At 69.8% G+C, this 230,686-nt stretch carries 194 protein-coding genes, 3 rRNA genes and 2 pseudogenes (2 of these 199 running past the window's edge); 77 read left to right on the top strand and 122 right to left on the bottom strand.

Annotated elements, in window-relative coordinates:
* From ACQPYK_RS10820 to ACQPYK_RS10800, 5 genes are all read right to left on the bottom strand, one after another.
* Positions 1-635, bottom strand: the 5' portion of a protein-coding gene (locus tag ACQPYK_RS10820) for an acyl-CoA dehydrogenase family protein (RefSeq protein ID WP_433253715.1). 511 nt of this gene lie to the left of the window's left edge; 635 of the gene's 1,146 nt are visible here — the first part of the coding sequence; its start codon is at positions 633-635; its stop codon lies beyond the left edge, outside the window.
* 134 nt (positions 636-769) lie between these two features.
* Positions 770-2,542, bottom strand: a complete 1,773-nt coding sequence (locus ACQPYK_RS10815; RefSeq protein ID WP_433253713.1) for a trypsin-like peptidase domain-containing protein — start codon at positions 2,540-2,542, stop codon at positions 770-772.
* 2,407 nt (positions 2,543-4,949) lie between these two features.
* The gene (locus tag ACQPYK_RS10810) at positions 4,950-5,756 is read right to left on the bottom strand and encodes an ABC transporter ATP-binding protein (protein ID WP_433253711.1); all 807 of its coding nucleotides are present in this window, start codon (positions 5,754-5,756) and stop codon (positions 4,950-4,952) included.
* Positions 5,753-8,512, bottom strand: a complete 2,760-nt coding sequence (locus ACQPYK_RS10805) for an ABC transporter permease subunit (protein WP_433253709.1) — start codon at positions 8,510-8,512, stop codon at positions 5,753-5,755. The genes ACQPYK_RS10810 and ACQPYK_RS10805 overlap by 4 nt, the downstream gene beginning before the upstream one ends.
* A 218-nt stretch (positions 8,513-8,730) precedes the next feature.
* On the bottom strand, positions 8,731-9,990 hold the full coding sequence (locus ACQPYK_RS10800; protein WP_433253707.1) for an ABC transporter substrate-binding protein: 1,260 nt from the start codon (positions 9,988-9,990) through the stop codon (positions 8,731-8,733).
* A 214-nt stretch (positions 9,991-10,204) separates the two neighbouring features.
* Between ACQPYK_RS10800 and ACQPYK_RS10795 the strand changes: the two genes are divergently transcribed.
* The gene (locus ACQPYK_RS10795) at positions 10,205-11,308 is read left to right on the top strand and encodes an alcohol dehydrogenase catalytic domain-containing protein (protein ID WP_433253705.1); all 1,104 of its coding nucleotides are present in this window, start codon (positions 10,205-10,207) and stop codon (positions 11,306-11,308) included.
* A 3-nt stretch (positions 11,309-11,311) separates the two neighbouring features.
* On the opposite strand, the gene ACQPYK_RS10790 is transcribed toward ACQPYK_RS10795, so the two are convergent.
* A complete protein-coding gene (locus ACQPYK_RS10790) occupies positions 11,312-13,549 on the bottom strand; it encodes an MMPL family transporter (protein WP_433253703.1) in 2,238 nt (745 codons plus the stop codon).
* A gap of 121 nt (positions 13,550-13,670) precedes the next feature.
* Between ACQPYK_RS10790 and ACQPYK_RS10785 the strand changes: the two genes are divergently transcribed.
* A complete protein-coding gene (locus ACQPYK_RS10785) occupies positions 13,671-14,219 on the top strand; it encodes a TetR/AcrR family transcriptional regulator (RefSeq protein ID WP_433253701.1) in 549 nt (182 codons plus the stop codon).
* A 155-nt stretch (positions 14,220-14,374) separates the two neighbouring features.
* Here the strand turns inward: ACQPYK_RS10785 and ACQPYK_RS10780 are convergent, their stop codons facing one another.
* The 3 genes from ACQPYK_RS10780 to ACQPYK_RS10770 form a co-directional block, all read right to left on the bottom strand.
* A complete protein-coding gene (locus ACQPYK_RS10780; RefSeq protein ID WP_433253699.1) occupies positions 14,375-16,336 on the bottom strand; it encodes a protein kinase domain-containing protein in 1,962 nt (653 codons plus the stop codon).
* A gap of 104 nt (positions 16,337-16,440) precedes the next feature.
* Positions 16,441-17,937, bottom strand: a complete 1,497-nt coding sequence (locus tag ACQPYK_RS10775; RefSeq protein ID WP_433253697.1) for a protein kinase domain-containing protein — start codon at positions 17,935-17,937, stop codon at positions 16,441-16,443.
* 44 nt (positions 17,938-17,981) lie between these two features.
* Positions 17,982-18,806, bottom strand: coding sequence for an LLM class F420-dependent oxidoreductase (locus ACQPYK_RS10770; RefSeq protein ID WP_433253695.1), 825 nt, complete (start codon positions 18,804-18,806; stop codon positions 17,982-17,984).
* A 111-nt stretch (positions 18,807-18,917) separates the two neighbouring features.
* On the opposite strand from ACQPYK_RS10770, the gene ACQPYK_RS10765 reads away from it, so the two are divergent.
* Genes ACQPYK_RS10765 through ACQPYK_RS10755 form a run of 3 tightly spaced genes read left to right on the top strand, consistent with a single transcriptional unit; the run spans position 18,918 to position 21,882 of the window.
* On the top strand, positions 18,918-19,709 hold the full coding sequence (locus ACQPYK_RS10765) for an alpha/beta fold hydrolase (RefSeq protein ID WP_433253693.1): 792 nt from the start codon (positions 18,918-18,920) through the stop codon (positions 19,707-19,709).
* Positions 19,706-20,956: an LLM class flavin-dependent oxidoreductase gene (locus ACQPYK_RS10760; RefSeq protein WP_433253691.1), complete on the top strand. Its 1,251-nt coding sequence runs from the start codon at positions 19,706-19,708 to the stop codon at positions 20,954-20,956. Before ACQPYK_RS10765 ends, ACQPYK_RS10760 begins: the two co-directional genes overlap by 4 nt.
* 44 nt (positions 20,957-21,000) lie before the next feature.
* Positions 21,001-21,882: a TIGR03619 family F420-dependent LLM class oxidoreductase gene (locus tag ACQPYK_RS10755; RefSeq protein WP_433253689.1), complete on the top strand. Its 882-nt coding sequence runs from the start codon at positions 21,001-21,003 to the stop codon at positions 21,880-21,882.
* 38 nt (positions 21,883-21,920) lie between these two features.
* Here ACQPYK_RS10755 and ACQPYK_RS10750 read toward each other — a convergent pair whose 3' ends face one another.
* Complete coding sequence (locus ACQPYK_RS10750) at positions 21,921-22,457, bottom strand: TetR/AcrR family transcriptional regulator (protein WP_433253687.1); 537 nt, start codon at positions 22,455-22,457, stop codon at positions 21,921-21,923.
* Positions 22,458-22,528: 71 nt separating this feature from the next.
* Between ACQPYK_RS10750 and ACQPYK_RS10745 the strand changes: the two genes are divergently transcribed.
* The 6 genes from ACQPYK_RS10745 to ACQPYK_RS10720 all read left to right on the top strand — a co-directional run bounded on the left by ACQPYK_RS10745 (position 22,529) and on the right by ACQPYK_RS10720 (position 26,508).
* Positions 22,529-22,948 (top strand): SRPBCC family protein, encoded by a 420-nt coding sequence (locus ACQPYK_RS10745; protein WP_433253685.1) that lies wholly within the window; start codon positions 22,529-22,531, stop codon positions 22,946-22,948.
* A complete protein-coding gene (locus ACQPYK_RS10740) occupies positions 22,932-23,474 on the top strand; it encodes a hypothetical protein (protein ID WP_433253683.1) in 543 nt (180 codons plus the stop codon). Before ACQPYK_RS10745 ends, ACQPYK_RS10740 begins: the two co-directional genes overlap by 17 nt.
* A 9-nt stretch (positions 23,475-23,483) precedes the next feature.
* Positions 23,484-24,293, top strand: coding sequence for a HipA family kinase (locus tag ACQPYK_RS10735; protein WP_433253681.1), 810 nt, complete (start codon positions 23,484-23,486; stop codon positions 24,291-24,293).
* Entirely contained in the window at positions 24,290-24,667 is a 378-nt protein-coding gene (locus ACQPYK_RS10730; protein WP_433253679.1) for a DUF3037 domain-containing protein, read from the top strand. The genes ACQPYK_RS10735 and ACQPYK_RS10730 overlap by 4 nt, the downstream gene beginning before the upstream one ends.
* Positions 24,668-24,898: 231 nt before the next feature.
* Positions 24,899-25,810 carry a LysR family transcriptional regulator gene (locus tag ACQPYK_RS10725; protein ID WP_433253677.1) on the top strand — a complete coding sequence of 304 codons (912 nt, stop codon included), beginning with the start codon at positions 24,899-24,901 and terminating at the stop codon, positions 25,808-25,810.
* A 239-nt stretch (positions 25,811-26,049) separates the two neighbouring features.
* Positions 26,050-26,508 (top strand): VOC family protein, encoded by a 459-nt coding sequence (locus tag ACQPYK_RS10720; RefSeq protein WP_433253675.1) that lies wholly within the window; start codon positions 26,050-26,052, stop codon positions 26,506-26,508.
* 408 nt (positions 26,509-26,916) lie between these two features.
* Here the strand turns inward: ACQPYK_RS10720 and ACQPYK_RS10715 are convergent, their stop codons facing one another.
* The 5 genes and pseudogenes from ACQPYK_RS10715 to dxr form a co-directional block, all read right to left on the bottom strand.
* Entirely contained in the window at positions 26,917-27,759 is an 843-nt protein-coding gene (locus ACQPYK_RS10715) for a GNAT family N-acetyltransferase (RefSeq protein ID WP_433258760.1), read from the bottom strand.
* 62 nt (positions 27,760-27,821) lie between these two features.
* Entirely contained in the window at positions 27,822-29,390 is a 1,569-nt protein-coding gene (locus ACQPYK_RS10710) for an alpha/beta hydrolase (protein ID WP_433253674.1), read from the bottom strand.
* A gap of 350 nt (positions 29,391-29,740) precedes the next feature.
* A pseudogene (locus ACQPYK_RS10705) lies at positions 29,741-29,944 on the bottom strand (transposase); the annotation flags it as partial.
* Positions 29,926-31,092 (bottom strand): flavodoxin-dependent (E)-4-hydroxy-3-methylbut-2-enyl-diphosphate synthase, encoded by a 1,167-nt coding sequence (gene ispG / locus ACQPYK_RS10700; RefSeq protein ID WP_433253672.1) that lies wholly within the window; start codon positions 31,090-31,092, stop codon positions 29,926-29,928. The pseudogene ACQPYK_RS10705 and the gene ispG, both read right to left, overlap by 19 nt.
* A gap of 35 nt (positions 31,093-31,127) precedes the next feature.
* A complete protein-coding gene (gene dxr, locus ACQPYK_RS10695) occupies positions 31,128-32,312 on the bottom strand; it encodes a 1-deoxy-D-xylulose-5-phosphate reductoisomerase (protein WP_433253670.1) in 1,185 nt (394 codons plus the stop codon).
* 184 nt (positions 32,313-32,496) lie between these two features.
* Between dxr and ACQPYK_RS10690 the strand changes: the two genes are divergently transcribed.
* Both ACQPYK_RS10690 and ACQPYK_RS10685 read left to right on the top strand, forming a co-directional pair.
* Positions 32,497-33,546, top strand: coding sequence for a trypsin-like serine peptidase (locus tag ACQPYK_RS10690; RefSeq protein ID WP_433253668.1), 1,050 nt, complete (start codon positions 32,497-32,499; stop codon positions 33,544-33,546).
* 53 nt (positions 33,547-33,599) lie between these two features.
* Positions 33,600-34,616, top strand: coding sequence for a trypsin-like serine peptidase (locus ACQPYK_RS10685; RefSeq protein WP_433253666.1), 1,017 nt, complete (start codon positions 33,600-33,602; stop codon positions 34,614-34,616).
* A 160-nt stretch (positions 34,617-34,776) separates the two neighbouring features.
* On the opposite strand, the gene ACQPYK_RS10680 is transcribed toward ACQPYK_RS10685, so the two are convergent.
* Positions 34,777-36,204 (bottom strand): aldehyde dehydrogenase family protein, encoded by a 1,428-nt coding sequence (locus tag ACQPYK_RS10680; protein WP_433253664.1) that lies wholly within the window; start codon positions 36,202-36,204, stop codon positions 34,777-34,779.
* 217 nt (positions 36,205-36,421) lie between these two features.
* Between ACQPYK_RS10680 and ACQPYK_RS10675 the strand changes: the two genes are divergently transcribed.
* On the top strand, positions 36,422-37,048 hold the full coding sequence (locus ACQPYK_RS10675) for a TetR/AcrR family transcriptional regulator (protein ID WP_433253662.1): 627 nt from the start codon (positions 36,422-36,424) through the stop codon (positions 37,046-37,048).
* A gap of 118 nt (positions 37,049-37,166) precedes the next feature.
* Here ACQPYK_RS10675 and ACQPYK_RS10670 read toward each other — a convergent pair whose 3' ends face one another.
* Positions 37,167-38,624: a PucR family transcriptional regulator gene (locus ACQPYK_RS10670; RefSeq protein ID WP_433258758.1), complete on the bottom strand. Its 1,458-nt coding sequence runs from the start codon at positions 38,622-38,624 to the stop codon at positions 37,167-37,169.
* Between the two features lie 97 nt (positions 38,625-38,721).
* Between ACQPYK_RS10670 and gabT the strand changes: the two genes are divergently transcribed.
* Positions 38,722-40,074: a 4-aminobutyrate--2-oxoglutarate transaminase gene (gabT, locus tag ACQPYK_RS10665; RefSeq protein WP_433253660.1), complete on the top strand. Its 1,353-nt coding sequence runs from the start codon at positions 38,722-38,724 to the stop codon at positions 40,072-40,074.
* 179 nt (positions 40,075-40,253) lie between these two features.
* Entirely contained in the window at positions 40,254-40,499 is a 246-nt protein-coding gene (locus ACQPYK_RS10660) for a hypothetical protein (RefSeq protein WP_433253658.1), read from the top strand.
* 139 nt (positions 40,500-40,638) lie between these two features.
* On the opposite strand, the gene ACQPYK_RS10655 is transcribed toward ACQPYK_RS10660, so the two are convergent.
* The 8 genes from ACQPYK_RS10655 to ACQPYK_RS10620 all read right to left on the bottom strand — a co-directional run bounded on the left by ACQPYK_RS10655 (position 40,639) and on the right by ACQPYK_RS10620 (position 52,460).
* Positions 40,639-42,351: an ABC transporter family substrate-binding protein gene (locus tag ACQPYK_RS10655; protein ID WP_433253656.1), complete on the bottom strand. Its 1,713-nt coding sequence runs from the start codon at positions 42,349-42,351 to the stop codon at positions 40,639-40,641.
* Positions 42,352-42,372: 21 nt separating this feature from the next.
* Positions 42,373-44,472: an ABC transporter ATP-binding protein gene (locus ACQPYK_RS10650; RefSeq protein WP_433258756.1), complete on the bottom strand. Its 2,100-nt coding sequence runs from the start codon at positions 44,470-44,472 to the stop codon at positions 42,373-42,375.
* A gap of 11 nt (positions 44,473-44,483) precedes the next feature.
* A complete protein-coding gene (locus ACQPYK_RS10645; RefSeq protein ID WP_433253654.1) occupies positions 44,484-45,323 on the bottom strand; it encodes an ABC transporter permease in 840 nt (279 codons plus the stop codon).
* On the bottom strand, positions 45,324-46,301 hold the full coding sequence (locus ACQPYK_RS10640; RefSeq protein WP_433253652.1) for an ABC transporter permease: 978 nt from the start codon (positions 46,299-46,301) through the stop codon (positions 45,324-45,326).
* 570 nt (positions 46,302-46,871) lie between these two features.
* Complete coding sequence (locus ACQPYK_RS10635) at positions 46,872-48,098, bottom strand: saccharopine dehydrogenase family protein (protein WP_433253650.1); 1,227 nt, start codon at positions 48,096-48,098, stop codon at positions 46,872-46,874.
* Positions 48,099-48,345: 247 nt separating this feature from the next.
* Positions 48,346-49,506: an extracellular solute-binding protein gene (locus ACQPYK_RS10630; protein ID WP_433253648.1), complete on the bottom strand. Its 1,161-nt coding sequence runs from the start codon at positions 49,504-49,506 to the stop codon at positions 48,346-48,348.
* Between the two features lie 150 nt (positions 49,507-49,656).
* Entirely contained in the window at positions 49,657-51,162 is a 1,506-nt protein-coding gene (locus tag ACQPYK_RS10625) for a CoA-acylating methylmalonate-semialdehyde dehydrogenase (protein WP_433253646.1), read from the bottom strand.
* On the bottom strand, positions 51,159-52,460 hold the full coding sequence (locus ACQPYK_RS10620) for an aspartate aminotransferase family protein (protein ID WP_433253644.1): 1,302 nt from the start codon (positions 52,458-52,460) through the stop codon (positions 51,159-51,161). The genes ACQPYK_RS10625 and ACQPYK_RS10620 overlap by 4 nt, the downstream gene beginning before the upstream one ends.
* A 553-nt stretch (positions 52,461-53,013) precedes the next feature.
* On the opposite strand from ACQPYK_RS10620, the gene ACQPYK_RS10615 reads away from it, so the two are divergent.
* Positions 53,014-53,721 carry an alternative oxidase gene (locus tag ACQPYK_RS10615; RefSeq protein ID WP_433253642.1) on the top strand — a complete coding sequence of 236 codons (708 nt, stop codon included), beginning with the start codon at positions 53,014-53,016 and terminating at the stop codon, positions 53,719-53,721.
* On the opposite strand, the gene ACQPYK_RS10610 is transcribed toward ACQPYK_RS10615, so the two are convergent.
* Complete coding sequence (locus ACQPYK_RS10610) at positions 53,689-55,203, bottom strand: MFS transporter (RefSeq protein WP_433253640.1); 1,515 nt, start codon at positions 55,201-55,203, stop codon at positions 53,689-53,691. The genes ACQPYK_RS10615 and ACQPYK_RS10610 overlap by 33 nt on opposite strands.
* A gap of 55 nt (positions 55,204-55,258) precedes the next feature.
* Between ACQPYK_RS10610 and ACQPYK_RS10605 the strand changes: the two genes are divergently transcribed.
* Positions 55,259-56,044 carry a TetR/AcrR family transcriptional regulator C-terminal domain-containing protein gene (locus tag ACQPYK_RS10605; protein WP_433253638.1) on the top strand — a complete coding sequence of 262 codons (786 nt, stop codon included), beginning with the start codon at positions 55,259-55,261 and terminating at the stop codon, positions 56,042-56,044.
* A gap of 214 nt (positions 56,045-56,258) precedes the next feature.
* Here the strand turns inward: ACQPYK_RS10605 and ACQPYK_RS10600 are convergent, their stop codons facing one another.
* On the bottom strand, positions 56,259-60,758 hold the full coding sequence (locus ACQPYK_RS10600) for a HAMP domain-containing protein (protein ID WP_433253636.1): 4,500 nt from the start codon (positions 60,756-60,758) through the stop codon (positions 56,259-56,261).
* 261 nt (positions 60,759-61,019) lie between these two features.
* A complete protein-coding gene (locus ACQPYK_RS10595; protein WP_433253634.1) occupies positions 61,020-62,123 on the bottom strand; it encodes an EamA family transporter in 1,104 nt (367 codons plus the stop codon).
* 166 nt (positions 62,124-62,289) lie between these two features.
* Here ACQPYK_RS10595 and ACQPYK_RS10590 point away from each other — a divergent pair, with 166 nt between their 5' ends.
* Both ACQPYK_RS10590 and ACQPYK_RS10585 read left to right on the top strand, forming a co-directional pair.
* Entirely contained in the window at positions 62,290-63,915 is a 1,626-nt protein-coding gene (locus tag ACQPYK_RS10590) for a PucR family transcriptional regulator (protein ID WP_433253632.1), read from the top strand.
* Between the two features lie 9 nt (positions 63,916-63,924).
* Positions 63,925-64,320, top strand: coding sequence for a cupin domain-containing protein (locus ACQPYK_RS10585; protein ID WP_433253630.1), 396 nt, complete (start codon positions 63,925-63,927; stop codon positions 64,318-64,320).
* Between the two features lie 69 nt (positions 64,321-64,389).
* On the opposite strand, the gene ACQPYK_RS10580 is transcribed toward ACQPYK_RS10585, so the two are convergent.
* Entirely contained in the window at positions 64,390-64,614 is a 225-nt protein-coding gene (locus ACQPYK_RS10580; RefSeq protein ID WP_433253628.1) for a hypothetical protein, read from the bottom strand.
* 215 nt (positions 64,615-64,829) lie between these two features.
* On the opposite strand from ACQPYK_RS10580, the gene ACQPYK_RS10575 reads away from it, so the two are divergent.
* Positions 64,830-66,293, top strand: coding sequence for a phosphodiester glycosidase family protein (locus ACQPYK_RS10575; protein WP_433253626.1), 1,464 nt, complete (start codon positions 64,830-64,832; stop codon positions 66,291-66,293).
* Positions 66,294-66,469: 176 nt separating this feature from the next.
* Here ACQPYK_RS10575 and rrf read toward each other — a convergent pair.
* From rrf to ACQPYK_RS10560, 3 genes are all read right to left on the bottom strand, one after another.
* A 5S ribosomal RNA gene (rrf, locus tag ACQPYK_RS10570) occupies positions 66,470-66,586 on the bottom strand.
* A gap of 78 nt (positions 66,587-66,664) precedes the next feature.
* A 23S ribosomal RNA gene (locus ACQPYK_RS10565) occupies positions 66,665-69,793 on the bottom strand.
* A gap of 421 nt (positions 69,794-70,214) precedes the next feature.
* Positions 70,215-71,736 (bottom strand): 16S ribosomal RNA (locus ACQPYK_RS10560).
* The 16S, 23S and 5S rRNA genes sit together here, the layout of an rRNA operon.
* Positions 71,737-72,280: 544 nt before the next feature.
* Here ACQPYK_RS10560 and ACQPYK_RS10555 point away from each other — a divergent pair.
* A complete protein-coding gene (locus ACQPYK_RS10555) occupies positions 72,281-73,333 on the top strand; it encodes an AI-2E family transporter (RefSeq protein ID WP_433253624.1) in 1,053 nt (350 codons plus the stop codon).
* Here ACQPYK_RS10555 and ACQPYK_RS10550 read toward each other — a convergent pair.
* Together ACQPYK_RS10550 and ACQPYK_RS10545 are read right to left on the bottom strand one after the other, a co-directional pair.
* Positions 73,296-73,913, bottom strand: a complete 618-nt coding sequence (locus ACQPYK_RS10550; protein ID WP_433253622.1) for a LuxR C-terminal-related transcriptional regulator — start codon at positions 73,911-73,913, stop codon at positions 73,296-73,298. The two genes, ACQPYK_RS10555 and ACQPYK_RS10550, sit on opposite strands and share 38 nt — an antisense overlap.
* Positions 73,910-74,995, bottom strand: coding sequence for a histidine kinase (locus ACQPYK_RS10545; RefSeq protein WP_433253620.1), 1,086 nt, complete (start codon positions 74,993-74,995; stop codon positions 73,910-73,912). The genes ACQPYK_RS10550 and ACQPYK_RS10545 overlap by 4 nt, the downstream gene beginning before the upstream one ends.
* Positions 74,996-75,134: 139 nt before the next feature.
* On the opposite strand from ACQPYK_RS10545, the gene ACQPYK_RS10540 reads away from it, so the two are divergent.
* Together ACQPYK_RS10540 and ACQPYK_RS10535 are read left to right on the top strand one after the other, a co-directional pair.
* Positions 75,135-76,130: an ABC transporter permease gene (locus ACQPYK_RS10540; protein WP_433253618.1), complete on the top strand. Its 996-nt coding sequence runs from the start codon at positions 75,135-75,137 to the stop codon at positions 76,128-76,130.
* Positions 76,127-76,825 carry an ABC transporter ATP-binding protein gene (locus ACQPYK_RS10535; RefSeq protein WP_433253616.1) on the top strand — a complete coding sequence of 233 codons (699 nt, stop codon included), beginning with the start codon at positions 76,127-76,129 and terminating at the stop codon, positions 76,823-76,825. The genes ACQPYK_RS10540 and ACQPYK_RS10535 overlap by 4 nt, the downstream gene beginning before the upstream one ends.
* Positions 76,826-76,958: 133 nt before the next feature.
* Here the strand turns inward: ACQPYK_RS10535 and ACQPYK_RS10530 are convergent, their stop codons facing one another.
* Both ACQPYK_RS10530 and ACQPYK_RS10525 read right to left on the bottom strand, forming a co-directional pair.
* A complete protein-coding gene (locus ACQPYK_RS10530; RefSeq protein WP_433253614.1) occupies positions 76,959-78,245 on the bottom strand; it encodes an RNA polymerase sigma factor in 1,287 nt (428 codons plus the stop codon).
* 88 nt (positions 78,246-78,333) lie between these two features.
* A complete protein-coding gene (locus ACQPYK_RS10525) occupies positions 78,334-78,726 on the bottom strand; it encodes a YciI family protein (RefSeq protein ID WP_433253612.1) in 393 nt (130 codons plus the stop codon).
* Positions 78,727-78,992: 266 nt separating this feature from the next.
* On the opposite strand from ACQPYK_RS10525, the gene ACQPYK_RS10520 reads away from it, so the two are divergent.
* Positions 78,993-79,673: a DUF6597 domain-containing transcriptional factor gene (locus ACQPYK_RS10520; RefSeq protein ID WP_433253610.1), complete on the top strand. Its 681-nt coding sequence runs from the start codon at positions 78,993-78,995 to the stop codon at positions 79,671-79,673.
* A gap of 72 nt (positions 79,674-79,745) precedes the next feature.
* On the opposite strand, the gene ACQPYK_RS10515 is transcribed toward ACQPYK_RS10520, so the two are convergent.
* From ACQPYK_RS10515 to ACQPYK_RS10505, 3 genes are all read right to left on the bottom strand, one after another.
* Positions 79,746-80,525 (bottom strand): arylamine N-acetyltransferase family protein, encoded by a 780-nt coding sequence (locus ACQPYK_RS10515; protein WP_433253608.1) that lies wholly within the window; start codon positions 80,523-80,525, stop codon positions 79,746-79,748.
* Positions 80,526-80,536: 11 nt separating this feature from the next.
* On the bottom strand, positions 80,537-81,460 hold the full coding sequence (locus ACQPYK_RS10510) for a PhzF family phenazine biosynthesis protein (RefSeq protein ID WP_433253606.1): 924 nt from the start codon (positions 81,458-81,460) through the stop codon (positions 80,537-80,539).
* 152 nt (positions 81,461-81,612) lie between these two features.
* Positions 81,613-82,998 carry a hypothetical protein gene (locus ACQPYK_RS10505; RefSeq protein WP_433253604.1) on the bottom strand — a complete coding sequence of 462 codons (1,386 nt, stop codon included), beginning with the start codon at positions 82,996-82,998 and terminating at the stop codon, positions 81,613-81,615.
* A 126-nt stretch (positions 82,999-83,124) separates the two neighbouring features.
* Here ACQPYK_RS10505 and ACQPYK_RS10500 point away from each other — a divergent pair, with 126 nt between their 5' ends.
* On the top strand, positions 83,125-83,373 hold the full coding sequence (locus ACQPYK_RS10500; protein WP_433253602.1) for a LapA family protein: 249 nt from the start codon (positions 83,125-83,127) through the stop codon (positions 83,371-83,373).
* On the opposite strand, the gene ACQPYK_RS10495 is transcribed toward ACQPYK_RS10500, so the two are convergent.
* Positions 83,333-84,556 (bottom strand): MFS transporter, encoded by a 1,224-nt coding sequence (locus tag ACQPYK_RS10495; protein ID WP_433253600.1) that lies wholly within the window; start codon positions 84,554-84,556, stop codon positions 83,333-83,335. The two genes, ACQPYK_RS10500 and ACQPYK_RS10495, sit on opposite strands and share 41 nt — an antisense overlap.
* A gap of 50 nt (positions 84,557-84,606) precedes the next feature.
* On the opposite strand from ACQPYK_RS10495, the gene ACQPYK_RS10490 reads away from it, so the two are divergent.
* Genes ACQPYK_RS10490 through narI form a run of 4 tightly spaced genes read left to right on the top strand, consistent with a single transcriptional unit; the run spans position 84,607 to position 91,118 of the window.
* Positions 84,607-88,152, top strand: coding sequence for a nitrate reductase subunit alpha (locus tag ACQPYK_RS10490; RefSeq protein WP_433253598.1), 3,546 nt, complete (start codon positions 84,607-84,609; stop codon positions 88,150-88,152).
* Between the two features lie 23 nt (positions 88,153-88,175).
* Positions 88,176-89,795: a nitrate reductase subunit beta gene (gene narH / locus ACQPYK_RS10485; protein WP_433258754.1), complete on the top strand. Its 1,620-nt coding sequence runs from the start codon at positions 88,176-88,178 to the stop codon at positions 89,793-89,795.
* The gene (narJ, locus tag ACQPYK_RS10480) at positions 89,792-90,370 is read left to right on the top strand and encodes a nitrate reductase molybdenum cofactor assembly chaperone (protein ID WP_433253596.1); all 579 of its coding nucleotides are present in this window, start codon (positions 89,792-89,794) and stop codon (positions 90,368-90,370) included. The genes narH and narJ overlap by 4 nt, the downstream gene beginning before the upstream one ends.
* Before the next feature lie 22 nt (positions 90,371-90,392).
* The gene (gene narI, locus ACQPYK_RS10475; protein WP_433253594.1) at positions 90,393-91,118 is read left to right on the top strand and encodes a respiratory nitrate reductase subunit gamma; all 726 of its coding nucleotides are present in this window, start codon (positions 90,393-90,395) and stop codon (positions 91,116-91,118) included.
* A 101-nt stretch (positions 91,119-91,219) separates the two neighbouring features.
* On the opposite strand, the gene ACQPYK_RS10470 is transcribed toward narI, so the two are convergent.
* From ACQPYK_RS10470 to ACQPYK_RS10450, 5 genes are all read right to left on the bottom strand, one after another.
* Positions 91,220-92,299: a glycoside hydrolase family 19 protein gene (locus ACQPYK_RS10470; protein ID WP_433253592.1), complete on the bottom strand. Its 1,080-nt coding sequence runs from the start codon at positions 92,297-92,299 to the stop codon at positions 91,220-91,222.
* 95 nt (positions 92,300-92,394) lie between these two features.
* On the bottom strand, positions 92,395-94,173 hold the full coding sequence (locus ACQPYK_RS10465) for a chitinase (RefSeq protein WP_433253590.1): 1,779 nt from the start codon (positions 94,171-94,173) through the stop codon (positions 92,395-92,397).
* 214 nt (positions 94,174-94,387) lie between these two features.
* Positions 94,388-96,076, bottom strand: coding sequence for a fibronectin type III domain-containing protein (locus ACQPYK_RS10460; RefSeq protein ID WP_433253588.1), 1,689 nt, complete (start codon positions 96,074-96,076; stop codon positions 94,388-94,390).
* Positions 96,077-96,084: 8 nt separating this feature from the next.
* Complete coding sequence (locus ACQPYK_RS10455) at positions 96,085-97,659, bottom strand: chitinase (protein WP_433253586.1); 1,575 nt, start codon at positions 97,657-97,659, stop codon at positions 96,085-96,087.
* Positions 97,660-98,433: 774 nt separating this feature from the next.
* On the bottom strand, positions 98,434-99,009 hold the full coding sequence (locus ACQPYK_RS10450; protein ID WP_433253584.1) for a nitroreductase family protein: 576 nt from the start codon (positions 99,007-99,009) through the stop codon (positions 98,434-98,436).
* Positions 99,010-99,233: 224 nt separating this feature from the next.
* Between ACQPYK_RS10450 and ACQPYK_RS10445 the strand changes: the two genes are divergently transcribed.
* Positions 99,234-99,707, top strand: coding sequence for an Lrp/AsnC family transcriptional regulator (locus tag ACQPYK_RS10445; RefSeq protein ID WP_433253582.1), 474 nt, complete (start codon positions 99,234-99,236; stop codon positions 99,705-99,707).
* An 82-nt stretch (positions 99,708-99,789) separates the two neighbouring features.
* Here ACQPYK_RS10445 and ACQPYK_RS10440 read toward each other — a convergent pair whose 3' ends face one another.
* Together ACQPYK_RS10440 and ACQPYK_RS10435 are read right to left on the bottom strand one after the other, a co-directional pair.
* On the bottom strand, positions 99,790-100,224 hold the full coding sequence (locus ACQPYK_RS10440; protein ID WP_433253580.1) for a type II toxin-antitoxin system VapC family toxin: 435 nt from the start codon (positions 100,222-100,224) through the stop codon (positions 99,790-99,792).
* Entirely contained in the window at positions 100,221-100,463 is a 243-nt protein-coding gene (locus ACQPYK_RS10435) for a type II toxin-antitoxin system VapB family antitoxin (protein ID WP_433253578.1), read from the bottom strand. Before ACQPYK_RS10435 ends, ACQPYK_RS10440 begins: the two co-directional genes overlap by 4 nt.
* Positions 100,464-100,664: 201 nt before the next feature.
* Here ACQPYK_RS10435 and leuE point away from each other — a divergent pair, with 201 nt between their 5' ends.
* Positions 100,665-101,315, top strand: a complete 651-nt coding sequence (gene leuE, locus ACQPYK_RS10430) for a leucine efflux protein LeuE (RefSeq protein WP_433253576.1) — start codon at positions 100,665-100,667, stop codon at positions 101,313-101,315.
* On the opposite strand, the gene ACQPYK_RS10425 is transcribed toward leuE, so the two are convergent.
* Positions 101,296-101,640, bottom strand: a complete 345-nt coding sequence (locus tag ACQPYK_RS10425) for a luciferase family protein (protein ID WP_433253574.1) — start codon at positions 101,638-101,640, stop codon at positions 101,296-101,298. The genes leuE and ACQPYK_RS10425 overlap by 20 nt on opposite strands.
* 438 nt (positions 101,641-102,078) lie before the next feature.
* Between ACQPYK_RS10425 and ACQPYK_RS10420 the strand changes: the two genes are divergently transcribed.
* Positions 102,079-102,714, top strand: a complete 636-nt coding sequence (locus tag ACQPYK_RS10420; protein WP_433253572.1) for a VC0807 family protein — start codon at positions 102,079-102,081, stop codon at positions 102,712-102,714.
* A gap of 60 nt (positions 102,715-102,774) precedes the next feature.
* Here the strand turns inward: ACQPYK_RS10420 and ACQPYK_RS10415 are convergent, their stop codons facing one another.
* Positions 102,775-103,605, bottom strand: coding sequence for a helix-turn-helix domain-containing protein (locus ACQPYK_RS10415; RefSeq protein WP_433253570.1), 831 nt, complete (start codon positions 103,603-103,605; stop codon positions 102,775-102,777).
* 186 nt (positions 103,606-103,791) lie between these two features.
* On the opposite strand from ACQPYK_RS10415, the gene ACQPYK_RS10410 reads away from it, so the two are divergent.
* The gene (locus tag ACQPYK_RS10410) at positions 103,792-104,538 is read left to right on the top strand and encodes an NADPH-dependent F420 reductase (RefSeq protein ID WP_433253568.1); all 747 of its coding nucleotides are present in this window, start codon (positions 103,792-103,794) and stop codon (positions 104,536-104,538) included.
* 74 nt (positions 104,539-104,612) lie between these two features.
* On the opposite strand, the gene ACQPYK_RS10405 is transcribed toward ACQPYK_RS10410, so the two are convergent.
* Complete coding sequence (locus tag ACQPYK_RS10405) at positions 104,613-105,575, bottom strand: hypothetical protein (RefSeq protein ID WP_433253566.1); 963 nt, start codon at positions 105,573-105,575, stop codon at positions 104,613-104,615.
* Positions 105,576-105,895: 320 nt separating this feature from the next.
* Here ACQPYK_RS10405 and ACQPYK_RS10400 point away from each other — a divergent pair, with 320 nt between their 5' ends.
* The gene (locus ACQPYK_RS10400; RefSeq protein ID WP_433253564.1) at positions 105,896-106,525 is read left to right on the top strand and encodes a DedA family protein; all 630 of its coding nucleotides are present in this window, start codon (positions 105,896-105,898) and stop codon (positions 106,523-106,525) included.
* Positions 106,526-106,686: 161 nt separating this feature from the next.
* Here the strand turns inward: ACQPYK_RS10400 and ACQPYK_RS10395 are convergent, their stop codons facing one another.
* Positions 106,687-107,088: a lipocalin-like domain-containing protein gene (locus ACQPYK_RS10395; RefSeq protein ID WP_433253562.1), complete on the bottom strand. Its 402-nt coding sequence runs from the start codon at positions 107,086-107,088 to the stop codon at positions 106,687-106,689.
* Between the two features lie 213 nt (positions 107,089-107,301).
* Here ACQPYK_RS10395 and ACQPYK_RS10390 point away from each other — a divergent pair, with 213 nt between their 5' ends.
* From ACQPYK_RS10390 to ACQPYK_RS10365, 6 genes are all read left to right on the top strand, one after another.
* The gene (locus tag ACQPYK_RS10390; RefSeq protein WP_433253560.1) at positions 107,302-108,129 is read left to right on the top strand and encodes a DMT family transporter; all 828 of its coding nucleotides are present in this window, start codon (positions 107,302-107,304) and stop codon (positions 108,127-108,129) included.
* A gap of 14 nt (positions 108,130-108,143) precedes the next feature.
* Entirely contained in the window at positions 108,144-109,367 is a 1,224-nt protein-coding gene (locus tag ACQPYK_RS10385; protein WP_433253558.1) for a glycosyltransferase, read from the top strand.
* A complete protein-coding gene (locus ACQPYK_RS10380; RefSeq protein WP_433253556.1) occupies positions 109,364-110,164 on the top strand; it encodes a DUF998 domain-containing protein in 801 nt (266 codons plus the stop codon). The genes ACQPYK_RS10385 and ACQPYK_RS10380 overlap by 4 nt, the downstream gene beginning before the upstream one ends.
* Positions 110,130-111,062: an acyl-ACP desaturase gene (locus ACQPYK_RS10375; RefSeq protein ID WP_433253554.1), complete on the top strand. Its 933-nt coding sequence runs from the start codon at positions 110,130-110,132 to the stop codon at positions 111,060-111,062. The genes ACQPYK_RS10380 and ACQPYK_RS10375 overlap by 35 nt, the downstream gene beginning before the upstream one ends.
* 288 nt (positions 111,063-111,350) lie before the next feature.
* Positions 111,351-112,724 (top strand): hypothetical protein, encoded by a 1,374-nt coding sequence (locus ACQPYK_RS10370; protein ID WP_433253553.1) that lies wholly within the window; start codon positions 111,351-111,353, stop codon positions 112,722-112,724.
* The gene (locus ACQPYK_RS10365; RefSeq protein ID WP_433253551.1) at positions 112,721-113,884 is read left to right on the top strand and encodes an ARPP-2 domain-containing protein; all 1,164 of its coding nucleotides are present in this window, start codon (positions 112,721-112,723) and stop codon (positions 113,882-113,884) included. Before ACQPYK_RS10370 ends, ACQPYK_RS10365 begins: the two co-directional genes overlap by 4 nt.
* Positions 113,885-113,938: 54 nt before the next feature.
* Here ACQPYK_RS10365 and ACQPYK_RS10360 read toward each other — a convergent pair whose 3' ends face one another.
* From ACQPYK_RS10360 to ACQPYK_RS10350, 3 genes are all read right to left on the bottom strand, one after another.
* On the bottom strand, positions 113,939-115,156 hold the full coding sequence (locus tag ACQPYK_RS10360) for an MFS transporter (protein WP_433253549.1): 1,218 nt from the start codon (positions 115,154-115,156) through the stop codon (positions 113,939-113,941).
* Positions 115,157-115,470: 314 nt separating this feature from the next.
* Positions 115,471-116,706 (bottom strand): NAD(P)/FAD-dependent oxidoreductase, encoded by a 1,236-nt coding sequence (locus ACQPYK_RS10355; protein ID WP_433253547.1) that lies wholly within the window; start codon positions 116,704-116,706, stop codon positions 115,471-115,473.
* Positions 116,707-117,024: 318 nt separating this feature from the next.
* The gene (locus tag ACQPYK_RS10350) at positions 117,025-117,528 is read right to left on the bottom strand and encodes a winged helix-turn-helix transcriptional regulator (protein ID WP_433253545.1); all 504 of its coding nucleotides are present in this window, start codon (positions 117,526-117,528) and stop codon (positions 117,025-117,027) included.
* Positions 117,529-117,631: 103 nt separating this feature from the next.
* Here ACQPYK_RS10350 and ACQPYK_RS10345 point away from each other — a divergent pair, with 103 nt between their 5' ends.
* From ACQPYK_RS10345 to ACQPYK_RS10335, 3 genes are all read left to right on the top strand, one after another.
* Positions 117,632-118,468: an enoyl-CoA hydratase/isomerase family protein gene (locus tag ACQPYK_RS10345; RefSeq protein WP_433253543.1), complete on the top strand. Its 837-nt coding sequence runs from the start codon at positions 117,632-117,634 to the stop codon at positions 118,466-118,468.
* A gap of 223 nt (positions 118,469-118,691) precedes the next feature.
* Complete coding sequence (locus ACQPYK_RS10340) at positions 118,692-119,168, top strand: MarR family winged helix-turn-helix transcriptional regulator (protein ID WP_433253541.1); 477 nt, start codon at positions 118,692-118,694, stop codon at positions 119,166-119,168.
* A complete protein-coding gene (locus tag ACQPYK_RS10335; RefSeq protein WP_433253539.1) occupies positions 119,137-122,031 on the top strand; it encodes a PEP/pyruvate-binding domain-containing protein in 2,895 nt (964 codons plus the stop codon). Before ACQPYK_RS10340 ends, ACQPYK_RS10335 begins: the two co-directional genes overlap by 32 nt.
* Positions 122,032-122,171: 140 nt before the next feature.
* Here the strand turns inward: ACQPYK_RS10335 and ACQPYK_RS10330 are convergent, their stop codons facing one another.
* The 4 genes from ACQPYK_RS10330 to ACQPYK_RS10315 all read right to left on the bottom strand — a co-directional run bounded on the left by ACQPYK_RS10330 (position 122,172) and on the right by ACQPYK_RS10315 (position 126,124).
* The gene (locus tag ACQPYK_RS10330; protein WP_433253537.1) at positions 122,172-123,212 is read right to left on the bottom strand and encodes a LacI family DNA-binding transcriptional regulator; all 1,041 of its coding nucleotides are present in this window, start codon (positions 123,210-123,212) and stop codon (positions 122,172-122,174) included.
* 76 nt (positions 123,213-123,288) lie between these two features.
* Positions 123,289-124,107 (bottom strand): ATP-binding cassette domain-containing protein, encoded by an 819-nt coding sequence (locus tag ACQPYK_RS10325; protein ID WP_433253535.1) that lies wholly within the window; start codon positions 124,105-124,107, stop codon positions 123,289-123,291.
* Positions 124,104-125,102, bottom strand: a complete 999-nt coding sequence (locus tag ACQPYK_RS10320) for an ABC transporter permease (RefSeq protein ID WP_433253533.1) — start codon at positions 125,100-125,102, stop codon at positions 124,104-124,106. Before ACQPYK_RS10320 ends, ACQPYK_RS10325 begins: the two co-directional genes overlap by 4 nt.
* 5 nt (positions 125,103-125,107) lie before the next feature.
* On the bottom strand, positions 125,108-126,124 hold the full coding sequence (locus ACQPYK_RS10315; RefSeq protein WP_433253531.1) for a sugar ABC transporter substrate-binding protein: 1,017 nt from the start codon (positions 126,122-126,124) through the stop codon (positions 125,108-125,110).
* 195 nt (positions 126,125-126,319) lie between these two features.
* Here ACQPYK_RS10315 and ACQPYK_RS10310 point away from each other — a divergent pair, with 195 nt between their 5' ends.
* Positions 126,320-127,294, top strand: a complete 975-nt coding sequence (locus ACQPYK_RS10310; protein WP_433253529.1) for a carbohydrate kinase family protein — start codon at positions 126,320-126,322, stop codon at positions 127,292-127,294.
* Positions 127,295-127,449: 155 nt separating this feature from the next.
* On the opposite strand, the gene ACQPYK_RS10305 is transcribed toward ACQPYK_RS10310, so the two are convergent.
* The 8 genes from ACQPYK_RS10305 to ACQPYK_RS10270 all read right to left on the bottom strand — a co-directional run bounded on the left by ACQPYK_RS10305 (position 127,450) and on the right by ACQPYK_RS10270 (position 136,628).
* Positions 127,450-128,484 carry an N-acetylglucosamine kinase gene (locus ACQPYK_RS10305; RefSeq protein WP_433253527.1) on the bottom strand — a complete coding sequence of 345 codons (1,035 nt, stop codon included), beginning with the start codon at positions 128,482-128,484 and terminating at the stop codon, positions 127,450-127,452.
* On the bottom strand, positions 128,481-129,377 hold the full coding sequence (locus ACQPYK_RS10300; protein ID WP_433258752.1) for an alpha/beta hydrolase: 897 nt from the start codon (positions 129,375-129,377) through the stop codon (positions 128,481-128,483). Before ACQPYK_RS10300 ends, ACQPYK_RS10305 begins: the two co-directional genes overlap by 4 nt.
* Before the next feature lie 109 nt (positions 129,378-129,486).
* On the bottom strand, positions 129,487-130,881 hold the full coding sequence (locus ACQPYK_RS10295; RefSeq protein ID WP_433258751.1) for an NAD(P)/FAD-dependent oxidoreductase: 1,395 nt from the start codon (positions 130,879-130,881) through the stop codon (positions 129,487-129,489).
* Between the two features lie 176 nt (positions 130,882-131,057).
* Entirely contained in the window at positions 131,058-131,891 is an 834-nt protein-coding gene (locus ACQPYK_RS10290) for an ABC transporter permease (protein ID WP_433253525.1), read from the bottom strand.
* The gene (locus ACQPYK_RS10285) at positions 131,888-132,739 is read right to left on the bottom strand and encodes an ABC transporter permease (RefSeq protein ID WP_433253523.1); all 852 of its coding nucleotides are present in this window, start codon (positions 132,737-132,739) and stop codon (positions 131,888-131,890) included. Before ACQPYK_RS10285 ends, ACQPYK_RS10290 begins: the two co-directional genes overlap by 4 nt.
* A 6-nt stretch (positions 132,740-132,745) precedes the next feature.
* Entirely contained in the window at positions 132,746-133,951 is a 1,206-nt protein-coding gene (locus ACQPYK_RS10280) for an ABC transporter substrate-binding protein (protein WP_433253521.1), read from the bottom strand.
* 47 nt (positions 133,952-133,998) lie between these two features.
* Positions 133,999-135,144: an ABC transporter ATP-binding protein gene (locus ACQPYK_RS10275; protein WP_433253519.1), complete on the bottom strand. Its 1,146-nt coding sequence runs from the start codon at positions 135,142-135,144 to the stop codon at positions 133,999-134,001.
* Positions 135,145-135,170: 26 nt separating this feature from the next.
* Positions 135,171-136,628, bottom strand: a complete 1,458-nt coding sequence (locus tag ACQPYK_RS10270) for a gamma-aminobutyraldehyde dehydrogenase (RefSeq protein WP_433253517.1) — start codon at positions 136,626-136,628, stop codon at positions 135,171-135,173.
* A 195-nt stretch (positions 136,629-136,823) separates the two neighbouring features.
* Between ACQPYK_RS10270 and ACQPYK_RS10265 the strand changes: the two genes are divergently transcribed.
* Positions 136,824-137,318 (top strand): Lrp/AsnC family transcriptional regulator, encoded by a 495-nt coding sequence (locus ACQPYK_RS10265; RefSeq protein WP_433258749.1) that lies wholly within the window; start codon positions 136,824-136,826, stop codon positions 137,316-137,318.
* A gap of 58 nt (positions 137,319-137,376) precedes the next feature.
* Here the strand turns inward: ACQPYK_RS10265 and ACQPYK_RS10260 are convergent, their stop codons facing one another.
* Positions 137,377-138,123 carry a DivIVA domain-containing protein gene (locus tag ACQPYK_RS10260; RefSeq protein WP_433253515.1) on the bottom strand — a complete coding sequence of 249 codons (747 nt, stop codon included), beginning with the start codon at positions 138,121-138,123 and terminating at the stop codon, positions 137,377-137,379.
* A 90-nt stretch (positions 138,124-138,213) separates the two neighbouring features.
* On the opposite strand from ACQPYK_RS10260, the gene ACQPYK_RS10255 reads away from it, so the two are divergent.
* From ACQPYK_RS10255 to ACQPYK_RS10235, 5 genes are all read left to right on the top strand, one after another.
* A complete protein-coding gene (locus tag ACQPYK_RS10255) occupies positions 138,214-138,924 on the top strand; it encodes an ATP-binding cassette domain-containing protein (RefSeq protein WP_433253514.1) in 711 nt (236 codons plus the stop codon).
* Between the two features lie 209 nt (positions 138,925-139,133).
* A complete protein-coding gene (locus ACQPYK_RS10250; protein WP_433253512.1) occupies positions 139,134-139,805 on the top strand; it encodes a hypothetical protein in 672 nt (223 codons plus the stop codon).
* A gap of 236 nt (positions 139,806-140,041) precedes the next feature.
* A complete protein-coding gene (locus tag ACQPYK_RS10245; RefSeq protein WP_433253510.1) occupies positions 140,042-140,389 on the top strand; it encodes a YbaB/EbfC family nucleoid-associated protein in 348 nt (115 codons plus the stop codon).
* 6 nt (positions 140,390-140,395) lie between these two features.
* The gene (locus ACQPYK_RS10240) at positions 140,396-140,686 is read left to right on the top strand and encodes a hypothetical protein (protein ID WP_433253508.1); all 291 of its coding nucleotides are present in this window, start codon (positions 140,396-140,398) and stop codon (positions 140,684-140,686) included.
* A gap of 2 nt (positions 140,687-140,688) precedes the next feature.
* Complete coding sequence (locus tag ACQPYK_RS10235; protein WP_433253506.1) at positions 140,689-141,798, top strand: hypothetical protein; 1,110 nt, start codon at positions 140,689-140,691, stop codon at positions 141,796-141,798.
* A 305-nt stretch (positions 141,799-142,103) separates the two neighbouring features.
* Here the strand turns inward: ACQPYK_RS10235 and rlmN are convergent, their stop codons facing one another.
* Positions 142,104-143,228 (bottom strand): 23S rRNA (adenine(2503)-C(2))-methyltransferase RlmN, encoded by a 1,125-nt coding sequence (gene rlmN / locus ACQPYK_RS10230; protein ID WP_433253504.1) that lies wholly within the window; start codon positions 143,226-143,228, stop codon positions 142,104-142,106.
* Between the two features lie 64 nt (positions 143,229-143,292).
* Here rlmN and ACQPYK_RS10225 point away from each other — a divergent pair, with 64 nt between their 5' ends.
* On the top strand, positions 143,293-144,375 hold the full coding sequence (locus ACQPYK_RS10225; RefSeq protein ID WP_433253502.1) for a suppressor of fused domain protein: 1,083 nt from the start codon (positions 143,293-143,295) through the stop codon (positions 144,373-144,375).
* 185 nt (positions 144,376-144,560) lie between these two features.
* On the opposite strand, the gene ACQPYK_RS10220 is transcribed toward ACQPYK_RS10225, so the two are convergent.
* The 6 genes from ACQPYK_RS10220 to ACQPYK_RS10195 form a co-directional block, all read right to left on the bottom strand.
* Positions 144,561-145,385 (bottom strand): phosphatidate cytidylyltransferase, encoded by an 825-nt coding sequence (locus ACQPYK_RS10220; RefSeq protein ID WP_433253500.1) that lies wholly within the window; start codon positions 145,383-145,385, stop codon positions 144,561-144,563.
* A 70-nt stretch (positions 145,386-145,455) separates the two neighbouring features.
* A complete protein-coding gene (gene frr / locus ACQPYK_RS10215; RefSeq protein ID WP_433253498.1) occupies positions 145,456-146,013 on the bottom strand; it encodes a ribosome recycling factor in 558 nt (185 codons plus the stop codon).
* A 306-nt stretch (positions 146,014-146,319) separates the two neighbouring features.
* Positions 146,320-147,018, bottom strand: a complete 699-nt coding sequence (gene pyrH / locus ACQPYK_RS10210) for a UMP kinase (protein ID WP_433253496.1) — start codon at positions 147,016-147,018, stop codon at positions 146,320-146,322.
* 124 nt (positions 147,019-147,142) lie between these two features.
* Complete coding sequence (tsf, locus tag ACQPYK_RS10205; protein ID WP_433253494.1) at positions 147,143-147,976, bottom strand: translation elongation factor Ts; 834 nt, start codon at positions 147,974-147,976, stop codon at positions 147,143-147,145.
* A 143-nt stretch (positions 147,977-148,119) separates the two neighbouring features.
* The gene (gene rpsB, locus ACQPYK_RS10200) at positions 148,120-149,082 is read right to left on the bottom strand and encodes a 30S ribosomal protein S2 (protein WP_433253492.1); all 963 of its coding nucleotides are present in this window, start codon (positions 149,080-149,082) and stop codon (positions 148,120-148,122) included.
* A gap of 278 nt (positions 149,083-149,360) precedes the next feature.
* On the bottom strand, positions 149,361-149,960 hold the full coding sequence (locus ACQPYK_RS10195) for an ArsR/SmtB family transcription factor (protein ID WP_433253490.1): 600 nt from the start codon (positions 149,958-149,960) through the stop codon (positions 149,361-149,363).
* Between the two features lie 94 nt (positions 149,961-150,054).
* On the opposite strand from ACQPYK_RS10195, the gene ACQPYK_RS10190 reads away from it, so the two are divergent.
* Positions 150,055-151,302 carry an MFS transporter gene (locus ACQPYK_RS10190; RefSeq protein WP_433253488.1) on the top strand — a complete coding sequence of 416 codons (1,248 nt, stop codon included), beginning with the start codon at positions 150,055-150,057 and terminating at the stop codon, positions 151,300-151,302.
* Here ACQPYK_RS10190 and ACQPYK_RS10185 read toward each other — a convergent pair.
* The gene (locus tag ACQPYK_RS10185; protein ID WP_433253486.1) at positions 151,241-152,602 is read right to left on the bottom strand and encodes an APC family permease; all 1,362 of its coding nucleotides are present in this window, start codon (positions 152,600-152,602) and stop codon (positions 151,241-151,243) included. The two genes, ACQPYK_RS10190 and ACQPYK_RS10185, sit on opposite strands and share 62 nt — an antisense overlap.
* Before the next feature lie 270 nt (positions 152,603-152,872).
* Here ACQPYK_RS10185 and ACQPYK_RS10180 point away from each other — a divergent pair, with 270 nt between their 5' ends.
* Positions 152,873-153,658 (top strand): murein hydrolase activator EnvC family protein, encoded by a 786-nt coding sequence (locus ACQPYK_RS10180; protein ID WP_433253484.1) that lies wholly within the window; start codon positions 152,873-152,875, stop codon positions 153,656-153,658.
* A gap of 13 nt (positions 153,659-153,671) precedes the next feature.
* Here the strand turns inward: ACQPYK_RS10180 and dprA are convergent, their stop codons facing one another.
* The 12 genes from dprA to rpsP form a co-directional block, all read right to left on the bottom strand.
* Complete coding sequence (dprA, locus tag ACQPYK_RS10175; protein WP_433253482.1) at positions 153,672-154,862, bottom strand: DNA-processing protein DprA; 1,191 nt, start codon at positions 154,860-154,862, stop codon at positions 153,672-153,674.
* The gene (locus tag ACQPYK_RS10170) at positions 154,859-156,427 is read right to left on the bottom strand and encodes a YifB family Mg chelatase-like AAA ATPase (RefSeq protein WP_433253480.1); all 1,569 of its coding nucleotides are present in this window, start codon (positions 156,425-156,427) and stop codon (positions 154,859-154,861) included. The genes dprA and ACQPYK_RS10170 overlap by 4 nt, the downstream gene beginning before the upstream one ends.
* 51 nt (positions 156,428-156,478) lie before the next feature.
* Complete coding sequence (locus tag ACQPYK_RS10165) at positions 156,479-156,832, bottom strand: YraN family protein (RefSeq protein WP_433253478.1); 354 nt, start codon at positions 156,830-156,832, stop codon at positions 156,479-156,481.
* Positions 156,833-156,941: 109 nt separating this feature from the next.
* A complete protein-coding gene (locus ACQPYK_RS10160) occupies positions 156,942-157,265 on the bottom strand; it encodes a DUF2469 domain-containing protein (protein ID WP_433253476.1) in 324 nt (107 codons plus the stop codon).
* Positions 157,266-157,303: 38 nt separating this feature from the next.
* On the bottom strand, positions 157,304-157,990 hold the full coding sequence (locus ACQPYK_RS10155) for a ribonuclease HII (protein ID WP_433253474.1): 687 nt from the start codon (positions 157,988-157,990) through the stop codon (positions 157,304-157,306).
* A 91-nt stretch (positions 157,991-158,081) separates the two neighbouring features.
* Complete coding sequence (gene lepB, locus ACQPYK_RS10150) at positions 158,082-158,732, bottom strand: signal peptidase I (RefSeq protein WP_433253472.1); 651 nt, start codon at positions 158,730-158,732, stop codon at positions 158,082-158,084.
* Between the two features lie 9 nt (positions 158,733-158,741).
* On the bottom strand, positions 158,742-159,620 hold the full coding sequence (lepB, locus tag ACQPYK_RS10145) for a signal peptidase I (RefSeq protein WP_433253470.1): 879 nt from the start codon (positions 159,618-159,620) through the stop codon (positions 158,742-158,744).
* A gap of 153 nt (positions 159,621-159,773) precedes the next feature.
* Positions 159,774-160,127: a 50S ribosomal protein L19 gene (rplS, locus tag ACQPYK_RS10140; protein WP_433253468.1), complete on the bottom strand. Its 354-nt coding sequence runs from the start codon at positions 160,125-160,127 to the stop codon at positions 159,774-159,776.
* Positions 160,128-160,362: 235 nt separating this feature from the next.
* Positions 160,363-161,130 carry a tRNA (guanosine(37)-N1)-methyltransferase TrmD gene (trmD, locus tag ACQPYK_RS10135; RefSeq protein WP_433253466.1) on the bottom strand — a complete coding sequence of 256 codons (768 nt, stop codon included), beginning with the start codon at positions 161,128-161,130 and terminating at the stop codon, positions 160,363-160,365.
* A 1-nt stretch (position 161,131) separates the two neighbouring features.
* Entirely contained in the window at positions 161,132-161,647 is a 516-nt protein-coding gene (gene rimM, locus ACQPYK_RS10130; protein ID WP_433253464.1) for a ribosome maturation factor RimM, read from the bottom strand.
* 89 nt (positions 161,648-161,736) lie between these two features.
* A complete protein-coding gene (locus ACQPYK_RS10125) occupies positions 161,737-161,979 on the bottom strand; it encodes an RNA-binding protein (RefSeq protein ID WP_012888562.1) in 243 nt (80 codons plus the stop codon).
* Between the two features lies 1 nt (position 161,980).
* Positions 161,981-162,442: a 30S ribosomal protein S16 gene (gene rpsP / locus ACQPYK_RS10120; RefSeq protein WP_433253462.1), complete on the bottom strand. Its 462-nt coding sequence runs from the start codon at positions 162,440-162,442 to the stop codon at positions 161,981-161,983.
* Between the two features lie 269 nt (positions 162,443-162,711).
* On the opposite strand from rpsP, the gene ACQPYK_RS10115 reads away from it, so the two are divergent.
* Positions 162,712-163,920 (top strand): hypothetical protein, encoded by a 1,209-nt coding sequence (locus ACQPYK_RS10115; RefSeq protein ID WP_433253460.1) that lies wholly within the window; start codon positions 162,712-162,714, stop codon positions 163,918-163,920.
* A 235-nt stretch (positions 163,921-164,155) separates the two neighbouring features.
* Here the strand turns inward: ACQPYK_RS10115 and ffh are convergent, their stop codons facing one another.
* From ffh to ACQPYK_RS10090, 5 genes are all read right to left on the bottom strand, one after another.
* Positions 164,156-165,712: a signal recognition particle protein gene (ffh, locus tag ACQPYK_RS10110; protein WP_433253458.1), complete on the bottom strand. Its 1,557-nt coding sequence runs from the start codon at positions 165,710-165,712 to the stop codon at positions 164,156-164,158.
* Positions 165,713-165,830: 118 nt separating this feature from the next.
* A complete protein-coding gene (locus ACQPYK_RS10105; RefSeq protein WP_433258747.1) occupies positions 165,831-166,391 on the bottom strand; it encodes a GTP-binding protein in 561 nt (186 codons plus the stop codon).
* A 13-nt stretch (positions 166,392-166,404) separates the two neighbouring features.
* A complete protein-coding gene (locus tag ACQPYK_RS10100) occupies positions 166,405-166,761 on the bottom strand; it encodes a DUF742 domain-containing protein (RefSeq protein WP_433253456.1) in 357 nt (118 codons plus the stop codon).
* Between the two features lie 126 nt (positions 166,762-166,887).
* On the bottom strand, positions 166,888-167,301 hold the full coding sequence (locus tag ACQPYK_RS10095; protein ID WP_197048434.1) for a roadblock/LC7 domain-containing protein: 414 nt from the start codon (positions 167,299-167,301) through the stop codon (positions 166,888-166,890).
* Positions 167,302-167,344: 43 nt separating this feature from the next.
* Complete coding sequence (locus tag ACQPYK_RS10090) at positions 167,345-170,440, bottom strand: nitrate- and nitrite sensing domain-containing protein (protein WP_433253454.1); 3,096 nt, start codon at positions 170,438-170,440, stop codon at positions 167,345-167,347.
* A 482-nt stretch (positions 170,441-170,922) separates the two neighbouring features.
* Between ACQPYK_RS10090 and ACQPYK_RS10085 the strand changes: the two genes are divergently transcribed.
* The 5 genes and pseudogenes from ACQPYK_RS10085 to ACQPYK_RS10065 all read left to right on the top strand — a co-directional run bounded on the left by ACQPYK_RS10085 (position 170,923) and on the right by ACQPYK_RS10065 (position 175,550).
* Complete coding sequence (locus ACQPYK_RS10085; RefSeq protein ID WP_433253452.1) at positions 170,923-171,906, top strand: ABC transporter substrate-binding protein; 984 nt, start codon at positions 170,923-170,925, stop codon at positions 171,904-171,906.
* Complete coding sequence (locus tag ACQPYK_RS10080; RefSeq protein ID WP_433253450.1) at positions 171,903-172,697, top strand: ABC transporter permease; 795 nt, start codon at positions 171,903-171,905, stop codon at positions 172,695-172,697. The genes ACQPYK_RS10085 and ACQPYK_RS10080 overlap by 4 nt, the downstream gene beginning before the upstream one ends.
* Complete coding sequence (locus ACQPYK_RS10075) at positions 172,697-173,488, top strand: ABC transporter permease (protein ID WP_433253448.1); 792 nt, start codon at positions 172,697-172,699, stop codon at positions 173,486-173,488. Before ACQPYK_RS10080 ends, ACQPYK_RS10075 begins: the two co-directional genes overlap by 1 nt.
* Before the next feature lie 9 nt (positions 173,489-173,497).
* Positions 173,498-174,271: pseudogene (locus ACQPYK_RS10070) on the top strand (ABC transporter ATP-binding protein); the annotation flags it as partial.
* Positions 174,272-174,545: 274 nt separating this feature from the next.
* A complete protein-coding gene (locus tag ACQPYK_RS10065) occupies positions 174,546-175,550 on the top strand; it encodes a methyltransferase (protein ID WP_433253446.1) in 1,005 nt (334 codons plus the stop codon).
* A 93-nt stretch (positions 175,551-175,643) separates the two neighbouring features.
* Here ACQPYK_RS10065 and ACQPYK_RS10060 read toward each other — a convergent pair whose 3' ends face one another.
* Entirely contained in the window at positions 175,644-176,891 is a 1,248-nt protein-coding gene (locus ACQPYK_RS10060; protein ID WP_433253444.1) for a flavin-dependent oxidoreductase, read from the bottom strand.
* A 258-nt stretch (positions 176,892-177,149) separates the two neighbouring features.
* Between ACQPYK_RS10060 and ACQPYK_RS10055 the strand changes: the two genes are divergently transcribed.
* From ACQPYK_RS10055 to ACQPYK_RS10045, 3 genes are all read left to right on the top strand, one after another.
* Positions 177,150-178,118, top strand: coding sequence for an ABC transporter substrate-binding protein (locus tag ACQPYK_RS10055; protein ID WP_433253442.1), 969 nt, complete (start codon positions 177,150-177,152; stop codon positions 178,116-178,118).
* Between the two features lie 238 nt (positions 178,119-178,356).
* Positions 178,357-179,127: an ABC transporter permease gene (locus tag ACQPYK_RS10050; protein ID WP_433253440.1), complete on the top strand. Its 771-nt coding sequence runs from the start codon at positions 178,357-178,359 to the stop codon at positions 179,125-179,127.
* On the top strand, positions 179,124-179,897 hold the full coding sequence (locus tag ACQPYK_RS10045; protein ID WP_433253438.1) for an ABC transporter permease: 774 nt from the start codon (positions 179,124-179,126) through the stop codon (positions 179,895-179,897). Before ACQPYK_RS10050 ends, ACQPYK_RS10045 begins: the two co-directional genes overlap by 4 nt.
* 204 nt (positions 179,898-180,101) lie before the next feature.
* Here the strand turns inward: ACQPYK_RS10045 and ACQPYK_RS10040 are convergent, their stop codons facing one another.
* From ACQPYK_RS10040 to ACQPYK_RS10015, 6 genes are all read right to left on the bottom strand, one after another.
* The gene (locus tag ACQPYK_RS10040) at positions 180,102-180,641 is read right to left on the bottom strand and encodes a GTP-binding protein (RefSeq protein ID WP_433253436.1); all 540 of its coding nucleotides are present in this window, start codon (positions 180,639-180,641) and stop codon (positions 180,102-180,104) included.
* 7 nt (positions 180,642-180,648) lie between these two features.
* Positions 180,649-180,930 (bottom strand): DUF742 domain-containing protein, encoded by a 282-nt coding sequence (locus ACQPYK_RS10035; protein ID WP_031158898.1) that lies wholly within the window; start codon positions 180,928-180,930, stop codon positions 180,649-180,651.
* 129 nt (positions 180,931-181,059) lie between these two features.
* Entirely contained in the window at positions 181,060-181,482 is a 423-nt protein-coding gene (locus ACQPYK_RS10030) for a roadblock/LC7 domain-containing protein (RefSeq protein WP_012888544.1), read from the bottom strand.
* Positions 181,479-184,343, bottom strand: a complete 2,865-nt coding sequence (locus ACQPYK_RS10025) for a sensor histidine kinase (protein WP_433253434.1) — start codon at positions 184,341-184,343, stop codon at positions 181,479-181,481. The genes ACQPYK_RS10030 and ACQPYK_RS10025 overlap by 4 nt, the downstream gene beginning before the upstream one ends.
* A gap of 195 nt (positions 184,344-184,538) precedes the next feature.
* On the bottom strand, positions 184,539-185,945 hold the full coding sequence (locus ACQPYK_RS10020) for an aminobutyraldehyde dehydrogenase (RefSeq protein ID WP_433253432.1): 1,407 nt from the start codon (positions 185,943-185,945) through the stop codon (positions 184,539-184,541).
* A 38-nt stretch (positions 185,946-185,983) separates the two neighbouring features.
* Entirely contained in the window at positions 185,984-187,255 is a 1,272-nt protein-coding gene (locus ACQPYK_RS10015; RefSeq protein ID WP_433253430.1) for a glycosyltransferase, read from the bottom strand.
* Positions 187,256-187,381: 126 nt separating this feature from the next.
* On the opposite strand from ACQPYK_RS10015, the gene ACQPYK_RS10010 reads away from it, so the two are divergent.
* Positions 187,382-187,990 (top strand): TetR/AcrR family transcriptional regulator, encoded by a 609-nt coding sequence (locus ACQPYK_RS10010; RefSeq protein ID WP_433253428.1) that lies wholly within the window; start codon positions 187,382-187,384, stop codon positions 187,988-187,990.
* On the opposite strand, the gene ACQPYK_RS10005 is transcribed toward ACQPYK_RS10010, so the two are convergent.
* Genes ACQPYK_RS10005 through ACQPYK_RS09990 form a run of 4 tightly spaced genes read right to left on the bottom strand, consistent with a single transcriptional unit; the run spans position 187,984 to position 192,395 of the window.
* The gene (locus ACQPYK_RS10005; protein ID WP_433253426.1) at positions 187,984-189,630 is read right to left on the bottom strand and encodes an ATP-binding cassette domain-containing protein; all 1,647 of its coding nucleotides are present in this window, start codon (positions 189,628-189,630) and stop codon (positions 187,984-187,986) included. The genes ACQPYK_RS10010 and ACQPYK_RS10005 overlap by 7 nt on opposite strands.
* On the bottom strand, positions 189,630-190,403 hold the full coding sequence (locus ACQPYK_RS10000) for an ABC transporter permease (RefSeq protein ID WP_433253424.1): 774 nt from the start codon (positions 190,401-190,403) through the stop codon (positions 189,630-189,632). Before ACQPYK_RS10000 ends, ACQPYK_RS10005 begins: the two co-directional genes overlap by 1 nt.
* A complete protein-coding gene (locus tag ACQPYK_RS09995; protein ID WP_433253422.1) occupies positions 190,396-191,271 on the bottom strand; it encodes an ABC transporter permease in 876 nt (291 codons plus the stop codon). Before ACQPYK_RS09995 ends, ACQPYK_RS10000 begins: the two co-directional genes overlap by 8 nt.
* The gene (locus tag ACQPYK_RS09990) at positions 191,268-192,395 is read right to left on the bottom strand and encodes a polyamine ABC transporter substrate-binding protein (RefSeq protein ID WP_433253420.1); all 1,128 of its coding nucleotides are present in this window, start codon (positions 192,393-192,395) and stop codon (positions 191,268-191,270) included. The genes ACQPYK_RS09995 and ACQPYK_RS09990 overlap by 4 nt, the downstream gene beginning before the upstream one ends.
* Positions 192,396-192,574: 179 nt before the next feature.
* On the opposite strand from ACQPYK_RS09990, the gene ACQPYK_RS09985 reads away from it, so the two are divergent.
* The gene (locus tag ACQPYK_RS09985; RefSeq protein WP_433253418.1) at positions 192,575-193,693 is read left to right on the top strand and encodes a hypothetical protein; all 1,119 of its coding nucleotides are present in this window, start codon (positions 192,575-192,577) and stop codon (positions 193,691-193,693) included.
* Positions 193,694-193,787: 94 nt separating this feature from the next.
* Positions 193,788-194,777 (top strand): SIS domain-containing protein, encoded by a 990-nt coding sequence (locus ACQPYK_RS09980; protein ID WP_433253416.1) that lies wholly within the window; start codon positions 193,788-193,790, stop codon positions 194,775-194,777.
* Positions 194,778-194,858: 81 nt separating this feature from the next.
* On the opposite strand, the gene ACQPYK_RS09975 is transcribed toward ACQPYK_RS09980, so the two are convergent.
* Both ACQPYK_RS09975 and ACQPYK_RS09970 read right to left on the bottom strand, forming a co-directional pair.
* The gene (locus ACQPYK_RS09975) at positions 194,859-195,416 is read right to left on the bottom strand and encodes a DUF742 domain-containing protein (RefSeq protein WP_433253414.1); all 558 of its coding nucleotides are present in this window, start codon (positions 195,414-195,416) and stop codon (positions 194,859-194,861) included.
* A gap of 3 nt (positions 195,417-195,419) precedes the next feature.
* Positions 195,420-198,275, bottom strand: a complete 2,856-nt coding sequence (locus ACQPYK_RS09970) for a nitrate- and nitrite sensing domain-containing protein (RefSeq protein WP_433253412.1) — start codon at positions 198,273-198,275, stop codon at positions 195,420-195,422.
* A gap of 384 nt (positions 198,276-198,659) precedes the next feature.
* Here ACQPYK_RS09970 and ACQPYK_RS09965 point away from each other — a divergent pair, with 384 nt between their 5' ends.
* Genes ACQPYK_RS09965 through ACQPYK_RS09950 form a run of 4 tightly spaced genes read left to right on the top strand, consistent with a single transcriptional unit; the run spans position 198,660 to position 203,620 of the window.
* Positions 198,660-199,724 carry a quaternary amine ABC transporter ATP-binding protein gene (locus tag ACQPYK_RS09965; RefSeq protein ID WP_433253410.1) on the top strand — a complete coding sequence of 355 codons (1,065 nt, stop codon included), beginning with the start codon at positions 198,660-198,662 and terminating at the stop codon, positions 199,722-199,724.
* Positions 199,721-201,685, top strand: coding sequence for an ABC transporter permease (locus tag ACQPYK_RS09960; protein WP_433253408.1), 1,965 nt, complete (start codon positions 199,721-199,723; stop codon positions 201,683-201,685). Before ACQPYK_RS09965 ends, ACQPYK_RS09960 begins: the two co-directional genes overlap by 4 nt.
* Positions 201,682-202,674 carry an ABC transporter substrate-binding protein gene (locus ACQPYK_RS09955; RefSeq protein ID WP_433253407.1) on the top strand — a complete coding sequence of 331 codons (993 nt, stop codon included), beginning with the start codon at positions 201,682-201,684 and terminating at the stop codon, positions 202,672-202,674. The genes ACQPYK_RS09960 and ACQPYK_RS09955 overlap by 4 nt, the downstream gene beginning before the upstream one ends.
* A 16-nt stretch (positions 202,675-202,690) precedes the next feature.
* On the top strand, positions 202,691-203,620 hold the full coding sequence (locus ACQPYK_RS09950; protein WP_433253405.1) for an ABC transporter substrate-binding protein: 930 nt from the start codon (positions 202,691-202,693) through the stop codon (positions 203,618-203,620).
* Positions 203,621-203,795: 175 nt separating this feature from the next.
* Here the strand turns inward: ACQPYK_RS09950 and ACQPYK_RS09945 are convergent, their stop codons facing one another.
* The 7 genes from ACQPYK_RS09945 to ACQPYK_RS09915 form a co-directional block, all read right to left on the bottom strand.
* On the bottom strand, positions 203,796-204,383 hold the full coding sequence (locus ACQPYK_RS09945; RefSeq protein WP_433253403.1) for a GTP-binding protein: 588 nt from the start codon (positions 204,381-204,383) through the stop codon (positions 203,796-203,798).
* Positions 204,364-204,726, bottom strand: a complete 363-nt coding sequence (locus ACQPYK_RS09940; protein WP_433253401.1) for a DUF742 domain-containing protein — start codon at positions 204,724-204,726, stop codon at positions 204,364-204,366. Before ACQPYK_RS09940 ends, ACQPYK_RS09945 begins: the two co-directional genes overlap by 20 nt.
* A 27-nt stretch (positions 204,727-204,753) precedes the next feature.
* The gene (locus ACQPYK_RS09935) at positions 204,754-205,176 is read right to left on the bottom strand and encodes a roadblock/LC7 domain-containing protein (protein WP_433253399.1); all 423 of its coding nucleotides are present in this window, start codon (positions 205,174-205,176) and stop codon (positions 204,754-204,756) included.
* On the bottom strand, positions 205,173-208,061 hold the full coding sequence (locus ACQPYK_RS09930; protein WP_433253397.1) for a nitrate- and nitrite sensing domain-containing protein: 2,889 nt from the start codon (positions 208,059-208,061) through the stop codon (positions 205,173-205,175). Before ACQPYK_RS09930 ends, ACQPYK_RS09935 begins: the two co-directional genes overlap by 4 nt.
* Before the next feature lie 221 nt (positions 208,062-208,282).
* Entirely contained in the window at positions 208,283-210,568 is a 2,286-nt protein-coding gene (locus tag ACQPYK_RS09925; RefSeq protein ID WP_433253395.1) for a [protein-PII] uridylyltransferase, read from the bottom strand.
* Between the two features lie 3 nt (positions 210,569-210,571).
* Complete coding sequence (locus ACQPYK_RS09920) at positions 210,572-210,910, bottom strand: P-II family nitrogen regulator (RefSeq protein WP_093259464.1); 339 nt, start codon at positions 210,908-210,910, stop codon at positions 210,572-210,574.
* A complete protein-coding gene (locus tag ACQPYK_RS09915) occupies positions 210,907-212,220 on the bottom strand; it encodes an ammonium transporter (RefSeq protein ID WP_433253392.1) in 1,314 nt (437 codons plus the stop codon). The genes ACQPYK_RS09920 and ACQPYK_RS09915 overlap by 4 nt, the downstream gene beginning before the upstream one ends.
* Positions 212,221-212,483: 263 nt before the next feature.
* Here ACQPYK_RS09915 and ACQPYK_RS09910 point away from each other — a divergent pair, with 263 nt between their 5' ends.
* Positions 212,484-213,413, top strand: coding sequence for an ABC transporter substrate-binding protein (locus ACQPYK_RS09910; RefSeq protein ID WP_433253390.1), 930 nt, complete (start codon positions 212,484-212,486; stop codon positions 213,411-213,413).
* Between the two features lie 125 nt (positions 213,414-213,538).
* The gene (locus tag ACQPYK_RS09905) at positions 213,539-214,585 is read left to right on the top strand and encodes a S66 family peptidase (RefSeq protein ID WP_433253388.1); all 1,047 of its coding nucleotides are present in this window, start codon (positions 213,539-213,541) and stop codon (positions 214,583-214,585) included.
* Between the two features lie 265 nt (positions 214,586-214,850).
* On the opposite strand, the gene ACQPYK_RS09900 is transcribed toward ACQPYK_RS09905, so the two are convergent.
* The gene (locus ACQPYK_RS09900; RefSeq protein ID WP_433253386.1) at positions 214,851-215,030 is read right to left on the bottom strand and encodes a hypothetical protein; all 180 of its coding nucleotides are present in this window, start codon (positions 215,028-215,030) and stop codon (positions 214,851-214,853) included.
* Positions 215,031-215,444: 414 nt separating this feature from the next.
* Here ACQPYK_RS09900 and ACQPYK_RS09895 point away from each other — a divergent pair, with 414 nt between their 5' ends.
* Positions 215,445-215,744, top strand: coding sequence for a hypothetical protein (locus tag ACQPYK_RS09895; RefSeq protein WP_433253384.1), 300 nt, complete (start codon positions 215,445-215,447; stop codon positions 215,742-215,744).
* A gap of 118 nt (positions 215,745-215,862) precedes the next feature.
* Positions 215,863-217,167, top strand: a complete 1,305-nt coding sequence (locus tag ACQPYK_RS09890) for an FAD-binding oxidoreductase (protein ID WP_433253382.1) — start codon at positions 215,863-215,865, stop codon at positions 217,165-217,167.
* Between the two features lie 331 nt (positions 217,168-217,498).
* Here ACQPYK_RS09890 and ACQPYK_RS09885 read toward each other — a convergent pair whose 3' ends face one another.
* The 6 genes from ACQPYK_RS09885 to ACQPYK_RS09860 form a co-directional block, all read right to left on the bottom strand.
* Positions 217,499-218,407, bottom strand: a complete 909-nt coding sequence (locus ACQPYK_RS09885; protein WP_433253380.1) for a hypothetical protein — start codon at positions 218,405-218,407, stop codon at positions 217,499-217,501.
* A gap of 869 nt (positions 218,408-219,276) precedes the next feature.
* On the bottom strand, positions 219,277-220,215 hold the full coding sequence (locus ACQPYK_RS09880) for a sigma-70 family RNA polymerase sigma factor (protein ID WP_433253378.1): 939 nt from the start codon (positions 220,213-220,215) through the stop codon (positions 219,277-219,279).
* 348 nt (positions 220,216-220,563) lie between these two features.
* Positions 220,564-221,727, bottom strand: a complete 1,164-nt coding sequence (hutI, locus tag ACQPYK_RS09875) for an imidazolonepropionase (protein WP_433253376.1) — start codon at positions 221,725-221,727, stop codon at positions 220,564-220,566.
* Positions 221,724-223,082, bottom strand: a complete 1,359-nt coding sequence (locus ACQPYK_RS09870) for a formimidoylglutamate deiminase (protein ID WP_433253374.1) — start codon at positions 223,080-223,082, stop codon at positions 221,724-221,726. The genes hutI and ACQPYK_RS09870 overlap by 4 nt, the downstream gene beginning before the upstream one ends.
* Positions 223,070-224,233: an allantoate amidohydrolase gene (locus ACQPYK_RS09865; protein WP_433258745.1), complete on the bottom strand. Its 1,164-nt coding sequence runs from the start codon at positions 224,231-224,233 to the stop codon at positions 223,070-223,072. The genes ACQPYK_RS09870 and ACQPYK_RS09865 overlap by 13 nt, the downstream gene beginning before the upstream one ends.
* Before the next feature lie 59 nt (positions 224,234-224,292).
* Positions 224,293-224,979: an SDR family oxidoreductase gene (locus ACQPYK_RS09860; protein ID WP_433253372.1), complete on the bottom strand. Its 687-nt coding sequence runs from the start codon at positions 224,977-224,979 to the stop codon at positions 224,293-224,295.
* 72 nt (positions 224,980-225,051) lie between these two features.
* Between ACQPYK_RS09860 and ACQPYK_RS09855 the strand changes: the two genes are divergently transcribed.
* The 3 genes from ACQPYK_RS09855 to ACQPYK_RS09845 all read left to right on the top strand — a co-directional run bounded on the left by ACQPYK_RS09855 (position 225,052) and on the right by ACQPYK_RS09845 (position 227,303).
* Positions 225,052-225,411 (top strand): hypothetical protein, encoded by a 360-nt coding sequence (locus ACQPYK_RS09855; protein ID WP_433253370.1) that lies wholly within the window; start codon positions 225,052-225,054, stop codon positions 225,409-225,411.
* A 154-nt stretch (positions 225,412-225,565) separates the two neighbouring features.
* Positions 225,566-226,525, top strand: a complete 960-nt coding sequence (locus ACQPYK_RS09850) for an ATP-binding cassette domain-containing protein (protein WP_433253368.1) — start codon at positions 225,566-225,568, stop codon at positions 226,523-226,525.
* 28 nt (positions 226,526-226,553) lie between these two features.
* Positions 226,554-227,303, top strand: a complete 750-nt coding sequence (locus ACQPYK_RS09845; protein WP_433253366.1) for an ABC transporter permease — start codon at positions 226,554-226,556, stop codon at positions 227,301-227,303.
* Between the two features lie 15 nt (positions 227,304-227,318).
* Here the strand turns inward: ACQPYK_RS09845 and ACQPYK_RS09840 are convergent, their stop codons facing one another.
* The 3 genes from ACQPYK_RS09840 to ACQPYK_RS09830 all read right to left on the bottom strand — a co-directional run.
* Positions 227,319-228,134, bottom strand: a complete 816-nt coding sequence (locus ACQPYK_RS09840) for a MurR/RpiR family transcriptional regulator (RefSeq protein ID WP_433253364.1) — start codon at positions 228,132-228,134, stop codon at positions 227,319-227,321.
* Between the two features lie 99 nt (positions 228,135-228,233).
* Entirely contained in the window at positions 228,234-229,889 is a 1,656-nt protein-coding gene (gene hutU, locus ACQPYK_RS09835) for a urocanate hydratase (protein ID WP_433253362.1), read from the bottom strand.
* A gap of 342 nt (positions 229,890-230,231) precedes the next feature.
* Positions 230,232-230,686, bottom strand: the end of a protein-coding gene (locus tag ACQPYK_RS09830) for an ABC transporter ATP-binding protein (protein WP_433253360.1). Its footprint extends 1,279 nt past the window's final position; 455 of the gene's 1,734 nt are visible here — the last part of the coding sequence; its start codon lies beyond the right edge, outside the window; its stop codon occupies positions 230,232-230,234.

Genomic DNA, 230,686 nt, shown 5'->3' with positions numbered 1-230,686 from the left:
AAGATCTCGGCGAACCCGTGCTCCCCGTCGAGCTGGGCTATCGGGCGGACGGCGACACCGTCCAGGGGGAACATGAAGTAGGTCAGGCCCCTGTGCCGGGCCGAGGCGGGGTCGGTGCGAAAGAGCCCGAAGCCCCAGTCCGCGTAGGACGCCCGGGAGCTCCAGGTCTTCTGCCCGTACAGTCGCCAGCCGCCCTCGGCCCGCTCGGCGCGGGAGGCGAGAGCGGCGAGGTCGCTGCCGGCCTCCGGCTCCGACCACGCCTGGGCCCAGACCTCGCCGGCCCTGGCCATCGGGGGCAGGAACCGTTCCCGTTGCCGTGCCGTGCCGTGGGAGAAGAGCGTGGGGGCCAGCAGGAAGATGCCGTTCTGGCTGACCCGGCCGGGGGCGCCCGCCGCCCAGTATTCTTCTTCGAAGATCAACCATTCGACGAGGCTCGCCGCCCGCCCGCCGTACTCGACCGGCCAGGACACCACCGAGAGCCGCTCCTCGGCGAGCAGGCGTTCCCATTCGCGATGCGCCTCGAACCCCTCCCTGGTGTCCATCGAGGGCAGCGGGGCCACGGGCACGTGCCCGGCCAGCCAATCTCGCACCTCGGCCCGGAATTCCTGCTCCGCGCGTGTGAAGTCCAGATCCACGAAACCAAACTAGCGCACGCTTGGGTAAATCGTAAGGGAGTCCTTCCCGGGCGAGGCCCGAGCGGACTCGCCGCTCCGGGCCTCGATAGGGGACCGCACAGGCCGAAGGAGCTTCCGCCGCCTCCTGTGACGGGTCAGCGCTGGTCGGGCGGGCGCTGCCCCATGTTGCGGCGCAACTGCTCCAGCTCCGCCTCAAGGCCGGCGATCCGGGTGTTCGCTCCGGGGCCGGGCTTCTGCTGCGGCGCCCCGTACGGCGGCTGCGGACGAGCCGTCCGGTCGTCTTCGGGCGCGGCCGGGAGGGGGTAGGGCGGCCGCTGCCGGTAGTGCTGCTGCGGCACCTCGTACGGCTGGCCGTGCCGGCCGTGCTGGTCGTACTGGACGGGGCGGCCATGCTGGTCGTACTGGACGGGGCGGCCGTGCTGGTCGTACTGGTGCCCTCGCCCCGGCGGCAGGTGGCCGGGCTGCGCGCCGTACGGCGCGGGCGTGAACGAGGGCGTCGGGGGCTTCGGCCGCCGCCTGCCCCTGAGCGCCATGCCCAGTCCGCCGATCACGAACAGGGCGACCAGGCCTCCGGCGCCCCACAGCACCCACGGCAGGACCGACGAGGAGCTCTCGTCCTTGCCCGCGGTGATGGCCTGCTGGGAGTCGGTGATGTACTTGGCGACGTAAGGGTGGTTCGGCTGCAACGCCTGGACCTCACGGAACTTGGGCAACGCGTCGGAGTAGTGGTCGGCGAAGAAGAGGTCGAGTGCCTCGTTGTAAGTCTTCGTCGTCACCGACTCGGCCGACTTGATGTTCTTCTCGTTGAGCTTCTCCCTGACGATGCTGACCGGCAGCACGAAGCTCTCCCCCTCGGTGGAGCCTCCGTCCTGCTGGATCAGGCCTCCGACCAGGATGCCCACGACGTTGCCGTCCTTGCTGAACACCGGACCACCCGAGTTGCCCGGGTAAGAGGGAGCCTGGGTCTGGATGTACGGCACGCCCTCGGGGGTCTGACGGCCGGCGTTGTAGGGCCCCTCGGTGAAGGCCGGGTCGAGCTTGGACTCCAGGTTGAAGATCGAGGTCTGCGTCACCGTGCCGGGGAACCCGCTGATGTAGAGGGTGTCTCCCACCCGCACGTCCGCATCCTGACCCAACGGCACGGTCGGCAGGTTGTTCTGCCCGTTCGCCTTGAGGATCGCGACGTCCTTACCCGGGTAGACCGTGCCCTTGGCGACCAGCTCGATCGGCACCGCCTTGGCCGTCTTGTCCACCCCGCCACCCGGCAGGCTCTGCAGCAGCGACAGGGAGCTCTTGACGTTGCGAATCTTGATGTTGTCCGCGTTCCAGACCTGGAAGATCTTGGCAGCCGTCCGGACGATCTCCTCGTCGGAGGCGATCTCACCGAGGTCGGCGACCAGATCGGCGGCGTCCTTCTCGTTTATCTTCGTGAGCGCCTGGGTCGCGAAGGTCTCCGCCAGCTCGCTGTCTTCCTGCCCGACGCAGTGGGCGGCGGTCACCATGTAGCCGTCCGGCGTGACCCACCATCCGGTGCACAGCCCGCCGGCCGTCGCCTCGACGACCCGCTCCGGCGCGCCGGGCGAGAAGTAGCGCCCCGGATCCTTGGCCATCTGCTGGACGACCCACCGGTAGATGCTGTTCTCGTCGGACGAGATCTTGCCCGACTGGACGGCGGCGACCCCCTGCTGAGTCAGTCTCTTGATGGCCTCCAGGTTCGCCACCGGGGTCGGCACGGCCACGTCGGCCGTGTAGGACACCGAGGTCAACTGCACGGCAGGATGCGTCCTGGCCGCCAGCCATGTCCCCACCGGAACGTCCAGGTCTTTCGGCTTTGCCATGGCGACGCCAGGCAGGGCCAGCACACCGGCCAGCACCAGGCCGGCCACGGCGGTGAATCGTGCCCACATTTGCGTTCTCTCCCCAAACTTGCTTCCCGAGGCGAGAGCATGGCGGGGAGGACTTGGGGAGGACTTGGAAGCGACTGGCAAATCAGCCGACATGTCTGTTGATGTGCTGGGCTGCGTGTTCCCAGGACGAGGCGGAACTCCCTCCGCGCTCAGCACGCGACGAGAGGCCGTGCGACCCGGCCCCAACGGTGAATGTCGCGCCCGGTATCAACCGGGCGCGACATTCACTCTTTTCCCTCGCCGGTGGCACTCAGCTCGGCGGCATGTCGCCGCCAGGGAAAACCCCGCTTGCCGTCCGAACCGTTCGGCGACGGAATCTCACTGACAGGTCGCTCGTGGAGCCAGGATTCCTACGGCCCCGCCGGGCGCGTCCGGCGAGCTCGTGCGTGGTCGAAACTCCGTGGCTTGCGGCTCTTCCCCGCCGAGCGAGCCCGCGCCGTCACTTCACGAAACGCCCCCCGAGACCCCGGGAGGCCCCTGAGGCCCGACCGGACCGGCAGGCCCGTTCAGACCGTTCAGACCGGTGGGCCCGACCGGGCCGATGGGTCCGACGGGGCCGATGGGACCGGCCGGACCGACAGGCCCGTCCAGACCGATGGGACCGATGGGACCGACAGGGCCCACCGGACCGACAGGACCCTCAGGCCCGACCGGACCGACCGGACCGATGGGACCGACGGGGCCGATGGGACCGGCCGGACCGACAGGCCCGTCCAGACCGATGGGACCGATGGGACCGACAGGACCGGTCGGGCCGACAAGACCCTCAGGCCCGACCGGACCGACCGGGCCGATGGGACCGATGGGCCCCACGGGACCGATGGGACCGACAGGCCCGACCGGGCCGACGGCACCGTTCAAGCCGTTCAAGCCGATGGGACCGATGGGTCCTGTCAGACCGATAGGTCCGACAGGGCCGGCCGGACCGACGGGGCCGACCGGACCCACGGCACCGGTCAAACCAATGGGACCCACCGGGCCGACGGAACCGACCGGGCCGGTCGGACCGACAGGACCCACCGGGCCCACGGGGCCGACGTCACCGGTCAGGCCGACAGGACCGACCGGGCCGACGGGGCCCACCGGACCGACAGGACCCACCGGACCCATCGGACCGACAGGACCCACGGCACCGGTCAAACCGATCGGACCCACCGGGCCGACGGAACCGACCGGACCGGTCGGACCGACGGGACCCACCGGGCCCACGGGGCCGACATCGCCGGTCAGGCCGACAGGGCCCACCGGACCGACAGGACCCACCGGACCCACCGGACCCACGGCACCGGTCAAACCGATCGGACCCGCAGGACCCGCCGGACCTACAGCACCCGCCGGGCCAACCGGGCCTACAGCACCGTCAACGCCATTGGCACCCGCCGGACCCGCAGGGCCCGCAGGACCTGCCGGGCCTACAGCACCGTCAACGCCGTTGACACCCGCAGGACCCGCAGGACCTACCGCGCCGTCAACGCCGTCGACGCCCGCAGGGCCCGCGGGGCCCGCGGGACCCGCAGGACCTACCGCGCCGTCAGCGCCGTTGACACCCGCGGGACCCGCCGGTCCAGCAGGACCCGCCGGACCTACCGGACCCGCAGGGCCCGCGGGACCCGCGGGACCCGCCGGGCCCGCAGGACCTGCCGGGCCTACAGCACCGTCAATACCATTGATGCTCGCGGGACCCGCGGGACCCGCGGGACCGGCAAGGCCCGTGAGACCCCCCGCAGGTCCGGGCGGTCCGGGCGGTCCGGGCGGTCCGGGGGGTCCGGGCGGTCCGGGCACGCCGTTGAAGCCGTTGAAGCCGTTCTTGCCGTTGTGACCGTTCTTCCCGTTGAAGCCCCGGGGCCCTCGCCCGCCTCTGCAACAGCATCCGCAGTGCCTTCGCCGGCAGCAACTCTGGCCTTCGACGAGCTCCTGCCCCTCACCGAGCCGCGCCAAGAGGAGGGCGGAGACCTGGTCACCGCCCTCTACCGGACGGGAGGCGGCCCATTCGGCCTGCCCGGTGGCCGCGCCGGCCGGGGTCTGATTCGACGACACCATGAGGACGCTGGCCACGGCTGCGGCGGCCAGGCCCCCCACTCGTTTGCTGGAGATGGAGCTTGGCGCCCATCTATTTCTCCGAGTAAGCACTTAAATCCCCCTGTCGTTCTTAATGACGGGAAAGCCCGATCGATCACGCCGTCACCGCGGCGATCAGCCAGAAAGTACCTTCGAAGCATGAGACATCACCCGTTGACATAGTTGAGAGGAGGCAAACAAGTGGCATGGCGATAAAACCTCCGCCTCTCCCCAACACATTTCGCCCGCGTTATCGGGATCAACTACGAATTAAGAGTTGACATGAATTCCGGGGAGAAACGGCGAGCGCAATCGGCCCCATGCGATCCATGAGGGTCTGCCAGGCCGGTCAGCCGAGGTAGGCGGCTCGGACCACGGGATCGTCACCGATCTCGGCGGGGGCGCCCGAGGCGATGACCCTGCCCAGGTCAAGGACGACGAGGCGGTCGCAGACGTTCATGACGAAGCCCATGTCGTGTTCGACCAGCAGGATCGTGGTGTCCAGCGCCCTGATGACCTCCTCCAGGCAGGAGGTCTGGTCGGCGTCGAGGCCCGAGGTGGGCTCGTCGAGCAGCAGCAGCGACGGGTCGTCGGCGAGAGCGCGAGCCAGTTCGACGAGGCGTCGCCGGCCCACCGGGAGGGCGGCCGCGTAGGCGTCGCGCAGTTCGGTCAGCCCGCACAGCGCGAGCACCTCGTCCACGCGTTCCCCACGCTCCCGTTCCAGCCTCCGGCGCGTCCGGCCACCGACCAGATCTCCCAGGAGTCCTCCGCCTCCGCCCCGCCACTCGATCGCGGCCAGCACGTTGTCGGCCACGGTCAACCGGCCGAACACCTGGGTGCGCTGGAAGGTACGGCGCAGGCCGCCGCGGGCCAGCCGTACCGCCGAAACGCCGGTGATGTCGCGTCCCGCCACCGAGACGGAGCCGGAGGTCGGCCGGCGGAGCCCGGAGATCACGTCGAACAACGTGGTCTTGCCCGCCCCGTTGGGGCCGATCACCCCGCAGACCTGACCCCTCGGCACCTCGAAGGAGACGTCGGCGAGCGCCTGCACACCGCCGAAGGACATCGACACGGCCTCGACGGTCAGGGCCGCGCTCACCGGTCCCACCACCCCTGCCCCGCCACCGACGTCGTCCTCACCGCTCCCCCGTTTCACGAGACCCCCAGGTAGGCGGCGGTGAGCCGGGCACCGTCCACCTCGGCTCGGGGACCGGTCCAGATGGACCTGCCCAGGCGCATGAACGTGACCGTGTCGGCGATCTCCAGGACCGAGGTGGCCTTCTCCTCCACCAGAAGCAGCGCGACGCCACGTTCCCGAAGCTCGGCGAAGACCGCGAAGACCTGCTCCACGACGAGCGGCGCCAGACCGAGCGACGGCTCGTCGGCGATCAGCACCCGAGGCGGCCTGACCAGCGCGGGAGCGAGGGTGAGCAGTTGCTGCTCGCCGCCGGAAAGCGCGCCGGCCGCGACGCTCCTGCGCCGGGCGAGCTGGGGCAGCCGGTCATAGACCGGGCCCGGGTCGGCCAGCCAGGTCCGCAGGTTCTCCTCCACCGTCAATGACGGGAACACCCCACGACCTTCCGGGGCGAGCAGCACGCCCTGCCGGGCCCGGCGGTGCGCGGGCCAGGAGGTGACGTCCACCCCGTCCAGGATCACCCGTCCGGCCGTGACCGGCAGGTCTCCGGCGGCCACCGCGCAGGTCGTGGACTTGCCCGCGCCGTTCGCACCGAGCAGTGCCATCGCCTCACCCGGCCGGACGGCGAGGTCCACGCCACGCAGCACCGTGACGTCGCCGTATCCCGCCACCACGTTCTCCAGCCGGAACAGCGCGCCCGCGGCCTCCGCCGGGAGCGACGGGCCCGGATCCCCCCGCGGGGACGACCGGGCCGGCGACGTCCGCGTCCGCTCCGGGCGAGGAGTCTCGCGCGTCCCGGCCGTGGACGTCCCGACCCCTTCGGCCGACGCCCCGTCAGCTCCTGGGACGAGCACGCCGGCACGCCGTCGCCCGCCCCGCCGCCTGCGGTGGCGGCTCTCGGCCAGCTGGGCGAGCACTCCGTCGGGATGCCTGGCCAGGATCACGCCGCCGGCGCCGAACAGGATCGCGCCGACGTGCGCGGAGACGTGCCATCCGGCCAGCAGTTCGGGAAAGAGCGCGGCGACCAGGCCGCCGAGCACGGCGCCGCCGATCCGGCGGACGCCTTGCAGGACCACCACGGCCAGCCAGCCGAAGCCGGCGAACGCCGGCAGGTCGGTGGCGGTGACCGAGCCTTTGGAGGTCGCGAACAGCACACCGCCCAGTCCGGCGATCCCGGATGCCAGCGCGAACAACATGATTTTGGTACGGGGAGCGGAGATGCCCGAGGTGGTCGCGGCCGCGGGAGCCGAGCGGACGGCCAGTACGGCCCTGCCCGAAGCCGAGCGCTCCAGGTTGCGCACCAGCAGCCCGACCAGCCCGATCAGGGCCAGCAGCAGCACGACCCGGGCCCGGGGATCGGCGGTGTCGGTGAACCCCAGCCCGATCGCGGGCAACGGCCAGCCGATCGTGCCGTTGCTGAAGGCGTCGATCTGGAACAGCACCTGATCGGCCAGAAGGGCCAGGGCCAGCGTGGCCAGGGTCAGTACGCGGCCGCCCAGCCGCAGCGCGGGCAGCGCGACGAGCACCCCCACGGCGGTCGCCCCGAGAACGCCGAGCAGGATCGCCACCGGGAACGGCAGTCCGGAGGAGAACGCCCAGCCGCAGGTGAGGGCGGCCATCGAGGCGAAGGACGCCTGCGCGAGGTTGACCATGCCACCGATGCCGGTGACGACCACGAACGAGCAGAAGATCAGCGCGAGGACCAGCCCCTGGGCCACCACGCCCACGTAGAAGTCGTCGGCGGACCGAGTGAGGGTCCAGACGAGCAGGACCGCCAGGCCGGCCGCCCACGGCAGGCGCCGGCGCCACGGCGGCAGGTCGGCCAGGTGGTCGGGGGGCGGGACGTCTTCGGCGGCGGACCCGGCGATCCTGTCCCCCGGCCGGTTGAGCAGGATCAGCCCGGCGAACAGCAGGATCACCGGAACCGCGGTCCGCAGCCCGGTGACGTCCTCGGCGAAGTCGGCGTATCCGGCGACCAGGTTCTGGACGACGCCGAGCCCGAGCCCGGCCGCGAACGTCCACGGGATCGACCTCAGCCGGCCGAACACCGCGGCCGTCGCCGAGACGAACAGCATCACGGTGAACGACGTGGAGTCCAGGCCCAGGGTGGAGGCCGCCAGCACGCCTGCGAGCCCGGCGAGCGTCGAGCCCAGCGCCCAGGCCATGGCGGAGGAGGCGTCGGCGTCGATCCCGCGCAGGGTGGCCAGTCTGCGACGGTCCACCGAGGCGCGCATCCGCAGGCCGTACGGCGTGTGCCGCATGAAGGCCCACAGTCCCGCGGCGGCCAGCGCCGCGAAGGCGAAGGTGATGAGCTGGTCGGAGTCGAGGCGGACGCCGCCGAGGGCGAAGGGGACCGCCGGGTGGGGACCGAGGCCGTGCGGCAGCGAGGTGGCGTCGGCGCGCGGCAGACCGAACGGCTCGGCGACCAGGTCGACGACCCACAGTCCGAGCGCGGGCAGCGCGATGGTCAGCCCGATGGTCGCGACGATCTGTGCGGTCTCCCCCGCCTGCGCCAGGCCACGGAACATCACCCGGTGCAGCACGTATCCCAGCAGCGGGGAGAACAGTCCCACCGCGACCAGCCCTGCCGCCCAGGCGGGCAGGCCCAACCCGGCGTCGAGCTCGAAGAACAGCAGCGCCGCCAGGAAACCGACGGCTCCGTGCGCGAAGTTGAAGACCCCCGTCGCCGCGTAGGACAGGGTCAGCCCGGAGGCCATGACCGCGAACACGGCGCCGGTGACGAGGCCGCTAAGGATGTAACCAACGAACTCTGACATAAGGGCCTTCACCCCGAGATCTCGCGCCTGTTCGTGCCTTCCCTCGGCGAGGGACGGTGCTCGCGCCCCTTTCCGTCAGGACCGGCCTGGATTCCCGCCGGGACCGACCTGGGCGCCGGGATGTCCGCGGCGGACACCCCGGCCGCCCATGCCCCGCCGCCCACGTGGCCCGCCAGTCTCGCGAGCGGCAAGTTCGGGCCGCCGTTTCGGCGGCGTGTTCATTTCAACGGCACGTTGTCGAAGCACTTCATGTTCCTGGCGACCGTGAAGGCTCCGTCCTCCAGCTTGACCAGGGCTCCACAGCCGTTGGGCTCGGTGTGGTCCCTGGGGTAGCGGATCCTGCCGAAACCCGCGTTCTCGTAGCTGAACGAGCCGTTGGCGGTGGCCAGGAACCTTTCCCTGGTCAGGTCCCTGCCGGTCTGTTCGAGTACTTTGAGGAAGATGTCGGCGGCCCAGTAGCCGATGGCGAGGTGCTGGGTCAGCGCGGCGCCCGGGGCGGCCTTCGCCACGTCCGCCTTGAGCTGGGCGATCTCCGGGGCCCGGGATTCGAAGGGTTCGAACATGGGGGCGGCGATCACGCCTTCGAGCGCCTGGGCGGTGGCCGGGTCCTTCAGGATGGCCGCGTCGTAGCTGGTCGCGTCGGACAGCAGGCCCTTGTAGCCGGCCTTCTTCAGCGCGGCGTACAGGCCGGTGTTGAACTTGGTCCCGGCGATGATCGAGACCACCAGGTCCGGGGCCCTGCCGCCGTTCGAAGTCATGATCTTGTTGACGTAGGGCAGCCAGTCCGGCGGCGGAGCGGCGGCGGGCAGACCGGAGTTGAGGCCCGCGAGCGTGAAGCCCGCCGCCTGGAAGGACTGGGAGATGGTCGTACCGCCGTACTTGCTGCCGCTGGAGTCGGTCGTCTGGATGTAGACGGTCTTGCCCGCCGACCCGCCGATCAGATCGGCCATCTGGTTGCCCCACCAGGTCTGCGAGCCCGCCCCCCGCTTGGGGGCCAGGCAGCCGTTGTAGCCGAAGCCGGTCTTCGTGCCGCACCACTGCGGGCCCGTCGCCCAGCCGAACCACGGCACGCCCTGCTGTTCCAGGAAGGTCGCGCCGCCGAAGTTGGGCGCGTGCACCGGCACCAGCGCGAAGACCTTGTCCCGCTGGACCAGTTTCTTGGCCGCCGCGTCTCCCTTGGCCGCGTCCTGGTTGTCGTCCTCGGCTCCGACGAACCGGATCTTGCGGCCGTGTACCCCGCCGGCCTCGTTCGCCCGCTGGAACCGGGCCCTGGCCCCGATCTCGGCGTCCTTGGTCGAATAGCCGCTCGCGCTGGTCTTGGTGAGGACGCCGCCCACCGTGATCGTGGTGTCGGTCACCCCGGCCGTCCCGGTCGCCGCGCCGGGGCCGCCGGCGGCCCTCCGCTCGGCCGCGCAGCCGGCGGCGGCGAGCGCCGCCGCCGTCACCAGGCCGACGAGCCGCACTGCCTGCCGTCTCATGGATCACTCCCTGCCATGCCGTACGGCTCGCACCCGAACCTAATTTGGCCTAGCGCTCGCTTGGTTTCGCCAGCGTAGATTTGGCGCTTCAGGAGTGTCAATGGAGCGCCGCACGGTGATCGCGCGATCGGTTAACCAAGCAACCGATTGCTTATGAGTCTGGTCCCGGCTAGCGTGCGGAACGCACGGGATCTTCGGCGACGGGAGCGGACTGATGTTGATGCGTGCGGCCGTGCTCACCGGATTCGGGGCGGCGCTGGAGATCCGCGAGGTCGAGATCGCCGAGCCGGGCCCGGGTGAGGTCCGCGTCCGGATCAAGGCGTCGGGGGTGTGCGGGTCGGACATCAAGGCGCTGGACGGCAAGAGCCCGGTGGTGCGGCAGTTGCCCTTCGTCCTCGGTCACGAGAGCGCGGGGATCGTGGAGAGCGTCGGCGCGGGCGTGACCGCCGTCAAGCCGGGCGACCACGTGATCATCGCGATGAACGGCCCCTGCGGACGCTGCCGCAACTGCGGCGCCGGCCGCTTCCATCTGTGCGGCGGTCCGGCCCGGCTGGCCGCCGTCATGGGCACGATGCGCGACGGCACCACCCGGATCAAGGTGGACGACGACGACGCCCGAACGATGATCGGCATCGGCTCGTTCGCCGAGTACGCCGTGGTCAACGAGCCGATGTGCGTGAAGATCGCAAAGGACGCGCCGTTCGACACCATGTGCCTGCTGGCCTGCGGAGTCGTCACCGGGGTAGGCGCGGTGCTGAACGTGGCCGGGGTGATCCCGGGCTCCAGCGTGCTGGTGGTCGGCTGCGGCGGCGTCGGGCTGAACGTGGTCCAGGGGGCCGCGCTGGCCGGCGCCACGACCATCGTCGCCGCCGACGTCGCCGCGCCCAAGCTGAAGCTGGCCGAGGAGTTCGGCGCCACCCATACGATCCTCTCCACCGACCTGCCGGGGCAGGTCGGTGAGATCGTCCGGGGCGGCGTGGACTACGCCTTCGACGTCACCGGCGTGCCCAGCGTGCTCGGCGAGGCCTTCGCCGCCACCCGGCCCGGGGGCACGACCGTGATGGTCGGCAGCCCGCCCCAGGACCGGCCCCTCACCATCGAGCCCGGCCTGCTGTTCGCCTCCCGGCGCCTGATGGGCACCCAGGGCGGCGACGCCGCCCCGCTGCGCGACCTGCCCATGCTCGCCGAGCAGTACATGCGGGGCCGTCTCGACCTCGACCGGCTGGTCAGCGAGCGAGTCCCGCTGGAGGAGGTCAACGAGGCGATCCGCCACGTCCGCGAGGGCGCGGTGGCACGCAGCGTGATCGTCTTCGACTGACGGTCACTCCCGGCCGGCGCCGACGAGTTCCCTGCTGGGCACGCCGGAGGCGGACTCCTCCTCGTGCCCCTCGACGGAGAGATCGGGCAGGATCCGGTCCAGCCACCGGGGGCACCACCAGTTGAACCTGCCGAGCAGGACCATGGTCGCGGGGACCAGGAAGCCGCGGATGATGGTGGCGTCCACCGCCACGGCCACGGCCAGGCCGACGCCGAAGATCTTGACCATGGGGTCGGGATAGGCGATGAAGGCGACGAAGACGGCGACCATGATCAGCGCGGCGGAGGTGATGACCCGGCCGGTCGTGCCCAGGCCCTCGGCCACCGCGCCGCGGTTGTCACCGCGCCGCAGATACGCCTGCCGTACCGCGGTGAGCAGGAAGACCTCGTAGTCCATCGACAGGCCGAACAGCACGGCGAACAACATCAGCGGGATGTAGCCGTCGATCGGCACCGTGAAGAACAGCGTGGCCAGGTAGGAGCCGTCCACCCCCACCGGCGCGTCCATGCCGACCAGGCCGCTGCCCAGGCCGAGCGAGAAGACCAGCGAGAGCGCGCCGAACGCGGCGCCGAGTGAGACCAGGTTCATCAGCGCGGCCTTGATCGCGACGATCGGCGACCGGAACGCCAGGAGCAGCAACAACGCGCTGAGCAGCACCACGACACCGACGACCAGGGGGGTTCGGCCGGCGATCCTGGCGCTCGCGTCGGCCATGGCGGCCACCTCGCCACCCACGTGCACCTGGGCCCCGGGAACCCGGATCGCGCGCACGTCCTTGACCACGTCGAGCGCCCGGGCGTCGCTGGGCGCGTACTCGGTGACGGCCTGGACCAGGACGGCGGTGCCGTCGTCGTTCAGCACGGGGTCACCGACGTGCGCCACTCCCTCGACCGCGGCGACCCCGTCCTTCAGGACCTGGAGTACGGCGGGCGCGGGGTCGCGGTCGACCACCTTCTCCTGCAAAGAGGCGACCACGACCAGCGGCCCGTTGATCCCCGGTCCGAAGCCGGCCTGCATGAGCTCGTAGGAGCGGCGGGCGTCGGTGCCCCGGTCGCCGTAGCCGTCGTCGAGCGGGCCGAGCTTGAGCGCGAGGGCGGGCGCGGTCAGGGCGGAGAGGACCAGGACGCTGAGCGCGAGCACGCTCCAGGGCCGCCTGGCGACCCAGGAGCCCAGGGCGGACCAGCCCGAGGGGTCGTCCCCGCTCTTGCGACGGCCCACGAAAGGCAGGCGCAACGCGTTGACGCGGTGCCCGAGCAGGCCGAGGAGGGCGGGAACCAGGGTGATCGAGGTGAGCACCGCGCAGATGACCGAGATCCCGGTGATCCAGCCGAGCGTCTGAAGCATGGGGAAGCCTGCGAGCATCAGCGCACTGAGCGCGATGATCACCGTTCCGCCGGCGAACACCACCGCGCCGCCCGAGCTCGCGGCCGTCCTGCGTACCGCGTCATGCACCGCCAGGCCGTCGGCCAGCAGCCGGCGGTGCCTGCTGAGCAGGAAGAGCGCGTAGTCGATGCCGACGCCCAGGCCGATCATCGTGGCCATGATGGAGGCCTGCTTGGGAACGTCCACGACATGGCCGAGCAGGCTGATCACCCCCAGGCCGGTCGCGATGCTGATCAGCGCCGTGAAGATGGGGATCATCGCGGCCACCAGCGTGCCGAACGCGAACAGCAGCACCAGCAGCGCGCAGACCACGCCGATGATCTCGCTGGTCCCGGTCTTGATCTCCTTGTCCGCCGGAGTGGAGGCGTCGGCGGGCACCGCCTCCACGCCCAGCGCGCGCACGGGGTCGGCCGCTTCGGACAGCAGCCGGGTGGTCTCGGCGAGCTTGCCGTTGTCGTGGCCCTTGAGCTTGACCGTGATGAGGCCGATCTGCAGGCTGGGCGCCAAGCCGCCGATCCGGTAGGGGGTCAGCACCTCCGCCACGTGCGGGACCTTGCGGATCTCCGCCATCGCCCGCTGCACCGCGAGCTTGCGGGGCTTGTCGGTGAGGGGGCCGTCGGCGGAGTAGAGCACGAGCTGAACCGTGCCGCCGGGGTCGTATCCGGGGCCGAAGCCGTGGCGCATCAGGTCGTGGGCCCGCTGGGCATCGGTGCCGGGTATGGCCACGTTGTTGCTCACCGGACCGGCGAACATGATCGACCCGGCGGTCAGCAGCACCGCCGCGGTCACCCAGAGCGCCAGCACGACCTTGCCGTGCCGCGCGCACCAACTTCCCAGTCGCCCCAGCAAACCAGACATGGTGACCGCCCTATTAAAGTCTGAAATATGCTTGAAACATCGTACTGTACGGTCGTACAGAACCTACGATGAAAGCGTAGGCGCGAATATCCAGGAATGCTCTAGAACACGTGGAAATGAGATGATGACCACACTTGAGCACGGCTGCGACACGCGTAGCCGGATCCTCGACGCCGCCCGCCAGCTCTTCGCCGAACGTGGCTACGCCGCGACCTCACTGGCCGACATCGCCTCGGCCGTCGGGCTGACGAAGACCGCCGTCGCCTACCACTTCCATCCGAAGGACCGGCTGGCCGTCGAGCTGATCGCGCCCGCGGCCGAGGACATCGTGGCCTTGCTGGAGACCGACTTCGGCGGCGAGCGCGAGTTCACCGAGGCGCTGGTGACCTTCGCGGTCCGGCACCGGACTATCATCCGCCTGATCATGGAGGACATCAGCGGCGCCGACGACGCCCCGCCCGGCTCTCCCGGCGAGGCCATCCGTGCCTTCCGGGACGTCATCTACACCCGCCTCACCTCCCCGGACCCGGACCCCACCCGGAGGGTGCGCGCCTGGGCGCTCATGGGCGCGCTGCAGTACGTCGTGGTCAAGACGATCGACCTGCCGGAGGAGGAGGTCAGGGAGAACCTGCTCGCCGCCGCCTTCGGCATATACGGCTTGCCTGCCTGACCCCGCACCCTCCGACGTACGGCCTGCCTGACCCCGCATCCTCCGACGTACGGCCTGCCTTACCCCGCATCCTCCGACGTACGGCCTGCCTTACCCCGCGCCCTCAGGCACGCGCGGCCGGTAGGCCGGATCCCGCCGGAACGGGGCCGGGCGCGTCAGCCCGACCCCATGTCCACGACGGGGTCGGGCACGTCGGAACCCGTGGGGTCCGCGGGGGCGGTCGACTCGCCCGGCCCGGGATCGGGCCCCGGCCCGGGACCGCTCTGCCCTCCGACGCCGACCGTTATCACGACCACGGCGTTCGGCCGGGCGCACGGACCGGACGCGCCCCGCTGCGCCAGCACCACACCGGACCGTGACGCGTCGCCGACGAGCCGGGGACGCACCCGTACGTTGAAGCCCGCCGCGGTCAGCACACTCCGCGCGTCCGCCTCCTTCCGGCCGACGACCGAGGGCACCGCCGCTCCACGCCTGGAGACGACGAGCGCCACCGTGCTGCCGGAGGAGACGCGCTCGCCCGCGCGCGGGGCACTGGCGAGGATCTGCCCCCAGGGCTCTCCCGCGCAGCGCGTGGTGACCTCGCCCGCGACCAGCCCCGCCTGGGCGAGGGCGGCCTCGGCCTGTTTCCTGCGCAGCCCGACCAACGACGGCACCGGCACTCCCGCCGACACCTCCAGGTCGATCCTCGTTCCCCTCGCCACCGTGGCCCCCGCCACGGGACGGCTCGCGAGCACCTGTCCGACCCGGCGGCCGGAGTCGGCCTGCGTGATGGTGCCGGCGGCCAGCCCGGCCTTTTCGAGCAGGCGCAGTGCTTCGGAACGATCCAGGCCGGCGAGCGCCGGCACCGCCACCCCCGCGACGGGCGCGGACGCCCGCGGCGAGGGAGAGGTGGTCCTGGCGTGCGCGCTCGGCACAGGCTTGAGCGGGCGGGTCGCCCGGGCCGGCTGCGGAGTGAGCTCGACCCGCGTGCCGGCCGCCCCCGTCGGCCTGTCGGGCCTGTCCTGCAGGACCTGGTCGTCATTCCCGCTCAGCGCCGGGATCAGCACCCCCGCCAGCACGGCCGCGCTCACCAGCAGCGCGCCCGACACCGCCACCGAAGCCCTGGTGGCCGCCCGCCCCGGACGGGTCCGCGGCTCGGCGAGCCCTCCGGGGACACCGTGGAAGGCGCGGCCGGACGCCGTCGGCGGGGCGGCGCCCGGCAGGGACCGGAGCAGGACCGGGCTCCGCGGGAAACCCGATGGCGCCGGACCCGGCGGGGCCCCTGACACCACGAGGCTGGTGAGGGACGACGACCTCGCCACCGGCCGTGCGCCGTCGTCGCCGAGCAACGCCAACAGCAGGTCCTGGCTGGTGGGACGGTTGCGCGGGTTCTTTTCCAGGCAGTCGGCGACCAGCGCGCCGAGCCGTCCGTCGAGACAGCCCAGCTCCGGCGGCGCGGTGAGGATGCGATGCAGCACGGCCGCGATCGAATCCTGTCCGAACGGAGCGTGGGCGTTGGCGGCGAAGCAGATCGTGGCACCCCAGGAGAAGACGTCGGCCGCCGGGCAGAGCCCGGCGCCCTCCACCTGTTCGGGCGCCATGTAGGCGGGCGTGCCCGCGCCGCGCCCGCCCTGCGCGGCTCCCGCGTCCAAGGCTCTGGCCAGGCCGAAGTCGATGACCCTGGGACCGTCCGGGCCCAGCAGCACGTTCTGCGGCTTGAAGTCGCGATGGACGATCCCGGCGCGGTGGATGGCGGCGAGCGCGGTGGCCGTGCCGATGGCCAGGCGCTCCAGCGTCCCTCCTCCCCGGGGGCCGCCGGCCGTGACCTCGCTGTGCAGCGAGGGACCTTCGACGTATTCGCTGACGATGTAGGGACGGTCACCGGCCAGCCCGGCGCCGATCACCTGTGCGGTGCAGAATCGGGCGACCTGCTTGGCGAGCTCGACCTCGCGCAGGAAGACCGCCTCTTCCTCCCCGAGCGGGCCGTGCAGCAGCTTGATCGCGTAGGGTTCGGAGCCCGTCTCGGGGTGCACCCCGAGATAGACCACCCCCTGACCGCCCTCGCCCAAGCGGCCGACGATCGCGTATTCCCCTAGTTTTTCGAGATCCCCCGTCTTGAGTGGTTGTGCATACGGCACACCAGCCTCCCCTCACCACCATCCACTCAAGAAGAGGGATTCCCCGTAGTCAACGGGGGCGAAGTGCTTGTGCCCCGGACCGTGACCCTCAGGTGATGCTCGAGTCATGGGGAACGGGTCATGTCACCCCTGTAGCGGACCTCGCTCCCACCCGCCCTGATCACCTGAAAGGCCAGCCTGTCGGAGGTAGGCCGGGAGAACACCACCGTGCCCGGATAGCACTCCTCGCCGGCGACCCCGTCCAGCCGGTAGGTCGAGGCGGCGGCGGTCCGGGAGAGCCGTGCGGCGCAGTGCAGGTCCGCTCCCCACCTCATGCTGGCGGCCTCCGGCGCGAACCGGACCTCCACGGGAAAGACCCGTTCGGCGCTGGAGTGGACGGCGACGCCGATCCAGGTGCCCGCGTAGGGGAAGTCGTCGCGAGACCGGAACACGAACGCCGTGACCGCGGCGGCCACGGCCGTGATCACCGCGGCGATCGGCAGCCATCGGCGCCGGCCCCGCGACGTTCGCACCGCGGGGAGTCCGGCCGTCGGGACCCCTGCCGCCCACGAGCCGGTCGTCACCGCCTCGACCGCCGGGAGCTCCGCCGTCGCGTTCCCCGCATCCTCCACCGCCGGCAACTCCGCCGTCGCGTTCCCCGCGTCCTCCACCGCCGGGAGCTCGGCGGTCGAAGAACCCCCCGCCTCCACCGCCGGCAACTCCGCCGTCGAAGAACCCCCCGCCGGACGCTCGGCCGCCGCGACGCCGGCCGCCGGCGTCGGATTGGTCGCGGGAGTGCCGTCCCGCCGGGAGGCGGGGTTTCCGTACAGCCGGCGCAGGACTTCCTCGGCGACCGGCCGATCCCCCGGATCGGCTGCCAGACAGGCGACCGCGAGCTCCCGGAGCGGGCCGTTCAGCGGTCCCAGGTCAGGCTTGCCGTACAGGATCCTGGCCAGCACCTCGTGGTAGGAATCGGCGGAGAAGGCGTGGCGGCCGGTGGCGGCGAAGGCGACGGTGAGCGCCCAGCCGAACATGTCGGCCGCCGGTCCGGCGGGCTCGCCCCTGATCTGCTCGGGAGACATGTAGGCCGGGGTGCCGAACGGGATCTTGCCGGTGGTGAGCGTGGCGTCCATCATCCGGGAGACGCCGAAGTCGATCACCCGGGGGCCGTCCATGCCGAGCAGGACGTTGCCCGGCTTGAAGTCGCGATGGACCACTCCGGCCCGGTGGATGGCGGCCAGCGCGGTGGCCGTGCCGACCGCGATCCGGTCCAGCGAGCCGTCCACCCGGGGCCCTTCGGCCTCGATGTGGTCCTGGAGCGAGACTCCGTCGACGAACTCGCTCACGATGTAGGGGCGGTCGCCGTCGAGGTCGGCGTCGAGCACCTGGGCCGTGCAGAAGGGGGCGACCCGCCGTACGGCCTCGATCTCGCCGGCGAGGCGGCGACGAACTTTCTCGTCGTCCAGCAGTCGCGCGTGCAGCAGCTTGACCGCGACGCGCGGGTGCCGTGGGGACTCGGCGAGGAAGACGACCCCCTGCCCTCCCGCGCCCAGGCGACCGGTCAGCCGGTAGCGACCGAGTTGCCGGGGGTCCTCCGGCCGGAGAGGAGCCGGACGCGACATGGCACCCGACTATAACGATCCTCTGATCGTCCCGGAAAACCCGCTCACGCCAGGAAGCCCGCATAACCGTCGAGCACCGGGAGCACGTCCGCGGCGGGCGCGCTGGGAAGGCTGAGCACGACCTCCTCGATGCCCATCTCCGCGTAGTAGTGGAGTTTCTCCTCGTTCGGCAGCGTCCCGAACGGGATCACCCGGGCCATCGGGCGCTCTGCCTTCTCGCAGGCCTCGCGCAGTGCGGGAAGCGCGGCCCGGACGCCTCTGCCGCCGATCGGCATCCAGCCGTCGGCGTACTCGGCCACGTGGGCGAAGAGCTTCGGGCCCGCCGCGCCGCCGATGTAGACGGGCGGCCCCGACACCGGTTTGGGCCAGGACCAGGACGGCTCGAAGCTCACGTGACGCCCCTCGAAACCTGCCTCGTCCCCGCTCCACAGCGCCTTCATCGCGAGCACGTGCTCGCGCGCGACCTCCCGGCGGGAGCCGTAGGCGACGCCGTGGTCCTCGATCTCCTCCACGTTCCAGCCGAATCCGACGCCGAGCACCATCCGGCCGCCGGACAGGTGGTCGAGGGTGGCGACGGCCTTGGCGGTCACGATGGGCTCACGCTGGGCGGCGAGCATGATGCCGGTACCGAGGGTGATCCGGCCGGTCACGGCCGCCGCGTGGGAGAGCGCGACCAGCGGGTCGAGGGTGCGGCTGTACTCCTCGGGGAGCACGGCCTGCCCGGCGGCGGGAGCCGTGCGGCGCGAGACCGGGATGTGGGTGTGCTCGGGCAGGTAGACGGAGGCGAACCCGCGCTCCTCGGCGGCCCTGGCCAACTCGGCGACCGGCATCGACCGGTCGGTGGCGAACATCGTGACACCCAGCCGCATGACAGCCTCCGGTTCCCTCGCACCGAGCAATCCCTTGCTAAACCAAGCGATTGCTCGGTTACCATTCCTAGGGTAGCTTGCCAGGCGGGCAATCCTCACGGAAGGGCGCTCATGGCGTTCACGGACTTAGGCGACGTGCGGCTGTTCCACACCGACGACGGCTCGGGTGAGATGACGCTGCTGCTCGTCCACGGCCTGGGATCGGACTCCCACGAGTGGGTCCACCACATCCCCGCGCTCGCCGAGCGGTACCGGGTCGTCGCGGTGGACGTGCGCGGGCACGGATACTCCTGCGCGCCGGAGTCCGGCAACACCCCCCGCCGGATGGCCGAGGACCTCGCCCTGCTCTGCGGCGCGCTCGGCATCGGCACGTGCGTCGCGATCGGCCACTCGATGGGCGGCCAGATCGTCTCCCACCTGGCGGTCGAACACCCCTCACTGGTCAGGGCACTGATCACGGTCGATCCGGGTTACGGCTTCACCGGCGCGGTGGCCGCCGCCTTCCCCTCCATGATCGAGCAGATGCGCGAGGACCCCCTCGCGGTCAGCCTGCGCAACGACCGGTGGACCTCCACCGAGGCGACCCCGCGATGGCTGCGCGAGTGGCACCGGCGGCGGATCCTCGCCACACCCCCACACGTGCTGTTGCAGGCGTTCGAGGCGATGTTCGGCGGGCCGGACGCGCTCGGCGTCCGCCCCAACTCCGACGAATACCTGTCGCGCCGGACCTGCCCGGTGCTGACCTTCTGGTTCGACCCGGCCCAGGCCGCGTGGGAGGCGAGTCTGTTCAAGGACCCGCGCTCCAGAGCCGTCACCTGGGAGGGCAGCAGCCATCGGCTGCACGAGGAACGCCCCGGGGAGTTCCTCCTCGTCGTCACGGACTGGCTAAGGAGCCTGCTTTGAAGTTCTCGTTGATGCTCAATCCGCAGATCCCGGGCTCGGGCTACAGCCAGGAGGACAACGCCAGAGCCAGGAGGCCCATCGGGCGCGACACCGAGTCCTACCAGAAGCTGCTGGACGAGGTGCGGGAGATCGCCGTCCACGCCGACCAGCTCGGCTTCGACGCGCTGATGATGACCGAGCACCACTTCCACTCCGAAGGCTTCGAGTTCTCGGTCAACCCGCTGATGTTCCTCACCGATCTGGCGGCCAGGACGGAACGCATCCTGCTCGCCCCGCTGGGCCTGGTGCTGCCCGCCTGGGACCCGATCAGGGCGGCCGAGGACGTGGCCCTCCTGGACCAGTTCAGCAAGGGCCGCCTGCGGCTCGGCGTGGCGCGCGGCTACCAGAACCGCTGGATGAACGTCCTGGGCCAGCGCTGGCACGCCTCCGCGGCCAGATCGGACGGATCGAACGCCGACAACCGCAACTTCGACGTGTTCGGCGAGGTGCTGAACATCATGAAGATGGCCTGGACGCAGGAGACGCTCCGCTACAAGTCCGAAGTCCTCGACTACGAGGTCCCCGCTCCGTTCGACGGCATCGAGGGCTGGCCCGCGCAGGAGTGGACCAGGACGTTCGGCGCCCCCGGCGAGATCGACGACGACGGGAAGATCCAGGCGATCTCCGTCTGCCCCCGGCCGTACCAGAATCCCTACCCCGAGCTGTGGCAGCCGTTCACCATCTCCGACCGCTCGGTGGTCCGGGCCGCCCAGGAGGACATCCTGCCGTGGATGTTCACTCCCAACCCGGACGAGCACGCCGCCAAGGCCAGGCTCTACCAGGAGGAGTCGGCCAAGTGCGGCCGCGACTACAAGCTGGGCGAGCACACCGGCATCCTGAAGATCGTCGGCATGGCCGACACCCGGGAGGAGGCCATCGCCACCTACGGCACGAGCATGCAGAAGGACTTCGCCGCCTTCTTCGGCCCGTTCGGCTACCTGGAGGTCCTGCGCAAGAAGGAGGACGACAGGCATCAGCCGATCAGCCCCGAGAAGGGCGACTACAAGCGGATGAACGAGGTCGAGATGGCCCTGCTCGGAGGTCCCGACGACGTCAAACGCGGCATCCAGCGCATGCTCGACCGGATGCCCGACCTGGAGTGGTTCGGCCTGTTCATGCAAGGCCAGCAGGGGGTTCTGCCCCTGGACACCGTCAAGCGCAACCTCGAGCTCTTCGCCACCAAGGTCATCCCCGAGTTCTCCGACTGACCTTCCCGCCCCCGGCTTTCCCATCCGAAGAACCCGGAGGATCCGTGCAGTTCTGGCTTGGAGCGTCCTTCGTCGAGACCGACCAGTTCATCGAGCTGGCCAAGGTGTCGGAACGGTGCGGCATCCACACGCTCACGTTGTCGGACCACATCTTCTACGCCGATTTCGACTCCCCCTATCCCTACTCCGATACCGGCGCGCCCCGCTGGAACGCCGAGACCCACTGGCCCGACGTGTGGGTGACGATCGGCGCGATGGCCGCGGTCACCTCGAATCTGCGCTTCGCCCCCAACGTCTACGTCGCCCCGGCCCGCGATCTGTTCACGGTCGCCAAACAGGTCTCCACGGCGGCGGTGCTCTCGAAGGACCGGGTGACGTTCGGCGTCGGCGTCGGCTGGTGCAAGGAGGAGTTCGTCCAGACCGGTCAGGACTTCCACACCCGTGGCCGCAGGCTGGACGAGATGATCCCGGCGCTGCGCGAGCTCTGGGCGGGCGGCACGGTCGAGCACCACGGCGCCCACTTCACCTACGGCCCGCTGTCGATCTCCCCCGTCCCCGCGCGACCGGTGCCGTTCTTCATCGGCGGCGACAGCGAGGCGGCCCTGCGCCGCGCGGCCAGGATCGGCGACGGCTGGATGGGCAACCGCGTCTACACGGAGGATCAACTCGACGAGATCCTCATCCGTCTCAGGCGCCATCTGAAGGAGTACGGCAGGCCGGAGGACGCCCTGGAGATCATCGCTCCCCTCGCGGTCATGCCCGACGCGCGCACCTACCGCCGCTTCGCCGCCAAGGGCGTCACCGGCACCCTTGCCGCCCCCTGGTGGCTGGCCACCCCTGAGGAGAAGGCCGAGCACGGCGACGGCATCGAGCTCAAGATCACCACCCTTGAGCGTTTCGCCGAGGAGGTCATCGCGAAGATGTGACCGTGGCCCGGCTGCCCGGCTGAGACCCGCCACGGGTCTCAGCCGGTGCTCACGCCCATCTCGGCGAGGGCCAGCTCCACGAAGTGGTCGAAGGGCTCGTCGACGACGCCGACTCGCCGCAGGGCCGCCATCCCCAGATAGACGCCGTAACCGGCGACGGCGCGCCGGCGGGCGAGCTCGGGTGGCTGCCCCAGCTCCTCCAACGTGGCCCGCATGAACTCCAGGCGACGCGCGCTCACCCGGCGGGCCACCTCGGCGGCGAGTGGGTCGTCGGCGGCGCTGATCAGCCGGAAGGCGACCGCCGAATCCGCCGAGTCGCCGAAGGCCGCCTCCAGCAGCCTGCGCATGCGCGGGGCCGGGTCGGCGATCTCCAGCAGCCCCGCGATGGTCTCCTCGGTGTCGGCCTCCCAGAGCACGAGCGCGGCCTCGACCAACGCCTGCCTGTTGGCGAAGTGCCAGTAGAAGCTGCCCTTGGTGGTGCCGAGCCGTACCGCCACCGGCTCCACGGCGATCGCGCCCAGGCCGCCTTCGGTCAGGGCGTCCAGTGCCGCCCTCGCCCAGTCACCCGCAGTCAACCGCCCCACCCCCGCAGTCTTCCATACGGGAGCGTATAGTCGAACCGTACGCAACCGTATGGAGATGGTCCGTGGTCTACAACATGCACGAACGCGTCATCCCCGCATCCCCCGAGCGGATCTGGGAACTGCTCGCCACGATCGGCGGCGAGCAGGATCGGCTCTGGCCCGGAGACAAGAGCTCCTTCCGCCTGCCCGAGGGCCTGATCCCGGGTGCGCCGGTGGAGCACGGCCCGATGCGCTACCGGGTGGGCGCCATCGAACCCGGCCGCCGGCTCTGGTTCGACACCGGCACGCAGCTCAGCGGCGGTCACGGCTTCACACTCCACCCCGTCGAGGGCGGCACGCTCGTACGGCACGAGCTGAAGGGCCGCACGGGGGGCGTGTTCCGGCTGATGTGGCCACTGGTGATCCGCCGCAAGCACGACGTGGTGATAGAGAAGATCCTCGACAACCTGGAAAGGGAGATCAGCCGTGCCCACGCTGATTGACCAGATCATGGTCGACCCCGACTTCAGTGAGCGGCACGAGATCACCGTTCCCGCCTCTCGGGAGCGGGTCTGGGACGCGGTCAATGCGCTGGAGCCATCCGACATCAAGGCGGCCCGCCCGCTTTTCGCCGCGCGCAACCTGGTTGCACGACTCCGTCACGGTCACGAGCAACGGGACATACCCGCCTTCTCCGCGCATCCGATGGTCACCGACCCGGGCCGTGAGCTGGTCCAGGGGCTGGCGGGCCAGTGGTGGCGGCTGGGCACGTCCGACAACCTGCCGCCCTTCGACGATCCCGCCGCCTTCCAGGCGTTCGACGAGCCCGGATACGTGAAGGCGGCGTTCGGCTTCGTCCTGCTCGACGACCGGCCGGGCCGGATCCGCCTGGTGACCGAGACCAGGCTCCTGGCCACCAGCCCGGACGCCCGGCGGGTCATGGGCCGCTACTGGCGGGTCATCCGGCCGGGCAGCGGCCTGATCCGGCGGGTGATGCTGGGCGCCATCCGGGAGAGAGCGACCGGGTAGCCTGACGGGGTGCTGCAACAGATCACGGCCACCCGATACGTGACCCCCCTGCGTGAGGGCGGTTCGCTTCCCGGCGTGGTCGAGGCGGACGACCTCGGCACCTACGTCGTGAAGTTCCGGGGGGCCGGGCAGGGCCGGCGGGTGCTCGTCGCGGAGATCATCTGCGCCGAGCTGGCCAGACGGCTCGGCTTCCGCACCCCCGACCTGAAGGTGATCGACGTCGACTCGCAGCTCGGCGCGCGGGAGCCCGACGAGGAGATCCAGGACCTGCTCAAGGCCAGCGAGGGTCACAACCTCGCGGTCGACTTCCTGCCCGGCGCCCTCGGCTTCGAGCCGCTCGCCTGGCCTCCGGACCCCGACTTCGCCTCCCGGCTGCTGTGGTTCGACGCCCTGATCCACAATGTGGACCGCAGCTGGCGCAACCCGAACCTGCTCCTGTGGCACGGCGACGTCTGGCTGATCGACCATGGCGCCGCCCTCTGGTTCCACCACAACTGGCCCGCCGCCGACCCGCAGCGCCGCTTCGACGCCGACGACCACGTGCTGGCACCGTTCGCCACCCGGATGGCGGAGGCCGACGCCGAGTTCAGCGAGAAGATCACCAGGGACTTCCTCGACGGGGTGGTGGACGAGGTGCCCGACGAGTGGCTGGACGACGAGCCGGGGTTCGACGGAGCCCAGGCCGTACGGCAGGCCTACGTCGAACACCTGCTGGCCCGCGCGCAGGGACCTCGCGCATGGCTGCCCGAACCGTCGAGCGCCCCCAGGCAGGAGAAGAAGACCGGCTCGGTGGGTGCGTTCTGGAAGGACAGCCGGTGAGAGACGTCTACGAATACGCCGTGATCCGGGTGATCCCCCGCGTGGAGCGAGGCGAGCTGATCAACGCCGGGGTGGTGCTCTACTGCCAGCCGCGCGGCTACCTGTGCGCGCGGGTGGAGCTGGACGAGGCACGGCTGCACGCGCTCGACGCCCACGCCGATCTCGACGGCGTACGGCACGCTCTCGGCGCCTACCAGCGCTCCTGCACCGCCGACGCGGGACCGCTGGCCGGGGAGCCGCTCGGCAGCCGGTTCCGCTGGCTGACCGCCCCGCGCAGCACGATCGTGCAGACCGGCCCGGTCCACGCCGGCCTCACCGCCGACCCCGAGGCCGAGCTGGAGCGCCTGGTGACCTGCCTGGTGCGCAGCATCTAGGCGGCACCCGGTGGGCGTGGAAGGTGCCGGCGGCCACCGCCTTGGCGAAGTCCAAGGCGGTGCCGACAGCGGCGGCGACCCGCTGGTAGCGGGTGAAGGCCAGGTGGGACCAGACGCAGATGACGTCGAGGGTGATGTCGACATGCGCCATGTTCTTCATGGGTCTTAACCTGGTCACCGTTGTGACCTGCAACAACGATGCAATCCGCAATGACCGTTAATCTGCGGGTCATGGAACGGCGGGACATCGAGATCTTTCTGACCCTGGCCGAAGAGCTGCATTTCGGGCGCACGGCCGAGCGGCTCGGCGTCAGCGGCGCCCGGGTCAGTCAGACCATCAAGCAGTTGGAGCGCCGCTTCGGGGTGGCGTTGTTCGAGCGCACCAGCCGGCAGGTGGCACTCACCCCGCTCGGCAGCGCGCTCCGTGACGACGTGCAGGCCGGCTACCAGCGTATCCAGGAGGGCATCGCCAAGACCATCGCCGCCGGACGGGGCTATTCGGGAGTACTGCGGGTGGGCTTTTCCAGCCCGCTGGCCGGCGAGGTCATCATGACGGCCGCCGAGGCCTTCCGCACCCGCCACCCGGACTGCGAGGTGCGCATCCGTGAGGTACACCTGTCGGACGCGTTCGGCGCGCTGCGCACCGGCGAGCTGGACGTACAGGTCACCGAGTTGCCCGTGCGCGAAGCCGACCTGTCGTGCGGTCCCGCGCTGCTGAGCGACCCGCGCATGCTGGCAGTCTCCTCCCGGCACCCCTTCGCCCGCCGCGACAGCGTCACCGTGGAGGACCTCACCAGGGACACCGTGCTCGTCCCCGCCGAGGCCCCCGGCTATCTGCTGGACGCGCTCGTCCCGGCGCACGCGCCCAGCGGGCGTCCCATCCCGCGTACCCCCGCCCTGACCTCGCGGCAGGAGCTGCTCACCCTGGTCAGCGCCGGCACGGGCATGGCCGTGGTGGGGAGCCAGGCGATGCGCTACCACGCCCGGCCGGACATCGTCTACGTGCCCATCGAAGACCTGCCGCCGATCGAGTACGGACCGGTCTGGCCGGCCAGCGGTCTGACCAGCAGGGTGCGCGCCTTCGTCACGCTCGCCCTCGCGTCGCGACCGAGCCGGGGCGACGTCGACGACCGCCCGGCATAGGGCGGACGGCCGGGCCCGAAGGGCCGGTCCCAGGGGCGGCAGGCGTCTTTCCCGCGCCGGCTCCGATCGAGCGCCGGGCCGCGTGAAGCTCTCCGGCGAGCATGAGGAAGATCTCGACGTGCCGCCGTTTCCTAACCCACAGGTTAGCGATCGTTGCGGATTACGTCGTTGGTGCAGGCCGGAGGCTTGATCAGGATGAGAGGCGTCAACGACGAGACATCCGACAGGCGGAGGCGAACATGATGGACAACCCCATCCCCGAGGAGTACAAGGGCGGCGTTCCATACCTCAACGTGCACGACGCCAAGAAGGCCGTCGAGTTCTACAGGAAGGCGTTCGGCGCAGAGCTGATCAACGAGATCCCGCGCCAGGGCGGCAAGGTCGCGCACGCGGAACTCCGGATCGGCGACGCGGTCTTCATGCTGCGCGACGAGTACCCCGAATACCGCTTCCGCAGCCCGAAGACGATCGGCGGCACCCCGGTCAACCTGCTGATTTTCGTCCCGGACGTCAACGCCTTCGCCGAGCGGGCGGCGGCGGCCGGAGCAAGCGTCATCCGGCCGGTGGAGATGCAGTTCCACGGCGATCTGCAGGTGGAACTGGAGGATCCTTTCGGCCACTCCTGGTTCTTCGCCAGCCGCATCCAGGACATGAGCTCAGACGAGCTGCAGAAAAGCGCTTCGGCCGCGAACCTCTGAGTTCGATCATCATTCGGGACCCGGGGGTGGAACCCCGGGTCCCGATCTGCTCCCGGCATTCGGCGTCGTACCCGACAGGTGCTCCACGTCCTCCTTGATCGGTAGCGGGGATCGGCGGCCTCACCTCTTACCGGCCCGCCCCCACCTCGCGCGCCGGCGTCACCAGATCCGGGATCGCCGGATGGCCCGGCGTGCCGCCGCGCTCGGCGCCGTGTCGCTGCGCGTGACGATCGCGGCGCCGCTCCTGCTGGTCGCGTGCCGCCCCCGGCTGCGCGGCCACTCCCGCGCGGGCCTAAGCGGCCACTCCCGCGCGGGCCTAAAAGGTGTATAGATGGCTCGCCGGGGCGGCCGCGGAGCGCGATGTCCAGGCGACCGTCATCACCATCGGCGTTCTGCCGGCCGTGGACTCTAGAAGAGCACCGACATGAAGGTGCCGACCTCCGTGAACCCGGCCTTGCGGTAGGCGGCCCGAGCCGGAGCGTTGTAGTCGTTGACGTACAGCGACACCACCGGCGCGAAGCAGTCGAGCGCGTGCTTGACCACCGAGGCCATCCCGGCCGCCGCGTGTCCCCGGCCGCGCAGGTCGGGGTGGACCCAGACACCCTGGATCTGGCAGGCCAGCGGTGTGACGGCGCCGATCTCCGCCTTGAAGACGACCCGGCCGTGCTCGATCCGCGCGTAGGACCGGCCGATCCGGATCAGCTCGGCGACCCGGGACCGGTAGAGGGCACCGCCGTCCCCGGCCTCCGGGGAGATGCCCACCTCCTCGGTGAACATCGCCACGCAGGCCGGCAGCAGGATCTCGAACTCCTCCGGCCGCACTCGCCTGACCAGCGGGTCGATCGGCACCGGAGACGGCACGGAGGTCGCCATCACCGGCTGGGCCCGGCGGATCGCGCGAGCGACCCCCCAGTAGGGCTCCAGCCGTTCCCACAGCGGCGCGACGGCCTCCGCCGGGCCGACGATGGAGGAACAGCGACGGCCCTGCTTACGGGCGCGGTCGGCGAAGGCGTGCACGGCGTCCGTGCCGGCGTTCACCGGCACCAGGTTGGCACCGGCGTAGCAGAGAGAGGTCAGACCGCCGCGTGGCCCGAATCCCCACATCTGACCACCGAGCCTGGCCGGATTGAGTCCGACGGCACGGACCCTGGAGGCGACGAAGACGTTGGCGACGGGGTCGGTGTCTAGGAGCGCCAGCACCTCGTCGCGATCATTGTCGTCGAGCACGCGCGACGCCGTTGTGCGCAGCATCACGCGCTCAGCCTACGCGACCCCTTCGATTTTGGCAGGAACCAACATAGAGCCAGTCATCTCTACCTACCCAAACCAGCCCTTGCCCCTATCCGGGCGGCGGGCACGGGCTCGGGGGTTCCCGCGCAGCGGGCGTCCGGTCCGACCGGCGCGCGCTCGGCCGGACCGGGCAGGCTGCCGTCCCTGAGGTAGGCGATCAGGTAACGGTCCGCGCAGCGGTTGCCGCCGAACACGACGCCGTGGTTGCCGCCGGGCACGGTCAGCAGCCGGGAGGAGCCGAACAGCGCGCGCATCTGCACGGCTCCCGAGTATGGCGTGGCGGGATCGCGCTCGGCCTGGACGAGCATGACCGGCGGCAGTTCGGGGCTGTCCTGGACCTTCACCGGTGTCCCGCCGGGCTCGGGCCAGAACGCGCACGGCGCGTTGTACCAGGCGTTCGGCCAGGTGAGGAAGGGCGCCCTGGTGTGCAGCTTGGACATGTCGGCCCGCCACCGGGCCCAGTCACGAGGCCAGGCGGCGTCACGGCACTGGATGCCGAGATAGACGGCGTAACCGTTCTCCGCTTTGGCGTCGTTCTGCGCGTGGCGGCGGTAGGCGGCGAGCAAGGGCTCGGTGTCGCCCTTCTTGACGTAGGCGGAGAACGCCTTGGCGAGCTGTGGCCAGACCACGTCGGAGTAGCCGCCGACGGTGTAGATGTCGTCGAGCTCGCTCGGGCCGACCACTCCACCGGCCGGACGGGTGCGCAGCCGCTCCCGCATGGCGTACCACGCGAAGGAGACGGACTTGCCGGTCGCGCCCAGCTTGTAGACGTCGTTGTGGCGGGCCGTCCACTTCAGGAAGTCCTGATGCCGCCGGTCGAAGGCGACGTCCTGGTCGAGGTTGGCGGCGTACCAGACCCTGCGCGGGTCCACCACGCTGTCCAGCACGAGCCTCCTGACCCGGTCGGGGAAGAGCGTGGCGTAGACCGCGCCCAGATAGGAGCCGTAGGAGTAGCCGAGGAAGCTGATCTCGGACTCGCCCAGCGCCTCCCTGATCGCGTCCATGTCCCTGGCGGAGTTCTCGGTGGTCATGTGCGGCAGCATCCAGCTCCACCGGTTCCCGCACGCCGCGGCGTACTCCTTGGCCCGGCCGAGCAGCACCGCCTCCTCCCGTTCGTTGCCGGGCACCTCGTCGGGGCGCGGCGGGGCGTAATACTTGGCGGGGTCCACGCATCGGAGCGCGGGTTCGCTGTCCCCCACGCCCCGTGGGTCGAAGCCGATCACGTCGAACCGGTCGGCCAGGCTCTCCGGGAGCTGGGCGGCGACGTATTTGGCCAGATTACGGCCGGAGGCACCGGGGCCTCCGGGGTTGACCAGCAGGACGCCCAGGTGGTTGTGGTCCCGGGAAGCCTTTCCCTTGATCCGGTTCAGGGCCAGGCTGATGGTCTGGTACGGGTTGGCGTAGTCGAGCGGCACCCTGAGGTCGGCGCACTCCACCTGGCTCTCCTTGGCCCTGGCCGGAGCGGTCGGCGCGCCGTCAGACGACACGGTCTTGCGCGCCTCGTCGCAGGGCCCCCAGACCAGCGCATCTCGCCGCTGCGCCGCCGCCCCCGGCGGCATCCCCACGGTGACCGCCAGCATCCCGGCTGCCATGACAATCCCGACGACCCTTTTCACGAATTCCCCCTACTCGTACGGCAGAGGCGATGATCTCCCGGGAGACGGCAGGGCCATCGGTGAGACGACCAGATCCTTACCATTGTGTAGGCAGTCGATTGCCATGTGTAACCAAGCGGGGCGAGACAGCGGGAAGCGGCCGAGCGCAGCCCGGTGCGATCCCGGTCAGCCTCCGTGCGCCGTGATGGCGTAGCCCTCGGGGCCGGTGAAGGTGAACGCGCGGCCGAAGGGACCGTCCTGCGGCGGGCCGGACGGGCGGCGGTGGAAGGCGAGTTCACCGGTGCGGGGGGTTGCGGCGGACCAGCAGCCGGCGGTGACCGGGCGGCACGCAGGTGAGGGTCGGCGCCGTAGACCTCGTCGCCGGCGACCCGGAGTGCACGGACGCCGGCGTCCAGGGCCCGGCTGATCATGGTGGTGGCTCGGGCGGGCTTGGTGGCGAACGCCACGCGGTCGGGTGTCCCGGCCGCCCGGCAGCGGTCCGGGTCCTCGGTCCACGAACGCGGCTGGAATGCTAGCCGACGACGACCTCGGGACCGGTGGCGTCGTCGTCGAGGTCGACCTCCACGCCCATCTCCTCGGCCAGGCGCAGGGCCTCCTCGATGAGGGTCTCCACGATCTGCGACTCGGGGACGGTCTTGATGACCTCTCCCTTGACGAAGATCTGGCCCTTGCCGTTGCCGGACGCGACGCCGAGGTCGGCCTCGCGCGCCTCGCCGGGGCCGTTGACGACGCAGCCCATCACCGCGACGCGCAGCGGGACCTTCAGGCCCTGAAGGCCCGCCTGGACCTGCTCGGCCAGGGTGTAGACGTCGACCTGGGCGCGGCCACAGGACGGGCAGGAGACGATCTCCAGGCCGCGCTCGCGCAGGTTCAGCGACTCCAGGATGCCGATGCCGACCTTGATCTCCTCGACCGGCGGGGCCGACAGCGACACGCGGATGGTGTCGCCGATGCCCTCGGCCAGCAGCGCGCCGAACGCGACGGCCGACTTGATGGTGCCCTGGAACGCCGGACCCGCCTCGGTGACGCCGAGGTGGAGCGGGTAGTCGCACCGGGCGGCCAGCAGGCGGTAGGCCTGGATCATCACGACCGGATCGTTGTGCTTGACCGAGATCTTGATGTCACGGAAGCCGTGCTCCTCGAAGAGCGAGCACTCCCACAGGGCCGACTCCACCAGCGCCTCGGGCGTCGCCTTGCCGTACTTCTGCAGCAGCCGGGGGTCGAGCGAACCGGCGTTGACGCCGATCCGGATGGGCACGCCGTGGTCGGAGGCGGCGCGGGCGATCTCGCCGACCTTGTCGTCGAACTTCTTGATGTTGCCGGGGTTGACCCGGACGGCCGCGCAGCCCGCCTCGATCGCGGCGAAGACGTACTTCGGCTGGAAGTGGATGTCGGCGATCACCGGGATCTGCGACTTCTTCGCGATGATCGGCAGCGCCTCGGCGTCGTCCTGGGAGGGCACGGCCACCCGGACGATCTGGCAGCCCGCCGCGGTCAGCGCGGCGATCTGCTGGAGCGTGGCGTTGATGTCGGCGGTGACCGTGGTGGTCATCGACTGGACGGAAACCGGCGCGTCCCCGCCCACCGGGACGGAACCGACCATGATCTGGCGGGATTCGCGTCGCTCGGCGATCGGCCTGGTCCTTACGGAAGGGATCCCGAGAGCAACAGAAGTCATTTTCAGCCCTTGAAGAGTCGACGGCGCTCCCCAGTCTAGGCAGTCGTGGTGAGCTCCCGTGCCCGAATGCGCGCCCACGCGTCGGCCTCCAGCACCTCGGCGACCGACTCGGCCTCGGTGACGGTGTGCTCGGCGACCACCGCGGCCACCGTGTCGACGATGCCGAGGAAGGGCAGCCGCCCGGCCAGGAAGGCCTCGACGCAGACCTCGTTGGCGGCGTTGTAGACGGCCGGGGCGGTGCCGCCCGCGGAGCCGACGTGGCGGGCCAGCGCGACGGAGGGGAAGGCCTCGTCGTCGAGCGGTTCGAAAGTCCAGGTGTGGGCCCTGGTCCAGTCGACCGTGGGGGCCGCCCCGGCGACCCGCTCCGGCCAGCCGAGGGCCAGCGCGATGGGCAGTCTCATGTCGGGCGGGCTGGCCTGGGCGATGACCGAGCCGTCGACGAACTCGACCATGGAGTGGACGACCGACTGCGGGTGGACCACGACGGTGATCCGGTCGAAGCCGAGATCGAAGAGCAAGTGGGCCTCGATGACCTCCAGGCCCTTGTTGACGAGTGTGGCGGAATTCACCGTGATGACCGGGCCCATCGACCAGGTCGGGTGGGCCAGAGCCTGCTCGGGGGTCACGTCCGCGAGCTCCGCGCGCGTCCTGCCGCGGAAGGGTCCGCCGCTCGCGGTGACGATGAGGTTGCGCACGGCCGACGCGTCGGGGCCGGTGGGGCCGGCGGCCCACAGACACTGGGCGAGCGCGGCGTGCTCGGAGTCGACCGGGATGAGCTGCCCCGGCTTCGCCAGGCGCTTCACCAGCGGGCCGCCGATGATCAGTGACTCCTTGTTGGCGAGGGCCAGCACCCTGCCCGCTTCCAGCGCGGCCAGCGTCGAGGTCAGTCCCAGCGCGCCGGTGATGCCGTTGAGTACCGTGTCGCACGGCCACGCGGCGGCCTCCGCGACCCCCTCCGGCCCGGCGAGCACCCGGGCGCCCACCCCGTGCGCGGACAGGGCCTCACGCAGCGCCGGCACGGCCGATGGGTCGGCGACGGCGACCGCGTCGGGCCGGAACTCGGCCGCCTGGCGGGCCAGCAGGTCGATCCGGCCGCCTCCGGCGGCGAGCGCCGCCACCCGGAACCGGCCGGGGTTGCGGGCGATGACGTCGAGGGACTGGGTCCCGATGGAGCCGGTCGAGCCGAGCAGGACGACGGAGCGGGTGGTGTCTGACTGCACCGACCCATTCTCCCGGCTTCCGTCTCCCTGTCGAACCGGCGTCGAAATCAGTGACGGGAGAAACACAGGGTGAAAGGCGATACTCACGCCTGAATTTCGCCATAGCAATAGTCGTAAACATTGAGAAACGCCGCCATATAGAGCATTAGCTTCCCGGTTCAACATCAGGTCTCGGGAGGTACGAATGCGGCGCACAGCACGCCTGGCCTCTTTCCTCGCTTTTCTCACTCTCGTCGCGGGCGGCGCCCCGCTCTCCGCGGCGGTCGCCCACAGCGCCGGCGCCACGACGGCCGGGCCCCGGCCGGTCGGGAAGGAGGCCGCCGACACCAGGACCGAGCAGCGCACCGTTCAGCGCTACTGGACGGAGGCCAAGATGGAGGCGACCCAGCCGCTCGACACCCTCGCGACCCTCGCACCCGAGAAGGACGGTGTCCGGCTCGCCGCGGCGGCCGTCGTGGCGCAGGCCTCGGCCGGCCCCGTCGCGGTCCCGGCGACCGCACCGGGCGGCGGCGCCGTCACGGCCACCCGGGCCTCCGCGTCCGCACGCGCCTCCACGGGGTCGCCGTGGACCCGGCGGGGGGCGATCGCCAAGACCGCCGGCCGGGTGTTCTTCACCTACCAGGGCCGCAACGCCTCATGCTCGGGCAACGCCGTGACCAGCGACAACAAGAGCACAGTGATCACCGCGGGGCATTGCGTGAAGATGGGCGGCGCCTTCCACGGCAACTGGGTGTTCGTCCCGGGCTACGACGACGGCGACCGCCCGCACGGCACCTGGGTGGCGACCGCGCTCTACACCACCCCGCAGTGGAACAACGGCGAGAACATCGACTACGACGTGGCCGCAGCCGTGGTCGCCCCGCTGAACGGCAGGTCGCTGACCGACGTGGTCGGCGGGCAGGGCGTCTCCTTCAACCAGGCCCGGCGGCAGCAGATGCACTCCTTCGGATATCCCGCGGCCGGCCCCTACGACGGGACCAGGCTGATCTACTGCGGAGGCCGGGCGTTCGACGATTTCCTGATGTCCCGCGACATCGGCCTCACCTGCGACATGACCGGCGGGTCGAGCGGCGGCCCCTGGTTCTCCGGCTTCGACGAGAACACCGGCCTGGGCACGTTGAACTCGGTCAACAGCTTCAAGTACGGCTTCGCCGCCGACTGGATGTTCGGCCCCTATTTCGGGACCGACGCGCAGGCGGTCTACGAAGCGGCGCAGAGCGCCACCACTCCCTGAGATTTACCGAAAGTAGTCACATCGGCACACCACGTAGTGCAAAATCGAGTCCCATGACTCTGAGCCTCCCCCTGCTTGCGAGTGCCGCGCTCGTCGCCGGTCTGATGGGCTTCCCCCCGGTCGGCGCGCCGACCACCGAGCACAGGCAGCAGGCCGCGAGCGCCGTCCACCCGCTCCGACCGGCCGGCGAGCCGGCCGCCGGAGCCGTGGCCCCGAGTGGGGACGACGTCGTCGAGCACGTGGCCGCACGCAGCCCGTCGGACCAGCGCCGCGTGCTCGACTACTGGACCCCGCGCCGGATGGCGGCCGCCGTCCCGATCGGCCTGCTCGGGGCGGCGACCGGGCTGCTCGGCAGGCCGGACGCCCCCGCCCGCCGTCAGGCCGCCCGCACCGGCGGGGCACGCTGGACCGCGGGCGGGGCGGTGACCCGCACCACGGGGCGGGTCTTCCTCACCCTCGGCGGGCTCGACTTCGTGTGCTCGGCGAGCTCGGTCAAGAGCGCCAACAGGGATCTCGTGGTGACCGCCGGGCACTGCGTCAAGGACGGCACCGGCGCGTGGGCCGACAACTGGACCTTCGTCCCCGGTTATGACCGGGGCGGCCAGCCGTACGGGCAGTTCGCCGCCCGCCGCATGTTCGTCGCGGGCCCCTGGTCGCGCAGCGCGGACGACAGCTACGACATCGGCATGGTGGCGCTCAACGCCAGGGGCGGCAGGCATCTGGAGGAGGTCGTCGGCGGCCAGGACATCGCCTTCGACGCCCCCCGGGGCCGCCCTGCCCACAGCTTCGGCTTCCCGGCCGAGCCGCCCTATGACGGCGAGCACCTGATCTACTGCGCCGGCCCGGTCCACCCCGACCCGCACGACCAGACCGGAGACCAGGGCATGCGCTGCGACATGACCGCCGGCTCCAGCGGCGGCCCCTGGCTGAGCGGCTTCGACGCCGTCACCGGACGCGGCGCGATCACCTCGGTGAGCAGCTTCAAATACAGCGACGACCGCGCCACCATGTACGGCCCCTACTTCGGCGGCACGGCCAGGGAGCTCTACACCACCGCCGAGAGCTCGTGACCGTGGGGAGCGCCCGGACCCACATCCGACTCCCGAGCGAGAACGCCCGCGAGGCGCCGACGGGCGAACGCGACACACCGGCTCCGTGAACGGCACGGCCCGCACCCCGGGGCGACGGGGTACGGGCCGTGCACGATCTGCCGGTCAGCGGACCGGAGGGTCAGAGGGTCAGCCCGGTGAGGACCATGACCTTCTCGTAGGTGAAGTCCGCCATCGCCGAGCGGACGCCCTCGCGGCCGACGCCCGAGTCCTTGACGCCGCCGTAGGGCATCTGGTCGGCGCGGTAGGACGGGACGTCTCCGATGATCACGCCGCCGACCTCCAGCTCCCGGTTGGCGCGGAAGGCGATGTCCAGGTTGCGGGTGAACACCCCGGCCTGCAGGCCGTACTTGGAGTCGTTGACGGCGGCGAAGGCCTCGTCGACGCCGGACACGGACTGGACGATCATGACGGGCCCGAAGACCTCCTCGCAGGAGACCTTGGCGTCGTGCGGCACGTCGGCCAGGACGGTCGGCGCGACGGTGGCGCCGTCGCGGGTACCGCCGGCCAGCAGCAGGGCGCCGGCCGCGACGGCCTCCTTGACCCACTGCTCGACGCGTTCGGCGGCCTCGACCGAGACGAGCGGGCCGACCTGTGTCTTGTCCTCGGCGGGGTCTCCGGTGACCAGCGCCTCGACGGCGGGGACCAGCCTGGCGAGGAAGTCCTCGCGCACGGACTCCTCGACGATCACCCGCTGAACGGCGATGCAGCTCTGCCCGGCCTGGTAGTTGGAGAACAGCGCCACCCGGGAGGCGGCCCAGTCGAGGTCGGCGTCGGCGAGCACGACGGCGGCGGCGTTGCCGCCGAGTTCCAGGGTGACGTGCTTGCGCGGCACCTGGTCCATGATCGCGTAGCCGACCGGCCCGGACCCGGTGAAGGAGACGATCGGCAGGCGCGGATCGTCGACGAGGGCGGCGGCGCGGTCGTTGGGCACCGGGAGCACGGAGAACATGCCCTCGGGCAGTTCGGTCTCGGCCAGGATCTCGCCCAGCACCAGGGAGGAGATCGGCGTCGCCGGTGCCGGCTTGACGATGATCGGGGCGCCCACCGCGATGGCCGGGGCGACCTTGTGGGCCACCAGGTTGAGCGGGAAGTTGAACGGCGTGATCGCCAGGATCGGGCCGTGCGGGACGCGCGAGACGTAGGCGAGGCGCCCGGCGGAGGCGGCTTCGGTGTCCAGGCGCATGGCCTCGCCACCGAGGCGGCGGGTCTCCTCGGCGGCGAACCGGAAGGTGGAGACCGCGCGGTTGACCTCGCCGCGGGCCCAGAAGATCGGCTTGCCGTTCTCCGCCGTGATGAGCCGGGCGATCTCCTCGGCGCGCTCGGCCAGGCGGCGCGAGACGTGGGCGAGGGCCTCGGCCCGCACGTGGATGGGGAGCGCGGCGGCCTGCTTGCGCACGGCCGCCGCCGCGGCGACGGCCTCTTCGACCTGGTCCGCGGTCGGGACGGAGCAGATGCCGACGACACGGCCGTCATGGGAGTTGGTCACGGTGAGCTCGGCGTCCCCCGTGGCGGGGCGGCCGGCGAGCCAGAAGGGGCGCACGTCCATGGCTCCGACGGTATGCCACCGCTCCGGAGGTGGCGTTACTCCACTACGCACAAGAGACTTGCGCGGGCACGCCGTTACGCATAAAAATAACTCTCTCCATGCCTGTAACGAAAATGGGCTGGATTGCGGATATTTCTTATATGGCGGCGGTTTGAAGGATCTCTGCCCTGGCTAAGTCACCGAATGCAACTCCCCGAGAGCGGAAGGGCGTGGCCGCATGACCTCTCCGGCGCCGCGCGGACTGCAGGGCGCCTATCTGCTCGGGGAGAGGGCCACCCAGGACGAGCTCCGCGGCAAGCTGCTCGACGTGGCCAGTCAACTCCTCGTCACCATCGGCCCGGAAAGCCTGTCGATGCGGCGCATCGCCGCCGAGGCGGGGTGCTCGACGACGGTCATCTACACCATGTTCGGCAGCAAGGAAGGTCTGGCCGAGGCGCTTTACCTGGAGGGCTTCGAACGCTTCCGGCGACGGCTGGAGGCCGTGCCCTCACATCGGGACGCGCTGGAGCACCTCACCGCGCTCGGACCCGCCTACCGGGAGGCCGCGCTGGCCGAGCCCGGCTACTACGCCCTGATGTTCGAGCGGGCGATCCCCGGCTTCGTGCCGAGCGAGCGGGCCAGGACCCTGGCCCGGGCGGCGCTGAACGTCCTCGACCGGGTGATCGCCGACTGCATCTCGGCGGGATACATCATCCCGACCCAGCCCAGGAAGATCGCCGATGCCCTCTGGGCCGCCGCCCAGGGCGCCATCAGCCTGGAGCGCGCGGGGCACCTGCGTGACAGCCGCACCTATGACGCGGTCACCTACGCCACCATCTCCCGCTACCTGGTCGCCAGGCCCTGACCCGCCGCACTCGTCGCGTCCCGGCTCCAGTTCTGACCTGCCGCACCCGTCACATCCCCTCGCCGCCCATCCGGCCGGGCTCAGCCGGGCTCGGCCGGATGGGCCGATCGGTCCGGGCTCACTCCGTCACGGCCAGCGCGACCCAGAGCTCGGCGCGGGCCGCCGGGTCGTCGAGGTCGCGGCCGAGAAGCTCGGCGACACGGCGCATGCGGTAGCGCAGGGTGTGGCGATGCACGCCGAGCCGTTGCGCCGCCGCGTCCCAGTGACCGTTGCACGCCAGGTAGGCGCGGAGGGACTCCAGCAGGTCGGCTCGCGAGCCGTACTCGCGCAGGGGGGCGAGCAACGCCGAGGAGAACGCCGCGGCCGCGCCGGGGTCCAGCAGGGACAGCAGGCCCTGGCCGGCGAGGTCGGCGAAGCGCATGACCCGCTCGGCGGCGCGACGGGCCGAGGCCAGCGCCCGGTCGGCCTGGTCGAGGCCCGCACGCAGGTCGTCGAGGCCGACCGGGGAGCCGACTCCGACCGGGCCGTGTTCCCGCAACACCGCGATCACCTCCTCGGCCCGCTCCGCCTCGACGACGGCCACCACCCGGTCCTCCACGGCCACCGCGAAGTCCTCGCCCGCGCCTTCCAGCACCGCCTCCCGATCCCCGCCGGCGGCCAGCACCACCAGCGGCTCGCCGGGCAGAGCGCCTCCCAGCCGTTCCAACGTCTCCTGGCCGGCCTGCACCTGCCCGGCCAGCAACAGCTGTAGCACCGCCGAACGGACCCGGCGCTCGGCTGCCAGATGCTCGCGGCCCTGCTCGATGGCCAGCGTCAGCAGGGACCCGGCGGCGTTGACCACGGTGTGCGCGACCGGCGTGAACGGCCGGGTGAGGCCGACCGCGAAGAACCCCCGGACGCGACGGGCGCCGAGCGGCTGCACGATGACGTGCTCGTGGGGCGTGGAGAGCGACAGGCTGGCGGGTTTGCCCCCGCTCGCGGGTTTCCTCAGGCGCTCCAGTTCGGGACGGAGGCCGGCGACGCCGGCGGCGCCCTCTCCCGCCGCGTGCCGTACGGCTCCCGCCTCGTCGAGCAGGGCGGCCCAGCCGCCGAGCTCGCGGGCCAGGCCGTCGATCACCGCGCGGGGGCCCTCGGGGCGGAGGGCGGCGCGGGTGAGGCGCCCCTGGGTGGCGAAGGCACGGCTGATCTCGTCGTACTGCTCGGCCGCGATCAGGTCGCTGACCAGTTTGCCGATCGCGACGAAGGGCGTGTCGCGCGGCACCTCGATCAGCGGCAGCCCCGCCCGTGCCGCCGCGTCCACCAGCCCGGCCGGGATCGCCTCGTGTCCCAGCCCGACGCCGAACCCGAGCCCGGTGACCCCCTTGCCGACCAGACGCTCGACGTAGGGTCCGGCGTTGCCGGCGTCCAGGCGCATGCCCGTGGTGAGGACGAGCTCGCCGCCCTCCAGGAACGGGGTCGGGTCCTCCAACTCGCTGACCGCCACCCAGCGCACCGGCCGATCGAGCGAGTCCTGCCCGGTGAGCACGCCGAGTCTGAGCGGCAGGCGCCGCACGATGGTGCGGAGCGTCGGCGCCACGACCACCCCCGGTTTGTACGTTACGGCTAGAGTGCTATCGGTAATTTTGCCATAGTGCATCATCCATGCAGCGGCATATGCGACATACCGTCGCAGTATGAGTACCGTCACCCAGGGCGGCCCCTCGCTTCCGCAGGAGCGCCGGGTTGTCACCGAGATCCCCGGCCCGAAGTCCCGCGAGATGTTCGCGCGCAAGCAGGCCGCCGTTCCGCCGGGCATCGGCACCACGCTGCCGGTCTTCGTGACGCACGCCGGTGGCGGTGTCGTCGTCGACGCCGACGGCAACTCGCTGATCGACTTCGGCTCCGGCATCGCGGTGACCAGCGTCGGCAACGCCGCCCCGCGCGTGGTCGAGCGGGTTCAGAAGCAGGTCGCGGACTTCACCCACACCTGCTTCATGGTCACGCCGTACGAGTCGTACGTGGAGGTGTGCGAGAAGCTCAACGAGCTCACGCCCGGTGACCACGAAAAGCGCACCTTCCTGCTCAACAGCGGCGCCGAGGCCGTGGAGAACGCGGTCAAGGTCGCCCGCCACGCCACCGGACGCCAGGCGGTCGTCGTGTTCGACCACGGCTACCACGGCCGGACCCTGCTGACGATGTCGCTGACGGCCAAGAACATGCCCTACAAGCACAGGTTCGGCCCGTTCGCCCCCGAGGTCTACCGGGTGCCGCTGGCCTACCCCTTCCGCTGGCCCACGGGCCCGGAGAACTGCGCGGAGGAGGCGGCGGCCCAGGCGATCGACCAGATCACCAAGCAGATCGGCGCGGAGAACGTGGCCGCCGTGGTGATCGAGCCGATCGCGGGCGAGGGCGGCTTCATCGAGCCGGCCAAGGGCTTCCTGCCGAAGATCGTGGAGTTCTGCCGGGAGAACGGCATCGTCTTCATCGCCGACGAGGTCCAGACGGGCTTCTCCCGTACCGGTGACCTGTTCGCCTGCGAGGACGAGGGCATCGTCCCGGACATCATCGTCACCGCCAAGGGCATCGCGGGCGGCCTTCCGCTGGCGGCCGTCACCGGCCGCGCCGAGATCCTCGACAAGGTCCACGTCGGCGGGCTGGGCGGTACCTACGGCGGCAACCCGCTCGCCTGTGAGGCGGCGCTGGGCGTGCTGGAGACCATCGAGGCCGACGACCTGACCGGCAAGGCCCGCCGTATCGGCGAGGTCATGCTTCCCCGGCTGCGCGCCATCGCCGACAAGAACCCGGTGATCGGCGACGTTCGCGGCCGCGGCGCCATGATCGCCATCGAGCTGGTCGTCCCCGGCACCAAGGAGCCGCACCCCACCGCGGCGGGTGAGATCGCCAAGAGGTGCCACGCCGAGGGACTGCTCGTGCTGACCGCGGGCACCTACGGAAACGTCCTGCGATTCCTGCCGCCGCTCGTCATGCCCGACCACCTGCTGGAAGAGGGCCTGGCCATTCTGGAGAAGACCATCAGCGCGCTCTGACGGTTTAGATCACCCCATAAGGGGCACCCGGCTTGAGACTGGGTGCCCCTTTTGCTGCTGTACGCCCCTCAGAAAGGTAGTGATTTAACCACTGCTTGACACCCACCAAGGCGATCACGGGTCACGGCGGCGTTATAACGGTTCCGGTATGACACTGCGCGATCAAGACGGGAGGCGCAATGAACTGGGGACCGAATAGAACGGCGCGGAACACGCTGACGTTCGATCCTGAGGGCCTGACCCCCACCCAGCGTGAGGGGGACGCCTGCGTGGCCTGCCACAAGAAATGGCCCCGCCCGCGGATCCGGATCGGCCGTCTGCCCGACGACGGGGCCCTGTACGCCTGCCCGGAGTGCGCGGACGCGTTGCTGCCGGACCTCCAGGAGAACGTCTACCCCCTCCCCCGCCGGGTGGCCTTCTCCTGAGCCCTCGCCTGGGCTCCCGGCTCCCCTCCCGGGCGGCCTCCGGATCCCTTCCGGGAACCGAAGCCCTTCCGGAAAAAGGAAGGCGCCCTCCCCCGCCGGAGCGGGGAAGGGCACCGAAGAACCGCGGCGACTACGGCGACTACTTGGTGTAGCCGACGGTCGTCCAGTTCTTGTCCGCGTACCCGAAGGAACCGTAGTTCGCCAGGTTCTTCTTGGCCGCGTAGATGTCGGGGCGCTGGTACATCGGAATCGTGTGCACCTCGTCCCAGATCAGCTTGTCGGCCGCGTTGCCCAGCTCGATCGCCTTGGCCGGGTCCATCTCACCCGCGGCCTGGTCGATCAGCTTGTCCAGCTCGGGGGTGCCGACGCGCGGGAAGTTGCTGCCGAAGTTGTCGGGGCTCGTCGGCGACTTGTAGATCTGCGGCAGGGCGCCGTTCGGGAACGGCGTGCCCAGCCAGGAGAACGGGACGAGGTCGAAGTTGCCGGGGATGATGAAGTCGTCGAAGAACTTGTCGTCCGGCACCGGCTCGATGACGACCTTGACGCCGATCTCCTTCAACATCGCCTGGGTGAGCTCGCCCTCCTGCTTGGAGGTGGACAGGGAGGCCGGGACGATGAAGCGGAGCGAGAACTCCTTGCCGTCCTTCTTTCGGTACTCCCCCTCCTGCTTCCAGCCCGCGGCGTCCAGGAGCTGCTTGGCCTTCTCCGGGTTGTACTTGCCCAGTTCGCCGGAGTTGTCCACGTAACCCTTGTGGGTGTTCATGTACAGGTGGTTGTTGAGCGTCTGGACCGGCCAGTCCATGTCCTTGAGGTCGGACGCGGCGATCGTCTCGCGGTTGATGCCGAGCTGGATGGCCTGGCGGACCGACTTGTCCTTGAGGAACGCCGAGGAGCCGTTGACGGTGAAGTGGCGCCAGTTCGGGGCCGCGGCCTTGCGGATGTCGACGTTCGGCACCGCCTTGGCCCGCTTGAGGTCGGCGGCGTTCGCCGGAATCTCCACCGCGTCGAGCTCGCCGTTGGCGAAGGCGTTGAGCTTGGCGGTGTCCTCGGTGGTCCGGAAGATGACCTTGTCGAGCTTGGCCTTCTGACCCCACCACTTGTCGTCACGGACGAGGGTGGCGGTCTTGCTGGTCTGGTCCATGGACTCGACCTTGAACGGGCCCGCGGTGACCGGGATCTTGTCGATCCAGCCCTTGTTGAACGCCTCGGGCGTCTCGTTCGTCGAGGCGGGGTAGAGCGGCGAGAACATACCCGGCCAGTCCGGGTAGTTCTTGTCGAAGGTCACCACCACGTCCTTGTCGGTGGCGCCCTTCTCCACCGAGGCGACCCGGTCGTAGCCGTCGGTCGAGGAGACCTGGTACTTGTTGTTCTTGCCGTTCAGGGCCTTCCACTGGGCCTGGAAGTCCTTGTAGGTGATCGGCTTGCCGTCCGACCAGGCGGCCTTGTCGTTGATCTTGTAGGTGACGACCTGCTTGCCCCCGGTGAGCTCCATCTTCCACTCGGTGACGTAGTCGGGGTTGTTGGTGACCTCGGCCTTGTCGTTGGCGATGGCGACGAGCGGCATGAGCGGCTCGATCACGTCGTCGGTGTTGGCGTTGGTGCCGTTGACCTGGTTGTAGTTCCACTGGCTCTGCCACTGGTTGAGCGCCAGCTTCACCGAACCACCGTCGGTGACCTGGTCGTAGGCGACCGGGTTGGTCGTGCTTCCGGGAAGCCCGGCGGCCTGCTGCTGGGCCTCCTTGGCGGCCTCGGTCGAGCCGGCCTTCGGCTTGTCGCCGCCGCCACCGGCGCAGGCGGTGAGGGCCATGGCCAGGAGCGCGGCTCCAGCGACGGCCTTGTAGCCAACCTTCACGTGTTCCTCCAACGGGGTTCGTCAGTGACGCGAGGTCATGACGACCTCGGTCTCCTCGGGGTAATGGCAGGCGGCGCCGTGGTCGACGGCGGGCGCGAGCTGTACGACAGTGGGTTCTTCCTCGTCGCACCTGCGGGCCTCGGCGGCGCCCAGCAGGGCGCGTTTGGGGCAGCGGGTGCGGAAGCGGCAGCCGGACGGCGGATCGGCCGGGCTGGGCAGGTCGCCTTCGAGCAGGATCCGCTCGCGCGAGCGTTCCAACTCGGGGTCGGGCAGCGGGATGGCCGACAGCAGTGCCCGCGTGTAGGGGTGGGCCGGCCTGCCGTAGACCTCCTCGACCGCGCCGATCTCGGCGATCTTGCCGAGATACATGACGGCGATCCGGTCCGCGAGGTGCCGGACCACCGACAGGTCGTGCGCGACGAAGAGGTAGGACAATCCGAGCCTGACCTTCAGCTCCTCCAGCAGGTTGATCACACCCGCCTGGATGGACACGTCCAGCGCCGAGACCGGCTCGTCGAGCACGATCAGCCGGGGCTCCAGGGCCAGGGCGCGGGCGATGCCGATGCGCTGGCGCTGGCCGCCGGAGAAGTGTTGCGGGTAGCGCTGGGCGTGGCTCGGGTCGAGCCCCACCAGGCTGAGCAGTTCGGCGATCCGGGCGGCGACGTCCTTGTGGCCGTGTGCGCGCAGCGGCTCGGCGAGGATGTCGCCGACCGGCATGCGCGGGTCGAGCGCGGCCATCGGGTCCTGGAAGACGATCTGCAGGTCCCGGCGGAGCGCCTTGCGCTCGGCTCCGGCCAGCTTGGCGCTGTCCTTGCCGAGCACCACGACCGTGCCGCCCTGCGGCGCCTCCAGCTGCATGATCTGCTGCAGCGTGGTGGTCTTGCCGCAGCCCGACTCGCCGACCAGGGCCAGCGTCTCGCCCTCGGCGATGTCGAAGCTGATGCCGTCGACCGCGTGCACGGTGCCGACGCGGCGCTTGAACACCGCGCCCTTCATGAGCGGGTAGTGCCGGATCATGTTCTCGATCCTCAGCACGATGTCCCGCTCGGCGCGCGGCCGGGGCTCCGTCGTCTCGGCGGGGGCCTCGGGCACCGGGTAGATCGTGGCGCCGTCGAGCCCCTTGAGCTCGATCTCGTGCGAGCGGATGCAGGCCGACATCCGGGTGCCGGGGCCGATCCGCTCCAGGTCGGGCTCGGCCTCGTCACAGGCGCTGACCCTCATCGGGCAGCGCGGCGCGAACGGGCAGCCCGACGGCAGCGCGGCGGGCGAGGGCGGGTTCCCCTCGATCGGGATCAGCCGCTCGGACGGCCGGTCCATCCGCGGGATCGAGGCGAGCAGGCCCATCGTGTACGGCTGGCGCGGGCGGTAGTAGACCTCGTCCACGGTGCCGAGCTCGACCGGCTTGCCGGCGTACATGACCAGCACCCGGTCGGCGATGCCCGCGACGACCCCCAGGTCATGGGTGATCATCACGATGCCCGCGCCGGTCTCCCGCTGCGCGGTCTTGAGCACCTCCAGGACCTGCGCCTGGATGGTGACGTCCAGCGCGGTCGTCGGTTCGTCGCAGATCAGCACGTCGGGGTCGTTGGCGATGGCCATGGCGATCATGGCGCGCTGGCGCATGCCGCCGGAGAACTCGTGCGGGAACGCCTTGGCACGCACGCCCGGGTGCGGGATGCCCACCAGGTCCAGCAGTTCGACGGCCCGCTTGGCGGCCTTGTCCTTGCCGAGCTTCTGGTGGATCCGCACCGCCTCGGCGATCTGGTCGCCGATCGTGTAGACGGGGGTGAAGGCCGACAGCGGATCCTGGAAGATCATGCCGATGGCCTTGCCGCGGAGCCGGGTGAGCTCGTCCTCCGGCATGTCGAGCAGTTCCCGGCCGTGCAGCCTGACCGAGCCGCCGACCTCGGCGCCCGCCGGGAGCAGACCCATCACCGCCAGCGAGGTCACCGACTTGCCGGAGCCCGACTCGCCGACGATGCCGAGCACCTCGCCCCGGCTGAGCTGGTAGCTCACGCCCCGGACGGCCTTGATGCCGCCGCGGAAGGTGACGTTGAGGTCGTCGACCTCCAGAATGGGCCCGTTCTCCACGCTCCGCGTGCCGCGGGCGCCGATCGTCATGTCTCGCTCGTTCACTGGTTGCTCCCCGGGTCGAGCGCGTCGCGCAGGCCGTCGCCGATGAGGTTGATGCTGAGGACGAGCAGCACGAGCAGGCCGGCCGGGAAGAGGAACAGCCACGGATAGCCGGTGACCTTGCTGCTGCCGTCCGCGATCAGCGTGCCGAGCGAGACGTCGGGCGGCTGGATGCCGAACCCGAAGAACGACAGGGCCGCCTCTCCGAGGATCGCACCGCTGATGTTGAGCGTGGCGTCGATGATGAGCAGGGAGGAGAGGTTCGGCACGACGTGCCGCAGGATGATCCGCCAGCCGGGGATGCCCATGTAGCGGGCGGCCAGGATGTACTCCCGCTCCCGCAGGGAGAGCGTCATGCTCCGGACCACCCGGGAGGTGATCATCCAGGAGAAGGCCGCGAGCAGCGCCACGAACCACAGCCAGGAGCCGCCCTTGAGGTTCGGCGAGACGATGGCGATGATCAGGAAGCTGGGCAGCACGAGCAGCAGGTCCGCACCCCACATCAGGGCCTTGTCCACCCACCCGCCGAAGTAGCCGGCGGCGGCGCCGACCAGTGCGGCCGCGCCGGTGGAGAAGAGAGCGACGAGGAAACCGATGACGATCGACTTCTGCATGCCGCGCAGGGTGACCGCGTAGACGTCCTGGCCGATCTGGGTGGTGCCCCACCAGTGTTCGGCCGAGGGCGCCTCCAGGAAGGCCAGGAAGTCCTTCTCGGTCCAGTCGTGGGCGCCGACGAACGGGCCGGCGTAGGCGAGCGCGAGGAGCAGCAGCAGCGCCAGCAGGCCGTAGCGGGCCTGCGGGTTGCGCATCAGACGGGCGAGGACGACCTTCGAACGCATCTAGCTCACCCGCACCCGGGGGTCGAGGGCGGCCACGGCGAGATCCGACAGCAGACCCGCGACCAGGACGCAGACGGCGGCGAACAGGCTCACCGCGGCGACGGAGTTGGTGTCGTTCTGCTGGATCGAATCCACCAGCCAGGCGCCCATACCGTGCCAGCCGAAGATCTTCTCGGTGAAGGTCGCACCGGTCAGCAGCGTGCCGAAGGTGAAGGCGAAGTAGGTCGCGGCCGGGACCAGCGCGGTCCGCAGGGCGTGCTTGAACAGCGCCTTCCTGCGGCTGAGGCCCTTGGCCCGAGCGGTGCGGACGAAGTCCTGGCCCAGCACATCCAGCATCATGTTGCGCTGGATGCGGCTGTAGAAGGCGACCTGCCCGAGGGAGAGCGAGATCGTCGGCAGGATCAGGTGGTTGAGCCGGTTGGTGAACTGCTCCCAGCCGCTCAACGCCGGGTTGTACTCACCGGTGTACTCCAGGAGCGTGAAGCCCAGGACGTCGTTGAGCTTGACCGCCGCGATGGTGAGCATCGTCGCCGTGACGAAGACCGGGATCGCCATGATGACGAAGGAGGTGACTCCGATCGCCCGGTCGCTGATGCTGTACTGCTTGACCGCGGCGTAGGCGCCGACGGCCACGCCGATACCCGAGCCGATGATCGTGCCGATGAGCAGCAGCCGCAGGCTGACGCCTATGCGCCGGCCCATCTCGCCGTTGACCGACTTGCCCTCCCAGGTCTTGCCGAAGTCGCCGTGGGCGAGCCCGGAGACCCAGGTGACGTAACGCTCGAAGACCGGCGTCTTGTCGTTGAGGTTGTAGTCGTTCAGCGTCGCGTCGACGACGGCCTCCGCCACCGGTGGCTGGCGGCCTTCGTACTTGGCCCTCGGGTGGAGGCTGGTCGCGGCCAGGAAATACGCCATGCTCGCGGCGATCGCCACCAGCAGGACATTGCTGACCAGCCGCTTCAGCAGGTAGGCGCCCATCGTCCTCCCCTCATGTGTCGCCCGGGAGCGCGAGGGGCGGGCGGGGAAGCCCAAGGAGCGAATGCCTCGTTTACCCCATTAGCGCATGTTTAATCCCGTTATGGCATTTTTAGACCGGGATGAGCGAAACGATACCTGCAGGAAGCAACGGGGCCGACCGTTGGCGGTAACGATACGGAGTCGAGATGTCCTGGTTCTGTCACAGGATGTCCAGGTTTTGTAACACGTAACCCGGCGTGAGTGACGTGCTTTCCGATGCCACCGCTCAGGGCCGTTCCTCAAGGGAGGCGTCCTCGGAACGCCGGGGACAGTGGCCGGAATCACCCGTCCACCGTCCCGGCGCCTTCGGGGGCGCGGGCGCCGACCGCGGGGAGCGACCGGCGCCGTACGGCGCGCGGACTCGGGGACCGAGCGCCACGGTTCAGCACGAGCGACGCACGGACTCGGGGACCGAGCGCCACGGTTCAGCACGAGCGACGCACGGACTCGGGGACCAGGCGCCACGGTTCAGCACGGACGGCGCACGGACTCGGGGACCAGGCGCCGTGCTTCAGCACGGACGGCGCGGGGTCAGGCCGGCTGGAGGATCTGGCCGGACTGCTCGCGCATGCCCCACGGCGAGCCGTAGGCGTTGAGCAGATCCAGGAACGGCACCGCGTCGAACGCCTCGGGGCCCAGCACTCCGGTGCCCGACCAGCCGCCGGTGGCCAGCAGCTCCAGCGCGACCACCGGATGCACGGCGGTCTGCCAGACCACGGCCTGGCAACCGTACTCCCGCATCGACCACTCGTTGTCGACCACGTGGTAGAGGTAGACCTCGCGCGGCTCGCCGTCTTTGCCGACGCCCTTCACCCAGGTGCCGGCGCAGGTCTTGCCGCGCATCCGGTCGCCGAGCGTGGCCGGGTCGGGCAGGCTGGCCGCGACCACGTCCCGGGGAGAGGCCTCGACCCCGCCGACCCGGATCTTGCCCGCCCGATCCAGGCCGAGCTTGTGCAGGGTCTTCAGAACTCCGATGAACTCCTCGCCGAGGCCGTACTTGAACGTCACCCGCTTGGCGTCGATCCAGCGAGGGACGAGCAGCACCTCCTCGTGCTCGACGTTGACGCACTCGACCGGGCCGATCCCCTCGGGGAAGTCGAAGACCTCCGGCTCGCTGAACGGCTCGGTGGTGTGCCACTCCCCGTTCTCCCAGATCACCGGCGGGTTGAGGCACTCCTCGATGGTCGTCCAGATGGAGAACGTCGGCGCGAAGTCGTAGCCCTCGACCACGAGGTTCGACCCGTCGCGGATGCCGATCTCCTCGATGCTCTCGAAGAGGTGCTCGGAGGCGTAGCGCGCGAACACGTCGGCGAGCCCGGGCTCCACGCCCATGCCCACCAGCGCCAGCCTACCCTTGCCCCGCCAGGCGTCGCCGAGCGCGAACTGCTCGTCGCCCAGCTTCACCCCGGTCAGTTCGTACGGCCTGCGGGGATGCGGTCGCGACAGTGACATCGCCATGTCGAGGTAGTGCGCCCCGGCATTGAGCGCGGCCCGGAACAGGGACATGGTGAAGCGCGGATCCACGGCGTTGAAGAGCACGTCACAGCGGTGCTCCGCCAGCGCCGCCTCGACCGCGGCCTGGTCGGAGGCGTCCAGCCCGATGGCGCTGAACCGCGGATCGTCGATCTTGGCCACAACGCCGGCGGCGCGGCTCTGTTGAGAGTCCGCCACCACGATGTGTTCGAAGAAATCTCGGCGTGCGGCGATCGGAACCACGGCGGAGCCAACCCCGCCCGCTCCCACAAGAAGGATTCTCATGGTGGGAGCCTACTCGCTGACTGGTCAACCAACCAATAGAGAAGATGCGATTCGGCCACCGAATCCATTGTTGATATTGAAGATCACGACGGAAACCGTGGCTGCTTCGGGCACGGACAGACATGCTCGAAGAAACGGCAAGGTGCCCCAGGGCCGAGGCGACAGCCGGGACTCCCCTGGCGGATCACGCCCGGCTGGAGGATGGGCGGGGCCGTGACCGGTCAGGCCCGGCCCGTGGGTCCCCCGCTCACTTCACCAGGTTCTTCCACCGCCGCTCCCAGTCGGTGTAGTCGGTGCATTTCCCGCCCTGGCCCCCGCAATCGCCTGTCGGGCGAACGGCGAAGAGGACGCGCCGGATCCAGTCGTCGTCGCGGACGTGGTAGATCTCACACATGTGACGGGCGCGCCCGTCACATGCCTGGGGGTTGGCCGGAGCGAGCCCGGTCCAGGCGGCGGCCCGGCGCTGCACGTCCGGCGAGGCGGTCCAGTTGAGCCACCGGTAGGCGCAGTTCGGGCTGGCGGGCTTGGCCGCGAGCATCCACGAGTCGACCCACCCGGTCATCGGCGCCCGCTCCAGCGCCTTGACCCGCCGGCCCGCACGCTGGAAGAGGTCCCGGTGGTACGGCAGGGCCTGGGCGAGCCGTACCGACCCCGCCGCCAGAGCCCGGATCACGTCCACGGAGTCTTTCCAGTAGATCCGCTCGGGGCCGTCCCGCTCGGCGAGCAGCTTCATGGCGGCGTCGAGCTGGACGGGGGTGAGCTGGAACGGATTCTCGACCCCCAGCTCGGGTGCGGTCCGCCTGAGCGCGAGCGCGGCGTCGGCGATGCCCAGCGGGTCGTCCTTGATCGCCACAGGAGTGGTCGTGTAGAGGGCCTCCGGTCCCTGTGGCCTGCCCAGCTCGTAGATGACCTGGTTGACCCCCCACAGGTACGGGACGCCGTAGACCTTGCCGTCCCGCCGCACGGCGGGCAGCTCGCGCAGTCGCTTGGGGATGTGCTTGTAGTCCTCGATCAGGGCGGTGTCGACCGGCGCGACCTCGCCCTTCGCCATCAGCCGGCCGGCCAGGTCGGGCGCGGGCGAGATGACGTCGTAGGAGTTCTTGGCGAGCTTGGCCGCCATCTCCTCGCTCGTCGCGACCCGGTCGAGCTTCACCACGCGGCACCCGGTCTTCTCCTCGAAGGGAGTGACCCAGTTGAACCGGGAGTCGGTCCCGCCGTACTCGACGTGGTCCTGGAAGGTGAGCACCTGGAGCGTGCCCTCGCCCTTGCCGATGGAGGCCGAAGGCGTCGGGGTCGGGCTCGCCACCGGCTGGACGGCGCCCGTGGCCCCCGTCGAGGCGATGACGGCGAGCGTCAGCCCGCCCGCCAGGGCTCCGAGATGCGTACGGCGGAGCCTGTCCCTGCCCATGAAGTCCCCCCGCGATGGCGCTGCCGACCTGTTCGGAGCCTATCGGCCCGCCGTCGGGCCGGGGCCCGAGCCTCCCGGGCCCCGGAGGGCTCTCGCGGCACGTGGCGGCCCCGCGACGGTCCACCGCCGCGGGGCCGCATCGCACGAGGACTACTTGTTGGTCGGGAATCCCAGGTTGACGCCGCCGTGGCTCGGGTCGAGCCAGCGTGAGGTGACGACCTTGCCACGGGTGTAGAAGTGCACGCCCTCGGTCCCGTGGACGTGGGTGTCGCCGAACAGCGAGGCCTTCCAGCCGCCGAAGCTGTAGAAGGCCATCGGCACCGGGATCGGCACGTTGATGCCGATCATGCCGACCTCCACCTCGTTCTGGAAACGCCGGGCGGCGCCCCCGTCGTTGGTGAAGAGCGCGGTGCCGTTGCCGAACTCGCCGCCGTTGATCAGCTCCACTCCCTCCTCGTAGGAGGACACGCGCACGATCGCCAGGACCGGGCCGAAGATCTCCTCCCGGTGGACCCGGGAGCCGGCCGGGACGTGGTCCAGGACCGTGGGGCCGAGCCAGAAGCCCGGGCTGTCGGCGGCGCTCTCTCCCCCGAGGACCGGGGTCTGGCGGCCGTCCACGACGAGCTTGGCGCCCTCGGAGACGCCCAGGTCGAGGTAGGAGGCGACCTTGTCGCGGTGAACCTCGGTGACGAGGGGGCCCATCTCGGAGGCGGGGTCGTCGCCGGGGCCGATGGTGAGCGCGGAGACGCGGGAGACGATCTTGTCCACCAGCTCGTCGCCGACCGGGTCCACCGCCAGCACGACGGAGATCGCCATGCAGCGCTCACCGGCCGAACCGAAGCCCGCCGACACCGCCGCGTCGGCCACCAGGTCGAGGTCGGCGTCGGGGAGCACGAGCATGTGGTTCTTGGCGCCGCCCAACGCCTGGACCCGCTTGCCGTGGGAGGTGGCGGTCTCGTAGACGTACTTGGCGATGGGCGTGGACCCGACGAACGAGACGGCGCGCACGTCCGGATGCTCCAGCAGCCGGTCCACCGCCACCTTGTCACCCTGGACGACGTTGAAGACACCGTCCGGAAGCCCGGCATCCTTCCAGAGGGAGGCCATCAGCAGCGAGGCCGACGGGTCCTTCTCGGAGGGCTTGAGGATGAAGGCGTTGCCCGCGGCGATCGCGATCGGGAACATCCACATCGGCACCATGGCGGGGAAGTTGAACGGGGTGATCCCGGCCACGACGCCCAGCGGCTGGCGGATCGAGTAGGAGTCGACACGGGTGGAGACGCCCTCGGAGAAGCCGCCCTTGAGCAGGTGCGGGATGCCACAGGCGAACTCCACGACCTCCAGGCCGCGGGCGACCTCGCCGAGCGCGTCGGAGTGGACCTTGCCGTGCTCGGCCGAGATGAGCCGGGCCAGCTCGTCGCGGTTGGCGTACATCAGCTCGCGGAAGCGGAACAGCACCTGCGACCGCTTGACCAGCGAGGCGTCCCGCCAGGCGGGGAAGGCCGCCACCGCGGCGGCCACGGCCGTGTCGACCTCGGCCGTGGAGGCCAGGTGAACCTGCCCGCTGACCTCGCCCGTCGCCGGGTTGAAGATCTCGGATGTGCGTCCGGCGCCCTCGGCGGGGGCTCCGTTGATCCAGTGGGTGACGTTCTTCACGACGAGACGACCTCAGCGTTGATGACTTCGAGCGCGTTGACGATGATGCCGAGGCCCTCGGCGGCCTCGTCCATGCTCAGGGTGAGCGGCGGGGCCATGCGGATCACGTTGCCGTACAGGCCGCCCTTGCCGGCGAGCAGACCGGCCTTCTTGGCCTCCTCCATGAACCGGGCCGCGAGTGCCGGGGAGGGCTCGCCGGTCGCGGGGTCGACCAGCTCGACGGCGAACATCAGACCCTTGCCGCGGACGTCGCCGACGATCGGCAGGCGCGGTGCCGCCTCGCGCAGGCCGTCGATGATCAGGGCGCCGGTCCGGGCGGCGCTCGCTTGCAGGTCGTGGTCGAGCACGTAGTCCAGCGTCGCGTTGGCGGCGGCCATGGAGATCGGGTTGCCGCCGAAGGTGGCCAGGCCGACCGCGTGGAGACCGTCCATCAGGTCGCCCCGGGCCACGACGCCGCCGACCGCGAAGCCGTTGCCCAGGCCCTTGGCGAAGGTCATCATGTCGGGGGTGACACCGTGGTTCTGGATGCCGAAGAACGCCGAGCCGGTCCGGCCCCAGCCGGTCTGCACCTCGTCGGAGATGAACAGGATGCCCTGCTCGTCGAGGACCTCCTTGTAGGCGGCGAACAGCCCGTCGGGGGCCATGGTGAAGCCGCCCACGCCCTGGATCGGCTCGGCGATCAGCGCGGCCACGTCGCTGGAGACCGCGGTGGAGAGCACGTGGCGCAGGTCGTCCACGCAGGCCGCGATGTAGTCGGTGTCCGACAATCCGCGGAACTGGGTGAGGTGCCGGTCGGCGCCGTGCAGGAAGTGCGCGTTCAGCGGCGACAGCGAGTTGTTCTTCCAGGCGCGGTTGCCGGTCACGCCGACCGTGCCGAAGGAGCGGCCGTGATAGCTCTGCCGCATCGCGAGCACCTGGTCGGACTTGCGCGCGTAGGTGGCCAGCAGCAGCGCGGTCTCGTTGGCCTCGGTGCCGGAGTTGGTGAAGAAGACCTTCGCGTCCTTGATGCCGGACAGCTTGGCGATCTTCTCGGCCAGCTCGACCTGGCCGCGGAGCAGGTAGACCGTGGAGGTGTGCACGACGCCGGTGGCGAGCTGACGCTCGACGGCCTCGCGCACCTCGGGCACGTCGTAGCCGATCATGTTGGTCAGGATGCCCGCGAAGAAGTCGAGATAGCTCTTGCCCGACGCGTCGACGACCCGGTTGCCCTTGCCGCCGACGATCTCGATGGGCTCGTTGTAATAAAGGGCCACCCAGTTGGGCATTACCGCCCGGTGGCGCGCGAGAAGGTCCGACATGTATCGAGTATCGCGGTTCGCAGCGACCACTCCTACCGCCAACATGTCGGCATATGGCCGCCTAACCCATCACATTGTAATTATGGGGCTCTTTCGGCGCATCGAGCCGTCCCGTCGGACCGGAGAGCCGTCCTGTACGGCTTGCGCCCAGCGACGGTTGGCGCAAGCCGTACAGGACATCGGGCGGAGCACCCCCCAGGTTCCCCGCCCGAGCATCGGGGGTCAGGCGAGCGCGGAGAACCGCGCCCGCAGCGGGCGGCCGGCGGCGAACCCGGTCGATGTCGAGCGACACACGAATTCATCGTCACCCAATTTTCCCACTAAAGCAATCTGAAATATATGAATATTTGCGGTCTTCACGAGGCCGCTCTCCCCGCCCCGGCTTCCCCGACCCCTAGGGGATGTCCCGTCCTCCCGGCGGGGGAGCGCCGTGACGGCGGCTACTCCCATAGAGGCACCGCACTCGCCTCCCCCCGGCTGACGACCGGCGGGGGTCTCCTCCTCCACCATCGAAGCATCGCGAATCGAGCCACCCGACGAGAGGCGATCCGAGATGACCGTCACGATCGACCGCCCCGAAGCCCCGGCCGGGCCGCCCAAGCTGAACCGCCATCAGCTCAAAGTCGCCCAGCGCGAGACGCTGGACTCTCCCAGGATGGAGTACGGCCTGCTCGCCAAGATGATGTTCAAGCCCGTCGACCTGCTCTACGGCAAGGAGGGCTCCTACACGAAGTTCGCCATGCTGGAGATCATCGCCCGCGTGCCGTACCAGGCCTGGGAGCGCGTGGGCTACTGGGCGCTCCACCGCCATCACGGCAGGTCCATCCTGGCCCGGCGGGTCTTCGAGCGGATCGTGGAGGCCCGCGCCGAGCAGGACAACGAGCAGTGGCATCTGCTGATCGTGCAGGATCTGGTCCAGCGCAACGGCGACCGGCAGAACCGGCTGCTGCACAAGGTCGCGCCCTGGTTCATCGCGTTCTTCTACTACCACGTGTCATGGTTGCTGTTCGTGATCCGGCCCGAGCTGAGCTACCGGCTCAACGCCGAGTTCGAGGACCACGCCGAGCACGAGTACATGACGTACGTCGCCGAGCACCCCGAACTCGAGTTCCAGCCCGACCCGGGCACCTACGCCGCCGAGTACGGCCGCTACGCGTCGGTGGCCGACCTGCTCCGCCAGATCGGCCACGACGAGCGGACGCACAAGCTCGACAGCCTGGAGAACCTCTCAGCTCCCCGTCTCCACCATGCCCGGTTCTGAGACCGCGGCCGCGGGAACGGGAGCGGGACGCAACATCGTGAGCGCCAGCGCGGCCGCCGCGAGGGTGAAGCCGACTCCCACCCAGGAGCCGAACGACATGGCCGAGACGAACGCCTCCTTCGCGGTCCGCGCCAGCGCCGGGTCTCCCAGCACGAGCGCCCCGCCGATGGAGCCACGCGCGGCGGCCGGGGCCTCGGCGGGCATCGCAGAGGTGTAGACCCCGGCGAGCACGCTGCCGAGCACGGCGACGCTCAGCGCCATGCCCACCTGCTGGACGGTGTCGTTGAGCGCCGATCCCACACCGGCGTGCTCGGGCGGCACCGCGCCCATCAGGGTCGCGTAGGCCGCGGGCCCGGCGAGACCGCCGCCGACGCCCATGAGCATCAGACCGGTGATCATCAGGCCGTACCCGGTGTCGGCGGTCATGAAGGCGAGCACGCCGAAGCCGAGGGCCATCACGGCCAACCCCACCGCGACCAGCGTGCGGTTGCTGACCTTCTGCCCCAGCCCCGCGCCCACGGCGTTGAAGAGCGCGGCACCCACGGCGTAGGGCAGCAGCGCCAGACCTGCCCGCATGGGGCCGTAGCCCAGCACGAACTGCAGATATTGGGTGAGCATCAGCAGCAGCGCGCCCGTGCCGAACGACAGCAGCACGATCGAGAACGACGACCCGCTGAAGTTGCGGTCGCGGAAGAGCTCGAGCGGCAGCATCGGACGTTCGGCCCGCCGCTCCCAGAGCACGAACCCTCCCAGTGCCAGCACCGCCAGCACCGCGGCGATCAGCGTCTTGGCCGACGTCCAGCCCGCGCCCGGCGCGGAGATGACGACGAAGACCAGGGCGCCCATGCCGACGGTGGACAACAGCACGCCGATCGGGTCGAGCCGCCGGGCCGGGCCTCGCGTCTCGGGCATCAGCAGCAGGGCCGCGATGACGGCGACCACGGTGATCGGCACGTTGAGCAGGAAGATCGAGCCCCACCAGTAGTGCTGCAGCAGGAAGCCGCCCAGCGTGGGACCGGCGATCACGCCGACCATGGCGACCGCGCTCCAGGCGGCGATGGCCTTGCGGCGCTCGCTCTCGTCGAAGACGGTGATCAGGATCGACAGGGTGCTCGGCATCAGGATGGAGCCGCCGACGCCCATCAGCGCGCGGGCGGCGATGAGCTGCCAGGGTTCGGCGACCAGCAGGGCGATCAGCGAGGCCCCGCCGAACAGGACGAGACCGATGATCAGGAAACGCTTGCGACCGTAACGGTCGGACAGGCTGCCCGAGGTGAGCAGCAGGCCGGCGAAGACCAGGACATAGGCGTCGATGATCCACTGGATCTCCGAGGGACTGGCGCCCAGGTCGGTCATCAGCACCGGGATGGCCAGATTCAGGACGGTGTTGTCCACCACGAGGACCAGCAGGCTCAGGCAGAGCACGCCGAGAATCCACCAGCGTCGGGGATGAGGCTCTGCTCGTACAGTGTTCGATTCCACTCGCACAGTGTACGACAAGCCTCGCACAGTGTGCGAGCTGTTTTATTCTTAAAAGGTGAATCAGCACCTCAGCTCGGTCTGGACCCGCGAGAGCCGTCCCGCCAAGAGCCCGGGACTCAGCCGCGACCAGATCGTGCGCGCAGCCATGGGTCTGCTCGACGCCGAAGGCCTGGACGCGCTGAGCATGCGCCGTCTGGGCGCCCGCCTCGGCTCCGGCGCGACGAGCATCTACTGGCACGTGGCCAACAAGGACGAGCTGCTCGAACTCGTCATGGACGAGGTCCTCGGCGAGGTCCCCCTGCCCGATCCCGACGTGGTCGGCTGGCGGGACGCGGCCTCGGTGTTCGCCTACGGCCTGCGCACGGCGCTCTTCGCGCACCCCTGGGCGGCTTCGCTGATCGGCGCCAGAGCGGCCCTCGGGCCCAACGCGGTGGAGATGTCGGCCCGGCTGCTGCGCACGTTCACACTGGCGGGATTCAAGGGCCTGGAGCAGGACTACGCCTCCTCCGCGCTCATGTCATACGTGCTGGGCGCAACGACGCCCGAGCTCACCTGGCGCAGGATGACCAACGACGGCGAGATGAACGGCCAGGAGCTGCTGGCGGCGCTGAGGCCCATGGTGGAGCAGGCCGCTCGCGACCACCCCGAGCTGGCCGCACGCTACTCGGAGTACTACGGCGCCGAGGTCGACATCGAGACCGTCCGCCTGCTCTGCTTCGACTTCGGCCTGACCTGCTTCCTCGACGGTCTGCAGGAACGCCTGAGGCAGGCCGCCATGGAGCCCGGGGCCACGAGGTTCGGAACGGAGATCCCCCACGAGGCCCGAAACTCCGAGATCTGAAGCAGCGCGAGGGTCGCCCACTGCCGTCCCGTCAGCCGCCCGAGCCTGCCGCGCAGCCCCAGCCAGGCGAGGAACATCGCCACCGCCATCGCGAACCTCAGCATCAGCAGCGTCGTCACCGACATGCCCGCGCCGTAGGCGTAGAACGCGAAGACCGGCATGAGCCCGAACGCCGTCGCCGAGGTCAGCGTCGCGGCGACACCACGTCGTGCCTTCACAGCCCCATCCACTGCTGTATGCGGGCGAGCAACTCCTGAGCGTCGACGGGCTTGGTGACGTAGTCGCTGGCTCCCGCGGCCAGGGTCTTGTCCCGGTCGCCCTGCATGGCCTTGGCGGTCACCGCGATGATCGGCAGGTTCGCGAACCGCGGCATCTTGCGGATGGCGGCGGTGGCGGCGTAGCCGTCCATCTCCGGCATCATGATGTCCATCAGGACCAGGTCGACGTCCTCGTTGCGCGACAGCGTCTCGATGCCCTTACGGCCGTTCTCCGCGTAGAGCACCTGCATGCCGTGCAGCTCCAGGATGTTGGTCAGCGCGAAGACGTTGCGGACGTCGTCGTCGATGACCAGGACCTTACGGTTCACCAATATGGTGTCCACCTCGTCCACCTCCTGCGGCCGCTCGTCGAGGCTGGGCTGGACCAGCGGCAGCACGTGACCGGGCTCCTGGGCCGACAGATGCAGGGTGATGCGTTCGCGCAGCTCGTCGAGGCTCGGCAGGATCTCCAGCGGCTGGGTGTTGGAGCGGCCCCTGAGCAGGTTCTCCTGCGGCCGGGTGAGCGTGCGGGTGTGGTGGGCGAGCACCGGTATCTCCCGCAGGGCCGGGTGGTCGTCGAGCCCGCGGAGGAACTCCGCCGCCCCGTCCTGTCCCATGCCCAGGTCGAGCACGATGCAGTGGTAGTCGTCCCTGCCCACGCTCTCCAGGGCGCTCTTGGGATCGTTGGCGGTGGACACCCAGACCGGCCCGTGCGTGCCGGTAAGGTCGGCCCCGACGCTCTCGGCGAGCTGGGACAGCAGCCCGTTGGGCCGGGACTCCACGACCAGCAGACGGCGGCCGTCCCCACTGGACGTCTCGACCGGCGCGACGGCCTGCCGTACCGCGACCGGAGCGGCCGGGCCGACGGCCGCGGGGGTCTCCCTCTCCGTGGTCCTCGTGGCCGTGGTGCTCGGGGTGACGTCCGCGATCGGCAGGCAGAGGCTGAAGGTGCTGCCCTCACCCAGAGCGCTGACCGCCCGGATCTCTCCGTTGAACAGTGCGGCGATCTCGCGGCTGATGGACAGGCCCAGCCCGGTGCCACCGTACTTGCGGCTGGTGGTGCCGTCGGCCTGCTGGAAGGCGTCGAAGATCTGGGAGAGGTTCTCCTTGGCGATGCCGATGCCGGTGTCCACGACGTGGAAGGCCAGGGCCTCCTGGTCCGGGACGCCCAGGAGGTCCATCCTCCCGACCCGCTCGATGCGGAGCTGGACCGAGCCCTCCTCGGTGAACTTGACCGCGTTGGACAGCAGGTTCCGCAGCACCTGCCGGAGTCGCTGCTCGTCCATGAGCAGCTCCTCGGGCACGTCGGGAGCGACGGTGACGTCGAAACGGAGCCCCTTCTCCGTGGTCAACGGGCGGAAGGTCGCCTCGACGTAGTCGAGCAGCTGCCGCAGGGGCAGGGATTCGAGGCTGATGTTCATCTTGCCCGCCTCGATCTTGGAGAGATCGAGGATGTCGTTGATCAGCTGGAGCAGGTCGGTGCCGGCCGAGTGGATGACGTTGGCGTACTCCACCTGCTTGGCGGTGAGGTTGCGGGCCGGATTCTGGGCCAGGAGCTGGGCGAGGATCAGCAGCGAGTTGAGCGGGGTGCGCAGCTCGTGACTCATGTTGGCCAGGAACTCGCTCTTGTACTTGGAGGCCAGCGCGAGCTGCTTGGCCCGGTCCTCGAGCTCCTGCCGGGCCTGCTCGATCTCGCTGTTCTTCGTCTCGATGTCGCGGTTCTGCCGGGCCAGCAGCTCCGCCTTCTCCTCAAGCTCGGCGTTGGAGCGCTGCAACTCCTCCTGCCCGACTTGAAGCTCGATCGCGAGCCGCTGCGACTCGGTGAGCAGCGAGTCGGTGCGGGCGTTGGCGACGATCGTGTTGACGTTGACGCCGATGGTCTCCACCAGCTGTTCGAGGAAGGCCCGGTGAACCTGGGTGAACCGGTTGAGGCTGGCCAGCTCGATCACGCCGAGCACCTGGTCCTCGACGATGATCGGCAACACGATGAGGCTGACCGGCCCGGCCGCTCCCAGGCTGGAGGAGATGGTGATGTATCCGGCGGCGATGTCCTCGACCAGGATGGGACGTCTGGCGAGCGCGGCCTGTCCCACGAGCGAGTCGCCGAAGTCGTAGCGCCGGCCCGTCTCCCGGTGACCGTAGCCGCCGACCACCCGCAGCTCCGCGCCGTTCGAAGTCTCCTCGGCGAGCAGGAACGTTCCGTGCTGGGCGGAGACCAGCGGGGCCAGCTCGTTCATCACCAGCTCGGCCACGACGGCGAGATCGCGGTGTCCCTGCATGAGACCGGAGATGCGGGCCAGGTTGGACTTGAGCCAGTCCTGCTCCTGGTTGGCCAGGGTGGTCTCGCGCAGGGACTTCACCATGGAGTTGATGTTGTCCTTGAGCTCGGCCACCTCGCCGGAGGCGTCGACGGTGATCGACCGGGTGAGGTCGCCGGAGGTCACGGCACTGGTCACCTCGGCGATCGCGCGCACCTGACGCGTCAGGTTGCCGGCCAGCTCGTTGACGTTCTCCGTCAGCCGCTTCCAGGTGCCGGAGACCCCTTCGACCTCGGCCTGGCCGCCCAGCCGCCCCTCACTGCCGACCTCCCGGGCGACACGGGTGACCTCGGCCGCGAAGGAGGACAGCTGATCGACCATCGTGTTGATCGTGGTCTTCAGCTCCAGGATCTCGCCCCGGGCGTCCACGTCGATCTTCTTGGTCAGGTCGCCCTGGGCGACCGCCGTGGTGACCTGAGCGATGTTGCGGACCTGGTTGGTGAGGTTGTTGGCCATCGAGTTGACGTTGTCGGTGAGGTCCTTCCACGTGCCGGCCACGTTGGGCACGCGTGCCTGACCGCCCAGCTCACCCTCGGTGCCCACCTCGCGGGCCACCCGGGTGACCTCGTCGGCGAAGGCGCTCAACGTGTCGACCATGGTGTTGATGGTCTGCGCGAGCGCGGCGACCTCGCCCTTGGCCTCGACGGTGATCTTCTGGGAGAGGTCGCCGCGGGCGACCGCCGTGGTGACCTGAGCGATGGAACGCACCTGGCTGGTGAGGTTGTTGGCCATCGAGTTGACATTGTCGGTGAGGTCCTTCCACGTGCCGGACACCCCGCGCACGGTGGCCTGGCCGCCGAGGTTGCCCTCGGTGCCCACCTCGCGGGCCACCCGGGTGACCTCGTCGGCGAAGGCCGACAGCTGATCGACCATCGTGTTGATGGTCTCCTTCAACTCCATGATCTCGCCGCGCGCGTCCACCCTGATCTTCTGCGACAGGTCGCCCTTGGCCACCGCCGTGGTGACCTGGGCGATGCTGCGCACCTGGGCCGTGAGGTTGTCGGCCATCACGTTCACCGACTCCGTCAGCGCCTTCCAGGTGCCGGAGACGCCCTTGACGTCGGCCTGACCGCCCAACCGGCCGTCGGTGCCCACCTCACGGGCCACCCGGGTGACCTCGTCGGCGAAGGACGACAACTGATCGACCATCGTGTTCAGGGTGTTCTTCAGCTCCAGGATCTCGCCGCGCGCCGAAACGGTGATCTTCTGCGACAGGTCGCCGCGAGCGACCGCCGTGGCCACCTGGGAGATGTTCCGTACCTGGTCGGTGAGGTTGCCCGCCATGTAGTTCACCGAGTCGGTGAGGTCGCGCCAGGTGCCGGAGACGCCCTTGACGTCGGCCTGACCGCCCAGCCGGCCGTCGGTGCCGACCTCACGGGCCACCCGGGTGACCTCGTCGGCGAAGGACGACAGCTGATCGACCATCGTGTTGATGGTGTTCTTCAGCTCCAGGATCTCACCCCGGGCGTCCACGGTGATCTTCTGCGACAGGTCGCCCTTGGCCACCGCCGTGGTGACCTGGGCGATGCTGCGCACCTGGTCGGTGAGATTGCCCGCCATGAAGTTCACCGAGTCGGTGAGGTCGCGCCAGGTGCCCGCGACGCCCGTCACCTCGGCCTGACCGCCCAGCCGGCCGTCGGTGCCCACCTCACGGGCCACCCGGGTGACCTCGTCGGCGAAGGACGACAGCTGATCGACCATCGTGTTCAGCGTGTTCTTCAGCTCCAGGATCTCGCCGCGGACGTCCACGGTGATCTTCTGCGACAGGTCGCCCGTCGCCACCGCGGTCGCGACCTGGGCGATGTCGCGCACCTGGTCGGTGAGATTGCCCGCCATTGCGTTGACCGAATCGGTGAGATCCTTCCACGTGCCGGAGACGCCGGGCACGTCGGCCTGGCCGCCCAGTTGCCCTTCGGTGCCCACCTCCCTGGCGACACGCGTCACCTCGGAGGTGAACAGGGAGAGCTGGTCCACCATGCCGTTGAAGACGGTGGCGATCTCCTTGAGCAGCCCGTCGCCGTCGTCGGGCAGACGGGTGCCGAAGTCGCCGTCGCGCACGGCCGTGAGCCCGGCCAGAAGCTGACGTAGATCCAGCTCTTCCACGCCAGATGCGGCGGACGCCGACCCGCGCCCCGTCATGTCAGAAGTCCCAACCATGTCAACCATCGCGCCCTTCGGCCATGAAAAGGTCAAGTAATCCTATGGCTACAGAGTCAGACACCACCTGCGTGACGCATGAAACTCATGACAGGGCGCCCGCGCTTCACACCTGTGATCTCCCGGAGGCGAGACCAGGTGCCCGCGGAAGCGAGACCGGGTGCTCCCGGAAGCGAGATCGGGTGCTCCCGAGGCGAGACCGGATGCCCGCGGAAGCGAGACCGGGTGCCCGCGGAGAAGAGATCAGCGCGAGAGGCGGACCTCCCACCGGGCGTTCCCGGCACCTTGTGAGCGAGGCTCGGCACCATAGGAGGCGCGCGCCGTATGGAAGCCGAGCCCGGCGTCGGAGTCGTGCTGAGCGTGGCGGGACTCCGTACGGGAGACGGACCCGGCGTGGGAGACCGCCGCCGGGGAGGCTGCGTGGGATCCGGCGTGGGAGGCGGTGCGGGCCACCGCCGTCTGCGCCAGGAGCGCGCCCGCCAGGACCAGGGCACCGCCGATCAGCTGCGGGACGCCGAGCGCCTCGCCGAGCAGACCCCATGCGATGACCACGCTGGCGAGTACCTCGAGCGAGGCGACCGTGGCTCCGACGGCGGCGGTCAGGGCACGCACCGCCGCGATCCCGGTGGCGTAGGCGACCACGGTGCCGACGAGCACCAGCCAGCCGATCGCCAGGGGGGCCGGCAGGGTACGGCCGTCCAGTGTGAGGTCGGTGGCGAGCAGGTGCCAGGGCAGGCGCCACGGCCCGGCCAGCGGGACGAGCACGACGGCCGCCCCGGCCAGTCCCCAGGTGAGCGCCCCGATCGGGTGGATGTCGTCTCCCGCCTTCTGGCTGAGCAGGAAGTACGCGGCGGCGCACACGGCCGTCCCCAGACCCAGGACGAGGCCGAGCCCGTCGAGGCGCACGCCTCGCCATACCTCCACGACACAGGCGAGTCCGGCGACCGCCAGGACGGCGCCGATCGCGGCGGCGCGCGGCAGCCGTGCCCGGCGCACCAGCCGTACCCAGCCCAGTACCAGGACCGGAGACGCGTACTCCAGCAGCACCGCCACCCCCACCGGAAGCCGGGCGATCGCCGCGTAGTAGAAGGCCTGCACCGCGGCGAAACCGACCAGGCTGTAGGCGACGACGAACCGCAGCCGGCTCCGGGGGACGACGAGGACGGATGGCTTGACCAGCGCGGTCACGACGAGCAGCAGGATCGCGGCTCCGGCGAGCCTTACCCACACCACCTGCGAAGACGGCATGCCCGCGTCGATGAGCGACTTGGCCAACGGTCCGGAGAAGCCGAAACAGATCGCGGAGACGGTCGCGAGGATCAGCCCCGTGAAACCCGAACGAGACATATGACTCTCCCCCTCTCGATTCAACACCACCATACCCGCTTTGATGGTGTTGAACAGAGAGGGTGAGAGATCATCGGGCCGCTACCTGCTCAAATGCGGAGACGGTACAACATCATGTAAGGGAAACATCGTTCGCACTTACAGCCTGATCGGATACTCTCGGTGTGTGCTCCCTACCATCGCCGACGTCCTCTCGCTGGACACCGTCCGCCGAGGCAACCCCCGAGTCGTCGCGGGAGCCGATCGGCTGAGCACGCGAGTGCGCTGGGTCCACGTGGGCGAGGTCACCGACATCGCCCATCTGCTACGCGGCGGAGAGCTCGTGCTCACCACCGGAATCGCGCTTCCCGACGAGCCTGAGAAACTGGCCGACTACATCGCGGAGCTGGCCGCCGTGGGCGCGTCCGGGCTGATCGTGGAGCTGGGCCGGAAATTCATCAGGGAGCTGCCCCGATGCGTGGTCAGCGCCGCCGAGGAGCACGGCCTGCCGCTGATCACACTGGCCCGCGAGACCCCCTTCGTGCAGATCACCGAGTCGGTCCACGCCAGGATCATCGACATCCAGCTGGAGGAGTTGCGCGCCTCCGAGCAGCTCCACGAGGTCTTCACCGAGCTGTCGGTCGAGGGCGCCTCCCCCGCCGAGGTGCTCAGCCAGGTCGCCCGGCTGTCCGGACGGCCGGTGCTACTGGAGAACCTCGCCCATCAGGTGCTGGCCTGCGAAACGGCCGGCCGCGACACCGGAACCCTGCTGGCCAGCTGGGAGACCCGGTCCCGGGCGGTGGCGCCGGACGGGCGCACCGCCTACGACTCGGCCTCCGGCTGGCTGGTCACCATGGTCGGCGCACGCGGTCAGGACTGGGGCCGGTTGATCCTGCTGTGCGGCGGCGAACCCGGTCCCCGCGACATCGTGCTCGCCGAACGCGCCGCGACCACCCTCGCCCTGGGCCGCCTGCTGGAACGTCACCAGGAGTCACTGGAGCGCCAGGCCCACGGCACGATCATCACCGGCATCCTGACCCACGCCTACGCCGACCCCGACGAGGCCGCCGCCCGTGCCCGAGCGGTCGGCGTGCCGCTGACCGGCCGCAAGCTGATCAGCGTGGTGCTTCGTCTGGCCGAGTCACCGGAGAGCCCGCCGGACGGCCAGGAACAACTCGCCAAACTCGGCGAGCTGGCCGACGCGGCCGCCGCCGCCTGCCGTGACGCCCGCCTCCCCGCTCTGGTCGGCGCCCTGGACCAGAACCGCGTCGGCGTCCTGCTCCCGCTGCCCCCGCGTACCTTCGCCGAGCCCGCGCTCACCACGCTCGCCGACCGGCTGCGCGTCACCTTCACCACCGCGTTCGTCCTCGCCGCCGGCTCGGTGGTCGAATCCCTCCGCGACGTACGGCGAAGCTTCCTGGAAGCGGAGCAGGTCGCGGACGTGGCCGTCAGGCAGCCCGACGGCCGGGCCTTCTACCGCCTGCCCGACCTGCGCCTGCGCGGGCTGCTGCATCTGCTGCGAGACGACGCCCGCCTGCAGACCTTCGCCGAACGCGAGCTCAGCCCCCTGCTGGCCCACGACGCCCAGCGCGGTGGAGACCTGACCAGAATCCTCCGCATCTACCTGGACTGCGGACGCAACAAGGCCGTCGCCGCGCAGAAGGCTCACCTGTCCCGGCCCGCCTTCTACGATCGGCTCCGCAGGCTGGAACGCATCCTCGACACCGATTTGGACGATGTCGAGTCCTGCCTCTCCCTCCACGTCGCCCTGCTGGCGCTGGAGTCCTTCCGGAGAGACAACCCCCGCACCTGAAAGGTCCCCATGCCCGACATCCTCGTCCCCGATACCGCCGATCTGGCCCGCATGGTCACCGCCGCCGGGATCTTCGCCGTCCCCACCGACGGCGTACGGCTGTCGCCCGACGAGTTGGACCCCGCCCAGATCCTCGCCGGTTCGCCGCAGACCTCCTCGGTCGAGCTGTGGTCCGCGCCCGACGGTTCTCAGAGCCGGGGCATCTGGGAGATCACCCCCGGCACGGTGACCGACGTCGAACGCGACGAGATTTTCGTGGTCCTGTCCGGCCGGGCCACCGTGGAGGTCGAGGGCGGCGCCACCGTGGAGCTCGTCCCGGGATCGGTCTGCCTGCTCGCCGCCGACGCCAAGACCACGTGGATCGTCCACGAGACCCTCCGGAAGGTGTATCACTCCGTGGGCTGACGAGAACCACGGCGCAAGCCGTACCGGACCCAGATTCCGTACGGCTTGCGCCTGCCTGGTTGCGCCCGCCTAGCCGTCTCGGTCGGATGCGACGTCGACATGGACGGTGTCGTCGGCGCACACGTAGAGATCCCAGCGGCGCGGCCGCGCCATGATCACGCCAAGGATGAAGCCGAGGACCACGCTTGCGATGATCACGATGAGAATGTTCAGCCCCATGACGGCTGCCTCTCGGAAGATGTGCCGCTTGATCTGAATAATGCGGCCTACTGAACCATAGCGCCGTATCGCCACTCCCGCAGTGAAACGACGAGGGCTCACCCCTGTTGACCAGTACGCCCGGCCCGGATGAGGGGTCCGGAGCCGCTCGAATTCCGCCGTTCCGTATATGGCGTCACCCGAGCGACAACACTTTCTTGTGATGTTTAGCGTGTTTCGCTCCCCTGGACAGATGGATCTCGGCACGATGGTGCACCGAAGTCTGATCACTAACGGGGAGAGAGACATACATGTCGCGACGTATCATCGTCGGGCTTTCAGCCATAGCGCTTACCGCCACAGTGATTCCCGCCCATGCCGGCCAGGCGAGTGTGACCTTCCCCGCCTCGGCGTTCCCGCTCGGCGAAAGCGCGGCTCCGGTCAAGAACCAGCGCAGCGTGGTCGCGGGGGTCGACCTTTTCAGCGTGACGCACGGCAAGTCCACCCAGGGATGGACCGTGACGGTGCTGATGCCCAACGGGCATGAGGACGGCAAGCTGACCACCGCCCAGGCCAAGGCGGACGAGGTCGAGGCCGCCGGGTTCACGCCCAGCGTTCAGAAGATCGTGCAGCCCGCGGCCGCGGACGCGCCGGCGGTGGAGCGCTACATCGTCCGCGTCGGTCTCTGGACGTTCAAGCAGCGCGCCGAGGCCGACAAGATGGTGAAGGACCTCAAGGAGTTCGACATCCGGGCCAGGACCGACTACCTCGGTGACGACGGCCTGGAGACCACCGGTCCATGGAACATGAGCGTGCTGATGGTCGACCCGAAGCTGTTCCGGGGATCCTTCAGGACCAGTGTCGGAACAAACATCGCCAAGGGCGAGACCACCAGTTCGATGGCCAAGCTCACCAACGCCGTCGCCGGCGTCAACGGCGGCTTTTTCAACATCCACACGAGCAAGGCCATCAAGGGTGACCCGATGGGCGTCTCCGTGGTCGGCGGCCGGCTCCTCAGCGAGGCGGTGCCCGGTCGCAGCGGCGTGGTGATCAGCGGTCGCAAGGTTCGCATCACCGAGCTGAAGACGGTGGTCACCGCGATTCCAGCCGACGGGGCGAAGACCGAGGTCAAGGGCGTCAACCGGGCCGCCGGAGCCGACGAGCTCGTGCTCTATACCGAGGAGTTCGGCACCAAGACGGCGGCCGACGGCGGCTCCGAAATCGTGGTCGACGCCCAGGGGCGGATCATCAAGGCTCGCCAGGCCGGCGGTGCCGTCTCGCCCGGCACCTACGTGCTTCACGGCACCGGCGTCATGTCCGACTGGCTGCTGGAGCACGCCTTGGAGACCTCCACCATGAAGCTGGACACCAAGGTCATCGACCTGCGGACCCAGCAGGCCATACCGCTCACCCCCGAGACGTACGTCATGGGCGGCGGTGTCGGGCTCGTCAGGAACGGCCGGGTAAGGGTGACCGCCCACGCAGACGGGCACGACTCGGTCAACATGATGCTCCGCCGCCACCCGCGCACGATGGCCGGCATCACCAAGTCCGGTGGCCTGATCCTGGCCACGGTGGACGGCCGCAACCCGGGTGTCACCGTGGGTGCCTCGATGGTGGAGGCGGCTCAGCTGATGCGTTGGCTGGGCGCAAAGCAGGCCATCAACCTCGACGGTGGTGGTTCGAGCGCGATGGTCGTCGGCGGCAAGGTCGTCAACCATCCCTCGGACGGCTTCGAGCGGTCTGTGGGCGACGCCCTGCTCATCACGCCCTGATCAGTTCCTACCGCTCCGGCACAGCCCTGGCCCTCACGAGGGCCAGGGCTTTTCCCTTTCCAGGTCCGCCCACTTGTCCACTTCAGGTTCGGGATGAGGGACGGCTGGAAAACAGAAAGGGTCGGGAAAACAGAAAAGGCCACCCCAAAAAAGGGGTGGCCTCTTCTCAAACGATTGTCCGGCGGCGACCTACTCTCCCACACCGTCCCCGGTGCAGTACCATCGGCGCTGAAGAGCTTAACTTCCGGGTTCGGAATGTAACCGGGTGTTTCCCCTTCGCCATAACCGCCGTAACACTATGAAACTATCAAACACACACAACGGGTGCTTGTTGTTTCAGAATTGCCTAGTGGACGCGAGCAAAATGCTTTGTGGTCAAGTCCTCGGCCTATTAGTACCGGTCAGCTCCACACATTACTGTGCTTCCACCTCCGGCCTATCAACCCGGTCGTCTACCGGGAGCCTTACCCCCTCACAGGGTGGGAGACCTCATCTCAAGGCGAGCTTCCCGCTTAGATGCTTTCAGCGGTTATCCCTTCCGAACGTAGCCAACCAGCCGTGCTCCTGGCGGAACAACTGGCACACCAGAGGTTCGTCCGTCCCGGTCCTCTCGTACTAGGGACAGCTCCTTTCAAGTCTCCTGCGCGCGCAGCGGATAGGGACCGAACTGTCTCGCGACGTTCTAAACCCAGCTCGCGTACCGCTTTAATGGGCGAACAGCCCAACCCTTGGGACCTACTCCAGCCCCAGGATGCGACGAGCCGACATCGAGGTGCCAAACCATCCCGTCGATATGGACTCTTGGGGAAGATCAGCCTGTTATCCCCGGGGTACCTTTTAGCCGTTGAGCGACGGCGCTTCCACAAGCCACCGCCGGATCACTAGTCCCAGCTTTCGCTCCTGCTCGACCCGTCGGTCTCACAGTCAAGCTCCCTTGTGCACTTACACTCGACACCTGATTGCCAACCAGGCTGAGGGAACCTTTGGGCGCCTCCGTTACTCTTTAGGAGGCAACCGCCCCAGTTAAACTACCCACCAGACACTGTCCCTGATCCGGATCACGGACCGAAGTTAGACGTTCAAAACGACCAGAGTGGTATTTCACCAATGACTCCACGGTAACTAGCGTCACCGCTTCACCGTCTCCCACCTATCCTACACAAGACGTTCCAAACGCCAATGTCAAGCTGTAGTGAAGGTCCCGGGGTCTTTCCGTCCTGCTGCGCGTAACGAGCATCTTTACTCGTAGTGCAATTTCGCCGGGTCTGCGGTTGAGACAGCGGGGAAGTCGTTACGCCATTCGTGCAGGTCGGAACTTACCCGACAAGGAATTTCGCTACCTTAGGATGGTTATAGTTACCACCGCCGTTTACTGGCGCTTAAGTTCTCAGCTTCGCACACCCAAAGGCGCACTAACCGGTCCCCTTAACGTTCCAGCACCGGGCAGGCGTCAGTCCGTATACATCGTCTTACGACTTCGCACGGACCTGTGTTTTTAGTAAACAGTCGCTTCCCCCTGGCCTCTGCGACCCCCACCAGCTCGGAGTGCAAGACTCGTCACCAGCGAAGGCCCCCCTTCTCCCGAAGTTACGGGGGCAATTTGCCGAGTTCCTTAACCACAGTTCACCCGATCGCCTTGGTATTCTCTACCTGACCACCTGAGTCGGTTTCGGGTACGGGCCGCCACGACACTCACTAGAGGCTTTTCTCGGCAGCATAGGATCACCCACTTCGCCACAATCGGCTCGGCATCACATCTCAGGATTAACGGACCGCGGATTTGCCTACGGTCCTCCCTACCTGCTTACCCCAGGACTACCATCGCCTGGGCTGGGCTACCTTCCTGCGTCACCCCATCGCTTACCTACTACCAGATCAGGCCAGGCGTTCAGCCTCACCCACACCCCGAAGGGCGTTAGGGGCTTAAGGACCCTTAGTATCACTGGATTCAGTATTGGCGCATCGTAGCGGGTACGGGAATATCAACCCGTTGTCCATCGACTACGCCTGTCGGCCTCGCCTTAGGTCCCGACTTACCCTGGGCGGATTAGCCTGGCCCAGGAACCCTTGGTCATCCGGCGCAGAAGTTTCTCACTTCTGATTCGCTACTCATGCCTGCATTCTCACTCGCACGGCCTCCACAACTAGATCACTCTGCTGCTTCGCCGGCCGCACGACGCTCCCCTACCCATCCACACACCTAAACCACAAAGGCTCAGCAAACGTGTGAATGCCACGACTTCGGCGGTGTACTTGAGCCCCGCTACATTGTCGGCGCGGAATCACTTGACCAGTGAGCTATTACGCACTCTTTCAAGGGTGGCTGCTTCTAAGCCAACCTCCTGGTTGTCACTGCGACTCCACATCCTTTCCCACTTAGCACACGCTTAGGGGCCTTAGTCGGTGGTCTGGGCTGTTTCCCTCTCGACTACGGAGCTTATCCCCCGCAGTCTCACTGCTACGCTCTCACTTACCGGCATTCGGAGTTTGGCTGACGTCAGTAACCTGGTAGGGCCCATTAGCCATCCAGTGCTCTACCTCCGGCAAGAAACACGTAACGCTGCACCTAAATGCATTTCGGGGAGAACCAGCTATCACGGAGTTTGATTGGCCTTTCACCCCTAAACACAGGTCATCCCCCAGGTTTTCAACCCTGGTGGGTTCGGTCCTCCACGCGGTCTTACCCGCGCTTCAACCTGCCCATGCCTAGATCACTCCGCTTCGGGTCTACAGCATGCGACTGACAACGCCCTATTCAGACTCGCTTTCGCTACGGCTCCCCCACACGGGTTAACCTCGCCACACACCATAACTCGCAGGCTCATTCTTCAAAAGGCACGCAGTCACATCACAGACGTCCGAAGACGCCTACGCTCCTACGGCTTGTAGGCACACGGTTTCAGGTACTATTTCACGACCCCTCACCGGGGCGCTTTTCACCTTTCCCTCACGGTACTTGTTCACTATCGGTCATCAGGGAGTATTTAGGCTTACCAGGTGGTCCTGGCAGATTCACACAGGATTTCTCGGGCCCCGTGCTACTTGGGATCCCCTCAAACAGTCGACAAGATTTCGCCTACCCGGCTCTCACGGTCTCCGGCGCTTCTTCCCAGAAGCTTCGACTATCCCATCGATTTCTCACTGCTTGGAAGAGCGGCAGCTCCTCCCAGAGGGTCCCACAACCCCGCACACGCAACGCCTGCCGGCTATCACACGCATACGGTTTAGCCTCTTCCGCTTTCGCTCACCACTACTCACGGAATCACTAATTTGTTTTCTCTTCCTACGGGTACTGAGATGTTTCACTTCCCCGCGTTACCACCAACCGCCCTATACATTCAGGCGGAGGCAACACCACATGACTGGTGCTAGGTTTCCCCATTCGGACATCCCCGGATCAAAGTCTGGTTGGCGACTCCCCGGGGCTTAACGCAGCCTCCCACGTCCTTCATCGGCTCCTGATGCCAAGGCATCCACCGTGTGCCCTAAAAAACTTGGCCACAAAGATGCTCGCGTCCACTATGCAAATCTCAAACAACAAACAGCGACCAGATCCGTCCCGCCACCAACACCCGGCCCGAAGGAGAAGACGATCGTCTTCCCCCGGCCACGCTGGTATGACAGGAGGCTGGTCCCGCACGAGGTCACACAGACCACGAAGCCCACCCGCAGGCAGGCTCCGTATCCGGCCCGTTTCCTCAGGACCCAACAGTGTGTCCAGACCCATCCGCGCCCCCCGGCCGACGTTCCCCTCCCGACTCCGAAGAGTACGAGCGGTACTAGCCGACCCAGGCGAACCCGGATCATCCGATTAGCCAGTGCTCCACTAATGAGCGCGTCATGGGCAGAACAGGCGCCTACCATCATGACCTGGACCCGACCGGCATCTCACGATGACCCAGCCGAGCCGATGCTCCTTAGAAAGGAGGTGATCCAGCCGCACCTTCCGGTACGGCTACCTTGTTACGACTTCGTCCCAATCGCCAGCCCCACCTTCGACCGCTCCCCCCACAAGTGGTTGGGCCACGGGCTTCGGGTGTTGCCGACTTTCGTGACGTGACGGGCGGTGTGTACAAGGCCCGGGAACGTATTCACCGCAGCGTTGCTGATCTGCGATTACTAGCGACTCCGACTTCATGGGGTCGAGTTGCAGACCCCAATCCGAACTGAGACCGGCTTTTTGGGATTCGCTCCACCTCACGGTATCGCAACCCTCTGTACCGGCCATTGTAGCATGTTTGCAGCCCAAGACATAAGGGGCATGATGACTTGACGTCATCCCCACCTTCCTCCGAGTTGACCCCGGCAGTCTCCAATGAGTCCCCACCACCCCCGAAGGAGCGTGCTGGCAACATTGAACAAGGGTTGCGCTCGTTGCGGGACTTAACCCAACATCTCACGACACGAGCTGACGACAGCCATGCACCACCTGTCACCCGATCCGAAGAGGCACCCATCTCTGAGTGTTTCCGGGCGATGTCAAGCCTTGGTAAGGTTCTTCGCGTTGCGTCGAATTAAGCAACATGCTCCGCCGCTTGTGCGGGCCCCCGTCAATTCCTTTGAGTTTTAGCCTTGCGGCCGTACTCCCCAGGCGGGGCGCTTAATGCGTTAGCTACGGCGCGGAAACCGTGGAAGGCCCCCACACCTAGCGCCCAACGTTTACAGCGTGGACTACCAGGGTATCTAATCCTGTTCGCTCCCCACGCTTTCGCTCCTCAGCGTCAGGTAAGGCCCAGAGAACCGCCTTCGCCACCGGTGTTCCTCCTGATATCTGCGCATTTCACCGCTACACCAGGAATTCCGTTCTCCCCTACCTACCTCTAGCCAGCCCGTATCGAATGCAGACCTGGAGTTAAGCCCCAAGCTTTCACACCCGACGTGACAAGCCACCTACGAGCTCTTTACGCCCAATAATTCCGGACAACGCTTGCGCCCTACGTATTACCGCGGCTGCTGGCACGTAGTTAGCCGGCGCTTCTTCTGCAGGTACACGTCAACTTCGTCCCTGCTGAAAGAGGTTTACAACCCGAAGGCCGTCATCCCCCACGCGGCGTCGCTGCGTCAGGCTTTCGCCCATTGCGCAATATTCCCCACTGCTGCCTCCCGTAGGAGTCTGGGCCGTGTCTCAGTCCCAGTGTGGCCGGTCGCCCTCTCAGGCCGGCTACCCGTCGTCGCCTTGGTAGGCCGTTACCCCACCAACAAGCTGATAGGCCGCGAGTCCATCCCCAACCGAAACAACTTTCCACCACCATCCCATGCGGGAAGTGGTCATATCCGGTATTAGACCCAGTTTCCCGGGCTTATCCCAGAGTCGGGGGCAGGTTACTCACGTGTTACTCACCCGTTCGCCGCTCGAGTACCCCGAAGGGCCTTTCCGCTCGACTTGCATGTGTTAAGCACGCCGCCAGCGTTCGTCCTGAGCCAGGATCAAACTCTCCAAACAATGTCTGAACAGTCGTTTCCCGGCTGAAAGCACCCCCTCGGGCCCGCGAGCGGGCCAGGGGTGTATCAACCAAAGGAATCCGTCTCCCACCGGGGGTGGGTGGACGGGGTTGTGCTTCATGCACTGGCTTTTAACACACTGTTGAGTTCTCAAGAAACGGACGCGTTCTCCGTCGCCGTGACCATGGTCCCGGCTTCAGGGCGCTCCATTCCGTGTCTCCATCCTATCAGATCCGCCCGGTTCGTGTCAAACTGTCGCTTTCGTGACCGTTTCCATCGAACCCGCCGGACCCGTTAGGATCTCGACCGCTCCGTCTCCGGAGCAACCCTTCTAACTTACTCCGACATCCGGCTCTTGTCGAATCGGATCCCGCCGAGACGCATGCGCCACAGCCGGGGAGATGTGATCAGAGGGGGTCCCGAGGTCTTGGCGATCTCCGCCAACCCCCTCGGGCCTGTGAACTCTATGTACGGTCCCCCCTTCCGTCAAATCGACGGCTCACCACGGGAAGACGTGTTTCCCCGCCGCTGGGTAGAGATCCGGTATGACGGACCAGAGAGCGGTACCCCGGCCACTCGTCATCCTCCTGTGCACCGCCGGCGCCATGGTCACGTTGGCCGGCATCAGGGAGATCGGCTCCATCATCGGACCCGTGCTCCTGGCACTCGTGCTCGTCATCGCGGTCGCCCCGGCCAGGACCTGGCTCCAGAAGCGGGGCGCCCCCGGATGGACACTGGTCGCGGTCCCGCTGGCCCTGGTGCTGTTCCTGCTTTTCGGCATGGTGACGATCCTGAGCGTCGCGGTCGCGGAGACGGCCAACCTCGTCTCGACCTACGGCCCGCAGTTCAACCGGCTCGTCACCGAATTGCAGAGCCTGGCGGCGAAGTTCGGCGTCGGCACCGAGCAGGTGAACCAGGCGCTCAAGTCGTTCGACCTGGGCAAGATCTTCACTCTCGTACAGGGATTCGCCAGCGGGCTGCTCGGCGTGTTCTCCAGCCTGCTCCTCATCGTCGTCCTGCTGCTGGCCATGTGCCTGGACGCGCAGTCCTTCTCCCGGGTGCTCTCCTCGGGCGCCGCCCACCGTCCCCAGCTCGTCCAGGCGCTCAATCGCTTCGCCCACAAGACCCGTCGTTATCTCGTCGTCTCGACGATGTTCGGCCTCATCTGCGCCGCGCTGGACGCGACGGCACTGTGGATGCTCGGCGTGCCGCTCCCGCTGCTCTGGGGTGTCCTGGCACTGATCACCAACTACATCCCGAACCTGGGCTTCATCATCGGGCTGATCCCGCCCGCCTTGCTCGGACTGCTGGAGGGCGGCCCCAAGACCCTGGTCTTCGTGGTCCTCTCCTACATGCTGATCAACTTCGTGGTGCAGTCGCTCATCCAGCCCAAGTTCCTCGGCGACGCCGTGGGCCTGTCCACGACCATGACGCTGCTGTCGCTGCTCGGGTGGGCGTTCGTGCTCGGGCCGCTGGGCGCGTTGCTCGCCATCCCTCTCAGCCTGCTGGTCCGTGCCCTGCTGATCGACAGCGACCCCAACGGGGAGTGGGCCGCGGCCCTCATCTCCGGAGAAGCCCCCGGCGGCGGGCGACCATGACGGCCCCGGTGCGGTTGTCCACCTCCAGCTTCGCGTAGATGTGCACCAGATGGCTCTTCACCGTGGCCTCGCTGATGAACAGCTCGCGGGCGATCTGCCGGTTCGACATTCCGCCGGCCACCAGGGTGACGATCTCGGCCTCCCGCGGGGAGAGCGACGCCTGCGGTGACCGCATCCGGGTGACCAGCCTGGCCGCGACCGGCGGCGCGAGAATGGTCTCCCCCCGCGCCACCGCCCGGATGGCGTCGAGCAGGTCGTCGGTGGGGGCGTCCTTCAGCAGGTAACCCGCCGCCCCGGCCTCGATGGCGGTGAAGATGTCGCCGTCGGTGTCATAGGTGGTCAGCACCAGCACGCGGGGTGGGCACGGCAGCTCGCCGATCAGCCGGGTGCTCTCCGCACCGGACATCCCGGCCCCCAGGCGCAGGTCCATCAGCACGACGTCCGCGCCGGGCGCCAGCCGTACGGCGTCCTCGCCCGTGGCGGCCTCGCCGGTCACGGTCATGTCGTCGGCCTGGTCGAAGACGGCGCGCAGGCCCTTGCGGACGACGGGGTGGTCGTCGACGAGCAGCAGGCGGATCACGACACGGGAAGGGTGACGGCCAGAGCCGTACCGAGGCCGGGGGCGGACTCGACGGTGACCGCGCCACCGAGTTCGGTGGCGCGGTCACGGATGAAGCCGAGGCCGTTGCCCGATCGGATCAGCGGGTCGAATCCGCGCCCGTCGTCCACGATGTCCATCGCCACCTCGTCCTCCATATAGGTCAACGTGAGCGCCGCCCTGCTCGCCCCCGCGTGCCGGGAGACGTTGGCGAGCCCGCCCTGGGCGATCCTGAGCAGTGCGACCTCGGATCGGCGGGGCAGCGTGTACGGCTCGCCGTCGAGCTGGAAGGCGGCTCCCTCCCGGGAGCAGAGGCGGCGCAGCGCCTCCTCCAGAGAGCCGTCCAGGCCGGGCGGGGTCAGAGCGTGGACGAAGCGGCGCGCCTCGGCCAGGTTGTCCTCGGCCGCGCGCATCGCCTCCGCCACGTATCCGGACGGGTCCGGCGGCGCCGCCCGTAGAAGCAGGACGATGCTCGACAGGCCCTGGGCCAGCGTGTCGTGGATCTCCCTGGCCAGCCGCTGGCGTTCGGCGAGCACCCCGGCCTCGTGCTGGGTGGCGGCCAGCTCGGCGCGGGTGCGGGTCAGCTCGTCGATGAGCCCGCGACGGTGCTCGCTCTCCCGGTACAGGGCGGCGTAGCCGGTGACCATGAGGACCGCCGCGATCGCGCCGATGGCCGGGCCGACCACCTGGGCGGGGCTGAGCGAGGATTCGTGCAGGGCGAGCGTGCCGACGGTGACGGCGGTGAGCGCGATCACGGCCGTCAGACCTGCGCGCAGCGGCAGCAGGTGCAGGCAGACGAAGAACAGCGGGAACGCCAGCCAGACGAAGTCCGTGGTGAGCAGGCCGAGCGCCGCCCAGATCAGGGCGACGGCCGCCAGCCAGACCAGCGACGCCGTACGACGCCGGCCAAGGGTGAGTCCGACCGTGTAGACGGCGCCGAGCAGGACTCCCGCCGACAGCGCCGCCCACGAGCCGGACACGCGGGCCAGGCCGACCGCGAGCAGCACGTAGAACACGCCGTGCAGGCCGAACCTGAGCAGCCACACCGCAGGCATCTCTCCCATACGTCCAGGTTAAGAGGGGTATGAGGATTGCTCGCATCCAACCTTCGGTTGATTCGCGGACCGATCGGAGTCGCGATGCCCCGGGCGGGTGTGCCCGGCGAGTCTGGTGGGAGTCAAGAGCAACCGACCGGAGATCCGCGTGTTCATCGCACTGAGAGACATCACCTTCGCCAAAGGACGGTTCACCCTCATGGGGTCCGTCGTGGCGCTCATCACCCTGCTCGTCGTCCTGCTGTCCGGGCTCACCTCCGGGCTCGCCGGGGAGAACGTCTCCGGCGTCGAAAACCTCAGAGGCGACCTGGTCGCGTTCGGCGGCGAGAAGGTCTCCTTCTCCGACAGCACGGTCACCGCCGCGCAGTGGAAAGGCCTGGGCGGGCAGGCTCTGGGGATCACACAGACCCGCCTCACCCGTGGCGACGCGAACCAGGCGGTCGCGGTCTTCGGCTCCGACACCCTGGCGCCGGTGCGGCAGCGCGACGGCGAGCTGGTCGTGTCGCCGGCCCTCGGCCTGGCCGCCGGGGAGACCGTGACGATCGGCGACCGGCCGTACCGGATCAGCGCGATCGGCCCGGAGGAGTCCTACGGTCACACGCCCGTGGTGTGGTCCACCCTCGCGGACTGGCAGCACCTCGCGCACGCCAAGCCGGACACCGCGACCGTGGTCGTGCTGAGCGGCGACGTTCCCGCGCGGACGCTGGGCACGCACCCCGTGACCAAGAGGGAGTCGCTGGCCGGGATCGGCTCCTACACCTCCGAGAACGGCTCGCTGACGATGATGCAGGGCTTCCTGTTCGTCATCTCGGCGCTGGTCATCGGGGCGTTCTTCACCGTGTGGACGGTCCAGCGCCAGGGCGACATCGCGATCATGAAGGCGCTCGGCGCATCGAGCGGCTACCTGATGCGCGACGCCCTGGGCCAGGCGCTGATCGTGCTGGCCGCGGGCGGGGGGGTCGGCGGGGCCGCCGGGCTCGGGGTCGGGGCGCTCGCCGAACGGGTCATGCCGTTCGTGGTGGACGTCTCGACGACGCTCGTGCCAGTGCTGGCCATGATCGCCCTCGGTATGGCGGGGGCCGTGCTCGCCGTTCGCCGTATCACCTCCGTGGACCCGCTGATCGCCCTGGGGAGCGCCCGATGAGCCTGGAACTGACCGACCTGCGTCTCACCTACGCAGACGGCGACACCACGCTGGTCGCCCTCGACGACGTGTCCCTGACCGTGAAGCCCGGCGAGCTGGTCGCGGTGGTCGGGCCCTCGGGGTCCGGCAAGTCCAGCCTGCTGGCCGTCGCCGGGACCCTGCTGCGACCCGACTCGGGCCGGGTGCTCATCGGCGGGACCGACGCCTCACGGCTCGGTGACAGGGAGCGTACGGCGCTGCGCAGGGAGCGGATCGGCATCGTCTTCCAGCAGGCCAACCTGATCGCCTCACTGACCGCGCTGGAGCAGTTGCGGGCCATGGACCACATGCGGGGCGGCAACTCCGGAAGGGCCGCCGACCTGCTACGGGCGGTGGGGCTGGCCGGCAGGGAGAACCGGCGGCCGCACCAGTTGTCCGGGGGCGAGCGGCAGCGGGTCAACATCGCCCGTGCGCTGATGGGCGATCCGGCCGTGCTACTGGTCGACGAGCCCACCTCCGCGCTGGATCACGCGCGGGGCGCGGAGATCATGGGATTGCTGTCGAAGCTGACCGAGGAACGCGCGGTGGCGACACTGCTGGTCACACATGACGTCGCGCAGATAGGGCATGCGCACCGGGTGACGGAGATGGACGACGGCCGCCTGTCGGAGCGGCACCCCGATCTCGCCCTGGACGTCTCTGCGCCGGGATCGTGACCGGACCGGGGCCGGGGCGCGGTGACGCCATGGCACGGTGACCCGGACCCGGAGGCTCAGTGACCCGGATCGGCGCCCCGGAGGCGCGGTGACGCCATGACGCGGTACGCGGTGACGTGTCCGTCCGCTGCGGTCACGATGTCCGCTGCGCCGCCGCCGCGTGCGCGCACGCGGCGGCGCGGTCGAGGAGCAGCGCGCGCTCACGCTCGTTCCGCGTGAGCGAGGCCGCCTGCCGGAACTCCTCGTGTGCCTCGTCGTGGCGGCCGAGCCTGGCGAGGAGGTCGCCGCGCACGCTCGGCAGGAGGTGGTAGCCCTTGAGCGACGGCTCCGAGGTCAGCTCGTCGACGAGCTCCAGTCCCGTCGCCGGGCCGAAGGCCATGGCGAGCGCCACCGCGCGGTTCAGCTCCACGATGGGGGACGGCGAGAGCCGGGACAGCGCCTCGTACAGCGCCGCGATACGCACCCAGTCCGTCTCCTCGGGAACGTGCGCCCGGGCGTGACAGGCGGCGATCGCGGCCTGCAGGGCGTAGGAGCCGAGCGTGCCACCGGGTTCCTCGGCACGTTCGAGTGCCGCGAGGCCACGGCGGATGCGGAGCCGGTCCCAGCGCGTGCGGTCCTGGTCGAGCAGCAGGACCGGCTCCCCGGACGGGCCGGTCCTGGCGGCCGAGCGCGACGCCTGGATCTCCATCAGCGCGACGAGGCCGTGGACCTCCGGCTCCTGCGGCATGAGCTCGGCCAGGACGCGGCCGAGGCGAAGGGCGTCCTTGCAGAGCGCCGGCCGCATCCAGTCGTCGCCGGCGGTCGCCGAGTAGCCCTCGTTGAACACCAGGTAGATGACCTCCAACACCGACGACAGCCGATCGGCCCGTTCGGCGACCTGGGGCACCTCGAAGGGCACCCGCGCCTCGGCCAGCGTCCGCTTGGCACGGACGATGCGCTGGGCGACGGTGGACTCGGGGACGAGGAACGCCCGCGCGATCTCCTCGGTCTTCAGGCCGCCGAGCATGCGGAGCGTGAGCGCGACCCGCGCCTGGGTGGACAGGACCGGGTGGCAGGCGGTGAACACCAGGCGCAGCAGGTCGTCGTCGATGTCGTCGTCGAGGGCCGCGTCGAAGTCGGGCGTCTCCCCCTGCTCGTCGATCCGGAGCTCGTGGCCGATCTCCTCGACCTTGCGCTCCAGCCGCTGCCGCCTGCGCAGCAGGTCGATCGCGCGGCGTTTGGCCACGGCCATGAGCCAGGCGCCCGGATTGTGCGGGATGCCTTCCCGCGGCCACTGTTCGAGCGCGGCGACCAGCGCGTCCTGGGCGAGCTCCTCGGCGACCCCGACGTCGCGCACGACCCGCGCGAGACCGGCGATGAGCCTCGCCGACTCGGTCCTCCAGACCACGTCGATCGCGCGGTTCGTCTCGGAAACCGTCATGTCCGCCAATGAGAGCAGTTTCCTCGGCGCCGCCGCAACACCGTCCGGGGATCGGTGGTGCCCGGGCCGGCCGACGCGCGGGCTCCGGTCACGCCTGTCCCGGCTCGGGGGCGAAGTCCTCCGGCCCGAACAGCTTGCGGATCTCGCTCTCGCCCTCCCAGCCCGCCCAGTGCTCCCGGTGAAGCTGCAGGAAGCGGGTGGCCACCTCGACCGCCTGCTCCTTCGACTCCACCTGCACCAGCGCGTAGCTGGCGATCAGCTCCTTGGTCTCGGTGAAGGGCCCGTCGGTCACGCTCAGTTTGCCTCCCGACAGCCGGACCCGTGCTCCCGCCGCGCTCGGGGCGAGCCCTCCGGTGTCGATCAGCACGCCGGCCTTGGCCGTCTCCTCCCCGTACCGGGCGATGGCGTCCATCAGCTCCTTCGGGGGGTCGCCGAGCCCCGGGTTCTCCTGGGTCTTGAGCAACAGGATGTATCGCATCATCGTGTCTCCTGTGAGGTTCGGGCGGGGGTCGAGGCCGGGTGTGCGGAGCGGGCCGGCCCGTTTCCGTCCACGTGTCGATCCGGTCCGGTTTCCGTCCGCGTGTCGATCCGGGGCGACCGGATCGGCGTGGCGGTCGAATTGTCCCGACCCTCGACCGGAAGCGCGACCACGAGAGCGCAACGATCTACCTTGGCCCTGCGCGCCGGGCTCGTTCCCGGCGGGGGTGGCGGGGTCGCCGGGCCGTGACCGGCTCTAGCCTGTAATACATGTATCGCGAGTGGGCTCCCGATCCGGCGATCGCCGGGCGGGTGGCCTGCCTGTGGGTGTCGACCGTGACTTCGGCGACGACGAAGCTGGTCGTCCCCGACGGCTGCGCCGATCTGATCTGGGGTCCTCAGGGGCCGCTGGTGGCTGGTCCCGACACCGGGCCGAAGCCGGTTCGGATGTCACCCGGTGACCGCTATGTCGGGATCCGGTTCCGGCCGGGCGCGGTGGGCGAGGCGTTCGGCGTGCCGGTCGAGGCCCTGCGTGATCTGCGGGTGCCGCTGGCCGAGCTGGGCGTGCTGCCGGAGCTGACGGCCGAGACCATGCGGGCCGCGACCATGCAGGAGGCGCTGGCCGTACGGCTGCGCGCGACGTCCGGGCCCGATCCTGCCGCACAGGCGATCGCGGCGGCGCTGCGGGCCGGAAAGAGCGTCGCGGAGGTGGCCTGGGAGCTGGGGTTCAGCGAGCGGCAGCTGCACCGCAGATCGCTGCGGGCTTTCGGCTACGGGCCCAAGATGCTCCAGCGGGTGATCAGGTTCCAGCGGGCGCTGCGGCTGGCCCGGCAGGGGACGGGACTGGCCGAGGTGGCCGCGGCCAGCGGCTACGCCGATCAGGCGCACCTGGCCAACGAGGTCAGACGGCTGGCCGGGACGTCCCTGGGCCGGCTCGTGGGCCGCCCGTAGCCGGTCGGCTCCCGACCGGCTACGGGCGACCGGCGCGACGGGACGGGACGGGCGGACTCGAACGGGAGCGGCTCATCCGTCCGATCGTGCGGGCGCCACGGGCAGGCGGGTCAGCTCGATGCCGAAATGGTCGCGGTAGGCGGCGAGCGTCTCGGCGTCGGTGGTCAGGTGCCGTTCGCTGCGTTCACCCCCCGAGGTGTGGACCAGCAGCCTGTCGCTCAGCGTGACACGGCCGGCCTCGGTGAGAAGCGAGCAGACCAGCGAGCGGGTGAAGTGCGACGCGGGCGAGGTCTGGTGCCACCAGGAGGTGGGCCCGAAGTCGGCCAGCACGCGCGGCCGCTGTTCGAGGCGGTATTCGAGCACCCCGTCCTTCAGCACGTCGAGATCGCCGTCGTCGGCCTCGACGATGCGGAAGGTGCCGCCGGGGTCGGGCTGGTCGGTGCGCACGTCGAGACGGAGCGGATGGTGGGCGAACCTGCCGAAGCCGACATCGACGAGCCAGGGGCCGGAGGCCTCCACCCGCAGGGCGACGTGGTCGAAGGGCGGCCCGATGGAGTCTCCACCGGACGTCCGCGCCGCCAGCATGGTCACCGGGTAGCCCAGCGAGCCGAGCAGCGCAGCGAAGGCGCCGTTGACCTCGTAGCAGAAGCCGCCCCTGCGCCTGTCGACGATCTTCTCGGCCAGCGCCCGCTCGTCGAGCACGATGGGTTCGCCGAGATGGATGCTCAGGTTCTCGAACGGGACCGACAGCAGGTGACGCAGTTGCAGCTCGCGCAGCGACCGCGCGTCCGGCCGCGCGGGACGGGCGGCGCCGATCCGCTCGAGGTAGGCGTCCACGGCCGTCTCACTCAACGCGTGCATCTTCACTCACTCCGCGGACCGGCCGGGCCGCCGGCCTGCTGGAGTCCCTGAGACGCCGCCGGGCCTCCCGGGAGAGCGGGGACCTCCATCGCGACGGCTCCGCCGCCGACCCTGGTGCGTCCGTCTGCCTCGGCGATCGAGACCTTGAGCTCGCTGGGCCGCCCCATGTCGACGCCCTGGATGATCGTGAACTCGTCCGATCCGGTGCCCAGGGTCCGGAGGTAACCGCCGAAGGCGGCGGCCGCGGCCCCGGTGGCCGCGTCTTCGACGGCGCCGCCGACCGGGAAGGGGTTACGGGAGTGGAAGCGCTCGTCGCTCTCCCGCCAGAACAGGTTCACCGTCGTCCAGCCCTCACGCGTCATGATCGAACGCAGGCCCTCGAAGTCGTAGTCGAGGTCGGCCAGGCGCTCGCGCGAGCCGGCGGCCAGCATGAGGTGCTCGTTCCCGCCGAAGGCGACATGCGGCGGGAAGGCCCTGTCCAGGTCGTCGCGTGACCAGCCGAGAGCGGCGAGCGTCTCGTCCAGCGTCTGCTCGGCGACCGGCCTGGAGTGGGCCGGCACGCTGGTGAGCGTCGCGCGCAGCGTCTCCCCGTCGACGACGGTGTCAACGGTGATCTCGCCCGCCTTGGTGTCGAACACCAGCCGTCCCACCCCGATCCGCTCGGCCAGGATCACCGAGGCGGCGATCGTGGCGTGGCCGCAGAACGTCACCTCGGCCGCGGGCGAGAAGTAACGGATCCGGAAGGTGCGGCTCTCGTCGTCGCGGTCGGTCACGAAGACGGTCTCGGAGTAGCCGACCTCGGCGGCGATGGCGAGCATCTCGGCGTCGGAGAGCCCGCCGGCGTCGAGGACGACGCCGGCCGGGTTTCCCCCCTCTGGATCATGGGTGAAGGCGGCGTAGCGCAGGATCTCAACGTTGTTCGTCATACCCGGAGAACCTACCGGGTGCGTGGCAGGCGGCCAGGTGGAGGCCGGAAGGCCCCGGGGCCGCGCCCGTCCCGGACGGGCGTAGCCTCGGGGCCGGTCTCAGGCGGACGCGGGGACGACGGGCGGTCTCAGGCGGAGGACGACGGCCGGTCTCAGGCGGGCGCGGGGACGACGGGTCGCGGGGCCTTCTCCGGCGTCTCGGCCGGGGCCGTGGAGACGCGGCGGCCCCAGGGCATGGCCAGAGCCAGGATCGGCAGGAGCACGACGGAGCTCTGCGCCCAGACCGAATGCAGCCCCCACCAGGTGTCGGTGTCGAACTGGGTCATGTAGAGGTAGCCGTACCCGGCCCAGAGGGAGACGCCGATGACGGCGGGCCAGGCGAAGCGGGTGGGGCGGGCGACCAGGAACGGCATGAACCACAGCAGGTACTGCGCGCCGAGGCGGGGGGTGGTGACCATGAAGGCGAGCAGCAGGGCGGTGGTGAGGTCGATCGGGTCGGCTCGGCGCCACAGGAACGCCACGACCAGCATCGTGACGTAGATCAGCCGGGTGCCGAACGTGGCGATCCCGGGGTGGAGCGTCCAGTCGCCGCCGACCGCGATCGCGCTGTAGCCCCACTCCCCGACGATCGGGCGGACATCTCCCATGACCCGGATGACCTCGGGGATCTGGTCCAGCGAGGTGCCCGCGAAGATCGGCAGGGTGACCAGGAAGAAGACCGGGGCGACACCGGTGGCGACGAACGCGACGACCCGGGCGCGGAAGGTCGGCAGCAGCAGGAGCATGCCGGGGATCAGCCAGATCGGCCAGCTCTTGGCGCACAGTGCCAGGCCCATCAGCAGACCGGCGAACAGCGCCCGGCGCAGGACCGGCTGCTCGCCGGAACGGGGCGCGAGCCCCCGGCTGACCACGCCGGCGGGGCCCAGGGCATGCCGTACGGCGCCGCCGACGCCGCGGGCCGTGACGCTCCGCCGTGCGAGCGCGACCACGTCGGTCGTCAGGCCCGGCCGGTCGGGGTGGCCGGGTCCGCGGGCGACCACGAACGCGGCCACGCCGAAGACCAGCGCGACCGGCTCGACCTGGCCGTGGACGCAGGCGACGAGGATGGCCAGCGGGTTGCAGGCGTACTGGAAGGCGCGCAGCGAGGCGGTGGGACCGCCGGCGAGCTTGCCGACCAGGGGGATCAGCGCGATGTCGGCCACCACGGTGACCAGCCGGCCGCCGATCTCCCACGGGATGCCCAGCCAGAGCAGCAGGCCGTACACGTAGGGGATGGTCGGCAGGAAGTGCCAGCCGCCCTCGCTGCCGAGCACGGGGTCCTGGTGTCGCAGGATCGCCTCACCTGCGGGCTTGAAGCTCTCCATGAAGTCGACCGGCTGCCAGGTGTCGATCACCGAGGTGGTCATGATGAGCACCCGGAACCCGATCCCGACCGCGAGCACCACGAGGAGCGAAGGCCGCCAACCCCTCCATTGCGCGACGAGAGCGAGCACGACACCGGAGACGAGGACGAGCCCCGTGAGAATTGCGTAATCCATGACGGACAACAGACTGCCGGAAGCCACGGCCAACCACCCACCCGGTCCCCGAAAACGAGACCAGTCTCTCAGCTTTAATAGCATAGAGTAGCTGAATTATCGCATTTGGTAACAGGGGGAGCGGACATGGCCAGATCGCCGGAAAATGGGTCCAGGTCGTTCGGCGGACGACTGGCCGCGCTGCCGCCACAGGTGTGGGTCGCGCTGGTGCTGGCCGCGCTCGGCGCGGCCTTCATCGCACAGAACCGTGACCACGTCCGGATCCGCTGGCTGACGATCAGCGCGACCTCGCCGCTGTGGATCGCGCTGCTGGCCGCGATGGCGGTCGGCGTGCTCATCGGCCTGTTGCTCCGCCGGTCGTCGAGGCGGAAGTGAACGCCGCGCGGGTGTAGAGCAGCGCGGCCAGGGCCGTCGCGGCGAGCAGGACGTAACCGATCACGTAGGTGCCGGTGGCGGAGTAGACGACCCCCATGACCAGCGGCGGGAAGTAGCCGCCCAGGCCGCCGGCCGCGCCCACCAGGCCGGTCACGGTGCCCACCTTGGACGGCTCGACGAGCTTGGCGACCAGGGCGAAGACGCCGCCGGTGCCCAGCCCGAGGAAGAAGGCCATGAGCACGAAGCAGGTCCCGGCGAGGATCTCCGGCGGCGGGTTGAAGGTCAGGACGATCGCCATGACCGTGGTTCCCGCGAGTGAGACCAGCAGCACCCTGGCCGGGCCGACCCGGTCGGAGAGCACCCCGCCCAGTGGCCGGGCGGCGACCGCGGCGATCGAGAATCCGGCGGTGCGCAGGCCGGCTCCGGTCTGCGTGAAGTGGTAGACGTTCTGCAGGAGGGTGGGCAGGTAGGTGGAGAACGCGACGAATCCGCCGAAGGCGACGGCGTAGAGGAACGCGCACTGCCAGGTGGCCTTGACCTTCATGGCCTCGCGCATGCGGGGCAGCGCCGGCGCGGTGGACGGCTTCCAGGCCGGCGAGTTGCGGCTGAACAGCAGCATCACGACGCCCATCGCCGCGAGGGCGACGGCCATCAGCATGTGGGTCGACGCCCGGCCGACGGCTTCGACCAGGCGGGGGGTGAGGAACGCCGACAGCGCCGTGCCCCCCATGCCGGCGCCGAAGACGCCGGTGGCGAAGCCGCGTCGCGCGGGTTCGTACCAGGCGTTGACGAAGGGGATGCCCACAGCGAAGGAGGTGCCCCCGACGCCGAGCAGGAAGCCCCACAGCAGCAGCCATCCGTAGGAGTCCGCCCAGCCCTCGAAGAGGACCGGGATGATGGTGACGAAGCAGATGACCGCGAACATCAGCCGCCCGCCGAGCCGGTCGGCGAGCACGCCGACCGGGATCCGGCCGAGGGATCCGACCAGCACCGGGATCGCGACCAGCATGGAGGTCTGGGTCGGCGACAGGCCCAGTTGCCTGCTGTAGCCGCCCGAGAGCGGGCCGATCAGGTTCCACGCCCAGAAGGTGATCGCGAACGCGGCCGTGGCGAGGATCAGGTTGATCGTCTGCCCTCTGCGGATTTCATCAGATATGTGACTTTTATGAATTTCATCCGACATGCATACCCCTTACCATCACAAATATTAACCGTCTGTGATGAACTGGACACATGGCGTCCGATGTCGAGAATCTACTCCTCAGGACAGGCCGGTTCTTCAGACGGGCACCGGCGAACGACGATCCGCGAACGCTGTACCTGGTCGGGGGCCGCGAGGGCGACGCCTTCTACCGGGACCGCTGGAGCCATGACAAGGTGGTCCGCTCCACGCACGGGGTGAACTGCACGGGCTCGTGCTCCTGGAAGGTCTACGTCAAGGACGGGATCATCACCTGGGAGACCCAGCAGACCGACTACCCGAGCGTGGGCCCGGACCGGCCCGAGTACGAACCGCGCGGCTGCCCGCGAGGGGCCGCCTTCTCCTGGTACACCTACTCCCCCACCCGGATCCGCCACCCCTACGCGCGCGGGGTGCTGGTGGAGATGTACCGCGCGGCCCGGCGCGGCGGCCTCGATCCGGTCGCCGCCTGGGCGGAGGTCACCACCGACCCCGCCAAGCGGCGCGCCTACCAGAACGCCCGGGGCAGGGGCGGCCTGATCCGGATCACCTGGCCCGAGGCGACCGAGATGATCGCCGCCGCGCACGTGCACACCATCAAGGCCTACGGCCCCGACCGGGTGGCCGGCTTCTCCCCGATCCCCGCCATGTCGATCGTCTCCCACGCGGCCGGTTCACGGTTCGTCTCGCTGATCGGCGGGACGATGCTGTCGTTCTACGACTGGTACGCCGACCTGCCCGTCGCCTCCCCGCAGGTCTTCGGCGACCAGACCGACGTGCCGGAGTCGGCCGACTGGTGGGACGCCGCCTACCTGGTCCTGTGGGGCGCCAACGTCCCGGTCACCAGGACCCCGGACGCGCACTACATGGCCGAGGCCCGCTATCGGGGGCAGAAGGTCGTCGTGGTCTCTCCTGACTACAACGACGCGGCGAAGTTCGCCGACGAGTGGCTGTCGATCCGGCCGGGCACCGACGGGGCGCTGGCCATGGCGATGGGCCACGTGCTGCTGCGGGAGTTCTTCGTCGAACGGCAGGTGCCGTACTTCACCGGATACGTCAAGCGCTTCACCGACCTTCCCTTCCTGGTACGGCTGCGCGAGCGCGACGGCGTCCACGTGCCCGACAAGTTCCTCACCGCGGCCGATCTGGGCGACACCGGTGAGGGCGGCGAGTGGAAGACGGTCCTGATGGGCGCCGACGGCCGGCCCGTGGTGCCGAACGGCTCGCTCGGCTTCCGCTGGACCGACTCGGGCAAGGGCCGCTGGAACCTCCGGCTGGACGTCGACCCGCTGCTGACCCTGTACGGCGGGCGGCCGGTCGCGGTCGATCTGCCCCGCTTCGACGGCGGCGCCGGCAGCGTACGCCGGGGCGTGCCGGGGCGGCAGGTGGGCGAGCACCTGGTGACCACGGTCTTCGACCTGATGCTCGCCCAGTACGGCGTGGCCAGGGACGGCCTTCCCGGGACGTGGCCGAGCGGCTACGACGATCCGGCCGAGCCGTACACCCCCGCCTGGCAGGAGCCGATCACCTCGGTTCCGGCGGACAGGGCGGTGCGGATCGCCCGGGAGATGGCGGAGACGGCCGCGAAGACGGAGGGCCGCTTCATGATCGTGCTGGGCGCGGGGACCACGCAGTGGTTCCACGGGGACACGATCTACCGGGCGTTCCTGTCGCTGCTGCTGCTCACCGGCTGCCAGGGCGTCAACGGCGGCGGCTGGGCGCACTACGTCGGCCAGGAGAAGTGCCGGCCGCTGAGCGGCTGGACGCAGCTGGCGGGCGCGCTCGACTGGTCCCGCCCGGCGAGGCAGACGCCGGGCACGCCGTACTGGTATCTCCACACCGACCAGTGGCGCTACGACCGGTTCGACGCCGGAGAGCTCTGCTCGCCGCTGGGGCCGGGCGGGTTCACCGGCCTGCGTACGGCCGACCTGGTGGCGAGAGCGGTGCGCAACGGCTGGATGCCGATGGCGCCGGCCTTCGACCGCAACCCGCTGGAGCTGGGCGAGGCCGAGGACCCGGTGGGGTTCACCCGCCAGGAGCTGCGGGAGGGCCGGCTGCGGTTCGCCGCCGAGGACCCGGACGATCCGCGCAACTGGCCGCGGGTGCTCACGGTGTGGCGTTCCAACCTGCTCGGGTCGTCGGCCAAGGGCAACGAGTATTTCCTGCACCACCTGCTGGGCGCCGACTCCAACCTGCCGGAGCCCGACCCGGACGCCCCGCGCGGCAAGCTCGACCTGCTGCTCTCCCTGGACTTTCGGATGACGTCCACGACGCTGTTCTCCGACATCGTCCTGCCGGCCGCCACCTGGTACGAGAAGCACGACCTGTCCTCCACCGACATGCATCCGTTCGTGCACGCCTTCAACCCAGCGATCGACCCGCCCTGGGAGGCGAAGACCGACTTCGACGCCTTCCACGCCATCGCGGCGCGCTTCTCGGAGCTGGCCGCCGAGCACCTGGGCGTGCGCCGGGACGTGGTGGTGGCCGTCGCCCAGCACGACACGCGGGGGGAGACCGCGCAGCCCGGCGGGCGGGAGCCGGACGGGCCGGTCGTACCGGATCTGGTCGTGGTGGAGCGCGACTACGGCGCGGTCGCCGCCAAGATGGCCGCGCTCGGGCCGCTCGCCGAGGAGCGGGGGATGCCGGTCAAGGGGGTGGTGTTCCACCCCGACGCGGAGGTGGCCTGGCTCGGCCGGAGCAACGGGCTGGCCCGCGACGGGGTCGCCCGGGGACGGCCGCTGCTGGACACCGAGGCCAGGGCGTGCGAAGCGGTCCTGGCTCTGTCGGGCGTCAGCAACGGGCGGCTCGCCGCGCAAGGCTTCGCCCAGCTGTCCGAACGCACCGGCACCGACCTGTCGGGGCTGGCGCACGACGGCCACCGGATCGTGTTCTCCGACACGCAGGCCAGGCCGGTCCACGTGGCCTCCAGCCCCGAGTGGTCGGGCAAGGAGGCGCACGACCGGCGCTACTCACCCTTCACGATCAACGTCGAGCACGACAAGCCCTGGCACACCCTCACCGGGCGCATGCACTTCTTCCTCGACCACGACTGGATGCACGAATACGGCGAGGCGCTGCCGGTCTACCGCCCGCCGCTGGACATCGCGGCGCTGTTCGGCGAGAGCGGCCAGGTGCAGGACGGGATCGTGGTCCGCTACCTCACCCCGCACTCCAAGTGGTCGATCCACTCCGAGTATCAGGACAACCTGATCATGCTGACCCTCTCACGAGGCGGTCCGACCGTGTGGATGTCGGTCGAGGACGCCGCGGCGATCGGGGTGGCCGACAACGACTGGATCGAGGCGGTCAACCGCAACGGCGTGGTCGTGGCCAGGGCGATCGTCTCGCACCGGATGCCCGCCGGAACGGTGTACGTCTACCACGCCCAGGACCGGGTGGTGGACGTGCCGCTGTCGGAGCGGACCGGCCGGCGCGGCGGCATCCACAACTCGCTGACCCGGGTGCTCATCAAGCCGACCCACATGATCGGCGCCTACGGCCAGCTCTCGTTCGCCTTCAACTATCTCGGCCCCACCGGCAACCAGCGCGACGAGATCACGATCATCCGCCGCCGCGCCCAGGAGGTGCGTTACCAGTGACCGGACGGCGGACGACGAGGGTCATGGCCCAGCTCGGCATGGTGATGAACCTCGACAAGTGCATCGGGTGCCACACCTGCTCCGTCACCTGCAAACAGACCTGGACCAACCGGAGCGGCGTGGAGTACGTCTGGTTCAACAACGTCGAGACCCGGCCGGGCCTGGGCTACCCGCGGCGCTACCAGGACCAGGAGAAGTGGCGGGGCGGCTGGGAGCTCGACCGGCGGGGGCGGCTGACCCTCAAGTCCGGCGGCCGGCTGCGCAGGCTGCTGAGCATCTTCGCCAACCCGATCATGCCGTCCATCCATGACTACTACGAGCCCTGGACCTACGACTACGAGAACCTGACCACGGCTCCGCTGTCGGCCGACACCCCGGTGGCCCCGCCCCGCTCGCTGATCAGCAACGAGCCGATGGCCGTGCGGTGGGGTGCGAACTGGGACGACGACCTCGGCGGCGGCCCGGCGCTGGCCGCCCGGGATCCGGTGGTGGAACGGATCGGCGACCGCGTGCGGCTCGACTTCGAGAACGCCTTCATGTTCTACCTCCCCCGGATCTGCGAGCACTGCCTCAACCCGGCGTGCGTCGCGGCGTGCCCCTCGGGGGCGATGTACAAGCGGTCGGAGGACGGAATCGTCCTGGTCGACCAGGACCGGTGCCGGGGCTGGCGGATGTGCGTCACCGGATGCCCGTACAAGAAGGTCTACTTCAACCACCGGACCGGCAAGGCCGAGAAGTGCACCTTCTGCTACCCCCGGGTGGAGGTCGGGCTGCCGACGGTCTGCTCGGAGACGTGCGTGGGACGGCTGCGCTATCTCGGCGTGCTCCTCTACGACGCCGACCGGGTCACCGAGGCCGCCTCCGTGCCCGAGGACCGGGACCTGTACGAGGCGCAGCTGTCGCTGTTCCTCGACCCTCGCGATCCGGAGGTGGCCGAGGCCGCGGCCGCCTCCGGCATCCCCGACGACTGGCTGGAGGCGGCCCGGCGGTCACCGGTCCACGACCTCATCGCCAGATACCGGATCGCGCTGCCGCTGCATCCGGAGTACCGGACGATGCCGATGGTCTGGTACGTGCCGCCGCTGTCCCCCGTGGTCGACGCGCTGGCCGGCAGCGGGCACGACGGCGAGGACGCCGGCAACCTGTTCGGCGCGATCGAGTCCCTGCGCATCCCGGTGGAGTATCTGGCCGAGCTCTTCACCGCCGGGGACCCGGCGCCGGTGACGGCCTCGCTGCGGCGGCTGGCCGCGATGCGCTCCCACATGCGCCGGATCAACCTCGGCGAGGAGCCCGACCCGTCGATCGGCGCGCGCGCCGGGCTGACCGGCGACGACATCGAGGACATGTACCGGCTGCTCGCGCTGGCCAGGTACGAGGAGCGGTATGTGATCCCGACGGCCTACGCCGCCCAGCCCGGGTCGGTCGAGGAGATCGGCTGCAGCCTCGACTACGACGGCGGCCCCGGCATGACGGGCCCGTTCGGCGAGGCCTCCGGACAGCCGGCGCCGGTGTCGGTGGAGAGCTTCCACTCGCTCAGGCAGCGCCAGCGCGGCGACGACGTCACCCACGAACGCGTCAACCTCCTCAACTGGGACGGCAGGGGAATCCCCGAGGGGATGTTCCCCAGGAAGGACGATCGATGAGCGACCATCCGGCCGGTCACGGCGGCGCGCGCGTGGTGTGGCAGGCGGCCGCGCACCTGCTCGCCTACCCGAAGGAGGACTTCTGGGCACGGCTGCCGCTGGTCCGGGATGCGGCCGGCGGCCACTTCGGGCCCTTCCTGGACCACCTGTCGCGGGTGGAGCCGGGCGAGCTGGCCGCGCACTACGTGGAGACCTTCGACTTCAGGCGCCGGTGCTGCCTCTACCTGACCTACTACACCGACGGGGACACCCGGCGGCGGGGAGAGTCGCTGGCCCGGCTCAAGGCCCGCTACCGGGCCGGCGGCTGGGAACTGTGCGAGGACGAGCTGCCCGACTACCTGCCCGTGATGCTGGAGTTCGCCGCGCTGGATCCGGACGGGGCCGCGATCCTGCGGGAGAACCGGGCCGGGCTGGAGCTGCTGCGGTCGGCGCTGCACGAGTGCGCCTCGCCGTACGGGTCGGTGATCGACGCCGTGTGCGCCGCGCTCCCGCCGATCGGCGCGGCGGACCGGGCGGCGGTGGCCCGGCTGGCCGGCCAGGGGCCGCCGGCGGAGTCCGTGGGCGTCTACCGGTGAGCGGGCCGTTGGGGGGACGCCGATGAGCTGGACCGAGATCGCCTTCTGGGTGGTCATGCCGTACCTGACGCTGGTGATCCTGGTCGGCGGGCTGATCTGGCGCCACCGCTACGACAGGTTCGGGTGGACCACCCGGTCCTCGGAGCTGTACGAGAGCCGGCTGCTGCGGATCGGCAGCCCGCTGTTCCACTTCGGACTGCTTTTCGTGATCCTCGGTCACGTGTTCGGGCTGGTGATCCCGGAAAGCTGGACGAACGCGCTGGGGATGAGCGAGGCGCTCTACCACGCGATCGCGCTGATCGTGGGGGGTGTCGCGGGGGTGTGCACGCTGGCCGGGATCGCCTTGCTGATCTACCGCCGCCGCACCACCGGCCCGGTCTTCATGGCGACCACGAAGAACGACAAGACGATGTACGTCGTGCTGGTCGCCGCGCTCCTCGCCGGGCTCATGACCACGCTGCTCAGCGCCGCCTTCCAGGCCCATGACTACCGTCAGACGGTCTCCCCGTGGTTCCGTGGGATCTTCGTCCTGCGTCCCGACGCCGCGTCCATGATCCGCGCCCCGTGGACCTTCAAGCTGCACACGCTGGTCGGCATGCTGCTCATCGCGCTGTTCCCCTTCACCCGCCTGGTCCACGCCTTCGCCGCCCCGGTGGGTTACCTGTTCCGCCCCTATGTCGTCTACCGCAGCCGCGCCGCGTCCGGCCGTCAGGCCGTACGGACTCCTCGCCCGGGCTGGGACCGGTAGGGCGCGGGGCGAGGGCGCGGCCGTCCGGGCGTGCGACCGGGGGCACGAGGACCGGGGGCGCGGCCGTCCGCCGTGCCCCGGCTCTCGGGCGGGCACCTGCCTCAGCAGCTCAGGTCGCCTCCGGGGGTGGTGCCCAGGATCTGGACGAACCGCTGGTAGGCGTTGATGCGGCTCTGCACCTGGGCGGGGTTGCGGCCGTTGCACTCCAGGGCGCCGTTGATGCTGCGGATCGTCTCGCCGAAGCCCGCGCCGTTGACCATCGCGTTGTGCGCGGTCATCGTGCCGGGACCGTTCTGAGTCATCCAGTACCAGATACCGGTCTTCCAGGCCACCGCCGGATCGGTCTGCACCAGGTTCGGGTTGTTGAGCAGGTTGATGCCGAGCGCGTCACCCGCCGCCTTGTAGTTGAAGTTCCAGCTCAGCTGGATCGGGCCGCGGCCGTAGTAGGCGGCCTGGCCGGCGGGGCAGCCGTAGGGCTGGGAGGCGTCGCAGTAGTGGGGGTAGTTGGCGGTGTTCTGCTCGACGACGTAGACCAGGCCGCCGGTCTCATGGCTGACGTTGGCGAGGAAGGCGGCCGCCTCCTGCCTGCGGACGGTGTCGCTGCCCGTCTTGGCGAAGGCCGGGTAGGCGCTCAGCGCCGCGACCAGCCCGTTGTAGGTGTAGAAGGAGTTGCGGCTCGGGAACATCTGGCCGAACTGCGCCTCGCTCACCACGAAGCCCGTGGAGGGCGGCGTCGTGGGAGGTGTCGTGGGACCGCAGGTGTACGGCTCCCAGTACCACGTGCTGATGACCGGGTCGTAGCCCGGGTTGTCGTGCTCGGCCCGGTAGAACCGGCCGTCGGTGTACTTGACGATGTCGCCGGTGACGTACGCCCGGCCCGCCACCCAGTTCGGGTAGGCGCAGCCCGGCCCGGAGGTGGGCGTCGGCGTGGGGGTCGTGCCACCGCACGTCCCCTGATCGGCCCAGACGTCGGCGGTCCCCGGGGTCTCGTTCTGGGTCCACCACTTCGCCGACCAGTTGTGGCCGTTATGGGAGGCGGTCGCGCCGCCGGTGTAGACCGCCCCGGAGCTCCACGGGGTGGCGCAGGCCGCGGCGGAGGCGGAGGACATCGGCGCGACGACCGCCAGCACGCCCGCGACCGCCATCGCGGCCAGCGCGGCCATGATGCGTTTTCTCGACATCTGATCACTCCTTCGCGCGGCGGGTGCCGCGCAGGGGGCATGGGAGGTGGTGACCTCGCCGCCGGGAGTCCGTCTCTCCCGGCGGCGAGGGGCTTTCAGCCCAGGCCGTTGAGATAGGCCCGGTGGTTGCGGGAGAACTCAAAGGAGTCGTACCTGTCCCAGTTGATCGACCAGCTCATCAGGCCGCGCAGGTTCGGGTAGACGCCCCGCGGCTTGTACGGCCCGCAGCCGGTGCCCTTGACCAGGCAGTCGAAGGCCTTGTGGACCTCGGCCACCGAGGTGAAGCCGTTGCCCGCGTAGGTGGCGGCGGGCAGGCCGATGGCGACCTGCTCGGGGCGCAGGGCGGGGAAGAGGTTGTTCGGGTCGCCCGCGATCGGGAAGCCCGCGAGCAGCATGTCCGTCATGGCCACGTGGAAGTCCGCGTTGCCCATGGTGTGGTACTGGCCGTCCAGTCCGGTGATCGGCCCGGAGTTGTAGTCCTGGACGTGCAGCAGGGTCAGGTCGTCGCGCAGCGCGTGGATCACCGGCAGGTAGGAACCGGCCCGCTGGTCGGCCGAGCCGTTCGCGCCGGGGCCGTAGAACCGGTAGCCGAGTTGGACGAAGAACGTCTCCGGGGCCATGGTCAGCACGAACCTCGCACCGTACCTGGCCTTGAGGGTCTTCAGCGCGGAGATCAGGTTGACGATGACCGGGGTGGTCGGGGCGGCCAGGTCGGTGTCGCCCGCGTTGAGGTAGAGCGAGTGGCCCTCGAAGTCGACGTCCAGCCCGTCGAGGCCGTACCTGTCGATGATGGCGCTCACCGATTCGACGAATTTGTCACGCGCGGCCGTGCCGGCGAGCTGGACCTGGCCGTTCTGGCCGCCGATCGAGATCAGCACCTTCTTGCCGAGTGCCTGCTTGGCCCGGATCGCGGCGATGAAGTCGGCGTCGGACTCGACGCCGGGGCACTCGGCGACCGGGCATCGCCGGAAGCGGATGTCACCGGAGGTCACCGAGGTCGGCTCGCCGAAGGACAGGTTGACGAAGTCCCACTCGTTCGGCACGTCGGCCATCCGCACGTAGCCGGAGCCGTTGGCGAACGAGGCGTGCAGGTAGCCGACCAGCGTCCGCCTGACCGGGGGCGGATCGCCGATCGCGACGGAGACCGGGGCGGACCTGGCCGACTCGCCGGTCGGGTTGAAGGCGCTCACCTGGTAGGTGTGCGGGCCCATGCCGGGGGCGTCGGCGTAGGCGGCGGTCGTGGGGGATCCCACCTTGGCCCCGTCGCGGTAGACGTTGTAGCCGGTCACGGTCGAGGACTGCGGCGGGCTCCACGTCAGCGCCACGTTCGTGCCGTTGACCGTGGCGGCCAGGCCGGTCGGCGCGGTCGGCGGCTGTCCCTGCCCCTGTCCCGCCTCGCCGTCCAGGACGATGTCGTCGGCCTGGTAGGCGCCCTGGCCGTACCAGCCGTTGACGTGGATCGTCACCGACGTGGTGGAGGCGCCGGTGGTGAAGGTCCGGGTGAGCTGGGAGTAGGCCGACGGTGAGGAGGTCCAGGTGCTCTGATCCGTCGTGCCGGTCCCGCTGACCCCCAGGAACACGTAACCGCCGCGCACCCACGCCGACAGGGAGTAGGACGACGACGGCTTGACGCTCACCGTCTGCTGACACCGCGCGGTGTCCGAACCGGCAGGCGTGGCCTGTAACGCCTTCGACCCGCCGTGCACCGGCGACGACACCGCCGCCGCCCCCGACGAGGCCGTACACGTCCAACCGGCCAGATCATTCTCGAAACCGGGGTTCGTCGCGATGTTGGCGGCACGAGCCGGCGACGCGGCGAGCACCGTCCCGCCCAGCGCCAGCACGGCCACCGCCGCGAGCTTCCTGAGGTTCATCCGGTGTACCCCGCAAAGATCTTGGAGAAGTCGCGGGGCGCCCGCGGGATGCCGGTGCACTCGTAGAGCGGACCGGTGCGGGCGGTGCGATCGCGCGTCGTCGGCCGCACCCGTGCTGATCGTCGGTTCATGACCTGCCTCATGAGGCTTTGGTGGGGGTGTCATGGACAGAGGTACGGCTCGCACCCGGCGCAGCGGGTGCGAGCCGTACCGGCTAGAAGCCGGCGGTGATCTTCGTGAACTCCCAGTCGGCCTGCGCGATGCCGCTGCAGTTCTCCTGGACGCCGCCGCCGGGGCAGGGACGGTCACGGTTGACCGACCAGAACGCCAGGCGGGTCAACCCCTTGGACTTGGCCCAGTCCCTGATCTGGGTCCAGGTCGCCGGGGTGGTCTGCTCCTGCTGGTCGGACAGGCCGTTCATGCCGGAGATGCCCATGTGGGCGTAGGCCTGCGCGTCGGTCCAGCTGTTGGCCGACTTCAGCGCGTTCTTCAGGCCCTCCGCCGCGTTGATCGTGTTCTGGTACATGTTCGCGCCGCCGCCGAAGTCGAACGGCATGATCGTGTAGTTGTCGATCGGCACGGACAGGGCCTTGGCCTGGTTGATCAGGCGGATGCCGGGCGCGGTCGGGCCGCTGGTCGCGGTGCCGAAGGTGACGACGGCCTTGACGCCGGGGTTGGCCGTCTTGATGAGCTTGATGCCGTTGAGGATGCGGTCCTGGACGGTGTAGTTCTCGAACTCGTCGGTGTTCTCGATGTCGAAGTCGACCACCGCCGGGCCGACGGCGTCGATGACCTTCTGCACCGCGCCGGCGAAGGCGGCGGGGGTGGAGCAGTTCGGGCCGAGCTTGTTGCCCTGCCAGCCGCCGAAGGAGATCTGCACGCTGCCGCCCGCGGCCTTGATCTGGTTGATCGCGGCCTGGTCGGCGCCGCCGGTCAGCGGGCGCTGACCGTCCCATGCCGGGTTGCAGCCGTTCTGGGCCAGGATGAAGGCCATGGTGAAGGACTTGACGCCGGTGGCGCTCATCACGGTGGAGATGCTCGGCGGGTCGCCCCAGCCGGTGTAGTAGTACGGCGCGCCGTCCATCTTGCCGCCGGTGGGCGGGCAGCCGGTGGTGGTGCCGGTGACCTGAGCGCTGGAGGCGGACTCGCCGGCGGAATTGTACGCCTTGACCGTGTAGGTGTGGGTGGTGCAGACGCCCAGGCTGGAGACGGTGGCGGTGGTGCCGGTGACCTGGGCGCGCTGGGTGGTGCCCTCGTAGACGCGGTAGCCGGTCACGGTGCCGGAGGAGGCGCCCCACGACAGGGAGATGCCGCTGTCGGTCGAGCCGGTCACCGACGGGGCGCCGGGCTGACCGGGCGTGCCGTTGCCGGACGTGGTGCCGGTGACCTGGTTGCCTGCGCCGGAGACGTTCCCGGCGGCGTCACGGGCGCGGACGGTGTAGGTGTAGCTGGTGGAGGTGGCCAGCCCGGAGTCGGTGTAGGAGGTGCCGGTGGCGGTGGTCACCAGGGTCGAGCCCCGGTAGACGTCGTAGCCGGTGACGCCGACGTTGTCGGTGGAGGCGTCCCACGCCAGCGAGACGCTCGACGCGCTGGTGCCGGTCACGCGGAGGTTGCCGGGCACGCTGGGCGGTGTGGGATCGCCGCCGCCGGTGGCGATCTTCCACAGGGCGGGGACGTTGGGCGGCTCCCAGCCGGGCAGCGAGGTGTGGCCCTGGACGCACTCGTATTCGACGCCGTTGTAGGTCACCCGGGTGCCGGTGGCGTAGGCCGTCCACGCCTGCCACTGGGGGGCGGCGAACTGGACCGCCGACGCCTGGGGGGCGGCGTTCGCGGCGGCGGTGAATCCGGACAAGGACATCGCCAGGGCGGCGAGTACGGCGAAGGCCGTACGACGTGATCTCATGAGCATTCCTAGGGGAGGGTCGCGAGATGCGGCTTGACGGTCTTGGAGAAGTTCCAGTTGTTGCCGGCGTCCCAGTTGACGGACCAGGTCATCGCGCCCCGGATCTCGGGGTAGGCGCGCGGCGGCACGAAGCCGCCGCAGCCGGTCCGGGTGGCCAGGCAGGTCAGCGCCTGGTTGACCATGGAGGGGGCGACGATCCCGCCGCCTGCCGCGCCGGGTCCGGCCGGCAGGCCGAGCGCCACCTGGTCCGGGCGCAGGCCGTTCTCCAGCTGGATGCAGGCCAGCGCGGTCATGAAGTTGACCGTGCCTTGCGAGTAGGCGGCCATCTGGTCGCAGCCGAGCATCGAGCCGGAGTTGTAGAACTGGGTGTGGACGACCGTGAGGATGTCCTTGATGCTCAGTGCCAATTTGAAGTATTCGGCGCCGGGTGACTGCATGTCGATGGTCTGCGGCGCCATCGTGATGATCAGGCTCGCTCCCGCCTTGGCGCGCAGCGCTCGCAGGGCCTGGGCCATGTAGGTGGAGTTGAGGCCGTTCTCCAGGTCGATGTCGACACCGTCGAAGCCGTGGCTCTGCATCAGGCCGTAGAGGCTGTCGGCGAACTTGGTCGCCGCGGCGGCGCTGGAGACCTGGACGCGGCCCTTCTCGCCGCCGACCGAGATGATGACCTTCTGGCCCCGCGAGTGGAGGGTCTGCACGTCGGCCTTGAACTGGGCGTCGGTGTAGCCGCCGAGGGAGGCCGACAGGCCCGGGTCGACGCCGAAGACGACCTCGCCCGTGGTGGAGCCGGCCTCGCCGAAGGAGACGGCGACGAGGTCGTAGTCCCGGGGCACCGCCGACAGCCTGAGTTCGACGGCGGGGTTGTCGAAGTTGTGCCAGTAGCCGGTGAGGAAGTGCTTGGGCAGCCGGCCGATGGGGCAGCCGGTGGTGGTCGCGCTCGTCGGGTCGCTCTTGGCGCTCTCCTCCGTCGCGTTGTAGGCCGAGACCGTGTAGGTGTGCGCCTCGCAGACGCCCAGACCGGAGATCGTCGCCGTGGTACCGGTGACCGTGGCCTTCAGCGTCGAACCCTCATAGACCCGGTAGCCGGTCACCGCGCCGGAGGAGGCGCCCCACGACAACGCGACGCTGCCGGCACCGCCCGTCGCCGTCACCGCGCCCGGCTTGCCGGGGGCGCTCTCGCTGCTCCCGCCGCAGTCGGCGCCGTCGAGCCTGCAGTTCGCGGGCAGGGACGCCGTCCCGCCGGGAGTGCCGAGGAAGCCGAAGGTCACGCTGCCGCCGGCCGGGACGTTGCCGTTCCAGCCCAGGTTGGTGAAGGTGAAGTGCTGGCCGCTGCGGGCGAGGGTGGCGTCCCAGAAGGAGCCGACGCTGACTCCCGGCGGGAGGTCGAACTCCACTTTCCAGCTGCTCAGAGCCGCGCCGCCGTCGTTCTTGATCGTGTATTTGCCCTCGAAGCCGGAGCCCCAGTCGCCGACCTTGACGAAGGTGGCGGTGGCTGAGGCGGCCTGGACGGGCGGCGCGATCGCCGTCGCCATGGCGAGGGCCGCCACGGCGACGAGCGATCGAGCGATGACGCGAAATTTCACGTTAACCTCATGCATTCGGTGGGGGGTGGCCGTACGGCTCGCGCCTCTGGGGGGTGCTCCTCGGGGAGAACGAGGAGGCAGGCGAGAGCCGTACGGCGAGTAGGGCGCGGTCCCGGCCCGGCAGGAAGGGCGGGAGCGCACCGTGGATCGGCGCTGGTGGGCACTGGCCGGCATGGATCGGCGCTGATCGGCGCTGGCCGGCACGGGTCGGCGCGGGCGGATCGCCCGGCGTCGGCGGGAGCGTCGTCGTCATCGGCCGGCTCCCGGCCGTCGCCCCGAGCGTCTTCCTGGCTTATGTGGCCGGGCGTCCCGTTCCCTGGCCGGAGGTCTCGGCTCCCTGGCCGGAGGTCTCGGCGAGGGAGGTCACGGCGCCGGCTTCGCCGGGCGCGGACGGCCGGGGAGGGTGTTTGCCGGGGCAGTCAAGAGAAGTGAGGGAAAGGCACGCCGCATGATCGCTCCCAGGAGAGGGGAACTGTGGGGGGTGAGGCGTCCGGATGGTCGGACCTTCATGCAGTGGAGACCACTGTCATCGAGTTTCCGCAGCTTGGAATCCGGCCGGTCGGTGGCGAGCGGGTCACGGGCGCCCCTATTCGATATTTCTTTTAGGAAAGTTTCCTAAGAGTTGTCGCGATCGTAGCCTTGACAGACTTTCCCCACAAGGCCCAAAAAATCCAGGTTTCAACGACCCAGCTAGGCACGTTCCAACCTTCGGCGCCGAACCGTCCGGCGGTGAACCCCTGACGCCGCCGGACGCGTTCGGACGGTCGCGGCGGATCAGGCCATGGCCTCGGACAGGGGCTTGCGGACCAGGTCGGGAACCTCCGCGTCGTCGGCCGCGTAGCCGATCGGGAACAGAATGTAGGGCCGTTCGTTGGCCGGGCGTCCGCAGATGCCGGTCAGGAACGCCATCGGGTTCGGGGTGTGGGTGAGGGTGGACAGGCCCATCGCGTGCAGTGCGGCGATGAAGAACCCGCAGGCGATGCCGACACTCTCGTTGACGTAGTAGTGCTTGACCCTGCCCCCGTCGGGGCGCACGCCGTACTTCTCCGCGAAGCAGACCACCAGCCACGGCACCGTTTCGAGGTAGCCCTTGTCGGAACCGGTCTCCAGGTGGGCCAGGGCCGCACGCCACTCGGGGGTCAGCCGGCCTCCCTCGTAGTTCTGCCGCTCCTCGACCTCGGCCGCCCGCCTGATCCGTCCCTTCGTCTCCGGGTCGCCGATCACGACGAACTTCCACGGCTGCTGGTGGGCCCCCGAAGGCGCGGTGTTGGCCGTCCTGACGGCCAGTTCGACACACTCGCGCGGCACCGGCTCGTCGCTGAAGAACCGCACGCTCCGGCGCCGGTCCATGTGCTCGTAGAATTCCCGCCCTCGCGCGACCATCTCGGCCTCGGGATAGCGCTCCGGGCGATAAGGAATGAATGGGTATGAATGCTCCCGTGCCACGATTGCCTCCATAGTTGGCATATATGCAGGCGTAGTCTGAATTGTGGTCACAAGTAGGGCAACACCCTGGCCGGTTCACTGGCAGATCGACAGTCTCGCGTGCGCCACACGCTCCGGAGGTGGACAGATTGGCAGCTCGGCGAAACGGCCTGGACGAGCTCGACCGCAAGGTGCTCCATCTGATCAGGGACCGCCCGCGCGCGGGCCTGCTGGAGATCGCCCGTCTCCTGGGCGTCGCCCGGGGCACCGTCCAGGCCCGCCTGGACCGGATGGTGGCCGACGGCGTGATCACCGACTTCGGCCCCAACCTGTCCCCTCGCGCCCTCGGCTACCCCGTGCAGGCCTTCACCACCCTTGAGGTGGAGCAGATCTCCCGCGCCGACATCTCCGCCGCCCTCGCCGCGATCCCTGAGGTGCTCGAAGCGCACATCGTCACCGGCCCGGGCGACGTCTGGTGCCGCATCGCCGGCCGTGACCACGAGCACATCCAGCACGTCATCGACCTGACCCTGGCCATCCCCGGAGTACGGCGCAGCAGCACGGTGATCACCCTGTCGACCGTGGTGCCGCATCGGGTCCAGCCGCTGGCCGACGGCGGCTGAGCCGGGCACACCGGCGAGCCCGGCACGGGGCGCCCGCACCGTCACCGTGACGCCGGACCTCCCGGCTCCCTCGTGGCGGGCCTCAGCTCTGCAGCGGATTGCGGGTGACGAGCCCGGGGAAGCGGCTGAAGTCACGGTCCACGGTCCACAGCTCGCGAACACCGTGCGCGACGCACAACGCCGCGATCCGCGCGTCGTGGACCATTGGACCGACGACCTTGCCCGACTCGAGTAAGGACTTGAGTGTGGGCCAGTGGTTGTCCGTCTCACCGATCGCCACGAGAGACGGCGATCCCAGCCAGGCCTCGATCTGGGTGAAAGCCTCCACCCCGGTGCTCGGCGGCGCGTAGACGCGAGGGTGGGTCACGATCGAGAAGAATTCGTGGACGCAGGGCCACGGAAGTGCCCACGACGCCTTTCCCTCGGCGAGGGTCCTCAGTGCCGACGCGGCTCGGTCGTGGAACCCGCTGTCACACCGGTGGGCGTAGACGAGGACGTTCGTGTCCACAGCGATCACAGGCGATCTCCGTAGGCCAGGGAGCGGATGTCCTCCCATGAGGCACCGCTCACCTGCGGCTGGAGACCGCGACCGCCCACAGCCGCGTCGGGCAGCCGGTAGCCCCCCTTTCTCGCCCGTCTCGCGAGCGCGAAGCGCAGGCCCTCCTCTATCAGGGCCCGCAACGTCGTCCCTTCGGCCCTGGCCACCTGGCGGGCCTCACACAGAAGGGCATCGGGAATGTCCACGGTGGTCTTCATATTGCTGGCAATACCCACGAAGCAATATTGCCATACTTCTTTACCCAAAGCATGCGATCCACTACATCGAGTAGTCGACGCGAGGCGCGAGGAGCGTGGGCGGGTCACGCACCGCACCCGCCCGGCCGGGGCGCCGGGCGGGAAGCGCCCCTTCGGGGAGTACGGTGATACGGATCCCGTAACGCCCCCTGGAGCACCACTATGTTCTTCGGCATCACCGATATATGGACCTATGTCATCGGCGCCTTCTTCATCATCCTGCTGCCCGGACCGAACTCCCTCTACGTGCTCGCCACCGCCGCGCAGCGCGGGGTGCGGCAGGGATACCGCGGCGCGATGGGGGTCTTCCTCGGCGACACCGTCCTGATGGTGCTCGCCGCCGCCGGGGCCGCCTCGCTTCTGAGGTCGACGCCGATCCTGTTCGGCATCGTCAAGTACGCCGGGGCCGCCTACCTGGCGTGGATCGGGTTCCAGATGCTGCGAGGGGCCTGGCGCTCCTGGCGGGCGGGCAGGAGCGCGGAGGCCGCCCCGGCGCCGGAGGCGACCGTGGAGAACCCGTTCCGCAAGGCCCTGGTGATCAGCCTGATGAACCCGAAGGCGATCCTGTTCTTCATCTCCTTCTTCATCCAGTTCGTGGACCCCGGCTATGGCACGCCCGCGCTGTCGTTCCTGATCCTGGGCGCGATCTGCCAGCTGTTCAGCATGCTCTACCTGTCACTGCTGATCTTCAGCGGAACCTTCCTGGCCGGTCAGTTCCGGGCACGCCGCAAGCTGTCGGCCGGACTGACCTCCGGGGTGGGCGCGCTGTTCATCGGTTTCGGCGCGCGACTCGCTACCGCGACGCTTGGTTGACCTTGATCGCCACGCTGACGAGTGAGAGGAACAGGTCGGCGTCGGCCTTGCCCTCGATCGTCATGGCCACCCACCCGGCGTCCCTGCCGGGGGTGACCCGACGGCAGTCGGTGAGCACCCGGGCCCACCGGTCGATCACGGCGGTGGTCAGCAGCAGCTCCGCGGTGTGATCTCCGGACATCCTGACGATCTCCCGGCCGCTGGCCCGGAACCCGAGCCCCCTGCGGGTGCGTTTCAGTGCGAGGTCGGGCCAGCGGATGAGCTGGGCCGCCACGTTCGCGACACCCTCGGTTGACCGGTCGGACGTGTGCGCGTGCACTGCCATATCTGAATCGTCGCGGACCGGACGTCATCGGGAAAGCTTCCGTTTCTCAACCGTTACCGACAGACCGAACTTCCGAACACATCCGTCGCTCTTCATGTCAGATGCCGCGGCCGAGGCCCTCCCGGTGGAGGGCTCCGGGCCTGCGAGGCGCCGTTTTCCCGGCGTTCTCGCGGCTTTCCCGGCATTCTCGCGGCGCCTTCCGTACCGCGCGACCTCACGCGCCCATCCGCGGGGACCCGTCGGCCGCGCCGGGCGAGCCGTACGGCGCCGGAAGGTTATAGGGAAGGCATGCGTTCGGTTCGGGTACGGTAAATGGCCCCCGAACATCGGCGCGGCTTTCCCGTAAGCCCATACGACAAACCCGGCATGACTGGCAATCTCGTGTCGGGGTAGGCGCGTAATCCCAGCGCCGGTCATTCCACCGTCCCGTGGAGCGTCATGAGCCATGCACCCGTCGTCCTGCCCCGCCTCACCACCCTGGCCCGCCAGGCGGTGCCGAAGATCCTGGAGGGCGTCATCGCCCCCCTGGCCGTCTTCTACTCCGCACTCGCCCTCCTCGGCGAGCACGGCGCGCTGATCGCCGCGGTGAGCTGGGTGTACGCCGGAGTGGGATGGCGGCTGATCCGACGGGTCCCGGTGCCGGGAACGATGCTCATGGCCGCCATCGCGATCACCGTGCGGGCGCTGACGGCGCTGTGGAGCGGGAGCATGGCGTTCTTCTTCCTGCAGCCCGAGCTGGGCACGATCTGCATCAGCATGGCCTTCCTCGCCTCGGTGCGGCTGAACCGCCCGCTGGTGCAGAAGCTCACCCTCGACTACATCCATCTGCCCACGGCGGTGCTGAAGCACGAGCGGGTCCGCCGGTTCTTCGCCCGGATCACGCTGCTGTGGGCGTTCGTGCTGCTGACCAACTCGGCGGTGAGCATCTGGCTCCTGCTGCACCAGTCGATCGGCACCTACCTGCTGGTCCGCACCTCGGTGGTCGCCCTGATCAGCGGCCTGGCGGTGGCGGTGTCCGTCTACGCCTTCCGCCGTGTCCTGCGTCGCCTGCACCACGAGCCCGTCCCCGCCTAGCGCTGACACGCCGATCGACATCCCCGGTTCGACATCCCCGGCGGATCCACGGGGCGGCGCCTACGGGCTCCCGAGTTTCCGCAGCGCCTGCTCAGACGCCGAGCCCGGCTCGGCGGCGAACAGGTCCAGCCCGCAGCACGACGGTTCGTCGGGCAGCGCGATGAGCTCACCGTGCAGGGTCAGTTCGCCCACGACCGGGTGGTGCAGCACGTACTCCCGGTACCGGACCTGCGCGACCGGGTGCTCCGCCCACATCCGTGCGAAGTCCTCGCTCAGATCCCGCATGTGGTCGATGTGCGCCGCGAGTCCGGAGTCCCCGCGATACCGCCCGAGCAGAACGCGCAGATGCGCCACGTGCTCGTGCGCCGCCCGCTCCCAGCCGGTGCGGTGCAGCTCGCGCTGGTAGGGCTCGGTGAACAGCAGGTGCGAGAGCGTGCGGCGATTCTCCGGCAGCGCGGGGAAGTCGCCGAACACGGCCACCGCGAGCTGGTTCCAGCCGACGATCTGGGTGTGCCTGCCGACCACCAGCGCCGGCGTCATCACGAACGACTCCAGCAGGTGGCGAAAGCCCGCAGGCACATCCGACGAGGTCGCGGCCCCCGCGCACGGCAGGGGAGGCCGTGCGATCCGGCGCAGGTAAGCCGATTCGTCGGCGTCCAGGCGCAGCGCCGCGCCGACGGCGTTCAGGACCTCGTCCGAGACGCTGTCGCCCTTGCCCTGTTCCAGACGCGTGTAGTGGGCGATGCTCACACCCGCCAGCCGGGCCAGCTCCTCACGCCTCAGGCCCGCGACCCGGCGCGCTCCGCCGTAATCGCGCAGCCCGACGTCCTCCGGGCGCAGACGGGCACGGCGTGATTTGAGGAACTCGCTCAGCTCGGTCCGGTCGTTCACGCCACAACCCTACGCCTGGGCGTGCGGCGGGTGATCATGCCGTGAGTACGCAGAACACGGGTCTGGTCGGGCGGTCGCGGCGGCTCCAGGCTGTCAGGCGAGCCACCCACGTGCGACCGGCGCGGCCCTGCCGCGCTCGCCGCCGGCTCTCATCGCGACATCTACACGAACGAACGGAGAGAAGCCGTGTCCCGAACGCTCGGACTCATCGGCAGCGGAATGATCGGTTCTTCCGTTGCCCGCCTGGCCGTCGCGGCCGGCCTTGAGGTCGTCCTCAGTAATTCGCGAGGCCCTGAGACGCTCGCTGATCTTGTTGCTGAGCTGGGCGGGCATGCCCGAGCGGCCACACCGGCAGAAGCGGCACGCGCCGCGGACCTGGTGGTGGCGGCCATCCCGTTGAAGGCCTACGAACGGCTCCCCGCCGAAGCCTTGTCCGGCAAGACGGTGCTGGACACGGCGAACTACTACCCCGAGCGGGACGGCCACCTGGCCGAACTGGATGCGGGCGAACTGACCTCCAGCGCTCTGATGCAGCGCCACCTCGCGGGTTCCCAGGTGGTCAAGGCGTTCAACAACATCACCCCGCACCAGCTGTTCTCACTCGCCCGGCCCGCGGGCGCGCCGGACCGCAGCGCCCTGCCCGTCGCCGGCGACGACGCCGGGGCCAAGGCAGAGACCGCCCGGCTGTTGGACGTCCTCGGCTATGACGCGGTGGACATCGGCACGCTTGCCGCCAGCTGGCGCAGCGAACCGAACACACCGGTGTACATCCAGCCCTATCTCGGTGAAACACCCGCCATGAGCGTTGAGGCCTTCCTCCGCTGGACTCTCCGGACACCCGGCATCGCCGTTCCCGCAGCGCAGGTCGGCAAGCTCGTCGAGACCGCGGTTCGACGGCCGGCAGGCGAGGCCAGGCTCCCGAGCGACGACTGATCCTGGAACCCCGCCGGGTCACCGGTTTCATTTGAACCTTCGCGCCCTTTCACATGATTTCCCCGGGTCGACCTTCAACCGGCGTTCTCATGCTCGCGCTCGACCAGGGCGAAGGCGCCGGCGAGGCCGGTGACGAGACCGGTCAGCAGGGTGAACAGGGTCACCAGGTCCATCGCGCCCCCGCCGGGAGCGGCCTTGAGGGCGGTAGGCGTCAGTGTGACGAGCAGCATCCACATCGACCAGCCGAACATGCCCCCCGAGCCGATCCAGGCGAGTGTCACCGGTACCCACAGCGGTCGCCCGGACCGGCGGCGGACGATCGCCAGCAGACCGGCCGCCCCGGCGATCGGCAGCAGCACGCTCACCGCGCCCTGCAGCCAGGAGGCGAGGGAGCGGTCGGCGAGCGCCCCGGCGGGGAGCCCGACGGCGAAGCCCAGGAGCCAGCTCAGATTGAAGGCGGCCAGGATCAAGGCGACGATCATGGCTCCCCCGGCCACGAAGACCTGAAGCTCCTGCGTCGGACCCGCCGCGCCCTCCGAGGTCCGCCGGGTGAACATCCCGGGCCAGCGCCGGCGAGCGTGGAACACGAAACCGGCGACGAGCCCGAACGCCTGACAGGTGAACCCGGCGTAGACGACGGCGAAGACCCATCCGGCCACCGGACCGCCCCCGGCGACGAACGGGGTGCCGCCGAAAAGATCGGCCAGGAAGACCGGGACGACCACGAGCGGGAGCGGGACCAGCAGCCCGATGCCGACCCACATCGGCGCGAGGATCAGTCCCGCGGGGATTCGGAACCCCCAGGGCCGGACGAAGGCCAGCGCGATCAGCAGCGCCACCGCGTCCAAGCCGAACGTGAGCAGGTTGAGGCCGAAGAAGCCGCCGTCCCGGAGCATGACCGGGTCGTCGATACCGGCGGATCCGCCGGTCAGCCAGATGAGCTTGAGGGTGATGTAGGGCAGCGTGCCCGCGACCGTCACCGCGGTCGCCGTCAGGCGCAGGGCCCATGCCCTCGCGTCGTCATTCGCATCGGTCATGCCTGCGACTGTCCTCGCTCCGGCCGCGCCGTCCCTCCCCCCTTACGGGGAACCGCCTCCCCCGTAAGGGGTGGGTGAGAGGCGGCCCGGCAAGGCGCCTGCGCCGGAGACGACAGGCTTTCCCCGACGAAAGTAGGGGGTCGAGGCGGCCGATCGTGCGATGCGGCGACCCCCGCCCGGTTTCTAGGTTCGACGGGACGCTTCCCTGAGGGATCTCAGGGAAGCGCCCCGCCACCTTCCGGGTCTTCCCCCGATGTCCGGAAAGCGACGGGCCGTCAGCGTACTGGTGGAGATTTCCCCCACTCATTGGAGCGCAGCCCATGACACAGGCCATCCTTGACGCCTTGCACGATGTGATGACCTCGCCCTGGATCTATCCGGCGCTGTTCGCGTTGGCGATGCTCGACGGATTCTTCCCGGTGGTGCCCGCCGAGACCTCCGTCATCACGGCGGGCGTGTTCGCCGCCTCCACCGGCGCGCCGAACCTCGCGCTGGTGATCGTGGTGGCGGCGCTGGGCGCGTTCGCCGGAGATCACATCTCCTATGCCATCGGGCGCACCACCAACGACCGGCTGCGCAACGGCAGGCGCAGCGGCAAGGCGTTCGCCTGGGCGGAGAGGGCGTTGACCGAGCGGGGCGGCCTCGTTCTGGTGGTGGCCCGCTACATCCCCGGCGGCCGGACCGCCTGCACCCTCACCATGGGTGCCGTCGCCTACCCGCGGCGCCCGTTCGCCCTCTTCGACGCCGTCGCCGCCTCCTCCTGGGCGATCTACTCCTCGCTGATCGGCTACGTCGGCGGTGCGGCCTTCGAGAACGACCCGGTCAAGGGCCTGCTGCTCGGTCTGGGCATCGCTCTGTCGATCACCGTGGCGGTCGAGGCGGTCCGGCACGTACGGCGTCGCCGTACCGCTCCGGCGCCGGAGCGGGTCCTCGCCGGCTCACGTGACTGACCGCCGGACGGCGTATGCGGCGATCACCGCCGCCGAAGGTGTCGCCGGTCAGGGAGATGTTCCCGGCCGGACGGGCGCCACGATCGGAAGGCCGTCCACGGCCGGTGCGGCACGGATCGGAAGATGTTCCCGGGCGGGTCCGAACGCCGGCCGCCCGGAGGTCAGGCCCGCCTCCAGATCAGGGTGTGCCATCGGCCTCCCTCGGCGGCGGCCAGGATGAGCCGGTCATCGTCGAAGTTCAGCTCGTGGATCTGGGTGGTGCCGGCGGCGGCCGGGTCGAGCGCCATCTCGACGTCGTGGGCCACCTGCCCGTCGCGGACCTCGTAACGGCCCGCGCAGCAGAAGAACGACGCGAACGCCTCGGCCCGCGCCTGGACGGCCGCCTGCCCGGCCGCGGATCCGGGTAGTGGCGGGCGCGCGGCCCGTGTGACGGTCGCGCTCATGTGGCCGTCGTGGGTGTAGCAGAGCAGGCCGGTCGCGTCACGGCCGAAGGGGTGGGAGATTCGACCGCCGGCATGAGCGATCCGCCACTCGACCAGCCACCAGGCTCCGACCAGATCCATGCCCGCGAAACTACGATAAACGAAGCCAGCGGGTCAACAGTCCCCGACCTTGATATCAGGGAATTCCCGGCGAAGTCAGGGAGAACCCCTATGGCTGTGGCCCCGCCGGGCGGGGGACGCTGCCACTGGTCCACCCGAAGTCCCTCCCCGGACGCTTTCGCGAGGCGTATCGGTCATCTCGCCATGTCTTCATCTGCTTTGAGAGGAGTGCGCATGCCTGTCTTGGCGGTCGGCCTGGCGTTGCTGGGATCGCTGTTCTTCGCACTCGGGGCCGCACTGCAGCAGTTCGAGGCGGCGGACACGGTCCGGGCCACCCTACGTCACCTGATCAGGCGTCCGCGATGGCTGCTCGGCGGCCTGGCCATCGCGACCGGCACCGGCCTGCACATCGTCGCGCTGAAGTACGGCCCGCTCACGCTGGTCCAGCCGATGGGCGTGGCCAGTCTCCTGTTCGCGCTGCCCTGCGCCGCCGCCCTGCGACGGCGCAGGCCCCGGCCCGGCGAGCTCGCCGCCGCGGCCGTGATCGCCGCCGGGCTCATCGGCCTCGTCCTGGCCGTGCCCCGGCACGACAGCGATCCCCATCTCGGCACCGGAGGCGCGGTGACCCTGCTCGCGGGGGCGGCCGCCGTCGCCCTGGCGCTGTGGACCGCCGCCCGGCAGGCGCCCCCCGCCGGGCGGGCCGGTCTGCTCGCCACGGCGGCGGGCGTGCTGTACGGCGCGACCGCCACGCTCACCCGGGTCCTGGTCGACGGGGAGTGGGAGCCCTGGTTCCTGCTCGCCGTCCCGCTGCCCGCCCTGATCGCGCTGGCCCTGCTGCAACGCGCCTACGCCGTCGGTCACTTCGGCGTCGCGTTCGCCACCCTCCAGGTGGCCGATCCCCTGACCGCCGTCGCCTTCGGCGCCCTCCTCCTGGGCGAGCCCCTGCCGACCGACGCCGCCGGCGCGCTGACCGCACTGGCGGCGGGCGCGCTGACCGCAGCCGGCACCCTCGCGCTGGCTCGCACCACTCCGATGTCCCCCACGCGTCCCTCGACCGCCTGATGAACGGATCGCCCATGGCCATGTCAGCCGTCCCCACGCTCGCTCCCGCACCCCCCGCCCCCGCACCCCTCGCCACCCGGCCACGCCGGGTGCTGATCGGCACCGACACCTACCCGCCCGACGTGAACGGCGCCGCTTACTTCACCCACCGGCTGGCCTGCGGCCTGGCCGAGCGGGGCAACGAGGTCCACGTGGTCTGCGCCTCGGACGAGGGACCGGCCAGGACCGAGTACGTGGACGGCGTGACCGTGCACCGGCTCCGCTCGGCGCCGCTGCTGGTCCATCCGACCATGCGCATCTCGGTGCCCACCCGGCTGGACCGGCTCATGGAGAGCATCGCCCCGGACGTGGTCCACGTCCAGGGACACTTCGTGGTCGGCCGCGCCGCGATCTCGGCCGCCCGGCGCGGAGACGTCCCGGTGGTGGCGACCAACCATTTCATGCCGGACAACCTCTTCCAGTTCGCGCACATCCCCGCCCAGCTTCGCGAGCGGGCCGGAGACCTGGCCTGGCGGGATTTCAAACGCGTCTTCTCCCGGGCCGACCGGGTGACCACGCCGACCGGAATCGCCGCGGGACTGCTCACCGGCAAGGGCTTCACCCTCCCGGTGGAACCGGTCTCGTGCGGCATCGACCTCGACAGGTTCCAGCCGCGCGCCGAGCCCAGGCAGTGGGCGCGCAAGGCGTTCGACCTGCCCGACCGCGACACCGTGCTGTTCGTCGGGCGGCTGGACGAGGAGAAGCGGCTGGACGAGCTCGTCCGCGCCCTGCCGTACATCCTCAACGGCACCGACGCCCAGCTCGCGCTGGCCGGCACCGGAGGGCAGCGGGCGGCGCTGGAGAGGCTGGCGCGCCGGATCGGGGTCGGCGACCGGGTGTTCTTCCTCGGATTCGTCCCCGACGAGGTGCTCCCCCAGGCCTACGCCGCCGCCGACGTGTTCGCCATGCCCGGCGTCGCGGAGCTGCAGAGCATCGCCACCCTGGAGGCCATGGCCACCGGACTGCCGGTGGTCGCCGCCGACGCGATGGCCCTGCCTCACCTGGTACGGCCCGGCGAGAACGGCCACCTGTTCCGGCCCGGTGACGTCCGGGAGCTGGCCCGCCACCTCGACGGCCTGCTCACCTCGCCCGATCGGCGCGCCGCCATGGGCGCGGTCAGCCGCGCGATCGCGCTGACCCATGACCACCGGGCGTCCCTGGCCCGTTTCGAGGCGATCTACCGGGAAGTGGCCCGATGAACGAGGAGCCGGTGTGGCGCTGGCCGGGGATGGCCGGGGCGGTGGCCGCCCTGGCCTCGATGGCCTACGCGCACGTGGTCGCCGCCGGCGCGGTGGACCCGATGCGCGGCCTGATCAGCGACTACGCGCTGTTCGACGCCAGCGCCTGGGCGATGGCCGGCGGCACGATCATGCTGGCCATGGGCGCGATGTGGGTCGCGTACGGCCTGGCGCGGGTGGACCCGGCGGGCAGCGCCGCGGCACGCGTGCTGTTCGTCGCCGGAGCGCTGGGGCTTCTGCTCACCGCGGTGTTCCCCACCGACGCGACCCCGGGGGTCGCCTCGGCCGGCGGGGAGATCCACCGCTGGGCGGCGGCGGTGGTCTTCACCGCGCTGCCCTGCGCGGGCTGGATGACGGGCCGGCGGTTCCGGAGGCCGGCGCTGTCGGCCGTCAGCACGGTGTCGACCGTGCTCCTGGCGGGGTTCCTGGCGACTCATCCGGGGTCGCCGGTCGCCGAGCTGATCGACGGTCCCGCCTACTACGGCCTGGTCGAACGCCTGTTGTTGCTCGCCGAGATGGCGTTGGTCTTCCTGGCCGCCCGAAGCGCCGGGGGCCCGGTGCCGGCGCCGACGACCCGCCCGCTGCGCGAGCGGCGCTCCCTACCAGACGCCGGTGAACGCCCCCTTTCGGACGCTAATAAAAGCGACATATCCCCGCTTACCGAACCCCACTTTACCTACGCTAACGTAGGTTACGGTTCCGTAGTCAGTGAGGGAGATCCCCATGCGAGAATTGAGTCAGACCGAGCTGCTGCTTGAGCTTGAGCCCGTCGTCGCCGGGGAGCTGGACCGGCACGACAAGGTGGCCAAGGAGTGGTTCCCGCACGAATACGTCCCGTGGTCCGAGGGCCGGGACTACGACGGCATCTTCGGCGGCGAGGCGTGGGTCGAGACCGACTCGAAGCTCCCCGAGGAGGCCCGCGTCTCCCTCATCGTCAACCTGCTGACCGAGGACAACCTCCCCAGCTACCACTACGAGATCGCCACCGCCTTCGGCCGTGACGCCGCCTGGGGCACCTGGGTGCACCGCTGGACCGCGGAGGAGGGCCGCCACGGCACCGCCATCCGCGACTACCTGACGGTCACCCGCGCGGTCGACCCGGTCGCCCTGGAGCGGGCCCGGATGACCCACATGGGCGAGGGCTTCACCAACTCCTACGAGGGGGTGCTTCACTCGCTGGCCTACGTCTCCTTCCAGGAGCTGGCCACCCGCATCTCCCACCGCAACACCGGCAAGGCGTCCCAGGACCCGAACTGCGAGCGCCTGCTCGCCAGGATCGCCGCCGACGAGAACCTGCACATGCTCTTCTACCGCAACCTGCTCAACGCGGCCTTCCAGCTCACCCCCAGCCAGACGATGCGCGCCGTCACCGACGTGGTGACCACCTTCCAGATGCCCGGCACCGGGATCGAGGGCTTCACCCGCAAGGCGATGACCATCGCCAACGCCGGAATCTACGACCTGCGCCTGCACCTGGACGACGTGCTCATGCCGGTCCTTCGCCAGTGGGCCGTCTTCGACATGCAGAACCTCGACGCCGAGGGCGAGAAGGCCCGCGAGGAGCTCGCCGACTTCCTGGCCCGCCTGGAGGTCTCCGCCTCCCGCTTCGTCGAGCGCCGCGAGGCCCGCCGCGCCCGCCAGGCCGCCCAGGCCTGACGCCGCTCCTCCACCGGGGGCCGCCCGAGAGCGGTCCCCGGGTTCCGGTCCTCGCGGACGGCCCGCGACGGCGGGAAATAGGGCGGAAGAAGGCGATACGTCGGTGTTACCCTTCCGAAGCCGGCCGCGGGACTCCGGTGCGACTTCCGGAACCCGCCTGTGAAGCGATGACTCGCAGTTCGTGCCCCCATTCCCCGGCCGGCCCCGCACCGCACCCGGGAGGCACCGATCGAGACCCGCACCGAGACCAGCGCGGACCTGATCGCCGCCGACGACGTCCTGCTGTTCGTGAACGCGGCGATCACCTCCACCGGCCAGCGCGAGTTCCACTCCGGCGCGGACGAGCAGCACCTCTCGCTGGACTTCCTGCACCGCTACCTGCTCGGCAACTATCGCGACCTGTACGCGGCCACCCTCGCCCTGGACATCAACGACCACAACGCCGTACTGATCGCCCGTAACCTGCTGGCCACGACGGCGGAGGCGGACCCCGACCGGCGTCGCGCCGAGGGGCGTCTGATCGCCCGGCGGCTGGCCCTGCTGCCCCCGCCCCGGGTGTACGGGCTGTTTCGCGCGCTGCGCCGCGCCAGGGTCAACAACCGGCGCACCAGGACGATCATGCGAAACTGGCTGACCGGCCGTCCCGATCTCGCCTTCGACGCGGTGAAGTACCGCGGCGCCGTCAAGGACGTCGTCCGCCACGCCCATCTGAGGCCGGCCGGGGAGCTGGGGCCGTTCCTGTTCACCCCGCACAGACCGGCCGCCTACGCCACGCCCATCCTGGAGACGTGGCGGCGGGCCCACTACGAGCAGGCCGCGCTGTACGAGCTGCCCTACACGGTGGCGGAGGGGTTCGCGGCGAAGCATCGCATCGCCCGGAACGCCTTCCTGGAGCGCATCGCGCCCCGGCTCACCCGGCTGGAGCGGCTGCGGCTGCAGGAGTCGGCACGCGGCCTGAAGGCCGAGGCGGTGCGAGCCGACCTCACCGCGATGCCGCTGACCCGGTTGGCGTCATACGTGCTGGCCATCTCACCGGACGATCGCGCGCGCCGCCGCGCCGAGCTGACGACGGCGCTGCGCGCGGCCGCCCGCCGGGCCGCGGGCGACCAGGCCGGGCGCTGGGGCACGGTGGTCGGCGTCCTCGACGACAGCTTCTCCGCCTACGGCTCGGGACACAAGCGCCGCCGCCCGCTCGCCGTCGCGCTCGCCTGCCATTTCCTCCTGGAGGCACTGGCCTCCGAATACACGCCGCTGTGGTTGTCGGGCCGCTCGGACGCGCTGCTCGTCCACCCGTACGGGGCGACACCGCTCGGCGAGCGCGTCCTCGACGGCCTCGAACGCGGACCCGAGCGCCTCGTCATCGTCTCCGACGGATGGGACAACGCGCCACCGGGGCTCGCGGGAGAGGTGCTGCGGATCTGGCGCACCCGGCTCGACCCGGATCACGCCTGCGGCATCGTGCATCTCAACCCGGTCTACGACGCCGCCGACTTCGACGTACGGCGGCTGTCGCCGACCGTTCCGACCGCCGGGATCCGCGACGCCGAGGACCTGGTCGCCCTGGTGGAGCTGGCCCAGTTCGCGCAGGGGCGGACCGGACTCTCCGAGCTGCGCGGTCACCTGGCGCGCCGCGTCGAGGAATTCCTCCGGGAGGACGCGTGACGGGTCTCGCCCTCACCGGGCTCTCCACCCGCCCCGCGCAGGTCTGGGGCGGTGTGCGGCTCGTCCCGCTGGTCCGCGAGAAGCCGATCGAGGACCTGCGGCTCGATCTCCGGCTCTACGACGCGGAGTTCGGCGTCGTAGAGGTGGCCCCGCGGAGCACGTACTTCTCCTATGTCCCGCACGGGTTCGTGGCGAACTGGACACCCGACGGCACCCCCGCCGCGGCGTACGGGACCCAGCTCCGGGATTCGGCGGAGCGTGACCGTGCGCCCAGCCGGATGCCGCTGCGGTTCCACCGCCGCATGGCCCTCCGGGTCGACAAGAACCGGCTGCGCTTCCTGCCCCTGCACCTGGCGCTCGAAGGCTACCTGGCGCTGCACTTCGGCGGGCCGGAGATCGCGTGGGAGGAATGGTCGCGTCGCGCGATCGATCATGGGCTTTCGCCTCGCGGCGAGGAGGCGTACGCGGGCGCCGCCGTCAAGGGCCTGGAAGACGCCCTACGCGTCTTCGAGATCCATCCCGGCCAGTGCGGTGTCGTCGTCTACGTCGCGGACGCGCTCGCCGCCGCGTTCGCGGTGCCGCACCCCGGCGACTACCGCGCCCTGCACGCCACCCTCCTGCAGGACCTGTACGGCGAGCTGATCTACCACTACGCGATGCTCAGCGGACCGGTGCCCGACTTCCGTGCCCGTATCGCGGACGCGACGGTGCGCTCGCTCGCCGACCTGCGTGCCCAGGCCCGGCGGCAGCGGGAGGAGTGGGCGGCCTTCCACGACCAGGTCATGGCGGGCGGGCTGGTCGGCGAGGACTACACCTACCAGCATGTCCACGAGATGGGCCGCTATCGCCTGTCCCGTTTCCTGCCGCCCTTCGAGCGGCAGCGCGACAACCACATCGGCGAGCTCATCACCGACGAGGCCGGTCACGTCGCGTATCTCAAGACGTTCCGGCTGTCGGAGAACCAGGTGCGGCGTGGTCATCTGCTGACCCGGCTCGCCGCTCACGGCTGGAACCTGGCCGACACCGCCGCGGCGTTCGGCCTGACCGAGACCGAACTCGGCCTGCGCATCGAAGGCGCGGGCTTCGGCCATCTCCTCCGCCAGGACATTCTCGATCACTACCGCGCCCAGGCCCGGCGCGCGAAGAGGCCGTCAGGTTGAAGGCGGTGTCGTGGACGGCGGGAGGGAAGCCGTGGCCCGCGCCGGCTTCTCGGCTCAGGGAGCCGTGACCAGCTCGCGGGCCGAGGAGGACTCGGTGGCCGGCCGCAGCCTGCGCAGGAAGGTCAGCACCAGCAGCGCGGCCAGGGCGGTGGTGACCGGCGGGACCAGGAAGGCCGGGGTCGCGCCGAAGCGGTCCACGAGCTGGCCGGCGACGGCCGCGCCGGTGGCGATGCCCAGCCCGATCGAGCCGTTGAGCCAGGTGAACGCCTCGGTCCTGACCTCGGCCGGGACCAGCGTCTCGACCAGGGTGTAGCCGGTGATGACGGCGGGGGCGATGACGAACCCGGCCATGGCCGCCCCGCCGTACAGCAGGGGGATGGATCCGGCGAGCGTCAGGGCGGCGGTGGCGGCGGAGAGCAGCCCGAGCGTGGCCACCAGCCGGGCCGGGGCGCCGATCCGCCAGCGGACGACGCCGTAGAGGATGCCGCCGGCGAAGCTGGCGCCGGAGAAGGCCGCATAGACCGGCCCGGCCGCGGCGGCCTCGCCGAGGGCGGCGGTGGAGGAGGTGATGCCGACCTGGAGGCTGCCGAAGACGGTGCCGAGCGCGACGAAGGCCACCGCGAGCACGGCCACGCCGCGCAGCCGGAGCACACCGCCCTGGGAGCGGACCCGGACCGGCATCGGCTCGGGAGCGCCCTTGCGGACCAGCGCGAACGCCAGCGTTCCGGCCACGACCATGACCAGCGCCATCAGCAGCGCCCAGACGGGAGAGAAGCCGGTCGACAGGGCCACCAGCAGCACCGGGGCGAGGGTGAAGGTCAGCTCGTCGGTGATGGACTCGACGGCGAAGGCGGTGCCCAGCCTGCCCGAACGCCCCAGCAGATGCGCCCAGCGAGCCCGGACCATCGAACCGACCTGCGGCACCGACGCCCCGGCCAGCGCCGCCGCGGCGACCAGCGGGAGGGCCGGGACACGGGCTGCGGCGAGCGCGAGCAGGCCGCCCAGCGCGAGGGCGTGCAGGACGACCTGCGGGATGAGCACCCTCGGCTGGCCGTACCGGTCGGCGAGCCGCCCGGTCTGCGGGCCGACCAGCGCCTGCGCCACGGCCGCCGCCGCGGCGGCGATCCCGGCCGCGCCGTAGGAGCCGGTGGACCACTGCACGAGCAGCAGGATGCCGAGCTGCAACATGGCGTACGGCAGGCGCGCGAGGAACGCGGGGGCGAGGAAACGCCAGGCGCCGGGGGAACCGAGCACGGCGAGATAGGACTTCATCAGTCTCCGTCGGAGTCCAGACGGAGCGCCGCCCGATCCGGGAGCACACCGTCATGGTGGGCTTCGACCGGGGTAGATACCGCCTTCCAGCGGCCGCCGTGCGGTCATTGCATGCATTCGCTCAGAACACAACAATCAGCCATCTTATGCCACGAAATGGACTCCACAGGAGCGCGCGTCCCCGCCCCGGCCCGTCCTGCGCGCCCGATCGAGATCGCCGACGGCGTCTTCACCGGCTGGACGCGCGAGCTGCCCGGCAGCCGCAAGGAGCGGCCGCCGGGCAGCGGCATCGGCCTCGACGGACTGACCGGCGATCAGCTCTTGGCCAGGTCGGCCAACGGCACCGAGGGATCGGCGAGCCGGTCGGGGTCGGTGGGGGCGCCGCCGCGGATCAGCTCCCGCACCGGCGCGATGCCCTCGTCCCACTGGTTGACGTGCATCCCGGCCACCACACGGCCGCCGGCGAGCCAGAAGGCGTGGAAGGCCCGCGCCTCCAGGTCTCCGCGGACGACGACGGAGTCGTATCCGCCCGGGGCGAACCAGCCGGAGAACTCCATGCCGACGTCGTACTGGTCGGTGAAGAAGTAGGGCGGCCGGTCGTAGACGACCTTCTGGCCGAGCATGGCCTTGCCCGCGGCCAGTCCCCCGTTGAGCGCGTTGGCCCAGTGCTCGACACGGATGTGAGTGCCGTACAGCGGGTTGAAGGCGTTGGCCACGTCGCCGGCGGCGTAGATGTCGGGGTCGTCGGTGCGCAGGGACTCGTCGACGACGATCCCGTTGTCGACGGCCAGGCCCGCCCGCTCGGCGAGCCCGGTGTCGGGGGTCACGCCGACACCGACGATCACCACGTCGGCCGGGATCTCGCCACCGTCGTCGGTGGACACCGCGCTGACGCGTCCGGCGCCCAGGAAGCCTGTCACTCCCAGGCCGAGCCGTACCTCGACGCCCTGCCCGCGGTGCACCTCGGCGAAGAAGGCGCCCATCTCGGGGCCGAGCGCGGCCTGCAGCGGCACCGGCCGCGGCTCGACGACGGTCACCTCGCAGCCGTATCCACGGGCGGCGGCCGCGGTCTCCAACCCGATCCACCCGGCGCCCACGACGACCACCCGGCCCCCACCGCGGATCGCCTCGCGCAGCCGCTCGGAGTCGTCGAGGCGGCGCAGGTAGTGGACGCCCTCCAGGTCGGCGCCGGGCACGTCGAGACGCCGGGGGGAGGAGCCGGTGGCGAGCAGCAGCTTGGCGTAGCCGATTCGCCGGCCGTCGTCGAGCTCCACCTGACGCGCCGCCCGGTCGAGGCCGGTCACGCGGTGTCCGAGCACCAGCTCCACGGAGTTGTCGGCGTACCAGCCCTCGTCGTGGACGTGGACCTTGGCCCTGTCCTCCTTGCCGAGCAGGTAGCCCTTCGACAGCGGAGGCCGCTCGTAGGGCCGCTCGGCCTCGGCGCCGATCAGCACGACCCGGCCGGCGAAGCCCTCTTCTCTCAGGGACTGCGCGGCCTTCGCACCGGCCAGGCCCGCTCCGACGATGACGAACGTCTGCTCGGTAGTCATGAATCTCTTCCTATCCGATTCCCGCGCCGGTTCCAACGAGCCTGCGCGAAGAACGCCGGCCTCTCCTTCCCCGCGGATCTCTCGTCTCGGTCCCGCCTCGGCGGCGCGTCCCTCCGGCCAAGCTCCCCGCATGTCTCCTCGTACCCCTCCCGCCCGGTCACCGCGCCCGGAAGAGCCCCTATCCCCCAGACTGGTCCACAGCCTGGCGAGCACGATGGGGATCACCATCGAGAAGCGGGCAAGCGCTCCCCGCGGCCGGTCGGCGGGTCGTCTCCCCGAACGGAGGCCGCCCGCCTTCCCGAAGGCGAGAGCCGCCCGTCAGCGTCCGTCGCCGCAGGCGCCGTGATCGGAGGGGGCCGCGGGCACGGTTTTGAACGACCGGCCCGGCCGCACGCCCACGTCGGCCGGCGCGCAGGTGGCGGTGTCGTCGGTGACGAGGGCCGCGACGACCGCCTTGCCGGAGTGGCGGTCGACGAGCCGGACGGGTTCGGCGTCACCGTCGGCGAGGTACCGGTCGCCCCACTGCATGAGACCGACCATGACGGGATACAGCGCCCACGCCTTGTCGGTGGGCTGGTATTCGTGGCGTTCCCGCTCGCCGTCCGGGCGGTAGGGGACGCGTTCGAGGAGCCCGTCGGTCACCATCTCGGCGAGGCGGCGGCTGAGGACCGAGCGGGACAGCCCCAGGTGGTGCTGGAAGTCCTCGAAGCGCCGCACCCCGTTGAACGCCTCCCGAAGCACGATGATCGTCCACTGCTTTCCGACGACGTCGAGAGCCCTGATGAGAGGGCAGTTGCCGAGGTCGACCGACATCCACTCCATGCCGCTCAGACTACCCCCTTGAGTACTGATCAAGAACTCAGCTAGGGTCTGAGTATCAGACTAGAACCCAGGGTGTCCGCCGACGCCCGTCGAAGGGAACCCCATGGCCTACGACGACTACGCCACGCTCACGGTCCGGCTGAAGGAGGGGGTCGCGTTCGTCACCATCGGCCACCCCCCGCTGAACGTCCTCGACCAGACGCTGGGCGGGGACCTGGCCCGCTTCCACGCCGAGGTCCGGGAGGACGCCGGCGTCCGCGTCATCGTGTTCGAGAGCGCGGACCCGGACTTCTTCATCGCCCACGGCGACATGCGGTCGGTCCTCAGCCCCGACCTGCTGGAGCAGCTGGCACAGACCGAACCCGGGACGCTCAACCCGCTGACGACCCTGTTCGAGGGCTATCGGACCCTTCCGCAGGTCACGATCGCCAAAGTGGCAGGGCGCGCCAGAGGGGCGGGCAACGAGTTCCTCCTCTCGCTGGACATGCGCTTCGCCGCCCGAGAGCGGGCCCTCTTCGGGCAACCGGAAGTCCATCTGGGCATGTTCCCCGGGGCCGGCGGCACCCAGTACCTGCCGCGGCTGACCGGCCGGTCCCGCGCACTGGAGGTCATCCTGGGCTCCGACGCCTTCGACGCCGACCTCGCCGAACGCTACGGCTGGATCAACCGGGCACTGCCCGCCGACGAGCTGGACGGTTACGTCGAACGGCTCGCCCTGCGGATCGCGTCCTTCCCCACCGAGGCCGTCTCGCTGGCCAAGCGATCCGTCGACTCGGTCACGCTGCCACTGCAGGAGGGACTGCGGATCGAGGACGAGCTGATCAGGCAGGTGTTCGCCGGCCCGGCGGTGACACAGCGGATGCGGGCCGCCCTCGACGCGGGCGCGCAGACCCGCGAAGGCGAACTCGATCTCGAAGGACTGCTCGAACGACACTTGTGATCCGCCTGCGACCCGGCGGCCCGTCCCCGATGGTCGCGGCCTCGGGGACGGGCCGCCGGCAGAAGGCGTGACGCCTCACGGGGAGAGTCGGGGAGGGCCGGGGACGGCGACGCGACGGCCCGGGACGGGCCCGGCCGATTATTTCATCACTTGTTGATTTCTCTTGCGCGGCGACTTATCGTTGCAGAGACGCATTGATTGCAGTGATGCAAGGAGTTGTCCCGTGGACAACGTGGAGCGCGACCGCCTGGCCGACGACCTCGGAGATTTCCGGCGAGCCCTGATTCCCGGCTTCATCCTGCAGTTGCTGCGCGGATTCGAGGGCGACGAGCCCTCGGTGATCCAGATCGCCACGCTCTACGTCCTCGACCACTCGGCACTCCCGACGCTCCGCGAGCTCGCCGAGCGCATCGACCGCTCGGTCTCGGCCACCAGCCGCCTGGTGGACCAGCTCGTACGGCGGGGCATGGTCGACCGCCACGAGGACCCCGACGACCGGCGGGCCCGGCGCATCGCCCTCACCGAGAGCGGCACGGACTTCCTGCGGGGGTTCGAGCGCGCCAGGGCGGACGCCCAGCTCAAGGTCATGGCCCACCTGACCGCCGAAGAACGCGAGATCGTGACCCGGGCCATGTCGCTGCTCGGCGAAGCCTCAAGGAGACGCACCCATGCCCACCCCGCTCATCCTGAAATTTGCTGACATCAGGGCAGAGATGTTGCCGCTCGTCGGCGGCAAGGCCGCCAATCTCGGCGTGCTCACCGCCGCGGGGCTCCCCGTCCCGCCGGGACTGTGCGTCACCACCGAGGCCTACCGCAGGGTCACCGAGCAGGCCGGGCTCGACGACGTGCTCGACGCCCTGGCCGTCACCCCCGCCGAAGACGTCAAGACCCTGAACGAGCTGGCCGGCCGGGCCCGCGAGCTCGTGCTCTCCGCCCCGGTGCCCGACGACATCGCCGGCACCGTACGGCAGAGCGCGCAGGGCCCGGTGGCGGTCCGCTCCTCCGCCACTGCCGAGGACCTGCCGCACGCCAGTTTCGCCGGGCAACAGGACACCTACCTCAACGTGATCGGCGAGGACGCCGTGCTGGACGCGGTCCGGCGCTGCTGGGCCTCCCTCTGGACCGATCGGGCCGTGGCCTACCGCGCCGCCAACGGCATCGACCACCGAGCCGTGCTGCTCGCCGTCGTGATCCAGGAGATGGTCCAGTCGGAGGTCGCCGGGGTGATGTTCACCGCCAACCCGGTCACCGGGCGGCGGCACGAGGCGGTCATCGACGCCGCCCCGGGTCTCGGCGAGGCCGTGGTGTCCGGTGCGGTCAACCCCGACCACTTCGTGGTCGACATCGTCACCGGACGGATCACCGAGCGGCGGCTGGGCGACAAGCGGCTGGCCGTACGGTCCCTGCCGGGCGGCGGCGTCGAGCACGTCGAGACCTCGGCGGAGAAGTCCTGCGTCACCGACGCGCAGATCCGGACGCTGGCCGAGCTGGGCGGCCGGGTCGAGGACCGCTACGGCTCGCCGCAGGACACCGAGTGGGCCATCGACGCCGACGGCACGCTGTGGCTGACCCAGTCGCGACCGATCACCACCCTCTTCCCCATCCCCCGGCACCTGCCGCCGACCCCGAAGACCGGCCCGATGACCGGCCCCGTGCCGGGTGGCGAGGCGGCGGCCCCCGTACCGGCCGGTAAAGCGGGACACCCGGCGGTCGCGGGCGCCGATGGGGCAGCGGCCTCCGCGCCGGCCGGTAAAGCGGCGCACCCGGCGGTCGAGGGCCCCGGCGGAACGCGGATCTACTTCTCCTTCAGCGTCGCCCAGGGCATCTACCAGCCGATCACCCCGATGGGCCTGTCGGCCTTCCGGCTGCTGTCGTCGGCGGCGGCCGGATTGATGGGAGTGCCGGTGGCCGACCGCAGGGCCGGGGCGCCGGCGTTCGCCGAGGCCGCCGGACGGGTGTTCCTGGACGTCACCGGCATCATGCGCAGCCGGGTGGGCCGGGCGGTACTGCCCCGGGTGCTCGACGTGATGGAGGCCAGGTCGGCGGTGGTGCTGCGCGAGCTGGCGGACGACCCCCGGTTCGGCGTGAACCGGCGCTCCGTACGGCCCGCCCTGCGCCGGACGGGCCGGATCGCGGCCCGTTTCCGGATCCCGGCACGAGCCGTGGAGGCCCTCCTTCGACCCGAGAGGACACGCCGGCGCGCGGAACGGCTGGGCGCGGCGCTGCGGTCGCGGCTGGCATCCCCGGCGAACGCCACCTCCCTCGAACGGCTCGACCACGTCGAACGGATGCTGGGCACCCGTGCCGTCCCGCTGCTGCCGACCGTCCTGCCGGGACCGGCGGCCGGGTTCGCCATGCTCGGCCTGGCCCACCGCCTCCTGGGCGAACGCGCCCGGCCCGGCGAGCTCCAGACCGTCCTGCGGGGGCTCCCGCACAACGTGACCACCGAGATGGACCTGGCGCTGTGGCATCTGGCCGCCCGGATCCGCCCCGACCGGGAGGCCGCGTCCCTGCTGCTCGGCACCCCGCCCGCCGAGCTGGCACAACGCTTCCACGACGGATCGCTGCCCGGCGTGGTGGACCGGGGACTGAGGGAGTTCCTGTCCGCCTACGGCTTCCGCGCGGTGGCCGAGATCGACCTGGGGGTGCCCCGCTGGTCGGAGGATCCGACACATGTGATCGGCGTCCTGGCCAACTACCTCCGGCTGGAGGACCCCGCGCTGGCCCCCGACGCCCTGTTCGCCCGGGGCGCCGCGGAGGCCGCTCTCATGATCAGAACTCTGAGCGCTCGCGCCGGAGGTGTCCGGGGCCGGGTCGTCCGCTTCGCCCTGGGCCGCACCCGGGCCCTGGCCGGCCTGCGCGAGCTGCCCAAGTACTACATGGTGACCATCCTGGCGGCCATGCGCGCCGAACTGGCGGCCGTCGGCGCCGACCTGGCCGCCCGCGGGATCGTCGATTCGCCCGCGGACGTCTTCTACCTGACCGTGGAGGAGGTCCGGACCGCCCTCGTCTCCACCGCCTCCACTGCCTCCACGGCCGCCGCACCGGCTCCGGCCACGGCGGAGGCGCCCGGGGAGGTCGCCCCGCGCGGCTCGGACCACGCGGCGCCGTACCCCGTCACGCTGCGGACGCTCGTCTCCGAGCGGCGCGAGGAGGCCGCGCGCGAGCGGCGGCGCAGGCGTGTGCCACGGATCGTGCTGTCCGACGGCACCGAGCCGGAGGCCGTGGCCGCCCACGCTCCGGTGGACGGCGCGCTGACCGGCACCCCGGCCTCGGCCGGCAGCGCGACGGGGATCGCCCGGGTGGTCCTCGACCCGCTCGGCGCGCACCTGGAGCCGGGCGAGATCCTGGTCTGCCCTTCCACCGACCCGGGCTGGACCCCGCTGTTCCTGACGGCGGGCGGGCTGGTGATGGAGATGGGCGGCGCCAACTCCCACGGAGCCGTGGTCGCCCGTGAGTACGGCATCCCGGCCGTCGTGGGCGTCGCCCTGGCGACCGAGCACATCGTCACCGGCCAGCGGATCACCGTGGACGGCACCTCGGGCGCGGTGACCACCGCCTGAGGCGAGGGCACGGCGCGGGCGGCGGTCTCGCGAGCGGCGCGCCGGAAACCGCCGGAGCTCGCGGCGACCTCGGTCACGCTCGCCCAGGGCGGCACCGCGACGGCGGCCCGGCAGGGCATCTCGGCCGGAGGGCCGAGGGGTCACAACGGACCGGAAGGTGATCCCGGGCCCCGGGGGCGCAGCTCGCCCGAGCCCCGCACGATCAGGCGAGTGGGCACCTCGACGGTCCGCGCCTTCGACCGTTCGCCGTCCAGGCGGGCCATCAGCAGCTCCGCGGCCGCCCGGCCGATGGCCGCGGGATCCTGTGCGACCACGGTCAACGCGGGCTCCAGGACCTCGGCGAGGGGAAGGTCGTCGAAGCCGACCACCGCCACGTCCCGGCGGCGGAGCCGGGCCAGCCCGAGGATCGCCCCGGTCGCGGCGAAGTTGTTGGCCGCGAAGACCGCGGTGACCGGGCTCCTCCCGCCGAGCAGCCGGGTGACGGCCGCGGCCGCCGCCTCGTGGTCGTGACCGATCTCCACCAGGCTCCGGTCGAACCCGATCCCGGCTTCGGCCAGCGCGTCCCGATAGCCCTGGAAGCGCTCCCGCCGCGTGTACAGCTCGGGGAGGTCGCCGATGAACGCGATTCTGCGGTGCCCGTGCGCGATCATGTGCGCGACGCCCGAGCGGGCGCCCTCCCGGTTGGAGGAGACCACCGAATCCGCTGTGAGCCCGGTGGCCGGCCGGTCCAGGAACAGCAGCGGCAGGCCGGCCGCCCGTTCGGCCCGCAGGTGGCGGTGGTCGCTGTCAGCGGAGGGCACCACGATGAGCGCGGTGACCCGCCGGGCCAGGAAGGTCGAGATCAGCGACCGTTCACGCTCGGCCGTCTCCTGTGAGGAGCCGACGATGAGCGTGAGGCCACGCTCTCGCACCGCGCTCTCGAACCCGCCCGCGACGGTTCCGAAGAACGGGTTTCCCATGTCCGGGATGACCAGCCCGATCGTGGAGTCGCGTGCGCCCACCCGCATGTTGCGGGCCATGAGGTTGGGCTGGAAGCCCAGCCTGCCCATGGCCTCCAGGATGCGCTCGCGGGTCTCCGCGGCCACCGGGCCGTCGTCGTTGACCACCCGGGAGACGGTCTTGGCTGTGACGCCGACCTCCCGGGCCACATCCGTCATGGTCGCGCGGCGAACCTTGGACATGGTCACCGTTCTTCTCGTCGGGGGGCTTGAGTCGAAAACAGGCTAAAGGGTGATCACCTCCCTCCGACAGGCGGTCTCAGGAGAGACCGATCGCGCGGGCCGCTCCTTCGTCGGTGATGACCGTGCCCTTGCCGGACTCGACCTGCAACGCGCCGGTCATGATCGCTACGACCTCGGCCATGCTGTAGTCGCCCGGCTTGACCTGGGCGACCCTGCGGCCGAGGCGCTGGATGTGGATCCGGTCGGCGATCTCGAAGACGTGCGGCATGTTGTGGCTGATCAGGATCACCGGCAGCCCTCGGTCCCGGACCCGGCGGATCATGTCGAGCACCTGCCCGGACTCCTTGACGCCCAGCGCGGCGGTGGGCTCGTCCATCACCACCACGTGCCGGGCCCAGGCGACCGCGCGGGCGACGGCGACGCCCTGGCGCTGACCGCCGGAGAGCGACTCGACCGGCTGGGTGAGCGAGCGCAGGCCGATCTTGAGGTCGGCCATGTGCCGGGCCGACTCCTCCCGCATCCGCTTCTTGTCCAGCATCCGCAAGACCGTGCCGAGCAGGCCGGGACGGCGGACCTCGCGCCCGAGGAACATGTTGCTGGCGATGTCCATCGACGCGGCGACCGCGAGGTCCTGGTAGACGGTCTCGATGCCGTGCCGCCTGGCTTCGAGCGGGTCACGGAACCGTACGGCCTTGCCACCGAGGAGGATCTCCCCCGCGTCCGGCTGGAGCGCGCCGGTGAGCGCCTTGATCAGGCTCGACTTGCCCGCGCCGTTGTCGCCGATGACGGCGAGCACCTCACCGGCCATCAGGTCGAAGTCGACGCCGTCGAGGGCGGTCACGTGGCCGTAGCGCTTGACCAGGCCGCGCGCCTGCATGACCGGGACGTCGGTCATCGGTTCCTCCTTCGGGAGAGCTGGTCCACGGTGACGGCGAGGATGACCAGCACGCCGGTGATCAGGGTCTGGTAGATCGAGGGCACGCCCATGAGCTGCAGGCCGTTGCGGAAGACCCCCACGATCAGGGCGCCGACCAGGGTGCCGATCACCAGGCCGCGCCCGCCGAACAGGCTGGTGCCGCCCAGCACCACCGCGGTGATGCTGTCCAGGTTGTCGGTCTGCCCTGCCTGCGGGTCGCCGACCCCGGTCCGGGAGACCAGGAGCAGGGCGGCCACGCCGTACACGAGACCGGCGACCGTGTAGACGCCGACGGTGAGCCGGGCGGTGCGGATGCCGGTGAGGCGGGCGACCTCGGGGCTGTTGCCCAGTGCGTAGACGTGCCTGCCCCATGCGGTCTGGCCGAGCAGGTAAGTGAAGAGCAGGAACAGCCCGATGGTCACCGCGGAGCCGTAGGTGACGCTGGTCCCGCCGACCTGGAAGGTCTCTCCCAAAAAGGTCAGCTCACGGGGCAGGCCGGTGACCGTCTGGTCCTGCGAGTAGATGTGGGTGAGGGCGAAGGCGATGTTGAGCATGCCCAGCGTGACGATGAACGGCGGAAGCGGAACCGAGGTCACCAGGAGCCCGTTGATCGCTCCGAACGCCGCGCACACGAGCACGCCGATCGCGATCGCGGCCAGCGGCGGCACGGTGCCCTCCACGGCCAGCCTCGCCATGAGGACGCCGCCGAAGGCCATGATCGCGCCGTTCGACAGGTCGATCCCGGCGGTGAGGATGATCAACGTCTGGCCGATGGCCAAGGTGCCGACCACCATCACCTGCTGGATGATGAGCGAGAAGTTTCCGCCGCTCAGGAACTGGCCGCTGTTGAGGGAGAAGAAGACGCAGGCGAGCAGGAGCGCCGCCAGCGGGCCCACGGTCGGGGTGGTGAGCGCCCTGCGCAGGGTGGACGGCTCGGTCACCGACGCCTTCGAGGGCGTCGTGGTCACGGTCATGATCGTCAGCCCCAGCAGTTCTGCAGGCCGAAGGCGGTGTCCTTGGCCTCGACGCCGGCGACGGGCTTGTCGGTGATCAGGGTGACCCCGGTGTCGACGTAGCCGGAGGTCTTGGCGCCGCCCTTGGCGAAGTCGACGACGGCCTTGACGCCCTGCTGGGCCATCTTCAGCGGATACTGCTGCGAGGTGGCCGCGATCTGCCCGCTCTGCACGGCTTTGACCCCGGTGCAGCCGCCGTCGACCGAGACGACGAGCACGTCCTTGTCGCGCCCCTTGGCCTTCAGCGCGGTGTGGGCGCCCAGCGCGGCGGGTTCGTTGATGGTGTAGACGACATTGACATCGGGGGCCTTCTGCAGGCAGTTCTCCATGGCGGTCTGGCCCTTGGTCTGGTCGCCGCCGGTGTCCTGGGAACAGACCACGGACGGGTCGCCCTCGGCGATGCCGAAGCCCTTGAGGAAGCCGTCGTGCCGGAGCCTGCCGACCGCCACGCCGGGCGCGAGGTCCAGTGTCGCGATCTTGACGGGCTTGCCGGCCATGGCCGCCTTGGCGTACCGGCCGATGAGCTCGCCGGCCTTGAAGTTGTCGGTGGCGAACAGCGCGTCGGTGGCGCTCTGGGGCTCGGTGGGGCTGTCCAGGGCGATGACCGTCACCCCGGCGGAACGCGCCTTCTGCAGGGCGGGCACGATGGCCTTGGAGTCGCTCGGGGTGATGAGGATGCCCTTGACGCCGGCGGCGACCATGTTCTCGATCGCGGTGATCTGCCCCGCGTTGTCGCCGTCGAACTTGCCCGCGGCGGTGATCAGCTCCACGCCCTCGGCCTTGGCGGCGGCCGCGGCGCCCTCCTTCATCTTGACGAAGAAGGGGTTGGTCTCGGTCTTGGTGATGAGGCCGACCTTGATCGCGGCGGAGCTCCCCGAGGTCCCTCCCGTGCCGCTGGAGTCACCGCCGCAACCGGTCACGGTGGCCGTGGCCGCGAGGGCACATGCCGCGAGTGCGCCCGCGGCGCGAGTGGTAAGAGACATGGAGTACTCCCTGGTGGTCCTGGGGGGTTCAAAATGTCAACGTTGACACATGTCAACGTTGACACATGTCAACGTTGACATCCGTTGCCATGGATGATGGGCTCCGCGGAAGGAAACGTCAATGCCCTCTCGTCGTAACAAATCGACAATGTCGCCGCAGCCCGTCCCGCCGCCCGTCCCAGAAAGGCAAGGCCCATGCCCCCCACCCAGGTAGCCGTGCTCGGCGAGTGCGTCGCCGACGCCTTCACGACCGGGAGCCCGGCCCAGGGCGAGCTCGCCCTGCGTGTCCTGCCCGGCGGCAGCCCGGCCAACACCGCCGTGGCGCTGTCCCGCCTCGGCACCCCGACCCGCTTCCTCGGACGGATCTCCCGCGACTCCTTCGGCGCGCTGTTCCGCGCCCACCTCGACGCCTCCGGGGTGGACCTGGCAGGGTGCGTCACCGCCGACGAGCCCAGCACGCTCGCGGTGGCGACCCTGGACGAGTCGGGGCAGGCCGTCTACACCTTCTACGCGAAGGGCTCCGCCGACTGGCAGTGGAGCACGGCGGAGCTGACCGCCGGGCGGATCGGTGAGGTCTGCTGCCTGCACACCGGCTCCATGGCCCTGGTCGGCGCCCCCGGCGCCGAGCACGTGGAGGAGCTGCTGGCCAGAACCGCCGCCCGCGCCACCGTCTCGATCGACCCCAACGTGCGCGCCGCGTTCGCCGACCTGGCCGTCTACCGGGAGCGGATGCCCCTGTGGTGCGCGCTCGCCGACGTCGTCAAGCTCAGCGACGACGACCTGGAGCAGATCCACCCCGGCGAGCCCGCCGAACGGGTCTGCGACGCCTGGCACGCCGCCGGCGCTCGCCTGATCGTGGTGACGCGCGGCGCCCAGGGCGCGCTCGTCTCCCTCGACGGGGAACGGGCGACGGTGCCCGCCCCCGCCACGGCCGTGGTGGACACGGTCGGCGCGGGCGACTCCTTCACCGCCGGCCTGCTGCACCGCCTGCACGCCTCGGGCATGCTCGGCGGACGGCTGGACGCCCTCGACCTCGACCGGGCTCTGGACGCTGCGGCCTTCGCCTCCCGCGTCGCCGCGTTCACCTGCTCGGTGGCCGGGGCCAACCCACCGTGGGCCCGTGACCTGGCCGAAGATCCCCCTCGACCGAACACTCCCGGCAGGGCGTGACGGCGCGCGGATTCGCGTCCCGAGCCGAAACCGGGATCGTGCTCACGCCGCCCGCGCCCCCGGGTGGGTCCGGGGGCGGGACCGTGCTCACGCCGCCCGCGCCCCCAGGCTGCCCCAGGACGGTCCGAAGCCGGGGGCGGCCTCGCTTCGCCGGCTCAGACCCCTCGCAGGATCAGCCGGTGAAGCCGTCCGGCCGCCTCGCGGTCCAGGCCGAACGCCTCCTTCGCCGCCAGCCAGGCCGCCGCCCCCGCCCCGTCACCGGCCAGGAGCGCCGGCGCCCCCAGCCCGTCCCGTACGGCGGAGCACACCGGCCCCTCGCTGGTCAGCACGCTTCCGGCCAGCACGACGGGAGTACGCTCCCCCTCCCTGCGCACCTCTGCCACCGTCGCGCACAGCAGCTCGGCCGCCATTGAAACGATCTTCACGGCCACCGGGTCGCCGGCCTGCGCGGCCTGACCCACCAGCGGTGCCAGCCGTGCCAGTTCCAGCGGGGACCGCCCCTGGGCGTGGACCACGATCCGGATGGCCTCAGCTCTGCCGTCCGCGGGCGGCCACCCGGCTTCGCGTTCCCGCGGCGGGTCCGAGGGCACACCGCCGTCCTCCCCGCCGCCGTCCGTAAGGTGCCCGGCACGGTCGGCGCGGACCTGTTCGGCGACCAGGCGTGTCAGCAGCCCGTCGCTCTCGCCCAGGTTCAGGCTGTGGACAGCCGCACGGGCCGCCTCCCGTCCCAGCCAGAAGCCCGACCCCAGGTCTCCCAGCAGCCAGCCGAGCCCGTCGGAGATCGCCACCGGCCGCCCGTCCTCGATGCGGGCGGCGATGGCGCCGGTTCCCGCGATGAGCACGGTGCCGTCGGGCTCGGCCGTACCGGCCGCGAAGGCGGTGCCGAGATCGCCCGTGACGGTGGGGACGCAGCGCAGCCCGGCGCCCGCCCACATCCGGTCGAAAACGGCCCGGTCCAGTCCCCCTGCCCCGGCCATCCCGATGACCGCCCCGGCCACCCGGGCGGGGTCCGCGCCGTGGAGGGCGGTCTCCAGGGCCCGCCGGATGTTGGCGGCGGCCGTCTCGGTGCCGTGGGCGGCAGGATTGCCGCCGGCGGCCGTGCCGTACCCGATCCGCCGCCCCGAGGCGTCGAGCAGGAGCGCACGCGAGGAGGTGCCGCCGACGTCGAGGCCCAGGACGAACTCCGTCACAGGTGTTCGCCGAGGAATTCCGCCGTGGCCTCGACTGCCCGGGTGACGTGGGGCTCGGTGTCGTAGAGGTCGATGTGCAGTCTGGCGTCCACCCAGAGGAGCTTCTTGGGCTCGTCCATCCGCTTGTAGGCCTCCTCGGCGCCCTCCGGGGAGCAGAAGCGGTCCACCACGCCGTGCACGATCAGGCCGGGCTTGGGCGACAGGAAGTCGGCCCCGATCATGTTGTCCACGGTGATCAGCTCGCGGACGGAGGCCCTGGTGACCTCGTTGCGCCAGTGCGCCGAAGCGCCGCGCCCGGTGCCGTAGTAGGCGAACGGCTCGTCGCCCGGCATGGCGGCCTCGCCCTCCTCGGCCACGGCCGGCAGGTATTCCACCGGGCCGCCCCGGTCCTGGCGCTCCAGCACCTCGGTGAAGGAGGCCAGTGCGTCCCGGTAGCCGCCGGGCGACATGGCGGCGCGCATGCCGTAGGGATTGTTGTAGGCCCCGGCGATGCCGGCGAAGGCCTTCACCCGGGGATCGAACGCGGCGAACCTGAGCGCGTAGCCGGCGCCCAGGCAGATGCCGACCGCGCCGATCCTGTCGCCGTCGGCCTCGGGCCGCGAGCGCAGCAGTGAGACCGCGGCCCGCAGGTCGTGCAGCTTGCCCTGGGCGTCCTCGTGGCCGCGCGGCGTCCCGCCGGATTCGCCCCAGTTGCGGTGGTCAAATGCCAGCGTCACGTATCCCGCCTCGGCCAGCCTGGCGGCGTACAGCCCGGTGACCTGGTCCCGCGTGCCGGTGAACGGCCCGGTGAGGACCAGCGCCGGGTGCGGGCCCGGCCCGGCGGGCACTCGTAGGTCTCCGACGAGTCTGACCCCGTCGACGTCGAATTCAACTCTCTCGATCACGTTCTCCAGTCTGTACGACCCGCGCTCCGGAGGCGAGAGGCCCCGGTGCCGGGTGCCGTCCGGAGTGGGCCGACGCGCTCCCGGCCCCCGCCGCTCGGGCGGGGGCCGGGAGCGTCTCCTACGAGTCGAACCCGAGGCCCATCCGGTCCAGGGTGCGCAGCCAGAGGTTGCGCCGGCCCTGGTGGAGGTCGGCCTGGGCGATCGACCAGCGGGTCATCTGGATCCCGGCCGAACGGACCGGCTCGGGCGGGAAGGGAAGCGGCTTCTCCTTGACCATCCGGAGTTCGGTCCGCTCGGTCCGCTCGCCGTTGAGCAGGTCGAGCATGACGTTCGCCCCGAAGCGGGTCGCGCCGACGCCCATGCCGGTGTAGCCGACGGCGTAGGCGAGGCGCCCGCCGTGCGACTGCCCGTAGAAGGCGCTGAAGCGACTGCAGGTGTCGATGATGCCGCCCCACCGGTGGGTGAAGCGCAGCCCGGACAGCTGGGGGAACGTCGCGGAGAAGTGCTCGGCCAGCTTGACGAACGTCTCGTCGCGCTGTTCGTACTCCGGTTTGATCTTGCCGCCGTTGTAGTAGACCGCGTCGTAGCCGCCCCAGAGGATGCGGTTGTCGGCGGTCAGGCGGTAGTAGTGGAACTGGTTGGCCGAGTCCCCGACGCCCTGGCGGTTACGCCAGCCGACGGAGGCCAGCTGCTCGGCCGACAGCGGCTCGGTCATCAGCGCGTAGTCGTAGACCGGCACCAGGAAGTGCTTCAGCCGCCGCAGCAGCGGCTGGAAGACTCCGGTGCCGAGCGCGACCTTGGCGGCCCTGACGGTGCCGTGCGGGGTGAGCAGCTCCATGCTCGCCTGGGTGTCCTTGATGTTCCTGACCGGCGTGCGCTCGTAGATGCGCACGCCCAGGGAGAGGCAGGCCTGCCGGAGCCCCCATGCCAGTCGGGCGGGGTCGAGCATGGCGCAGCCGTCGCGCTCCCAGAAGCCACCGATGTAGGTGGGCGAGTTCACCTCCGCCCGGGTCTGGTCCTGGTCGAGGGCGTCGAAATGCAGGCCCATCTCCTGGGCGACCTGGACGCTCTCGCGCATCTCCTCCAGTTGCCAGGGCTCGGTCGCCACGTTCAGCTCACCGGTGCGCTCGTAGCCGCAGTCGATGTCGTACCTGGCGACGGTCTCGCCCATCTCGTCGAGGTTGGCCAGTCCCAGGCGTTCCAGGGTGACGACCTCTTCGGGCCAGCGCTCCAGCCCGTTGGCGATCCCGTGGGTGAGCGTCGCCATCGCGAAGCCGCCGTTGCGGCCGGAGGCCGCCCAGCCGATCCTGCGTCCCTCGAGCAGGACCACGTCCAGCGACGGGTCGCGTTCCTTGGCCATCAGGGCGGTCCACAGCCCCGAGAAGCCTCCGCCGACCACCGCGAGATCGGCGGTCGTGTTTCCGAAGAGCCGCGGTTGCGGCTCGGGTTTCGCCGGACTGTCGAGCCAGTACGGCTTGCGCTCCGCATCAGCAAGAGCCTTCAGCGGATCCACAAATCTCACTTCCCTACGGTGAGTCAAAATTATTTTTGTGTGTGTATCGCGTGGCCGTGAAGACCACACGCGGGTTCCCCCCGCCTGATTCCGATCTCGCCTCCCTGTTCTCTGCCGAGGATCTGGATACACCGAAGCCCCGTACCACCCGGTGATGGCACGGGGCTTGACGGCAGCTAGGTGCGGCGGCGCGAGAGCACCGTGTTGAACACGGCGATCGCGACGCCTATCGCGAATATAAGGGTTCCGATGATGTTGACCTGCGGCGGCACCCCGATACGGGTGGCGCCCCAGATCCACAGCGGGAACGTCTGGGTGGAACCGCTGGTGAACTGGGTGATCACGAAGTCGTCGATGGAGAGCGCGAAGGCCAGCAACGCGCCGGAGACGACGCCGGGCAGGATCATCGGGAACGTCACCCGCCAGAACGTCACCCAGGTGGACGCGCCCAGGTCCCGGGCGGCCTCCTCGATCGACGGGTCCAGCCCGATCACCCGGGCCCGCACGGTGATGGCCACGAACGACAGGGAGAACAGCACGTGCGCGATGACCACGGTCACGAAGCCGGTCTGCACCCCGCTGCTGACGAACAGCGACAGTAGCGAGGCTCCCATGACGAGCTCCGGTGAGGCGATCGCGGCGAACATCACCAGGTTGGTCGCGCCCTGGCCGCGGAAGCGGTAGCGGCCCAGGGCCAGGCCCATGAGCGTGCCGAGCAGCGTCGTGATCACCGTGGCGAGCACGGCGATCTCCAACGAGTTGATCACCGCGTCGGTCAGGTCGGGGTAGTCGCCCAGCCGGCCCCACCATTTGAGGGTGAAGCCCTGCCAGGTCACGTTCGACTTGCTCTGGGTGTCGTTGAAGCCGAAGACGATCATGACCGCGATCGGCAGGAACAGCCAGACGATGATCAGCCAGACGTAGCCCTTGAGGAGGCGGTCGCCGAGCCGGGACCTGCCGCGCACCCGCTTGGCGGCCCCGGTCGTCCGCGGAGCGGTCACCGTGCTCATCGGGCCGCCGCCTCAAGGACGTTCTCGGTGCCGAGCGCCTTGGCGTAGGCGAAGATGCCGATCAGCATCGCCGCCATCAGCGTGAACGACAGCGCGGCGGCGGTCGGGTAGTCGTTGTTGACCAGATACTGGGTCTGGATGATGTTGCCGATCATCGTGTTCTCCGGACCGCCGAGGATGCCGGCGTTGACGTAGTCGGCCGTCATCGGGACGAACGTCATGAGCACCCCGGCGAAAACCCCCGGCAGCGACAGCGGCAGCACGACCTTGGTGAACGCCTCGCGCTTGGCCGCGTAGAGGTCCTGGGCGGCCTCGACCACCCGGGGGTCGACCCGTTCCAGCGCCACGTAGATCGGCAGGATCATGAACGGCAGGTAGTTGTAGACCAGGCCGCCGATCACCGCCACCGTCGTCTGCAGCACGTGGAAGTCGCCGGGCACCAGGCCGATCGACTTCAGCGGGGACAGCAGCATGCCGTCGTCGGCCAGCAGGAACTTCCACGACACCGTGCGAAGCACGAACGAGACGAAGAACGGCAGCAGCACCAGCAGCAGGTAGGTGGACTTGCGGGAGCCGCCCTTGAAGGCGATCCAGTAGGCCATCGGGTAGGCCAGCGCGACGGAGATGACCGTCGCGGTCAGGCCGTAGCCGGCCGACCGCAGGAACTGCGTCTGGTACTGCACCAGGGCGTCGCCGTACACCGAGAAGTTGAACGTCTGGACGAACCCGTTCACCACGTCGCCCTCCTGGGTGGAGACCGAGGCCATGAAGACCATCGGCACCACCAGGAAGATCAGCAACCACAGACCGCCGGGTAGGATGAGCAGGTAGGGGGCGAGGCGCTTCATCGTCGGCTAGCCCTGGGTGATCGGCTGGAAGATGGACTCGAAGACCTTCTCCTCAGCCGTGGTCAGGGCCTTGTACGAGCGCAGCTTGGCCATGTCCGCGTCGGTGGGGAAGATCAGCGGGCTGTTGGCGATCCGCTCCAGCGACGCCTTGTCGTCCCCCTTGGCCTTGGCGGCGTCGGCGACGACCAGGTCCTTGGCGGCCGGGACCGGGGTGATGTAGTTGATGTACTCGACCAGCATCGTGGCGATCTTGGGCTGGTAGACGTAGTCCATCAGCGCCAGGGCGTCCACCGGGTTCTGCGCGGTCTTGGGGATGCACATGTTGTCGGTCCAGATCGTGCCGCCCTCCTCGGGCACCACGAACCTGAGGTCCTTGCCCTCGGCGACCTGCTGGAAGATGTCACCCGACCAGGCCATGGTGATCCACACGTCGCCCCGGACGAGCGCGTCGACGTAGTCGTTCTCGTAGTACTTGCGTACGAGCCCCGCGTCGCGCTGCTCCTTGAGCTTCTCCCCCGCCTTGCGCCAGTCGGCCTCGGTGGACTTGTCGGGGTCCAGGCCCAGGGCGAACATGCCGAAGTTGGCGACCTCCTGGGTGTCGAGCATCATGCCGACCTTGCCCTTGTACTTGGGGTTCCAGAGGTCCTGGATGCTCTTGACCTCGTCCACGTACTTGGGGTTGTAGGCGATGCCGGTCAGGCCGACGGTCCACGGGATCGTGTGGGTGTTGTTCGGATCCCAGGTCGGGTTCTTGACCTTCTGAGCCGCGTTGGCCGCGAAGTTCGGCAGCTTGGAGTGGTCCAGCGGGACCAGGTAGCCCAGCGCGATGGCCTTGCTCAGCTGGAGGCCGTTGGTCATGACCATCAGGTCGAAGCCGATGTCGTTGTTGGCGGCGAGCAGCGGCTGGATCTTGCCGAAGAAGGTGGTGTTGTCCTGGATGGCCTCCTGGTAGGTCACCTTGATGCCGGTGTCGGCGGTGAACAGCTCCAGGGACGGATACCGCTTGCCGTCCTTGTCGATGTAGAGCGGCCAGTTGGCGAAGCGCAGGACGTCGTTCTTCTTCTTGGAGGACCAGTAGTCGGCGACGGCGTCCGCCTTGGGCGCCTCGACCTTCTTGCCCTGAACGCCGCAGCCCGCCAGAGCCAGGCCCGCGGCGGACAGGCCCGCCAGTCGGAAGGCGTCACGGCGGGTGACCGATCGGCTCTGCGTCATGCCTCGCAGGAAGGCCGGGTCATTGTGGGAGTGGTGCATGGCGATAGTCAACTTCCGATCGCGTACGAGTGGCGCGGCTGCCAGGACAGCCAAACGGCGTCGCCGCGCTCCGCCGTACTCGTGCTGTCAAGCGCGTTCTGCTGGAAGACGGTGACCTCGGCGCCATCGGCCAAGCTCACCGTGTAGCTGTTGTAAAGGCCCAAGTAGACCACCTCGGAGACGGTGCCGGGCACGACGCTGAGGTCGCCCGCCGGTTCCTCGGTGGTAATGGTGATCTTCTCGGGGCGCACGGTGACCGCGATCGGGTCGGCGACCCGGAAGCCGTCTCCCGCCACCAGGACCCTGCCCTCCTGCCCCAGTTTCAGTACGGCGGAGCCGGAGACGATCCGGTCCACGGTCCCGCTGAGCAGGTTGGAGGTGCCGATGAAGCCCGCCACGAACGCGGTGGTCGGGCTCTCGTAGATCTCTCGCGGCGAGGCGAGCTGCTCGACCAGACCGTCGTTCATGACGGCGATGCGGTCGCTCATGGTGAGCGCCTCGCTCTGGTCGTGGGTGACGTAGACGAAGGTGATGCCGACCTCGCGCTGGATCCGCTTGAGCTCGATCTGCATGGCCTGGCGGAGCTTGAGGTCCAGGGCGCCGAGCGGCTCGTCCAGCAGGAGCGCGCGGGGCTTGTTGACCAGGGCGCGGGCCAGGGCGACCCGCTGCTGCTGGCCGCCGGACATCTCCCGGGGGCGGCGCTTCTCCCGCCCGGTGAGGGCCACGATCTCCAGTATCTCGCCGACGCGCCGCTTGATCTCGGCGTCGGGCACTTTCTTGCGCCTGAGGCCGAAGGCGACGTTCTCCCAGACGTTCATGTGCGGGAACAGCGCGTAGGACTGGAACACCATGTTCACGTCACGTTTGTTGGCCGGGACGTTGGTCACGTCCTGGCCGTGCAGCCATACCGTGCCGCGCGACGGATCCTCGAACCCGGCGATCATGCGCATCGTGGTGGTCTTGCCGCACCCTGAGGGACCGAGGAGCGAGAAGAACTCGCCCTCGGCGATTGTCAGGGTGACTCCCTTTACCGCCTGGACGACTTCTCCATGGGCGAGGTACTCCTTGACGACTCCGTCGAGTTCGATGGCGGGCACCTGGGCGGAGGTGGAGGCGGCGACGGCCGCCTCCGTACCCGCCTGGATTTCGGTCATACCAGGCTTATTCCCTCTGTGTGCGGCTATTCGCCGATGTAGTGCATGACGTGCTTGACCCGGAGATAGTCATGCAGCCCGAAAACGGACAGATCCTTACCGTAACCGGAGTGCTTGAAGCCTCCGTGCGGCATCTCCGAGACGAACGGGATGTGGGTGTTGACCCACACGACGCCGAAGTCGAGACGCTTCGACATCCGCATCGCCCGGCCGTGGTCGGAGGTCCACACCGAGCTCGACAGGCCGTACTTGACGCCGTTGGCCTTGGCCACCGCGTCGGCCTCGTCGGAGAAGGTCTGGACGGTGATGACCGGCCCGAAGACCTCGTTCTGCACCATCTCGTCGTCCTGCTGCAGGCCGTCGACGATGGTGGGCGCGAAGAAGTAGCCCTTGTCCCCGATCCGGTGACCGCCGGTCAGGACCTTGGCGTGGCCGGGGACCCGGTCGAAGAAGGCGGCGACGCGGGCGAGCTGGTTGGCGTTGTTGAGCGGGCCGTACAGGGCGTCCTCGTTGGACAGGTCGCCGGTCACGGTGCCCGCGGCCGCCTCGGTGAGCGCGGCGACGAACGCGTCGTGGACGTCCTCGTGGACCAGCACGCGGCAGGCCGCGGTACAGTCCTGGCCGCCGTTGTACAGACCCGCGGTGGCGATGGCCTCCGCGGCGGCCTTGAGGTCCTTGACGTCGTCGAAGACGACGACGGGGGCCTTGCCGCCGAGCTCCAGGTGGACCCGCTTGAGGTCTTCGGCCGCGGTCTTGGCCACGGCCATGCCCGCTCCGACCGAACCGGTGATCGCGACCATCTGCGCGGTCGGGTGCCCGACGACGAGGGCGCCGGTCTCGCGGTCGCCGACGACGACGTTGAAGACGCCCTTCGGCAGGATCTCGCCGATGATCTCAGCCAGCTTGATCGTGGAGACCGGGGTGGTGTCGGAGGGCTTGAGCACGATGGTGTTGCCCGCGGCGAGCGCGGGGGCGATCTTCCAGACCGCCATCATCATCGGGTAGTTCCACGGCGTGACCTGGCCTACCACGCCGATCGGCTCGTGCCGGACGACAGAGGTGTGATCGGCGAGGAACTCACCCGACGTCGGCCCCTCCAGGGTGCGCGCGGCACCGGCGAAGAAGCGGAAGTGGTCGGCGGCGACGGGCGTCTCGTCCTCGGCCATGCGGGCGCGCGGCTTGCCGGTGTTACGGCATTCGGCCTCGTTCAGCTCCTCGGCCCGCGCGTCGATGGCGTCGGCCACCTTCAGCAGCAGGTTGGCACGCTCGCCCGGGGTGAGCTGGCTCCATGATTCGAACGCGGCGGCCGCGGCGGCGTAGGCTTCGTCGACATCCTCCGGACCGGAGATCGGCGCCTGAAGATAGGCCTCTCCGGTGCAGGGGTCGATCACATCGGAGAATCGGCCGCTCCTGGCGTCCACGAACTCGCCGTTGACGTAGTTCCGCAGACGGGTGGGCTCAGAATTCTCAACCTGGGTGGTCAACGTTGACCTCCTTGCACAGTGGGGCTGAGTTGTCGCGACTCTTACAGAGTAGGTGCCTCGCGACAAGGGATTTCGTTGTGAAGATACCAAATTGCTACGAATTCGCTTGACAGAGGCTCTAAAGCTGACACCATGTCGCATCGGAGCCGCAACATGTCGGCAACAGCCCCGCAATACGACGCCCAGGGAGCGCGGATGACGACGCCGCCCAAGGTACGCCGCGAAAACGACGCCAGGCCAGGCCCCGTCGTCCTCGACGAGATCTCCAAACAGATCATCGAACAGTTGCAGAGCGACGGGCGAAAGCCCTACGCCGCCATAGGGAAGGCCGTCGGCCTGTCCGAGGCCGCCGTCCGGCAGCGGGTCCAGCGTCTGCTCGACGCGGGGGTCATGCAGATCGTCGCGGTCACCGACCCGCTGACCCTGGGCTTCCCCCGCCAGGCCATGATCGGCATCAAGTGCGAGGGCGATCTGGAGATGGTGGCCGACGAGCTGTCGGCCATCGCGGAGATCGACTATGTGGTCCTGACCGCCGGGTCGCTCGACATCATGGTCGAGGTCGTCTGCGAGAGCGACCAGCACCTTCTGGAGATCCTCGGCAAGATCCGCGCCATTCCCACGGTACGCGCGACGGAGACCTTCGTCTACCTCAAGCTCCACAAGCAGACCTACTCCTGGGGAACGCGCTGACCCCTCCGACCTGGGCATCACCGGTCGAGAGCCCCACGGCGGCGGAGCCACCCGGGCGTCACCGGTCGAGGTGCGCCTCCAGAACGCCGGCGAGGTCGGTGAGGAACTCGTCCACCTCGTTGACGGCGTAGCCGGGCTTGAGCATCACCGTGGCGAACCTGGCCGCGCGCACGTCTCCGGGAGTGACGGGCTGGTCGGTGGTGCCGCGCAGGGTCGCGACGACCCGGTCGAGGAAGGCGTCCACCTGATCCTCGTTGTAGCCCATGCCCAGCCGCCCTGCCCGGAAGGCGGCCCGCTCGATCCTGGCCGCGTGCTCCTCCGACGTCACGGAGGCCCCGGCCCGGCCCGCGGAAACCTCCCCTGCGGAGTCCGGCGATTCTTCGGGCCGCACGTCCCCGCCGGCCGACCGCGGATCACCGACCTGTACGCGCCCGTCGACGGACGGCGAATCACCCGCCCGCACGTCCCCGCCGACAGACGGCGGATCACCGGCCTGAGCTCTCCCGCCGGCGGGCGCGTACGGCGGCTCCTCGGGCCTCGGCCGCGGGCGGGGAGCGGGCCCGGCTCCACCGGCGAGCCGGGTCTCGATCGCCACGATGAAGGCCTCCAGCGCGAAGTCCACGGCCATCTCGTTGTAGCCGCCGAGCTTCGTGCGGAACCGCGCGTCGCGGATCTCGTCGGCGGTGATCGGCTCACCGTCCAGGGAGCCCCTGCCGAGAGTGCCCTCGATCCGGCGGACCAGAAGGTCCACCTGATCGGGGTCATATCCGCTACGCACTCCCAGCACCCGTGGAAAACGATTCAACCCCGGTTCCTTTCCCGTCCCGTTTTCACCGGCCTCCATTCTGATCGGACACCGCTGGTAAAGCGAGTGATCGCGGTAGAGTTGCGGCCTATGCGGCTTTCTCAGGTGTCCTTCCGATACTCACGCCGCACCCCCTGGATCCTGCGGGACGTCGAGCTCACCCTCCGTCCGGGCTCCGTCGTCGAGGTCACCGGGCGCAACGGGGCTGGAAAATCCACGCTGCTGCGGCTGCTCGCCGGAATCATCCCGCCGTCCCGGGGCTCGATCTCCGATCGGCCTCGCGTGGTCGGCTACGCCCCCGACGTCTTCCCCGTGGACCAGCCGTTCACCGTCACCGACTATCTCACCCACATCGCCAGGATCCGCGGCGTCTCCTCCGCCTCGGCCGAAGAGCTGGCCGGCCGGCTGAACGCCACCCACCTGCTGACCCAGCCGCTCGGTGACCTGTCCAAGGGCAGCGCGCAGAAGGTCGGGCTGATCCAGTCGCTGCTGGCCCCACCCGACCTGCTGATCCTGGACGAGCCCTTCGCCGGGCTGGACGAGCAGACCCGCACCGAACTCCCCGTGATCATCGGAGAGATCGCCTCGCACGGCGGGGCGGTCGTCGTCAGCGACCACCAGAACCAGCTGCGAGACTTCCCCGGCGCCGACCACTGGCTGGTGGGCGCCGGCGCGGTCACCGCCCAGACCGGTGAGCGGCCGCGGCAGGCGGTCATCGAAGTGCTCGTGGACGCGGCCGAGGCCGACGAGGTCGAGCAGAAGCTCCGTGCCGACGGCTACACCGTCCGGCGGACCGCGTGACGAGTGGAAAGCCCCGGCAGGGGCCTCCCCGGGGCGCCGGAGGTCGCCTCGTCCCGGGAGCCCTTCTCCCGGGACCCGCCCGCGCCCGTCACAGGTCCAGAGGACACGAATGACCCCCTCACGGCCGACCGGCATCCGCCGCAGGCCGGGGAGACACGGATGACCCCCGTGCAACGCACCGGCACCCGCCGCCCGATCGGGAGATGCGAATGATCCCCCTCGTCCGCTTCAAGCTGGCCGCCTATGCCAGGTCGCACCGGCTGTTCCAGCCGATGATCGGGCTGTTCGCGATGCTGGTCGTCTTCTATTCGACGACGGTCCCGGCGGGCAAGGAGCTGTCCTCCTACGCCGACTCGGCCGGGCTGCTCATCCTCGTCTTCGCCTGGGCCGCCCGGGGGTCGCTCGACACCGAGCCGGCGACGCAGCGGCTGATCTCGATGACGGCGGCCGGCAGGCCCGGCAGGGAGGTGGGCGCCGGGCTGCTCGCCGCGTTCGTCGTCAATCTGGGGATGGCGGCGGTCGCGGTCGCGCTGCCGCTGGGCATCGGCTTCGCGGCCATGCCGGCTCCGGGCGACCTGGCCCAGGGCGTCGCGCTGCACCTGGTCGGCCTGAGCGTCGGGACGGCGCTGGGCGCGCTGACCAGCAGGCCGATCCTGCCCTCCCCCGCCGCCTCGATGCTGGTGCTGTTCGGCGGTTACCTGGCCCTGCTGCTGATCAGCATCAGCCCGGTGGGCCGTTTCGCGGTACCGATCATGCCGTGGATGCGCGCGGCGAACGCCGGCACGCTCGACGGCGCCCTGCTCGCGCTCGCCGCCGCGGCGCTCTTCTGGAGCACGGCGGGGGTGGCCGCCTACGTACGGCTGCGCCGCACCCGCCCCTGAACGGCCGGGCATCGGCCGGCCGGCTCCCGGGATCCCGGCTGCTCGGGACGGCCCGAGATGCCGCCCCCGGTTCCGAGGACTTCGACCGAGGGAACGACCGCCCACCTCCGGCACCGGCGTGCCCCGACCTCGCATGACCAGCATGTGGGCGCACCGATGGTCAACAGGAGGATGCGACGGTTTAATACCTTTGATTCTGGTGCACCAGAAGTGGCTTGTGAGGCGGGAGTGATGACATGGCCGCGACATCCGAGGGTGACGGGCCCACCGGCACCGGAGAGGCCGCCGGGGGATTGGTGAGCGTCCTCGTGGACGAGGACGGCCTGCTGGCCAGGCTGCGGCTGGACCCGCGGACGATGCGTCTCGGGTCCCATGAGCTGGCGGACCATATCGTCGCCGCCGTACGGACGGCGCAGCGGGATCGGCTGGAGCGGATGGACGAGCCCGCTGCGCTCGCCGAGGAGGGCCTCGACGCGCAGGAGTTCATTCGCCGCCTGGACGACATGGAGGCCCAGGCGGCCCAAGATTTCGCCCGATTGACGTCGAGCCTCGATGAGACGCTCCGCCGCCTGGAAGAGAGGTGAAATATCGTGGCGAACGATGAGATCACCTGGGATGTGGCTGCTCGGCAGGCGTCCGGCCAGGGATTCCGCACGCTGGCCGATGAGCAGCAGCAATCCCACCAGAGCCTCCGAGCGCAGATAGGCGGCCGGAGCCCGTTGCCCTATCCGGAGTTCGCCGGCCCCTATCAGGAGTTCATGGGCGCGCTGTTCGACGGCTCTGAGGAGTTGACCGCCCAGTGGGGCAGGACCGGAGACGGTCAGGCCCTGATGGCGGCCCGGAACGCGCAGACCGAGGCAGCGAACAGAGGGGAGGGCTGACCATGGCGGCTGGGCTTGACACGCTCGGTTTCGGCGTGCTGGGCGTTCCGCGGCCGCCGGACACCACCGAGCTTGAGCGTCAGTTCGAGGTGCTGGAGTTGAAGGCGCGCTCGATGAGGTCACTCGGTGATGGCGGCGCTCGTGCGCATCGACTGGGCGGAGGAAACGCCGGTGCCGCCAATGACGCGCTGGACGAGCACGTATCGGGACTGTTTTCGCAGACCACCGCTCACACTCAGCATGCCTCGGTGGCGGCGAGCGTCTCACAGGTCGCCTGGACCGTGGTCAAGTGGGCGGGGGGACTGCTCGCCGGACTGGCCGGGATCGCGGGACTCGCCGCTCTCACCCCGCAGGGGCGGGCGATGCTGATGCTGCGGTTGCGACCGTTCGCTCAGCGGGTGCAGGGATGGATTCGGACCGCCATGCAGTCTGTCGGCCGGCTCTTCACCCGCCTGGCGAACCTACTGCGCGGAACGCCGGCCAGGACACAGGCCGGCAGGGAACTGCAGGCGCAACAGCGGCTGATGCCGGAACAATGGCGACGCGCCCCGGCGGCACACACCCAGACCGTGCACACCAAGGCCATACATGCCAGGATCTCGACGAACCTGGCCACCAAGAGCATGGGCCGGGCCGAGGAACATCTGCTCCGCGTCGAAGAACACCTGAACAACGCCAGAAGAACCGTCAACGCCAGGGTCGACGCCGCCTACGCCCGTGGGGAGATCGACGCCACCCAACAGGCATACCTCAAAGCAGGCCACGAGGGCTGGGCCAACCACCCTTATCTGGATGACATGGACAGGATCCACCTCCGCCAGCAGCTGGCGCGGTTGGAACGGGTCGAAGCGCAGCAGCTTGGCAGGCACACTGCCGAGCATCTGAGCGACGCGCAACGCCGGGTGAACGAGGCTCTCGACATCGCCAGGACGAACGGAGCGAATGCGTCCGACCTTCACACGCTGCAGCGCGAGCTGGGGGAGCTGGCCTTCCGCCGTTCCGAACTGGCCGACCGGGTGTCGACCACCCGCTTCGACCTCACCGGGACCACCCGCGTCAATTTCAACGACCCCTACGACTACACCGTCACCCCGACGGTGTATCCGGTCTGACGGCGATCCCTCAGGAACGCCCCCGGCGCCTTGGCCGCCGCCGCGCTTGATCAATGGATTGCGGTCCGGACGGGTCGCCGGGGCGCACCTACATCCAGCTGAGAGGCGATCCACGGACCGGCCCCTCAGAACCGATCCACGACCGGCCCATCAGAAGCGGTGTTCCCTCTCAAGGCCGGCACGCCGTTCTCCACCCGGCGGCCGGTAGACGTCACGGCGCTTCGCCCGCCCGCCCGCGAAACGCCGGGCACGGGGACCGGCCCGCGGCGGCGGGCGGTCCCCGGCGGGCGCAGCCGTACGGCGGGCTACTCGGCGGCGGCGAGCTGGCCGCAGGCGCCGTCGATCTCACGGCCCCGAGTGTCGCGGACGGTCACCGGAACGCCGTGGAACTCCAGGCGGCGGACGAAGGCCCGTTCGTCCTCGGGACGAGAGGCGGTCCACTTCGAACCCGGGGTCGGGTTGAGGGGGATCAGGTTGACATGGACCAGCTTGTTCTTGATGAGCTTGCCGAGCAGGTCGGCCCGCCACTCCTGGTCGTTGATGTCCTTGATCAAGGCGTACTCGATGGAGACCCGGCGCTTGGTCTTGGCCGCGTAGCTCCAGGCCGCGTCGAGGACCTCGGCGACCTTCCACCGGGTGTTGATCGGCACCAGGGTGTCACGCAGCTCGTCGTCGGGCGCGTGCAGCGACAGCGCCAGCGTCACCGGCAGCCCCTCGTCGGCGAGCTTGCCGATCGCCGGAACCAGGCCGACGGTGGAGACCGTGACTCCACGGGCGGAGATGCCCAGGCCGTCCGGTGCGGGCTCGACCATCCGGCGCACGGCGCCGATCACGGCCTTGTAGTTGGCCAGCGGCTCGCCCATGCCCATGAACACCACGTTGCTGACCCGCCCGGGACCACCGGGGACCTCGCCGGCGGCCAGGGCTCGCGCACCGGCGACGACCTGCTCGACGATCTCGGCGGTGGTCATGTTACGGGTCAGACCGGCCTGACCGGTGGCGCAGAACGGGCAGTTCATGCCACAGCCCGCCTGAGAGGACACGCACATGGTGGTGCGGTCGGTGTAACGCATGAGGACCGACTCGACCAGCGCGCCGTCGAACAGCCGCCACAGCGTCTTGCGGGTGGTGCCGCCGTCGGTCGTCATCTCCCGGACCGAGGTCAGCAGCTTGGGGAACAGCGCGGTGGCGAACTTCTCCCGCGCCGCGGCCGGCAGATCCGTCATGAGCTCGGTGTCGCCGTTGAGCTTCTCGAAGTAGTGGCGGGAGAGCTGGTCGGCGCGGAACGGCTTCTCCCCCAGCTCGGCGACCGCCGCCCGGCGCTCGGCCATGGTCAGGTCGGCCAGGTGGCGCGAGGGCTTCGCCCTGCGGGGCGCCACGAAGGTGAGCTGGCCGGGAGCGGGGTTCCCGGGCGGGCTGACAGTCGACAAGTCCAACGCCTTCTCTCGACAGTTACTCGAAGCGGTACTCGACTCTGATCTAGAGTCCGGAGGTATGGCGACAATCCGCCCCTCAGGCGAACGGGGAGACGGCGTCGAGGTCGTGCTCACCGACACCAATCCCTATGGGAGCCGCACCCTGGTGGTCGAACGCGACGAGGCTTCCTCGGTAGCTTACCTGTGCGGGACCGGAGGCACGGTGCACGGAGCGGTCTGGCTGGCCAACCACTGCCCGGCTCCGGCGGTGATCGACCTGGACCGCCTGAACTCCGAGCTCCCTCCGACGGTGCCCCGTGAGAACACCCGGCACCCCGACGGCAGGCCACCGCTGGGCGCGCTGCGACCGCTGTGGTTCGAGGAGGGCGACGGCGTCGCCCTGTACGAGAACGACGAACTGCTCGCGGTCATTCCTGGCTGGGCGGACATGAGCAGGGGCATGCCCGGATACTCCCGCGACGCGGTGGGCGAGTCGCCGTTCGCCTGGTCTCTGGAAGATGCCCGCGAGGCCCTCACTCCCCGGCTGGCCAAGGCCAGGGCCTACTGGGACTGGCGGGACGGCGACGGCGCCTGGGCTTCGTTCCAACAGTTCGTCATGGGTCATCTGGATCGGGCGATCGGAACGGCGGGCCGGTTCTGGGACGCCGGAGGTGATCGGTTGCCCACGGTCGGCATCACCGAACGGCCGCCGGAGCACGAGCGGGAGCACACGATCCTGTCCACGGTGGGCATGAGCTGCCAGCGGATGCCCACCGTGGAGCAGTACATCGACCGGCCGGACGCCTACGCCCGGGTGGAGCTCGCCGTCGCCACCTCCGGCGATGCACGGGAGGCGGCCAGGCTGTTCCTGTGGCTGGGGCAGTACCCGTGGCATTCGGTCACCTGGCTGGGACACGGCCACACCGCGAAGTGGTATCACCGGCCGGAGACGTTCCCGCTCGGCTCCGCCTACAGCGGCGTCATCATGCTGACCGGGCTGCCGGGCCTGCCGAACCTGTCGGGCTTCACCTTCGGCGGGGACGCGGTGCAGTGGCTCTGGCTGGTTCCGGTCACCGCCGAGGAGCTGCGCCTGGTCGCGGAGAGAGGCTATCGCTCGGTGCTCGGCCGCCTGTCGGCCGAACGGCTCACCCGGGCGGGGTGACCGTGCCGTCCAGCCGGGCCGGGTGACCGGCGAGGCTCGTGCGAGCGGTTCGCCCAAGCGGTTCGCCCAGGTGTTTCGTTCGAGCGGTTCGTTCGAGCGGTTCGCCCAGGCGGTTCGTTCGAGCGGTTTACCCGGGCGGTTCGCCCGAGCATCCGCGGGAGCGCTCAGGCGAGCAGGAGCAGCGCTCAGACCAGCAGGGTGAGCAGCGCCCAGATCGGGATCAGCGCGGCGACGAGAGAGTCGAGACGGTCCATCAAGCCACCGTGGCCGGGCAGCAGGCTCCCCATGTCCTTGACGCCGAGGTCCCGCTTGATCACCGATTCGACCAGGTCGCCGAGCGTGGCGAAGACCACCGCGACGGCGCCGATCAGCACGCCCTTCCAGACGGCGTCCTCCAGCAGCCACGCCACCAGCCAGCCGCCCACGGCCATGCACGCCAGCGCCGATCCGGCGAAGCCCTCCCAGGTCTTCTTCGGGCTGATCAACGGCGACATCTTGTGCTTGCCGAAGAGGATTCCTGCGAAATATCCACCGATGTCACTCGCGGCCGTGGTGGCGATGAAGACCACCACCCGGTCGGGACCGTCGAGCGGAGGCGCGAGCAGCAGCGCCACGAATCCGGCGAGCAGCGAAGGATAGACCGTGACCAGAATGGTCGCGGCGGTGTCGCGGACGTATCCCTCGGTCCCCCGGAACATCCGCCAGATCATCAGCAAGAGCACGGTCATGGCGAAGATCCCGACCAGCCACGCGGGCCCGCCGAAGTAGGCGCCGCCGATCATGGCGGTCATCCCGGCCAGGACCGGAACCATCGGGACGTTGACGTCCCTGGCCGCGAACGACTTGACCAGCTCCGTCACGCCGATGCCCACCGCCGCGATCACCACGGCCAGGAAGAGCACCTTGACAAAATAGAGGGAGCCGATGATCACAACTCCCAGCCCGGCGCCCACCGCGATCGCGACGGGAAGATTCCGGCCGGTACGGCTGCCGCCCGCCGCAGATTCCAAGGGGGTCCCACTCTCATACACAAAATCCTTGTCCCGCGCGGGCATCCCGCGCGAGACAAGGATCACGGGCTCAGACTTCGAGCAGCTCGGCTTCTTTGTGCTTGAGCAGCTCGTCGATCTTGGCTACGTGCTTCTGGGTGAGGTCGTCGAGCTCCTTCTCGGCGCGACGCACCTCGTCCTCGCCCGCCTCGCTGTCCTTGACCATCTTGTCGAGGGTCTCTTTGGCATTGCGACGGATGTTACGGATGGAGACCTTGGACTGCTCCGCCTTGTTCCGGGCGACCTTGATGTACTCCTTGCGGCGCTCCTCCGACAGCTCGGGGAAGGCCACGCGGATGACCTGACCGTCGTTGCCAGGATTGACACCGAGATCGGAGTTGCGGATCGCCTTCTCGATCGCGGCCATCGAACCCTTGTCGAAGGGCTGAATGATGACCATGCGAGCCTCGGGGACGTGGAACGAGGCCAGTTGCTGAATGGGAGTGGGCGTCCCGTAGTACTCAGCGCTGATCTTGTTGAACATCGACGGGGTGACCCGGCCCGTGCGGATGCCCGCGAAGTCGTCCTTCGCCACCGACACTGCCTTGTCCATCTTTTCCTCGGCTTCGAGGAGGGTATCGTCGATCACAGCGGCTCCCTGTCTTCTCGGTCACTCACCATTCCTTGCTCGCTTCGCGGTACGCGGCCGCACCGGAGGAGCTCCTCCAGCCCGGCACGTGTCGCGCACCACTCCGCTCGCTACGTCAGGCTCGCTCCCCGTCTCTTGGGTCGCTTACCTTCCTCACTCACTTCGCGGGACGCTCCTACGTCGCGCACCACTCCGCTCGCTACGTCAGGCTCGCTCCCCGTCTCTTGGGTCGCTTACCTTCCTCACTCACTTCGCGGGACGCTCCTACGTCGCGCACCACTCCGCTCGCTACGTCAGGCTCGCTCCCTATTTCCCTGCCGGACTCACCAGTGTGCCGATCTTCTCACCGTGCACCGCGCGCAGGATGTTGCCCTCGCCCATGAGGTCGAACACCACGATGGGCAGGCCGTTGTCCATGCACAGACTGATGGCGGTGGCGTCCATGACACCGAGACCGCGGGTCAGCACCTCACCATATTCGAGGTGGTCGAACCGGACGGCGTCGGGGTTCTTGCGGGGGTCGGCGTCGTAGACCCCGTCCACCTGGGTGCCCTTGAGAAGCGCCTCGGCGCCGATCTCCAGCGCGCGCTGCGCGGCGCAGGTGTCGGTGGAGAAGAACGGCGAACCGAGCCCGGCCCCGAAGATCACCACACGCCCCTTCTCCAGGTGACGGATGGCGCGGCGGGGCAGGAAGGGCTCGGCGACCTGCTGCATGGTGATGGCCGTCTGGACACGGGTCTCGATGCCGCGCTTCTCCAGGAAGTCCTGAAGGGCCAGGCAGTTGATCACCGTGCCGAGCATGCCCATGTAGTCGGCCCGGGCGCGGTCCATGCCACGCTCGGACAGGGCGGCGCCGCGGAACATGTTGCCTCCGCCGACCACGACCGCGACCTGCACACCCTTACGGACGGCCTCGGCGATCGAGTCGGCCAGGTGGCCGACGACGCCGGGGTCGATGCCCAGCGGCTCTCCGCCGGCGAACGCCTCGCCCGACAGTTTCAACATGACCCGCTTCCAGCGAAGCGGACCCGAATACGACGAAACCGCCGACGTAGCGGGTTCTGAGTTCTCCGACACGGCGACGGCCTCCTCGTTTAGTGCTCTGCTGCTGAGAGAAGCTGAGTTAAGACTAAGCCTGACCGACCTTGAAGCGGACAAAGGCCTCAACCTTGACGCCGTTCTCGTCGGCGAACTTCGCGATGGACTTCTTGTTGTCCTTCACGAAGGCCTGCTCCAGCAGGGTGAAGTCCTTGTACCAACCGTTGACGCGGCCGTCGACGATCTTGCCGATGGCGGCCTCCGGCTTGCCCTCCTCGCGGGTCATCTCCTCGAAGAGCGCGCGCTCCTTCTCGATGACGTCGGCGGGGACCGCCTCGGGGTTGAGGTACTTCGGGGCCATCGCGGCGGCGTGCTGCGCGATGTCCTTGGCCACCTGGGCGTTGGCGGCGTCGAGCTGCACCAGCACGCCGACCGTCGGCGGAAGCTGCGGGTCGGTCTTGTGCATGTAGGAGCCGACGAAACCGCCCTCGAGGACCGCGAAACGGCGGATCTCGATCTTCTCGCCGAGCGCGGCGTTGGCCTCGTCCAGGTGCTCCTTGACGCTCTTGCCGTCGAGGACGGACTCGAGCAGGGAGGGCACGTCGGCCGGCTTGGTGTCAAGGATGTGCGCGACGACCTGGGCGGCGAGCTCCTGGAAGCGCTCACCCTTGGCGACGAAGTCGGTCTCGCAGTTGAGCTCGAGCAGCGCGGCGGCGGAGTCGCCGGCCTGCTTCAGAGCGACCAGGCCGTTGGAGGCGGTGCGGGCCTCACGCTTACCGACGTCCTTGGCGCCCTTGAGGCGCAGGAGCTCGACGGCGCGGTCGAAGTCGCCCTCGGACTCCTCAAGAGCCTTCTTGCAGTCCATCATGCCGGCGGCGGTCAGCTCACGAAGCCGCTTGACGTCGGCCATGTTCACGGAAGCCATTGTCTTTTCCTCGCGGGGATCATCACTGATCTCAGAAGTCGGCATGAGATCAGGTGGCTGGGTGGGTCGGGCGGGTGCCCTCGCCTGAGGGCACCCACCCGGAAGGGTCTTGCGGTCGTACGGCGGAGCCGTACGGGAAGGGCCTAGGCCTGCTTGTCGGCGTCCTCGGCCTCGACGGTCTCGGCCTCGGCGTCGTTCTCGGCGACCGGAGCCTCCTCAGCCGGAACCTCGGCCTCGGCGGCGGCGGGAGCCTCCTCAGCCGGAACCTCCTCAGCCGGAGCCTCGGTGGCCGGAGCCTCGGCCTCGGCGGCCGGAGCGGCCTCGGCGCCGGCGAGCAGCTCCTGCTCCCACTCGGCCAGCGGCTCGGCGCCACCGGCGACGGCCGGCTTGTCGTCGCCACGGTTGGCGCCGGCGCGGGCCATGAGACCGGCGGCGACGGCGTCGGCGACGACGCGGGTCAGCAGGCCGACGGCGCGGATGGCGTCGTCGTTACCCGGAATCGGGTAGTCGACCTCGTCCGGGTCGCAGTTCGTGTCGAGGATCGCGACGACCGGGATGTTGAGCTTGCGAGCCTCGCTGATCCCGATGTGCTCCTTCTTGGTGTCGACGACCCACACCGCGCTGGGCACGCGGGACATGTCGCGGATACCGCCGAGGGTGCGCTCCAGCTTCTCCTTCTCACGACGGCGCATGAGGAGCTCCTTCTTCGTGAGCCCCGAGCCGGCCACGTTGTCGAAGTCGAGCTCCTCGAGCTCCTTCAGACGCTGAAGCCTCTTGTGCACGGTGGAGAAGTTGGTGAGCATGCCACCCAGCCAGCGCTGGTTGACATACGGCATGCCGACACGCGCCGCCTGCTCGGCGATGGCCTCCTGGGCCTGCTTCTTCGTGCCGATGAACATGATCGTGCCGCCGTGCGCGACGGTCTCCTTGACGAAGTCGTAGGCCCTGTCGATGAAGGCCAGCGACTTCTGCAGGTCGATGATGTAGATGCCGTTGCGCTCGGTGAAGATGAAGCGCTTCATCTTCGGGTTCCAGCGACGGGTCTGGTGACCGAAGTGAACGCCGCTCTCGAGCAGCTGTCGCATGGTGACGACGGGGGTGGACATGTGATTGTCCTCCAGGTCGGGGCGCCCGTCCGGGCGCTGATCTCGGTTGACGCGACAGCCCGCGGCTGTCGCCCTGATGCTCCGAACCGGCTCCAGCCGGGCTCTCACCCGGACCGAGGGGACGGTTCTTGACGGGGCATGCGAAGTCGGCCCGCCACTGACAGGCCATCGAAAAGTGTACCTGTAACCGGGCCGCGCCCTGACCTCAGCGCGTCAAGGGCGCTCTATCATTCCCGATCATTTGCGGAGGGATTCCCCGCCGCCGCCACCGCTTCCGATCATTCGCCGGGCGTCCCGTGCGGTCGCCGCTCGGCGCGCGGGAAGAGGCTCACCTGCGCCTCGGATATCCGGGCCCCGGACGGCGCCTGGGAGCGTTCCCGGACGGCGACGAGATAGGGGGACAACAACTCGTCGATCCGCTCGTTCAGGCGCCTGAGCTCCGCGGCGTCGACCAGCAGGACCATGCGGTTGAACACCGAGGCCTTCCGCCACTCGGGAGACTCGCGGTCGAAGTTGTCCAGCGCCCGGGTCACCTCCTCGGCCGCCTGAGCGCGCACGGCTTTGATCAGCAGATCCTTGGCCGCCCGGACCTCCGGCCGGTCGTCCGGCTCGGTGGTGATGGTCAGGCCCCCCGGCGTGGATCTCCACAGCCGCTCCCTGCCGTCGCCGCGAGCCGGCGCGTCCTCGGCGAAGCCGTACTTGGCGAGCATGCGCAGGTGGTAGCTGGCCGCGCTCGGCGTGACACCGACGACCTCGGCGACGTCGGTCGCGGTGGCCGGTCCCGTGGCCTGGAGCCGGTTCAGGATGGCGAGCCGCGCCGGATGCGCCAGCGCGCGCATCGCCGTGGGATCGCTGAGCGGCCTGCGTGCCTCGGTCATGTGCAAACCGTACCCATTCCAGACCTGAAGGATTGCCTTCACAATTATGAAGGGTTATCTTCACAGTTGTGAAGCATTCCCTTCAGAAAGCGCTGTGATCCCCGTGTTCCAGCCCATCCCCCTGCGCGAACAGCGTGACTACCGGCTGCTGCTGTCCGCCCGCGCCGTCTCCGAGACCGGCACCGAGGTCTCCCGGCTGGCCGTGCCGCTGACCGCCGCCACCCTGTTGGGCGCCTCCCCCGCCCAGATGGGCGTGCTCGCCGCGGCCACCTCACTGCCCTATCTGCTGATCGGACTGCAAGCGGGGGCGGTCGCCGACCGGCTGAGGCGGCACCGGCCGGTCATGGTCGCCTGCGAGGTGGTCTCCGCTCTCGCCATGGCCACGATCCCGCCGGCCTGGATCTCCGGGCTGCTGACCGTGCCATGGCTGATCGCGGTGGCACTCGTCGTCGGCACCTGCGCGGTGGTCTTTCGTGCTATGAACTTCCCGCACATGGTCGCGGTGGTCGACGAGAGCCAGCGGACCGAGGCGCTCGCCGGCTTCCAGTCGGCCTACTCCCTGGCCACCGTCGGCGGTCCGGGACTGGCGGGAGCACTCGTCCAGACGATCACGGCGCCGTTCGCGATCCTGGTCAACGCGGTGACGTTCCTGGCCTCGGCGTTCCTGATCCGGGCGATCAAGGCACCGGAGACCCACGCCCCCGCTCCGCCTCGGGGCATGTGGGCCGAGATCCGTGAGGGCCTGCGCGGCGTGACCGGGCACCCGACGCTCCGCGCGCTCTGCGGCTGCGCGGTCACGATCAACGCCTTCGGCTCCGCCTACATGGCGTTGTTCGTGATCTACTCCCTCACCGTGCTCGCCCTGCCCGCCGCGCTGGTCGGCGCGCTCACCGCCGTCAGCGGCGTGGGCGGCCTGCTCGGCGCGGCGCTCACCCCGCGCCTGGCCAGGCGGTTCGGCGAGAACCGGATGCTGGTCCACTCGGTGCTGCTCCTCCCGCTCGACTTCGTGACCGCGGCACTCGCCTCCGGCCCGGTGTGGGCGAAGTTCCTGCTCATGGCCGGCAGCGCGCTGATCACCGGCGTGGTCATCGTGTCCTTCTCCGTCTGCTTCGGCGCCGTCGCCCTCCGCGAGAGCCCCACCGGCCTCCGCGGCCGGATCAACGCCACGATGACCTTCATGATGCAGGGGGCCCTCGCCCTGGGCGGCCTCGCCGGAGGCCTGCTCGGCGAGCTCCTGGGGCTGCGGCCGGTGCTGTGGGTCTGCGCGGCCGGGGTGCTGCTCACGATCCCGTGGATCTGGCTCTCCCCGCTCCGCCTCGCCGGCGCACCGCCAGCACGATGACCCCGGCGGCCAGCCAGAGCAGGCCCACGAGCTTGGCCGGCGAACCGGCCAGGACGATGATCCAGATCGCCACCAGTGCGCCGGCGACCGGCACCAGCAGGTGGCGCAGCAGGTCCCGGCTTCCCTTCCTGATCCTGAAATACCCGATCACGGACGCGTGCAGCATCGTGAACGCCGCCAGCGCCCCGATGTCCACGACAGAGACCAGGACGTCGAGGCCGTCATCACGGCTCGCCGCCCAGACGGAGACCACCAGCGTCACCACTCCGGCGCTGAGCAGGGCCGCCCGGGGCGTCCCCGACCGGGGATCGACCGACGACAGCGGACGGGGCAGCCCGCCGCCTCTGGCCATGCCGTACAGCAGCCGCCCGGCGGCCGCCACCGCGGCCATCGCGGCGAACGCCGGGCCCACCGCTTTGGCGATCTTCATCAGGGTGGCCAGCCAGGGCGAGACCGACGCGTTGGTCACGTCGTAGAAGGCGGTGCCCTGCGCGGCCGGGTGCGCGGCCAGATCCGCCGGAGGCACCGGGTCCAGCACCCCGGCGAGGTAGGTCTGGAGCACGAACAGCGCCCCCGCCGCCCCCAGGCAGAGCAGCACCGCCCTGCCCACCTGCCGGGAGTCGCCGGTCGTCTCCTCGGCGAAGGAGGCGATGGCGTCGAAGCCGAGGAACGACAGGACGGCCACCGACACGGCTCCGATCACCGCGGCCGTCGTGATCCCCCCGACCCCGGTGAACGGCGACAGCCAGGGCCTGGCCGGTCCCGTGGCGATCAGCACGGCCACCGCCATGACCACGAACACGGCCAACACCACGATCTCGGCCAGGAGCACGACCAGACCCACCCTGGCGGCCAGCCGTACTCCCGAAACGTTCAGCGCCGTGGTCACCACGAAGGCCAACGCCGTGAAGGCCCAGGCGGGAACGGCAGGGAAGAGCGCGTGCAGCGCGATCCCGGAGAACAGGTAGGCCACGCTGGGAATGAGCAGGTAGTCCAGCATCACCAGCCAGCCGGCCAGGAACCCGGCACCGCGGCCCAGCCCCGCCGACGCGTAGGCGAACACCGATCCCGCCTCCGGCACCACCCGCGACATCTGGGCGTAGGAGACGGCGGTGAAGGCCATGGCGACCGTGGCGATGACGTAGACGAGCGCCACCGCGCCACCGCTCTTGGCGTCGAGCACCCCGAACACGCCCACCGGAGCCAGCGGCCCGATGAACAGCAGCCCGTAGACGACCAGGTCCCGGGCTGAGAGCGTACGGCGAAGCGCGAACTGTTCTTGCACGTCGTGTTTTTCCACGTCGCCCCCTCGTTCGAGGCTACGAGGAAGCACCTGCCCGGCAGAAGGGCGGGGCTCCCGACCGCCCGTCTCGTCCCTGGAGAGTCTCGTCCTGGAGAGGAGTCCGTTCAGAGACATGCGGCCCGGTGGCCCGGTCCCCCGGCGCCCCGGTGTCCCGGTGTCCCGGTGTCCCGGTGTCCCGGTGTCCCGGTATCCACAGCACCCGAGTGCCCATCCACAGAATCCCGCTCGGCGCGCTCCGCCCCACCGTGGATCTCTCATCCTCAGGGCGTGAACTTCCTTCGCGCTCTCGCGGGACGAACCTCGCCGTTCGCCCTTCCGCCCACGCCGCCCCCCGCCCTGCCGCTCATCCTGCTTCCCGCCCTGCTGTCAGTGCTGCTGACCGCCCTGCCGCCCGTGTTGCCGCATGTCGCGCCGGGCGCCGCAGGCGCGCACAGCCTGATCAGCCGCAGCGATCAGCACCGCCAGAGCGACCGGCGCCATCCGAGCGGACGGATCGGCCAGAGGGGGCGGATCGGCCAGAGAGGGCAGGGACCCGGCGGGGTCGATCAGAACGGCCGGGACAGGACGTCGGAGCCCTCACCCCGCTGGGGTTGGCCACTCACCGGATCACCTCACGTGCTCCGTGGCTTCGCACCCCCGACCCACCCATGGCTGGCCGGGCATCGCGGAGTCGACCTCGCCGCCGCACCCGGCGCCCAGGTCCACGCGGCTGGAGCCGGGACGGTCGGTTACGCGGGACCGCTCGCTGATCGAGGGGTGGTGACCGTCCTGCACGCCGACGGCCTGCGCACGACCTATCTTCCTGTCCAACCGTCGGTACGGCGCGGCCAGACCGTGGACCGGGGCGAGGTGATCGGCATCGTCCAGGACGTTCCCGGGCACTGCCCGGCCGCCTGCCTGCACTGGGGCCTGCTCCGCGAGCGTCTCTACCTCGACCCGCTCCTCCTGGTGGGCCATGGCCAGGTCCGTCTCCTTCCTCGCTGGCCCGCCCGCCAAGAGCACACCGGCCCTCCGGAGGGTCGGTCCGCCACCGCTCGCGAGGGCCTCGGATAAGTGGGAATCGCCCTCACCGGCCGGGAGGTCTGTCGGGTCGCAGACGCCAACCGCGTGGGACGCGCTCGACGTATCCGGCGGCGGCCAAGCCGCCGAGGCAGGACAGCACGGTCTCCAGGTCGACACCCGCGGCCACCGCTATCGTCGCCGGACCCGCCCCGGTCCGGGCGGGGACCGCCTCAAGCACGCTGCGGGTCTCGGGGTTCAGTCGGTCACGCGGCAACACCGGGCCGCGTGGTTCGGGGGCCAGGTCGCCGCCCATCGCACCGACGAGCTCGATCATCTCCTCGGGACCGGTCACGCAGGTGGCCTTTCCCTGACGGATCAGGCGGTGACACCCGATCGAGGTTTCCGAGGTCACCGGGCCCGGCACGGCGGCCAGGTGGCGGTTCAGCGAGACCGCGTGCCCCGCGGTGTTGAGCGCCCCGCTGCGCACGGCCGCCTCGATCACCACGGTGCCCCGCGACAGCGCGGCGATGAGCCGGTTGCGGACGAGAAAACGCGGCCGGGTGGGGTGAGAGCCCATCGGGCACTCGCTCACCAGCACGCCCTGGGCACGCACGGCGGCGAACAGCGAATGGTGCGCGCTGGGGTAGGTGACGTCGGCACCGCAGGCGAGCACCGCGACGGTCGGCGCCCGGCCCGCGAGGGCACCGCGGTGAACGGCCCCGTCGATGCCGTAGGCGCCACCTGACACGACGGTCCAGTCCCGCTCGCTCAGCCCGGCGCCGAACTCCGCCGCGACGTGCGTGCCGTACGGCGTGGCCGCCCGGGAGCCGACGACAGCGACGGATCGCAGGCAGGAGAAGCGCAGGTCGGCCTCGCCCAGGAGCCAAAGAGCGTGAGGACGGCACTCGCCCAGGTCGTCGAGCTGGGTTGGCCACTCGCAGTCGCCGGGCACCACCAGCCGGCCTCCGCTGCGCTCGCCCTCGGCCAGATCGCGGATGGGATCGGCCGCCTCCAGCCGTGCCGCCCAGGAAGCGAACATCCGCTCGAGCCTGGCCGTGAGCCGCTCCCGCTGGGGGACGGCCGATCCCCGGCGGTGGGACTCGGCGAACCACCGGGCGAACTCCGGATCCGGGCGCCCCGCGCGGATCTGCCCGACGGCTGCCTGCGGGCCGCGGGAGGCGACGAGCCTGCCCATCACCGCGTCACCGGGCTCGGCCAACCGCATCAACGTGACTCGCGCGAGCCGGTCGTTCACCGTTCCTCCCCCAACCACAGCCCGAGTGCGGCGTTGGTCTCTCCGACGTCGGGTCCGTCCTTGCCTGCCAGGTCGGCCAGGGTCCAGGCCACCCTGAGCACCCGGTCGAGCCCCCGTGCGCTCAGCTCGCCGCTGTCCAGGCAGCGGAGCAGCGGCGACATCGCCTTCGGCGGCGGACGGTATTCGGCGTGCAGCGCACGGGTGGGCATCTCCGCGTTGCATCGCCAGGGCCGGCCGGCGAACCGCTTGGCGGCATGTTCACGAGCGGTGAGCACCCGCTCGGCCACCACCCGGCTCGGCTCGATGAAGCGGCGATCGGCCAGGAGCTCACGCCGGGTCGAACGGTAGAGGGTGACCTTGACGTCGATGCGGTCGAGCAGTGGGCCGGAGAGCCTGGCCAGGTAGCGGCGGCGGACCGCCGGGCTGCACCGGCAGGGGTCCTCGGGACTGGACGGCCGCGCACACGGGCACTGGTTGGCCGCCAGGACCAGCATGAACCGGGCGGGGAACGTGACCGAACCCAGCGCCCGGGAGACGGTCACCCGGCCCGATTCGAGCGGCTGTCTGAGCGAGTCGAGAACGGTCGCCGGATATTCCGGAGCCTCGTCCAGGAACAGGACTCCCCGGTGGGCGAGTGACACCGCGCCCGGGCGGATCGCCCCACTGCCACCGCCGATGACGGCCGCGACGGTCGTGGTGTGGTGCGGCGCCACGAACGGCGCACGGGTCAGCAGCGGGTGGTCCGCGGGCAGCACCCCGGCGACGGAGTGGATCGCGGTCACCTCAAGCGCCTCCTCGCGCCGCAGCGGCGGCAGGAGGGTGGGCAGCCGCTCGGCGAGCATCGTCTTGCCGGTGCCCGGCTGTCCCAGCATCCAGAGGTTGTGGCCTCCGGCGGCGCAGACCTCGAGCGCGCGGCGGGCGAAGGGCTGCCCGGCCACGTCCCCCAGGTCGGGGGCGGCCTCCCCCCGGTCGTCCGGGGGCGGCGACCACGAGCCGGAACCGGACGCCTCGGAGGTCGGAGCTCCCTCGGCCATGGGCACGTCGACCGGGTCGTCACTGCGCAGCCAGCTCACCAGCTCGCCCAGGGTCGCGGCGGGGATCACGGTCACGTCTGGCACCAACCCGGCCTCGGCGGCGTTGCGCGCGGGGACCACGACGGTGCGGGCACCGGCTCCGGCCGCGGCCAGCACGGCGGGAAGCACGCCCCGGACCGCCCTCACCGAGCCGTCGAGGCCGAGCTCGCCCAGGAAGAACAGGGCGGCGACCCTGTCGCGGGGCACGGCCCCGGCCGCGGCGAGCAGGGCCACGGCGATCGCCAGATCGAAGACGCTTCCACGCTTGGGCAGGCTGGCGGGAAACAGGCTGACGGTGATCCGCGCGTCGGGCCAGCCGTAGCGGCTGTTGACCACGGCCGAGCGGACCCGATCCCGCGCCTCGCTCAGCGCGGTGTCCAGCATGCCGATGAGATGCAGACCGGCCATGCCGGCGCCGACGTCGGCCTCGACATCGACGAGGTGTCCGGTCACCCCGACCAGCGCGATGCAGCGAGTGCGTGCGACGGCCACTCACGTCACCCCCGGAGCGGGGCGGGTGATCCAGAACGGTCCAGGAGGCATCTAGCACACTCCCCGCTCATGGCGGATGACGAGATCGCCGGCGAACCGCTCCAGGGCGATGACGTCGATGCGGACCGAGTCGAACCGCTCACGCTGCGCGGCCAGCCATCTGGCCGAGAGCCGGCGCAGACGGGAGAGCTTCACCTCGGTCACCGCCTCGAAGGCGCTCCCGTGGGCGCGGCTGGAGCGGGTCTTCACCTCCACCACGACGAGTGCCCGCCCCTCACGGGCGACCACGTCGATCTCTCCGTCCGGGCATCGCCAGTTGCGATCCAGGATCTGCATGCCGTGCGCCAGCAGATAGTCGACGGCGACCTGCTCGCCGTGTCTGCCGAGCTCGTCCTTCGCGGCCATGGAACCACCTCCGGTTCCAGACCTTCGCCCAGCCCACCCCCGTCAGAAGAAGCCGAACCCGATTCTGTGGATGATCAGGCGGACGCGATCCGCTCCTGTGGAGAACGGCTCAGTTCGAGAAGCCCTCCTTGGGCATCTCAAGGTCGGGCTTGGCCAGCTCCTCGACGTTGACATCCTTGAAGGTGACCACGCGGACGTTCTTCACGAACCTCGCCGGACGGTACATGTCCCAGACCCAGGCGTCCTGCATCTTCACGTCGAAGAACACATCACCGTTCTCGGCCGTCCTGACGTCAAGGTCGACGGAGTTGGTCAGGTAGAAGCGCCGTTCGGTCTCGACGACATAGCTGAACAACCCGACGACGTCGCGGTACTCACGGTAAAGCTGCAGCTCCATCTCGGTTTCGTACTTCTCGAGATCCTCTGCGCTCATACCGGTCCTCCTGTTGCACGCCTTTCCGGCCCACCCGATCAGGCGAGACCGGCCCCCACTTCATTCTCACCCATCACCTCACCCGACCCGGACCGCGCCACCGTCGCGAACGAGAATCGGTGGGCCGGGCACGGGCCGTGAATCTCGAGTGCCCTGCGATGACTTACGGTGCCATACCCCTTGTGCACGGCGAAACCGTACTCGGGATGGCGCTCGTCCAGCACGCTCATCATCCTGTCCCGTGTCACCTTCGCCACGATCGAGGCGGCCGCGACACAGGCCGCGACCTGGTCGCCCTTCCACACGCCGAGTGACGGCGCGGGCAGGCCGGGGACGGGGAACCCGTCGGTGAGCACATAGCCGAGGTCACAGGACAACCGGGCGACGGCCCGGCGCATTCCCTCGATGTTGGACCTGTGCAGTCCGCGCGCGTCGATCTCGGCCGGCGGGATCACCACCACGCTGACCGCCTTCGCGGTCGCCATGACCCGTTCGTACAGTGACTCGCGCCGGGAGGCGGTGAGCAGCTTGGAATCGCTCAGCCCGTCGATCCTGCGGCTGAGCACCACCGCGGCGACCACCAGCGGCCCGGCGCAGGCGCCCCGGCCGGCCTCGTCGACGCCGGCCACGGGCCCCAGCCCACGGCGCGCGAGAGCCCGCTCATAGCCGTACAGTCCCGAATCCCGCCTGACCACACTCGGCGGAGGACGAAACCCGACTGTCATGGCACCACGGCAGACATAGCGACCATGAGCAGAGAGTACGCCCCATCCGGACCGTTCGGTACCGCTATCGCACCTCGGCGGAGAAGCTCCCCTATCGTTTCCGTGCGAAGATCTCCGGGTGGCTGAAGGTCTCCGGCGTCGAGAGGAGCCCCACGCGAGACAACGGCCAGTAGATCGCGAAAGCCCGGCCGATCACATCGTCTTCGGAGATCGTGCCCTCCCCCTCCATCTCCTCGTGGTTGCGCGAGTCGGCGGAGCTGGAGCGGTGGTCGCCCATGACCCACAGGCGGCCCTTGGGCACGACCTTCTCGAACGGGCGTCCAGAGGGGAAGTCGTCGGGGTGGAGGTAGGCCTTCTCGTCGATCGGCACGCCGTTGACGGTGATCCGCCCCTTGGCGTCGCAGCACTTCACGGTGTCGCCGCCGATCGCGATGACCCGTTTGATGGTGTCACCGTCCGGCCAGCCCTTGAAGACCACCACGTCGCCACGCTCGGTCGCGCCGTGCAGCTGGTTGACCGCCACCCGGTCGCCCTCTTTCAGGGTGTTCTCCATCGACTCCGAGGGGATCCGGAAGGTCTGGACGACGAAGGCCTGCAGCAGCAGCGCCACCACCACGCCGGACACGATCAGGACCACCGTCTCGCGCAGACCGCCCTTGCGGGACGGCTTCCCCTCTTTCTCGCCGGGCTCCGCCGGTCGCTCCTCGGACTCGGTGGGTTTGCTGTCGGGTTCTGCAGTCATGAGGTACGGCTACCGCCTTGAAAGCCAGCGACGCCGCCACAGCACCAGCGGAACGGCCCCGGTGAAACCGGCCAGAAGCGGGACTGCTCCCCCCATGGCGGCGGCGGCCTTGAGGGCGGGCTGTTGGAAGGTGTCGGGGATGGGGAGGATTTCTGCCCTGGAGAACGGCCATACGATCACGAAGGCCCGGCCGATCACCTTGTCCACCGGGATCGTCCCGCCACCGGGGTCACCCTGATGGGAGCGGGAGTCGAGGGAGACCGAGCGGTGGTCGCCCATGACCCACAGCCTGCCCTCCGGGACCTTGATCTCGAAGGGGTCCCTGGACGGCATGTCACCGGGGTAGAGGTAGCCCTTCTCCTCGAGCGCAACCCCGTTGACGGTGATCCGGTGCTGGGCGTCACAGCACTTCACGGTGTCGCCGCCGACTCCGATGACGCGCTTGATGTAGTCCTTCTCACCGGGGACCACGCCGAACGCGGTGCCGACCCAGCGGAAGAACGCGGAGAGCGGGTTGGACGGCTCCTCGAGCCGCACCTCACCGTCCCAGGAGTCCACGCCGGAGAACACCACGACGTCACCGCGTTCGATGTCGCGGACGCGGTAGACGAGCTTGTTCACCAGGACGCGGTCGTTCGTCAGGAGGGTGTTCTCCATCGACTCCGACGGGATGTAGAACGCCTGGATCACGAAAGTCTTGATCACCAGCGCGAGAACCAGGGCGACGACGACCAGGACGGGAAGCTCCTTCCAGAAGGAGCCCTTCTTCTTGTCCTTGCCGCCCTTGCCGTCCTTGCCGGACTTCTGGGTGTCTTCGGCGACCACGTCCACCTCGTCCTCGACAGGTCGACGCGAGGCTGCGCCGTACTCCCGGTCTTCGCTAGTCATCGTTGACGAGCCTAGATGATGGCCGACGCCGACCGGTCGCCTGCCAGGTCACCATGGCTATGCGTCTTGCCCATAGGAGGTCAAACCTCCTTACACACGACTGGCCCGCACCCCGGAGGGGATGCGGGCCAGAACGGCACGGCGCGGGAGGCTCTAGCGGGCTTCGCGCTTCTCGCGGATACGGGCGGCCTTGCCGCGCAGGTCACGCATGTAGTAGAGCTTGGCGCGGCGGACGTCGCCACGGGTCACCAGAGTGATCTTCTCGATGACCGGGCTGTGCACCGGGAAGGTGCGCTCGACGCCGACGCTGTAGCTGATCTTGCGGACGGTGAAGGTCTCGCGGGCGCCGCTGCCCTGACGGCGCAGGACGAAGCCCTTGAAGACCTGGACGCGGGACCGGGTGCCCTCGATCACGCGGACGTGAACTTCGAGCGTGTCACCGGGACGGAAGTCCGGGACGTCGCTGCGGAGCGAGGCCTTCTCGAGCTCAGTGATCAGCGTGTGCATGGCAGTGGTACCTCATTTACGCGAGCACTCGGAGGTCCATCCGGCCGCGGTGAGGCGGCATCGTGACGGACACGCGTGCTGAACTGGACTGTGTCTTGGGAGTCAGGCCCATCTGCCCGACAGCGCGCACCGACCAGTGGACAGTCGGCGGCAACGGTTCAGTGTGCCATATTTTCGCGAGCGACCGGAAATCAACCCGTGACAGTCCGCCGCTCCGCACCCCGTGACACCGCGGTCAGCAGGGGAAACCGAACTCTGACAGGACCTGCCGGTCACGCTTGTCCAGACTCTCCGGATCGAGCGCGGCCAGCAGTTCGAGACGGTTCCTCGCGGTACGGCGGAGCGCCTCGTCCCGCCGCCACCGGGCGATCTTGCCGTGGTGTCCGGACAGCAGGATCTCCGGGACCTCGCGTCCTCGCCATTCGGGCGGCTTGGTGTAGACCGGCCCCTCCAGGAGGTTCTCCATCGCCCCCGGCGCGAACGAGTCGTCCACGGCCGAGTGGGCGTTGCCGAGCACGCCGGGCAGCAGCCGTCCGACGGCCTCCACCATCACCAGCACCGCCACCTCCCCGCCGGCGAGCACGTAGTCGCCGATGCTGACCTCGTCCACGCGCATGCGCGCGCCGTACTCGGCCATGACCCGCGAGTCGATGCCCTCGTAGCGGGCCGGGGTGAACAGCAGCCACGGTTCGGAGGCGTACTCCATGGCCAGCTTCTGGGTGAAGGGCACCCCGCTAGGGGTGGGCACGATGATTCTGGGCTGCGTGGCGGGGTCGGCGGCGAGGACGGCGTCGATGGCCTCTCCCCACGGGCCGGGCTTCATGACCATGCCGGGTCCGCCGCCGTAGGGGGTGTCGTCCACCGTACGGTGCACGTCGTGGGCCCAGTCGCGCAGCTGGTGGAGGTGGACGTCGAGAATGCCGCGCTCTCGCGCCTTGCCGATGAGGGAGACGTCGAGCGGGGCGAAGTATTCGGGGAAGATCGAGATGACGTCGATGCGCATGTCAGACGATCGCGTCCGGGTCGAGCAGACCGGCGGGTCCGTCCACCACGAGGATGCCCTTGTCCAGGTCGATCACCGGGACCAGCGCCTTGACGAACGGCACGTAGACCTCGGCGCCCTGCCGCCGTACGACGAGCAGGTCCTGACCGTGGTGGAGGACGTCGGTCACCTCTCCGACGCGCTCGCCGTCGGGGGTGACCACGGCGAGGCCGATCAGCTGGTGGTCGTAGAACTCGTCGGGGTCGTCGGACGGCGGGATGTCCGCCGAGTCGATGACGAGGGTGGTCCCGCGGAGGTCCTCGGCGCGGTTGCGGTCGCTGACGCCCTCGAACCTGATCAGCAGGATCCCGGAGTGCCAGCGCCGGGACTCCACGACGAGCGGACCGGCCGACGCGGGGTCGGTGGCGAGGGCCGTTCCCGGGGCGAAGCGCCGCTCCGGGTCATCGGTGCGCACCTCCACGGACACATCGCCGCGGAGCCCGTGCGGGCGGCCGATCCGGCCTATGACAAGCTGCACGCCCGCCTCCCAAAGTGATCGTGTGTCGGGAAAGCAAACGGGCCACCCACTGGGTGGGTGACCCGTTCACTCGATGGATCTCGTATCGGCTAGCGGGCCTCGTTCAGGTCGAGTAGATCGACCCGAACGTATTTGCCGTCGCCCAAGGCGTTCACGACGGTGCGCAACGCCTTGGCCGTACGGCCACCACGGCCGATGACCTTGCCGAGGTCCTCGGGGTGGACCCGGACCTCAAGCACACGCCCGCTGCGAATGCGGCGAGCGTGAACCTGGACCTCGTCGGGATGTTCGACGATGCCCTTCACCAGGTGCTCGAGGGCCTCCTCGAGCACCTCAGGCCTCGCCTTCCGGCTTCTCCTCCGCAACCGGCTCAGCCGGGGTCTCAGCGGCGGGCTCGTCGGCCTTCACAGCCTTCTTGGCCGGCTTCTTCGGCGTGGTGGCGGCGGCGTCCAGGGACAGCGCCTCCTTGGCCGCGGCCTCGTAGGCGGCGTGCCGGTCGGCCTTGGGCTCGGCGACCAGGAGCGGAGCCGGAGCCGGCTCGCCCTTGAACTTCTGCCAGTCACCGGTGAGCTTGAGGAGCTTCAGCACGGGCTCGGTCGGCTGCGCGCCGACACCCAGCCAGTAAGCCGCCCGCTCGGCGTCGACCTCGATGCGCGAGGGGTTCTCCTTCGGGTGGTACAGGCCGATCTCCTCGATCGCCCGGCCGTCACGCTTGGTGCGGCTGTCGGCGATGACGATGCGGTACTGCGGGTTGCGGATCATGCCGAGCCGCTTGAGCTTGATCTTGACTGCCACTGGTGTGGTCTCTCCTGCATTAGAGCGTGGGTGAGCGGTATCTCATCGAGTGGGGCACGAGGAGAGGACCGTTCGTAGGGACAGGCATGGCACGCGGGAGTGAGAGGGCACCCACGTGGTCACGATGTTCCAACATGTCATTGTGCCAGACGCATGGGAGTGCCCGGCCAAACGGCGCCCATCTCGTACGGCCCGCAGAGGGCAAATCTCGGTAATCCATGTGTGTCCGGGGTGCTGGACGGCTCGCCCTGCTGCGCTAAATGACCGCCGTGGCAACCACCCTGAGATCCCTGCTGCTGACCGCGACCGGGTCCATCGCCGTGTTGGGCGCCGTGCTCGTCATGCGAGCGACCGCCGACACCGGCGAGTTCGTCCTGGCCAGAGGCCTCGAACTGGAGATCCGCGGCATCCCGGCGGTCGGCCAGGACGCGTTCGCCGGCAGTTGGGGCCGCGCCTTCGCGGGTCCTTCCGGAGGGGAGGACTACGGTGACTGGGACGATCCCGACGGCGTGCGGGCCTTCGTCGCGCTGAGCGGCAGGCGGCTCCGGGCGAGGGTCGCCACACCGGTCTCCTGGGAGGCCGCCGGCAGGCTCCGCGTCGAGCGGCTCCGGCTCAACCGCCGGGCCGGGCAGCCGTTGCTGGTGACGGGCATGGTGCGGACCTCGGCCGGCTGGACGCCGTCCGGTCCGGCCCACTCGTCGGTCATGGCCCTTCCCGGCACCGTGACCGTGCTCGGCAGGCCGGTGGAGGCCGGGACGACGAGCGTCCCCGCGACGGGCGCCCAGCTCGGCTATCCCGCGGTGGCGAGCGCGGTCCTCGTGGTCGTCAGGACCGACGTGCAGAGGACCTCGCCGCACGCCGGCACCGGGAAGGCGGCCGCCGAGGCCGCGATGACCCTCTCGATCAGCGCGCGCATGTTCGACGACGCGGGTGCCGTCGTCTATGACGGGCCGCTCGCCGTGGTGACCCTCGGCGGCGTCGGCGTCCGCTGCGCCGGGACCATCCCGACGCTGACACCGGCACCGCCGTCGGCACCGGCACCGGCATCGCCCTCGGTACCGACCCCGACCCCGGCGGCGAGGCCGACACCGACGCCGAGCACCGCACGATCCTCGGCACCGACGCCCGCACCGAGCTCTACCCCGCCCTCGGCGCTCGTGCCCGGCCCGGCACGGGCGTCCACCTTCGGCACCCTCATGGCGCCCGTGCTCGGCACGTCACCGCCGGCCCCCAGGCTCGGCACCCCGCCGGCACCGGACCCTACGTCGCCACGGCCCGCGCTCGGCACGCCGCCACCGGCGCCGGACCTCACGCCGCCCCAGGCGCCGGCGTTCGCCCGTCCGGCCACGAGTGAGCGGGCCACGGGCGAACGGACCACGGCAGAGACCGCCGGCGCGGCGGAGGACGGGTCGCCGTTCGTCCGGTCACTGCTGACCACGCTGGCCATACCGGCCGGCTGCGCACGGCCTGCGGCGTGACCGTTCCATCCGGCGGCCGAAGTGTCGCGTGGGGGCGGACGGAAGGCGAGTGAGGGACGAGCGGAGGTGGAGGGGCGGGCAAGAGCGAGACGGGGGTGGCGGATCCGTCCGCCACCCCCGTCTCCCACGTTCTACTTGGGCCGCACTCCCAGCAGTTCCAGAGCCGTCACCGCGATGAAGCCCACCACGATGGCCACCCAGATCCACCGGGCCCGCCGGTTGAACCCGTCGTCGCTCACTTCTGCCCGGGAAGCCGGAACTTCGAGGGGTCGAAGCCCGGCGGCAGCTCAAGACCGGGCGGCAGCTGACCGGCGCCCAGCTTGCCCAGGGCGCCACCCGGCTTCGGCGCGCCGTCGGGGGCGGCCGAATCGGAGGAACCCTTGCCGAGCGCGGCCTTGCGGGGGTCGCCGCTGACCCGGCGCCCCTTGGCCGCCTTCTTCTGGGCGGCCTTGTTCGCCTTGCGGCTGCCGGGCATGCCGGGGATGCCCATCCCGCCGGCCATCCTCTTCATCATCTTCTGCGCGTCGAAGAAGCGGGTGACCAGGCCGTTCACCTCGGTCACCGTCACACCGGACCCCTTGGCGATGCGGGCCCGGCGGGAGCCGTCGATCATCTTGGGATTCTGGCGCTCGCCCGGGGTCATCGAGCGGATGATGGCGGCGATGCGGTCCAGGTCACGGTCGTCGACCTGGTTGATCTGCTCACGCATCTGTCCCATGCCGGGCATCATGCCGAGCAGGTTCTTGATGGGGCCCATCTTCTGGACCATCATCATCTGCTCGAGGAAGTCCTCCAGCGTGAAGCCCTCACCCGAGGCGAGCTTGCTCGCCATCTTGGCGGCTTCCTGCTCGTCGAAGGTCTTCTGGGCCTGCTCGATCAGGGTGAGGATGTCACCCATGTCGAGGATGCGGGAGGCCATCCGGTCCGGGTGGAAGGCGTCGAAGTCCTCGAGCTTCTCACCGGTGGACGCGAACATGATCGGCTTGCCGGTGATGTGCCGCACCGACAGCGCGGCACCGCCGCGGGCGTCGCCGTCGAGCTTGGTGAGCACGACGCCGTCGAAGCCGACCCCCTCCATGAAGGCCTGGGCCGTGGAGACGGCGTCCTGGCCGATCATGGCGTCGACGACGAACAGGACCTCGTCGGGCGAGACCGCGTCGCGGATGTCGGCGGCCTGCTTCATCAGCTCCTGGTCGATGCCCAGGCGGCCCGCGGTGTCGATGATGACGATGTCGTGCTGCTGCCGCCTGGCGTGGTCGATCGACTGGCGGGCGACGGCGACCGGGTCGCCGACGCCGTTGCCGGGCTCGGGCGCGTAGACCGCCACCCCCGCGCGCTCCGCCATGACCTGGAGCTGCTGGACCGCGTTGGGACGCTGAAGGTCGGCGGCGACCAGCATGGGCGTGTGGCTCTGGTCCCGGAGCCAGCGAGCGAGCTTGCCCGCCAGGGTGGTCTTACCGGCACCCTGCAGGCCCGCGAGCATGATGACGGTCGGCGGGTTCTTCGCGTAGCGAAGCCGCCGGGTCTCGCCGCCGAGGATCTCGATCAGCTCGTCATTGACGATCTTGACGACCTGCTGTGCGGGGTTCAGCGCCTGGGAGACCTCGACGCCGCGGGCGCGCTCCTTGACCTGGGCGACGAACGTCTTGACCACGGGCAGCGCGACGTCAGCCTCGAGCAGCGCGATGCGGATCTCGCGGCAGGTCGCGTCGATGTCGGCGTCGGACAGCCGACCCTTGGAACGAAGGGAGGAGAAGACCGATGTGAGCCGGTCGGAAAGCGTCTCGAACACGTGATTGGCCAGCCTCTGCGCTACAGGTCTGCGACTCGACCCCCCAGCCTATCCGTTGGGAGGCGCGACTAACGCCCCGGCGGTCGGCGACCCCACCGGGGGACGCTCGTCCGGGCGGTCAGCGGCCCCAGCCGGGAACGGCCATCCGCACGGTCAGCGCATGCTCGACCAGCGTGATCAGCGTGGCCTTCACCGCCTCACGCGAGCGCGCGTCGGTCCGGGAGATCGGGATGTGCGGCGCCAGCGTCAACGCCTCCCGTACCTCTTCCTCACCGTGCAGGTAGGTCCCGTCCCAGCCGTTGACCGCGACCACGAAGGGGAGCTTGGCCTCCTCGAAGTAGTCGATCGCCGGGAAGCTGTCGGCCAGGCGCCGGGTGTCGACGAGCACGATCGCGCCGATGGCGCCACGCACCAGGTCGTCCCACATGAACCAGAACCGGTGCTGGCCCGGCGTGCCGAACAGGTACAGGATCAGGTCCCGGTCCAGCGATACACGGCCGAAGTCCATCGCGACCGTGGTGGTGGTCTTGTTCGGAGTGAGACCGAGGTCGTCGATACCGGCGCTGGCGTCGGTCATCACCGCCTCCGTGGTCAGCGGCAGGATCTCCGAGACCGCTCCCACGAACGTGGTCTTACCCACACCGAATCCACCGGCGACGACGATCTTCGTCGATGTCAGGCCGCCGCCGCGGCTAGAGCCTGCGAAGTCCACTGAGCACCCTTTCCAGCAGGTTGAGATCCGGCTTGCCCGCGTCCAGCTGCGGCTGATGCAGCTGGAGAAGACCCTCGGCCGCCATGTCCGCGACCAGGATCCGGGTAACGCCGAGCGGGATGCGGAGCATCGCGGAGATCTCAGCGACCGAACGCACTTGCCGGCACAGGGCGCTGATCGCCTGATACTCCGGAGTGCGGGTGGATAGATCATGATGTGCGGATGTCGCCGAGGAGACCAACGCCTCCATGGCGAGCTGGGTCCGGGGGGCGGTTCGCCCCCCGGTCACGGCATAGGGCCGGACCAGGGAGCTCTGCTCCGCCGGCGCCGGTTGCATGAGATGTGAAGGACCCCCCTGTTGTCGGTAGGGATCGTCCATCGACTGGTAAGGTGACCCGCCCCGCGGGTCACCTTCACCAGCCCAGCCGCGGCCTGCCACAGCACCCTCCTAGGATCATCGTCCTCACCTGGGGTGGGAGGCCTGGAGTTCGGCGCGGACGGCGGGCGTCAGCACCTGTCCCGCTCGTTCCACGAGCAGGGTCATCTGATAGGCCACCAGACCCATGTCGCAGTCGGCGGCGGCCAGTACGGCGAGGCAGGATCCGTCACTGATCGACATGATGAGGAGCAGCCCTCGCTGCATCTCCACCACCGTCTGGGTGACGGCACCGCCCTCGAAGACCCGGGAGGCTCCCTGGGTCAGGCTGATCAGACCGGCCGCGACCGCCGCCAGTTGGTCCGCCCGGTCCCGGGGGAACCCGTCGGAATACGCCAACGGCAGACCGTCCGCCGACACCACGACCGTGTGCGCAACGCCAGGGACGTTGTTCACAAAGTCGGTGATCAGCCAATTGACCCCCCGGGCGGCCTGGCTCATTTCGCGCACGTGTCATCCTCCTTGGCGACCAAGATGAGCTCGCTCACCGGTCCTCCTTGTCTCCTTCAACGCCCCGACCGAAGTCGGGATACGGCTGCCCGTCACCGGCTTCGCCTCTGGCCACCGCGCGGCCCTGCCGTACTCCCTGTTGGAAGCTCGCCAGCCTGTTGCGCACCGCCTCGGGGGAGACGGTCGGTCGGAGCACGGGGGTCTGGGGGGCCGCGCCCGCGTCGGGTGCGGCCGTTCCGGGCACCAGGTTCGCCTTGGGCACCCGCTTGGGCAGCCCGGATCCGGTGATCCCGCCGAGCGAGGGCTCGCTCGCCGCCCGGGCCGCCTGCCAGCCCACGTCCGCCGGTGAGGACCAGGCGTCGGAGCTCGGGGCGGGCTGGGGCGGGGCGCTCTCCTTGAGCTCCTCGGTCAGGTCCTGGGCGGGGGCGGCGGGTTCGACCTTCCTGAACCAGTCGGACTCGACCGCGGCGAATATCGGCAGGAACTCCTCTTTCGCCTCTTCCATGGGCGAGGAGTCGCGGACCACCGGCAGCGGGCCGGTGTTGTCGGCCGCTTCGGAGGGGCGCTGCTCGAACGACCCGAAGTCGACGTCGGACGCCCATCCTCCGGATTCGCTTTCACGGGACGGGTCGGGCCACATCCCGGAGTCGCCCTCGCGGGACGGCGGGTTCGGCCAGATGCCGGAGTCGCCCTCGCGGGACGGCGGGTTCGGCCAGATGCCGGTGTCGGCCTGGGAGGTGCCCGGCCAGGCGGCGGGCTCGGCGCTCGGCGGCGGCACGTGGCCGGGCCAGGGGGTGTCGACCGGTGCCGACTGGCCGAAGAAGCCACTGCTCAGGGAGGGGTGGGCGGCGTCGAAGGAGCTGAACTGCCGGCCGATGTCGAAGGAGTTGAAGTCCTGCTGGGCGGCGTCGAACGAGGCGAACGCCGGCCGCGCGGGGTCGAGCGAGGTGGGGCTGGCCAGCGCGGGCGCCCGGTCCATCGTGCCCATGGATCCCGCCCAGTCGGCACCCGGCGCCACGCCCTGGGTGCCCGGCACCGGACCGGAGATGGACAGCAGGGTCTCGGGAAGCAGCACCATGGCGGTCAGGCCACCGCTGTCCTGCTGGCGCAGCTGCACGCGGATGCCGTGCCGCAGAGCCAGCCGGCCGACCACGAACAGGCCCATGCGGCGGGAGACGGAGACGTCCACCACCGGCGGGTTGGCCAGCCGCCAGTTGGCCTGGCCGAGCTCTTCGGGGGTCATGCCGATGCCGATGTCGGTCACCGAGACCATCACGCCACCGCCGTCGATGCGGTTGCTGGACACGATGACCTTGGTCTCCCGGGGGGAGAAGGAGATCGCGTTCTCCACGAGCTCGGCGATCAGGTGCACGACGTCGTTGACGGAGGTGCCGGCCACGGACACGCCGCCGGAGAGCCGCAGATCGACCCGCTCGTAGTTCTCGACCTCCGACAGCGAGGCGCGGACCACGTCGATCAGGGGGATCGGCTGGCTCCACCGGCGCGCGGGCTCCTGGCCGGCGAGGACCAGGAGGTTCTCGGAGTTACGGCGCATGCGGGTGGCCAGGTGGTCGAGCCGGAAGAGGCTGCCCAGTCGGTTCTCGTCCTGCTCGCCCTGCTCCAGGCTCTCGATGAGGGACAGCTGGCGCTCGACCAGGGTCTGGCTGCGCCGGGAGAGGTTGACGAACATCGCGTTGACGTTGCTCCGCAGCGTCGCCTCCTGGCCCGCCAGGCGGACCGCCTCGCGGTGGACCTCGTCGAACGCCCGGGCGACCTGGCCGATCTCGTCATCGGAGGCCACCCCGATCGGGGTGACGTCCTCGGCCGCGACCTCGCCGCTCTCGCGCATGCCCTGCACGGTCTCCGGAAGGCGCTCACCGGCGATGGACAGCGCCTCGGTGCGCAGCGTGCGCAGCGGCCTGACCAGCGACCGCGCCATGACCGAGGTGACGATCAGGACGAGGATGAGCAGCAGGACGCTCAGCCCTCCGGCGATCAGCGCGCCGCGCTGCTCCGACTCCTGCAGGACGCGGCTCTGCGCGATCAGGGTGCCGGCCATCTGCTTCTCCACCGTGCGCATTCGCTCGATGGTGTCGGAGGAGGCGTCGAACCAGGTCGTCTGGTCGCCGTTGCCGGTCCTGGAGACGTCGACGTGCAGGAGCGGGGCTTCGTCGAGGGCCAGGACGAGGGCACGGGCGCGCATGGACTCCGCGCGGTCCTTCTTCTGGCTGCTGACGTTGTCGTCGTAGAACTGGCGCTGGGAGACCGACGCCTCGGAGCGGAAGCTCGCGAGCTCGCTGTCGCGCTGCGCCCGCGCGGCCAGGAGGGCGTTGAGACCTTCGGGGGTGAAGGCCCTGGTGGCGAGGGCGACGGCGAGGTTCGCCCGTTCCCTGGAGGCCTGTTCCTTGGCTCTGGCCAGGGCGGCGAACGCGCTCGCGCCACCGGCCAGTTCCCGGTCGGAGACGCCCTGGATGATCTCGTCGTGCAGGGCCAGCAGGTCGGTGATCGTCCGGGTGTACATGGCGATCGTGGGCTGGGCGGGGAGCTGGGTCTCGACCGCGATCTTGCGCATGCTGCCCAGCTCGCCGATGCGGCTGCGCATCTGGACGAGCTCGGCCTTGCCCCGCTCGCCGAAGGCCTCGGCGTCGTCGCCGCCGACGAGGAGGTCGATGCGGTCCTTCACCCCGTTGACCAGCCGGTCGGCGGCCTTGTACTGCTCGCGCAGCCTCGCCCGGCCGACGGTGCTGCGGCCCTGGGCGACGAAGCGGGCCGACAGGTCGCGCTCGGTCTCCAGGTCGTGCGCCAGCTCGCTCAGGTCGGCGACGAGCTCGGTGCTGCTGCGCACCCGCTCGTACTCGGCGGCGGTGTTGATCGACGTGACCACCCGCAGGCCGCCCAGGACGACCGCGGCGGCGGTGGGGATGACGATGAGCGCGATCAGCCTCGACCGCACACGCCAGTTCTTGAGCGCGAGTCTGCTGCCGTTCTTGCGCTCGGGCCCGTTCTTGTCAGACCCACGACCGTCGAGGTCCGGAGCCGGGCCGCCCTCCGGCGGCACCCCCTGGGCGTCGAATGCCGGGGGCGGTGCCGACCCGGATTCGCGTTCGCTGGGGATTGACGCTGTCCTCACTGGCCTCCGCTGCCTCTCCTCGGATCGTCTGCTTGGAGGGGATCGCGTCACGCAGGTGATGTGCAGGTGACGCCGACGCATCCATGGGGTAGGGGTTATTGGAGCACAGCCGGAAGAGTTCGGCCAACAGCACATAACTCGCTTTTTGTACCTAACCACCACATAGGACCCGTAACCGGACAGTCACTCTCCGGTCACGTGCAAACTTTCACAAAGTGGTGAAACACCTTTCTTGACACCCCTGACTGGGGCGGCTAGACAAATCTCCGCCGTTGCGATTCATGGACGCGGAGTAAGCAAGCCCGATTAAGATCCCTTTGGGCCTTTCGGCCGATATTTGTAATTTGGCCGATCTACTCCGCTACTCTGATCCGCGGTCGGCATACCCCCCTTGATCACATGCCTCCCGGGACTACCTCCATGTCGCCCGCTATCTTCAGCGAGGTCCGGCCGGGGCGGTGAAACGCAGCTAAGGAGACCCGATGAGGTTCAGACTTGCGAGCCGGGCGGTCGTCGCAGGCCTAGCCGCCGTGCTGGCGCTGAGCGCGTGCGGTGGCTCGGACACCAAGACCGAGACCGCCGGCGCGAGCGGCCTCGAAAAGACCAAGATCGAAATTGGCGCGCTGCCCATCCCCGACTCGGCCGCACTCTACATCGCCAACAAAAGGGGCTTCTTCAAAGAAGAGGGCCTGACGGTCAACATCCAGCCCGTCCAGGGCGGCGCGCAGGCGCAGCAGAGCCTGCTGGGCGGCTCGCTGGACGCCACGCAGAGCAACTACGTCTCGACGTTCCTCGCCGCGTCGGCCGGCAACAAGCTGAAGATCATCGCGGACCTCTACCAGGCGACCCCTAACGCCTTCAACCTCATGGTGCCGAAGGACTCCTCGATCAAGACCCCGGCCGACCTCAAGGGCAAGAAGATCGCGGTCAACAGCAAGAAGAACATCGGCACCCTGGCGGTGACCTCGGTGCTCAAGACGCACGGGCTGACCGAGAAGGACGTCCAGTTCCTGGAGTTCCCCTTCCCGGAGATGGCCGACAAGCTGAAGCAGGGCCTGGTCGACGCCGCCTGGATGACCGAGCCGCACCTGACCGCGGTGCAGAAGAACATCGGCGCCCAGAAGCTCGCCGACACCATGGTCGACTCGACCGCCGACTTCCCCATCGCCGACATCATCGTCACCGAGGACTACGCGACCAAGAACCCCAAGACCGTCGCCGCCTTCCAGCGGGCGATCGCCAAGGGCCAGCAGGTCGCGGCTTCCGACCGCAAGGCCGTCGAGGAGATCCTGCCGACCTACACCAAGGGCATCGACGCGGCCACCGCCGCCGTCATCACGCTCGGCACCTTCCCCACCAGCCTTGACGCGACCCGGCTGCAGCGGGTGGCCGATCTGATGCTGGAGCAGGGCTACCTGACGAGCAAGCTCGACGCCAAGTCCCTCATCATCGGAAACTCCGGGTGATCGGACGACGCCTCCTGAACAGCAGACTGCTCTGCGGCGCCCTGGGCGCCGCAGGGCTGTTCTGCGTCCTGGAGGCAACCGGCCGGATCGGGCTGATCAGTCCGATCGCCTTCCCGCTGGCCTCGAAGGTGCTCGCCCGCGCGGCCCGGCTCGCGACCGACGGGGGATTCCTGAGCGGCGTCGTCTCCACCCTCGGCGCCTGGGCCCTGGGCCTGCTGCTCACCGTCGCGGTCGCCGTGCCCGCCGGGTTCGTGCTCGGCACCCTGCCCCGGGTGGAGACCGCGCTCCGGCCCGTCCTGGAATTCCTGCGCCCGATCCCGTCGCTCGCGCTGGTCCCGCTGGCGCTCGCGCTGTTCTCCGACAAGTTCGACATGAAGGTCACGCTGATCGTCTACGCGTCGTGCTGGCCGGTCCTGATGAACACGCTGTACGGCCTCAAGGACGTCGACCCGCTCGCCAAGGAGACACTGCGCAGCTTCGGGTTCGGCCCGCTGGCCGTGCTGTGGCGGGTGTCGCTGCCGAGCACCGCGCCGTTCGTCGCCACCGGGGTCAGGCTGGCCTCGGCCATCGCCCTCATCGTGGCCATCAGCACCGAACTGCTCGCCGGGGGATCCAGCGGCAGCGGCATCGGCGTCTTCCTCATCGAGGCCGGCGGCAGCAGCGACGCGATGGAGTACATCATCGCCACCGCCATCTGGGCCGGGGTCATCGGCATGGTGTCCAACAGCCTGTTCGTGCTGGCGGAGCGGCGGATCTTCCGCTGGCACACCGCCCGGACCGAGGTGGTCTGATGAAACGCCTCCTGCGCGTCGCCGGCCGTCTGTGGGCGGTGCCGGTGGCGCTGGTGGTGTGGGAGCTCGTCACCCGCGCCGCGGAGAACCTCTCCTTCCCGCCACCGACGAAGATCGCCACCAGCATGTACCAGATGTGGCTGACCGGCCCGGCCGAACGGCTCTGGCTCACCGACGCGGCACTGGCCAACATCCCGACCAGCATCGGCCGACTGCTGGCCGGATGGGCGCTGGCGGGAGTGGTCGGGACGGCCGTCGGGCTCGCGCTGGGCCGATTCCCGGTGTTCTTCCGGTTCGTGGACCCGCTCGTGCAGTTCGCCCGGGCCATCCCGCCGCCCATGCTGCTGCCGTTCTTCATGGCCCTGTTCGCCATCGGCCCGCAGATGCAGATCAACGTGATCGTGTTCGGCATCATCTGGCCGGTCATGATCAACGCCACCGAGGGTGCCCGGCACGTCGACCGCCAGTACCTGGACACCGCCAGGGTCTTCGGGCTGTCGCGCGGGCAGCGCCTGTTCCAGATCATCCTCCCCTCGGCGATGCCGAAGATCTTCGCCGGCCTGCGGGTCAGCCTGTCGCTGGCGTTGATCCTGATGGTCATCTCCGAGCTGGTAGGCAGCACCGACGGGATCGGCTTCCAGCTCCTGGAATCCCAGAGGTCTTACGACCTGCCCGGCATGTGGGGGACCATCGTGATACTCGGTGTCCTGGGGTACGCGCTCAACTCGGCGTTCCTCGCGGCCGAACGACGCGTCCTGTCCTGGCACCGGGCCGCCAAGCAGACGACCTGAGGACCTGCTGTGCTTGAGATCTCGAATCTGACCCACACCTACGGCAGCGGACCGAGCGCCCACAACGCGCTGGGCGGCATCGACCTGTCGGTCGCCGAGGGCGAGCTGGTGTGCATCGTCGGCCCCTCGGGGTGCGGCAAGTCCACCCTGCTGCGCTCCATCGCCGGGCTCCTGCGGCCCACCGGCGGCCAGGTCGTGCTCAACGGGGCCCCCGTCGAGCAGACGCCGGACAACCTGGCCGTGGTCTTCCAGGACTACAGCCGCTCGCTGTTCCCCTGGATGTCGGTGGCCGACAACATCTCCCTCCCGCTGCGCCGTAAGGGGATGGACAAAAAGCAGCGCAGAGAGGCCGCCCTGGAGGCGCTGGAGCAGGTCGGCCTGGCCGGGGCCGCGGCCAAATACCCCTGGCAGCTGTCGGGAGGCATGCAGCAGCGGGTCTCCATCGCCCGCGCCCTGGCCTACCGTCCCGCCCTGCTGCTGATGGACGAGCCCTTCGGCTCGGTGGACGCCCAGACCCGCGAGGAGCTGGAGGACCTGACCCTGCAGGTGCGCGGCCACCACAACATGACCATCGTGCTCATCACGCACGACATCGACGAGAGCGTCTACGTCGGCGACCGTGTCGTGGTCCTGTCCAAGGCTCCGGCCGGGATCGTGGGCGACCTCCGCGTGGACCTCCCGGGACCGCGCGACCAGATCACCACACGGGAGCACCCCGACTTCGTGCACCTGCGCGCCGAGGTCGGCCGCCTGGTCCGCGGCATGCGGAGCGAGCCGGCCTCCCCATCCGGAAAGGAAAGCCGACCGACCCCCCTTCCCGAGGACGACGGTCTTCCCGAAGACGGCCAGGCCGCCTCCCTTCCCGAAGACGACGACCTTCCCGAAGACGACCAGGCCGCTCCCCTTCCCGGAAACGACGACCTTCCCGAAGACGGCCAGGCCGCCTCCCTTCCCGAAGACGACGACCTTCCCGAAGAGCCCGAAGAGAGCGAGGCGGCCTCCCCCTCCGAGGAGAAAAGCCAGCCCGCCTCCGCCTCCTGAAAAGAGAGGACTGTCAATGAGCGATCCGCAGGCACCGGTCTGGGACGCGATCGGCGGGGTGTCCCGCTTCGCCGCCTTGGCCACGATGGCCGAGCTGGGCTGCGCCGACCATCTGAAGGACGGACCGCTGAGCGTCGACGAACTCGCGGCGCGCTGCCGGGCGCACCCGCCCGCGCTGGCCCGGGTGCTGCGCCAGCTCGCCGCCATGGGCATCGTGGCGACGACGACGCCCGGCGTCTACGCGCTGACCGAGGCGGGCGCCACGCTCCGCACCGACGCGCCGGGCTCGTTGCGGCCCGCCGTACGGATGATCGCCGAAGAAGGCTTCTGGTACGGCATGGGCACGGTCGCGCAGACCGTCAGCACCGGCAGGTCGGCCTTCGTCGAGCGGCACGGGCCCCTCTACGGATATCTCAAGGACAATTCCGAGGCCGGCCGCCTGTTCGACGATTACATGGTGGCCCGCGCCCTGCCGTTCGCGGAGGCTGTGGCCTCCCGTTACGACTTCTCCGGCGTGCGCACCCTCGTGGACGTGGCCGGTGGTAAGGGTCACATTCTGGCGGCGGTCCTGAAAGCCCATTCAAATGTGCGGGGAATTCTGTTCGATTTGGAACAGGTGGTCCCGGGTTCCCGGGAGTACTTCGCGGAGGCCGGTCTTGAAGATCGGTGTAAATGCGTCAGCGGTGACTTTTTCACTTCGGTGCCCGCCGGCGCGGACGCCTACATGCTGGGCAGCGTGATCCACAACTGGTCCGACGAGGACGCCGTGCGGATCCTGCGCAACATCCGCAACGTCATCGCCGACGACGGCCGGGTGCTCCTGGTGGAGTTCGTGGTGCCGGACGACGACAGCGCCCACATCAGCAAGGACGTCGACATGCGGATGCTCGCCCTGTTCGGCGAGGGTATGGAGCGCAGCGTCTCCGAGTACGGCGAACTGCTGGGCAAGGCCGGGTTCCGGCTCGGTCGTCAGGTGGAACTGCCGGGCGGCGCCGGCATCGTCGAGGCCCTGCCGATCTGACCGCCCCGCTCGACCGGCCGGCGATCCGCCGGGCCGGTCGGATCGGCCCGGCGGATCCGGGTGTCGCAAGGGCCGGTGACGCGGAGGCACGCGTCACCGGCCCTCGACGCTCCAGGAGGCCCGCTCGTTGAGGAACCTGACGTCCATGTCGGTGATCCGGCGCTGGCCCGCCGCCATTTCGGCCAGTTCTTCAGGGGTGAGCACCTCCGAGATGTCACCGAAGCCCAGCGGCGCCCTCGCGGCGACCGTCGCGAGCGTCCGCTCCATGGGCATCTCCCGGTTGGCCAGGACAAGAGGGGTGGTGGCGGTCCTTCTCTCCTCCTCGTAGGCGACCAGGCCCTCGGTCGGGCCGGACAGGGCCAGGGACCGGGCGAGCACCCGGGCGTCGAGCACGGCCTGCGATCCGCCGTTGGATCCGACCGGATACATCGGGTGGGCGGCGTCGCCGAGCAGGGTCACCCGACCCCGGCCCCACGACCGCAGCGGATCCTTGTCCACCATCGGGTATTCCAGGATCCGTCCGGCTCCCCTGATGAGCTCCGGTACGTCCAGCCAGGGGAACCTCCAGTCCGCGAAGTGCGGCAGGACGTCCTCCAGCCGTCCCTCCCGCGACCAGTCCGCGACCGGGACCGGCCCGCCCTCGGCCACCTTCACCTCCGCGACCCAGTTGATCCGGGTCCGGTCCGGCGAGATCGGATAGGCCACGAACTTGCAGGACAGGTTGGACCCCGCGACGGCCAGCGTGGCCCCGTCCAGGAACGGCCCGCTCGCCGTGATCCCCCGCCACATCCGGACACCGCCCCACAGCAGCGGCCCGTCGTCCGGATGCAGCCGGGCCCGCACGGCCGAGTGGATGCCGTCGGCGCCGACCAGCACGTCGGCGGCCACCTCGACCGGATCGCCCGTGCGCACGTCCATGAACGAGACGATGACCCCTTCCGGCCCCTCGACGACGTCCCGGAAGGTCAGGCCGGTCCTGACCGCCTCCTCACCGAGCCGGCGGCGCGCCTCGGCCAGCAGCGACATCTGCAGCACACCTCGGTGCACGGAGTACTGCGGCCAGCGGTAGCCGGCCGCTCTCCCCCTGGGCAACGCCAGGATCGTGCCGCCGAAACGGTCGGTGTAGGTCTGAAAGCTGGTCGGGACGCCGATTCGCGCGAGTTCGCCGCCCAGCCCGAGTTCGGTGAGTTCCCTGACGGCGTGGGGCTGGATGTTGATACCCACGCCCAGCGGGCGCAATTGCGTGACCGCGTCGACGACCAGGCATTCGATTCCGGCGGCGTGAAGGCTGAGCGCGGCGGCGAGACCGCCGATCCCCGCACCGACGACCACTACGCGCATGCGTCCCTCACAATCCGGCCGCGAATTCGCAGAACCGATATACACCGAAGATCATAACTCATCGCCTTATGTCTTGCCTTAATTGTTGATTCCGGCCGACTTGCGTCGGGGAATGGCCTGATGAAATCACCATGGCCGAGCCGAATTACCTCCGCTAGAGTCACTTTCACTTCAAGGCCACGGGGACGGGGACCATTGGGCGCGCCGGCCCGTTCCCATTCCACTCATGAAATTCACGACCCGCCCGAAGGAGAGTTCATGAGAGTCGGACGTGCCTGCCTGGCCGGCCTGGTGGCCGCACTGCTGCTCAGCGCGTGCGGCGGGGCGGGCACCGGCACCGCCCGCCCCGCGACCGGCGACGGACCGGAGAAGACCGAGATAACCGTCGGCGTGGTGCCCGTTCCCTCGGCCGCGTCGCTGTTCATCGCCATCGACAAGGGTTTCTTCAAACAGGAGGGCCTCACGGTCAAGACCGAGACGATCCAGGCGCCTCAGGCCGTCATGCCGAAGATCCTCAACGGTGGCATCGACGCCTTCCTGACCAGCTACGTCTCCCTGATCGCCATCCAGGACTCCGGGGTGACCAAGCTCAAGATGCTGGTGGAGTCCCAGCAGGCGGCGCCGGGCGTCAACGGTGTGATGATCACCGGAGACTCGCCGATCAAGGAGATCAAGGACCTCAGGGGCAAGAAGATCGCGGTCAACGTGGTCAAGGCGCTCGGCGAGGTGACCATCAGCGCCCACCTGAAAGCCGCCGGTCTCGCCCCCACGGATGTGAGCTTCGTGCCCGTGCCCTTCGCCGAGCAGCTCGCCGCCCTGCGGGCGGGCCGGGTGGACGCCGCCTGGATGACCGAGCCCTACATCTCGGCCGCCAAGAAGGACCTCTCGGCCCGCCTGCTGATCGACACCCTCACCGGCCCGACCGAGGGACTGCCCCTGGACGGCTGGGCGGCCAGTGCCGCGTGGGTGTCGGCGAATCCGAAGACCGCCGCCGCCTTCCAGCGCGCTCTGGGCAAGGCGCAGAAGCTGGCCGCCGCCGACCGGACCGAGATCGACAGGGTGGTCCCGCGCTACACCAGGATCCCGGCCGACGTGGCGGCCAAGATGACCCTGGCCACGTTCAGCACCTCGCTGGACGCCGCCCGGATCCAGCGGGTGGCCGACCTCATGTCCGAGTTCGGGCTGACCAAGACCAAGATCGATGCCACCGCCCTCGTCGCGCGATGACGGCTTCCGCCCGGACACCGGGATACCGCGCCGCCGGAAAGCAGCACCGAAAAGCCCCACGGAGAGCACCGCAGAGAGCACCGCAGAGAGCACCGTCAGCGGCGCGGCCGTGCCGTAGGGGACCCGGCCCTGCCGGCCGTAGGGGGCTCGGCCCTGCCATGAGAAGGCACGGCCCTACGGTGAGAAGGCGCGGCCGTACCGTGAGAGGGCGCGAGCGTGCCGTGAGGAGGCGCGAGCGTTGAACCTGCGCAGGGTCCGCCGGGGCGTCGCCGGTGTCGCGGTGTTCCTCGCCGTGCTGGAGACGCTCGGCCGCACCGGGCTGATCGACCCGCTGCTGCTGCCGCTCGCCTCCACCGTGACGGTCAGGGCGGCCGGGCTCGTGATCGACCCGTCCTTCCTGTCCGGCACGGGCCACACTCTGCTCGCCTGCGGCGGCGGGCTGCTGCTCGCGGTGGCGATCGCCGTTCCGGCCGGGCTGCTGCTGGGCACGGTGCCCGTGGCGGAGAGCACGCTGCGCCCGCTGATCGAGTTTCTCCGGCCGATCCCGTCGGTGGCGCTGATCCCGCTCGCCCTGTTCCTGTTCACCGACGGAGCGCAGGCCAAGGTCGCGCTCATCGTGTTCGCCGCGTCCTGGCCGCTGCTGATCAACACGATGTACGGCCTGCGGGAGGTCGACCCGGTGGCCAAGGACACCCTGCGAAGCTTCGGCTTCGGCCCGCTGGCGGTCGTGGTCCGGGTCGCGCTGCCCAGCGCGGCCCCGTTCGTCGTCACCGGCGTGCGGATCGCGAGCTCGGTCGCCCTGATCGTGGCGGTGAGCGTGGAGCTGGTCGCGGGAGGCACGGGAATCGGCACCTTCCTCAGCGACGCGGCGGCCGGCAACCAGCGGGAGGTGATGCTCGCCGCCGTCGTCTGGACCGGCGTCATCGGCCTGGCCGTCAACACCCTGCTGGTCGCGGCCGAGCGCCGGCTGTTCCGCTGGCACGGGGCCGGGGCCGGGGAGTCCGGGTGAGAGGCCTGCCGGCCCGGTGGTGGATCGTGCCCGCCACGCTCGCCGCCTGGGAGCTGCTGACCCGCCGGGCCCAGGCGGTCTACTTCCCGCCGCCCACGGTGATCGTGACCCGCCTGCACGAGATGTGGTTCTCCGGGCCGGCCACCCGGCTCTTCCTGACCGACGACGCGCTCGGCAACGTGCTGCCCAGCCTGGGTCGGCTGCTGCTCGGCTGGAGCGTGGCGTGCCTGGCCGGGATCGTCGCCGGAGTCACCGTCGGCCGGTCGACCCGGCTGTCGGACTACGCCGGCCCGCTGATCCAGCTCGGCCGGTCCATCCCCCCGCCCGCCCTGCTGCCGATCTTCCTGTTGCTGTTCGGCGTGGGAAGCCCGATGCAGGTGGCCGCGATCGTGTTCGGCGTCACGTGGCCGGTGCTGATCAACTCTGTGGACGGCGCCCGCTACGTGGACCGCGGCTATCTGGAGACCGCCCAGGTCTTCGGGGTGAACCGGGTCCGGCGGCTGCTCCTGGTCATCCTCCCGGCCGCGGCTCCGAAGATCTTCGCGGGCCTGCGCCTCAGCGTCTCGCTCGCCCTGATCATGATGATCGTCTCGGAGCTGGTCGGCAGCACCGAGGGCATCGGTTACCGGATGCTGGTCGCCCAGAGCGAGCTCGACATCCCGTCGATGTGGTCGGCGATCACCCTGATCGGCCTGCTGGGTTTCGTCCTCAACACGGCGTTCCTGCGGGTGGAGCGGCGTGTTCTCGCCTGGCACCTGGCCAGGACCTGACGCGGCCGCCCCTCTCGGCTCCCGTATCGGCGGAGGGTCCGGGCACGCGGCGGAACGGGCACGGCGTGAGACGCACCAGGGGTTCGCGGGTGGGACGCGCACGGCGAGGACGCACCCAGGGCACGGCGCGGGACGGGCACGCGCGGGCACGGTGCGGCCACGGTGTGGGGCGCGCCGATCGAGGGCGCGCCCCACACCGTGGCTTCAGACCCGCAGGGTGAGGACGTGCTCGACCAAGGTGATCAAGGTCGTCTTCACGGCGTCGCGGGACCGGGCGTCGGTCCGGACGACGGGAATGTGCGGGGAGATCGTCAGAGCCTCCCGCACCTCCTCCTCACCGTGGATATGTGAGCCGCCGAAGCCGTTGAGGGCCACGACGAAGGGCAGGCCGGCCTCCTCGAAGTAGTCGATCGCCGGGAAGCTGTCGGCCAGCCGCCGGGTGTCGACGAGCACGATCGCACCGATCGCGCCCTTGACGAGGTCGTCCCACATGAACCAGAACCGGTGCTGACCCGGCGTACCGAACAGGTACAGGATCAGGTCACGGTCCAGCGAAACCCGGCCGAAGTCCATGGCCACCGTGGTGGTCCGCTTGGTCGGGATGTGCGAGAGGTCGTCGACCTCCGCACTGGCCTCTGTCATCACCGCTTCCGTGGTCAGCGGCATGATCTCGGAGACCGCGCCGACGAAGGTCGTCTTGCCGACACCGAATCCTCCGGCGACAACGATCTTCGTTGACGTCATTCCGGCGTCAGAGCCTGCGAAGCCCACTGAGCACCCTTTCAAGCAAGTTGAGATCCGGCTTTCCGGCATCCAGTGACGGCTGGTGGATCTGCACCAGGCCCTCGGCCGCCATGTCCGCGATCAGGACCCGGGTCACGCCCAGCGGCATGCGCAGCAGCGCGGAGAGCTCCGCCACCGAACGCACCTGCTGAGACAGCGAGATGATCGCCTGATACTCCGTGGAGAGCGTGCCCGTATCCACGCTCACGAACGTCGCCGAGGAGACCAGCGCCTCGAGTGCGAGCTGCATCCGAGGGGCGGTCCTTCCCCCGGTCACAGCGTAGGGGCGAATCAGACGATTTCGCCCGCTCTTGGCCTGAGACGTGTGCGGGGTTTCCTCCCCCGGTCCACGCCATCCTGGTGCGTCCATATCACCTCCCTATCGCTGAGCTGACTGCAGCTCAGCTCGAAGAGCGGGCGTGAGCGCCTGTCCGGCACGCTCCGCCAGCAAAGTCATCTGGTAGGCCACCAGACCCATGTCACAGTCCGGTGAGGCCAGTACGGCGAGCGCGGAGCCGTCGCTGATCGACATGGTCAGCAGAAGGCCCCGTTGCATCTCGATCACGGTCTGGGCGACAGGGCCGCCCTCGAAGACCCGGGAGGCTCCCTGGGTGAGGCTGATCAGGCCGGCCGTGATCGCGGCGAGCTGGTCGGCGCGGTCCTTGGGAAAACCCTGCGAGTAGGCCAGTGGAAGGCCGTCCGCGGACACGATGACCGCGTGGGCGACCCCGGGCATCTCCTTGACGAACTCGGTGATCAGCCAATTGAAGCCGCGCGCGGCCTGACTGAGTTGGTGGTTCACTGCTTCTCTCCCTCGACGGCGTTGGACCGCTCGTTCATCTCAGCGCGGCCCTGCCGTACGCCTTGCTGGAAACTGGACAGACGACTGCGCACCCGCTCCGCCGAGATCGGGGGCATCGCCGGCGCCGGCGCCGCCGGAGCCGCCGAGGCGGATCCGGGGACGAGGTTCGCCTTGGGCACCCGCTTGGGCAGACCGGCTCCGGTCGTGCCGCCCTCCACGGGCTTCTTGGCCACCTCGGCGGCGGCCCAGCCCTGATCGGCGGGGGTGCTCCACGGCTGCCGCTGGGCGGACTGCGAGCTCTGCCTGGGCTGCCTGACCGGCAACGGCTGGGCGACCTCCTGAAGCGGCTGTGCCTGCCGGTCCAGCGGCCGTTGCCTGACCGGAAGCTCGGTGGATTCGAGGGCGGGTTCGGCGTCCTGTACGGGAGCGCCCTCGACGGAGGAACTGCTGCGGAACCAGTCGGAGCCCACCGCCGCGAAGATCGGCAGGAACACCTCCGGATCCGCCTCCGTCGCCGACACCTCCACCGCGGGCAGGTTCTGGGTGCTGTCCACCGCCTCCTGTTGCGGCGGCGTCCACGGGTCGACCGGCGGCACCTCCGGCCAGGACGGCGGGAACGACGGCTGCGAGAGCGGCGCCGCGGGCGGGGTGGCCGGAGGCGCCGGGACCGACGTGAAGGGCGACGACCACAGGTCCTCCACCGCGGAGGCCGACACCACCGGCGCCGACCAGAGGTCGGACGTCGCCGGAGCCGGGGGCGGCGGGGCGGGGGTCTCCGGCAGCGAGGGCGCCCGGTTGGCGGGTCCTCGCGTGGGGAGGGAGCCGAACGTGTTCGAGCCCGACACGGTGCCGAACGGGTCGGGCTTGGGCCCTGCGCCGAACGGGTCCGGATCCGGCATGGAGCCGAACTTCGGCATGGAGCCGAACTGCGGCTGCGACGGGATCTGCCCGGCCAGCGACATCTCCGACATCCCGGACTGGGCCACCACCTGCACGGGGAGCATGACGACGGCGCTCAGGCCGCCCACCTCCGGGCGGCGGAGCTGGACGCGGATGCCGTGGCGCATGGCCAGACGGCCGACCACGAACAGGCCCATGCGGCGGGAGACCGACAGGTCCACCGCCGGAGGCTCCGACAGCCGGCGGTTGGCCTCGGCCAGTTCCTCGTCGCTCATGCCGATGCCCGCGTCGGTCACCGCCAGGATGATGGCGCCCGTCTCGTTGCCGTTGCTGCTCACCGTGATCTTGGTGTCCTGCGGCGAGAAGAAGATGGCGTTCTCGACCAGCTCGGCGATCAGGTGGACGATGTCGTTGACGGCCGAGCCGATGATCGAGGTGCCGGCCTCCACCCGGAGGGCCACCCGCTCGTAGTTCTCGACCTCCGACAGCGAGGCGCGCACGACGTCGCTCAGCGGGACCGGCTCGCTCCACCTGCGGCTCTGCTCCTGGCCGGCGAGGACCAGGAGGTTTTCGGAGTTGCGGCGCATGCGGGTGGCCAGGTGGTCCAGCTTGAAGAGGCTGGCCAGCCGGTTGTCGTCCTGCTCGCCCTGCTCCAGGTCGTCGATGAGGTCGATCTGGCGTTCCACGAGCGACTGGGTGCGGCGGGAGAGGTTGACGAACATCGCGTTGACGTTGCTTCGCAGCCGGGCCTCGTCGCCCGCCAGCCGGATCGCCTCGCGGTGGACCTCGTCGAAGGCTCGGGCCACTTCCCCGATCTCGTCCCGGGAGGCCACTCCGATGGAGGGCACCTCGATGTTGGGAGCCAGGTCTCCGGACTCGCGTAGCGCGCGGACGGTCTCGGGCAGCCGGGTGTCGGCCACTTCGAGCGCCTCGCTGCGCAGCGTGCGCAGCGGGCGGACCAGCGTGCCGGCCACCCAGGCGGTGACGAGCAGGATCATGATCAGCAGGATGAGGATCGCGGCACCGGAGACGGTGGCGCTGCGCTGTTCGGCGCTCTCCAGTTCCTTACTGCGGGCGACGACCGCGGCCGCGATGCCGCGCTCGACGGTCCGCATGCCGTCCACCATCGCGGTGGAGGAGCTGAACCAGTTGCTGATCTCGTTGCGCGTCATGAGGGTGAAGGGCAGCGGCTTGGACTCGCGCATGCGGGACCGGATCAGCGCGGTCGTCGAGTCGGCCCGGTCGATCTTCGGGCCGCTGACCGTCTCGTCGAAGCGTTTGATATCGGTCGGAGAGGCGGTCGCCCGGAAGAAGGCCAGCTCGCTGAGCTGGCTCTGATGGGCGCCCAGGAACAGAGCGGGGTCGTCGAAGTCGAACTTGTGCTCCTGCAGGCCGACGAGCAGGACACCTCGCTGGACGGCGACCTGCTCCTTGGCCCGGGTCAGCGCGCCCAGCGCGAGCGCGTCACCGATCAGGCGATCGTCGCCGCCGCTGCGGCTGAGGTCGTCGTGGAGGGTGATGAAGTCGCTGATCATCCGCGTGTAGATGCTGAGGGTCGCGCGCGGGAGCACGCCGGACTCCATGGGCTTGCGCAGGCCGCGCAGCCCTTTCAGCCAGCGGCTCACCTGGGAGGTCTCGGCGAGTACGCGGCTCCCCTGCCCCTTCTCCAGGGTGTCGATCGACTTCTGCACCTGCGCGCTGACCTGGTCGACCGCCTCGCGCTGCTGCTTGACCTTGAGGAGCCGGGAAGGACGGTGCCTGTCGGCGATGTACCAGGCGGTGAGGTCGCGCTCCTCGCCCATCTCGTGGGAGAGGGTGCCGAGCTGCTCGACGAGCGAGGCGACCTGGGTCATCTTGTGGTACTCGTCGGCCCTGGCCAGCGAGCTGGTGAGCTGGATGCCGGACAACCCCACGGCCGCCGCCGTGGGAAGCAGAATCAGCGCGACCAGACGGGGACGCACACGCCAGTTCGACGGCAGGAGACGGCTGCCCACCCCTGACGCACGGTGGCTCCGGCGGTCTTGTGTCATCACTGGCCTACGTAACCCCTCGCCGGGTGCGGATGCGGCGAAAGCAATTTGAGCACATCCTTTATGTCACTTCGAATGGAGTAAAGCTTGACAAATCCCCACAAAAGGGATATTTGTCCCATCGTTTCAGGCGGGCCGGAACGATTCTCTGGCCTCGGGAGCCTGATGTTTGATCATCAGATGGCGCGTCACGGAGTACTCCTGGACGGCCTCCTGGCTCATGTCCTTGCCGAATCCGCTTCCCTTGACCCCGCCGTGCGGCGCTTCAGATGCGATCGGCAGGTGATCATTGACCCAGGTCACCCCCACATCGAGGCGATGCGAGACGCGAAGCGCCCGGGCCACGTCACCGGACCAGACCGAAGAGGCTAGACCGTAAGGGGTGTCATTGGCCAGCCGTATCGCCTCGTCCTCTCCATCGAACGGCAGGGCGACCAGCACCGGCCCGAAAAGCTCACCCTGGACGATCTCGCTGTCCTGCCGGGCGTCGGTGATCAGCGTCGGCGGGTAGTAGAAGCCGGGACCGTCCAGCGCGGCGCCGCCGCAGAGCACCGAGGCGCCCGCGGTGCGGGCACGCTCGACGAAGCCGTGCACGCGCGCCCGGTGCCCGGCGGAGATCAGCGGGCCGATGTCGGTCGGCTCGTCCCAGGGGTCGCCCACCGTGATCCGCCCCAGCGTCGCGTGAAGCGCCTCGACGGCCTCGGCGTAGACCTCGCGGGAGATGTAGACGCGGGTCGCGGCCGTGCAGTCCTGGCCGGTGTTGTAGGTCGCGCCCATGGCCACTCCCCTGGCCATCTCGGCCAGGTCCGCGTCACCGAAGACGAGCGCCGGGGCCTTGCCCCCGAGCTCCAGGTGGACCCGCTTCAGCGAGCCGGTCGCCCCGCGCATGACGGCCCGGCCCGTCTCGGTGGAGCCGGTGACGCTCACCATGTCCACACCCGGGTCGGTGACCAGGGCCTCGCCGACCTCGGCGTCGCCGAGGACCACCTGAAGCAGCCCCTCGGGCGCTCCAGCCCGGGAGAAGAGCTCGGCCAGCCGGAGCGTGGTGCCCGGCGTCTGCGGGGCGGGCTTGATGACCACCGCGTTGCCCGCGGCGAGGGCGGGGCCGAGCTTCCAGACGGCCATCACGAGAGGGAAGTTCCACGGGGCGATCGACCCGACGACCCCGACCGGGCGGCGGACCAGCACCGAGGTGTAGCCGGAGCTGAGCACCCCGGCCCCGGTGCCGTCCAGCGAGCGGGCCGCACCGGCGAAGAAGCGGAGGTTGTCGACCGCGAACGGCAGCTCGCCGTCACGGAACACCGCCGCGGGCTTGCCGGTCTCGGCGACCTCCAGCCGGGTGAGCTCTTCGGCGTCGGCCTCGACGAGGTCCGCGAAGCGCAGCATCACCCTGGCCCGCTCCGCCGGGGTGGCCCTGCCCCACTCCTCGTAGGCCGCCCGTGCCCGCCGTACGGCCTGCGCCACCTCGGCGACCGGGGTGTCCGGCGCCTCCCGCAGGAACTCGCCGCTTGCCGGGTTGATCAACTTGCCCATGGAACTGACTTCCCTCGTGATGGTGGTGCTCAGAGTTCTCAGGCTCCGGCCTGCTCGATCAGGTCGGCCGCCTTGCGCAGGCCGTCGCGGCGGCGGATCTCCTCACCGGCCGCCGCCAGGCGCTCACGGAGCCCGGCGTCGCCGAGCAGCCTGTCCAGCGCGCCGGTCAGCTCCTCGTCGGTGAAGGTGTAGGTGGCCAGGCGCACGCCGTAGCCGAGCTCGTGGATGCGCTGCGCGTTGTCGTACTGGTCCCAGAACAGGGGCAGCAGGATCATCGGCTTGCCGAGGTGCAGCGCCTCGGTGACGGTGTTGTTGCCGCCGTGCGTGATCACCAGATCGACCATAGGAATGATCTTGGTCTGCGGGACGAACTCGGCGCCCCACATGTTGTCGGCGAGCTTGATCTCCTCGTGCAGGGGACCCTTGGAGACGATGAAACGGTACGGGGTGGCGCCCAGCACGTCGATGACCCGCTGCATCAGCGCGACGTCCGCCGAGCCGAGCGAGCCGAGCGAGAAGTAGACCAGCGCGCCGTCCCGCTCGGCCAGCGACGCGGGCAGCTCGAAGCCGCCGTCGGTCTCGCGGACCGAGGAGTCCAGGCGGTGCCAGGAGTCGCCCAGCGGCCGGGCGCCGGTGTAGTCGACGATCTCCGGGAAGACGTAGAGGTTCAGGTCGCCCTCGTGGATGAAGTCGAGGTCCGGCAACGGCCGGGCGCCCTGGGCGACGACCCACTCGTTGAAGGCGGTCCAGACCTCGCGGTGGGTCCGGTCGTACTCGGCGCGGAAGGCGTCCCACTCGGACCGGTCGTCGGCGGGCAGGCCGGAGAAGACCGGGGCGACGCCCTCGCCGCGCACCTCCAGCGGGTTGCAGGAGACGATGCGGACGAACGGCTTTCCGGCGGTGAGCAGCGCCGGGAAAGTGATCACATTGTCCTCGACGATCACATCCGGCTGAACGCGCTCGATAATCTCCTTAAGCTGCGGCTCGCAGTACTTGACGCCGTCGATGAGCGCGTCCCAGATCGGCTTGGTCACCGTCTCCAGCTGCGCCGAAGTCGCCTTCCGATATTCCGGCGCGGTGTCCCGGATGAAATCCTTCCAGAACTGCCCGGGGTCCTGCTCCTCCTCGGCCGGCGGCGCGAGATCGACGAGGTCCTCTTCGAATCCGAGAGCCTCCAGCTTTCCCTTCCATGAGGCTTCAGCTGCGAAAACGACCCGGTGGCCACGCTTGCGGAGAATGTCACCGATACCGATGCAGTTGTTCGTCGGCCCGTAGGCGCTCTCCGGCATGAACAGGATCGTGAGGGACATCGCGCCTCCAGGTGAGAGGAAATTCCGGCTTTGAAGAATGGTTCAATTCTCAGATCTAGCTAAAGCGCTAAAAAACGGTCATCATGGACCTCCGCGCAGAGCGCGGTTTTCAACGAGTGGGGGATTATGACACGCAAGAGGCGGGCGGATCGCCGCCTGGATCTCATTGCCGCCGCGCACCGGGCGATCATTCGGTACGGCACCGCTGGAGTGCATCTCAACCATGTCGCCGAGGAAGCCGGGCTGACCTCCGGGGCGGTTCTCTACCACTACCCCGACCTGAGCGAACTGCTGGTGGACGCCCACCACGCCGGGATGGAGCGGTTCTACGAGCAGCGTCTCAAGCGGATCAGCGGCATGCGCGACCCCGCCGAGAAGCTCGTCGTGACCGTCCGCTCGGGCCTGCCGCACGGGCCGGACGACCCGGACGTGCGACTGCTCAACGAGCTCGGCGGCGCCGCCGCCCGCAACAGGATGTACGCCCTGCTGCTCACCACGCTCTACGACCGGCAGGTCTCCATGTACCAGAGCGTTCTGGAGACCGGGGCCGCCCTGGGGGCCTTCACGCTGTCCAGCGACTCCCTGGTCATCGCGCGCAACCTGGTCGCGCTCGAGGATGCGTACGGTTATCGCATAACGGCCCGCCACCCGGTGATCGGCCCGGATGAGGCGGCGGAGCTCATCCTGTCCTACGCCCGGACCGCCACGGACAACCCGCTCAAGACGTCTCATTGAGGAATCAACACCCCGTCCTCGGCGGCCCAGGTGAGGGCTACCGAGGATCCCACCTGGACCTGGGTGGCCCCCTGTGTGGCCACCAGGACAGGAGCCGGGCGTCCGGCCACGTTGACCGACACGTGTGAGATGCCGCCGTAGAAGCTGACGTCGGCGACCTCTCCCCGCAGCACGCCCCCTCCCGGAGCCGCCTCCTGCGCGGCCGTCACGCCGTCGGCATCCGCTGCGTCCGCTGCGTCCGCTGCGTTTTCAGCCTCATCGGCGCCCTCAACGCTCTCAACGCCCTCAGCCGCCACGACCTCGCCGGACGCCACGTCTTCAGCGCCCTCGGTCGCCGCGTTCTCGGTCGCCGCGTTCTCGGCGCCCGCCCCGTCCTCAGCACCCTCGGCGTCGTCGTCCTCAGCACCCTCGGCGTCGTCGTCCTCAGCGCCCTCGGCGTCGTCGTCCTCAGCGCCCTCGGTCTCGGTCGTGCCGTCAGCCGCCTCGGCGTCCTCGGTCTCGACGTCCTCGGCCTTGGTGTTCTCCACCTCGGTGTTCTCCACCTCGGTGTTCTCCACCTCGGTGTTCTCCACCTCGGTCGCGCCGTCGCCCTCCTGGGCTTCCTCGGCCTCGGTCGCGCCGTCAGCCTCCCCGGCCTCCTCGGCCTCGCCGTTCTCGGTCTCGGTCGCGCCGTCGCCTTCCTCGGCCTCTTCGACGTCCGTCACGCCCTCAACGCCTTCGACGTCCTCAGCGTCCTCACCGGTCGTGACGTCCTCGGCGTTCCCGGCGTCCACCACGCTTTCGGTGTCCACCGGCTCCTGGATGATCAACCTGAGCCGCTCCGGCCGTACGGCGAGCAGCGCGGGGGTGCCCTCCTCCAGATCGGACGCGCCGGGCAGGACGCCGAGCGCGTCGCTGGACAGGCCGTCCGCGCACGCCTTGCCCTCGAAGAGGTTGTTGGCGCCCACGAAGTCGGCGACGAACGGCGTGCGCGGGCGCTCGTACAGTGTCACCGGCGCGTCCACCTGCTCCACCTTGCCCGCGCTGAAGACCGCGATCCGGTCGGCCAGCGACATGGCCTCCTCCTGGTCGTGGGTGACCACGACGAAGGTGATGCCGACCTCGTGCTGCAGACGCTTGAGCTCCAACTGCATCTCCGCGCGCACCTTCTTGTCCAGCGCGGACAGCGGCTCGTCCAGCAGCAGCAGGCGCGGCCGCTTCACGATCGCGCGGGCCAGCGCGACGCGCTGCCGTTGGCCGCCGGAGAGCTGCTGCGGCCTGCGCTTGGCCATCGCGCTCAGGCCGACCTTCTCCAGGACCTCCTCGACCCGCTCGCGGATCTCGGCCTTGCGCAGCTTCTCCCGCTCCAGGCCATAGGCGATGTTCTTGGCCACGGTCATGTGCGGGAACAGCGCGTAGGACTGGAACATGAGGTTGACCGGGCGGCGGTGCGCGGCCTGGCCGAGCAGGTCGGCGCCGTCGAGCGTGACCGTGCCCGAGTCGGGGGACTCGAAGCCCGCCAGGATCCGCAGGAGTGTGGTCTTGCCGCAGCCGCTCGGGCCGAGCAGCGCGAAGAACTCGCCCTGCCGGATCTCCAGGGAGACCTCCGACAGCGCCGTGACGTCGCCGAACCGGCGGCTGACACCTGTGATCTGCAGCATTAGGACAGCGACTCCGTCAGTCGGGTCATCCGCTGGGCCACGATCACCACGGTGAAGCTCACGGCCAGCAGCAGTGTCGCCAGCGCGTTGATCTCCGGGGTGACCCCGAAGCGGACCATTGAGTAAATGACGATGGGCAGGGTGGGCGTGGCCGGGGCCGCCGTGAAGAAGGCGATCACGAACTCGTCGACGGAGAGCGTGAACGCCAGCAGGGCGCCCGCCGCGATACCCGGCATGAGCTGGGGCAGCGTGACACGGGCGAACGTGGTGAGCGGTGTCGCGCCGAGATCCCTGGACGCCTCCTCCAGGGAGGTGTCGGCGTGGGTGAGCCGGGTGCGGACCACCGCGGTCACGAACGCCATGCCGAACACCGTGTGCGCCAGCAGCACCGAGTGCAGACCGAGGGTCATCTTGACCATGGCGTAGAACGCCAGCAGGCCGATGGCGAGTACCAGGTCGGGCAGTACGGCCGGCAGCACGCCGAGCCCGTCCAGCAGCCGCGACCTGCTGTGGCGGGCCAGGCCCACCGCCAGCAGGGTGCCGAGCACGGTGGCCAGCGCCGTGGACCCCACGGCCACGATCAGCGTGTTGACCAGGCCTTCGAGGACGGTGGCGTCCCCGGCCAGCTTGCCGTACCACTTCAGGCTGAAGCCGTGGAAGACGTAGGGCGACTTGCCGGAGTTGAACGACATGACGACGAGCACCACGATGGGTGTGTACAGGAATACGTAGGTCACCCAGAAGGGGACGTACAGCAGGCGGGGTCTACGCACGGCGGGAACTCCAGGCCTGCAGGAGCAGCAGGACGATCAGGACGGCGAGCAGCGCGAGCGTGAGGGCGGAGCCGAACGGCCAGTCGCGCGCCTTGAGGAACTGGTCCCTGATCAGGTTTCCCACCATGATCGAGCGACCTCCGCCGAGCAGCTCCGGGATGACGAAGTTGCCGAAGCTCGGCACGAACACGAACATGCACCCGGTGACCACGCCCGGCAGGGTCAGCGGCAGTGTCACCGACGCGAACGTGCGGGCGGGCCTGGCGCCGAGGTTGGCCGAGGCCTCGCGGAGCTGCGGGTCGAGCTTCTCGATCGCCGCGTACAGCGGGAGCACCATCAACGGCAGATACGAGTAGATCAGGCCGGTGACGATGGCGCCCCGGTTGTAGAGGAACTCGAACGGGCCCAGGCCGAGCTTGCCCAGCGCCGTGTTGACCAGCCCGTGACCGCTCAGTAGAACGGTCCAGGCGTAGATGCGGACCAGGAGGTTCGTCCAGAACGGCAGCACGATGGCGACCAGGGCGACCGTCTTCCACTTCGCGGGGAGCCGGGCGATCAGGTAAGCGGTGGGATAACCGATCAGCAGGGCGATCGCCGTGGCGATCGTGGCCAGCTCCAGCGAGTCGAGCACGACGTCCAGATAGAGCGGGTCGACCAGCCGGGTGAAGTTCTCCCCGGTCGTCTCGTAGACGACGCCGCCGAAACGCCCCCTGCGGAAGAACGCGTAGCTGAGGATCAGCGCCAGCGGGATCAGCAGGAACACGATCAGATAGGTCAGGCCCGGACCGATGAAGACCAGTCGTCCGAGCACACGCGACCGACGCGACCGCCATTTGGCGGACGCGCCGGAGACGGTGGAGCTTGTCACTTCGCGGCCTGGACCTCGGTGGACAGGCGGGTGAACTTGGTGGAGTCCTCACCCAGGTCGATGATCGACTCACCCTGAAGCAGCTGCGAGGGGGTCATCTGGAGCGGCGCGTTGTCCTCTTTGAGCTTGGCGGGAAGGGCGTCCATGGCGGCCTTGTTCGGGACCTTGTAGAGGATGTTCTCCGCGGCCCAGCTGTGGACCTTGGGGTCGAGGATGAAGTTGATGAACGCGTGCGCGGCTTCCTTGTTCTTGGAGCCCTTCAGCACGACCATCGTGTCCACCCAGAGGTCGCTGCCCTCCTTCGGCACCACGAACTTGATGTTCTTCTCGCTGGTCGGGCACCAGCCGTCCCACGCTTCGACCATCACGGCGTCGCCGGATTCGAGCTTCTTGCCGAAGGTGACGTCGTCGTAGCCGAGCAGGTTGGGCTTGGCCTCCAGCAGCTTCGCCCTGATCGCGTTGATGTCCTCGTCGCTCTTGGTGTTGACCGACTTGCCGAGCGCCTTGGCGGCGGGCAGCGCCAGCCAGCGCTCGGTGGTCATCATGGTGACCTTGCCCTTGGCCTCGTCCGACGGGTTGAGGATGTCGTTCCAGCTCGTCGGCGGCGTCTTCACCAGGTCGCTGCGGTAGCAGATGCCGGTGGTGCCCCAGGTGTAGGGGACGGAGAAGACGTTGCCCTTGTCGTAGGAGAGCTCCTTGGCCTCGGGGTAGAGGTTGGCCAGGTTGGGGATGAGCTCGGGGTGGATCGGCTCCAGCAGCCCGGCCTCGTTGAGGGCCTGGGCGTACTGGCCCGAGACGAAGGCCACGTCGATGCCGGTTTCGGCGCCGCTGGTCAGCTTGCCCATGATGATCTCGTTGGTGTCGTGCAGCGAGATCTTGAGGTCGACCTTGAGAGCGTCCTTGACCCTCTTGACCAGGTCCTCGGGGGTGTAGCCGGGCCAGACCGAGATGTTGAGGCTCTGCTTGGACAGGTCCGCGTTGGGGTCGAGCTGGGCGGACGAGGCGCTCGCGGCGGGCGCGGCGGCACTGTCCGTGGACCCTCCGCCGCAGGCCGAAACGGCGAGAGCGAGACCGGCGACCAGGACGGCGGCCGGAAGACGACGGGTGTACCGGACACGGGACACGACCGCTACTCCTTCAAAATTCAAGTGTAATTGGGGTAGACCGGCCGTTAGGGACACGGCAGACCAAAGCAGGAGTGTTGCAGCCAAGAATAACTTGGGCAAGACTTTGCCGGACATCACCCCTGGGAAGTTTGATCATTTTGTTGAATCCATCTTCAATATGGGATCGACTGGACACCGTGCCGCACGCAGGCGACGGCCGTACCAGCGCGCTTGTATCCGCCCTGAGCTGCGAGGTCTCCGACCCGTTCACGGTCCGCCACTTCCACCCGCTGCCCGGCCCGCCGATGACTGGTTTTTCAACCGATGTTCAACTGTTACCGTCCGACGGCGCTCTTCCGGCCGCCGAGCGGGGCTTCGACGTGGACCAGACCAACCATTCGGTGGTCGTCGGCGAAAGTGTGGTCGTCAAATGGCTCACCCCGCCCGCACCGCTCCCCCAGCCGACCCCGGACATGTTCGCCCACCTGACCGCGGTGGGTTTCACCGCCACGGCCACGCCGTACGCGGCCGTGTCCCGCCGGGGTGAGGACGGCGGTGAGCTACTGCTCGCCCTGGTCACCGCCTACCTGCCCGACGCCGGGGACGGCTGGGAGTGGTGCGTGGACGAGGCCGTCGCCGGCGGCACGGACTTCGCCGCCGACCTCGGCGTCCTGGCCGCCGACCTGCACGTGGCGATGGCCACCCCGTCGGAGACCTTTCCCGACCCGGTACGACACGCGCCCGCCGCCCCGCAGGCGGGGGCCGCCTGGTCCGCCCGCGCCGAGGAGGCGCTGCGGGAGGCGCTCGCGCTGACCGGCGGCGAGGACGGCGAGTGGCTCTCGGCCCACGCCGACGGGCTCCGCGCCGAGATCGCCCCGCTGGCCTGGGCGAACGCCACCCCGCTGATCCGCATCCACGGTGACCTGCACGTGGGCCAGATGCTCCGCTGGCGGGACGGCTACGCGGTGATCGACTTCGACGGCAACCCGACGGTCACCGGCGCCGACCCCTTCCAGCCCGCCGCCCGTGACCTCGCCCAGCTCATCACCAGCCTCGAACACGTCGGACAGGTCGCCGTCAGGCGCCGCGACGCCCACCCGCTGGTGATCTCCGCGTGGGCGGTCGCCGCCCGCGCCGCCCTGGAGTCGGCCTACTTCGCCCGCCTCGACGAGCGCGGGCACGCCGCCCTGCTGGATCGTTCCCTGCTGCGTCCGTTCGAGATCGAGCAGGAATGCAGGGAGCTCATCTACGCCGCCCGGCACCTGCCCCGCTGGAGCTATGCCCCCATGGGCGTCCTACGGTCCTGGTACCGGTAGCCGGATCGTCGACGGCGGCTGTGGCCGCACCGGCCCGCCGTGGCCGGACCCGGTGACCGACCCGCGCACCGGCAACCTGACCGAAGGAGAGAAAGTGAACCCCGAGCTGTACCTCGCCGATCTGGAGGCCAAGCCGTCCGCGCTGGCCGGCCTGGCGAGCGCGCTGGAGACCGATGACCCGTTCGACGGGATCCCCGCCGGGATCCGGCGGGTGCTCTTCCTCGGCATGGGCAGCTCCCGGTACGCCGCCGGGGTCGCCGCGCTGCGCCTGCGGGCGGCCGGTGTCGACGCGGTGGCCGAATACGCGTCGGCCGCCACCTCCTACCCGGCGGACCCGGACACCCTCGTCGTGGCGATCTCCGCCACCGGCGGCAGCCGGGAGACCCTCGACGCGGTCGCCCGCCACCGCGGCCGGTCCTTCGTGCTGGCGCTGACCAACAAGCCGGACTCGGCGATCACCGAGGGTGCCGACCTGGTGGTGCCGATGCTCGCCGGGGAGGAGCGAGGCGGGGTGTCCTGCCGGACCTTCCAGCACACCATCGGCCTGCTCCTAGCCTTGCGCGACCGCCTGGCCGGCGCGGGTGGCGTCCGGGCCGAGGTCGCCGGCCCCGGTCGGGACGTGCCCGGCCTGCTCCGCCGTACGGCCGAGGCCACCGCCGACCTGTTGGAGCGCCGGGACCGGTGGCTGGACCAGGCGCTGACCCTGCTCGACGGCCCGGACGGCGTCTACACGATCGCTCCCGCCGAGCGCCTGTCCTCTGCCGAGCAGGCCGCCCTGATGTTCCGCGAAGGCCCCCGCCGCGCCGCCGACGCCTGCGAGACCGGGGACTGGTCCCACGTGGACGTCTACCTGACCAAGACCCTCGACTACCGCGCCATCCTGTTCCCCGGCTCCCGTTACGACGACCAGGCCATGGACTGGATCCGTCAGCGCGGCTCCACCGTGCTGACCGTCGGCGGCGAACTGCCGGACGCCAAGGCCGCCGTCCGCTACCTCCACGACGACGACCCCGACGTCGCCCTGCTCACCGAGACCCTGGTGGCCGAGCTCGTCGCCGCCCACTGGTGGCTGGCCCAGCGCTGACGCTCCTGCCCACCGCGGTGGCCATTGCGGTGACAGCCGCAGCGCCCGCCGGAGATCGGAGGACCGTCCGGGGGCGTCGGGTCACAGGCGATGCAGGCCGCTGAGGACTCGCTCCAGCAGGTCGAGACCGGGTCCGCCCTGGTCGATCTGGGGATGGTGGACCCGTACCAGCCCCTCGCTCTCCATGTCGGAGACCAGGACGCGGGCCACGCCGAGGGGAATGCCCAGGAGAGCGGAGATCTCCGCGACGGAGCGGATCTGGCGGCAGAGCTCGCTGATGACACGGTATTCACGGATGTAGGACAGGCCGAGCTGGGCGGAGGTCGCCGAGGAGACCAGCGCCTCCATGGCGAGCTGGGTGCGCGGGGTGGTCCGGCCGCCGGTGACGGTGTACATCCGGACCAGCGAGCTCTCCTCCTCGGGCGGCTCACCGTACGGCGGACCACCGTATCCGGAGGCGTCTCCCGGCGGACCGTACCCGGGACGCTCCCCCGGGGGCGGGCCGTAGCCGGAGGCCGCGCCCTGCGCGCCGTATCCGGAGGCGCCCGGCCACGGCGAACCGTAGCCGGGACTGTCTTCCGCGGGCACCTCGTAGCCGTCTTCCGGCCCTCGCCCGTCGTTTCGGTATCCGCCCTGCATGGCTCAGCTCTCCCGGTTCGGGAGCTCGTTGCGGGCTTTGCGCACGCCCTGCTGGAAGCTCGACATTCGGTTGCGGACCCGCTCCGCCGACGGGGGGACCGCCGGTCGCTGCGGCTGGATCGGATCAGGGGACGGGCTCACCGATCCGGGCACCAGGTTCGCCTTCGGGGTGCGTTTGGGCAGACCCGATGTGGTCGTCCCGCCGAGCACGGGAGTGCTCGCGACCCGGGCGGCCTGCCAGCCGGTGTCGGCCGGAGAGGACCAGGCGGCGGGAGCGGCCGGGGCGGGCTTTCGCGCCTCGCCGGCCGTGGCGGCTCCGTCGGGCTCACCCGCCTCACCCTTGGAACCGGCTCCGCCCGCCTTATCCGTGGAGCCGGTTCCGCCCGCTTCACCCTTGGAGCCGGCTCCACCCGGCTGCCCGCCCTCGCCGGCGGAATCGGGGGTGACGATGCGGAACCAGCCCGACTCCACCGAAGCGAAGATCGGCAGGAAGTCCTCCTCCGCGTCCAGCGCCGAGGTCTCGACCTTGGGCAGCGGTCCGGTGGCGTCCGCCTCCGGCGGCCCCGAGGAAGGCCGGGGAGTCCGGCCCTCCTCGGGTCCGGCCGTGCGCGGGCGCTCCGCGGGAGGGTTCCACACGTTCGGCCCGGTCGCCCACCGCGGCCTGGCCTGCGGCGGTACGGCCGTCTCCCGCGAGACGGGCGCCGCCAGGAACGGGGCCATCGGCGGCGAGGTCGCCGGCGGGGCGGGCACCGTGTCGGGAATGGGCGGGAACGTCGGGCCGGCCATGCTCTCGGACATGCCAGGGAACGGGAACTCCGCTCCACCCAGGGCGGGGACCCCGGCGAGCGGGGACGTCCCGGCCGGGTGGAGCGGCCCGGCGGACTGAATCCCGGTCGGCCGGGACGCGTCCGGGATGGAGGCCAGCAGCGCCTCGGGGAGCAGGACCATGGCGGTCAGGCCGGTGCCCTGGGGCCGCAGCTGGACGCGGATGCCGTGTTTGAGAGCGAGGCGGCCGACCACGAACAGACCCATGCGGCGGGCGACCGACGCGTCGGCGGCCTGCGGGTTGGCCAGGCGCCAGTTCGCCTGGGAGAGCTCCTCCGGCACCATGCCGATGCCCTGGTCGGTCACCGAGACCATCACGCCGCCGCCGTCGATCCGGCTGCTGGACACCACGACCTTGCTGTCCTTCGGGGAGAAGGAGACCGCGTTCTCCACCAGCTCGGCGAGCAGGTGCACCACGTCGCTCACCGCGGGACCCGCGACGGCGACCTCCGACTGGACCCGGGTCACCACTCGATCATAGTTCTCCACCTCCGACAGCGAGGCCCGGACCACGTCCATCAGCTCGACGGGCTTCCGCCAGCGTCGTGCGACCTCCTGACCGGCGAGGACGAGCAGGTTCTCGCTGTTGCGGCGCATGCGGGTGGCGAGGTGGTCGAGCTTGAACAGGTCGGCCAGGCGCTGGTCGTCGCGCTCGCCGCGCTCCAGCCGCTCCACCAGGGTGAGCTGGCGCTCCACTAGCGTCTGGCTCCGGCGTGAGAGGTTGACGAACATCGCGTTGACCGTGTTGCGCAGCTTGGCCTCGTCTCCCGCCAGCCGTACGGCCTCCCGGTGAACCTCGTCGAACGCCCGGGCGACCTCGCCGATCTCGTCGCGGGAGACGACCCCGATCGTCGGCACCTCGGCGACGATCTCCCCGTCGGGGGACTCGCGAACCTGCTGGACGTAGGCGGGCAGCCGCTCCCCGGCGACCTCCAGAGCCTCCCGGCGCAGCCGCCGCAACGGCCTGACCAGCGAGCGCGCCACCCCCGTGGTGATCAGCAGCACGATCAGCAGCAGTCCGGCGACCGATCCGGCGACCAGCAGGGCGCGGCTCTGCTCGGCGTCGCCGAGTTGCTGGCTGCGGGTGATGATGTCCTGGGCGTGCCGCCGCTCGACGTCGCGCATCCGGTCGATCGTGACCGTCACCGCGTCGTACCACTCCTTCGCGTCGTCCTTCTTGCCCAGATCCAGCCCCTTCAGCGAGGCTCCGGAGGCCGCGCGGAGCAGGACCAGCTCCCGGAGGAACTCCGCCCGGTCGGCGCTCCGGCCGTTGACGGCCTCGTCGAAGAGGCGGCGCTGCTCGCTTCCGGCCTCGGCGGCGAAGGTCTTGCGCTCGTTGCGCTCGGAGGAGAGCGCGCCGAGGAACTTCTCCATCTGCTCCTGCTCGAACCGGCCGGCGACCAGCACCACCGACAGCAGCGCCCGCTGGAGCGAGGCTGCCTCCTTGGCGCGGGCGAGCGCGTCCAGGGTCAGCGCCTGGCCGAACAGCACGTCGTCGGCGCTGCCCTTGCCGAGCTCGTCGTGCAGGGAGAGCAGGTCGTCGATCACCAGGGAATAGGCGTCGATGGCCGCGTCGGGCAGCAGGGTCGACTTCAGCGCCTGCTCGCGCAGCGGCCCGAGGTCGTCCAGCCGGGTGATCACGGTCTCGACCTCGTCCTTGGTGCGCCCGGCCACCTCTTTCCTGAGCAGGGTGCCGCTGTCGCGGACGCGCGTCACCTCGGCGTCCACCGCGCCCATCTGGTCGCGTACGGCCTCCACCTCGCGTTCCGGGCGGCCGAGGGCGATGAACCAGGCCGCCCGGTCGCGTTCCTCGGCCAGCTCGTGGGTGAGGGCGCCGACGTGGTCCGAGAGCCTGGCCAGATCATTGACCTGCTGGTAGTCGTCGGCGGCTCGCATGGAGGCGAAGACCTGGACGCCGCCGAGCAGCACCGCCGCCGCGGTGGGGACCAGGATGAGCGCGACCAGCCTGGAGCGCACCCGCCAGTTGCGCAGGCGAAACCCGCTCCCCGCACCCTGGTTGTTCTGTGTACTCACCGAACACTGCCTCTCGGTGGATGAACCCGCTGGCCGAATTTCCCTTGGTCCCCGGTAATTCGAGCACATCTCCACCTGTGGGGCCAATCGAACACAGCTCCACAAATACTCACTTATGAGGCAGGAGGGGTAGAACCTGGAGCTCCATATCATGACTGGAACCCTCGTTTCGGCCGTCCAGATAACCTTATTAAGTATTTCTCGTACCCATATGGCCGTTTGCACCGTTCCAGAACGAGGGGCGGGTGGTAACGCGGCAGCGGCGCCCCGGTCTCTGGAAGATCACATGATTGTGATTCGCGATATTTCCCCCATATGTTGACTGCTTACGTCCGTCGCCTCTCCGAATCCGGGCGCCGAGCTTTGGAGGAGTTGGAGGAGTCAGTGACCCCATCCGACGGCGCCGCGATCGAGGTCCGCGGGCTGTGGAAGATCTTCGGCCCCCGGGCGGAGCGCGTTCTCAGCGGTCCCGACGCCCAGCTCGACCCGGCCACGCTTCGAGACAGGACCGGTTGCGTCGCCGCCGTCAGGGACGTCGGCTTCACGGTGCGCCACGGCGAGGTCTTCGTCGTCATGGGCCTGTCCGGAAGCGGCAAGTCCACCCTGGTCCGCTGCCTGACCCGGCTGATCGAACCGACCGCCGGGGAGATCTCGATCGCCGGTCAGGACGTGCGCGCCGCCTCCCCCGCACAGCTCAGGGAACTGCGCAGGCACCGGGTCAGCATGGTGTTCCAGCACTTCGGCCTCCTGCCGCATCGCAGGGTCCTGGACAACGTCGCCTACGGGCTGGAGGTGCAGGGCGTCCCCCGGGCGAGACGGCACGAGCGAGCCCGGGAGATCCTCTCCCTCGTCGGCCTGGACGGTTACGCCGACGCCCACCCCGACCAGCTCTCCGGTGGCATGCAACAGCGGGTCGGCCTGGCCCGGGCACTGGCCGTGGACCCCGAGGTGCTGCTGTTCGACGAGCCGTTCAGCGCGCTGGACCCGCTGATCCGCCGAGACATGCAGGCGGAGGTCGTCCGCCTGCACCGCGAGGTCGGCAAGACCATGGTGTTCATCACCCACGACCTGTCCGAGGCGCTCAAGCTCGGCGAACGCATCGCGATCATGCGAGCGGGCGCGATCGTCCAGCTCGGCACGGCCGAGGAGCTGGTCGGCGCCCCGGCCGACGACTACGTGGCCGACTTCGTCAGAGACGTGCCCAGGAGCGAGGTTCTCTCACTGCGCTGGATCTGCCGTCCGCCGGCGGAGGACGACCACCTCGACGGCCCCGCGCTCCCGGCGGCCACCGTCATCCGCGACGCCGTACCGGCCGCGATGGAATCGGCTCGGCCGATCCGTGTCGTGCACGACGGGAAGCTGATCGGCGTGGTCGACCGCCTGGACATCCTCGCGGCGATGGCCGGCGGCCCGGTACGGGACCGGCAGAGCACCGAGGCCGGTGCATGACCTCCCAGCCGGCGGCGCTCTCCCCCGCGCAGGCCGCTCCGCCGACCTCGCACTCCCGGGCGGGAGCGCCGCCCTGGCTGGCGCCCCTGGTCGGCGTGGCGGCGACGGTGGTGGCCTACCTGCTCTTCCGGGGAACCGCCCTGCTCCCTCACGACGACGACGCCGCGCCGTTCCGGTTCGTCAATGACGTACGGGACTGGGTGGACGCCAACCGCAACGAGAGCCCCCTGTTCCTGTTCCTGGTGAACTACGTGCGGTTGTTCGTCGGCGGTCTCTACGACGGTCTCCACCTGGTGCTGCACGGCCTCGGCTGGGTGGGGCTGATCGGAGTCGCGGGCGCGCTGGGCAGGCTCGCGGGCGGCGGGCGGATCGCGCTGGTCGCCGTGCTGGGGTTCGGCTCGTTCGGGGTGCTCGGGCTGTGGGAGGCGAGCGTCGACACGCTCGCGCTCGTGCTCGCCGCGGTCCTGCTCTCGCTGCTGGTCGGGCTGCCGCTGGGCGTGTGGGCAGGCCGTTCGATACGGCTGCGCCGCCTGCTCACCCCGGTCCTCGACGTCATGCAGATCATGCCGACGTTCGCCTACCTGGCGCCGATGGTGCTGTTCTTCCAGATCGGGTACGCCTCGGCCACGGTCGCCACGATGATCTACTCGATCCCGCCCGCGATCAGAATCACCGCGCTGGCCATCGAGCATGTCTCCCCGACCGCGGTGGAGGCCTCCACCGCGCTCGGCGCCACCCGCTGGCAGACGCTGCGCAAGGTCCACATCCCGATGGCGCGCGCCACGATCGCGCTGGCGATCAACCAGACCGTCATGATGGCGCTGTCCATGGTGGTGATCGCGGCGCTGATCGCGGCTCCGGGGCTGGGCTCGGACATCATCCGCGGGCTGTCGCGCGCCAACGTGGGCGTGATGCTCCCGGCGGGCATCGCGATCGTGGTCATGGCCGTCGTGCTGGACCGGATCACCATGGCCGCCGCGGCGCGTGAACCCGCGCCGCCCGGCGCCCTCTCCTCCCGGCTCCGGCTCGCCGTCGCGGCGGCGATCCTCCTCGCCACCGGGCTCATGGCTCTCCTTTTGCCCGCCGAATTCCCCCAAAGCTGGGTGATCCGCTTCGCCGGTCCGGTGAACGAGGCCGTGAACTGGGCCAAGTTCTCCTGGTACGGCGTCACCGAAGCGGTCAAGAACGCCTCCACCGAGGCACTCCTCAACCCCCTGCAGACCGTGCTCACCACCGCTCCCTGGTGGCTGGTCGCCGCGGTCGTGCTCGCCATCGCCTGGCGGACCGGCGGGCCGCGATCCGCCGTCACCGCGGTGACCTGCCTGCTCGCCACGGCACTGCTCGGGCTGTGGCAGCACACCATGGAGACGCTCACCACCGTGCTGGCCGGTGTGGTGCTGGCCTTGATCGTCGGGCTCCTGCTCGGCATCGCGGCGGCGCGCTCGCCCCGGTTCGCCGCCGTGCAACGGCCGCTGCTCGACGCGGCGCAGACCATGCCCGCGTTCGTCTACCTGCTGCCCGCCCTGGCGCTTTTCGGCGCGACCCGCTTCACCGCGATCTTCGCCTCGGTGATCTACGCGGTGCCTCCGGTCGTCCGGCTGGTGGAGGACGGGATCAGGAACGTGCCCCCGGCCGTGGTGGAGGCGGCGCGCTCCTCCGGCTCCACCGAGCGGCAACTGCTGTGGAAGGTGCAGCTGCCGATGGCCCGCCGGGCGATCCTGCTCGCCGCCAACCAGGGCATCGTCATGACGCTCGCCATGGTCGTGGTCGGCGGGCTGGTGGGCGCGGGCGGCCTGGGCTACGACGTCGTCTCGGGGTTCTCCCAGCGCACCGACTTCGGTATGGGCTTCGCCGCCGGAGTGGCCACGGTGCTGCTCGGGGTCATGCTCGACCGGATCACCCAGGGCGCCGACGGGCGCCCTTCCCCCCGAAAGTCTCCCCGAAAGAAGAGGATCGCATGAGGATCGGACGCAGGGTTCGCCTGCTCGCCGGTGTTCTGACACTTGGACTGGCCGCCGCGGGCTGCGGCGGCGCCAAGGTGGACACCGGCACCGGCTCGGCGCAACCGTCCGCGGGCGCCACCGGTTCGTCGGCACCGGCCGCGAACGGCACGGTGAAGATCGCCATCAACCCCTGGGCCGGCTACGAGGCCAGCGCCGCGGTGCTCTCCTACCTGATGGAGGACAAGCTCGGCTACAAGGTCGAGAAGAAGGAGCTCGCCGAACAGGTCTCCTGGGAGGGGTTCGAGAGCGGTGACGTCGACCTCGTCGTGGAGAACTGGGGGCACGACGATCTGAAGAAAACCTTCATCGAGGAGAAGAAGGTCGCCGTCGAGGCCGGCTCCACCGGGAACAAGGGTGTCATCGGCTGGTACATCCCCAAGTGGATGACCGACAAGTATCCCGGCATCACCGACTACAAGAACCTCAACAAGTACGCCGAGCTGTTCAAGACCTCGGAGTCGGCCGGCAAGGGCCAGTTGCTGTTCGGTGACCCGTCCTACGTCAGCAACGAAGAAGCGATCATCAAGAATCTGAAGCTCGACTACAAGGTGGTCGTGGGCGGCAGCGAGGCGGCACTGATCGAGTCCGCCACCCAGGCACAGCAGCAGAAGAAGCCGCTGCTGTTCTACTTCTGGAACCCGCACTGGCTGTTCAACCGGGTCGAGCTGGCCCGGGTCAACCTGCCGCCGCACACCGACGGCTGCGACGCCGACCCCAAGAAGGTCGCCTGCGACTACGCCGAGCTGGATCTCGACAAGATCGTGAGCAAGAGGTTCGCCGACACCGGCGGCAAGGCCTACCAGCTGGTCAAGAACTTCTCCTGGACCAACGAGGCGCAGAACTCGGTGGCCAACGACATCACCAACAACGGGCTCAGCGCCGAGGACGCGGCCAAGAAGTGGGTGGAGGCCAATCCCACGGTATGGTCCTCCTGGATTCCCCAGTAACTGATCGGCCGGTTCGATGAGAAGACAACTCGCCGGAGCCGTCGCGGCACTCCTGCTCCTCACCGCCTGCAGCGGCGAGGAGAAGAAGCTCCCGCCGACCGGCGGCACCGTGAAGATCGCCATAAACGGGTGGGCGGGCTACGAAGCCAGCGCCGCGGTGCTCGGCCGTCTCCTGAAACAGGAACTCGGCTACGAGGTGCAGAGGGTGGAGCTCAACGAGGCCGAATCCTGGAAGGGGCTCGAAAAGGGCACGGTCGACGTCATCGTTGAGAACTGGGGCCGCGAGGCGGAGAAGAAAACCTTCATCGAGGAGAAGAAGGTCGCCGTCTCCGCCGGGAGAAACGGCAACAGAGGGGTGATCGGATGGTACGTCCCGCAGTGGATGGCCGACCGGTACCCGGACATCACCGACTGGCGGCAGCTCAACAAGTACGCCCACCTCTTTAAGACCGAAAAGTCTGGAAATTTCGGTCAGGTCCTTGACGGGGACGCCTCCTACGTCACCAACGACGAGGCGCTTGTCCGCAACCTCCATCTCGACTACAAGGTCGTCTACGCGGGCGGCGAGAAAGCCCTGATAAGGGCCGCCAGGCTGGCGACCCGGCGGCGCGCCCCGCTGCTGATGTACTTCTACGAGCCGCAGTGGCTGTTCACCCAGATCAAGATGGCGAAGATCAACCTTCCTCCGTACGCGATCGGCTGCGACGCCGAAGCCGCCAAGATCGCATGTGACTACCCGCCCTACCTGCTCGACAAGATCGTGAGCAGAAGGTTCGCCGACAACGGAGGCAGGGCCTACGAGCTGGTGCGTAACTTCATGTGGACCAACGACCAGCAGAACGCGGTCGCCAACGACATGACCAACAACGGGCTGAGCGCCGACCAGGCGGCCCGCAAGTGGATCGACGCGAACAAGATCGTATGGAAGGACTGGATTCCCAGCTGACGTACGGCCCCGCCGCCACGGCAGCCCGGCGACGTGGGCCCCACCTCCGGGACCGGACCGGCACGCCGCAGGCGGTGCGGCCGTATCGCGACCCGGCCGGCACGCCGCAGGCGGTGCGGGCCGGGTCGACCGGCGGACCTGGCCGATGAACCTCAGGCCGGCGTGCCGTTGGACCTCAGGCCGGCGTGCCGTAGGCGGCGCGAACCCGCAGGACGTGCTCGACCAGCGTGATGAGCGTGCCCTTGACGGAGTCGCGGGAGCGGGCGTCGGTGCGCACGATGGGCACGTGCGGCGCGAGGGCCAGAGCCTCCCGCACCTCCTCCTCCGTGTGCTGGAACTGCCCGTCCCAGCCGTTGACGCCGATCACGAAGGGGAGCTTGGCCTCCTCGAAGTAGTCGATCGCCGGGAAACCGTCGGCCAGCCGCCGGGTGTCGATCAGCACGACCGCGCCGAGCGCACCGCGCACCAGGTCGTCCCACATGAACCAGAACCGGTGCTGACCCGGCGTGCCGAACAGGTACAGGATCAGGTCCCGGTCCAGCGAGAGGCGACCGAAGTCCATCGCGACCGTGGTCGTCACCTTGTTCGGAGTGAGACCGAGGTCGTCGATGCCGGCGCTGGCGTCGGTCATCACCGCCTCCGTGGTCAGCGGGAGGATCTCCGACACGGCGCCCACGAACGTGGTCTTGCCGACGCCGAACCCGCCAGCGACGACGATCTTCGTCGACGTCAGGCCGCCATGGTTAGAGCCTGCGAAGTCCACTGAGCACCCTTTCGAGCATGTTGAGATCCGGTTGTCCCTGGTCGAGACGTGGCTGGTGGAGACGGACGAGGCCCTCGTCGGCCATGTCCGCCACCAGCACGCGAGCCACGCCGAGCGGGACCCTCAGCAGCGCCGAGATCTCGGCGACCGACCGGAACGACCGGCACATCCTGATGATGGCGTCCTGCTCGGGAGTGAGCAGTGCCAGCTCCTCGTCCATGATGAACGAGGAGGAGACCAGGGTCTCCATCGCCATGTGATACCGGGGCTCAGCTCGGCCGCCGGTGACCGCGTATGGACGGAACAGGGGCTCCTCGTCCCCGGTTCCGTCACCCCCGAGCACGTCTCTCTCCCGCGAAGAGCTCGGACACTACCGCCCCCGGGAGGACTGCAGCTCGGCCCGGAGCGCCGGGGTGAGCGCCTGGCCGGCCCGATCGACCAGCAGGGTCATCTGGTAGGCCACCAGCCCCATGTCGCACTCGGGAGAGGCCAGCACGGCGAGCACGGAACCGTCGCTGATCGCCATGACCAGCATCAGGCCGCGCTCCATCTCGACCACCGTCTGGGTGACGGCCCCGCCCTCGAACACGCGGGACGCGCCCACGGTCAGGCTGAGCAGGCCCGCCGCGACGGCGGCGAGCTGGTCGGCCCGGTCGTCCGGGAACCCGTCCGAGCTGGCGATCCGCAGTCCGTCCGCCGAGACGCACACCGCGTGCGCGACACCGGGGGTGCCGCGGACGAACTCGGTGATCAGCCAGTCGAACCTGCGCGCCTCATGGCTCAGGGTCGTCACGAGCCCTCCTCCCTATCCGCCAGGCTCCTGGCGGTCTCCTCGGTCAGTTCGGCACGGCCCCGCCGTACCCCCTGCTGGAAACTCGACAAGCGGCTCCGTGCCCGTTCGGGCGACAAAGGCGGCATCGGGCTGGACGGCGCGCTGGCCGCGGCGCCCGGCACGAGGTTGGCCTTGGGAGTCCGCTTGGGCAGACCCGCCGAGGTGATCCCGCCGAGGCTGGGGTCGCTCGCCGCCTGCGCCGCCTGCCAGCCGGCGTCGGAGGCGGTCTGCCATCCACCCGGCCCGCTGGCCGGCACCGGCTCCCTGACCTGCTCGCGAACCGGCGGGCGGTCCGGGTGCATGGGCGCCCCGGCCTCGGGACCAGGCGAATCGAAGCCCGGCGAGTCAAGACCCGGCGAGTCAAGACCCGGCGAGTCAGGGCCCGGCGAGTCAGGGCCGAGCGGATCGGGCAGCGGCGAGGCCGCCCGCGGTACGGACTCCTCGACGACGGCCGGCTGCTCCCCCGTGTCGTCCACCCGGCGGAACCAGGCCGACTCGACGGAGGCGAAGATCGGCAGGAACTCCTCCTGCTCGGATTCGAGCGGGGAGACCCGTACGGCCGGCATCGAAGCGGTCGCCGGATCCTCCCCGGAGGTCTGCCCCCAGCCGGGGGAGGCGGATTTTGGAACGCTCCCGCCGGTGTTCGCCCCCGGGATCTGGCGCTTGGGAAGCGGGAAGGCGCCGGTCGTCGCCGGAGCACCGGACGAGGCCGCGGGCAGGGGCTGCTGTCGTTCCGAACCCGGCTGGTCGCCGGGGAACGACGTGGAGCCGAACGGGGAGTCCTGCGAGTCGGGGATCTGCCCGAACGAAGCCTGACCGAAGGAGGAGGCCGGGGGGATGGAGGCCTGCCCGAAAGAGGTCTGACCGAAGGAGGTCTGATCGAAGGAGGTCTGATCGAAGGGAGACCGGCCGGGAGCGGGCTGCTGAGCCTGCGACCCGGCGTCCCACGACGGGGTGATGGACGGAGGCTGGACCGCCTCGACGATGAGCTCCGGCGGGAAGAGCACCATGGCGATGAGGCCGCCGCTCTCCTGCGGGCGAAGCTGGACGCGGATGCCGTGGCGCAGGGCCAGCCGGCCGACCACGAACAGGCCCATCCGCCGCGACACCGAGACGTCGACGACGGGCGGATCGGCCAGGCGCCGGTTGGTCTCGATCAGCTCCTCGGTGGTCATGCCGATGCCGACGTCGCTGACCGCGAGCAGCGCGCCGCCGCCCTCGATCATGCTGCTGGAGACCACGACCTGGCTGGCTCGGGGCGAGAACTGGATGGCGTTCTCCACCAATTCGGCGACCAGGTGGACGATGTCGTTGGCGGCGCTGCCCGCGACCGAGATGGTGCGGTGCACCTTGACCTGGACCCGCTCGTAGTCCTCGACCTCCGACAGCGAGGCGCGCACGACGTCGACGAGCTTGGCCGGCTGGCTACGCCTGCGGGCCGGTTCGTGACCGGCGAGGACCAGGAGGTTCTCGGAGTTGCGGCGCATGCGGGTGGCGAGGTGGTCGAGCTTGAACAGGTCCGACAGCCGGCCACCGTCCTCCTCGCCCTTCTCCAGGCCGTCGATCAGCGAGATCTGCCGTTCGACCAGGGTCTGGGTACGGCGCGACAGGTTGACGAACATCGCGCTGATGTTGGAGCGGAGCTCGGACTCCTCCGCGGCCAGCCGTACGGCCTGCCGGTGGACCTCGTCGAAGGCCTTGGCCACTTCCCCGATCTCGTCCTTGGTGTCGACCGAGATGGGGGCGACGTCGGGCGTCTGGGAGTCTCCGGAGACCCGGAGCGTGCGCACGACCTCGGGAAGCGTGAATCCGGCGATGTCCAGCGCCTCGGCCCGCAGGCGGCGCAGCGGCAGGACCATCGAACGGGCGATGAGGACGGTGAGACCGAGGACGAGCAGCAGCAGGAGCAGGATGAGCCCGGAGGTGATGAGCGCGTTACGCTGCTCGGTGTTCTCCAGCACCCGGGCCCGGGTGATCACGTCGCCGGCGACCTTGGTCTCGACCTTCCTCATCCGGTCGAGGACCTCGCCGTTGTCCGAGAACCACTGCTTGACCTCGTTGAAGTTGGACAGCAGACGACCCTTGTTGCGCGGGTCACTGGCCAGCACGATCGCCCTGGCCTTGGTCAGCTCGGCGCGGTTCACCTTCTCGTCGATCATGGCCTTGACGAGGAGCTGGCCGTTGCCCGGGCTCGCCTCGACGCCGAAGTCCGCCTTGTACTCCTCCATGCGCGAGCGGGAGGCGATGAACTTCTCGATCTCCTGGGCGTTGACCAGCGAGGGCGCGTAGTAGCCGGCCAGCAGGCGGGCCCGCTGCTTGGAGACCTCCTCCTTGGCGTAGGCCAGCGCGCTGAGCGCCCGGGTGTTGCCGATGATCTCGGGGTCGTCACTGACGAGTGTGAGCTCCTCGTGGAGCTGAAGCAGTGGGGCGACCATGAGGCCGTACCGTTCCGCCTGGGTCGTCCCGACCAGCTGGCGCAGCTCCTTCATGCCGGAGAGCTGGTAGGTCACGCTCTTGGCGGCCTTGGTGGCCCGGGCGCCGTAGGAGTCGTCGATCGCCTGCAGGTCCAGCAGGACCTTGCCGATCAGCTCGTCCACCGTCTTCCGCTGCGCGTCGACGCTGTCTCGCAACCCCTTGTTGGAGGGCTGGAACGACGCCCACGCGGTCCGGTCGCGTTCCAGGCCGAGGGCCTGCGCCAGGTCGCGGATGTCGCCGGAGTACTCGGCCGCCGACGCGGTGCGCTGGTAGCCCGCCACGCTGTCGATGGAGGCGACGACACGGGTGCCCGCGAGCACGACGCCCACCGCGGTCGGCACCAGGATCAGGGCCGTGAGGCGCGACCGCACGCGCCAGTTTCTCAGACCGAACCGGGCGGCAGGCCGCTTGCCACGGTCGTGTGCCGAAGCACCGCCGCTCTCGGATGTCGCCGTCGTCACCGCTCTCGCTACCCCTCACCATCACGACATAAGTGGCCAATATCAGACCACAAGGTCACGGGACATAATCGGCATAACCGACAAACCGGACTTAATCGTTACGAAGGTGACAAGAGAACGATGGACGACGGTTACCGCAAGGCGGCAAGCACCTGGTCCCGCACCTGTGCCCGCTGGGCCTCGTCCGTCAGAGGACGGCCGGCCCGGTCTACGACATAGAAGACGTCCACCGCCTCTGCGCCGAGAGTCTCTACACGCGCGGCGCGTACGTCAAGACCGCAGTCCCCAAAAGCTCTACCGATTCGCCACAATAATCCCGGGCGATCGTGCGCGCGCACCTCCACCACGGTCGCCGTGTTGGACGCGTCGTCGACGAGCGTGACCCGGGGCGGCGCCACCGGCACCCGAGCCGGGCGCATGGAACGGGTCCTTCTGGCCAGGCGCTGCTCGATGTCGAGCCGGCCGGCCAGCACCAGCCGCAGGTCGGCCTCCAGCGTCGCCGGGTCGGGCGGCGAGCCGTACTCGGGGATGACCGAGAATTCGATGACGGCGGTGGATCCCGCCGAGGCGGCGGAGGCCGCACGGACCACCATCCGGTGCGCGGCGAGCACTCCGGCCGCGCGCCACAGCAGCCCCGCCCGGTCCGGGGCGACCACGGTGACCGCTCCCCCGTTCACCCGTACGGCGCCGCCGCCGTGCCGGGCCAGGGACGCCTGAGCGGTCGAGAGCGCCGGCGCCGGCGGCAGCGGGGTGCCGGACAGGACTGAGCGCACCCGCCGGACGAGGTCGGCGACCAGGGAGGCCTTCCAGGAGTTCCAGGCGGCCGGGCCGGTCGCGTTGCCGTCGGCCACGGCGAGGGCGGCCAGCAGTTCGAGAACCTCGCGCGAGCCGACGGCCTCGGCCACCCGGGAGATCGTCACCGGGTCGTCCAGGTCACGGCGGGTCGCCGTCTCGGGCAGCAGCAGATGGTGGCGGACCACGGTCTCCAGGATGTCGACGTCCGCCGGGGACAGGCCGATCCGGGTGCCGATGTCGCGGGCCACGACCGCGCCGGTGGTCGAGTGGTCGCCGGGCCAGCCCTTGCCGATGTCGTGCAGGAGCGCGGAGATGAGCAGCAGGTCGGGCCGTGACACCTCGCGGGTGAAGGAGGCGGCCCCGGCGGCGGCCTCGATCAGGTGCCGGTCCACGGTGTAGCGGTGCACGGGGTTGCGCTGCGGGCGGTGCCGTACCCGCTCCCAGTCGGGCAGCAGCCGGACCAGCACCCCCGCCTGGTCCAGCTCCTCCCAGACGGGCACCGCCGCGCGCCCCGCGCCCAGGAGCGCGACCAGCGCGTCGCGTGCCTCGTCCGGCCACGGAACCGGCAGCGGCGGGGACTGGGCGGCCAGCGCGTTCACGGTGGCGGGCGCCAGGGGCAGCCCCGCCTCGGCGGCGGCCGCGGCCGCGCGCAGCACGAGCACCGGATCCTTGCGCGGGCTGACCCCGCGGGCGAGCACGACCTCGCCGCCATGCTCGACGACGCCGTCGGCGAGCGGACGGCGTCCCCTCGGGGTGGGGCCCGACAGCAACCGGTCGACGGTGCGCCAGGTGGCGTCGAAGGCATGTCCGATCGTCCGGCCGGCCTCGGCGAGCCTGCGCATCAGCGCCTCGGCGTCGAGCAGGCCGAGCGTGCCGGCGACCGCGTCCTGCTCCTGAAGCACCAGCCGGTCGGCGCCTCGGGCGGTCACCAGGTGCAGGCCGTGCCGTACGTCGAGCAGGAGCTCGTAGGCCTCGCGGACCCGCGGACCCGGAGCCGAGGCGACCCAGGCGGCGGCCACCGCCTGCATCGCCTGCACGTCGCGGATCCCACCGCGTGAGTCCTTGAGATCGGGTTCGAGCAGGAACGACAGCTCGCCGCTCGCCTCCGCGCGCTTGTCGGTGGCCTCGCGCAGCTCGCCCAGACGGCGCCTGGAGTCGGCCCGCCACTCCGAGAGCACGACCTCGCGCGCCGCGCGTGTCAGCTCCGGGTCTCCCGCGACGTGCCGGGCCTGGATCAGCCCGAGCACCGCCTTGAGATCGTCCCTGGCGACACCGGCGGCCTCGTCCACGGTCCGCACCGAGTGGTCGAGGCCGACGCCGGAGTCCCAGACGGGATACCAGACCCGGTCGGCGATGCGCGCCACGTCCTCGCGGCCGTTGTGCAGCAGGACCAGGTCCAGGTCGCTGCCCGGGGCGAGCTCCGCCCGGCCCAGGCTGCCGACCGCGACGAGCGCGACGCCGCCGAAGGCGCCGCGCTCGTCGACGCTCCCGGAGTCCCCGTTCCTTCCGGTGCGCCCGTACGGCGTGCCGCAGGCGGTCCGGAGCAGGTCCGTCAGCCAGCGGTCGATGTCCGCGGCCCGTTCCTTGCGGGCCGCGGCGTACGAGCGAGTGTCGCCTCTCACCGCCTAGAGCGCCTCGGGTCCGCGCTCTCCGGTGCGGACCCGGACGACCGTGTCCACCGGAACGGACCAGACCTTGCCATCGCCGATCTTGCCGGTCTGCGCGGCCTTGACGATGACGTCGATGACGTCCTCGGCGTCGTCCTCCTCGGCGAGGACCTCCAGCCGGACCTTGGGCACCAGGTCCACCTGGTACTCGGCGCCCCGGTAGACCTCGGTGTGACCGCGCTGGCGGCCGTACCCGCTGGCCTCGCTGACCGTCATGCCCTTGATGCCGAACTGTTCCAGGGCCGCCTTCACATCGTCGAGCTTGAAGGGCTTGATGACCGCGGTGATGAGTCTCATGCGTCGACCTTCTTGGACGCCGGGACGACGACCGGACCGTTGACGGCCGCCACGCCCGAGGAGTGGACAGTGCCGAGGTCGTAACCGGTCTCGGCGTGGGAGGTGATGTCGATGCCGGCGATCTCTTCCTCGGTGCTGATCCGGAAGCCCATCACCTTGTCGATGATCTTGCCGATGATCCACGTGACGATGAAGGAGTATGCGCCGACCGCGACCGGGCCCAGAACCTGCAGACCCAGCTGAGTGACACCGCCACCGTAGAACAGACCCTTGTGCTGCTGGTCCAGGAACGGGTAAGCGGCGAGGAAACCGAGGGAGACCGCGCCGATCACACCGCCGACCAGGTGCACGCCCACCACGTCGAGCGAGTCGTCGTAGTTGAGCTTGTACTTCAGGCCCACGGCGTAGGCGCAGACCACACCGGCCAGCGCGCCGATGAGCATGGCGGCCCAGGGGTCCACGAAACCGCAGGCCGGGGTGATGGCGACCAGGCCGGCGACGGCGCCCGAGGCGATGCCGAGGCTGCTGGCGTGGCCGTCGCGGACCTTCTCGACCACGAGCCAGGCGCCGGCGGCGACCGCGGTGGCGATCTGGGTGTTCATGAACGCCAGGCCGGCGGTCCCGTCCACGGCGAGCTCTGAGCCCGCGTTGAAACCGAACCAGCCGAACCACAGCAGGCCCGCGCCCAGCAGCACCAGAGTCAGGTTGTGCGGGCGCATCGGGTCCCTGCGCCATCCGGCGCGCTTGCCGAGCACGAGGGCGAGGGCGAGGGCCGCCGCACCGGCGTTGATGTGGACCACGGTGCCGCCGGCGAAGTCCTCGATGCCGAGGCTGAACAGCCAGCCGTTGCCCCAGACCCAGTGGGCGACGGGGAAGTAGACGACGGTCGCCCAGACGATGCTGAACAGCACCCAGGCGCCGAACTTCGCCCGGTCGGCGATGGCACCGCTGATCAGCGCGACGGTGATGATCGCGAAGGTGAGCTGGAAGGCGGAGAAGACGAGGCTCGGCATGCCGCTGCCGTCGGTCTTTGTGGCCGTCTCGACCAGGCTCTGCAGCCCGAGGGCGTCGAAGCCGCCGACGAACTTGTTGACGAGCTCGCTGCCGTTGTCGGTGAAAGTCAGCGAGTGCCCGTAGAGGACCCAGGCGATGGTGACGGTGACGATGCTGACGAACGACATCATCATCATGTTCAGGACACTCTTCGCCCTGGTCATGCCTCCGTAGAAGAACGCGAGCCCAGGCGTCATCAACAGCACCAGCGCGGTGGCCGTGATCATCCAAGCAGTGGTGCCGCTATCGATCTTCATTCGAAGCGACCCTCCCTTACAAATGGCGTGTGGCCGTTTTCACAGTCGCAGTGAACGCTTCCTGGGCTCCGTCGACCGGCCGCGCACTGACGTTGCGCCAAAGCGTGTTCTTTCGCCGTTTCAGGTCACAACCGTGCGTGTTTCACATCTGTGAATCTCGGCCCCGTGGTGTTTCGGAGATGTTTCGGACAGGGCGGGTCTTGGCGTGAAGATGACCGCAACTACGCTTAGGTATGCCTTACCTAAACTTCTAAGGGGATTCGATGACCATCCGCACGGCCAAGATCGCGGCCGCCGTCCTGCTGTCCGCCGTCACCCTCGCGGCCTGTGGCTCCTCCGGCGGTGACCAGGCCACCGCGGGCCCGACCCGCACGATCAGGCACGCGATGGGCGAGGGGAAGGTGCCGCAGTCCCCCAAGCGGGTCGTCGTGCTCGACACCGACAAACTCGACACCATGGTCTCCCTGGGCCTCGCGCCGGTCGGCGCGGCGCAGGCGGCCGAAAACCAGGCATGGCCGAAATACCTGGGCTCCGCGCTCGCTTCCACCAAGCCGGTCGGCACCCTCCAGGCGCCCAACCTCGAAGCCATCGCCGCGCTCAAGCCGGACCTGATCCTCGGCACGAAGTTCCGGCAGGAGCAGTTCTACGACAAGCTCAACCGAATCGCCCCCACCGTGTTCACCGAGAAGGTCGGAACCACCTGGAAGGAGAACTTCCTCCTGGACGCCGACGCGCTGGGGAAGAAGGCGCAGGCGGACAAGCTCCTCGCCGACTACCAGGCTCGGGCGCGCTCCCTGGGCGGCTCCGACGCCGTCAAGGTGAGCATCGTGCGTTTCATGCCCGCGCAGATCCGGATGTACGGCCCCGAGTCGTTCAGCGGCATCGTCGTCGGCGACGCCGGCTTCGGCCGTCCCGAACCCCAGCGGCTGGCCGACGCGCAGGACAAGCGCTTCGGCGAGCTGAGCCAGGAGAACCTCTCCCAGGCCGACGGCGACGTGCTCTTCTACAGCGCCTACGGCGACCAGGCCGCGCAGAGCCAGGCCACGGTCACCGCGGGCCCGCTCTGGAAGAGCCTTCCGGTGGTCAAGGCCGACAAGGCTCACAACGTCGACGACGAGACCTGGATGCTCGGCATCGGCGTCACCGCCGCCGGAAAGATCCTGGACGACCTGGAGAAGTACGCCAAGCCGTAGCGGCTTGTCCGGTGCGGCTTGTGTGAGTCGTGCCGAGGTTTATCCATGTTGCTGCGCCGCCACCCCGTCGGTCACCAACGGCTACCGGCGCGCCGAGAAGTTGCATGATCCGGTTAGATGAGGACATGCGTCCTGATCTGGCTATGCCCCCGAAGCTGACGGCCGGGGACCGGGTGGCGGTGGTCTCGCCCTCCTTCGCGGCGCCGGGGATGTTCCCCGCCGTGCACGAGCTGGCGATGCGGCGGCTTCGCGACGAGTTCCGGCTAGAACCTGTGGAATATCCGACGACCCGCCGGTTGGGCTCCTCGGCACAGGATCGGGCCGCCGATCTGATGGACGCGTTCGCCGACCCGGGCATCCGCGCGGTGCTGGCCACGATCGGAGGGGATGACCAGCTCAGCGTGCTGCCCTTCCTGGATCCCGCCGTGGTCACCGCCGACCCCAAGCCCTTCGTCGGCTACAGCGACAACACCAACCTGCTCAACTGGCTGTGGAACCTTGGTCTGGCGGGCTATCACGGCGGGTCAACGATGGTGCACCTAGGGCGCGGCGGCGGCCTGCACCCGGTGTCGGCCGACTCCCTGCGGGCGGCGCTGCTCACCGGCGGGGACGTCGAGCTGCATCCGGCCGAAGTGTTCAGCGAAGACGAGCTCGACTGGGGCGACCCCGCGTCCTTGAACCATGCGGCGCCGACCCAGCCCGGTCCCGGCTGGAGCTGGCACCGGCCCGACCTGGTCATCACCGCCCCCACCTGGGGAGGCAACCTGGAGATCCTGCACTGGAACCTGGCCGCGAACCGATGGATTCGCCCGGTCGAGGACTACGCCGGGTGCGTGCTGCTGCTGGAGACCTCCGAGGAGATGCCCTCGGCCCAGGAGGTGTTCCGCATGCTACGCAACGCCGGCGAACGCGGGCTACTCGCGCAGTTTCCGGCCGTCCTCGTCGGTACGGCCAAAGCCGGCAGCCTGCTGCGGCGCACCACGCCCGACGAGCGGGACGACTACCGCGCCGAGCAACGTGAAGCGATCCTGCGGGCCCTGAACCACTACAACCCCGAGGCCATGGTCGTGTTCGGCGTCGACTTCGGGCATACCGATCCTCAATGGGTCCTGCCCTACGGCGGATCGGTGACCGTGGACGGCCCGGCTCGACGCATCATCGCTCACTACTGACCCCGCTGTGCGCTGCCGGCGAGCGCGTGATCCGCAGGATCGGGCGCGACCGACGGTCTGACCTCGGCCGCGCCACCGCCCTCGAACAGGCCGAAGGCCTGAACCAACCAGAACGCAACTGAGACGGCCGGCCGCACCACCCACCCACCGCAGCGCGAACCCCACCCCAACCACCGCAACCCGCTAAACCGCAGCCCGAACCCCACCACGCCGTGGACAACCCACCCGGCACGACCCACACAAGCCGTACCGGACAACCCTTACGTCAGGCGGCCGTGGCCATCTTTCGCAGGCGTGCCAGCGCGTCGCGCTCGATACGGCGGGCGCGGTCGCTGCTCTGCCTCAGTCCGGGCATCACCGAGTAGGCGAAGGCGGCGAAGAGTCCGGCCATGAGTCCGGCGCTGAGCGTGGACAGAACGAGGGCGATGGTGCTGAAGGCTTTCAAAACCGCTTTCCAGATGGTGGTACGGCCTCGCCGGTCAGGTGACCGGCGAGGCCGTCTGTGGATTTTTCTGGGGGTCAGCACTGATTCCAGACGCCGGCGGCAGCGGTACGGCGAGCGAAGTCGGCGAAGTCGCGGAGCGGACGGAGTGATCTCGGGATCCCTGATCAGCGACGGCGCAGCCGTGGAACGGTCCTTTCGGGCGCGAGAGCCGAACTGAGGGGAAATGCCGATCGAGTGGGCGCCGGCGTGGACGGATCATCGTCGGAGGCTGACAGCCCTCGCCCGCTGACGGCGATGACCACCTTGGCGCAACGGAGGGGAAGAGGCCAGTCTGGACAGCTTTCACGTTGTTGCAGGTAAGGACGGAGTTACTGCAGCAACATGCAGGGGCCGATGGATTGTGCTCCCAGGAGCTTGGAAGCCCTCTGGACCTTCCCGCGCGATGAGCTGATCTATCGCTTCTTCTTGCACCGCAGCATGTCGGACAACCCGCAGGTGGCCGCCTACTTCCACGAGATCCACCGGGCCGACGACCGGCATCGGGTGATCGACGAGCCGATCCGGCTGCTGCTCATCGCCGACCACGGCACCTTCGCCCTGCTGAAGAAGCCCTACGATGTCGAGCTGATCCGCGACAGGCAGCGCTGGATCACCCGCCGTCTACGCACCGACAACGCCTGCTACATTGGCAGCCCCACGGCGATCCCCGGTTGACGCCCACTGTCCCGAGGCGGTCGCCCGCCCCCGCTCACCGTCGGAACGCCGACGCCGTCGAGCGTGTTGCGGCCCGACCCGCGTGTTGCGGCCTGGCCCGCTATGGAAGAGGAAGATCATGAATGCCCTGAACGCCCTGCGCTCCGTCGTCCGCGGCCGAATCTGGCTGCCCGGCGATTCCGAATTCGACGCCTGCCGTCGTCCTTGGAACCTGGCCGTCGAGCAACCGGTGGCCGCCGTGGTCGAGGCCGCCGATGCCGACGACGTCGCCGCCCTCGTCCACTACGCCCGCTCCGCGGGACTGGGCGTCACCACCCAGCCCAACGGACACGGCGCGACCGGTGGGACCGAGGGAACGATCCTGCTGCGCACCCGGCGGCTGGACACGCTGGAGATCGACCCCGTCGCCCGCCGCGCCCGCGTCGGGGCGGGTGTGCCCTCGAGGCACCTGCAGGCCGCCGCCGTGCCGTACGGCCTGACCGGCCTGCCCGGCAGCTCCCCGATCGTCAGCGTCACCGGCGTCGCCCTCGGCGGCGGACTGAGCTGGTTCGGCCGCGCCCACGGCTGGGTCGCCGACAACGTCACCGCTTTCGACATCGTCGACGCCGCCGGCCACCAGCGGCACGTCACCGCCGACACCGACCCCGACCTGTTCTGGGCACTACGCGGCGCGGGCGGCGACTTCGCGATCGTCACCGCCCTGGAACTGACCCTGCACCCGGCGCCGACCCTGTACGGCGGCCGGACCCTGTGGGCGGCCGAGCACGCCCCAGAGGTGATGGAGGCCTACCGGCAGATCACCGCCACCGCACCCGACGAGCTGACCGTCTGGTTGGACCTGCTGCACTTCCCCGGCTCCGACCCCATGGTCGCCGTGGACGCCACCTATCTCGGCGAAGCAAGCGAGGCACGTGATCTGCTGAGCCCGCTGGAGCGCCTCCCCAAGCCCATCTTCGACGGCAGGGGCGTCATGCCGGTCTCCGAACTCGGGTCCATCACCGCTGAGCCGACCGACCCCGGCGCGGGATCCTCGCGCGGCGAGCTGCTGACCGAGCTGGACGACGCCGCGGTCAAGACGCTGCTGGCCGACCCCATCGCACCGCTGATGGGCGTGCAGATCCGGCACCTGGCCGGCGCGTTCACCCGCGCCTCCGACAGCCCGCACGGCCCGCTCACCGAGCCCTACGCGCTCTACCTGTTCGGTGTCCCCACCGATCCGGCGACGGCCCAGGCCATCGCAGCCAGACAGCGCGCCCTCGCCGAGGCCCTCCCCACCAGCGGTCGCAAGCCCTTCACCTTCCTCAACCCCGGCGAGACCGCGGCCCATGCCTTCACCCCCGCCGTGCTGGCCCGCCTGCGCGACATCAAGCGCCACCACGACCCGCACAACGTCTTCCGCAGCAACTTCCCCATCCCGGCCTGAACGTCCGGCAGCGGGCACTCGCCCTTCTCCCGAGAGCCTCTCCCCGGCCGACCGGCGCACCCGGCCCAGGGCAGTGCCGACCCTGGGCCAGGTAACGCCCCGGTCGCGCGGCCGGTCCGCCCAGGCCTGCAGGCCGGCGTCCATCTGAGCGCTCACGGCGGCGATGTGCGGCAGGAAGTCGAGGAGCTGCCCGACGGTCATGCGGTCCGGTCAGGATTCCTTTGGTGGGCCTGAGGTGGTCGAGGTGGAGCGGCCGGAGCCCTGGTCGCCGAGATGCTCGTCCGGGTGCGTGCGACCGGCTCAACCCGACCGATGCCTGGGCACCGGACCATCAGATCCAGCCTCGCTCCTTGGCGCGGGCACCGATCTGGAAGCGATTGGCCGCGTCCAGCCTGGCCATCAGGTCCGCGACATAGCCCCGGAACGTACGCACGGACACGCCCATCGCCCGAGCCGCCACCTCGTCCTTGCCAAGCCGATCGAGTAGAACGAGCACCTGTTTCTCGACGGGGCTGGGATCGGCCGCGTCGGGTTCGAGGTCGACAGCTCGGCTCCAGGCCTGTTCGAAGAGCCCGATCAGCGTCCCGATGATGCCGGGCTGCCGGATCATCAGCGCCCCGGCGGCGGGATTGTCCAGTTCGATCGGCACGAACGCCGTCTCGCGATCGAAGATGAGCAGCAGCTGGATCGGCTCGTCGATCACCCGGTGCCGGTCGCCGGCCCGGTGGATCTCGTGGAAGTAGGCGGCCACCTGCGGGTTGTCCAACGTGCTGCGATGCACGATCGACCGGTGGCGGACGCCTGCGCGCAACTCGGCCAGGGCCCTGTCGCGGACGCGAGGATCCACCCGCGAGCGGGACGGATGCATCGCCAGGACGTCCTTGACGTTGGCGGACGCCTGCCAGATCCGCTGCTGGGTCTGCTCGACGCCCTCGACGCGCTCCACGAGCTCGATCGGCTCACCAGCACTCTGCTCGGCCAGCAGCGAGGGGAGAACCGCGGTGACCTGGCGCAACTCACTGCCGACCGCGTCCAGCCGCCGTTCGATCAACCGTTCCATCGCCACCTGAGGTCCGACCGCGGTTACACCCCCATCAGAGCCCACTTCCAAAAGGCGCAGCTCCACCAGGCGTTCGAGGACGACCCTGTCGACCTCTGTGGCATCGGTGCCTGGATTCCGCAGAAAGAAGCGATAGATCAGCTCATCGGACGGGGAGATCCCGAGGGCTTCCAGACTCATGAGGGAAATCTATTGGCCTGTGCATGTTGCTGTAACGATCCCCCTTCACGTGCAACAACGCGGAAGCCTCCCGGGTGGGCTTCTTGGGTGTGCGGATGACCGTGCAGGAGCGCGACCGCCGGACCTGATCCACCATGGCGTACGCGTAGCGTCACCGGCCCGACATCGATGTCGTTGAGAGCAAAGCCGTCGAACGTCTGATGCGGATTCCCGATCGCCCCGAACGTGAGCACAGCCCTGATGCGCCGCCAGGCTTCTCGCGGGTCGGGCCGGCCGGCGACCTTGGGGAGATGAACACCTGCTGGATTCGGCGAGGAAGCTCTGCCAGCCGGCACTGTCACGCGGGGCGGCGCACATGGTGACCGCCTGGCCGTCGGCGATGCGCAGGTCTCCGTAGACCCAGGGCTTCTCCGGTCCGCGGCCGAAGGAACGCAGCACCAGGGGGTTTGCGTTTCGGGGTGGTGTTTCCTTGCAGCGGGTGGCCATGCGCTCCTTTCGCCAGGGAGGCTTCAGCTACGGCGCGGCACCCTGAACCGGTCGGGAAGAGATCGCTTCAGCCTCTCCCGGATCCCTGAACGGCCGGAAAAGGCAGCGACTACGGCGCGCACGCCCTACGGCCGGCGGCCATGGCGCGGAGGTGGGTGGGTGGTGCGGCCGGCGTAAAAAGAGCCCGCAACCACCGCGCCCGAACAGGCCGAAGGCCTGAACCAACCAGAACGCAACTGAGACGGCCGGTCGCACCACCCACCCACCGCAGCGCGAACCCCACCCCAACCACCGCAACCCGCTAAACCGCAGCCCGAACCCCACCACGCCGTGGACAACCCACCCGGCACGACCCACACAAGCTGCACCGGACAACCCTTACGTCAGGCGGCCGTGGCCATCTTTCGCAGGCGTGCCAGCGCGTCGCGCTCGATACGGCGGGCGCGGTCGCGGCCGATGCCGTAGCGCTCTCCCACCTCGGTCAGCGTGTGCTCGCGACCGTCCATCAGGCCGTAACGCCAGCGGAGCATCTCGCGGGTCTGGCCCTCCAGGCCGGTCAGCCACTGCTCCAGGCGCTCCCGCTCCAGGATGTCCAAGGCCTGCTGCTCGGGATCCGCCCACGTCTCGTCGGCGATCATGTCGCCGAGCTCTGTCTCGTCCTCGTCGCCTACGCCCAACTGGAGGGAGACGGGGTCGGAGGCCCAGCGGCGCAGCTCGCGGACCCGCTCGATCGGCAGCTCCAGCACGGCGGCCAGATCCGCGTCCGTCGGCTCCTGGTCGAACTCGGCCAACATGTCGCGCCGGACCCGCATCAGCCGGGTCATCTGCTCACCGGCATGGGTGGGCAGCCGGACCGGCCGGGCCTGCTCGTGGATCGCGCGGCCCACGGACTGGCGAATCCACCATGTGGCGTATGTGGAGAATTTGTAACCACGGCGGTAATCGAATTTCTCGACCGCCCGCACGAGGCCCAGGTTTCCTTCCTGGACCAGATCGATCAGCGGCATTCCCCGCCCGGAGTATTTGCGCGCGACCGCCACCACAAGACGTAGATTGGCCTGGATGAATTCATCTTTGGCCCGTTGTCCTGAAATAGCGAGTCGTTCGAGCTCCTCATCGGCGGCGTCCGCGATCCGCGGCTCCGCCAGCCCACTGTCCAGCAACTGCTCCGCGAAGAGACCCGCCTCGATCCGCTTGGCGAGCTCGACTTCCTCTTCCGCGGTGAGCAGGGGCACCCGCCCGATTTCAGCCAGGTAGGTCCCGAGCAGGTCTCGATCCGAGACGTGCTGATCCTGCGTCCGATTCCCCGTCGGCCTTGCCATCCGATGGCACCTCGCTCCGCCTGCTTATGGCAGGCCCGCACGCTCGCTCAAGGCCCCGCGCGTGCGGACATGCCGCTTGCCTAATCAACGCTCGGATCAGTGCAAAGATTCCCTAAAGAAGTACGCCCGAAGAACGGTTTTGATTTCCTCCTCAAGGAGGATGCACTTCGCACGTGATGTCACAGGCGTTGCCGCTGCCCCGACCGGCGGGGCCTCAAACCAGGCATCTCAGACCAGACCCTCAGATCAGACCAGGCACCTCAACCCAGGCACCTCAACCCAGGCACCTCTGATCAGACCAGGCACCTCAACCCAGGCGCCTCGGACCGGGACCTCGATCAGGGCGACTCACACCAGGCGACGCCCCTCCTTCCAGACCTCCGCCACCAGCGGCACCCCCGGCCGGTAGGCGAGGTGGACGTAGGACGGAGCGTTCAGGACGACCAGGTCGCCACGCGCTCCCGCCTTCAACGTGCCGACGTCGTCGCGGCGCAGCGCCCTGGCTCCGCCGTACGTGGCGGCCCTGATCGCCTCAAGCGGCGTCATCCGCATCTCCCGGACGGCCAGCGCCAGGCAGAACGGCATGGAAGAGGTGAAAGAGGAGCCGGGATTGCAGTCGGTGGCCAGCGCGACGGTCACCCCGGCCGCCAGCAGGCGGCGCGCGTCCGGGTACGGCGAGCGGGTGGAGAACTCCGCCCCGGGCAGCAGGGTGGCCACCACTCCGGCCGAAGCCAGCGCCGAGACGTCCTCGCCGGTCAGGTGAGTGCAGTGGTCGGCCGAGGCGGCGCCCAGCTCGGCGGCGAGGCGCGCGCCCGGACCGTCGCCGAGCTGGTTGGCGTGAATCCGCGGCAGCAGTCCGGCTTTGATCCCGGCGAGCAGGATCTCCCTGCTCTGGTCGGCGTCGAACGCGCCGCGCTCGCAGAACACGTCCACCCACCTGGCGTGCGGCGCGCAGGCCTCCAGCATCTCTCCGGTGACCATGCGAACGTAGTCGTCGGCGGAGGACGCGTCCGGCGGCACGATGTGCGCGCCGAGATACGTCGTCTCGTCCGTGAAACGTCTGGCGATCTCCAGCGATCGGCGCTCGTCCTCGACCGTGAGACCGTAACCGCTCTTGATCTCGACGGTGGTGGTCCCCTGGGCGTGCATCTCGGAGACCAGGGCGGCCGTCCTCTCCGCGAGGAGGGCGTCGGTGGCGGCGCGGGTCGCGGCGACCGTGGTGCGGATGCCTCCCGCGGTGTAGGGCTCACCCGACATGCGGGCGGCGAACTCCGCCGTGCGATCTCCGGCGAAGACCAGGTGGGCGTGGCTGTCCACGAAACCGGGGATGACACAGCGCCCTGCCACATCCACGCGCGCGTCGGCGCCGGGGTCGTCGCCGGCCGTTCCGATCCACGCCACCCGGCCGTTCTCGACCACCAGGGCGGCGTTCTCGATCTCCTCCCGCCCGGGGTCACCGGTGTAGAGCAGCCCGATCCGGTCGAAGAGGACACTCGGTCGATCGGCGCTCACGCGTTCTCCCCCCGTGCCTCGACGATCGCCTCGCCCAGCAGCGTGCCCACGTCGCCGAGGACGTGCCGTCCCTCGGCGACCACCCGGCGACCGCCGGACACCACCGAGTGCACGTCCGCGGCCGTCGCGGCGAAGACCACCGCCTCCGAGGCGCCGCTGCGGGGCGCGCCCGCCGTACGGACCGAGTCGAGCCGCACCGACACCAGGTCGGCCCACGCGCCGGGCACGAGCATGCCCGCGTCGGGGAAGCCCAGCGAGGCGTGTCCGGCGGCGGTGGCGGCGTGGAGCAGTTCGGCGGCCGTCCAGTGGCCGCGCTGCTCGGTGGCCAGCCGCTCGTCCAACTCGACCGCGCGGGCCTCCTCGAACAGGTCGATGACCGCGTGGCTGTCCGAGCCGAGCGTGATCGGTGAACCCGCCTCGCACATCGCCCGGGCCGGGCCGATGCCGTCGGCCAGGTCGCGTTCGGTGGTGGGGCACATACAGACGTGGGTGCCTGACTGGCCGAGCAGCGCGATGTCCACGTCGGACACGTGCGTCGCGTGCACGGCGGTGGAGCGGGGGCCGAGCACGTCGTGCTCGCTCAGCACCTGGACGGGGCTGGCGGCGTACATCTCCACGCAGGCGGCGTTCTCCGCCCGCTGCTCGGACACGTGGACGTGCATCGGCAGCGCGTGGTGGTGGGAGAACCTGCTGACCGTCGGCATCTGCTCGGGAGGAACCGCGCGGACCGAGTGGACGGCCACGCCGACCTCCACGTCCGCCGCTTTCCGGTAGGCGCCCACGAGATCCTCGACCCGCACGGCCCATCTGTCGGCGTCGCCGTCGCCGAAGCGCAGTTGCGTGCCGGCCAGCGGGGTGCCGAAGCCGCCGGTCAGGTAGCAGGCGTCCAGCAGCGCGATGCGCAGGCCGGCCTCCCTCGCGGCCTGGACGAGGGCGTGGCCCATGACGTTCGGGTCGTCGTACGGCGTGCCGCCCGGCCCGTGGTGAAGGTAGTGGAACTCCCCGACGGCGGTGATTCCGGCCAGTGCCATCTCGGCGAAGGCGGCCCTGGCCAGCCGGAGGTAGGAGTCGGGGGTGAGCGTCGTGGCCACGCCGTACATCTGCTCGCGCCAGGTCCAGAAACTGCCCTTCTCCCGCTGCGTGACCCCGCGCAGGGCGCGGTGGAAGGCGTGGGAGTGCGCGTTGGCCAGCCCGGGAACGGTCAGCCCGTCGAGCCGGACGGAGCCCGCGGGAGGTTCGGCCATGCCCGGTGTGATCTCTTCGATCCGGGAGCCCGAAACTTTCACGAGCACTCCCGCGACGACCTCGCCCGGTGGTAGCCAGGCCAGTTCGCACCAGTAGTTCAGCTCCGGCACAGCTCCTCCAGGGCGGTGGCGAGGGCGGCGACCCCCGCGCGGCAATCGGACATCTCTGCGTATTCATCCGGGGAATGTGAGATTCCCGTTGGATTGCGTACGAACACCATCGCGCTGGGTATGCCCGCGGACGCGAGGATCCCGGCGTCGTGACCGGCTCCGGTCGGCAGGACCGGCACGTCCCCCAGTGCCGCCGCGATTCGTTCCCGCAGGGCCCGGTCGAAGTCGACGACCGGGGTCCACGATTCGGCGCTCACCTCGGCTCCGGAGAACTCGGTCAGCTCGGCGACCAGTGCCTGGACCGCCTTCTCGTCGCCGCCCCGGGCGTCCAGCCAGGCGCTGACCAGTCCGGGGATGGCGTTGGCGTTGTTGGGCGACACGCGAAGCTTGCCGAAGGTGGCCACCACGCCGCCCCGCTCCGCGGCCTGGCGGGCGTGCAGGACGGTCCGGGCGAAGGGCAGCATCGGGTCGTCGCGGTCTTCCAGCCGGGTGGTGCCCGCGTGGTTGGCCTGGCCGTGGAAGTCGAACCGCCAGCGGCCGTGCGGCCAGATGGCGGCGGCGACGCCGACCGGGGCGTCCCGGTGGACCAGGGCCTGCCCCTGCTCGACGTGGAGCTCCACGAAGACGCCGACGTGGCCGAGGGTCTCGTCGTCGCGGCCGAGCTCGCCGGGGTCGCGACCGGCCCGGCGCAGCACCTCGGCCATCGAGTCGCCCTCGTCGTCGATCAGGCCGCGGGCCCGGTCGGGATCCAGCGCGCCGGTGAGCAGCCGGGACCCCATGCAGGGGACGCCGAACCTGGCGCCCTCCTCGTCGGTGAAGCAGGCCACCCCCAGCGGGCGCCGCGGCTCGAAGCCCCTGGCCCGTAGCATGTCGAGGGCGGCGAAGGCGGACACGACCCCGAGGGGTCCGTCGAAGGCGCCGCCCTGCCGTACCGAGTCCAGGTGGCTGCCCGTGACGACGCCCGGCCGGCCCGAGGGGTCGCCCCACCAGGCCCACAGGTTGCCGTTACGGTCTTCTCTCAGGTCGAGGCCGCGCCCGGCGGCCTCCTGGCGGAACCACTGCCGCAGCTCCAGATCGGCGGGCGACCACGCGTCGCGAAGGTAGCCCCGGGTCCGGCCGTCACGTCCGAGGTGCGCGATGGCACCCCACATCTCGTCGAACACCCCTCCATTATGTGAATGGAGTCATTCATTGGCGAACCCGCACCCCCTCAGCGGGCGGGTCCACCCGATGGGCGGACGGTGATCTCGGTGAGGTGGGCGTCGGGAGAGGCCGTCACCGCCGCCATCACCGCCCGGGCCACCGAGTCCGGGGCCAGGTATTTCTCCGGCTCGTAGACCCCGCTCTCCTGGGCCCGCACCCCGCGCTGCATGTCGGTGTCCACCCGTCCCGGGTAGACCGTGGTGACCCGCAGGTCGGGCTCCTCCAGGCGGAGCGCGTCGGCGAAGGCGCGCAGCGCGAATTTACTGGCGGCGTAGGAGGCCCAGCCGGGGTTGGCCCGCTGCCCCGATCCCGAGTTGATCAGCACCACCTGGCCGCCCGCCGCGCGCAGCGCCGGCAGCAGCAGCCTGGTCAGCTCGGCCACCGCGACCACGTTGACCTCCATCGTCCGCCGCCACACCTCGGCGGGTGTGTCGGCGATCCGCCCCAGGGTCACCACGCCCGCGCTGTGCACCAGCACGTCGAGCCGGTCGATCCCGGCGACGTCGGCTTCGGTGACGGCGGTGAGCTCGACCGGCCAGGGGCGCGCGCCCGGCAGGCCGGCGCACACCTTGGCCAGCGCCTCGCCGTCCCGGCCGCCGAGCAGCAGGTCGTGGGCGGGGGCCAGGGCGTGCGCGATCGCCGCGCCGACCCCTCGGGAAGCGCCGGTGACCAGCGCGGTCGGTCGTGCAGACATGCGGGTCACCCTACTCCGGGCGGCTCCGGGTCATCCCGGTCACCCCGGACACCCGATGCCGTCCGGGCATCCGTGCGGCTCCCCGGCGGCGGCAAGACCGTCTACGAGATCACCGAGACCGGGCGGGCCGAGTTCATGACGCAGCTGATGAACCACTGGTGGAAGATCATGCCGATCGTCGACCCCTTCCAGGTCGCGCTGACCTTCATGGACAGGCTCTCCCCCGCCGACCTGTCCGACGCGCTGGAGGGCAGGGCGGAGCAGCTCAGAGCGGCCGTCGCGATGCTGGGCCGGGCGATCGGCGCCAAGCGCGCCCACGGCGCGCCCAGGCACGTGGACGAGGTCCTGTGGCTCGACTCGGCCCAGCTCCAAACGCAGCCGGCCTGGATCGAGGAGGCCATCGGCAAGGTCGAGAGCGGTGACCTGCCGTGAAAACCTGTTGAGCTTCTCCCTACGTCAGGCTTCAGTCTCTCCTCGGGACGCCCGTCGTCCCCGGACGCTCCCGGCTCTCCCGAGCGCGTCCGGCTCCTGCCGGCGCACCCCCGACCGGCACACCCCCGGAACACCCATCCACGAAAGGAGAATCATGATCATTGAAGCGCACGGGCTGCGCAAGACCTTCGTCGCCAAACGAGGGCGAGGCAAGACGGAGGAGGTCGAGGCCGTCCGCGGCCTCGACCTGGCCGTGGACGAGGGCGAGATCTTCGCCTGCCTGGGCCCGAACGGCGCGGGCAAGACCACCACCGTCCGAATGCTCGCCACCTTCGTCGTCCCCACCGCCGGAAGCGCCCGGGTGGCCGGGCACGACGTGGTGAAGGAGGCGGGCAGGGTCCGGGAGAAGATCGGCTATGTCAGCCAGAGCGGCGGCGTGGACGACAACACCCCGGGCAGGGAGAGCCTGCTGCTGGCCGCGCGCATCGCCGGGCTCTCCCGCAGGCAGGCGCTCACCCGCGCCGACGAGTTGTTGGAGACCTTCAGCCTGACCGAGCTCGCCGGCCGCCCGGTCAAGACGCTCTCCGGCGGACAGAAGCGGCGGTTCGCGCTGGCCATCGGCCTGGTGAACCGGCCTCCGCTGGTCTTCCTGGACGAGCCGACCACCGGCCTGGACCCGCAGAACCGCGCCAACCTGTGGGATGAGGTGCGCACCCTGCGCGACCAGGGCACCAGTGTGCTGCTGACCACCCACTATCTGGACGAGGCCGACGCGTTGTGCGACCGCCTGGTCATCGTCGACCACGGCCTGATCGTCGCCGAGGGCACCCCCGAGGAGCTCAAGAAGGAGGTCTCGGGTGATGTCGTAACGCTCAGGCTCGACGACATCGACGCCGCCCAGAAGCTGCTCGCCGCACAGCCGTACATCAAGCGGACCCAGGCGGAGGACGACGCGCTGCGCGCCTATCTCGACGACGGCGAGCACAACCTGCCCGCGCTGCTGCGCGCCCTGGAGGCCGGCGGCCTGGGCATCCGGTCCATCTCCCTCGACCGGGCGACGCTCGACGACGTGTTCCTGCGGCACACCGGCCGTTCCCTCCGCGACGCCGCCTGACGCCGCCCCGACCCCAGAGGACCCCCCGATGTTCCGACACACCATGCTGTTTCTGGGCTACGAGCTCGGAAACGTCCGCCGCAACCCGGTCTGGCCGCTGTTCGGCATCCTTCAACCCGTGCTCTACCTGCTGCTGTTCGCCCCGCTGCTGACCGGGATGACCCCGGGCGGAACGCTGACCGACGCGCTGCGGGTGTTCACGCCCGGCGCGATGATGATGATCGCCCTGTTCGGCTCGCTGTTCACCGGCTTCGCGATGATCCAGGAGACCCGCAACGGGGTGCTGGAGCGGCTCGCGGTCAGCCAGGCCTGGCGGCCCGCGATCATCCTCGGCCGCGTGCTGAAGGACATGATCGTGCTGGTTCTCCAGGCGCTCCTGGTGATCGGCGTCGCCGTGCTGATGGGCCTGCGGATCGGCCTGCCGGAGCTGGGCCTGATGGTGCTGCTCATGGCCGTGACCGGCCTGTTCGCCGCCAATCTGTCCTACGGCCTGGCGCTGGCGCTGCGCGACGAGAACGGCATGTCACAGATCATCCAGTTCTTCGCGCTGCCGCTGATGCTGCTCGCCGGCATGATGCTGCCGATCTCGCTCGGTCCCGACTGGATGCAGGCGGTCGCCAGGTTCAACCCGCTCTACTACTCGGTCGAGGCCGGCCGCTCCCTGTTCGCCGGGCACCTGTCCGACAGCACGATCCCGACGGCCTTCGGCGTCTTCCTCGTGCTCGGCGCGCTCACCCTCACCTGGTCGGTCCGCTCGCTGCGCAAGCTCGCGGGCTAGAGCCGGGCGCGGCCGTCAGTCGATGAAGATCCCGGCCCGGTCGATCATCCGTTCGTACTCCTCCAGCCGGGCCTGCGTCCGCAGCGGCGCCGCGTCCGCCATGGCCTCCACCAGCACCATGGCCAGGGCGAGCGGCGCCGCGTGCGAGTCGAACACCAGCCGCTCGCCGACCGGGGCGTCCAGGATCACGTCGGCCTCGAACGGCGCGTCCGGCCGATCGGTGATCACCGCGGTCCGCAGGCCGAGCTCCCGGGCGCTGCGCAGGGCCTGTACGGCCTCGGCCGGATAGCGGGGCAGGATCACCGCGACCAGCCAGCCCGCCCCAGCCCGCCGGGCGGCGTGCAGGCCGTCGGCCAGCTCGGAGCCGCCGTGGGTCAGCAGGCGGACATCGGGGTGGATCCGGCGGGCGAAGTAGGCGAACGTGGTGGCCAGGCCGCTCGACACCCGCAGCCCGAGCACCGGCAGCGGCTCGCACCCGGCCAGCTGGGCGCCCAGCTCCGCGACGGCCGACGGATCACCCAGCCCGTCACGGACGTTGCGCAGGTTCTCGATCTCCACATCGATCGCGGTCTGCAGGTCGTTGGCCCGCGACGGGTTCCGCTCGCCCACGACGAAGGGCCGCAACGCCTGCCGGAGCTCGGGGTATCCCGCGAAGCCGAGCACCATGGCGAACCTGGTCACCGACGGCTGGCTCACCCCGGCCCGTTCGGCCAGCTCCACGCTGGACAGGAAGATGGCCTCGGCCAGGTGGTCATCGAGGTAGCGCGCGATCCGCCGCTGCACAGGCGACAGCCGCCGGCCCTCCAGGAGTTGATCGAGTGCGTCGCCCACGCCACCTCCAACCGCTCGATCGTCGGCGAGCATTCCCGCCGGCCGCCCGACGCCCCCGGCGCCGCTCACAGGACGGCGCCGGGGGCGGGAGGCGGCGTCTCAGGACTCGCGCATCGGGATCCGGACGCCGCGCTCCTGCGCGACGGTGGCGGCCCCGTCGTAGCCCGCGTCGACGTGGCGGATCACGCCCATGCCCGGGTCGTTGGTGAGGACGCGGTTGAGCTTCTCGGCGGCGAGCGCGGTCCCGTCGGCGACGGTGACCTGCCCGGCGTGGATGGAGCGGCCGATGCCGACGCCGCCACCGTGGTGGATGGAGACCCAGGCGGCGCCGGAGGCCACGTTGAGCATGGCGTTCAGCAGCGGCCAGTCGGCGATCGCGTCGGAACCGTCGGCCATGGCCTCGGTCTCCCGGTACGGCGAGGCGACCGAACCGCAGTCGAGGTGGTCGCGACCGATCACCAGCGGGGCCTCGATCTCGCCGGAGGCCACCATGTCGTTGAACCGCTCACCGGCCAGATGGCGCTCGCCGTAGCCGAGCCAGCAGATGCGCGCGGGCAGACCCTGGAAGTGGACCCGCTCCCCGGCCAGCCGGATCCACCGGGCCAGCGGCTCGTTGTCCGGGAACAGCTCCAGGATCGCCTTGTCGGTCTTGGCGATGTCCTCGGCGGATCCTGACAGCGCCGCCCAGCGGAACGGCCCCTTGCCCTCGCAGAACAGCGGCCGGATGTAGGCCGGCACGAAGCCGGGGAAGTCGAACGCGCGGGTGTATCCGGCCAGCTGCGCCTCGCCCCGGATCGAGTTGCCGTAGTCGAACACCTCGGCGCCCGCGTCCTGGAACCCGACCATGGCCTCGACGTGCCTGGCCATGGCCTCGCGCGCCCTGCGCGTGAAGGCGGCCGGGTCCTTCTCCCGCTCGGCGGCCATGTCCTCGAACGCCACGCCGATCGGCAGGTACATCAGCGGGTCGTGCGCCGACGTCTGGTCGGTGACGATGTCGATCTCCGCGCCCCGGCGGAGCAGCTCGGGCACGGCCTCGGCCGCGTTGGCCTCCACGCCGATGCTCAGCGGCCTGCGCTGGTCGCGGGCCTCGTAGGCCAGGCGCAGCGCCTCGTCGAGGTCGTCGGCCTTCACGTCGAGGTAGCGGTGCTCGATCCGCCGGTCGATCGACCTGGGGTCGCAGTCGATGCAGATCGCCACGCCGCCGTTCATGGTGACGGCCAGCGGCTGGGCGCCGCCCATGCCGCCGAGCCCGGCGGTCAGCGTGATCGTGCCGGCCAGCGAGCCGGCGAACCGCTTGGCGGCGACGGCCGCGAAGGTCTCGTAGGTTCCCTGCAGGATGCCCTGGGTGCCGATGTAGATCCAGGAACCGGCCGTCATCTGCCCGTACATGGTCAGGCCCGCCGCCTCCAGGCGACGGAACTCCTCCCAGTTGGCCCAGTCGGGCACGAGGTTGGAGTTGGCGATGAGCACCCGGGGCGCCCACTCGTGCGTACGGAACACCCCGACGGGACGACCGGACTGCACCAGCAGCGTCTCGTCGCCCTCCAGCGTGGTCAGGGTGCGGGTGATCGCGTCGAAGGAGCGCCAGTCTCGCGCCGCCTTGCCCGAACCGCCGTAGACGACGAGTTGCTCCGGATGCTCGGCCACCTCGGGATCCAGGTTGTTCTGGATCATGCGGAGGGCCGCCTCCTGCGGCCACCCCTTGGCTGTGAGCGTGGTGCCGCGCGGCGCGCGCACGATCCGGCTGCCGGTCATGACCGAGCCTCCCCATCAGGACTGAATGAATGCATTCATATTTGTCACCTGGAGGCTACCGGTCAACCCGAGGAAGAGGGCATCCTGGGCAATACATCCCAGGATGCCCTGCCTTCCGGCCGCCGTCCCGACCTTTTTCCTGGCCCCCTGCCCCGCACGGACTGGACCGGAGATCGGGTGCGGCGAGCGCCCGACGAGCGCTCCTGTGCCAAGGAGAGGCTCCGCACAGGGCGGGATGCCCGGTTTCCTGGGTGGTCAACCAGTCAGCCGGACCGACGCCCGAACTATCCCGTTACGTTCCGCGGGAATTTACATCCGGAGGCACAGCGCACGAGCTCGGATCTACGTCGGCAGGAGGAACTGGGTGGCGGCCAGCTCGCGGTAGAGATCGTCGTCGTCGAGCAGCTCTCCGTGGGTGCCGACGGCCCGCACCCGGCCCGCCTCCATCACCACGATCCGGTCGGCGCTGGTCACCGTGGACAGGCGATGAGCGATCACGAGCACGGTCGTCTCCTTCGCCACCTCCGCGATCACCTCGCGCAGCCGTAGCTCGTTGACCGCGTCGAGCTGGGAGGTGGCCTCGTCGAGCAGGAGCAGGCGAGGACGGCGCAGCAGGGCCCGGGCGATGGCGACCCGCTGGCGCTCGCCGCCGGAGAGCATGATCCCCCGATGGCCCACCTTGGTCTCCAGGCCCTCAGGCAGCCGGGCGACCAGATCCTCCAGCCGGGTCAGCGCGAGCACCCGGCGAAGGTCGGCCTCGCTCACGCCCGGCGCGGCGAAGACCAGGTTCTCCCTGA

The organism is Streptosporangium sp. CA-135522, assembly GCF_050949235.1.
In the GTDB taxonomy this organism is placed as follows: Bacteria; Actinomycetota; Actinomycetes; order Streptosporangiales; family Streptosporangiaceae; genus Streptosporangium.
The sequence above is the reverse complement of the archived record's forward strand: the minus strand, read 5'-3'. Positions and strand labels throughout refer to the sequence as shown.

Bases quoted from the DNA above. Each gene is read 5' to 3' on its own strand.
- rplS (WP_433253468.1), bottom strand. From the start codon at position 160,127: ATGCACACGCTGATCACTGAGCTCGAGAAGGCCTCGCTCCGCAGCGAC.
- ACQPYK_RS10165 (WP_433253478.1), bottom strand. From the start codon at position 156,832: ATGGCCGCGAAGGACGAGCTCGGCAGACACGGCGAGCAGGTCGCCGTC.
- lepB (WP_433253472.1), bottom strand. From the start codon at position 158,732: ATGACTGCAGAACCCGACAGCAAACCCACCGAGTCCGAGGAGCGACCG.
- ACQPYK_RS09865 (WP_433258745.1), bottom strand. From the start codon at position 224,233: ATGTGGGGTGCCATCGCGCACCTCGGACGTGACGGCCGGACCCGGGGC.
- ACQPYK_RS10615 (WP_433253642.1), top strand. From the start codon at position 53,014: ATGACCGTCACGATCGACCGCCCCGAAGCCCCGGCCGGGCCGCCCAAG.
- ACQPYK_RS10450 (WP_433253584.1), bottom strand. From the start codon at position 99,009: ATGGACCGGCGCCGGAGCGTGCGGTTCTTCAGCGACGAGCCGGTGCCG.
- ACQPYK_RS10510 (WP_433253606.1), bottom strand. From the start codon at position 81,460: ATGACGAACAACGTTGAGATCCTGCGCTACGCCGCCTTCACCCATGAT.
- ACQPYK_RS10380 (WP_433253556.1), top strand. From the start codon at position 109,364: ATGAACGAGGAGCCGGTGTGGCGCTGGCCGGGGATGGCCGGGGCGGTG.
- ACQPYK_RS09920 (WP_093259464.1), bottom strand. From the start codon at position 210,910: ATGAGACTCATCACCGCGGTCATCAAGCCCTTCAAGCTCGACGATGTG.
- ACQPYK_RS10330 (WP_433253537.1), bottom strand. From the start codon at position 123,212: ATGTCCAAGGTTCGCCGCGCGACCATGACGGATGTGGCCCGGGAGGTC.
- ACQPYK_RS10595 (WP_433253634.1), bottom strand. From the start codon at position 62,123: ATGTCTCGTTCGGGTTTCACGGGGCTGATCCTCGCGACCGTCTCCGCG.
- ACQPYK_RS10685 (WP_433253666.1), top strand. From the start codon at position 33,600: ATGACTCTGAGCCTCCCCCTGCTTGCGAGTGCCGCGCTCGTCGCCGGT.
- ACQPYK_RS10495 (WP_433253600.1), bottom strand. From the start codon at position 84,556: ATGTCGGATGAAATTCATAAAAGTCACATATCTGATGAAATCCGCAGA.
- ACQPYK_RS10250 (WP_433253512.1), top strand. From the start codon at position 139,134: ATGATCCCCCTCGTCCGCTTCAAGCTGGCCGCCTATGCCAGGTCGCAC.
- ACQPYK_RS10620 (WP_433253644.1), bottom strand. From the start codon at position 52,460: ATGTCGGACCTTCTCGCGCGCCACCGGGCGGTAATGCCCAACTGGGTG.
- ACQPYK_RS10500 (WP_433253602.1), top strand. From the start codon at position 83,125: ATGGCCAGATCGCCGGAAAATGGGTCCAGGTCGTTCGGCGGACGACTG.
- ACQPYK_RS09885 (WP_433253380.1), bottom strand. From the start codon at position 218,407: ATGAGTCTGGAAGCCCTCGGGATCTCCCCGTCCGATGAGCTGATCTAT.
- ACQPYK_RS09890 (WP_433253382.1), top strand. From the start codon at position 215,863: ATGAATGCCCTGAACGCCCTGCGCTCCGTCGTCCGCGGCCGAATCTGG.
- ACQPYK_RS10470 (WP_433253592.1), bottom strand. From the start codon at position 92,299: ATGTCGAGAAAACGCATCATGGCCGCGCTGGCCGCGATGGCGGTCGCG.
- ACQPYK_RS09975 (WP_433253414.1), bottom strand. From the start codon at position 195,416: ATGCAGGGCGGATACCGAAACGACGGGCGAGGGCCGGAAGACGGCTAC.
- ACQPYK_RS10275 (WP_433253519.1), bottom strand. From the start codon at position 135,144: ATGACCGAAATCCAGGCGGGTACGGAGGCGGCCGTCGCCGCCTCCACC.
- ACQPYK_RS10010 (WP_433253428.1), top strand. From the start codon at position 187,382: ATGACACGCAAGAGGCGGGCGGATCGCCGCCTGGATCTCATTGCCGCC.
- ACQPYK_RS09955 (WP_433253407.1), top strand. From the start codon at position 201,682: ATGAGGATCGGACGCAGGGTTCGCCTGCTCGCCGGTGTTCTGACACTT.
- ACQPYK_RS10720 (WP_433253675.1), top strand. From the start codon at position 26,050: ATGATGGACAACCCCATCCCCGAGGAGTACAAGGGCGGCGTTCCATAC.
- ACQPYK_RS10095 (WP_197048434.1), bottom strand. From the start codon at position 167,301: ATGAGCCAGGCCGCCCGGGGGGTCAATTGGCTGATCACCGACTTTGTG.
- ACQPYK_RS10075 (WP_433253448.1), top strand. From the start codon at position 172,697: ATGAAACGCCTCCTGCGCGTCGCCGGCCGTCTGTGGGCGGTGCCGGTG.
- gabT (WP_433253660.1), top strand. From the start codon at position 38,722: ATGAGTACCGTCACCCAGGGCGGCCCCTCGCTTCCGCAGGAGCGCCGG.
- ACQPYK_RS10795 (WP_433253705.1), top strand. From the start codon at position 10,205: ATGTTGATGCGTGCGGCCGTGCTCACCGGATTCGGGGCGGCGCTGGAG.
- ACQPYK_RS10100 (WP_433253456.1), bottom strand. From the start codon at position 166,761: ATGCAACCGGCGCCGGCGGAGCAGAGCTCCCTGGTCCGGCCCTATGCC.
- ACQPYK_RS10195 (WP_433253490.1), bottom strand. From the start codon at position 149,960: ATGACCGAGGCACGCAGGCCGCTCAGCGATCCCACGGCGATGCGCGCG.
- ACQPYK_RS10765 (WP_433253693.1), top strand. From the start codon at position 18,918: ATGGCGTTCACGGACTTAGGCGACGTGCGGCTGTTCCACACCGACGAC.
- ACQPYK_RS09845 (WP_433253366.1), top strand. From the start codon at position 226,554: ATGTTCCGACACACCATGCTGTTTCTGGGCTACGAGCTCGGAAACGTC.
- ACQPYK_RS10005 (WP_433253426.1), bottom strand. From the start codon at position 189,630: ATGCTGCAGATCACAGGTGTCAGCCGCCGGTTCGGCGACGTCACGGCG.
- ACQPYK_RS10235 (WP_433253506.1), top strand. From the start codon at position 140,689: ATGGCGGCTGGGCTTGACACGCTCGGTTTCGGCGTGCTGGGCGTTCCG.
- ACQPYK_RS09850 (WP_433253368.1), top strand. From the start codon at position 225,566: ATGATCATTGAAGCGCACGGGCTGCGCAAGACCTTCGTCGCCAAACGA.
- ACQPYK_RS10255 (WP_433253514.1), top strand. From the start codon at position 138,214: ATGCGGCTTTCTCAGGTGTCCTTCCGATACTCACGCCGCACCCCCTGG.
- ACQPYK_RS10040 (WP_433253436.1), bottom strand. From the start codon at position 180,641: ATGACGTCAACGAAGATCGTTGTCGCCGGAGGATTCGGTGTCGGCAAG.
- ACQPYK_RS10035 (WP_031158898.1), bottom strand. From the start codon at position 180,930: ATGCAGCTCGCACTCGAGGCGCTGGTCTCCTCGGCGACGTTCGTGAGC.
- ACQPYK_RS09960 (WP_433253408.1), top strand. From the start codon at position 199,721: ATGACCTCCCAGCCGGCGGCGCTCTCCCCCGCGCAGGCCGCTCCGCCG.
- ACQPYK_RS10800 (WP_433253707.1), bottom strand. From the start codon at position 9,990: ATGAGACGGCAGGCAGTGCGGCTCGTCGGCCTGGTGACGGCGGCGGCG.
- ACQPYK_RS10420 (WP_433253572.1), top strand. From the start codon at position 102,079: ATGAGCCATGCACCCGTCGTCCTGCCCCGCCTCACCACCCTGGCCCGC.
- ACQPYK_RS10770 (WP_433253695.1), bottom strand. From the start codon at position 18,806: ATGCGGCTGGGTGTCACGATGTTCGCCACCGACCGGTCGATGCCGGTC.
- ACQPYK_RS10290 (WP_433253525.1), bottom strand. From the start codon at position 131,891: ATGAGCACGGTGACCGCTCCGCGGACGACCGGGGCCGCCAAGCGGGTG.
- ACQPYK_RS10785 (WP_433253701.1), top strand. From the start codon at position 13,671: ATGATGACCACACTTGAGCACGGCTGCGACACGCGTAGCCGGATCCTC.
- ACQPYK_RS10775 (WP_433253697.1), bottom strand. From the start codon at position 17,937: ATGTCGCGTCCGGCTCCTCTCCGGCCGGAGGACCCCCGGCAACTCGGT.
- ACQPYK_RS09905 (WP_433253388.1), top strand. From the start codon at position 213,539: ATGCGTCCTGATCTGGCTATGCCCCCGAAGCTGACGGCCGGGGACCGG.
- hutU (WP_433253362.1), bottom strand. From the start codon at position 229,889: ATGACCGGCAGCCGGATCGTGCGCGCGCCGCGCGGCACCACGCTCACA.
- ACQPYK_RS10320 (WP_433253533.1), bottom strand. From the start codon at position 125,102: ATGACCGTGACCACGACGCCCTCGAAGGCGTCGGTGACCGAGCCGTCC.
- ACQPYK_RS10790 (WP_433253703.1), bottom strand. From the start codon at position 13,549: ATGTCTGGTTTGCTGGGGCGACTGGGAAGTTGGTGCGCGCGGCACGGC.
- ACQPYK_RS10355 (WP_433253547.1), bottom strand. From the start codon at position 116,706: ATGACTACCGAGCAGACGTTCGTCATCGTCGGAGCGGGCCTGGCCGGT.
- ACQPYK_RS10325 (WP_433253535.1), bottom strand. From the start codon at position 124,107: ATGACCGACGTCCCGGTCATGCAGGCGCGCGGCCTGGTCAAGCGCTAC.
- ACQPYK_RS10015 (WP_433253430.1), bottom strand. From the start codon at position 187,255: ATGTCCCTCACGATCCTGTTCATGCCGGAGAGCGCCTACGGGCCGACG.
- ACQPYK_RS09915 (WP_433253392.1), bottom strand. From the start codon at position 212,220: ATGAAGATCGATAGCGGCACCACTGCTTGGATGATCACGGCCACCGCG.
- tsf (WP_433253494.1), bottom strand. From the start codon at position 147,976: ATGGCTTCCGTGAACATGGCCGACGTCAAGCGGCTTCGTGAGCTGACC.
- ACQPYK_RS10635 (WP_433253650.1), bottom strand. From the start codon at position 48,098: ATGAGAATCCTTCTTGTGGGAGCGGGCGGGGTTGGCTCCGCCGTGGTT.
- ACQPYK_RS10465 (WP_433253590.1), bottom strand. From the start codon at position 94,173: ATGAACCTCAGGAAGCTCGCGGCGGTGGCCGTGCTGGCGCTGGGCGGG.
- ACQPYK_RS10155 (WP_433253474.1), bottom strand. From the start codon at position 157,990: ATGACAGTCGGGTTTCGTCCTCCGCCGAGTGTGGTCAGGCGGGATTCG.
- ACQPYK_RS10680 (WP_433253664.1), bottom strand. From the start codon at position 36,204: ATGGACGTGCGCCCCTTCTGGCTCGCCGGCCGCCCCGCCACGGGGGAC.
- ACQPYK_RS10085 (WP_433253452.1), top strand. From the start codon at position 170,923: ATGAGGTTCAGACTTGCGAGCCGGGCGGTCGTCGCAGGCCTAGCCGCC.
- ACQPYK_RS10525 (WP_433253612.1), bottom strand. From the start codon at position 78,726: ATGATGCGATACATCCTGTTGCTCAAGACCCAGGAGAACCCGGGGCTC.
- ACQPYK_RS10505 (WP_433253604.1), bottom strand. From the start codon at position 82,998: ATGGATTACGCAATTCTCACGGGGCTCGTCCTCGTCTCCGGTGTCGTG.
- rpsB (WP_433253492.1), bottom strand. From the start codon at position 149,082: ATGTCCACCCCCGTCGTCACCATGCGACAGCTGCTCGAGAGCGGCGTT.
- ACQPYK_RS10395 (WP_433253562.1), bottom strand. From the start codon at position 107,088: ATGGATCTGGTCGGAGCCTGGTGGCTGGTCGAGTGGCGGATCGCTCAT.
- ACQPYK_RS10405 (WP_433253566.1), bottom strand. From the start codon at position 105,575: ATGACCGATGCGAATGACGACGCGAGGGCATGGGCCCTGCGCCTGACG.
- lepB (WP_433253470.1), bottom strand. From the start codon at position 159,620: ATGACTAGCGAAGACCGGGAGTACGGCGCAGCCTCGCGTCGACCTGTC.
- ACQPYK_RS10555 (WP_433253624.1), top strand. From the start codon at position 72,281: ATGACGGACCAGAGAGCGGTACCCCGGCCACTCGTCATCCTCCTGTGC.
- ACQPYK_RS10690 (WP_433253668.1), top strand. From the start codon at position 32,497: ATGCGGCGCACAGCACGCCTGGCCTCTTTCCTCGCTTTTCTCACTCTC.
- ACQPYK_RS10425 (WP_433253574.1), bottom strand. From the start codon at position 101,640: ATGGCAGTGCACGCGCACACGTCCGACCGGTCAACCGAGGGTGTCGCG.
- ACQPYK_RS10725 (WP_433253677.1), top strand. From the start codon at position 24,899: ATGGAACGGCGGGACATCGAGATCTTTCTGACCCTGGCCGAAGAGCTG.
- ACQPYK_RS09910 (WP_433253390.1), top strand. From the start codon at position 212,484: ATGACCATCCGCACGGCCAAGATCGCGGCCGCCGTCCTGCTGTCCGCC.
- ACQPYK_RS10435 (WP_433253578.1), bottom strand. From the start codon at position 100,463: ATGAAGACCACCGTGGACATTCCCGATGCCCTTCTGTGTGAGGCCCGC.
- ACQPYK_RS10815 (WP_433253713.1), bottom strand. From the start codon at position 2,542: ATGTGGGCACGATTCACCGCCGTGGCCGGCCTGGTGCTGGCCGGTGTG.
- ACQPYK_RS10640 (WP_433253652.1), bottom strand. From the start codon at position 46,301: ATGGGCGCCTACCTGCTGAAGCGGCTGGTCAGCAATGTCCTGCTGGTG.
- ACQPYK_RS10660 (WP_433253658.1), top strand. From the start codon at position 40,254: ATGAACTGGGGACCGAATAGAACGGCGCGGAACACGCTGACGTTCGAT.
- ACQPYK_RS10675 (WP_433253662.1), top strand. From the start codon at position 36,422: ATGACCTCTCCGGCGCCGCGCGGACTGCAGGGCGCCTATCTGCTCGGG.
- ACQPYK_RS10310 (WP_433253529.1), top strand. From the start codon at position 126,320: ATGCCCCCCACCCAGGTAGCCGTGCTCGGCGAGTGCGTCGCCGACGCC.
- ACQPYK_RS10645 (WP_433253654.1), bottom strand. From the start codon at position 45,323: ATGCGTTCGAAGGTCGTCCTCGCCCGTCTGATGCGCAACCCGCAGGCC.
- ACQPYK_RS10650 (WP_433258756.1), bottom strand. From the start codon at position 44,472: ATGACGATCGGCGCCCGCGGCACGCGGAGCGTGGAGAACGGGCCCATT.
- ACQPYK_RS10805 (WP_433253709.1), bottom strand. From the start codon at position 8,512: ATGTCAGAGTTCGTTGGTTACATCCTTAGCGGCCTCGTCACCGGCGCC.
- ACQPYK_RS09880 (WP_433253378.1), bottom strand. From the start codon at position 220,215: ATGGCAAGGCCGACGGGGAATCGGACGCAGGATCAGCACGTCTCGGAT.
- ACQPYK_RS10280 (WP_433253521.1), bottom strand. From the start codon at position 133,951: ATGACGCAGAGCCGATCGGTCACCCGCCGTGACGCCTTCCGACTGGCG.
- narH (WP_433258754.1), top strand. From the start codon at position 88,176: ATGGCCCAGCTCGGCATGGTGATGAACCTCGACAAGTGCATCGGGTGC.
- ACQPYK_RS10400 (WP_433253564.1), top strand. From the start codon at position 105,896: ATGACACAGGCCATCCTTGACGCCTTGCACGATGTGATGACCTCGCCC.
- ACQPYK_RS10545 (WP_433253620.1), bottom strand. From the start codon at position 74,995: ATGGGAGAGATGCCTGCGGTGTGGCTGCTCAGGTTCGGCCTGCACGGC.
- ACQPYK_RS10520 (WP_433253610.1), top strand. From the start codon at position 78,993: ATGTATCGCGAGTGGGCTCCCGATCCGGCGATCGCCGGGCGGGTGGCC.
- ACQPYK_RS10225 (WP_433253502.1), top strand. From the start codon at position 143,293: ATGGCGACAATCCGCCCCTCAGGCGAACGGGGAGACGGCGTCGAGGTC.
- ACQPYK_RS10055 (WP_433253442.1), top strand. From the start codon at position 177,150: ATGAGAGTCGGACGTGCCTGCCTGGCCGGCCTGGTGGCCGCACTGCTG.
- ACQPYK_RS10285 (WP_433253523.1), bottom strand. From the start codon at position 132,739: ATGAAGCGCCTCGCCCCCTACCTGCTCATCCTACCCGGCGGTCTGTGG.
- narI (WP_433253594.1), top strand. From the start codon at position 90,393: ATGAGCTGGACCGAGATCGCCTTCTGGGTGGTCATGCCGTACCTGACG.
- ACQPYK_RS10460 (WP_433253588.1), bottom strand. From the start codon at position 96,076: ATGAGATCACGTCGTACGGCCTTCGCCGTACTCGCCGCCCTGGCGATG.
- ACQPYK_RS10575 (WP_433253626.1), top strand. From the start codon at position 64,830: ATGTCGCGACGTATCATCGTCGGGCTTTCAGCCATAGCGCTTACCGCC.
- ACQPYK_RS10335 (WP_433253539.1), top strand. From the start codon at position 119,137: ATGCCCACCCCGCTCATCCTGAAATTTGCTGACATCAGGGCAGAGATG.
- leuE (WP_433253576.1), top strand. From the start codon at position 100,665: ATGTTCTTCGGCATCACCGATATATGGACCTATGTCATCGGCGCCTTC.
- ACQPYK_RS10265 (WP_433258749.1), top strand. From the start codon at position 136,824: ATGACGACGCCGCCCAAGGTACGCCGCGAAAACGACGCCAGGCCAGGC.
- ACQPYK_RS10530 (WP_433253614.1), bottom strand. From the start codon at position 78,245: ATGACGGTTTCCGAGACGAACCGCGCGATCGACGTGGTCTGGAGGACC.
- ACQPYK_RS10630 (WP_433253648.1), bottom strand. From the start codon at position 49,506: ATGGGCAGGGACAGGCTCCGCCGTACGCATCTCGGAGCCCTGGCGGGC.
- ACQPYK_RS10245 (WP_433253510.1), top strand. From the start codon at position 140,042: ATGGCCGCGACATCCGAGGGTGACGGGCCCACCGGCACCGGAGAGGCC.
- ispG (WP_433253672.1), bottom strand. From the start codon at position 31,092: ATGACTTCTGTTGCTCTCGGGATCCCTTCCGTAAGGACCAGGCCGATC.
- trmD (WP_433253466.1), bottom strand. From the start codon at position 161,130: ATGCGCATCGACGTCATCTCGATCTTCCCCGAATACTTCGCCCCGCTC.
- ACQPYK_RS10375 (WP_433253554.1), top strand. From the start codon at position 110,130: ATGCGAGAATTGAGTCAGACCGAGCTGCTGCTTGAGCTTGAGCCCGTC.
- ACQPYK_RS10390 (WP_433253560.1), top strand. From the start codon at position 107,302: ATGCCTGTCTTGGCGGTCGGCCTGGCGTTGCTGGGATCGCTGTTCTTC.
- ACQPYK_RS10490 (WP_433253598.1), top strand. From the start codon at position 84,607: ATGGCGTCCGATGTCGAGAATCTACTCCTCAGGACAGGCCGGTTCTTC.
- ACQPYK_RS10315 (WP_433253531.1), bottom strand. From the start codon at position 126,124: ATGTCTCTTACCACTCGCGCCGCGGGCGCACTCGCGGCATGTGCCCTC.
- pyrH (WP_433253496.1), bottom strand. From the start codon at position 147,018: ATGTTGAAACTGTCGGGCGAGGCGTTCGCCGGCGGAGAGCCGCTGGGC.
- ACQPYK_RS10535 (WP_433253616.1), top strand. From the start codon at position 76,127: ATGAGCCTGGAACTGACCGACCTGCGTCTCACCTACGCAGACGGCGAC.
- narJ (WP_433253596.1), top strand. From the start codon at position 89,792: ATGAGCGACCATCCGGCCGGTCACGGCGGCGCGCGCGTGGTGTGGCAG.
- ACQPYK_RS10160 (WP_433253476.1), bottom strand. From the start codon at position 157,265: ATGAGCGCAGAGGATCTCGAGAAGTACGAAACCGAGATGGAGCTGCAG.
- ACQPYK_RS10065 (WP_433253446.1), top strand. From the start codon at position 174,546: ATGAGCGATCCGCAGGCACCGGTCTGGGACGCGATCGGCGGGGTGTCC.
- ACQPYK_RS10345 (WP_433253543.1), top strand. From the start codon at position 117,632: ATGGCCTACGACGACTACGCCACGCTCACGGTCCGGCTGAAGGAGGGG.
- ACQPYK_RS10360 (WP_433253549.1), bottom strand. From the start codon at position 115,156: ATGAAGTCCTATCTCGCCGTGCTCGGTTCCCCCGGCGCCTGGCGTTTC.
- ACQPYK_RS09950 (WP_433253405.1), top strand. From the start codon at position 202,691: ATGAGAAGACAACTCGCCGGAGCCGTCGCGGCACTCCTGCTCCTCACC.
- ACQPYK_RS10020 (WP_433253432.1), bottom strand. From the start codon at position 185,945: ATGGGCAAGTTGATCAACCCGGCAAGCGGCGAGTTCCTGCGGGAGGCG.
- ACQPYK_RS10715 (WP_433258760.1), bottom strand. From the start codon at position 27,759: ATGCTGCGCACAACGGCGTCGCGCGTGCTCGACGACAATGATCGCGAC.
- ACQPYK_RS10585 (WP_433253630.1), top strand. From the start codon at position 63,925: ATGCCCGACATCCTCGTCCCCGATACCGCCGATCTGGCCCGCATGGTC.
- ACQPYK_RS10350 (WP_433253545.1), bottom strand. From the start codon at position 117,528: ATGGAGTGGATGTCGGTCGACCTCGGCAACTGCCCTCTCATCAGGGCT.
- ACQPYK_RS10600 (WP_433253636.1), bottom strand. From the start codon at position 60,758: ATGACGGGGCGCGGGTCGGCGTCCGCCGCATCTGGCGTGGAAGAGCTG.
- ACQPYK_RS10060 (WP_433253444.1), bottom strand. From the start codon at position 176,891: ATGCGCGTAGTGGTCGTCGGTGCGGGGATCGGCGGTCTCGCCGCCGCG.
- ACQPYK_RS10385 (WP_433253558.1), top strand. From the start codon at position 108,144: ATGGCCATGTCAGCCGTCCCCACGCTCGCTCCCGCACCCCCCGCCCCC.
- ACQPYK_RS09860 (WP_433253372.1), bottom strand. From the start codon at position 224,979: ATGTCTGCACGACCGACCGCGCTGGTCACCGGCGCTTCCCGAGGGGTC.
- ACQPYK_RS10710 (WP_433253674.1), bottom strand. From the start codon at position 29,390: ATGGCAGCCGGGATGCTGGCGGTCACCGTGGGGATGCCGCCGGGGGCG.